The sequence below is a fragment of the Geothrix edaphica genome (assembly GCF_030268045.1).
Taxonomy (GTDB): Bacteria; Acidobacteriota; Holophagae; order Holophagales; family Holophagaceae; genus Geothrix; species Geothrix edaphica.
In genome coordinates, this window is record NZ_BSDC01000001.1 from 1 (window position 1) to 224,796 (window position 224,796).

General features: G+C 66.7%; 200 protein-coding genes, 8 tRNA genes, 3 pseudogenes and 2 riboswitches (1 of these 213 only partly in view). Of the genes and pseudogenes, 106 read left to right on the forward strand and 105 right to left on the reverse strand.

From position 1 onward, the window contains the following. A pseudogene (locus tag QSJ30_RS00005) lies at positions 1–450 on the forward strand (IS3 family transposase); the annotation flags it as partial. 1,582 nt (positions 451–2,032) lie between these two features. Here the strand turns inward: QSJ30_RS00005 and folE are convergent. Then, complete coding sequence (gene folE / locus QSJ30_RS00010) at positions 2,033–2,596, reverse strand: GTP cyclohydrolase I (RefSeq protein ID WP_285605724.1); 564 nt, start codon at positions 2,594–2,596, stop codon at positions 2,033–2,035. Positions 2,597–2,688: 92 nt separating this feature from the next. Between folE and purM the strand changes: the two genes are divergently transcribed. The 5 genes from purM (at position 2,689) to QSJ30_RS00035 (ending at position 8,334) form a co-directional block, all read left to right on the forward strand. Continuing rightward, a complete protein-coding gene (gene purM / locus QSJ30_RS00015; RefSeq protein WP_285605726.1) occupies positions 2,689–3,723 on the forward strand; it encodes a phosphoribosylformylglycinamidine cyclo-ligase in 1,035 nt (344 codons plus the stop codon). Positions 3,724–3,742: 19 nt separating this feature from the next. Continuing rightward, positions 3,743–4,429 (forward strand): two-component system response regulator CreB, encoded by a 687-nt coding sequence (gene creB, locus QSJ30_RS00020; protein WP_285605727.1) that lies wholly within the window; start codon positions 3,743–3,745, stop codon positions 4,427–4,429. Beyond that, positions 4,420–5,841, forward strand: coding sequence for a two-component system sensor histidine kinase CreC (gene creC / locus QSJ30_RS00025; RefSeq protein WP_285605728.1), 1,422 nt, complete (start codon positions 4,420–4,422; stop codon positions 5,839–5,841). Before creB ends, creC begins: the two co-directional genes overlap by 10 nt. Positions 5,842–5,923: 82 nt before the next feature. Beyond that, on the forward strand, positions 5,924–7,261 hold the full coding sequence (gene creD / locus QSJ30_RS00030; RefSeq protein WP_285605729.1) for a cell envelope integrity protein CreD: 1,338 nt from the start codon (positions 5,924–5,926) through the stop codon (positions 7,259–7,261). Positions 7,262–7,281: 20 nt separating this feature from the next. After that, positions 7,282–8,334, forward strand: a complete 1,053-nt coding sequence (locus QSJ30_RS00035; protein ID WP_285605731.1) for an acyltransferase family protein — start codon at positions 7,282–7,284, stop codon at positions 8,332–8,334. A 6-nt stretch (positions 8,335–8,340) separates the two neighbouring features. Here QSJ30_RS00035 and QSJ30_RS00040 read toward each other — a convergent pair whose 3' ends face one another. Together QSJ30_RS00040 and QSJ30_RS00045 are read right to left on the reverse strand one after the other, a co-directional pair. Then, positions 8,341–9,537 carry an ATP-binding protein gene (locus QSJ30_RS00040; protein WP_285605732.1) on the reverse strand — a complete coding sequence of 399 codons (1,197 nt, stop codon included), beginning with the start codon at positions 9,535–9,537 and terminating at the stop codon, positions 8,341–8,343. Positions 9,538–9,617: 80 nt separating this feature from the next. Next, positions 9,618–11,063: a helix-turn-helix domain-containing protein gene (locus QSJ30_RS00045; protein ID WP_285605734.1), complete on the reverse strand. Its 1,446-nt coding sequence runs from the start codon at positions 11,061–11,063 to the stop codon at positions 9,618–9,620. Positions 11,064–11,217: 154 nt separating this feature from the next. Here QSJ30_RS00045 and aceA point away from each other — a divergent pair, with 154 nt between their 5' ends. Continuing rightward, positions 11,218–12,492, forward strand: coding sequence for an isocitrate lyase (gene aceA / locus QSJ30_RS00050; protein ID WP_285605736.1), 1,275 nt, complete (start codon positions 11,218–11,220; stop codon positions 12,490–12,492). A 16-nt stretch (positions 12,493–12,508) separates the two neighbouring features. Here the strand turns inward: aceA and QSJ30_RS00055 are convergent, their stop codons facing one another. Both QSJ30_RS00055 and QSJ30_RS00060 read right to left on the reverse strand, forming a co-directional pair. Then, a complete protein-coding gene (locus QSJ30_RS00055) occupies positions 12,509–12,919 on the reverse strand; it encodes a hypothetical protein (protein ID WP_285605737.1) in 411 nt (136 codons plus the stop codon). A gap of 23 nt (positions 12,920–12,942) precedes the next feature. Continuing rightward, positions 12,943–13,833 carry an alpha/beta hydrolase gene (locus tag QSJ30_RS00060; protein WP_285605738.1) on the reverse strand — a complete coding sequence of 297 codons (891 nt, stop codon included), beginning with the start codon at positions 13,831–13,833 and terminating at the stop codon, positions 12,943–12,945. 88 nt (positions 13,834–13,921) lie between these two features. Between QSJ30_RS00060 and frr the strand changes: the two genes are divergently transcribed. From frr to QSJ30_RS00205, 30 genes and pseudogenes are all read left to right on the forward strand, one after another. After that, positions 13,922–14,497, forward strand: a complete 576-nt coding sequence (gene frr, locus QSJ30_RS00065) for a ribosome recycling factor (protein WP_285605739.1) — start codon at positions 13,922–13,924, stop codon at positions 14,495–14,497. Position 14,498: 1 nt separating this feature from the next. Further along, complete coding sequence (locus QSJ30_RS00070) at positions 14,499–15,275, forward strand: TSUP family transporter (protein WP_285605741.1); 777 nt, start codon at positions 14,499–14,501, stop codon at positions 15,273–15,275. 9 nt (positions 15,276–15,284) lie between these two features. After that, the gene (locus QSJ30_RS00075) at positions 15,285–15,572 is read left to right on the forward strand and encodes a hypothetical protein (protein ID WP_243303365.1); all 288 of its coding nucleotides are present in this window, start codon (positions 15,285–15,287) and stop codon (positions 15,570–15,572) included. 111 nt (positions 15,573–15,683) lie between these two features. Beyond that, entirely contained in the window at positions 15,684–17,054 is a 1,371-nt protein-coding gene (locus QSJ30_RS00080) for an OmpP1/FadL family transporter (protein WP_285605743.1), read from the forward strand. 2 nt (positions 17,055–17,056) lie between these two features. Beyond that, entirely contained in the window at positions 17,057–17,782 is a 726-nt protein-coding gene (rlmB, locus tag QSJ30_RS00085) for a 23S rRNA (guanosine(2251)-2'-O)-methyltransferase RlmB (RefSeq protein ID WP_285605744.1), read from the forward strand. A 180-nt stretch (positions 17,783–17,962) separates the two neighbouring features. Further along, positions 17,963–18,049: transfer RNA gene (locus tag QSJ30_RS00090), tRNA-Tyr, on the forward strand. Between the two features lie 64 nt (positions 18,050–18,113). Then, positions 18,114–18,189 (forward strand) — tRNA-Gly (locus QSJ30_RS00095). 74 nt (positions 18,190–18,263) lie between these two features. Beyond that, positions 18,264–18,338 (forward strand) — tRNA-Thr (locus tag QSJ30_RS00100). Positions 18,339–18,390: 52 nt separating this feature from the next. Then, positions 18,391–19,584 carry an elongation factor Tu gene (gene tuf, locus QSJ30_RS00105; protein WP_243303368.1) on the forward strand — a complete coding sequence of 398 codons (1,194 nt, stop codon included), beginning with the start codon at positions 18,391–18,393 and terminating at the stop codon, positions 19,582–19,584. A gap of 30 nt (positions 19,585–19,614) precedes the next feature. Next, positions 19,615–19,764, forward strand: coding sequence for a 50S ribosomal protein L33 (gene rpmG / locus QSJ30_RS00110; protein ID WP_285605745.1), 150 nt, complete (start codon positions 19,615–19,617; stop codon positions 19,762–19,764). A 52-nt stretch (positions 19,765–19,816) separates the two neighbouring features. Further along, a tRNA-Trp gene (locus tag QSJ30_RS00115) sits at positions 19,817–19,892 on the forward strand. A gap of 69 nt (positions 19,893–19,961) precedes the next feature. Then, positions 19,962–20,156, forward strand: coding sequence for a preprotein translocase subunit SecE (secE, locus tag QSJ30_RS00120; RefSeq protein ID WP_285605746.1), 195 nt, complete (start codon positions 19,962–19,964; stop codon positions 20,154–20,156). A 13-nt stretch (positions 20,157–20,169) separates the two neighbouring features. Further along, positions 20,170–20,808 carry a transcription termination/antitermination protein NusG gene (gene nusG / locus QSJ30_RS00125; protein WP_285605747.1) on the forward strand — a complete coding sequence of 213 codons (639 nt, stop codon included), beginning with the start codon at positions 20,170–20,172 and terminating at the stop codon, positions 20,806–20,808. 303 nt (positions 20,809–21,111) lie between these two features. Then, the gene (rplK, locus tag QSJ30_RS00130) at positions 21,112–21,543 is read left to right on the forward strand and encodes a 50S ribosomal protein L11 (RefSeq protein WP_285605748.1); all 432 of its coding nucleotides are present in this window, start codon (positions 21,112–21,114) and stop codon (positions 21,541–21,543) included. Between the two features lie 130 nt (positions 21,544–21,673). Further along, complete coding sequence (rplA, locus tag QSJ30_RS00135; protein ID WP_285605749.1) at positions 21,674–22,363, forward strand: 50S ribosomal protein L1; 690 nt, start codon at positions 21,674–21,676, stop codon at positions 22,361–22,363. 10 nt (positions 22,364–22,373) lie between these two features. Then, positions 22,374–22,862, forward strand: a complete 489-nt coding sequence (gene rplJ / locus QSJ30_RS00140) for a 50S ribosomal protein L10 (protein WP_285605750.1) — start codon at positions 22,374–22,376, stop codon at positions 22,860–22,862. A 55-nt stretch (positions 22,863–22,917) separates the two neighbouring features. Then, complete coding sequence (gene rplL / locus QSJ30_RS00145; protein WP_285605751.1) at positions 22,918–23,295, forward strand: 50S ribosomal protein L7/L12; 378 nt, start codon at positions 22,918–22,920, stop codon at positions 23,293–23,295. A 369-nt stretch (positions 23,296–23,664) separates the two neighbouring features. Beyond that, positions 23,665–28,059: a DNA-directed RNA polymerase subunit beta gene (rpoB, locus tag QSJ30_RS00150; protein WP_285605752.1), complete on the forward strand. Its 4,395-nt coding sequence runs from the start codon at positions 23,665–23,667 to the stop codon at positions 28,057–28,059. A 42-nt stretch (positions 28,060–28,101) separates the two neighbouring features. Further along, a complete protein-coding gene (rpoC, locus tag QSJ30_RS00155) occupies positions 28,102–32,325 on the forward strand; it encodes a DNA-directed RNA polymerase subunit beta' (RefSeq protein WP_285605753.1) in 4,224 nt (1,407 codons plus the stop codon). Between the two features lie 112 nt (positions 32,326–32,437). Further along, a complete protein-coding gene (locus QSJ30_RS00160; RefSeq protein ID WP_285605754.1) occupies positions 32,438–33,415 on the forward strand; it encodes a GumC domain-containing protein in 978 nt (325 codons plus the stop codon). Further along, the gene (locus QSJ30_RS00165; protein WP_285605755.1) at positions 33,412–34,461 is read left to right on the forward strand and encodes a Gfo/Idh/MocA family protein; all 1,050 of its coding nucleotides are present in this window, start codon (positions 33,412–33,414) and stop codon (positions 34,459–34,461) included. The genes QSJ30_RS00160 and QSJ30_RS00165 overlap by 4 nt, the downstream gene beginning before the upstream one ends. Before the next feature lie 3 nt (positions 34,462–34,464). Next, positions 34,465–35,802 (forward strand): nucleotide sugar dehydrogenase, encoded by a 1,338-nt coding sequence (locus QSJ30_RS00170; RefSeq protein WP_420798745.1) that lies wholly within the window; start codon positions 34,465–34,467, stop codon positions 35,800–35,802. A gap of 11 nt (positions 35,803–35,813) precedes the next feature. Beyond that, positions 35,814–36,398 (forward strand): acyltransferase, encoded by a 585-nt coding sequence (locus tag QSJ30_RS00175; protein WP_285605757.1) that lies wholly within the window; start codon positions 35,814–35,816, stop codon positions 36,396–36,398. Beyond that, positions 36,398–37,510: a DegT/DnrJ/EryC1/StrS family aminotransferase gene (locus QSJ30_RS00180; RefSeq protein WP_285605758.1), complete on the forward strand. Its 1,113-nt coding sequence runs from the start codon at positions 36,398–36,400 to the stop codon at positions 37,508–37,510. The genes QSJ30_RS00175 and QSJ30_RS00180 overlap by 1 nt, the downstream gene beginning before the upstream one ends. Positions 37,511–37,598: 88 nt before the next feature. Next, the gene (locus QSJ30_RS00185; RefSeq protein WP_285605759.1) at positions 37,599–38,846 is read left to right on the forward strand and encodes a lipopolysaccharide biosynthesis protein; all 1,248 of its coding nucleotides are present in this window, start codon (positions 37,599–37,601) and stop codon (positions 38,844–38,846) included. Between the two features lie 337 nt (positions 38,847–39,183). After that, a pseudogene (locus tag QSJ30_RS14530) lies at positions 39,184–39,369 on the forward strand (LbetaH domain-containing protein); the annotation flags it as partial. After that, positions 39,367–39,567 (forward strand): annotated as a pseudogene (locus QSJ30_RS14535) (CatB-related O-acetyltransferase); the annotation flags it as partial. The pseudogenes QSJ30_RS14530 and QSJ30_RS14535, both read left to right, overlap by 3 nt. Further along, positions 39,564–40,709, forward strand: a complete 1,146-nt coding sequence (locus QSJ30_RS00195) for a glycosyltransferase family 4 protein (RefSeq protein ID WP_285605761.1) — start codon at positions 39,564–39,566, stop codon at positions 40,707–40,709. The pseudogene QSJ30_RS14535 and the gene QSJ30_RS00195, both read left to right, overlap by 4 nt. A gap of 87 nt (positions 40,710–40,796) precedes the next feature. Next, positions 40,797–41,432, forward strand: a complete 636-nt coding sequence (locus tag QSJ30_RS00200; RefSeq protein ID WP_285605762.1) for a PIG-L deacetylase family protein — start codon at positions 40,797–40,799, stop codon at positions 41,430–41,432. A gap of 20 nt (positions 41,433–41,452) precedes the next feature. Further along, the gene (locus QSJ30_RS00205; RefSeq protein ID WP_285605763.1) at positions 41,453–42,340 is read left to right on the forward strand and encodes a UDP-3-O-(3-hydroxymyristoyl)glucosamine N-acyltransferase; all 888 of its coding nucleotides are present in this window, start codon (positions 41,453–41,455) and stop codon (positions 42,338–42,340) included. A gap of 78 nt (positions 42,341–42,418) precedes the next feature. On the opposite strand, the gene QSJ30_RS00210 is transcribed toward QSJ30_RS00205, so the two are convergent. The 3 genes from QSJ30_RS00210 to QSJ30_RS00220 form a co-directional block, all read right to left on the reverse strand. Continuing rightward, positions 42,419–43,618 carry an O-antigen ligase family protein gene (locus QSJ30_RS00210; RefSeq protein ID WP_285605764.1) on the reverse strand — a complete coding sequence of 400 codons (1,200 nt, stop codon included), beginning with the start codon at positions 43,616–43,618 and terminating at the stop codon, positions 42,419–42,421. Positions 43,619–43,780: 162 nt separating this feature from the next. Beyond that, a complete protein-coding gene (locus QSJ30_RS00215) occupies positions 43,781–45,157 on the reverse strand; it encodes an oligosaccharide flippase family protein (protein WP_285605765.1) in 1,377 nt (458 codons plus the stop codon). After that, positions 45,154–46,242 (reverse strand): capsular polysaccharide export protein, LipB/KpsS family, encoded by a 1,089-nt coding sequence (locus tag QSJ30_RS00220; RefSeq protein ID WP_285605766.1) that lies wholly within the window; start codon positions 46,240–46,242, stop codon positions 45,154–45,156. Before QSJ30_RS00220 ends, QSJ30_RS00215 begins: the two co-directional genes overlap by 4 nt. A 412-nt stretch (positions 46,243–46,654) precedes the next feature. Between QSJ30_RS00220 and QSJ30_RS00225 the strand changes: the two genes are divergently transcribed. Continuing rightward, positions 46,655–47,602, forward strand: a complete 948-nt coding sequence (locus QSJ30_RS00225; RefSeq protein WP_285605767.1) for a class I SAM-dependent methyltransferase — start codon at positions 46,655–46,657, stop codon at positions 47,600–47,602. A 19-nt stretch (positions 47,603–47,621) separates the two neighbouring features. Here QSJ30_RS00225 and QSJ30_RS00230 read toward each other — a convergent pair whose 3' ends face one another. From QSJ30_RS00230 to pnp, 8 genes are read right to left on the reverse strand one after another with little or no spacing between them, the layout of a single operon-like run. After that, complete coding sequence (locus QSJ30_RS00230; protein ID WP_285605768.1) at positions 47,622–48,854, reverse strand: glycosyltransferase family 4 protein; 1,233 nt, start codon at positions 48,852–48,854, stop codon at positions 47,622–47,624. A gap of 10 nt (positions 48,855–48,864) precedes the next feature. Next, entirely contained in the window at positions 48,865–49,998 is a 1,134-nt protein-coding gene (locus QSJ30_RS00235) for a UDP-N-acetyl glucosamine 2-epimerase (protein ID WP_285605769.1), read from the reverse strand. Beyond that, on the reverse strand, positions 49,995–51,107 hold the full coding sequence (gene wbjC, locus QSJ30_RS00240) for a UDP-2-acetamido-2,6-beta-L-arabino-hexul-4-ose reductase (RefSeq protein WP_285605770.1): 1,113 nt from the start codon (positions 51,105–51,107) through the stop codon (positions 49,995–49,997). Before wbjC ends, QSJ30_RS00235 begins: the two co-directional genes overlap by 4 nt. A 6-nt stretch (positions 51,108–51,113) precedes the next feature. Then, on the reverse strand, positions 51,114–52,148 hold the full coding sequence (locus tag QSJ30_RS00245) for a polysaccharide biosynthesis protein (protein ID WP_285605771.1): 1,035 nt from the start codon (positions 52,146–52,148) through the stop codon (positions 51,114–51,116). Between the two features lie 54 nt (positions 52,149–52,202). After that, positions 52,203–52,982 carry an AglZ/HisF2 family acetamidino modification protein gene (locus tag QSJ30_RS00250; RefSeq protein WP_285605772.1) on the reverse strand — a complete coding sequence of 260 codons (780 nt, stop codon included), beginning with the start codon at positions 52,980–52,982 and terminating at the stop codon, positions 52,203–52,205. A 2-nt stretch (positions 52,983–52,984) separates the two neighbouring features. After that, positions 52,985–53,599 (reverse strand): imidazole glycerol phosphate synthase subunit HisH, encoded by a 615-nt coding sequence (hisH, locus tag QSJ30_RS00255; RefSeq protein ID WP_285605773.1) that lies wholly within the window; start codon positions 53,597–53,599, stop codon positions 52,985–52,987. Then, complete coding sequence (locus QSJ30_RS00260; RefSeq protein ID WP_285605774.1) at positions 53,596–54,750, reverse strand: N-acetyl sugar amidotransferase; 1,155 nt, start codon at positions 54,748–54,750, stop codon at positions 53,596–53,598. The genes hisH and QSJ30_RS00260 overlap by 4 nt, the downstream gene beginning before the upstream one ends. 52 nt (positions 54,751–54,802) lie before the next feature. Continuing rightward, entirely contained in the window at positions 54,803–56,980 is a 2,178-nt protein-coding gene (pnp, locus tag QSJ30_RS00265; RefSeq protein WP_285605775.1) for a polyribonucleotide nucleotidyltransferase, read from the reverse strand. A 515-nt stretch (positions 56,981–57,495) separates the two neighbouring features. Between pnp and QSJ30_RS00270 the strand changes: the two genes are divergently transcribed. From QSJ30_RS00270 to queD, 3 genes are all read left to right on the forward strand, one after another. Next, positions 57,496–58,536: a glycosyltransferase family 4 protein gene (locus tag QSJ30_RS00270; protein WP_285605776.1), complete on the forward strand. Its 1,041-nt coding sequence runs from the start codon at positions 57,496–57,498 to the stop codon at positions 58,534–58,536. Positions 58,537–58,656: 120 nt separating this feature from the next. Next, positions 58,657–61,434: an SLBB domain-containing protein gene (locus tag QSJ30_RS00275; protein ID WP_285605777.1), complete on the forward strand. Its 2,778-nt coding sequence runs from the start codon at positions 58,657–58,659 to the stop codon at positions 61,432–61,434. A gap of 60 nt (positions 61,435–61,494) precedes the next feature. Continuing rightward, positions 61,495–61,842 carry a 6-carboxytetrahydropterin synthase QueD gene (gene queD / locus QSJ30_RS00280; protein WP_285605778.1) on the forward strand — a complete coding sequence of 116 codons (348 nt, stop codon included), beginning with the start codon at positions 61,495–61,497 and terminating at the stop codon, positions 61,840–61,842. Between the two features lie 223 nt (positions 61,843–62,065). Here the strand turns inward: queD and QSJ30_RS00285 are convergent, their stop codons facing one another. Further along, on the reverse strand, positions 62,066–62,437 hold the full coding sequence (locus QSJ30_RS00285) for a GxxExxY protein (RefSeq protein WP_285605779.1): 372 nt from the start codon (positions 62,435–62,437) through the stop codon (positions 62,066–62,068). 207 nt (positions 62,438–62,644) lie between these two features. Between QSJ30_RS00285 and QSJ30_RS00290 the strand changes: the two genes are divergently transcribed. Both QSJ30_RS00290 and QSJ30_RS00295 read left to right on the forward strand, forming a co-directional pair. After that, complete coding sequence (locus QSJ30_RS00290; protein ID WP_285605780.1) at positions 62,645–63,205, forward strand: LEA/WHy family protein; 561 nt, start codon at positions 62,645–62,647, stop codon at positions 63,203–63,205. 13 nt (positions 63,206–63,218) lie between these two features. After that, a complete protein-coding gene (locus tag QSJ30_RS00295; protein ID WP_285605781.1) occupies positions 63,219–63,899 on the forward strand; it encodes an HAD family hydrolase in 681 nt (226 codons plus the stop codon). A 3-nt stretch (positions 63,900–63,902) separates the two neighbouring features. Here the strand turns inward: QSJ30_RS00295 and QSJ30_RS00300 are convergent, their stop codons facing one another. The 24 genes from QSJ30_RS00300 to QSJ30_RS00415 all read right to left on the reverse strand — a co-directional run bounded on the left by QSJ30_RS00300 (position 63,903) and on the right by QSJ30_RS00415 (position 90,000). Then, positions 63,903–65,429 (reverse strand): Rne/Rng family ribonuclease, encoded by a 1,527-nt coding sequence (locus tag QSJ30_RS00300; protein ID WP_285605782.1) that lies wholly within the window; start codon positions 65,427–65,429, stop codon positions 63,903–63,905. A gap of 161 nt (positions 65,430–65,590) precedes the next feature. Continuing rightward, positions 65,591–65,989, reverse strand: coding sequence for an aspartate 1-decarboxylase (panD, locus tag QSJ30_RS00305; RefSeq protein ID WP_285605783.1), 399 nt, complete (start codon positions 65,987–65,989; stop codon positions 65,591–65,593). Between the two features lie 103 nt (positions 65,990–66,092). After that, positions 66,093–66,617, reverse strand: a complete 525-nt coding sequence (locus tag QSJ30_RS00310; RefSeq protein ID WP_285605784.1) for a hypothetical protein — start codon at positions 66,615–66,617, stop codon at positions 66,093–66,095. 13 nt (positions 66,618–66,630) lie between these two features. After that, the gene (locus QSJ30_RS00315) at positions 66,631–67,011 is read right to left on the reverse strand and encodes a hypothetical protein (RefSeq protein WP_285605785.1); all 381 of its coding nucleotides are present in this window, start codon (positions 67,009–67,011) and stop codon (positions 66,631–66,633) included. 154 nt (positions 67,012–67,165) lie between these two features. Beyond that, on the reverse strand, positions 67,166–68,035 hold the full coding sequence (gene panC / locus QSJ30_RS00320) for a pantoate--beta-alanine ligase (RefSeq protein ID WP_285605786.1): 870 nt from the start codon (positions 68,033–68,035) through the stop codon (positions 67,166–67,168). 52 nt (positions 68,036–68,087) lie between these two features. Further along, complete coding sequence (panB, locus tag QSJ30_RS00325; RefSeq protein ID WP_285605787.1) at positions 68,088–68,951, reverse strand: 3-methyl-2-oxobutanoate hydroxymethyltransferase; 864 nt, start codon at positions 68,949–68,951, stop codon at positions 68,088–68,090. A gap of 220 nt (positions 68,952–69,171) precedes the next feature. Continuing rightward, complete coding sequence (locus QSJ30_RS00330; protein WP_285605788.1) at positions 69,172–72,600, reverse strand: ATP-binding protein; 3,429 nt, start codon at positions 72,598–72,600, stop codon at positions 69,172–69,174. Positions 72,601–72,662: 62 nt separating this feature from the next. Further along, the gene (locus QSJ30_RS00335) at positions 72,663–73,550 is read right to left on the reverse strand and encodes a protoheme IX farnesyltransferase (protein WP_285605789.1); all 888 of its coding nucleotides are present in this window, start codon (positions 73,548–73,550) and stop codon (positions 72,663–72,665) included. 16 nt (positions 73,551–73,566) lie between these two features. Further along, positions 73,567–74,523 (reverse strand): cytochrome c oxidase subunit II, encoded by a 957-nt coding sequence (gene coxB, locus QSJ30_RS00340; protein ID WP_285605790.1) that lies wholly within the window; start codon positions 74,521–74,523, stop codon positions 73,567–73,569. 7 nt (positions 74,524–74,530) lie between these two features. Continuing rightward, positions 74,531–74,854, reverse strand: a complete 324-nt coding sequence (locus QSJ30_RS00345; protein ID WP_285605791.1) for a cytochrome C oxidase subunit IV family protein — start codon at positions 74,852–74,854, stop codon at positions 74,531–74,533. Between the two features lie 10 nt (positions 74,855–74,864). Then, positions 74,865–75,467, reverse strand: a complete 603-nt coding sequence (locus QSJ30_RS00350; RefSeq protein WP_285605792.1) for a cytochrome c oxidase subunit 3 family protein — start codon at positions 75,465–75,467, stop codon at positions 74,865–74,867. Next, the gene (locus QSJ30_RS00355) at positions 75,464–77,083 is read right to left on the reverse strand and encodes a cytochrome c oxidase subunit I (protein ID WP_285605793.1); all 1,620 of its coding nucleotides are present in this window, start codon (positions 77,081–77,083) and stop codon (positions 75,464–75,466) included. Before QSJ30_RS00355 ends, QSJ30_RS00350 begins: the two co-directional genes overlap by 4 nt. Beyond that, positions 77,080–77,946, reverse strand: a complete 867-nt coding sequence (locus QSJ30_RS00360) for an SCO family protein (protein ID WP_285605794.1) — start codon at positions 77,944–77,946, stop codon at positions 77,080–77,082. Before QSJ30_RS00360 ends, QSJ30_RS00355 begins: the two co-directional genes overlap by 4 nt. Beyond that, positions 77,943–78,659 carry a c-type cytochrome gene (locus QSJ30_RS00365; protein ID WP_285605795.1) on the reverse strand — a complete coding sequence of 239 codons (717 nt, stop codon included), beginning with the start codon at positions 78,657–78,659 and terminating at the stop codon, positions 77,943–77,945. The genes QSJ30_RS00360 and QSJ30_RS00365 overlap by 4 nt, the downstream gene beginning before the upstream one ends. Beyond that, positions 78,656–79,804: a hypothetical protein gene (locus QSJ30_RS00370; RefSeq protein ID WP_285605796.1), complete on the reverse strand. Its 1,149-nt coding sequence runs from the start codon at positions 79,802–79,804 to the stop codon at positions 78,656–78,658. The genes QSJ30_RS00365 and QSJ30_RS00370 overlap by 4 nt, the downstream gene beginning before the upstream one ends. After that, on the reverse strand, positions 79,801–80,943 hold the full coding sequence (locus QSJ30_RS00375) for a quinol:electron acceptor oxidoreductase subunit ActD (RefSeq protein ID WP_285605797.1): 1,143 nt from the start codon (positions 80,941–80,943) through the stop codon (positions 79,801–79,803). Before QSJ30_RS00375 ends, QSJ30_RS00370 begins: the two co-directional genes overlap by 4 nt. Further along, positions 80,936–82,342, reverse strand: coding sequence for an NrfD/PsrC family molybdoenzyme membrane anchor subunit (nrfD, locus tag QSJ30_RS00380; protein WP_285605798.1), 1,407 nt, complete (start codon positions 82,340–82,342; stop codon positions 80,936–80,938). The genes QSJ30_RS00375 and nrfD overlap by 8 nt, the downstream gene beginning before the upstream one ends. Then, the gene (locus tag QSJ30_RS00385) at positions 82,332–85,325 is read right to left on the reverse strand and encodes a TAT-variant-translocated molybdopterin oxidoreductase (RefSeq protein WP_285605799.1); all 2,994 of its coding nucleotides are present in this window, start codon (positions 85,323–85,325) and stop codon (positions 82,332–82,334) included. Before QSJ30_RS00385 ends, nrfD begins: the two co-directional genes overlap by 11 nt. Positions 85,326–85,329: 4 nt before the next feature. Next, positions 85,330–85,524 (reverse strand): hypothetical protein, encoded by a 195-nt coding sequence (locus QSJ30_RS00390; RefSeq protein ID WP_285605800.1) that lies wholly within the window; start codon positions 85,522–85,524, stop codon positions 85,330–85,332. Between the two features lie 17 nt (positions 85,525–85,541). Continuing rightward, on the reverse strand, positions 85,542–86,105 hold the full coding sequence (locus QSJ30_RS00395; protein WP_285605801.1) for a cytochrome c3 family protein: 564 nt from the start codon (positions 86,103–86,105) through the stop codon (positions 85,542–85,544). 505 nt (positions 86,106–86,610) lie between these two features. Continuing rightward, positions 86,611–87,234 (reverse strand): Maf family protein, encoded by a 624-nt coding sequence (locus tag QSJ30_RS00400; RefSeq protein ID WP_285605802.1) that lies wholly within the window; start codon positions 87,232–87,234, stop codon positions 86,611–86,613. Continuing rightward, a complete protein-coding gene (locus QSJ30_RS00405) occupies positions 87,231–87,731 on the reverse strand; it encodes a GNAT family N-acetyltransferase (protein WP_285605803.1) in 501 nt (166 codons plus the stop codon). Before QSJ30_RS00405 ends, QSJ30_RS00400 begins: the two co-directional genes overlap by 4 nt. Further along, on the reverse strand, positions 87,731–89,233 hold the full coding sequence (gene lnt, locus QSJ30_RS00410) for an apolipoprotein N-acyltransferase (RefSeq protein WP_285605804.1): 1,503 nt from the start codon (positions 89,231–89,233) through the stop codon (positions 87,731–87,733). The genes QSJ30_RS00405 and lnt overlap by 1 nt, the downstream gene beginning before the upstream one ends. Positions 89,234–89,235: 2 nt before the next feature. Next, the gene (locus QSJ30_RS00415) at positions 89,236–90,000 is read right to left on the reverse strand and encodes a TrmH family RNA methyltransferase (RefSeq protein ID WP_285605805.1); all 765 of its coding nucleotides are present in this window, start codon (positions 89,998–90,000) and stop codon (positions 89,236–89,238) included. An 83-nt stretch (positions 90,001–90,083) separates the two neighbouring features. On the opposite strand from QSJ30_RS00415, the gene QSJ30_RS00420 reads away from it, so the two are divergent. The 9 genes from QSJ30_RS00420 (at position 90,084) to QSJ30_RS00460 (ending at position 101,245) form a co-directional block, all read left to right on the forward strand. Continuing rightward, positions 90,084–92,198: an OPT family oligopeptide transporter gene (locus tag QSJ30_RS00420; protein ID WP_285605806.1), complete on the forward strand. Its 2,115-nt coding sequence runs from the start codon at positions 90,084–90,086 to the stop codon at positions 92,196–92,198. Between the two features lie 105 nt (positions 92,199–92,303). Then, the gene (locus tag QSJ30_RS00425) at positions 92,304–92,636 is read left to right on the forward strand and encodes a PqqD family protein (protein ID WP_285605807.1); all 333 of its coding nucleotides are present in this window, start codon (positions 92,304–92,306) and stop codon (positions 92,634–92,636) included. Between the two features lie 22 nt (positions 92,637–92,658). Further along, the gene (locus QSJ30_RS00430; RefSeq protein ID WP_285605808.1) at positions 92,659–92,976 is read left to right on the forward strand and encodes an ATP-dependent Clp protease adaptor ClpS; all 318 of its coding nucleotides are present in this window, start codon (positions 92,659–92,661) and stop codon (positions 92,974–92,976) included. Then, positions 92,969–95,221: an ATP-dependent Clp protease ATP-binding subunit ClpA gene (gene clpA / locus QSJ30_RS00435; RefSeq protein ID WP_285605809.1), complete on the forward strand. Its 2,253-nt coding sequence runs from the start codon at positions 92,969–92,971 to the stop codon at positions 95,219–95,221. The genes QSJ30_RS00430 and clpA overlap by 8 nt, the downstream gene beginning before the upstream one ends. 437 nt (positions 95,222–95,658) lie before the next feature. Beyond that, positions 95,659–96,894, forward strand: coding sequence for a dsDNA nuclease domain-containing protein (locus QSJ30_RS00440; protein ID WP_285608037.1), 1,236 nt, complete (start codon positions 95,659–95,661; stop codon positions 96,892–96,894). Continuing rightward, entirely contained in the window at positions 96,891–97,439 is a 549-nt protein-coding gene (locus QSJ30_RS00445; RefSeq protein ID WP_285605810.1) for a hypothetical protein, read from the forward strand. Before QSJ30_RS00440 ends, QSJ30_RS00445 begins: the two co-directional genes overlap by 4 nt. Continuing rightward, the gene (locus tag QSJ30_RS00450; RefSeq protein WP_285605811.1) at positions 97,436–99,373 is read left to right on the forward strand and encodes a hypothetical protein; all 1,938 of its coding nucleotides are present in this window, start codon (positions 97,436–97,438) and stop codon (positions 99,371–99,373) included. The genes QSJ30_RS00445 and QSJ30_RS00450 overlap by 4 nt, the downstream gene beginning before the upstream one ends. A gap of 145 nt (positions 99,374–99,518) precedes the next feature. Then, positions 99,519–100,775, forward strand: coding sequence for a hypothetical protein (locus QSJ30_RS00455; RefSeq protein WP_285605812.1), 1,257 nt, complete (start codon positions 99,519–99,521; stop codon positions 100,773–100,775). Positions 100,776–101,113: 338 nt separating this feature from the next. Then, positions 101,114–101,245, forward strand: coding sequence for a hypothetical protein (locus QSJ30_RS00460; protein ID WP_285605813.1), 132 nt, complete (start codon positions 101,114–101,116; stop codon positions 101,243–101,245). 120 nt (positions 101,246–101,365) lie between these two features. Here QSJ30_RS00460 and QSJ30_RS00465 read toward each other — a convergent pair whose 3' ends face one another. The 3 genes from QSJ30_RS00465 to QSJ30_RS00475 all read right to left on the reverse strand — a co-directional run bounded on the left by QSJ30_RS00465 (position 101,366) and on the right by QSJ30_RS00475 (position 103,277). Continuing rightward, entirely contained in the window at positions 101,366–101,806 is a 441-nt protein-coding gene (locus QSJ30_RS00465) for a hypothetical protein (RefSeq protein WP_285605814.1), read from the reverse strand. Positions 101,807–101,892: 86 nt separating this feature from the next. Then, complete coding sequence (locus QSJ30_RS00470) at positions 101,893–102,804, reverse strand: arginase family protein (RefSeq protein ID WP_285605815.1); 912 nt, start codon at positions 102,802–102,804, stop codon at positions 101,893–101,895. Between the two features lie 17 nt (positions 102,805–102,821). Continuing rightward, positions 102,822–103,277, reverse strand: a complete 456-nt coding sequence (locus QSJ30_RS00475; protein ID WP_285605816.1) for a DUF6896 domain-containing protein — start codon at positions 103,275–103,277, stop codon at positions 102,822–102,824. Between the two features lie 174 nt (positions 103,278–103,451). Between QSJ30_RS00475 and QSJ30_RS00480 the strand changes: the two genes are divergently transcribed. From QSJ30_RS00480 to QSJ30_RS00500, 6 genes are all read left to right on the forward strand, one after another. Beyond that, entirely contained in the window at positions 103,452–104,045 is a 594-nt protein-coding gene (locus QSJ30_RS00480; RefSeq protein ID WP_285605817.1) for a hypothetical protein, read from the forward strand. 1,566 nt (positions 104,046–105,611) lie between these two features. Further along, entirely contained in the window at positions 105,612–106,799 is a 1,188-nt protein-coding gene (locus QSJ30_RS00485) for an AlbA family DNA-binding domain-containing protein (protein ID WP_285605818.1), read from the forward strand. A 631-nt stretch (positions 106,800–107,430) separates the two neighbouring features. Further along, a complete protein-coding gene (locus QSJ30_RS00490) occupies positions 107,431–108,561 on the forward strand; it encodes a hypothetical protein (protein WP_285605819.1) in 1,131 nt (376 codons plus the stop codon). A gap of 86 nt (positions 108,562–108,647) precedes the next feature. Then, positions 108,648–108,983 (forward strand): ArsR/SmtB family transcription factor, encoded by a 336-nt coding sequence (locus tag QSJ30_RS14460; protein WP_420798746.1) that lies wholly within the window; start codon positions 108,648–108,650, stop codon positions 108,981–108,983. A gap of 182 nt (positions 108,984–109,165) precedes the next feature. Further along, a complete protein-coding gene (locus QSJ30_RS00495; RefSeq protein ID WP_285605820.1) occupies positions 109,166–109,546 on the forward strand; it encodes a hypothetical protein in 381 nt (126 codons plus the stop codon). Positions 109,547–109,671: 125 nt separating this feature from the next. Beyond that, positions 109,672–110,718 carry a tyrosine-type recombinase/integrase gene (locus tag QSJ30_RS00500; RefSeq protein ID WP_285605821.1) on the forward strand — a complete coding sequence of 349 codons (1,047 nt, stop codon included), beginning with the start codon at positions 109,672–109,674 and terminating at the stop codon, positions 110,716–110,718. Here QSJ30_RS00500 and QSJ30_RS14465 read toward each other — a convergent pair. After that, a complete protein-coding gene (locus QSJ30_RS14465; RefSeq protein WP_420798747.1) occupies positions 110,713–111,348 on the reverse strand; it encodes a transposase in 636 nt (211 codons plus the stop codon). The genes QSJ30_RS00500 and QSJ30_RS14465 overlap by 6 nt on opposite strands. Before the next feature lie 186 nt (positions 111,349–111,534). Between QSJ30_RS14465 and QSJ30_RS00505 the strand changes: the two genes are divergently transcribed. From QSJ30_RS00505 to QSJ30_RS00530, 6 genes are all read left to right on the forward strand, one after another. Beyond that, positions 111,535–112,752 carry a hypothetical protein gene (locus QSJ30_RS00505; protein WP_285605822.1) on the forward strand — a complete coding sequence of 406 codons (1,218 nt, stop codon included), beginning with the start codon at positions 111,535–111,537 and terminating at the stop codon, positions 112,750–112,752. Positions 112,753–112,914: 162 nt separating this feature from the next. Then, positions 112,915–113,091: a hypothetical protein gene (locus tag QSJ30_RS00510; RefSeq protein ID WP_285605823.1), complete on the forward strand. Its 177-nt coding sequence runs from the start codon at positions 112,915–112,917 to the stop codon at positions 113,089–113,091. 154 nt (positions 113,092–113,245) lie between these two features. Beyond that, positions 113,246–114,322, forward strand: a complete 1,077-nt coding sequence (locus QSJ30_RS00515) for a tyrosine-type recombinase/integrase (RefSeq protein WP_285605824.1) — start codon at positions 113,246–113,248, stop codon at positions 114,320–114,322. 217 nt (positions 114,323–114,539) lie between these two features. After that, positions 114,540–115,217 (forward strand): AAA family ATPase, encoded by a 678-nt coding sequence (locus QSJ30_RS00520; RefSeq protein ID WP_285605825.1) that lies wholly within the window; start codon positions 114,540–114,542, stop codon positions 115,215–115,217. Further along, positions 115,199–115,879 carry a leucyl/phenylalanyl-tRNA--protein transferase gene (aat, locus tag QSJ30_RS00525; RefSeq protein WP_285605826.1) on the forward strand — a complete coding sequence of 227 codons (681 nt, stop codon included), beginning with the start codon at positions 115,199–115,201 and terminating at the stop codon, positions 115,877–115,879. Before QSJ30_RS00520 ends, aat begins: the two co-directional genes overlap by 19 nt. Positions 115,880–115,967: 88 nt before the next feature. Then, the gene (locus QSJ30_RS00530) at positions 115,968–117,119 is read left to right on the forward strand and encodes an acyl-CoA desaturase (RefSeq protein WP_285605827.1); all 1,152 of its coding nucleotides are present in this window, start codon (positions 115,968–115,970) and stop codon (positions 117,117–117,119) included. A gap of 78 nt (positions 117,120–117,197) precedes the next feature. Here QSJ30_RS00530 and QSJ30_RS00535 read toward each other — a convergent pair whose 3' ends face one another. From QSJ30_RS00535 to QSJ30_RS00555, 5 genes are all read right to left on the reverse strand, one after another. Then, entirely contained in the window at positions 117,198–117,716 is a 519-nt protein-coding gene (locus QSJ30_RS00535) for a hypothetical protein (protein ID WP_285605828.1), read from the reverse strand. Further along, the gene (locus tag QSJ30_RS00540) at positions 117,716–117,925 is read right to left on the reverse strand and encodes a hypothetical protein (protein WP_285605829.1); all 210 of its coding nucleotides are present in this window, start codon (positions 117,923–117,925) and stop codon (positions 117,716–117,718) included. Before QSJ30_RS00540 ends, QSJ30_RS00535 begins: the two co-directional genes overlap by 1 nt. A gap of 64 nt (positions 117,926–117,989) precedes the next feature. After that, positions 117,990–119,264: a cell division protein FtsZ gene (ftsZ, locus tag QSJ30_RS00545; protein ID WP_285605830.1), complete on the reverse strand. Its 1,275-nt coding sequence runs from the start codon at positions 119,262–119,264 to the stop codon at positions 117,990–117,992. A gap of 35 nt (positions 119,265–119,299) precedes the next feature. Beyond that, complete coding sequence (gene ftsA / locus QSJ30_RS00550; protein ID WP_285605831.1) at positions 119,300–120,514, reverse strand: cell division protein FtsA; 1,215 nt, start codon at positions 120,512–120,514, stop codon at positions 119,300–119,302. A gap of 93 nt (positions 120,515–120,607) precedes the next feature. Then, entirely contained in the window at positions 120,608–121,396 is a 789-nt protein-coding gene (locus QSJ30_RS00555) for a cell division protein FtsQ/DivIB (RefSeq protein ID WP_285605832.1), read from the reverse strand. A gap of 82 nt (positions 121,397–121,478) precedes the next feature. Between QSJ30_RS00555 and QSJ30_RS00560 the strand changes: the two genes are divergently transcribed. Both QSJ30_RS00560 and QSJ30_RS00565 read left to right on the forward strand, forming a co-directional pair. Next, positions 121,479–122,723 carry an RNA polymerase sigma factor gene (locus tag QSJ30_RS00560; protein WP_285605833.1) on the forward strand — a complete coding sequence of 415 codons (1,245 nt, stop codon included), beginning with the start codon at positions 121,479–121,481 and terminating at the stop codon, positions 122,721–122,723. A gap of 81 nt (positions 122,724–122,804) precedes the next feature. After that, the gene (locus tag QSJ30_RS00565) at positions 122,805–123,197 is read left to right on the forward strand and encodes a YciI family protein (RefSeq protein ID WP_285605834.1); all 393 of its coding nucleotides are present in this window, start codon (positions 122,805–122,807) and stop codon (positions 123,195–123,197) included. Between the two features lie 30 nt (positions 123,198–123,227). On the opposite strand, the gene murB is transcribed toward QSJ30_RS00565, so the two are convergent. Continuing rightward, the gene (gene murB / locus QSJ30_RS00570; protein ID WP_285605835.1) at positions 123,228–124,115 is read right to left on the reverse strand and encodes a UDP-N-acetylmuramate dehydrogenase; all 888 of its coding nucleotides are present in this window, start codon (positions 124,113–124,115) and stop codon (positions 123,228–123,230) included. A gap of 24 nt (positions 124,116–124,139) precedes the next feature. Further along, positions 124,140–124,721 (reverse strand): TetR/AcrR family transcriptional regulator, encoded by a 582-nt coding sequence (locus tag QSJ30_RS00575; RefSeq protein ID WP_285605836.1) that lies wholly within the window; start codon positions 124,719–124,721, stop codon positions 124,140–124,142. A gap of 89 nt (positions 124,722–124,810) precedes the next feature. On the opposite strand from QSJ30_RS00575, the gene QSJ30_RS00580 reads away from it, so the two are divergent. From QSJ30_RS00580 to QSJ30_RS00590, 3 genes are all read left to right on the forward strand, one after another. Further along, complete coding sequence (locus QSJ30_RS00580; RefSeq protein ID WP_285605837.1) at positions 124,811–125,728, forward strand: oxidoreductase; 918 nt, start codon at positions 124,811–124,813, stop codon at positions 125,726–125,728. Positions 125,729–125,825: 97 nt separating this feature from the next. Continuing rightward, complete coding sequence (locus tag QSJ30_RS00585; RefSeq protein WP_285605838.1) at positions 125,826–126,875, forward strand: MBL fold metallo-hydrolase; 1,050 nt, start codon at positions 125,826–125,828, stop codon at positions 126,873–126,875. After that, positions 126,872–127,561, forward strand: a complete 690-nt coding sequence (locus QSJ30_RS00590) for an NAD(P)H-binding protein (protein WP_285605839.1) — start codon at positions 126,872–126,874, stop codon at positions 127,559–127,561. Before QSJ30_RS00585 ends, QSJ30_RS00590 begins: the two co-directional genes overlap by 4 nt. On the opposite strand, the gene QSJ30_RS00595 is transcribed toward QSJ30_RS00590, so the two are convergent. Next, positions 127,518–127,997 (reverse strand): methylated-DNA--[protein]-cysteine S-methyltransferase, encoded by a 480-nt coding sequence (locus tag QSJ30_RS00595; protein ID WP_285605840.1) that lies wholly within the window; start codon positions 127,995–127,997, stop codon positions 127,518–127,520. The two genes, QSJ30_RS00590 and QSJ30_RS00595, sit on opposite strands and share 44 nt — an antisense overlap. Before the next feature lie 17 nt (positions 127,998–128,014). Between QSJ30_RS00595 and ruvX the strand changes: the two genes are divergently transcribed. Next, entirely contained in the window at positions 128,015–128,452 is a 438-nt protein-coding gene (gene ruvX, locus QSJ30_RS00600; protein WP_285605841.1) for a Holliday junction resolvase RuvX, read from the forward strand. Between the two features lie 20 nt (positions 128,453–128,472). After that, a complete protein-coding gene (locus tag QSJ30_RS00605) occupies positions 128,473–129,348 on the forward strand; it encodes an NAD(P)-dependent oxidoreductase (RefSeq protein WP_285605842.1) in 876 nt (291 codons plus the stop codon). A 4-nt stretch (positions 129,349–129,352) separates the two neighbouring features. Here the strand turns inward: QSJ30_RS00605 and QSJ30_RS00610 are convergent, their stop codons facing one another. Both QSJ30_RS00610 and QSJ30_RS00615 read right to left on the reverse strand, forming a co-directional pair. Next, positions 129,353–130,003 carry an ABC transporter ATP-binding protein gene (locus QSJ30_RS00610; protein WP_285605843.1) on the reverse strand — a complete coding sequence of 217 codons (651 nt, stop codon included), beginning with the start codon at positions 130,001–130,003 and terminating at the stop codon, positions 129,353–129,355. Continuing rightward, the gene (locus QSJ30_RS00615) at positions 130,000–131,226 is read right to left on the reverse strand and encodes an ABC transporter permease (protein WP_285605844.1); all 1,227 of its coding nucleotides are present in this window, start codon (positions 131,224–131,226) and stop codon (positions 130,000–130,002) included. Before QSJ30_RS00615 ends, QSJ30_RS00610 begins: the two co-directional genes overlap by 4 nt. Before the next feature lie 57 nt (positions 131,227–131,283). Between QSJ30_RS00615 and hflX the strand changes: the two genes are divergently transcribed. Then, positions 131,284–132,471 carry a GTPase HflX gene (hflX, locus tag QSJ30_RS00620; protein ID WP_285605845.1) on the forward strand — a complete coding sequence of 396 codons (1,188 nt, stop codon included), beginning with the start codon at positions 131,284–131,286 and terminating at the stop codon, positions 132,469–132,471. Here hflX and QSJ30_RS00625 read toward each other — a convergent pair. Beyond that, entirely contained in the window at positions 132,462–132,974 is a 513-nt protein-coding gene (locus QSJ30_RS00625; RefSeq protein ID WP_285605846.1) for a DUF4149 domain-containing protein, read from the reverse strand. The genes hflX and QSJ30_RS00625 overlap by 10 nt on opposite strands. A gap of 37 nt (positions 132,975–133,011) precedes the next feature. After that, a complete protein-coding gene (locus QSJ30_RS00630; protein WP_285605847.1) occupies positions 133,012–133,416 on the reverse strand; it encodes a type II secretion system protein in 405 nt (134 codons plus the stop codon). An 83-nt stretch (positions 133,417–133,499) separates the two neighbouring features. Here QSJ30_RS00630 and QSJ30_RS00635 point away from each other — a divergent pair, with 83 nt between their 5' ends. Continuing rightward, the gene (locus QSJ30_RS00635) at positions 133,500–133,976 is read left to right on the forward strand and encodes a DinB family protein (RefSeq protein ID WP_285605848.1); all 477 of its coding nucleotides are present in this window, start codon (positions 133,500–133,502) and stop codon (positions 133,974–133,976) included. Positions 133,977–134,092: 116 nt separating this feature from the next. Here QSJ30_RS00635 and hppD read toward each other — a convergent pair whose 3' ends face one another. From hppD to QSJ30_RS00655, 4 genes are all read right to left on the reverse strand, one after another. Beyond that, entirely contained in the window at positions 134,093–135,202 is a 1,110-nt protein-coding gene (hppD, locus tag QSJ30_RS00640; protein ID WP_285605849.1) for a 4-hydroxyphenylpyruvate dioxygenase, read from the reverse strand. Between the two features lie 180 nt (positions 135,203–135,382). Next, positions 135,383–138,457, reverse strand: coding sequence for a translation initiation factor IF-2 (gene infB / locus QSJ30_RS00645; RefSeq protein WP_285605850.1), 3,075 nt, complete (start codon positions 138,455–138,457; stop codon positions 135,383–135,385). A gap of 58 nt (positions 138,458–138,515) precedes the next feature. Next, positions 138,516–139,844 carry a transcription termination factor NusA gene (nusA, locus tag QSJ30_RS00650; RefSeq protein ID WP_285605851.1) on the reverse strand — a complete coding sequence of 443 codons (1,329 nt, stop codon included), beginning with the start codon at positions 139,842–139,844 and terminating at the stop codon, positions 138,516–138,518. Position 139,845: 1 nt separating this feature from the next. Then, on the reverse strand, positions 139,846–140,415 hold the full coding sequence (locus tag QSJ30_RS00655; protein ID WP_285605852.1) for a ribosome maturation factor RimP: 570 nt from the start codon (positions 140,413–140,415) through the stop codon (positions 139,846–139,848). A 183-nt stretch (positions 140,416–140,598) separates the two neighbouring features. Here QSJ30_RS00655 and folD point away from each other — a divergent pair, with 183 nt between their 5' ends. Continuing rightward, positions 140,599–141,513 carry a bifunctional methylenetetrahydrofolate dehydrogenase/methenyltetrahydrofolate cyclohydrolase FolD gene (gene folD, locus QSJ30_RS00660; RefSeq protein WP_285605853.1) on the forward strand — a complete coding sequence of 305 codons (915 nt, stop codon included), beginning with the start codon at positions 140,599–140,601 and terminating at the stop codon, positions 141,511–141,513. 127 nt (positions 141,514–141,640) lie between these two features. Here the strand turns inward: folD and QSJ30_RS00665 are convergent, their stop codons facing one another. Next, positions 141,641–142,399 (reverse strand): 3-oxoacyl-ACP reductase family protein, encoded by a 759-nt coding sequence (locus QSJ30_RS00665; RefSeq protein ID WP_285605854.1) that lies wholly within the window; start codon positions 142,397–142,399, stop codon positions 141,641–141,643. Between the two features lie 46 nt (positions 142,400–142,445). Between QSJ30_RS00665 and QSJ30_RS00670 the strand changes: the two genes are divergently transcribed. Then, positions 142,446–142,754, forward strand: coding sequence for a 4a-hydroxytetrahydrobiopterin dehydratase (locus QSJ30_RS00670; RefSeq protein ID WP_285605855.1), 309 nt, complete (start codon positions 142,446–142,448; stop codon positions 142,752–142,754). A gap of 74 nt (positions 142,755–142,828) precedes the next feature. Here the strand turns inward: QSJ30_RS00670 and QSJ30_RS00675 are convergent, their stop codons facing one another. The 9 genes from QSJ30_RS00675 to QSJ30_RS00715 form a co-directional block, all read right to left on the reverse strand. Beyond that, complete coding sequence (locus QSJ30_RS00675) at positions 142,829–143,275, reverse strand: hypothetical protein (RefSeq protein ID WP_285605856.1); 447 nt, start codon at positions 143,273–143,275, stop codon at positions 142,829–142,831. A gap of 34 nt (positions 143,276–143,309) precedes the next feature. Further along, positions 143,310–145,043, reverse strand: coding sequence for an RluA family pseudouridine synthase (locus QSJ30_RS00680; RefSeq protein WP_285605857.1), 1,734 nt, complete (start codon positions 145,041–145,043; stop codon positions 143,310–143,312). 133 nt (positions 145,044–145,176) lie between these two features. Next, complete coding sequence (locus tag QSJ30_RS00685) at positions 145,177–147,990, reverse strand: M16 family metallopeptidase (protein WP_285605858.1); 2,814 nt, start codon at positions 147,988–147,990, stop codon at positions 145,177–145,179. A 69-nt stretch (positions 147,991–148,059) separates the two neighbouring features. After that, positions 148,060–148,662, reverse strand: coding sequence for a uracil-DNA glycosylase family protein (locus QSJ30_RS00690; protein WP_285605859.1), 603 nt, complete (start codon positions 148,660–148,662; stop codon positions 148,060–148,062). 2 nt (positions 148,663–148,664) lie between these two features. Next, entirely contained in the window at positions 148,665–149,255 is a 591-nt protein-coding gene (locus tag QSJ30_RS00695) for an isochorismatase family protein (RefSeq protein ID WP_285605860.1), read from the reverse strand. Between the two features lie 17 nt (positions 149,256–149,272). After that, positions 149,273–151,345 carry a M13 family metallopeptidase gene (locus QSJ30_RS00700; RefSeq protein ID WP_285605861.1) on the reverse strand — a complete coding sequence of 691 codons (2,073 nt, stop codon included), beginning with the start codon at positions 151,343–151,345 and terminating at the stop codon, positions 149,273–149,275. A 143-nt stretch (positions 151,346–151,488) separates the two neighbouring features. Beyond that, positions 151,489–151,884, reverse strand: coding sequence for a LysM peptidoglycan-binding domain-containing protein (locus QSJ30_RS00705; RefSeq protein ID WP_285605862.1), 396 nt, complete (start codon positions 151,882–151,884; stop codon positions 151,489–151,491). Positions 151,885–151,994: 110 nt separating this feature from the next. Then, positions 151,995–152,939, reverse strand: coding sequence for a DUF4126 domain-containing protein (locus QSJ30_RS00710; protein ID WP_285605863.1), 945 nt, complete (start codon positions 152,937–152,939; stop codon positions 151,995–151,997). Further along, the gene (locus tag QSJ30_RS00715; protein WP_285605864.1) at positions 152,939–153,193 is read right to left on the reverse strand and encodes a GlsB/YeaQ/YmgE family stress response membrane protein; all 255 of its coding nucleotides are present in this window, start codon (positions 153,191–153,193) and stop codon (positions 152,939–152,941) included. The genes QSJ30_RS00710 and QSJ30_RS00715 overlap by 1 nt, the downstream gene beginning before the upstream one ends. Before the next feature lie 95 nt (positions 153,194–153,288). Between QSJ30_RS00715 and QSJ30_RS00720 the strand changes: the two genes are divergently transcribed. Further along, positions 153,289–153,744: a YidB family protein gene (locus QSJ30_RS00720; RefSeq protein ID WP_420798748.1), complete on the forward strand. Its 456-nt coding sequence runs from the start codon at positions 153,289–153,291 to the stop codon at positions 153,742–153,744. A 3-nt stretch (positions 153,745–153,747) separates the two neighbouring features. Here QSJ30_RS00720 and QSJ30_RS00725 read toward each other — a convergent pair whose 3' ends face one another. After that, positions 153,748–154,305 (reverse strand): hypothetical protein, encoded by a 558-nt coding sequence (locus tag QSJ30_RS00725; protein WP_285605866.1) that lies wholly within the window; start codon positions 154,303–154,305, stop codon positions 153,748–153,750. A 286-nt stretch (positions 154,306–154,591) separates the two neighbouring features. On the opposite strand from QSJ30_RS00725, the gene QSJ30_RS00730 reads away from it, so the two are divergent. After that, positions 154,592–154,822, forward strand: a complete 231-nt coding sequence (locus tag QSJ30_RS00730) for a hypothetical protein (RefSeq protein ID WP_285605867.1) — start codon at positions 154,592–154,594, stop codon at positions 154,820–154,822. A gap of 7 nt (positions 154,823–154,829) precedes the next feature. On the opposite strand, the gene QSJ30_RS00735 is transcribed toward QSJ30_RS00730, so the two are convergent. From QSJ30_RS00735 to QSJ30_RS00745, 3 genes are read right to left on the reverse strand one after another with little or no spacing between them, the layout of a single operon-like run. Further along, positions 154,830–156,194 (reverse strand): aspartate kinase, encoded by a 1,365-nt coding sequence (locus QSJ30_RS00735; RefSeq protein ID WP_285605868.1) that lies wholly within the window; start codon positions 156,192–156,194, stop codon positions 154,830–154,832. Continuing rightward, positions 156,191–157,126, reverse strand: coding sequence for a homoserine O-acetyltransferase MetA (gene metA / locus QSJ30_RS00740; protein ID WP_285605869.1), 936 nt, complete (start codon positions 157,124–157,126; stop codon positions 156,191–156,193). The genes QSJ30_RS00735 and metA overlap by 4 nt, the downstream gene beginning before the upstream one ends. Positions 157,127–157,135: 9 nt before the next feature. Then, positions 157,136–158,437 (reverse strand): O-acetylhomoserine aminocarboxypropyltransferase/cysteine synthase family protein, encoded by a 1,302-nt coding sequence (locus tag QSJ30_RS00745; protein WP_285605870.1) that lies wholly within the window; start codon positions 158,435–158,437, stop codon positions 157,136–157,138. Positions 158,438–158,556: 119 nt separating this feature from the next. After that, a riboswitch (SAM riboswitch) is annotated at positions 158,557–158,665 on the reverse strand. Between the two features lie 332 nt (positions 158,666–158,997). On the opposite strand from QSJ30_RS00745, the gene QSJ30_RS00750 reads away from it, so the two are divergent. Next, complete coding sequence (locus tag QSJ30_RS00750; RefSeq protein ID WP_285605871.1) at positions 158,998–160,707, forward strand: carbamoyltransferase C-terminal domain-containing protein; 1,710 nt, start codon at positions 158,998–159,000, stop codon at positions 160,705–160,707. A 42-nt stretch (positions 160,708–160,749) separates the two neighbouring features. Here QSJ30_RS00750 and QSJ30_RS00755 read toward each other — a convergent pair whose 3' ends face one another. The 11 genes from QSJ30_RS00755 to QSJ30_RS00805 form a co-directional block, all read right to left on the reverse strand. Beyond that, positions 160,750–161,910, reverse strand: a complete 1,161-nt coding sequence (locus QSJ30_RS00755; RefSeq protein ID WP_285605872.1) for a hypothetical protein — start codon at positions 161,908–161,910, stop codon at positions 160,750–160,752. 58 nt (positions 161,911–161,968) lie between these two features. After that, on the reverse strand, positions 161,969–165,391 hold the full coding sequence (gene metH, locus QSJ30_RS00760) for a methionine synthase (RefSeq protein WP_285605873.1): 3,423 nt from the start codon (positions 165,389–165,391) through the stop codon (positions 161,969–161,971). 1 nt (position 165,392) lies between these two features. Next, positions 165,393–165,680 (reverse strand): 2Fe-2S iron-sulfur cluster-binding protein, encoded by a 288-nt coding sequence (locus tag QSJ30_RS00765; protein ID WP_285605874.1) that lies wholly within the window; start codon positions 165,678–165,680, stop codon positions 165,393–165,395. Further along, positions 165,677–167,542 carry a bifunctional homocysteine S-methyltransferase/methylenetetrahydrofolate reductase gene (locus QSJ30_RS00770; protein ID WP_285605875.1) on the reverse strand — a complete coding sequence of 622 codons (1,866 nt, stop codon included), beginning with the start codon at positions 167,540–167,542 and terminating at the stop codon, positions 165,677–165,679. Before QSJ30_RS00770 ends, QSJ30_RS00765 begins: the two co-directional genes overlap by 4 nt. Before the next feature lie 64 nt (positions 167,543–167,606). Then, positions 167,607–167,710: riboswitch (SAM riboswitch) on the reverse strand. Between the two features lie 323 nt (positions 167,711–168,033). Beyond that, positions 168,034–169,467, reverse strand: coding sequence for a glycosyltransferase family 2 protein (locus tag QSJ30_RS00775; RefSeq protein ID WP_285605876.1), 1,434 nt, complete (start codon positions 169,465–169,467; stop codon positions 168,034–168,036). After that, a complete protein-coding gene (locus QSJ30_RS00780) occupies positions 169,464–170,537 on the reverse strand; it encodes a HEAT repeat domain-containing protein (RefSeq protein ID WP_285605877.1) in 1,074 nt (357 codons plus the stop codon). The genes QSJ30_RS00775 and QSJ30_RS00780 overlap by 4 nt, the downstream gene beginning before the upstream one ends. A gap of 90 nt (positions 170,538–170,627) precedes the next feature. After that, positions 170,628–170,996 carry a response regulator transcription factor gene (locus tag QSJ30_RS00785; RefSeq protein WP_285605878.1) on the reverse strand — a complete coding sequence of 123 codons (369 nt, stop codon included), beginning with the start codon at positions 170,994–170,996 and terminating at the stop codon, positions 170,628–170,630. A 57-nt stretch (positions 170,997–171,053) separates the two neighbouring features. Then, positions 171,054–172,751: a tetratricopeptide repeat protein gene (locus tag QSJ30_RS00790; RefSeq protein ID WP_285605879.1), complete on the reverse strand. Its 1,698-nt coding sequence runs from the start codon at positions 172,749–172,751 to the stop codon at positions 171,054–171,056. Then, entirely contained in the window at positions 172,748–174,970 is a 2,223-nt protein-coding gene (locus QSJ30_RS00795; protein ID WP_285605880.1) for a hypothetical protein, read from the reverse strand. The genes QSJ30_RS00790 and QSJ30_RS00795 overlap by 4 nt, the downstream gene beginning before the upstream one ends. Before the next feature lie 159 nt (positions 174,971–175,129). Further along, complete coding sequence (locus QSJ30_RS00800) at positions 175,130–176,092, reverse strand: alpha-ketoacid dehydrogenase subunit beta (RefSeq protein ID WP_285605881.1); 963 nt, start codon at positions 176,090–176,092, stop codon at positions 175,130–175,132. Next, positions 176,089–177,087 carry a PLP-dependent cysteine synthase family protein gene (locus QSJ30_RS00805; protein WP_285605882.1) on the reverse strand — a complete coding sequence of 333 codons (999 nt, stop codon included), beginning with the start codon at positions 177,085–177,087 and terminating at the stop codon, positions 176,089–176,091. Before QSJ30_RS00805 ends, QSJ30_RS00800 begins: the two co-directional genes overlap by 4 nt. A gap of 675 nt (positions 177,088–177,762) precedes the next feature. Between QSJ30_RS00805 and QSJ30_RS00810 the strand changes: the two genes are divergently transcribed. The 4 genes from QSJ30_RS00810 (at position 177,763) to QSJ30_RS00825 (ending at position 182,737) form a co-directional block, all read left to right on the forward strand. Then, positions 177,763–179,157: a DUF3943 domain-containing protein gene (locus tag QSJ30_RS00810; protein WP_285605883.1), complete on the forward strand. Its 1,395-nt coding sequence runs from the start codon at positions 177,763–177,765 to the stop codon at positions 179,155–179,157. A 59-nt stretch (positions 179,158–179,216) separates the two neighbouring features. Next, positions 179,217–180,068: a DUF6675 family protein gene (locus QSJ30_RS00815; protein ID WP_285605884.1), complete on the forward strand. Its 852-nt coding sequence runs from the start codon at positions 179,217–179,219 to the stop codon at positions 180,066–180,068. 21 nt (positions 180,069–180,089) lie between these two features. Then, the gene (locus QSJ30_RS00820; protein WP_285605885.1) at positions 180,090–180,950 is read left to right on the forward strand and encodes a phosphatase PAP2 family protein; all 861 of its coding nucleotides are present in this window, start codon (positions 180,090–180,092) and stop codon (positions 180,948–180,950) included. A 104-nt stretch (positions 180,951–181,054) separates the two neighbouring features. Continuing rightward, positions 181,055–182,737: a DNA repair protein RecN gene (locus QSJ30_RS00825; protein ID WP_285605886.1), complete on the forward strand. Its 1,683-nt coding sequence runs from the start codon at positions 181,055–181,057 to the stop codon at positions 182,735–182,737. 45 nt (positions 182,738–182,782) lie between these two features. Here QSJ30_RS00825 and QSJ30_RS00830 read toward each other — a convergent pair whose 3' ends face one another. The 3 genes from QSJ30_RS00830 to der form a co-directional block, all read right to left on the reverse strand. Then, positions 182,783–185,212 (reverse strand): M4 family metallopeptidase, encoded by a 2,430-nt coding sequence (locus QSJ30_RS00830; protein ID WP_285605887.1) that lies wholly within the window; start codon positions 185,210–185,212, stop codon positions 182,783–182,785. A gap of 235 nt (positions 185,213–185,447) precedes the next feature. Next, positions 185,448–186,704 (reverse strand): metal-dependent hydrolase family protein, encoded by a 1,257-nt coding sequence (locus tag QSJ30_RS00835; RefSeq protein ID WP_285605888.1) that lies wholly within the window; start codon positions 186,702–186,704, stop codon positions 185,448–185,450. A 67-nt stretch (positions 186,705–186,771) separates the two neighbouring features. Further along, positions 186,772–188,352, reverse strand: coding sequence for a ribosome biogenesis GTPase Der (gene der / locus QSJ30_RS00840; protein WP_285605889.1), 1,581 nt, complete (start codon positions 188,350–188,352; stop codon positions 186,772–186,774). A gap of 115 nt (positions 188,353–188,467) precedes the next feature. Between der and QSJ30_RS00845 the strand changes: the two genes are divergently transcribed. Continuing rightward, positions 188,468–188,812 carry a hypothetical protein gene (locus QSJ30_RS00845; RefSeq protein WP_285605890.1) on the forward strand — a complete coding sequence of 115 codons (345 nt, stop codon included), beginning with the start codon at positions 188,468–188,470 and terminating at the stop codon, positions 188,810–188,812. Positions 188,813–189,080: 268 nt separating this feature from the next. Here QSJ30_RS00845 and QSJ30_RS00850 read toward each other — a convergent pair. Both QSJ30_RS00850 and QSJ30_RS00855 read right to left on the reverse strand, forming a co-directional pair. Further along, positions 189,081–189,157: transfer RNA gene (locus QSJ30_RS00850), tRNA-Asp, on the reverse strand. A 30-nt stretch (positions 189,158–189,187) separates the two neighbouring features. After that, positions 189,188–189,263, reverse strand: a tRNA-Val gene (locus tag QSJ30_RS00855). 195 nt (positions 189,264–189,458) lie between these two features. On the opposite strand from QSJ30_RS00855, the gene QSJ30_RS00860 reads away from it, so the two are divergent. From QSJ30_RS00860 to QSJ30_RS00895, 8 genes are all read left to right on the forward strand, one after another. Further along, complete coding sequence (locus QSJ30_RS00860) at positions 189,459–189,971, forward strand: ATP synthase F0 subunit B (RefSeq protein ID WP_285605891.1); 513 nt, start codon at positions 189,459–189,461, stop codon at positions 189,969–189,971. Between the two features lie 2 nt (positions 189,972–189,973). After that, positions 189,974–190,714, forward strand: coding sequence for an ATP synthase F0 subunit B (locus QSJ30_RS00865; protein WP_285605892.1), 741 nt, complete (start codon positions 189,974–189,976; stop codon positions 190,712–190,714). Further along, positions 190,711–191,253: an ATP synthase F1 subunit delta gene (gene atpH / locus QSJ30_RS00870; protein WP_285605893.1), complete on the forward strand. Its 543-nt coding sequence runs from the start codon at positions 190,711–190,713 to the stop codon at positions 191,251–191,253. Before QSJ30_RS00865 ends, atpH begins: the two co-directional genes overlap by 4 nt. Positions 191,254–191,289: 36 nt before the next feature. Next, complete coding sequence (gene atpA, locus QSJ30_RS00875; RefSeq protein WP_285605894.1) at positions 191,290–192,858, forward strand: F0F1 ATP synthase subunit alpha; 1,569 nt, start codon at positions 191,290–191,292, stop codon at positions 192,856–192,858. A gap of 4 nt (positions 192,859–192,862) precedes the next feature. After that, a complete protein-coding gene (gene atpG, locus QSJ30_RS00880; protein ID WP_285605895.1) occupies positions 192,863–193,744 on the forward strand; it encodes an ATP synthase F1 subunit gamma in 882 nt (293 codons plus the stop codon). Between the two features lie 32 nt (positions 193,745–193,776). Continuing rightward, positions 193,777–195,198 carry a F0F1 ATP synthase subunit beta gene (gene atpD / locus QSJ30_RS00885; protein ID WP_285605896.1) on the forward strand — a complete coding sequence of 474 codons (1,422 nt, stop codon included), beginning with the start codon at positions 193,777–193,779 and terminating at the stop codon, positions 195,196–195,198. A gap of 62 nt (positions 195,199–195,260) precedes the next feature. Beyond that, on the forward strand, positions 195,261–195,683 hold the full coding sequence (gene atpC / locus QSJ30_RS00890; protein WP_285605897.1) for an ATP synthase F1 subunit epsilon: 423 nt from the start codon (positions 195,261–195,263) through the stop codon (positions 195,681–195,683). 99 nt (positions 195,684–195,782) lie between these two features. Continuing rightward, positions 195,783–196,145, forward strand: coding sequence for an Hpt domain-containing protein (locus QSJ30_RS00895; protein ID WP_285605898.1), 363 nt, complete (start codon positions 195,783–195,785; stop codon positions 196,143–196,145). Between the two features lie 4 nt (positions 196,146–196,149). On the opposite strand, the gene QSJ30_RS00900 is transcribed toward QSJ30_RS00895, so the two are convergent. The 3 genes from QSJ30_RS00900 to QSJ30_RS00910 form a co-directional block, all read right to left on the reverse strand. Further along, a complete protein-coding gene (locus QSJ30_RS00900; protein WP_285605899.1) occupies positions 196,150–196,911 on the reverse strand; it encodes an MBL fold metallo-hydrolase in 762 nt (253 codons plus the stop codon). A gap of 77 nt (positions 196,912–196,988) precedes the next feature. Next, positions 196,989–197,528 carry a hypothetical protein gene (locus QSJ30_RS00905; RefSeq protein WP_285605900.1) on the reverse strand — a complete coding sequence of 180 codons (540 nt, stop codon included), beginning with the start codon at positions 197,526–197,528 and terminating at the stop codon, positions 196,989–196,991. 136 nt (positions 197,529–197,664) lie between these two features. Then, entirely contained in the window at positions 197,665–198,261 is a 597-nt protein-coding gene (locus QSJ30_RS00910; RefSeq protein ID WP_285605901.1) for a hypothetical protein, read from the reverse strand. 92 nt (positions 198,262–198,353) lie between these two features. Here QSJ30_RS00910 and QSJ30_RS00915 point away from each other — a divergent pair, with 92 nt between their 5' ends. After that, the gene (locus tag QSJ30_RS00915) at positions 198,354–199,397 is read left to right on the forward strand and encodes a tetratricopeptide repeat protein (protein ID WP_285605902.1); all 1,044 of its coding nucleotides are present in this window, start codon (positions 198,354–198,356) and stop codon (positions 199,395–199,397) included. A 68-nt stretch (positions 199,398–199,465) separates the two neighbouring features. Continuing rightward, positions 199,466–200,344, forward strand: a complete 879-nt coding sequence (locus QSJ30_RS00920; RefSeq protein ID WP_285605903.1) for a phosphoribosylaminoimidazolesuccinocarboxamide synthase — start codon at positions 199,466–199,468, stop codon at positions 200,342–200,344. Here QSJ30_RS00920 and QSJ30_RS00925 read toward each other — a convergent pair whose 3' ends face one another. Genes QSJ30_RS00925 through QSJ30_RS00935 form a run of 3 tightly spaced genes read right to left on the reverse strand, consistent with a single transcriptional unit; the run spans position 200,345 to position 204,158 of the window. Further along, on the reverse strand, positions 200,345–201,565 hold the full coding sequence (locus tag QSJ30_RS00925; protein ID WP_285605904.1) for a M16 family metallopeptidase: 1,221 nt from the start codon (positions 201,563–201,565) through the stop codon (positions 200,345–200,347). Beyond that, positions 201,562–203,232 carry a M16 family metallopeptidase gene (locus tag QSJ30_RS00930; RefSeq protein ID WP_285605905.1) on the reverse strand — a complete coding sequence of 557 codons (1,671 nt, stop codon included), beginning with the start codon at positions 203,230–203,232 and terminating at the stop codon, positions 201,562–201,564. Before QSJ30_RS00930 ends, QSJ30_RS00925 begins: the two co-directional genes overlap by 4 nt. 26 nt (positions 203,233–203,258) lie before the next feature. Beyond that, positions 203,259–204,158: a DUF4097 family beta strand repeat-containing protein gene (locus QSJ30_RS00935; RefSeq protein ID WP_285605906.1), complete on the reverse strand. Its 900-nt coding sequence runs from the start codon at positions 204,156–204,158 to the stop codon at positions 203,259–203,261. A 234-nt stretch (positions 204,159–204,392) separates the two neighbouring features. Between QSJ30_RS00935 and QSJ30_RS00940 the strand changes: the two genes are divergently transcribed. The 3 genes from QSJ30_RS00940 (at position 204,393) to yihA (ending at position 206,973) form a co-directional block, all read left to right on the forward strand. Beyond that, a complete protein-coding gene (locus QSJ30_RS00940) occupies positions 204,393–205,565 on the forward strand; it encodes an acetyl-CoA C-acetyltransferase (RefSeq protein WP_285605907.1) in 1,173 nt (390 codons plus the stop codon). 98 nt (positions 205,566–205,663) lie between these two features. Continuing rightward, positions 205,664–206,350 (forward strand): cell division ATP-binding protein FtsE, encoded by a 687-nt coding sequence (ftsE, locus tag QSJ30_RS00945; RefSeq protein WP_285605908.1) that lies wholly within the window; start codon positions 205,664–205,666, stop codon positions 206,348–206,350. Positions 206,351–206,385: 35 nt separating this feature from the next. Next, the gene (gene yihA, locus QSJ30_RS00950) at positions 206,386–206,973 is read left to right on the forward strand and encodes a ribosome biogenesis GTP-binding protein YihA/YsxC (RefSeq protein WP_285605909.1); all 588 of its coding nucleotides are present in this window, start codon (positions 206,386–206,388) and stop codon (positions 206,971–206,973) included. Here the strand turns inward: yihA and QSJ30_RS00955 are convergent. Then, positions 206,970–208,040 (reverse strand): VanZ family protein, encoded by a 1,071-nt coding sequence (locus tag QSJ30_RS00955; protein ID WP_285605910.1) that lies wholly within the window; start codon positions 208,038–208,040, stop codon positions 206,970–206,972. The genes yihA and QSJ30_RS00955 overlap by 4 nt on opposite strands. Before the next feature lie 72 nt (positions 208,041–208,112). Further along, positions 208,113–211,025, reverse strand: coding sequence for a DNA methyltransferase family protein (locus tag QSJ30_RS00960; RefSeq protein WP_285605911.1), 2,913 nt, complete (start codon positions 211,023–211,025; stop codon positions 208,113–208,115). A 109-nt stretch (positions 211,026–211,134) separates the two neighbouring features. On the opposite strand from QSJ30_RS00960, the gene QSJ30_RS00965 reads away from it, so the two are divergent. Beyond that, complete coding sequence (locus QSJ30_RS00965) at positions 211,135–211,692, forward strand: helix-turn-helix domain-containing protein (protein ID WP_285605912.1); 558 nt, start codon at positions 211,135–211,137, stop codon at positions 211,690–211,692. A gap of 133 nt (positions 211,693–211,825) precedes the next feature. Continuing rightward, complete coding sequence (locus QSJ30_RS00970) at positions 211,826–212,575, forward strand: cytidylate kinase-like family protein (RefSeq protein ID WP_285605913.1); 750 nt, start codon at positions 211,826–211,828, stop codon at positions 212,573–212,575. A 231-nt stretch (positions 212,576–212,806) separates the two neighbouring features. Here the strand turns inward: QSJ30_RS00970 and QSJ30_RS00975 are convergent. After that, positions 212,807–212,881: transfer RNA gene (locus tag QSJ30_RS00975), tRNA-Glu, on the reverse strand. 17 nt (positions 212,882–212,898) lie between these two features. Continuing rightward, positions 212,899–212,973, reverse strand: a tRNA-Gln gene (locus QSJ30_RS00980). A 104-nt stretch (positions 212,974–213,077) separates the two neighbouring features. Here QSJ30_RS00980 and QSJ30_RS00985 point away from each other — a divergent pair. Next, positions 213,078–214,007, forward strand: coding sequence for a GGDEF domain-containing protein (locus tag QSJ30_RS00985; protein ID WP_285605914.1), 930 nt, complete (start codon positions 213,078–213,080; stop codon positions 214,005–214,007). 85 nt (positions 214,008–214,092) lie between these two features. Beyond that, on the forward strand, positions 214,093–214,569 hold the full coding sequence (locus QSJ30_RS00990; protein WP_285605915.1) for a DMT family transporter: 477 nt from the start codon (positions 214,093–214,095) through the stop codon (positions 214,567–214,569). A 19-nt stretch (positions 214,570–214,588) separates the two neighbouring features. Here the strand turns inward: QSJ30_RS00990 and QSJ30_RS00995 are convergent, their stop codons facing one another. Then, positions 214,589–214,849 carry a hypothetical protein gene (locus tag QSJ30_RS00995; RefSeq protein ID WP_285605916.1) on the reverse strand — a complete coding sequence of 87 codons (261 nt, stop codon included), beginning with the start codon at positions 214,847–214,849 and terminating at the stop codon, positions 214,589–214,591. Positions 214,850–214,959: 110 nt separating this feature from the next. Between QSJ30_RS00995 and QSJ30_RS01000 the strand changes: the two genes are divergently transcribed. From QSJ30_RS01000 to QSJ30_RS01015, 4 genes are all read left to right on the forward strand, one after another. After that, entirely contained in the window at positions 214,960–215,772 is an 813-nt protein-coding gene (locus QSJ30_RS01000) for a DUF4097 family beta strand repeat-containing protein (RefSeq protein ID WP_285605917.1), read from the forward strand. Positions 215,773–215,934: 162 nt separating this feature from the next. Continuing rightward, positions 215,935–216,432 carry a cytochrome c nitrite reductase small subunit gene (gene nrfH, locus QSJ30_RS01005; RefSeq protein WP_285605918.1) on the forward strand — a complete coding sequence of 166 codons (498 nt, stop codon included), beginning with the start codon at positions 215,935–215,937 and terminating at the stop codon, positions 216,430–216,432. Positions 216,433–216,504: 72 nt separating this feature from the next. Next, positions 216,505–217,995, forward strand: coding sequence for an ammonia-forming cytochrome c nitrite reductase subunit c552 (locus QSJ30_RS01010; RefSeq protein ID WP_285605919.1), 1,491 nt, complete (start codon positions 216,505–216,507; stop codon positions 217,993–217,995). A gap of 124 nt (positions 217,996–218,119) precedes the next feature. Further along, positions 218,120–218,710 carry a hypothetical protein gene (locus QSJ30_RS01015; protein ID WP_285605920.1) on the forward strand — a complete coding sequence of 197 codons (591 nt, stop codon included), beginning with the start codon at positions 218,120–218,122 and terminating at the stop codon, positions 218,708–218,710. Positions 218,711–218,713: 3 nt separating this feature from the next. Here the strand turns inward: QSJ30_RS01015 and QSJ30_RS01020 are convergent, their stop codons facing one another. After that, positions 218,714–219,772 carry a helix-turn-helix transcriptional regulator gene (locus QSJ30_RS01020; protein WP_285605921.1) on the reverse strand — a complete coding sequence of 353 codons (1,059 nt, stop codon included), beginning with the start codon at positions 219,770–219,772 and terminating at the stop codon, positions 218,714–218,716. A gap of 86 nt (positions 219,773–219,858) precedes the next feature. Between QSJ30_RS01020 and pssA the strand changes: the two genes are divergently transcribed. Then, the gene (gene pssA, locus QSJ30_RS01025; protein WP_285605922.1) at positions 219,859–221,259 is read left to right on the forward strand and encodes a CDP-diacylglycerol--serine O-phosphatidyltransferase; all 1,401 of its coding nucleotides are present in this window, start codon (positions 219,859–219,861) and stop codon (positions 221,257–221,259) included. A gap of 7 nt (positions 221,260–221,266) precedes the next feature. On the opposite strand, the gene QSJ30_RS01030 is transcribed toward pssA, so the two are convergent. Further along, positions 221,267–221,896: a class I adenylate-forming enzyme family protein gene (locus QSJ30_RS01030; protein WP_285605923.1), complete on the reverse strand. Its 630-nt coding sequence runs from the start codon at positions 221,894–221,896 to the stop codon at positions 221,267–221,269. Between the two features lie 119 nt (positions 221,897–222,015). Between QSJ30_RS01030 and QSJ30_RS01035 the strand changes: the two genes are divergently transcribed. Beyond that, positions 222,016–223,677, forward strand: coding sequence for a DUF4382 domain-containing protein (locus QSJ30_RS01035; RefSeq protein ID WP_285605924.1), 1,662 nt, complete (start codon positions 222,016–222,018; stop codon positions 223,675–223,677). Between the two features lie 58 nt (positions 223,678–223,735). Here QSJ30_RS01035 and QSJ30_RS01040 read toward each other — a convergent pair whose 3' ends face one another. Next, on the reverse strand, positions 223,736–224,796 hold the 3' portion of the coding sequence (locus QSJ30_RS01040; protein ID WP_285605925.1) for a class I SAM-dependent methyltransferase. The gene runs 103 nt beyond the window's last position; the window shows 1,061 of its 1,164 coding nt (coding positions 104–1,164); its start codon lies beyond the right edge, outside the window; the stop codon is at positions 223,736–223,738.

Here is a 224,796-nt window from a genome sequence, read left to right on the forward strand (position 1 = left end):
GCCATGGACTTCACCTCGGACGCCTTAGCCGATGGCCGGGCGCTGCGGACGCTGAACGTGGTCGACACCTTCACCCGCGAGTGCCTGGCCATCGAGGTGGACACGAGCCTGCCGGGTCTTCGGGTGGGGCGGGTGCTGGACAGGGTCATCCACGATCGGGGCAGGCCAGAGGTCATCGTCACGGACAACGGCCCGGAGTTCACCAGTCGGGTGTTCGACCAGTGGTGCTACCAGCGAAGAATCCGGCACCACTTCATCCAACCTGGGAAGCCCATGCAGAACGGCACCTGCGAGAGCTTCAACGGGCGCTTCCGGGATGAGTGCCTCAACGAACACTGGTTCCGGAGCATCCAGGAAGCCAGAAGGGTCGCCGAAGCCTGGCGGCATGATTACAATCACCGCAGACCCCACAGCGCCCTTGGCGATCAAACCCCCGCCGAAACTGCGCGCCGTTGGGATTCGCTCCGGTCGGCTACGCCTCCCTCCGCGAATCCCAACGAAACAACCCTTAACCCAGGACTCTCACCATCCTTGGTATAGAAGTGGGGAGGACGTCACTCTCTGCGGATGTGTGTGACACCTAACGAATGGAGCTAACCGGCCACGCCCGCACCGAGGAGATGAACGAAGCCGTGAAAGCGGGAAGCTGAGAGAGAGCGAAAGACAATGCAGGCGGGGTCCGAGTTGAGCTGAAGGTTAGGCGGACGTTGCATGATTAGTTGTGAATAACTGCGGAGCCCTTCGAACCGAATTCCTTCCAACCTTCAGTGGTTATCCCGACCGAAGGAGGAGGCGGTGGTGGTGCTGTTGGGGTCACAGTCCAAACTGCGCTAAGGCTGTTCGATGAATTTCCAGCGAGATCCGTTATGTGGAACCGCCAGTTGTAAGACCCTGCGGTAGTGGTTGGGTAAGTTCCGTAACCGCCTGCAAGACCAGCTGCGACCCCTGAAGCGCCGGTTAACGGCGTTGTCAGTGTCTTGATGACATTGCCGGATGCATCAAGCCCTTCCCAAACCATATTGTTAACGTCTTTGCCAGAATCAATGAAATCAAAGGTCCAGGTAACCGTGACCGCTCCGCCACCGTCGCCAACTTTGGCGGAAGACGCAGAAGTGTATGTGAAATTCGAAATTCCGGGCACATGAGGCGGAGGCGGAGGCGGTGCTGAGCTACCACCACCTCCGCCACAGCCAACGGCAATAAAGAGTAAAGGGATGAACCAGAATGGACGCAATGGAAGCCTCCTTGGTGATGATGGGCCTTGTTGATGCTGGTGACGCCTAACGAATGGAGCTAACCGGCCACGCCTGCACCGAGGCGCTGAGCGGAGCCGAGGTAGCGAAATGTTGAGAGAGAGCGGAAGGCAATGCAGGCGGGGTCCGAGTTGAGCTGAAGGTTAGGCCGAGACGCCAGTTCTGACGGGACATGAACCGAGGCGCTGGGAAAACCGAGCGGAGATTGGAAAGAGCAGCGAGAGGCTTGCCACTATGAACGCATGCCCGCTACGAGAACCCAAGCAGAACGGCCGAACAGGCGAATTGTCGACCCGAACGGATTGCAGGCGACCCCGTATTTCGAGGCCTAACGCCCCGAGCTAACCCGGCGCGGGCTACCGCGTCCGGCGAGTGAAACGAGCGAAGGTTGAGCGAGATGGTTGGGCGCGATCTTAAAGGAGGAACGATTGAAAGAGCTAACCAAAAAGCGCTGCTGGTTGCTGGTGCAGGTCCCCATCCTTGTGCCTGTGACGATTGTAGTGGCTGCCATCCATGGAGCATGGACCGCCATGCGAGACGATCTAGACCAAGTTTGCACCAACGCCAGAAACATTTGGGCTGGCAGGTAGCGCCCAACTTTGAATTAGACGAACTTTTTGGTGGACAAATAGGTGATCCGGTCTGAACCGGAGCCCTTGTCATCTACGCAAGTCGATTTGGCCGGTTCGCGGCCTAGGCATTCTTTGGCTTTGAAAACGCGAGCCCAGCATACCTGCGTCCCGGGTCATCTACGCCCGGAAATCCCTGAACGGTGAGATTCAGCCCCTGAACGGTGCGGGGGGATCGGTCCGCCAAATGCCGCCCATCAGCGTGGTCCGCACGGGGACGCCGGGGGTCTTCACGCCGCGGTGGGCCATGCAGGTGTGGACGGCCACCAGGTCGACGCCCCAGGCGGCGGGGCGGAGGTGGGTCTGGAGGGCGTCGGCGATCTGCTGGGCCATGCGCTCCTGCACCTGCAGGCGCCAGGCGTAGGCCTGCACCACGCGCACGAGCTTGCTGAGGCCCACGGTGCCGCCTTCCCCGGGCAGGTAGCCGATGGTGGCGTGGCCTTCGAAGGGGGCCAGGTGGTGCTCGCAGGTGCTCACGAAGGGGATGCGCTCCAGGATGACCGGCACGGGCGAGAGGTCGCCGGGCAGGGGCTTCAGCTCGGCGCCCAGGTCCACCCCATAGCCCGCCAGCCGCTCGGCCCAGAACTCCGCCACCCGCGAGGGTGTGTCCTCCAGCTCCGGCGCATCCGGATCCTGCCCCAGGCCCCGCAGCAGGGCGCGGACGGCGGCCTCGGAGGCGGCGCGGTCGAAGGACGGGACGGGGGAATCGGCCATGGTCCGGTCAGTCTACGCCCGGGCGGCCCGGGAAGGTTTGGCATCGGCCTGAAATGCGGCCTGTGGGATCATGGGGGATTCGGGAGTTGGCGATGAGCGAGAAGGTCAGTTACGCGTCCAGCGGCGTGGACATCAACCGCCAGGACGAGGCCCTGAAGCGCATCAAGCCCCTGGTGAAGGCCACCAAGACCCCCGGCGTCCGCAGCGACATCGGCCTGTTCGGCGGCCTGTACGACGCCCGGTTCCCCGAGGCCAAGCCCATCCTCGTCAGCAGCATGGACGGCGTGGGCACCAAGATGAAGGTGGCCCGGCGGGCCGGCATCTGGGACACGGTGGGCCAGGACCTGGTGAACCACTGCATCAACGACATCCTGGTGCAGGGCGCGCGGCCCCTCTTCTTCCTGGACTACATCGCCGCCCAGCAGCTGGAGCCCGAAGTCATCGAGCAGATCGTGAAGGGCATGGCCACGGCCTGCCAGGCGGCGGCCGCGGCCCTCATCGGCGGCGAGCTGGCGGAGATGCCCGGCGTCTACGCCGAGGGCGAAGTCGACGTGGCCGGCACCATCGTGGGCGTGGTCGATGAAGCCGACCTGCTGCCGCGCCTGGACGCCATGGCCGAGGGCGACGTGCTCATCGGCCTGCCCAGCTCGGGCCTGCACACCAACGGCTACTCCCTGGCCCGCAAGGTCTGCTTCGAGCTGGAGAAGCTCGATGTGAAGGACACCCTGCCCGGTACGGACCGGACGGTGGCCGACGCCCTGCTGGCCATCCACCGCAGCTACCTGGCGCCCGTCATGCCCCTGGTGAAGGCGCACAAGCTGGTGGCCATGGCCCACATCACCGGCGGCGGCCTGACCGACAACATTCCCCGCGTGCTGCCCAAGACGCTGGATGCCGAGATCGACACCGCCAGCTGGCAGATCCCGGCCCTCTTCCAATTCCTCATGGCCAAGGGCGGCCTGGGGATCGACGACGCCCGCCAGGCCCTGAACCTGGGCGTGGGCATGGTGCTGGTGGTGAAGCCCGAGTTGGCCGAAGCCGTGCTCACGCAGCTCCACGAAGCCGAAGAGCCCGCCTGGGTGCTGGGGCGGCTGGTGAAGGGCGCGGGAGCCGTTCGCTACCGCTGATCTGCTATCGTCCCCGGATATGAACGGGGACATCCTCATCGTGGAAGACGAGGCGGCCATCGCCGATGTCATCGCCTATGCCCTGAGGACCGAAGGCTTCACCCCGCACCTCTGCCCCCTGGGGGAGGAGGCCCTGGCCCGCCTCCGCACCGGGGTCTTCAGCCTGGTGATCCTGGATGTGGGGCTCCAGGATCTGTCGGGCTTTGAGGTCTGCCGCCAGCTGCGGACCTTCTCGGACGTGCCCGTGATTTTCCTCACGGCCCGCAGCGACGAGGTGGACCGGGTCCTGGGCCTGGAGATCGGCGGGGACGACTACGTGGCGAAGCCCTTCAGCCCGAGGGAGCTGGTGGCCCGGGTGCGGGTCATCCTGCGGAGGCTGTCGCCCCGCCCGGCCGAGACGCCCGCCGCCGCCTTCGAGCAGGACGCGGGGGCGCGCCGGATCCGCTACCGGGGGCAGGCACTGGACCTCACGCGGTACGAATACCTGCTGCTGGGCACCCTGCTGTCCCAGCCCGAGCGCATCTTCACCCGCTCCCAGCTCATGGAGGAGGTCTGGAGCGGCGCCGAGGAAAGCGCGGACCGCACCGTGGACACCCACGTGAAGACCCTCCGGGCCAAGCTCCGGGCCATCGATCCCGAGGCCGACCCCATCCAGACCCACCGGGGCGTGGGCTACAGCCTGTCCGTGCGGACCCTATGCGTCTAGGCGTCCGGGTCCTCCTGGCCTTCTTCCTCATCGTGGCGCTGGCGGCCTACCTGCTGCTGAGCACCTTCCTCCAGGAGGTGAAGCCCGGGGTGAAGCAGGGCATGGAGGTGGCGCTCGTGGACACGGCCAACCTCCTGGCGGAGCTGGCGGCCCCCGAGCTGCGCGCGGGCACGCTGGCGGAGGGCCGCTTCGCCGAGGCGGTGGGGGCCTACCGGGAACGGAATCCCCAGGCGCGGATCTTCGGCGTGGCCAAGCGCCGCTCCGAGTTCCGGGTCTACGTGACGGACGAGCGGGGGCGGGTGGTCTTCGATTCCGACGGCACCCCGCCGGGCACGGACTACTCGCGCTGGAACGACGTGCAGCGCACCCTGCAGGGCGCCTACGGGGCCCGCACCACCCGGACGGATCCCGCGGACGAGACCACCTCGACCATGCACGTGGCGGCGCCGGTCCTGTGGGAGGGCCGGCTCATCGGTACGCTCACGGTGGCCGCGCCCAGCGCCAGCGTGATCCCCTACGCCCAGGCCAGCCGCCGGAAGGTCATGCGGGCGGGGCTCATCCTCCTGGGCGCCTGCCTCCTGGTGGGGGCGGGCATCTCCTGGAGCCTCACCCGCGCCATCGGGCGCCTGCGGGTCTATGCGCGGGAGGTGGCCGAAGGTCGGCGGGCCACCATGCCCCCGGTGGGCGGCGGCGAGCTGGCGGACCTGGGCGCGGCCCTGGAGACCATGCGCTCGAAGCTGGAGGACCGGGCCTACGTGGAGCGCTACCTCGCCACGCTGACCCACGAGATGAAGAGCCCGCTGGCGGCCATCCGGGGCGCCGCCGAGCTGCTGGACGAGGACATGCCGGAAGCGGACCGCCGTCGCTTCGCGGCCCACATCCGGGAACAGGAGGCGCGGCTGCGGCAGCTGCTGGACCGCATGCTGGACCAGGCCGCCATCGAGCAGCGTCAGACCCTGCAGGACCCGCAGCTCCTGGACCTGGGGAGCCTGGCGCGGCGGGTGGCCGAATCGAAGGCGGTGGGCCTGGCGCGGCGGGGCCTCGAGCTGCGCATCGACCTGCCGGAGGTTCGCCTGCGCGGCGAGGCCTTCCTCCTGGAGCAGGCGGTCTCGAACCTCCTGGACAACGCCATGGCCTTCTCCCCGGAGGGAGGCACCATCCGCTTGGAGGGCCGCATGGAAGATGGTCGCTGCCGCCTGTCGGTGCGGGACGAGGGCCCCGGTGTGCCGGCCTTCGCCCTGCCGCGGGTCTTCGAGCCCTTCTACTCCGTGGCGGCGCCCTCGGGCCGGAAGGGCACGGGCCTGGGCCTCAGCTTCGTGAAGGAGGTGGCCACCCTGCATGGCGGCGCGGCGGGCCTGGAAAACCATCCCGGCGGCGGCGCCGAGGCCTGGCTGTCGCTGCCGCTGGCCTGAGCCGCTTCACACAGGCTTCACCGGAGCCCATCTTCTGCTCACGGAAGGGCCGGATGCTCCTGGGACACCTCAGGAGTGACCCATGCGGAATCCGCTGTTGATGAAGAGCCTCACCGTGGCGGGGCTGGCCCTGCTGCTGCTCATCCCCCTGGCCCTGGTGCAGGGGCTGGTGGAGGGCCGGAACGCGCGCCAGATCCAGGCGGCGAACGACATCGCGCGGCTCAACGCCGGGCGCCAGCAGCTCACGGGGCCCCTGCTCGTGGCCCGGTACGAGGAGCAGGTCGTCACCGAAGCGAAGAACAAGACCACGGGCGAAACCGTGTCCCGGGTCTCCTGGGTCGGCAAGTACCAGGTGATCGTGCCCAAGAGCCTGGAAGTGACGGCCCAGGCCCGGGTGGACACCCGGAACCGCGGCCTGTTCAAGGCCCACGCCTACGATCTGGACACCCAGGCCAAGGGGCGCTTCTCCATCCCCCGGGGCCTGGGCCTGGGTCCCTCCCGCACCATCCGCCCTGGGCGGGCCACCCTCCTGCTGGGCCTGACGGACCTGCGCGGCCTCCGGGAACGCCCTGTCCTCCACTGGGCCGGCAGGGCGATGGATTGGCAGCCCGGGGGCCAGGAGGGCATCCTGGACGCCGCCGTGCATGTGGATCTGGGTGCCCTCTCCGACCTGGAAGGGAGGGACTGGGACTTCGAGATGCCCCTGGCCCTCCGGGGCTCCCAGGCCTTCTCGGTGGCCCCCGTGGCCGAGTTCACGCGGGTGACGCTGACTTCCCCCTGGCCGTCGCCCAGCTTCCAGGGCCGCTTCTCGGCGCGGCACAACCTGTCGCCCCAGGGGTTCACGGCCACCTGGGAGGTGTTCCACCTCGCCCGCAGCCTGGGCAAGATCCTCGAAGGCAAGGGGGACTCCGAGGAGTGCTTCGGCGTGGCCTTCCTGGAGCCCGTGAACGTCTACCTCCAGACCGAACGGGCCACGAAGTACGGATTCCTGTTCGTGGGCCTGGTGTTCGCGGCCTTCTTCTTCGTGGAGGTGCTTCGCCGGCTGCCCATCCACCCCCTGCAGTACCTGCTGGTGGGCCTGTCCCTGGCGATCTTCTTCCTCCTGCTCCTGAGCCTGTCCGAGCACATCCCCTTCGGCTGGGCCTACCTGGCCTCCTGCCTCGCCAGCCTGGGCCTGCTGGGGATCTACCTGGTGCATGTGCTGCGCAGCGCGCGGCAGGGCCTGGGCTTCACCGGGGGCCTGGCCCTCATCTTCGCCCTCCTCTACGGCCTGCTGCTGTATGAGGACAGCGCCCTCCTGATGGGTTCCGCCGTGCTGTTCCTGGGGCTGGCGGCGGTCATGATCGGCACCCGCAAAGTGGACTGGTATGCGCTGAGCCAATCTGGCGGTCCCGCCGCGATACCCGGGGATGGGAAGTAGAGAGGGGGTTATCCTCCTCCATGGATCGCCCTGCTTCCACGCGTTTTGGTGGCCTGGATCCCCTCCGCGGGATCCTGGCCCTGTGCGTGGCGGTGTACCACCTGGGCGTGTGGTTCAACCTCTCGGAGTCGGGTGGCGGCGCGAACATCGCCATGGCGCGCCTGGGCAACTACAGCGTGTCGGCCTTCTTCGTTCTGAGCGGCTTCGTGCTGTTCCGCACCACGCCCTGGAGCCGCGTTCGGAAAGAGGGGCCGGGCCACTTCTGGCTCCGCCGCTTCCTGCGGCTGGCGCCGGTGTTCTACCTCGTCTGCGCCCTGAACCTGGTCTTCCGCCTGGGCATGGGGCCGGGGCCCTCGCTCCGCTACATCCTGGAGAACCTGACCCTCACCTTCGGCGCCATCCACCCCAACCACGCCCTGGTGACCGGGGGCTGGTACGTGGGGCTGGTGGCCCTGCTCTACTTCGCCTACCCGCTGCTGGCCTGGCTGCGGGAGCAGGCCGGTCCCCGCGGCGGGCTGGTCTTCCTGGCCGCGCTCGCCGTGGGCCTGTGGGCCTGGAGCCTGCCCTCCACCCTGCACGGCGTGATGGAACAGCCCCTGTGGAACCGCTTCCACACCTACGTGCTGGCGCCCAACCAGGTGTTCCTCCTGGCCTGGGGTGCCCTGCTGGCGGGCCTTCACGGGGCCACGGAGCGGCGGCTGGAGCCCAAGCTGGCCCTGCTGCTGGCGCTGCCGCTGGTCTGGTTCCTGATCAAGCCCACGCCCCAGTTCTTCGACCACCTGGCGGCCCTCACGGGCTGGCACCGCTACGGCTACCTGCTGGCGGTGACGGGCCTGGTGGCCCTGGCGGCCTTCATGCGGGACGCGGAGCCCGGCTGGATCGGCCGGCGGCTCGCGCGCCTGGGCGCCTGGAGCTACGGCATCTACCTGCTGCACCCCTTCACCATGAAGCTGGTGGCGCCGCAGGCCTCGGGCTTCCTGGGCTTCAGCCTGGCCCTGGGCCTGGCCATCCTCGCCGCCTGGGCCGTGCATCGCTGGATCGAGGAGCCCATGGGGAAGCTGGGGCGGGGCTGAGAGCCTTCATTCCGCCCACAGCGCCTGCAGGGGCAGGGCCCACAGACCCGGGCCGAAGGGGAGGATCTCGCGGCCGGTGTACAGCACCACGCCGCAGGTGAAGCGCTCGCCGGTGAGCTCCTGGAACAGGCGGAGCCCCTTGAAATCCGAAGCTCCCACGGTGGCCGAGGCCTTCACCTCAATGCCCACTAGCCGGCGCCGCCGATCCTCGAGGACCACGTCGACCTCCTGTCCCGCGCTGGTGCGGACATGGAAGAGGGCGGGCCGGGTCTCGGACCAGGGGGCGCTCTTGACGAGTTCCATGACGGCGAAGGTCTCGACCATGGCCCCGAGGGTCGGGGCATCCTGCAGAGCCTCGAGGTCCACGCCCAGAAGGTGCCCCAGGAGGCCCGCGTCGTTGAGATACATCTTGGGGGTCTTGGCCAGCCGCTTGCCGAGGTTCTCGAACCAGGGGGGCAACTCCACGAGCAGGAAGAGGGTCTGGAACAGGGTGAGGTAGCGCCGGAGGGTGACTTGGCCGAGGCCCAAGGTGCGTCCGAGGTCCGCGACATTGAGTGGACTGCCGCTCCGGGCGGCCACGGTCTGGAGGAGGCGGGGCAGCTGAGCCAGGCCTTCGATGGCGGCGAGGTCCCGGACATCGCGCTGGATCAGGGTGTCCAGGTAGGCGTCGAACCAGCGGGCGCGGTCGCGGGAGGCCTTCCGGGCCACCGCCTCGGGGTAGCCCCCGGTCGCGATCCGACGGAACAACTCCCCCCGGGTGATCCCGGAAATCTGGAGCCGTTCCGGATGGCCGCTGAAGCACGCATCCACGAAGCCCGGAGGGTGGGCGTCCAGCTCTGCCTGGGCCAGGGGCCAGAGGGTGAGGACTTCCATGCGGCCCGCCAGGCTGTCCGCCACCTTCGGGAGGGCCAGGACATTGGCGGAGCCCGTGAGGATGAACCGCCCGGGGCGGCGGTCCCGGTCCACCGAGGCCTTGATGGGCAGGAGCAGGTCCGGCGCCCGTTGCACTTCGTCGAGGATGGTGCGGTCTCCCAGGGTGCCGATGAAGCCCTCTGGGTCTGCCTGGGCGGCGGCCAGGACCCCGAGGTCGTCGAGCGTCCGGTAACCCGACTCAGGGCCGAGGCACCGCACCAGGGTGCTTTTCCCGGTCTGACGGGCGCCCGCCAGGAAGACCACCGGGGTGTCCCCCAGGGCCCGATCCATCGCCGGGGCAAGGTTTCGCGGATACATAGTGAAAATCTAACATTTATTATTGGATTTTCAACCATCTATGCGTAAATTTTCTACGCACCGGTCCCGATCCGGGCGTAGAAGCTGGTGCGGCGGAGGTTCTCCTCGACCTTGAAGGCCTGCTGCATGGGCGGGAAGGCGCGCTGCTCGCAGTCCGTGCGCTCGCAGAGGCGGCAGGTGACGCCCACGGGGACCGGCGGCTGGTCCAGGCGCAGGCTGTCGGCGTAGATCAGCTCCTTGGCGTGGCCCATCTCGCAGCCCAGGCCCAGGGCCTGAATGGCATGCTGGCCCCGGTAGCCGCCGGTGTCCTTCTGGATGGTGCGGGCGATGCAGAAGTACTTGCGGCCGTCGGGCATCTCGCTGAGCTGGGTGCGGATGAGGCCCGGCGTGAGGAAGGCCGCGTGGGCGTTCCAGCGCGGGCAGGCGCCGGAGAAGCGGGCGAAGCGGATGCCCGAGGCGGAGAAGCTCTTGGAGATGTTCCCGGCGATGTCGATGCGCAGGAAGTGGAAGGGCACGCCTTCGGCGCCCGGCCGGCGCAGGGTGGTGAGCCGGTGGCAGACCTGCTCGAAGCTGGTCTGGAAGCGGCGGGCCAGGATCTCGATGTCGTAGCGCTCGGCCCGGGCCGCCCGCAGGAACCGCTCGTAGGGCATCAGCACGGCGCCGGCGAAGTAGTTGGCCAGGGCCACCCGGGCCAGGGCGCGGGAGGCGGGCGTACGCAGGAGAGGGTGGGAGGCCAGGTGGTCCAGGAGGTCGCCGTGATCCAGCAGGGCCAGCTGATGGGCCAGCTGGAAGGTGCGGCTGCGCTGGGGCAGCAGCTCGGAGAGGCTGAGGGTGCGGCGGTCGGGGTCGTAGCGGCGCAGCAGGCCGGGGCCCTCGGACACGCGATGGACGCGGATCTGCACACCCCGGGCGTCGAAAGCCGCGGCCAGGGCCGGGTAGGGCTGGTCCGCGTCCAGGCCGGCGCTGGTCCAGAGCTCCTCGGCCGCGGCCTCCAGCTCCGGGAAGTGGTTCATGGCCTGCTGGATGAAGTCGCCGACCTCCTCCGAGGGCAGGCGCGTGGCCTCGGGATCGAAGCCCTGCCCGTCGCTGAGCTTGCCGGCCAGGGTGTCCAGGCTGTCCTGGCTGTGCTGGTAGGCCCGGTACAACTCGAACACGCCCCGGGCCAGCTGGGGGTTGTTCTGCACCAGCTCCCGCACATCCTGGGCCTGGAGTCCCAGGGCCTCGAACAGGGGATCGCCGAAGGCCTCCATGAGGTCGTCGGACAGGCGCTGATCCTCCTCCGGGGCCAGGGCCTTGAGGTCGAGCTTGAACTGCTGGGCCAGCCGGATGAGCAGGGGCGCCGTGAGGGGCCGCTTGTTCCCCTCGATGAGGTTCAGGTAGCTGGGGCTGATACCCAGGGACTCGGCCAGCTGGACCTGGCTCAGCCCCTCCTGGCGGCGGAGGAGGCGGATCTTGGCCCCGAGGCGGGCGGCGGGCTTGCTGGGGGCGGCGGAGGGCATGGGGACCTCGTTTACATCAATTTACAAAATCAATGAAGAGAATTGACGAAAGTTTTCAGTTCAACCCCTATCAAATCAGCGGTTCATTGACTCACGAAAGAATAGGTCAATCTTTGACACAGCGCCACCCCCCAACCCATTTCCGAGGTGCCCCATGACCCCCCGCTTCCCCATCCCCTTCATCGAGGACGACTTCTCCGCCCTGCGCTGGGAGGGCATCAACCGGCCCTACGGCTCCGAGACCGTGAAGAAGCTCCGCGGCAGTGTCCGCATCGAGTACACCCTGGCCCAGCTGGGGGCCCGCAAGCTCTGGAAGCTGCTCCAGAACGACGAGCCCACCCGGGCCCTGGGCGCCCTCAGTGGCGGACAGGCGGTCCAGATGGCCAAGGCCGGCCTCAAGGCCATCTACTGCTCGGGCTGGCAGGTGGCGGCGGACGCCAACCTGTCGGGCCAGACCTACCCCGACCAGAGCCTCTACCCCGCCAACTCGGTGCCCGCCCTGGTGAAGCGCCTCAACGGGGCCCTCCAGCGGGCGGACCAGGTGGAGCACGGCGAGGGCGGCGTGAGCCGGGACTGGTTCCTGCCCATCGTGGCGGATGCCGAGGCGGGCTTCGGCGGCCCCCTCAACGCCTACGAGCTCATGAAGGGCATGATCGAGGCCGGCGCCTCCGGCGTCCACTTCGAGGACCAGCTCTCCAGCGAGAAGAAGTGCGGCCACCTGGGCGGCAAGGTCCTCATTCCCACGGGCCACTTCATCCGCACCCTGGTGGCGGCCCGCCTGGCGGCGGACGTCATGGACACGCCCACCCTCATCATCGCCCGCACGGACGCCGACTCGGCGCGCCTCATCACCTCCGACATCGACGAGCGCGACCGGCCCTTCCTCACGGGGGAGCGCACGCCCGAGGGCTTCCACCGCATCACCGGTGGCGTCCAGATGGCCATCGCCCGCGCCAAGGCCTACGCCCCCTACGCGGACCTCATCTGGTGCGAGACCTCCACGCCGGACCTGAAGGAGGCCCGCGAGTTCGCCGAGGGCGTCCACGCCCAGTTCCCCGGCAAGCTGCTGGCCTACAACTGCTCGCCCTCCTTCAACTGGAAGAAGAAGCTCTCGGATGACGAGATCGCCGCCTTCCAGAAGGAACTGAACGCCCTGGGCTACAAGTTCCAGTTCATCACCCTGGCGGGCTTCCACAGCCTGAACCACGGCATGTTCGAGCTGGCCAGCGCCTACCGCACGGAGCACATGACCGCCTACGCCCGGCTGCAGGAGGCCGAGTTCGCCGCCGAGGAGCGCGGCTACACGGCCACCAGGCACCAGCGCGAAGTGGGCACGGGCTACTTCGACGAGGTGGCCCAGGCCATCAGCGGCGGCCTGGCCTCCACCCTGGCCCTGGCGGGTTCCACCGAGGCCCAGCAGTTCCATTGACGGCGGGGCCGGGCGGTCAGGACTTGCCGGACAGGACCCGGAACACGTCCAGTACCAGGCTCTGGCCCGGCACGGTGTTGGGGTAGCGCACAGCCAGGGAGAGGCGCAGGCCCGACTCTCCCACCAGGTCGAAGCGGAAGGGCCGGTCCTGTTGGGCCCAGCGATCGGGGGCGACCGTCCAGCGGAGGGTCGCCCTCGGTTCGGCCGGGAGGATCTCCAGGTCCTGCCCCTCCGCGGTCTCCACGCGCCAGCGGCCCACGGGCAGGAGCAGCTCGACCCGCCAGCGGCCCTCCTGTTTCCGGGCCAGGGCGGTGAGGTGCCCCACGGGCCGGCCGGCCAGGGTGGTCTCCAGCCGCCTGGGGCCGCCGCAAGCCGTCAGGCCCGCCAGCAGGAGCAGGGCGGGGACCCGAGGCCAGTGGGTGTGCATGACGTCCCGATCGGGAGGATGAGCTATTTGGTGGCCGGAGCGGCGGGCTTCTTGTCGGCCGGCGCCGGGCCGCCGGTCATGCCTTCCGGCGTGGCAGGGGCGGGGGCGGAAGCCTTGGGATGGCCCTCCGCGTACCGCTTCCCCGTGTGGTGGTAGGTGAGGTACTCCCCGAAGTAGACGGCCATGAGGTCGGAGCAGTCCTTGAAGTAGGCGAACCCGTGGTCCTTGCCGTCCTTCAGGTCCACGGCCACGCCGGGCAGGTCCTTCAGGGCCTGGGCGTTCTCGGCGGCGTCCTTGTCATCCGCGGAGGCCAGCACCAGCACGGAGGGGCGGCTGCGGAGCACGGCCCCCTTCAGCCGGTCCCGGGCGCTGTCGCCGAAGGCGGCGGTGCCGGCCGGGCTCAGGCTGAGGATGGCCACGGGCTTCACTTCCGGCGCGGCCAGGAGCACCGAGAAGGCGCCCACGCTGGAGCCCGCCAGGCCGAGGCGGCGGCCGTCCACGCCGGGCTGCTTGCGGAGCCAGACGGCGGCCTGGGCCAGATCCGCGGGGATGTGGTCGAAGCCAACCGCCTTGGCCGAGGTCATGAAGTCGGCGCTGACCCGGGTCTCGGTCCCGCCCTTCATGGCGCTCTCGCCGTGGCCGCGGAGGTCCAGGGCCAGCACGCCGATGCCCCGGGCCAGCAGCTTCTCGGTCAGGGGCGCCCAGCCGCTGCGGTCCGAGCCGAACTGGTGGGCCAGGATCACCACTGGGGCCTTGCCCTTCGTGCCGGGCAGGGTCAGCGTGCCCTTGAGGGCGAAGCCGTCGGCGCTGGTGAGGGCCATGTCGGTGGTGGCTGGCGCGGCGGCCAGCGCGGGGGCCAGGGGAGCGGCCGCGATCAGGGCCGCAAGAGGAGCCAGCAGACGGAGTGCGCGCATGGTGACCTCGCAGAAGTGCCCTACTGTAGCACCCGAGTTCCCAGGTCTCTGGGGTATAAAAGAAGGCTTCCGCTCTTTCGAGGTGCCCATGTCCGCCCAGACCCCCGACGCCATCCTGCAGGAAACCAAGCGCCGCATGCATGCCTCCGTGGAGGCGCTGAAGAAGGAGATGGCCACCATCCGCACGGGCCGGGCCAACGCCAGCCTGCTGGACAACGTGCACGTGGACTACTACGGTTCCGTGGTGCCGGTGAACCAGATGGCCACCGTCTCGGTGCCCGAGGCCGGCATGCTCGTGATCCAGCCCTTCGACAAGAGCGCCATCAAGGCCATCGAGACCGCCATCCTCAAGTCGGAGCTGGGCATCAACCCCGGCAACGACGGCAACGTGATCCGCCTGCCCATCCCCATGCTCACCGAGGAGCGCCGCCGGGAGCTGGTGAAGGTGCTGCACCGCCTGGGCGAGGAGATCAAGACCGGCGTGCGCAACATCCGCCGGGACGCCAACGAGGACGTGAAGAAGCTCGAGAAGCTCAAGGAGGGCCACATCTCCGAGGACGCCGCCAAGAAGGCCCTGGACGACATCCAGAAGCTCACTGACGCGCACACCAAGGAGATCGACGAGGCCCTGAAGCACAAGGAAGCGGAGATTTTGAAAGTCTGAGGTGGCGATCAGCCTCCCCACCCTCGCCCTCCTCATGCTCGCCGCCCTGCTGGCGGGGTTCATCGATGCGGTGGTGGGCGGGGGGGGCCTCATCACGGTGCCCGCGCTGATGCTCGGTCTGCCGGCGGGCACGCCGCTGCCCACGCTGCTGGGCACCAACAAGGTGGTGGCGGTCACGGGCACGACCATGGCGGCGGGGAAGTTCCTGCGGTCCGGGGCCCTGGCCTGGCGCGAGATGGTGGTGCCGGTGCTGGCCTCGGCTCTGGGGGCCTCGGGCGGCGTCTGGCTCACCTACCGGGTGCACGCCGACTTCCTGAAGCCGGTCATGCTCGGCCTGCTGGTGGCCATGCTGGCCTTCACCCTGCTGAAGCCGGACCTGGGCAGCCTGCACGCGCCCCGGTACGGCCTCCGCCACCAGCGGGGCCTGGCGGCGCTCATCGCCCTGGCCCTGGGGTTCTATGACGGGTTCTTCGGCCCCGGCACCGGCTCAGTGCTGATCTTCCTGTTCGTGGCGGTGCTGGGCTTCGACTTCCTGCGGTCCTCGGCCCTGGCCAAGAGCGTGAACTGGGCCTCGAACATCACCTCCATGGGGCTCTTCGTCTGGCAGGGCAGCTGGCTGCCCTCGGTGGCCCTCGGCATGGCCGCCGCGAACGGCGTGGGGGGCTACCTGGGCGCCCACGTGGCCCTCAACAAGGGCAGCGGCTGGGTGCGGGGCGTCTTCATCGCCGTGGTGGGGGCCCTGATTCTGCGCTTGGGCTGGCAGGTCCTCCGCGGCTAGGCTTTTCGGATGCCCTCCCGCCCCCGTCCCTTCGCCTGGGACGTCCTCATCCGGACCCTGCGCTTCTTCTACCTGCTCTGGGGCGGGATGCTGCTCTCCACGCTGGCTTTCTACGGCCGGCTGAAGCTCCCCCCGGCCTTCTGGCACTGGCCGGACCTCTGCCGGGCCCTCATGGGGCCCTGGGGGCGCGCCCTGGCCCTGGGGTTCGGGCTGGTGATGTGCCTGGCGGCCCTCCTGGAGGTATGGGAGCTGGTGGACCGGCTGCTGGTGCGCTTCATGGGCGAGTCGGAACACTGAGCCGGAAACGCCTCTTGGTGAATCCGGCCCTTTTGGCGATCCTGGAGTCTTGGGCTTGAACCCTTTCCGGGTTCGGGCCATTCAAGAAGCGTGTCTCGGAGGCGGGTCGATATGGCGCAGGTCGTTCGTGGAGTGATCGGGGCGGGACTGGTGCTGGGCGCGGCGGCCCTGCCGTTGGCGGCCCAGAGCATGGCCCTCCCGGCCGTCGATCCCGTGGGCATCGCCCGCAGCGGGGCCCAGGTGGCCTACGGCTACAGCCTGGAGGCGGCCACGGCCAATCCGGCGCTGCTGGCCTCGCTGAAGGAGAAGAGCGGCTTCTACCTGACTGCCGGGATGGAGCTGTCCTCCAGCCAGCAGAGCCTTGAGTCGAACCAGCGGACCTCGTTCAGCTTCGACCGCAACCGCTTCATCGGCGGGTTCGGCCTGGCCAGGCGCCTGTCGCCCACGCTCACCCTCGGGCTGAAGCTGGATGAGCCGTACCTGCGCCATGGGAGGCTCCTGGATGACGCCCCCAGCCGCTACTTCGGCGACGGCCTCGACCTGTCCGCCCGCCGCCTGGAAGGGCAGGCGGCCTGGGCCCTCAATCCGAACATGTCCATCGGCCTGGGCCTCGGCCTGGCCCGGCTCGGCTTCGAATCCAGCAGCGTCATGCGCTTCGGCGTGCCCCTCGATCCCACCCAGCCCGCCTCGGGGACCAACCCCGTGCAGGGTCTGGTGGAGCAGCGGGTTGCCCAGAGCGGGAACAAGCTCGTCCCGAGCTACTCGCTGGGCTTCCGCTGGGCCCTCAGCCCGCGGTGGACCCTGGGCGCCACGCACCAGTCCGGCCTGAAGGGCGACCTCGACCTGCACGCGGGGTTCCGCGATGCCAGCCTGGGTGTCTACAACAACGACGGGCTGAGCCAGCCGCTGGCCGGGACGGCGCCCCGCGCCGCGGCGCTGCTGGGCGCTTCGGTACCCGTGACAGGCGGGGCGGGAACGCTGGAGCTGCCCTCGCAGACGACGGTGGGCATCCGTCACCGAGCCCATCCCATGGTGACCTGGGAGGCCGACCTGCGCTGGACCTCCGCGGGCCTGCGAGTCCCGGCCCTCGCCCAGGTGGTGACGCCGTCGGGCACGGTGACGGCCCCGGCGGAGCTGCCCCGCGGCAAGAGCCACCTCGGCGTCAGCGCCTCGGTGGAGGTGGAGCTGGGCAAGTTCTGGACCCTGCGGAGCGGCCTTGCCCTCGACCAGCGCTCGGTGGAGGATCCCATGACCGAACCCCTGCTGGGCGGTTCGCGGACCGCGGCCTTCTCCATCGGCGCCGGGTACCGCACCTGGGGCGGCGAGCTGAACTTCGGCTACCAGTTCCGCCAGAGCGAGGACCAGGATACCCGCCGTCTCGACGGGGTCTGGAGTTCCTCCGGCTTCCGCGCCACGGGCACTCGCACGAGGGTGGAGGGGATGGGACATCTCCTGGCCCTCGGGTACAAGCTGACGTTCTAGCCATGCGCTACTTGGGGCCCCACGCCTGCGAAGAGGCCCTGGCCAGGGGCGAGCTGCACACGGTCTGGATCGCACCCGCGGCCTTCGGGCGGCTGGCGAAGTTTGTGGGTGAAGCCCGGGGCGCGGGCGTGGTCATCCACCGCGAGCCCATGGACGGCCTGGATCGCCGGGCCCAAGGGCAGCGCCACCAGGGCGTGCTGGGCGAGGGCGGGCCCTTCGCCTATGTGGAGTTCGAGGAAGTCCTCGCCCGCCTCAAGGCCAAGGGCGACACGGCGCTGGTCCTGGCCCTGGATGGCGTGACCGATCCCCACAACCTGGGCGCCATCCTGCGTTCCGCGGCGGCGGCCGCGGTGGACGGCGTGATCCTGCCCGAGCGGCGCTCCGCGGCCGTGAACGAGACGGTGGTGCGGGCCAGCGCGGGCACGGCGGGCCGCGTGCCCGTGTGCCGCGTGGTGAACCTGGGCCGCGCCCTGGACGACCTCAAGGAGGCCGGGGGCTGGATCTATGGCCTGGCGGCCGGCGAGGGCAGCCGCGACTATCTGGAGGAACCCTTCGACCGCGCCACGGTGCTGGTCATGGGGGCCGAGGGCGAGGGCCTGCACCTCAAGATCCGCGAGCGCTGCGATGGCCTGCTGCACATCCCCATGCCCGGCGGCATCGAGAGCCTGAACGTCTCCGCCGCCGCCGCGGTGACGCTCTTCCGGGTCCTGGCCCGGCGGCAACCGTGAGCGCCCAGGGAAGTTTCCCCTTGAGGCACCCGGGGACGCGTGATATCTTTCGAGTTCCCTGTCAGGAAAGCCCTGCCTCGCAGCGACCCTGACACGGAGCCCCGACAGGGGTTCCGAGGGGAGCTTTCCGGGTCTCCCGGGAAGCATTGACAAGCCCCGGGAGGGGCGACGGACAAGCATGCCGAGATGGCCGAGTGGTTAATGGCAGCAGACTGTAAATCTGCCACGCATCGCGTTACGGAGGTTCGAATCCTTCTCTCGGCACCAGTCCTCCAGGCTTCCCGCCCTTGCGGGATCCGGGAGCGCTGGATCCCGTACTCGGGTTTCCACCGCGGGAATAGCTCAGTTGGTAGAGCGTCAGCCTTCCAAGCTGAATGTCGCGGGTTCGAACCCCGTTTCCCGCTCCACCCTCCCCGTCCGCCTCACTTGGGCAGACGGCAAGGCACCCCCGCCGCGTTCCACCACGGCGGGAAGGTTCAAGGCCCACATAGCTCAGTGGTAGAGCACTTCCTTGGTAAGGAAGAGGTCACCGGTTCAAGCCCGGTTGTGGGCTCCACCCTTCGCACTGTTCAACCTTCATTCTCTCTTCCACCTTCCAGGAGGCACCCGTGGCCAAAGAGAAATTCGACCGTTCCAAGCCCCACGTCAACATCGGCACCATCGGCCACGTGGACCACGGCAAAACCACACTGACCGCAGCCATCACCTTCATCCTCGCGAAGAAGTTCGGCGGCGAGACGAAGTCGTACGACCAGATCGACTCCGCGCCTGAAGAGAAGGCCCGCGGGATCACGATCAACACCGCCCACGTCGAGTACCAGACCGAGAAGCGCCACTACGCGCACGTCGACTGCCCCGGCCACGCCGACTACGTGAAGAACATGATCACCGGCGCGGCCCAGATGGACGGCGCCATCCTCGTGGTCGCCGCCACCGACGGCCCCATGCCCCAGACCCGTGAGCACATCCTGCTCGCCCGTCAGGTCGGCGTGCCCTACATCGTGGTCTTCATGAACAAGATCGACATCGCCGATCCCGAGCTCGCCGAGCTGGTCGAGATGGAGATCCGCGACCTCCTGTCCTCCTACCAGTACCCCGGCGACGAGATCCCCATCATCAAGGGTTCCGCCCGCCTGGCCCTGGATCACGCCGACACCCCCGACCACGCGGACTGCAAGTGCATCCTCGAGCTCATGGATGCCGTCGACGCCTACATCCCCGATCCCGTCCGCGCCATCGACAAGCCCTTCATCATGCCCGTCGAGGACGTGTTCACGATCACCGGCCGCGGCACCGTGGTGACCGGCCGCATCGAGCAGGGCATCGTCAAGGTCGGCGAGGAGATCGAGATCATCGGCCTCAAGGACACCGTCAAGAAGGTCGTGACCGGCGTCGAGATGTTCCGCAAGTCCCTGGACCAGGGCCAGGCTGGCGACAACGCCGGCATCCTGCTCCGCGGCGTGGAGCGCAAGGATGTGGAGCGCGGCCAGGTGCTCGCCAAGCCCGGCAGCATCACCCCCCACACCAAGTTCAACGCCCAGGTGTACGTGCTGACCAAGGAAGAGGGCGGCCGCCACACCCCCTTCTTCAACAAGTACCGTCCCCAGTTCTACTTCCGCACCACTGACGTGACCGGCTCCATCGAGCTCGAGGCTGGCCGCGAGATGGTGATGCCCGGCGACAATGTCACCCTGACGGTCGAGCTGATCCAGCCCATCGCCATGGACAAGGGCCTGAAGTTCGCCATCCGCGAGGGTGGACGTACCGTGGGCGCCGGCAACGTGGGCGAGATCCTGGCCTAAAGCCAGACCCGCCCGATTTAGGAGGTTCCCATGCGCGACATCGTCCACTTGCAGTGCACGGAATGCAAGCGTAAGAACTACAGCACCACCAAGAACAAGAAGACCACCACAGGCAAGCTTGAATTCAACAAGTTCTGCCGCTTCTGTGGCGGATACAAGATTCACCGCGAGGCCAAGTAGCCCCGGTCGAAGGGTTCCCGCCCGGCTCCCACCAGAAGCCGGGCGGTCCCACAGGGGAGTAGCTCAGCTGGTAGAGCAGCGGACTCCAAATCCGCAGGTCGCGGGTTCGAACCCTGTCTCCCCTGCCACCTTCCCGGCCCCGGCGAACCCGCTCGGGGCCAGGTTTTTCTCACCGAATCCTTTCCACGGGGTCCATCGTGATCGGCGCCATCAAGCAGCAGGCCAGGGATCTGTTCGCAGAACTCGACCGGGTGGACTGGCCCAGCAAGGAGAAAGTGCTGACCTCGACCTGGACGGTGGTGATCGTCTCGGTGTTCGTCGGCGTCTACCTGTGGTCCGTGGACTGGGTCCTCTCCAAGGCCTTTGCGGCCTTGTGGCTGAAGACGCGTTGAGCCGGAGGCAGCCATGACTGATCTCGTGAGCACTCCCTTGGATACGGCAGTCCCGGCGCAGCCGCAGGGCCGCGAACTCAAGTGGTTCATCATCCACACCTACTCGGGCTACGAAGCCAAGGTGATGGAGCACCTCCGCCAGCGCATCAAGATGGAAGAGCGCGACGAGAACTTCGGGGACATCCAGATCCCCGAGGAGACCTACGAGGAGATGAAGGTCGACGCCAAGTCCGGCAAGAAGGAGCGCGTCGTCAAGAAGCGCAAGTCGTTCCCCGGCTACCTCCTCGTGCAGATCCAGGTGGAGCGCAAGCCTGGCGGCTCCGTCGAGATGGCCGACGCCGACTGGCACCTGGTGCGCAACACGCCCAAGGTGACCAGCTTCGTGGGGGCCAACAAGAAGCGGCCCACGCCCCTGACGGACGAGGAAGTCCGCCAGATCATGCACCACACCGAAGAGACGCAGGAGAAGCCCAAGCCCAAGTATCACTTCGAGAAGGGCGAGAAGGTCCGCATCATCGACGGCCCCTTCGCCAACTTCGAGGGCGATGTGGAGGAGATCCACGAGGAGCGCTCCACCATCAAGGTCATGGTCACGGTGTTCGGCCGTTCCACCCCCGTGGAACTGGACTTCATCCAGGTCGAGAAGAGGTGAATGCTGTCCGGGGGACCGCGCTGCGCGCTCTCCATCTGACGCACAGCGCCCCGCGCTGTGCTCCCGCAGACCGGCCGCGGAGATGGAGCCTCCCCCCGGAGCCCCCGCGCCGTTGCCCGGCGCAGCCGGGCAACGGCTTCTTCCATATTTCCTGAGGACTTTCCCCGGTCTTTCAGGTAGACTTTCACGTCCCGGTCCGTCTGGATCGGGACGTTTTCAACCCGGCTGGGCGATCCCCCGGATCCCCACCCTACAAGGCGGACGTCGCCGGCATGCGCCGGAATCCTCCGCGGGAGCATCCACATGGCAAAGAAGGTCACCGGCTACATCAAGCTGCAGCTGCCCGCGGGCGAGGCCACCCCGGCTCCTCCCGTCGGCCCCGCGCTGGGCCAGCACGGCGTCAACATCATGGAGTTCGTGAAGCAGTTCAACGCGAAGTCCGTGAGCGCGGTCGAGAAGGGCACCACCCTGCCCGTCGTCATCACCGTCTACGCCGACCGCAGCTTCAGCTTCATCCTCAAGACCCCGCCCGCCGCCGTGCTGATCAAGAAGAAGCTCGGCCTGGACAAGGGCAGCCCCACGCCCAACAAGCAGAAGGTCGGCAAGATCACCAAGGCCCAGCTCGCCGAGATCGCCAAGGTGAAGATGCCCGACCTCACCGCCGGCAGCCTCGAGGCCGCCGTCCGTTCCATCGCCGGCTCCGCGCGCTCCATGGGTGTCGAAGTCGTCGACTGATGTTTTTCGCACGGGTCCCAAGCCCGTGCGAGCCTCGTTTCAGCGTTTCGTTTTTGTTGGAGAGCCGCGCCGTGCGGCGATCCCGGCCACCGCGACCGTCATCGCGGGAGATTGTTCGAATGGAGCCAATATGGCAAAACCTGGAAAGAAGTACCGGGCTGCCGCGGCCAAGATCGAAGATCGCCCCTATGAGCTGAAAGATGCGCTCACTGTCGTGAAGGACGCGGCCTACGCCAAGTTCGACGAGACGGTCGAAGTGCACATGCGGCTCGGTGTGGATCCCCGCCACGCGGACCAGATGGTCCGTGGCACCATCGTCCTGCCGCACGGAACGGGCAAGACCATGCGTGTGGCGGTGATCGCGGGTGGCGAGAAGATCAAGGAAGCGGAAGCGGCGGGCGCCGAGATCGTGGGCGGGGACGAGCTGGTGGAGAAGATCGCCGGCGGATTCCTCGACTTCGATGCCCTGGTCGCGACCCCCGACATGATGAAGGGCGTCGGTCGGCTGGGTAAGGTGCTGGGCCCCCGTGGCCTCATGCCCAACCCCAAGACCGGCACCGTGACCTTCGATGTGGTCAAGGCCATCAAGGAGATCAAGGCCGGCAAGGTGGAGTACCGCGTCGACAAGACCGGCATCATCCACGCGCCCGTGGGCAAGCTCTCCTTCGGCGTCGAGAAGCTGGAAGAGAACGCCAAGGCGCTCATCGATGCCGTCCAGAAGGCCAAGCCCGCCACGGCGAAGGGCAAGTACGTGAAGACGATGTTCATCGCCTCCACGATGGGCCCCTCGGTCACCCTCAACACCAGTGTTGAGAAGTAGGAGGCCGACCATGGAAAAGAACCAGAAGATCGCCGAAGTCGCCGTGCTCAAGGAGACCTTCGCGTCCGCCACCTCGGCGGTCGTGATCGAATTCAAGGGTCTCGTGGTCGGGAAGGACACCGCCTTCCGCAAGAGCATCCGCGAGAGCAAGGCCCAGTACCGTGTCAGCAAGAACACCCTGCTCCGCCTGGCCGTGAAGGACACCACCTTCGCCGCCCTGGGTGATCACTTCAAGGGCGCCAGCGCCGTGGCCACCACCAAGGACGACGTCATCGCCCTGGCCAAGGCCGTCAACGGCTTCCTGAAGGACAACCCGGCCGCCACCTTCAAGGCCGGCATCATGGATGGCAAGCAGATCGACGCCAAGCAGCTCCAGGTCCTGGCCGAGCTGCCGAGCCGCGACGTGCTGATCGCCAAGCTGCTCTACCTCATGACCTATCCCATCTCCGGTCTGGCGGTCGCCCTCGAGGGCATCCGCAAGCAGAAGGCCGGCGAGTAAGACGCACCCTCAACCCCGAATCCAAAACCATTCATTTGCATGTAGGAGACCCATCATGGCTCTCACCGCTGATCAGCTCATCGCTGAAATCGAAACCATGACCGTGCTCGACCTGGCCAACCTGGTCAAGGCCCTCGAGGACCGCTTCGGCGTGTCCGCCGCCGCCATGGCCGCTCCCGCCGCCGGCGGCGCCGCCCCGGCTGCCGCTGCCGAAGAGCAGACCGAGTTCAATGTCATCCTGGCTGACGCCGGCGCCAACAAGCTGAACGTCATCAAGGCCGTCCGCGAGATCGTCGCCGGCCTGGGCCTCAAGGAAGCCAAGGACCTCGTTGACGGCGCCCCCAAGCCCGTCAAGGAAGGCGTGGCCAAGGACGAAGCCGCCAAGATCAAGGAAAAGCTCGAAGCCGCTGGCGCCAAGGTCGAGATCAAGTAGTCGCCTTTCCAGCACTAACGCAAAGCGTAGGGTGCCCTGTGCACCTTGCGCTTTGCGGTTTTGTCTGGACATGGTACGATTATTCCTTCCGCCCGGTCCCTCGGGCGGTCCCGCCACCTATAAAGGCCCCTGGTTGCGAAACGCCTTCCGCCGCAGCGCCAATCACCTTGCTGGGCCGCTCCCTCCACCGATGGGTGGCGGGGTGGCCTTCGGTGCATGTGGCTGCGTGATCCGCGTCACCAACCTCTGATCCCTTCCCCGGGGCCGCGGCTCCGGGGCATCGCCGTCTTTGCTCAAGGCCCGCAGCATCGCCCCATCGCGCCGCGTGCCGTTCATCGAAGGTTCCGCCAACTTCATCTGGAGCGAACCATGAGTGTTCAGCAGAACATCTACCGCCAGCGCCACAACTTCTCGAAGATCCGGTCCCTGGTCCCCATTCCGAACCTGATCGACATCCAGAAGCGGAGCTACGACGAGTTCCTCCAGATGAACCTGCTCCACAGCGAGCGGGAGACGCGCGGCCTCAAGGCCGTGTTCGAGTCGATGTTCCCCGTGCACAACGGCAAGAACCCCGACGGCACCGACGCCACGCTGGAAGTCGAGTTCCTCGACTACACCGTGGGCCACTGGGCCTGCAAGTGCGAAAAGTACCTGGGCCTGGAGCACCTCCGCACCTCGTGCAAGCAGTGCGGCCACAGCATCGTGTCGGACCACCCGAAGGATCCCACGGTGGACTGCCCCAAGTGCGGCACGCGCAACAAGAACGCGGCGACCATCTGCGACGTGTGCCAGGAGCCCGTCTCGATGAAGCAGAAGATGGGCATGGACGAGTGCGTCGAGCGCGGCGCCACCATGGCCGCCCCGCTGAAGATCCGCGTGCGTCTCAACCAGTTCGACAAGGATGACAAGGGCAACCGCCGGTTCAAGCAGAGCCAGGATTCGGAGGTCTACTTCGGCGACCTGCCGATCATGACCGACCGCGGCACCTTCATCATCAACGGCACCGAGCGCGTGATCGTGAGCCAGCTGCACCGCAGCCCCGGCGTCTTCTTCAGCATCGCGTCCGACAAGAGCCTCTACAGCTCGCAGATCATCCCGTACCGCGGCTCCTGGATCGAGTTCGAGCTCGACTCCAAGGGCCTGCTCTACGCCCGCATCGACCGCAAGCGCAAGTTCCTCGGCGCCACCTTCATGCGCGCCCTGGGCCTCTTCAACGAGGACCTCGGCTCCAACGAGGCCATGCTCCGCCACTTCTACGCGCCGGCCACCTTCTTCCTCAAGAAGGGCAAGCTGAGCGTGGCCGTGAGCGACCTCCTGGTGGGACGCAAGCTCGGCGAGGCCGTGAAGCACCCCAAGACCAAGGAAGAGATCCTCGCCAAGGACAAGAAGATCACCCGCCGCGTCCTCGAGCAGATGGAGAAGGCCGGCATCAAGGACGTGCCCGTGGAGCGCGAGGTGCTCGACGGCGCCGTGCTGCTGCAGGACATCGTGAACATGGGCACCGGCGAAGTGCTCATGGAAGCCAACGAGCCCTTCCTCCAGACGCACCTCGAGATGTTCCTGGCCAACGACATCCAGTCCTTCGATGTCTGCTTCCCCGAGGCCGACCTCACCGGCAAGGTCTTCTCCGAGACCCTGGCCAAGGATCACACCGAGGATAGCGAAGAGGCCGCCAAGGAGCTCTTCAAAAAGATCCGTCCCGGCGAGCCCGCCACGCTGGAATCCAGCAAGAAGCTGCTCTTCGGCATGTTCTTCGATCCCCAGAAGTACGACCTCAGCAAGGTGGGCCGCCACAAGATCAACGCCAAGCTGGGCCTCACCACCGACCTGGACTTCCGCACGCTGGGCACGGACGACTTCGTGAAGACCGTCCACTACCTGCTGCGCCTGAAGAAGTACGACACCACCCGCCAGGACATCGGCGAGATCGCCCCCGTCCGCGCGGATGACATCGACCACCTGGGCAACCGCCGCGTGCGGTCCGTGGGTGAGCTCCTGGAGAACGGCTTCCGTGTGGGCCTGGTGCGCGTGCAGCGGGCCATCAAGGAGAAGTTCAGCATCGCGCAGGATCCCAACAGCCCCCTGCAGGCCCACGACCTCATCAACAGCAAGCCGGTCATCGCGGCCATGAAGGAGTTCTTCGGCAGCAGCCAGCTCTCCCAGTTCATGGACCAGACCAACCCGCTGTCCGAGATCACCCACAAGCGCCGCCTGTCGGCCCTCGGACCGGGCGGCCTCAGCCGCGACCGCGCGGGCTTCGAGGTGCGCGACGTGCACACCTCGCACTACGGCCGCATCTGCCCCATCGAGACGCCTGAAGGTCCGAACATCGGCCTCATCAGCTCGCTCTCCTGCTACGCCCGCATCAACGAATTCGGCTTCATCGAGAGCCCCTACCTCAAGGTGGAGAACGGTCGCATCGTCCACTTCGCCAAGGTCACCAGCGTGGGCGACTCCAAGTTCGGCTACATGGACGTGGTCCGCCTGGAGGACCTGGAAGCCGAGAACAAGAAGCTGACCAAGGCCGGCAAGCGCGCCGCCAAGTTCGAGATGCACGCCTTCTACCTCTCCGCGTGGGAGGAGGACGAGCATGTCATCGCCCAGGCCAACGTGCCCGTGGACGCCGACGGCGCCATCCTCGACGAGGACGTCACCGTCCGCGTCGCCGGTGAGACCAAGATCCTCACCCGCGACAAGGTCACGCTCATGGACGTGAGCCCCAAGCAGGTGGTCTCCGTGGCCGCCTCGCTCATCCCCTTCCTCGAGAACGACGACGCCAACCGCGCCCTCATGGGCGCCAACATGCAGCGCCAGGCCGTGCCCCTCATCCGCACCGAGGCCCCCATCGTGGGCACCGGCATGGAGTACGTGGCCGCCAAGGATTCCGGCGCCTGCGTGGTCTGCCGCCGCTCGGGCATCGTGGAGACCGTGGACGCCAACCGCATCGTGGTGCGCGTCGAGGATGATCCCGAGACCGAGGGCGTCGAGTCCGGCGTGGACATCTACACCCTGGTGAAGTTCGCCCGTTCCAACCAGAACACCTGCCTCAACCAGACCCCGCTCGTGAAGAAGGGCGAGTACGTCACCGAGGGCCAGATCCTCGCCGACGGCCCCTGCACCGATCACGGCGAGCTGGCCCTGGGCCGCAACCTCGTCGTGGCCTACATGCCCTGGCGCGGCTACAACTTCGAGGACGCGATCCTGATCTCCGAGCGCGTGGTGAAGGAAGACCTCTACACCACCATCCACATCGAAGAGTTCGAGGTCCACGCCCGCGACACCAAGCTGGGCCCCGAAGAGATCACCCGCGACATCCCCCAGGTCCGCGAAGAGGCCCTCAAGAACCTCGACGACAGCGGCATCATCCGCACCGGCGCCACAGTTCGCCACGGCGACATCCTGGTGGGCAAGGTCACGCCCAAGGGCGAGACCATCCTCAGCCCCGAGGAGAAGCTGCTCCGCGCCATCTTCGGCGAGAAGGCCAGCGACGTGAAGGATGCCAGCCTGACCGTGCCCCCGGGCATCGAGGGCACCGTGGTGGACATCAAGGTGTTCACCCGCAAGGGCCAGGAGAAGGACCTCCGCACCCAGCAGATCGAGCGCGACCAGATCGCCAAGTGGGAGAAGGATCTCTCCGACGAGGAGCGCATCATCCGCGCCGAGGCCAAGAAGAAGATCGTGGCCCTGCTGAAGGGCAAGGAGCTCTCCGAGACCCTCACGGATGACAAGGGCCAGAAGGAGCTGCTGCCCAAGGGCAAGAAGCTCACCCAGAACATGCTCGAAGCCGTGCCCTACCACCGCTTCCGGCAGATCTCTGTGGCCGCGGGCAAGAACCGCATCGAGACCGAGGTCCTGGACATCCTCGACAAGACCGAGAGCCAGCTCAAGGTCCTGCGCAACATCCTCGACGAGCGCATGGAGCGCCTGCTCAAGGGCGACGAGCTCATGCCCGGCGTCCTCAAGACCGTGAAGTGCTACGTGGCCGTGAAGCGCAAGCTGCAGGTCGGCGACAAGATGGCCGGCCGCCACGGCAACAAGGGCGTGGTCAGCCGCATCCTCCCCGTGGAGGACATGCCCTACCTGCCCGATGGCCGCCCCGTGGACATCGTGCTGAACCCCCTCGGCGTGCCTTCCCGTATGAACATCGGCCAGGTGCTCGAGTGCCACCTCGGCTGGGCCGGCAAGACCCTCGGCGTCCACTTCTCCACGCCTGTCTTCGACGGCGCCCGGGAAGCCGACATCAAGGGCTTCCTCACCCAGGCCTGGGAGAAGAACCACAAGCTGGGTCCCGATGTCACCGGCAAGACCATGCTCTTCGACGGCATGACCGGCGAGGCCTTCGAGCAGCCCGTGAACGTGGGCTGCGTCTACATGCTCAAGCTGCACCACCTGGTGGACAACAAAATCCACGCCCGGAGCATCGGGCCCTACAGCCTCATCACCCAGCAGCCCCTCGGCGGCAAGGCCCAGTTCGGTGGCCAGCGCTTCGGCGAGATGGAAGTCTGGGCGCTGGAAGCCTACGGCGCGGCGCACGTGCTGCAGGAACTCCTCACCTACAAGTCCGACGACATGCACGGCCGCACCCAGATCTACCAGGCCATCATCAAGGGCGAGACCATCAAGGATCCCGGCCTCCCCGAGAGCTTCAACGTCGTGAAGAAGGAACTCAACGCGCTGTGCATCGATGTCGAGATGCTCACCCGTGAAGAGCTGGATCCAGGCCTCGTGGAAGAAGAACCCGCCGCCTTCTCCATCGAAGGCTGATCTCCTTCCGCTTCCGTTCCCGACGAACCCTGAGAGGTCCCCATGTATCCTGAGCAGCAGAACATCAACGCCTATGAGTGCATCCGGGTGTCCCTGGCCAGCCCGGACAAGATGCGTTCCTGGTCCAAGGGCGAAGTCACCAAGCCCGAGACCATCAACTACCGCAGCCTGAAGCCCGAGCGCGACGGCCTCTTCTGCGCCCGCATCTTCGGCCCCGTGAACGATTGGGAATGCCTCTGCGGCAAGTACAAGCGGCAGAAGTTCAAAGGCGTCACCTGCGACAAGTGCGGCGTCGAAGTCACCAAGAAGTCCGTGCGCCGCGAGCGCATGGGCCACATCGCGCTGGCCAGCCCGGTCAGCCACGTGTGGTTCTTCAAGGGCGTCCCCAGCCGCATCGGCTACCTCCTGGACATCCCCCTGAAGGACCTGGAGCGCGTGCTCTACTTCGAGGCCTATGCCGTCACCGAGTCCGGCGGCACGACCCTGAAGGAAGGCGAGATCCTCAACGAGGACAAGTTCCGCGAGGCCCGCAGCCTCCACGGCGAGGGCTTCAAGGCCCAGATGGGCGCCGAGGCCATCAAGGAGCTGCTCAAGCAGGTGGATATCGAGGCGCTCACCATCGAGCTCCGCGACCTGATGAAGAAGGAGACCTCCAGCCAGAAGCGCAGCAAGATCGCCAAGCGCCTCAAGGTGGCGGAATCCTTCCACCGCTCCGGCAACAAGCCCGAGTGGATGATCCTCGATGTGGTGCCCGTGCTGCCCCCCGAGCTGCGCCCCCTGGTGCCCCTCGACGGCGGCCGCTTCGCCACCTCCGACCTGAACGACCTCTACCGCCGCGTCATCAACCGCAACAACCGCCTCAAGAAGCTCCTGGAGCTCAAGGCCCCCGACGTCATCGTGCGCAACGAGAAGCGCATGCTGCAGGAGGCCGTGGACGCGCTGTTCGAGAACGGCAAGCGCGGTCGCCTCCTGCGCGGTGTCAGCAACCGCCCCCTGAAGTCCCTCAGCGACGCCCTCAAGGGCAAGCAGGGCCGGTTCCGCCAGAACCTGCTCGGCAAGCGCGTGGACTACTCGGGCCGCTCCGTCATCGTGGTGGGTCCCGACCTCAAGCTGCACCAGTGCGGCCTGCCCAAGAAGATGGCGCTGGAGCTCTTCAAGCCCTTCATCTTCAACCGGCTCGAGCACAAGGGCTTCGCCGCCACCATCCGCCAGGCCAAGGAGATGGTCGAAGAGGGCCGTCCCGAGGTCTGGGACGTCCTGGAAGAGGTCATCAAGGACCACCCGGTCCTGCTGAACCGCGCCCCGACCCTGCACCGCCTCGGCATCCAGGCCTTCCAGCCTGTGCTGGTCGAAGGCAAGGCCATCCGCCTGCATCCCCTGGTCTGCACCGCCTTCAACGCCGACTTCGACGGCGACCAGATGGCCGTGCACGTGCCCCTCAGCCCCATGGCCCAGATCGAGGCCAAGGTGCTGATGATGTCCACCCAGAACATCCTCAACCCCGCCAACGGCCGCCCGAACGTGGTGCCCAGCCAGGACATCGTGCTCGGCGGCTACTACCTCACCAAGAAGCGCATCGGCCGCAAGGGCGAGGGCATGGTCTTCGGCAGCGTCAACGACGTGGTCGCGGCCCACTATGCAGGCGTGGTGGATACCCACGCCATCATCCAGCTGCGCTACACCGGCGAGTGGGTGGACACCGAGGCCTGGCACGCGAAGGACCCCAAGAAGAACTCCGAGCAGGAGGTCTTCGAGGCGCCCGCCGAGACCGTGAAGAACCAGATCAAGACCACCACCGTGGGCCGCGTGCTCTTCAACCGCGCCCTGCCCGCAGAGCTGCCCTTCATCAACGGCCTGCTCAAGAAGGAGGGCCTGCTCTCCCTCGTGAACCGCGCCTACAAGCTGAACGGCCCCGAAGTGACCATCCGCATGCTGGATGCCATGAAGGACACCGGCTTCATGTGGGCCATGAAGGCCGGCGTGTCCGTGGGCATCGACGACCTGGTGGTGCCTGACACCAAGGGCAAGCTGCTCAAGAAGGCCACCGAGGATGTCCGCGCCATCGAGAAGGAGGCCTATGAGGGCCGCCTCGACTCGTCCACGCGCTACAACCGCATCCTGGAAGTCTGGGGCAAGACCAGCGACCAGGTGGCCAGCGACATGATGAAGGAGCTGGAGAAGCGGAACGAGAACGACACGTTCCTCAACTCCATCTACATCCTGGCCGACTCCGGCGCCCGCGGTTCCAAGACGCAGATCCGCCAGGTCGCCGGCATGCGCGGCCTCATGGCCAAGCCCAGCGGCGACATCATCGAGACGCCCATCACCGCGAACTTCAAGGAAGGCCTCTCCGTTCTGCAGTACTTCATCTCGACCCATGGTGCCCGTAAGGGATTGGCGGACACCGCATTGAAGACGGCCGACTCCGGCTACCTCACCCGCAAGCTGGTGGACGTGGCCCAGGACGTCATCGTCAACGAGGACGACTGCGAGACCATGGGCGGCATCGAGGTGGAGGCCATCGTCAACAGCGACGGCACCATCCGCTCCCGCCTGCGCGACCGCATCATGGGCCGCGTCTGCCTCGAGGACATCGTGGATCCCTACGATCCCACGATCGTCCGGGCCCCCGCGGGCACCCTGATCTCCGAAGAGCTGGCGTTCAAGATCGAGACCAGCGGCATCGCCAAGGTCAAGATCCGCTCCGCCCTCACCTGCGAAGCCCGTCGCGGCATCTGCGCCAAGTGCTACGGGCTGAACCTCAGCACCGGCCGCCTGGTCGACCTGGGCGAGGCCGTGGGCGTCATCGCCGCCCAGTCCATCGGCGAGCCCGGCACCCAGCTCACCATGCGTACCTTCCACGTGGGCGGCGCCGCGAGCCGCACCTCCGAGAAGAGCACCCACGAGGCCCAGATCGCCGGCATCGTCCGGTATGAAGGCCTCGAGGGCCGCACCGTCGTCAACCGCAAGGACGAGACCGTGGCCCTCACCCGCAACGGCTACCTCCTGGTGACCGACACGGACGGCAACGAGCGCGAGCGCTACAAGATCACCTCCGGCGCCATCCTGAGGGTCAAGGACAAGGAGGCGGTCGAGCCCCGCACCGTGCTCGCCGAGTGGGATCCTTACAACGACGTGCTGCTCACGGAAGTGGGCGGTGTGGCGGACTTCAAGGAATTCGAAGTCAACGTCTCGTACCAGGAAGAGAAGGATCCGATCTCCGGCAACTTCCGCAAGAAGGTCATCGATCCCACCGACGACAAGATCCACCCCCACATCAACGTCAAGGGGGACAACCACAAGGTGCTCAAGCGCTACAACATCCCCACCGGCGCCTACATCGAAGTGGAAGAGGGCCAGGAGCTGCTGCCCGGCGACGTCATCGCCAAGACCAGCCGCCAGCAGGCCAAGACCAGCGACATCACGGGCGGCCTGCCGCGCGTCACCGAGCTGTTCGAAGGCCGCAAGCCCAAGGAACCCGCCATCATCAGCGAAGTCACCGGCATCGCGAAGTACGGCAACCGCGTCCGCGGCAACCAGAAGGTCGTGGTCGAAGCGGAAACCGGGGAGAAGGGCGAATACCTCATCCCCCGCGGCAAGCACATCCAGGTGCAGGACGGCGATGAGATCCGCGCCGGCGAGAAGCTCACCGAGGGCGCCGTCAGCCCCCACGATCTCCTCAAGGTCCAGGGCGATCGCGCCCTCCAGGCCTTCCTCGTCAACGAGGTGCAGGAGGTCTATCGGGCCCAGGGCGTGGTGATCAATGACAAGCACATCGAGGTGATCATCCGCCAGATGATGCGCTGGGTCCTCATCACCGACGTGGGCGACACCCCGCTCATCGTCGAGGAGAAGGTGGACAAGCACCGCTTCAAGGAGATCAACGAGCAGGCCCTCAAGGATGGCGGCACCCCCGCCACCTGCGAGCCCCTGCTGCTCGGCATCACCAAGGCCGCGCTCACCTCCGAGAGCTTCATCTCCGCCGCCAGCTTCCAGGAGACCACCCGCGTCCTCACCGAGGCCGCGCTGGAAGGCCGCGTGGACTACCTCCGCGGCCTCAAGGAGAACGTCATCCTCGGCCGGCTCATCCCCGCCGGCACGGGCATGGTCCACTACCGCAACCTGGAGATCGAGGAGGGCGAGTACCCCGAGCCCACCCCGAACGAGTTCCAGGGCGGCGAGGACTTCGACGATGAATACGCCCGCATGGCGCAGCACGTCGAAGAGCTCCAGGGCATGACCGAGATCGACGGCGAAGACCTGTAGCCGCAATCTTCACAGCACCAGAAAGGGCGGGAGCGATCCCGCCCTTTTTTGTGACTGCCAGCATCGTGGCAGCGGGGCAGTCTCTGCCCGGACTCTGATAATCTGGGACCTTATGCCCACCCCGATTGAAGCTCCGGTCCTGGATCTCAAAGCCAGCCTGAAGAAACCCCTCCAGTGGGCGGTCGCGGCGGGTCTCCTCACGGCCGTCGTCACGCTCTTCATGCCGAACTACTACCGCTCCGAGGCCCGGCTCCTGCCGGTGGAATCCAAGGGGCTGGGGGGCGGCCTCGGCGGCCTCGCCACCGCCGCCGCCGCCTTCGGCGTCAGCGTGCCGGGTGGCGAGGGCAACGATGCCAACTTCGTCGACGTCCTGAACAGCCGCTGGCTGCGCGAGCAGCTCCTCAACACCGAATTCCAGTACCACGCCCGCTCTTGGCGTTTCGGCGCCGAGCACCTCGTGAAAGGCACCCTCTCGGACTACCTTGAAGCCAAGAATCTGGATCGGGCGGTTCAGGAACTCAGCAGCGTCCTTTCTGTTTCCCGGGACCTCAAGTCGAAGGTCATCTTCATCGGGGCCGAAACCAGATCGCCGGATCTCTCCCAACTGGTCGTGCGACGCGCCGGTAAACTCCTTGAGGTCTTCCTCCAGGAGAAGGGCCACACCCGCGGAGGCGCCAAGGTCGTCTTCGCCGAGGCCCGTCTGGCGGAGGCACGCCGGGAGATGGATGAAGCCGAGGAGGCTCTCCGCCGATTTCTTGAAGGCAACCGGAACTACCTGAACAGTGCTGACCCGGCCGTCCGGCTGAAGGGAACTCGCCTCGAGGGTGAGCTTCGTCTTCGCCAACAGCTCGTCACCACCCTGGCCCTCAACCGTGAGCAGGCTCTCCTCGAAGAGAAGAACGACATTCCCATTCTCAACGTATTGGATCAAGGGAATCTGCCCATCGAGAAGAATCGCCCGGCGCGAAGCCAATTGGTGGTGGCTCTGGCGTTTCTGGTTGGCCTCGGGAGCTGGGGATTCGAAAACCGTAGGTGGATCAAGGAACGCCTGTCCGAACGATCGGTCGGCAGTCAGGGAGAACGAGCGTGAGAACCATTGCCCTAGTTGGCTGCGGACGGATTTCGAGACGCCATGTGCAGGTGTTGACCCAGATACCCGAATTGCGGCTCGTCGCGGTGTGTGACCTGGTGGAGGCCCGAGCCCGCGAGACGGCGGAACCCCTGGGGATCCCCCACTACACGGACGCCCTGGAAATGGTGAAACGGGAAAAGCCGGATGTCGTCAGCATCCTGACCGATTCCGGTTCTCACCCTGATGTGGGCCGCCTGCTGGCCCCCCATGTGCCAGTGGTCGTGGTGGAGAAACCCATGGCGCTCACCTTGGAGGACGCCGACCGGCTGATCGAAACCTGTGAAACGCATGGAACCCGTCTGTTCGTGGTGAAGCAGAACCGGTTCAATCCGGCCATTCAGCAGCTGCGCAGGGCCGTCGACCAGGGGCGGTTCGGCAAGATGGTCCTCGGCACTGTTCGCATTCGTTGGTCGAGGGGGCAGGACTACTACGATCAGGCCGCTTGGCGCGGGACCTGGAAGCTGGATGGCGGCGTCTTCACCAACCAGGCGAGTCACCACATTGATCTGCTCCAGTGGCTCCTGGGGCCCGTAGAGTCGGTAAAATCCTACATCTCCACCCGCCTGGTGGACATCGAGGCGGAAGACACCGGCGTGGCCGTCCTCAAGTTCACGAGCGGGGCCCTGGGTGTGGTGGAAGCCACGACCGCCACGCGCCCCAAGGATCTGGAAGGCAGCATTTCCGTCCTGGGGGAAAAGGGTTCCGTAGTGGTGGGCGGGTTCAGCGTCAATCGGATGGTGACCTGGAATTTTACAGAACCCTCCCCCGAGGATGACGAGGCCCAGAAGTCCATCACGGATCCTCCGAATGTTTATGGCTTTGGCCACAAGCCCTTCTACGAGGACATGCTGACCTGCCTCGAATCCGGGCGGCGATCCATGTTGGACGGGCTGGAAGGTCGCAAGTCACTGGAAATCATCAATGCGCTGTACGAATCGGCTTTCACGGGCAAGGAGGTCCACCTCCACTACGTGCCCCAGAGTGTGCCGCTCGGACGTGGGTGAACCATGGAGAACACCGTCATGCCAACCCGGGAACTCGTCCAGGGCATCCTGGGGAAGATTGAATCGGTCACGGCCAAGGTGGGGGTGATCGGGCTGGGCTATGTGGGGCTGCCCTTCGCGGTGGAGAAGGGCAAAGTCGGGTTCCGGGTGCTGGGGTTTGATCGCAGCGCCCATCGTGTGGACCTGGTGAACCAGGGGAAGAACTTCATCGGGGATGTGGACGACGAGGAATTGCGTAGCCTGGTGGCAGACGGCTTCATCACGGCTACCACCGACATGGACCGTCTCGGCGACATGGACGTGCTGATCATTGCCGTGCCGACGCCTCTCACCAAGAACCTGAATCCAGATCTGCAGTACATCGAGGCGGTCACGCGGGACATCGCGAAGCGCCTTCGGCCGGGCCAGCTCATCAGCCTGGAGAGCACAACCTATCCGGGGACCACCGACGAGGTGATGAAGCCGATCCTGGAACAGTCGGGGCTCAAGGCTGGTGTGGACTTCTTCCTGGCCCACAGCCCCGAGCGGGTGGATCCGGGAAACCGGCGCTACACCACCAAGAACACCAACAAGGTGGTGGGGGCTTCGGACCCCGCGAGCCGGGAGGTGGCGGTGGCCCTGTACCGGAAGACCATCCTGAACGTCGTGCCGGTGAGCAGCGCCGCGGCGGCGGAAATGACCAAGGTGTTTGAAAACACCTTCCGCGCGGTGAACATCGCGCTGGTCAACGAGCTGACCCTGCTCTGCGACCGCATGGGGCTGAACGTCTGGGAGGTGTTGGACGCGGCTTTCACCAAGCCCTTCGGCATCATGCCCTTCTATCCAGGACCCGGTGTGGGAGGACATTGCATTCCCCTGGATCCCCACTACCTGGAATGGAAGGCCCGGGAATTCAACTTCAACACCCGGTTCATCGCCCTGGCCGGAGAGATCAACCGACGGATGCCCGAGTTCGTCGCTGACAAGACCATGCGGCTGCTCAGCGACCAGGGCAAGGGGCTCCGCGGTTCCAAGGTATTCGTCCTGGGCGTGGCCTACAAGAAGGACATCGACGACCCCCGGGAGAGCCCCAGCACCGAGGTGCTGCATCTGCTGGCCCAGCGGGGGGCCGTGATCACCTACCACGACCCCCACATCCCGCACTTCACGGAGCACGGTCACGATCTTCGGAGCGTGCCCCTCACGGCGGAGGCCCTGAATCGAGCCGATCTGGTGCTGATCCTCACCGATCACACGGCGGTGGACTACGCTCTGGTCGCGAAGGAATCCGTCCAGATCCTGGATACGCGGAACGCCCTGAAGCGGGTGGACGGCCCCAAACCAAACGTCGTGCTGCTCTAGAGGATTCACCCATGGAGAAACCCGCCTACACACACCCCACCGCCGTGGTGGACGAGGGCGCCCAGCTGGGCGAGGGCACCAAGGTCTGGCACTTCTGCCACATCTACCCCAAGGCCGTCATCGGTAGGCACTCGATCCTGGGGCAGAACGTCATGGTGGCCAACGGCGTCACCATCGGCGACTACTGCAAGATCCAGAATAATGTGAGCCTCTACGAGGGTGTCATCCTCGAGGACTACGTGTTCTGCGGGCCCAGCATGGTGTTCACCAACGTGACCACGCCCCGCTGCCTCTTCCCCAGAAACACCAGCGAGGACTATAAGGAGACCCGCGTCAAGCGCGGCGCCTCCATCGGTGCCAACGCCACCATCGTGTGCGGGGTGACCCTGCACGAGTGCGCCTTCGTGGCCGCGGGGGCCGTGGTGACGAAGGATGTGCCACCCTACGCCATGGTGGCGGGGGTCCCCGCCCGGATCATCGGGCACATGTGCGAGCGGGGGGAGCGCCTGGCTTTCGACCGCCACGGTGAGGCGACGACCAGTTACGGCCAGAAGTACCGCAAAGACCCCCGGGGTCTCGTGAGCAAGGTGGATTGATGAGCACCCAGACCCAGATACCCATCCTCGACCTGAAGCCCCAGATCGAGGCCCTCTGGCCGGACCTTCAGGCCGCCTTCGAACGCGTGATGAAGTCCGGTCATTTCATCGTGGGGCCGGAGGTGAGGGCTTTCGAGGAAGAGGCAGCCACCTACCTGGGTGTGAAGCATGCCATCGGCCTGAATTCCGGCACGGACGCCCTGTACATCGCCCTTCGGGCCCTGGGCATCGGCCCCGGGGACGAGGTCATCACCACGCCTTTCACCTTCTTCGCCACAGCCGAAGCCATCAGCCACGTCGGCGCCACGCCCGTCTTTGTGGACATCGAAGAGGCCTCCTTCAACATCAACGCCGATCTCATCGAGCCGGCCATCACGCCCCGCACCAAGGCCATCATCCCCGTGCACCTCTTCGGGCGTCCCTGCAATATGGACCGCATCCAGGCCATTGCGGCCAAGCACGGAGTGAAGGTGGTGGAAGATTGCGCCCAGAGTTTCGGCGCGACCTGGAAAGGGCGGCAGACGGGCTCCATGGGCGTCTTCGGCTGCTATAGCTTCTTTCCCACCAAGAACCTGAGTGCCTTCGGAGACGGCGGCATGCTTGCCACCAACGACGATGACCTGGCGGCCACCGCCCGGATGCTCAGGGTCCACGGGAGCCGAAAGAAGTACTTCAACGAAACGGTCGGGTACAACTCCCGCCTCGACGAGCTGCACGCGGCCATGCTTCGGGTGAAGCTTCCTCGCATCGACGCATGGAATGAGGGGCGGATCCGCGTGGCCGGTCACTACCGGACGCTGCTGGGCGGAATCAAGGGCCTGGTCACGCCGGAGGTGGTTCCGGGGCATGTGTTCCACCAGTACACGATCCGGGTCCAAGGGCAGGATCGAGATGCACTCCAGGCCCGGCTTGCGGAACAGGGCATCGGGACGATGGTCTACTACCCGATCCCCTGCCATCGGCTGAAGCTCTACCAGGAAAGTCACGCCACCGCCTCGTGCCCGGTGGCGGAGACTGCCTCGCAGCAAGTCCTCAGCCTTCCCGTCTGGCCCGAGTTGGATCCAGGCATCCAGGGAGCAGTGGCAGCTGCAATTGGACAATCATTCGTTTGAGCACGGACGGGCGTCAACTTTGAATCCAACCAACCCAATAACCCGCCTGAAGGCATGGCGGGACCAGAATCCCTTTGTGAAGGGGGTTGTGGAGATCGCCGGTGGGACCTGGATGGGGCACGCCGTCACCCTGCTGGGGGCGCCGATCCTGAGCCGGATCTACGGTCCTGAATCCTTTGGGCGTTTCCAGATCTATTTATCGTTCCTGATGGTGTTGAGCGTCATCCTGGCGTTGAGATACGAGATGGCGATCCTGCTGCCCGAGGATGATGAGGGTGGGTTCAGGCTCGTGGTGCTCGGATTGATGGTGTCGACGATTGCGGGGATCGGGTGTCTGGCCCTGATGACCTCCCTTTTCGCGCTGAAGGGATGGCCATCCATCCTCCAGCCTCTGGGATGGGGCGCGTTCCTGATCCCGGTCGGGGCTATGCTGGCGAGCATCTACCAGGTGTTGACCTTCTGGGCCATCCGGAAATCCTCGTTTCGCTCTGTGAGCCTCTCCAAGTTGTGCCAGGCATCAAGCCAAGTCGGTGGACAGGTCGCAGGCGGGTTCACCTCCATTCCTGGCCATGCAGGGCTGATGCTGGGGGACTGCATTGGACGGATCGGCGCTCTTGTCCCCCTGTTGAGGGAATTCAATCGGGACCTCGATCGGTTTGCAGGGCGCTGGAGCCTCGCATCGGTGCTTCAGGCGGCGCGTCGATATCGGCGTTTTCCTCTGATCTCCGCCTGGGGGGCACTGATCAATTCCCTCGGTCTGACCGTCCCCTCGATCATGTTGCTGCACCAACTTGGCGCTGACGTGCTTGGGTGGTATGCCCTGGCAGACCGGGTGGTGGGGCTCCCTTCCGTTCTTCTCGGCCAGTCGGTGTCGCAAGTATTCATGGGTGAGGCCGGACGCCTGAGCACCGGGGACCCACGCCGGATGCTGGCGCTTTACCGGGGGCTGCTGAAAAAGCTGATGCTCATCGGGCTCGTCCCTGCGGCGGTCCTGCTGATCGGGGGGCCATGGCTGTTCCGGTTCGTCTTCGGCCCACACTGGGAGCCGGCGGGCCAGATGGCGCGGATCCTCGCGCTCAACCACTACCTGGCTTTCATCGCCTGGCCCCTGATTCCGACCCTCACCGTGTTGGAGAGGCAGGACCTTCAGACGGCCTGGGATGTGGGGCGGTTGGCGTTCATCGTGGCAGCCCTGGCGGCCTCGCAAGCGATGGGCCTGGGAATGCCGGGGACAATCGGGATGCTCAGCACCGCAGGAGCCCTCTCCTACCTCGCCCATGTGCTCATCACCCACCAGCTGCTGACCCTCCGGGCGGCCAACCATGAGAAAGTCTAGATCTTTTCTGAGAGGCTGAAATGATCCTCTGGCCGTGGTCGACCACGTTCACCCCAGCCAGGGTTGATGTCCTCCTCTGCCTTCTGGATCCCGGGGCCCATCCATGTTGAACGCGATCGAGTACCTGTTTGCCAAGGCCATCAAAAAGCTCCACCTCCGGGCCATCAAGGGTTCGCAGATCCATCCTTCCTCGAAGGTCTGTGCAGGCACTCAGATGGTCGATTCCCGGATGGGAAAGCACTCCGACATCGGTTACGACTGCCTGATCGTCAAGACCAACATCGGAAGCTTCGTTTCCATGGGCTCGAACTGCAGGATCGGAGGTGCGAGCCATACGATGGACTGGGTATCCACCTCGCCGGTCTTCTGCGGGAACAAGGATCACCTCCCCCAGAAATTTTCAGAACACCCGTTCGATGCCTTCGTGCAGACGAACATCGGAAATGATGTATGGATCGCCGATGGCGTGCTGGTGCGGGCTGGAGTGACCGTCGGCGACGGGGCCGTCCTGGGTCTGGGGAGTGTCGTCACCAAGGATGTGCCGCCCTACGAGATATGGGGAGGGAATCCCGCCCGCTTCATCCGCAAGCGCTTCGACGACGAGGTGATCGCCGCCCTGCTGAGAATCAGGTGGTGGGATTTCGACGACGAAACCCTCCGGGGAAAGGCGAATCTGTTCAACGACGTGAAGGCCTTCATCGCCATGGAGGAGGGCCGGTGAAGATCCTCCATTTGATGCTCTCCTGCTTTTACATCGATGGATATAACTATCAGGAAAATGTCCTTCCCCGGATGAACAAGGAAGATGGACACTCCGTTCGGATCATCGCCTCCACGGAAACCTACATCGACAACCAGAATCTCGGCTACGTCGCGCCCCGGACCTACCAGAACGAGGACGGGATCGAAGTGACGCGGTTGCCCTACCGGGGCGGGCTGCCGCATGCGGTGATGAGGAAACTCCGGGCCTATCCCGGCGTCTATCCCCATATCGAGGCATTCGCTCCGGATGTGATCCTCTTTCATGGCGTGCCGGCCTACGAGTTGCTGACTGTCGCCAGGTACAAAAAAAATCATCCATCTGTTAAATTATATGTAGATAGTCATGAAGACCATCATAATAGCGGAACCAACGCTCTCTCCAAGTGGGTCCTTCATCGCGGATTCTATAGGTCCGTCATCACAAAAGTACTTCCATCCATCGATAAAATTCTCTACATTTCCGAGGAAACCAAGGATTTTTTGATCGAAAATTACGACATTCCGTCAGGAATGATGGAATTCTATCCTTTGGGCGGCGTGATTGCGGATGAGTCCGAGGTGGAGCGGCGCCGCCAGGCCCGGCGCGGCGAGCTGGGGCTGGACGGCGAGGACATCCTCTTTCTGCATTCGGGGAAGCTGGATCCCATCAAACGCACGGAGGCTCTCCTCGAAGCCTTTACGGCCGTGGATGATGCGCGGTTCCGACTGGTCCTGATCGGCACCATCGGGGACGAGATCCGGGACAAGCTGGATCCCATGATCCAGAGGGATCCGAGGATCACCTTCCTGGGCTGGAAGACCTCCAGCGAACTCCAGGAGTACCTGTGTGCCTGCGACCTGTATGTGCAGCCCGGGGGGCAGTCGGCCACCATGCAGAACGCCATGTGCGCTTCGGCCCCGGTGATGATCTTTCCCCACAAGAGCCACAAGCCCTACCTGGATGGGAATGGGTTCTTCGTAGAGGGGGTCGAGGACATGAGGCGCTCCTTCCAGGAGATCTCCCGCGAGCCGGGTCTGCTGGCTCCGATGCGGAGGCGCTCACGGGAGCTGGCCCAGGATCTGCTGGACTACCGGAAGCTGGCCGCGCGGCTCTACCGCTGAGCGCGGAACCAGCGCGCAAGCGATCTCAAGCAAAGCATTTGGTGTCATCGTAAAGCATCGAACCGACCCGCATCCCGAGGCCAGATCATGTGGAATCCCCAAAGCGTCCTGGTGCTCGCCCCGCACACCGATGACTACGAAATCGGCGCGGGCGGGTACATCCACCGGCTCATTTCGGGTGGGGCCACCCTTCACGCCATGGCCTTTTCCACGGCCGCGGAATCTCTGCCAGCGGGCTTGGCCCCCGACACGCTGGCCCACGAGTGCCGGGAGGCCGCCCGGCGCCTGGGGATCCCCGCCGGGAACCTCGACATCCATGACTTCCCGGTGCGGCGGTTTCCCGAGCACCGCCAACCCATCCTGGAACTCCTGGTGGCGGCCCGGAGGAGGATCGCCCCGGATCTCGTCCTGGTCCATGCCACCACGGATGTCCACCAGGATCATCAGGTCATCACTCAGGAGGCCATCCGGGCCTTCAAGGGGACGACCATCCTGGGCTACGAATTGCCCTGGAATGACCTTCAATTTTCGGCCCAGTGCATGGTCCAGCTGAGTGAGGAGAATCTGCAGGCCAAGCTGCATGCCCTGGAGGCCTACGGCTCGCAGATGCACCGTGCCTACGCCAAGCCCGATGTGCCGACCGGATTGGCGCGGGTGCGGGGGGTCTCGGTGGGATTCGATTACGCCGAGGCCTTCGAGGTGATCCGCTGGATTCAGCCTTGATCGTTTGAGAGGGGACGCGCATGACCATCCTGGCTTCCACCATCGCCCGATTCCTTGATCGGGAAATGTCTGGCCCCGACCTAGAGTTGACTCACCCAGTTCCGGCACATTCCCCAGCCTCCGGGGCCCTGGTGTTCGTGAAGGCCTTCAGCGAAGCCTGGGTGGATTCCCTTGGGCCGCGTCAGGACATCTGCGTGTTGGGTCCACCCGAGTTTGCATCCCGGCTACAGGGGGCCCTCATCATCTCCGACTCCCCCCGACTGGATTTTGCCAGGGCTGTGGAGAAGTTCTTCGTGCCTGCCGAGCCGCGGGTCATCTCAGACACGGCCCGCATACATCCGAGCGCCCACATCGGCCAGAATGTCGGGATCGGGCACTACTCGGTGATCGGGGAGGGGGCTGTCATCGGTGACGGCACCGTCATTCGAAGCCATGTCATCATTCATCGCAATTGTCGAATTGGTAGAAACTGTCTCATCAAGTCATCGACGGTGATCGGTGAAGAAGGGTTCGGGTTCGAGTTCGATGCCGAGGGGGTTCCCATGCGCATTCCTCACCTCGGGGCCGTTGTGCTGGGTGATGAGGTCGAGATCGGTGCCATGAACGTGATCGCCCGCGGTACATTGGGCGATACGGTCCTTTCGGACCATGTGAAAACCGATGACCATGTGTTCATCGCGCACAACGTTTCAGTCGGTGAGAACACCGTCATCATTGCGTGTGCCGAAGTCAGCGGGAGCGTGAAGCTCGGGCGAGATGTCTGGATTGCTCCTTCGGCCTGCATCATCAATCAAGCCACCGTTGGAGATCGCGGCATGGTCGGCCTGGGTGCTGTGGTGACGAAATCCGTGGAAGCTGGAATGATCGTGGCCGGAAATCCAGCCAAGGTGATACGTCCGCGGGCTTAGCCTGAGCTTCCTTCGGCGGCTGGATGACCCCTTGTCTACGGGTATCGCCTCGGAACTTGAAACAGGATGATATCCAGGCTAAGGAGCATTCGTATCTGAGTTCTGATGGAGGGCGAAGGGGCTGATTTTCTGATGCAGGCGAACAAACAGCCCCACCGTGGCCGGAACAGAAATATCGACAAAGGGTTTCGAGAAAATCAGAAAGAACAGGCAGATGCCCAGGAAACCAAGGGCCATTCCGTAGTCGGCGGTCAGGTTACGCCCCTGTTCCTTGACCTTGGGTGCCAGCGTCACCGCACTGTGCACCAATGCGCCGACAACAGTCACCAGAAGCAGCAGGCCTGGAAGACCGAGGTCGACCCAGGCGGACAAGGCGTTGTGGGCGTAGTGCCCGGATCCTCCAAGCCTCATGTAGCTTCCATAGGCGCCGGTGAATGGTGCGGATTGGATCTGATCCAGGGCGAACTTGATCTGAGCGGTGCGCACCTGCACTGAGGTGTCGGCCTTGAATTCCAGCAGGCCGAGGATGCGGTTGTCTGGCATTTCCCTCATTAGCCAGGGGATGAGGATCAGAATCAGACCGACCGCCCCGGCGTAGATGAGGAACTGCCGCGTCCAGTTCTTCGAGTTGACCCATTCGAATATGAGAATGAACAGGAACAGGGCCAGCATGTCGGATCTGGACCCCAGGAAGAACAGGACGACCAGGGCATTGACATACAACAGGAGACGGACGGGCAAGGTCTTCGAGAAGGGCGTGGCCGCGCACACGGATAGAAAAAAGGCCCGGGCCAGGCCCTGGTAGGTCGCAGCCTTGGCGTCGTCCGCATTGACCAGGAATGCCGCCAACACATCGTCTGAAACCGCGGAATAGACAAACGCGGACATGGCCAGGCACAACCAGAAGATGACGCGGTAATTGAACTTCAATTCAAGCGCCGTCACCCGGTACACGGCGAAAATGGCGATCGATTGGAGGATGGAGGCCGTATGGGATTTGTTGACATCCGGCGCGTCTCCCCGGAAGGCGTGATAGACCACCGAGGCGATGAAATACAACAAAAAGGCCCAATATAGGATTTCCAGGTGATGGATTCGGCTCGGGCGGATGGATTTGACGCTCACATCGAACAGGGCGACCGCAGCGATCCATAAAATGACGACAGCCGAGGACTCGTTGACGTAGCCGCCCAGGAGCTGTGGGATTGAATTCAGACCCACCAGCCAATGGTAGAAGAAGTACCCCGGGATCAGGATGAGGAACGGCAACAGGACCATGAGCCGGGGCTCAGGGGAGCGGGTTCCCGGAGGGCTGTGGGGGGATGTGGTGCTGGGCGTGGGACTCGGCATGATTCATTCCGTTCGATGCCTGGGTTGAGGTGCGGAACGCTTCGCTGGATGGAGCACCGAGGGGTCGAGGGGTGACCTTCAGGCCGGAATTCAGGAGAAGACGCGCATCAGGGAAAGGCCCCTCTCCTTGATCCGCCTGCGGGTGGCAAATCCGACGGCGACGGCGGGGACAAGAACGCCGGGGCCGAGGCGCCAGATCAGGCAGGCGGCGGCCCCGCTCAGGGCCCAGGCTAACCCAGGCCGACTCCAGCGGGTGCCCAATCGGTTGGCGGCGAACCACTCGTGCAGCCAAGCGGCGGGCCATGCGACCACGGTCGCGGCGGCGCAGCCTTCCGCCCCTCCCAGCCCGCCCATCACGATGAGGGCTCCGGCCAGGGCGAAGCAGCCGACGATCGCGGCCGCGATGGATTCCAGGAAGAAGCCGCGGATGTGCAGGGCGCTGAGGGAGGCGGCGTGGGCCGACAGGAGCAGGGAACTGGCGGCCACCCACGGGAAGAGGGTCGTCGCGGGCTGCCAGGCGGGCCCGAGCAGCAGGCGGACGGCCGTCGGAAAGAAGAAGACAGCGAGGATGGTGACGGGGATGTTGAGGAAGAGCTCCGTCTCCACCGCCGCTGTCACCCCCCGCCGGAGGGCGGAAGGGAGGTGGGCAATGGGCGCCAGGGCCGGCAGGGTCACCCTGGATGCGGCGGCCCTGAACGGTTCGATCAGGCCCACGGCCCGCAGAGTCAGGCCCATGTACCCCACGGCTACAGGTCCAGCCACGCGCCCCATGATGGAGAGCAGGATCAGGCTGCGGCTCTGGGTCAGGCTCGTCGTGATGACGAATCCGAACCCGTACTTGATCATCCGCCAGGCACGTGCGGCCTCCCATCGGACCTTCGGAACCAGGCCGACCACCATCCATGGGGCCACGCTTTGGAGGAGGGCCCGGAGGGCCGCTCCTGTAATGGGCCCCCAGACCCCCCACCCCGCAAACGCGAGGCAGATGCCCGTGACCTGTCCCAGAATCTGAACGGCCAATTCGATCAGGAGGACCGGCTTGAAGTTCAGCTGCCGCTCCAGCTTCACGGTGGCCGGAAGGGAGAGGATGTGCAACGGCAGCAGGGTCGCCATGGCGATCCCGGGCCAGAAGAGGTTGGGAACATGGCTGAAATGGCCGATCGCCTTCAGGCTCAGGGCCGTGAGGCCGGCGACCAGGGCGGAGAGCCCCAGCATGGTGCCGAGGGCGACGGCATAGTCGGCCTCCTCGGGCTCCTCTTTCTGGGCGAGGAGGTAGGTGCTCAGGCCCAGCCGGCTGACGATCCGCTGGATCACGCTGAGCGAGGTGCACATGGCGTAGATCGCGAACTCGTTGGGCCCCAGGGCCCTGGACAGAAGCAGGGCCGACGCGACCGTGACGACCGCCCCGATGACATGGTTCAGGGCCACCAGCCCGCCGCCCAGAATGGCTCGTCTCTCTCGGTTCATTCAGCCTTCCGCTCTGGGGACCGAAGGACCGCCGGCGGCCTCCCCGCCTCCACAGGGTGGCCCTGTACCGCCACTCGAATGTGCTCCGCCAATGTTCTACCGAAGGGGGATTCGATGACTGGAGAAGGGGCCATCAGGCGCTGGATCAACCAGTTCGCAAATTTAGCGACTTGAAGCGGGTCGGGTCGATGGGCTTCAGGGTGATCCAGCATGTCCGCCAATTGCTCTGGCCTCGAGGGATCAACGGCCTGTGCTAAACCCTCGCGCACGTAGAAGGCCGGGCCGAGTGCCAGCACGGTCTTGCCATGAGAGAGAGCTTCCATTCCAACGGCGGAATTGATCGTGACCAGGGTGCGGCATCGCTCGACCAACCGAGAAAGACTGGGTCCCCGGCCTGCTCTGGAAACCTTCACACCTCTTGCACGAAGCGAGGACTCCAGGTGAACGAATTCATCACTTGGTGTCTCAATGGGGTGGGGGCGGAGGATGATCGGGGCGCTTTTCGGGGACAGAGCCGTGGTGAGTCGGATGAGGTCGCTGCAACTTGTGGCATGAGCTTCCAGGGTCGGTTGATTCAGGACCATCAGAATGGAGCCGTCAGGGACATCGCTTTCGGATTCGATGGTTTGGAGGTGGGGAAACCAGGGGGCCGGTGCAAGCTTGGCTTTGGTCGAGGCGGCGAGGCTTGAGAGGGTTTCAAAGGTAGGCCTGCCGGTCAGGATTCGGGCCAGGCATTCGGCCCCCCTCAGTAGTTGGGGAAAATGAAGACTTGGCCGTGGGGCTGGTACGGATCTGAAGCCCCGCGGAATAAAAAGATCCTTGGGCTCGACGCCGGGAAGGGAGTCCTCCTCGAGGATCTGGGCCTGCTGGATGGCCTCCTGCCACCTGGGGCCCCAGGGGTGCACGATGAAATGGTCAGAGAGAAAGGAGGGTTGGAGCCCCAGCTTAGGAATTCCTGCTTCATTTGCCGCAGTATCCAGCAGATAGTTGATCGCGTGATCTGAAGGGCCATAAATCACGATATCTGGCGAAAAATCATCAATTTCTTCTTTGACGAATGCTTTTAGATGGATCAACGCATCCATCACCGTGTTTCTGTTCGCACCTGGCCGTCCACCACGTCCTATTAATTCAGAAATAATAGGATTTCCGATTGAATTGGAAGAATGGGTACGAACCCATGGGGAGTGGCGGAAGTCGCGCCCGGCCCGGCGGAGCTCCAAGCCTGTACACCAAGAGAATCCAATAAATCGATAGGTGGCATTCGGCATTAACCGAACAAGGGCCTCGAATTGATGTCCATAATATTCCCCTTCTGAAATGCCTATGAGTATCCTCGGGCTTTTCTGGCGAAAATCTCTCATCAGGGGGCATTCCTAAGTTCAGCGTACGAAGAATGGTAGCATCTGAAGTCCGGCGATCCTTATGCCGTTTTGACTGGCGGATGTAGGACGCGATGGATGGATGTCAGATGTTCAGGTGAAGGAAGGTTTGCACATGAAGCTGTGGACCCACATCAGGCGATTGAGGATGGCACGTCGATATCGGTGGGTGGCCGTCCCTTGTCCTGGATGTGGTTCAGACGATCGGAATCCATTGGTGAGTCGGGATCGATTCGGCCTTAAATCGCTGATCTCACAATGCAACTCGTGTGGTCTTGTCTATACGGCTCGAAATATTGATTCACAACAACTTGATGATTTTTATAAAAACCATTATCGCTTCTTTTACGAGTCTGTAATTAGGGTAGATGATTCCTATGTTTACCGTTCAGCCGATGCCCTAAAAGCGGCCTATAGGATGGCCAGAGTGCAGGAAACCCTCGGTGACTTCAGTCGCGTTCTGGAACTTGGATGCGGGCTGGGGTTCTTTCTCCGGGAGGCCAAGGCGAGGGGCTGCAGGGAAGTTCTTGGGCTGGAACCCGGTGAGGCTTTCCACGCCTACTGTGTCCAGCAGAATGGATTGAATGGGCAGGTTGAGGCCTGTAGCTATGAAACCCTGCAAGCATTGCCCTTCCGGCCCGACCTGGTGGTGCTGTTCCATGTTCTGGAGCACATGCCGAATCCGGGTGGGTGCCTGGACTGGATCCGGGCGCATATGGACCCGGAAGGCAGTTTGGTCCTAGAGGTGCCAGATCTGATGGGCGACTGGTCAGATGTCGGTCTAGGCAATTTCCATTTCGGCCATCGGACCTATTTTAGTTCTCACAGCCTCTCGCATCTGCTCAAGAAACATGGATTCCATGTTTTCGCGAAGCAGACGGATCATGTCGGCATCTATCCGGGCAACCTGCGGATATTCGCGCGTTTGAGGGAATCCGAGGGTGTCGAGGTGCCGGAGGAGGCGGGTCTCACTCCCGCCCAATGGGTCATGGAGTGTCTCGAAACCTGGGCCAGCAGCCGATGGGATCGGAGAATCATCAAGACGATCGCTTGCCGGACATGAAGAGACGGAAGGCACGGCCTCATGGGCTGGTGGTTCGAACTTCCTCCACCCAGGCTTCCAGCGAAGAGATCAAGGTCGCCCGATGGAAGTGGCTGGCGCAGGCATCCCGGCCCCTCTGGCCCATGGCCAAGCGCTCCTGGCTTGGGAGGTCCGCGAGTTCCCGCACGCGCTGGGCCAGGGCCGTCCCGTCGCCGGCCGGGCAGGTGAGACCGGCACCCGCCTCGGCGATGATGCGGGCCCCCTCTCCGTCCAGCATGCCCAGGACGGGAACTCCGGAGGCCATGTAGGCCTGCACCTTGCCCGGGATGGTCAGGCTGAAGGCTGGGTCCCTCCTGAGGCTGACGAGGAGGGCCTGGGCGCCCCGCATGAAGGCCGGCATGCGCTCCAGGGGATGGCGGCCGAGGAGGTGGACCCGGTCTCCGAGCCCCCGCGCTTGAATTCCCGCCCGAAGGGCCGCAGCAGCGCGGCCGTCGCCTACGATGAGCCAGCGGATGTCGGCGCGGGCCTTCAGGGCCTCCGCCGCATCCAGGATTGCCGGAAAATCCTGGGCCTCCCCGATGTTGCCCGCGAACATCACGTTGAAGGTGTCCTGGAACGGGGCCAGTTCCGGAGCGGGTGGCACCTCCTCCAGGGGCCCATGGAAGACGGGTTCGGCCCAGCCGGGGAAGTAGCGGACCTTGGTGGTGTCGCGCGCGTACCTGGCGATGTTCGGAAGGAAGGCCTTCGACTGGACGAGGATGCGGTCGCAGCGACGGTAGATGAAGGACACCAGCCGACCCACCAGGCCCAGCAGACGCGGAGCCTGCACGGCGCCCACCGCGGCGAGCGACTCGGGCCACAGGTCGAGCACCCACATGAGGAGGGGGGCTTTCTTCAGGCGGCGGAACCAGATGGCGGGCAGGGCGGCCGTGATGGGAGAGGTCTGGAACACGAAGATCGCATCGAAGGCCTGGCCCCGCAGGCGCCAGGTTCCGAACCCTAGGCCGGACAGGACGAAGCTGAGGTAGTTGAGTGCCAGGCGGAGGCTGCCCTTTCCCCGCGAGAGGAGGGGGACGCGCAGGACCCTGGCCCCGGCGTATTCGCCGAAGTCGCCCGGTGATGACTTGAACGCGGGGTAGACCTGGCCTTCGGGGTAGTTCGGGTGGCCGGTGAGCACCGTCACCTCGTGCCCCCGGACAACCAGGTCTTCGACGAGGTCATTGATCCTGAACGGCTCGGGCCAGAAGTACTGGGTCACCACGAGGAGTCGCAAGCGTGCTCCCCTAGTCGTATTTGCGCCACACGACCCGGTTCACATAGTCCGTGTAGCTGTGGATGATCCGCACGACCTTGTCCGAGACATCCGGCATGCCGTAGTCCGCCACGAGGCGTGGCCGGGGCGAATGCCCTTCCGCCCTCGAACGGAGGAGGGCCAGACCCTGGCGGACCCGGTCCACTTCCAGGCCGACCATCATGACGGCGGCTTCCTCCATGCCCTCGGGCCGCTCGTGGGCTTCCCGGAGGTTGAGCGCGGGGAAGCCGAGAATGGACGATTCCTCGGTGACGGTTCCGCTGTCGGACAGCACCGCCCGGGCCGAGAGCTGGAGCTTGATGTAGTCGTTGAATCCCAGCGGTTTCAGCAGGGAGACGCAGGGCGGGAAGGTGATGCCTTCGGCCTCGATCCGCTTTCGGGTGCGGGGGTGCGTCGAGACGATGACCGGAAGCCCGTGGTCGGCGGCGAGGGTGTTCAGCACGGCCACGAGCTTGGCGAAGGTGCGGGGCGACTCGATATTCTCTTCCCGGTGGGCGCTCACGACGAAGTAGCGATCCGCCTCCAGTCCCAGCCTCTGGAGTGCGTCGGAGGCGTCGATGCGCGGGCGGTAGTGGCTGAGGACTTCATACATGGGGCTGCCGGTCTTGATCACGAGATCGGGCGGGAGCCCTTCCCGCAGCAGGTAGTCCCGGGCGATGGAGCTGTAGGTGAGGTTCACGTCGGCCGTGTGATCCACGATCCGGCGATTGGTCTCCTCGGGGACGCGCTGGTCGAAGCAGCGGTTTCCGGCTTCCATGTGGAAGATGGGGATCTGCCGCCGCTTGGCCGGAATGGCCGCCAGACAGCTGTTGGTGTCCCCCAGGACGAGGAGCGCCTCGGGCCGCACCTCGGCGAGCACCTTGTCGACGGAGGCGATGATGTTCCCGATGGTTTCGGCCACGCCACCGGTGGCGCTGTCCAGGAAGTGATCGGGGCGCCGGATGCCCAGGTCGTCGAAGAAGACCTGGTTGAGCTCGTAGTTGTAATTCTGCCCGGTGTGGACGAGGACGTGGTCGCAGTGCTCGTCGAGGCGGGCGAGCACTCGGGACAGGCGGATGATTTCCGGGCGGGTGCCGACGACGGTAGCGACCTTCAGCTTCTTCACGGGATCACCTTCATGGGGATCGTGTCCGGCCGAGTCCGGTCGAACACCTCGTTGGCCCAGAGCATCACGATGAGTTCATCCTGACCGATGTTGGTGATGTTGTGGGTCCATCCAGGCACGGTTTCGACGATCCGGCCCTCCCCGCCCTGGACGCTCAAGGTGTGGATCTGACCCGTATCCATCTGGCGGAATTCAAAACGGGCCGTTCCTCGGATGACCAGGAACTTCTCGGTCTTGCTGTGGTGGTAATGGTCTCCGCGGGTGACGCCGGGGTGTGCTGTGAAGTAGGAGAACTGGCCGCAATCGTGCGTCTTCAGCATTTCCGCGAATTCGCCGCGAGCATCTACGTATCGCGGCACCTGATAGTCGAAGGCCTGGGGGTCCAGGTGGCTGAGATAGGTGGCATAGAGGGCCCGGACGAGTCCTGACCCGGCCCGGGGTGCCGCCAGGGAGACTCGGCTTTCGGCGAAGGAACGGAGGATCTCGGCCACTTCTCCCACGGTGGTCTCGAAGACGGGGTCGACCTGGACGAAGCCGGAGATCGTGCTGGGCGTCTCCAGCAGGCGCAGGAATGCGTCGAGGACATCGTCGATGTAGACGAGCCGGAGGGGGGCCGCAGGATCGTGGATCGTGATCGGCAATCCACGCGAGATGTTGTAGCAGAAGGTCGCCACAGCGGAGTTGTAGTTCGGTCGGCTCCACTTCCCGAACACGTTGGCCAGGCGGAAGATGTGGACCGGGGCGCCGGTGCGCTCCCCATAGGCCAGGAGCGACGCTTCCGCCTGCCGCTTGCTCAATCCGTAGGGGTTGTCCAGGGTGGCCTGGATGGAGGAGGAGAAGACCACGGGGACGGTCCGCCCGGTGTCGGCCAGGGCTTCACCGAGAAGGCGGGTGAAGTCGGCGTTGCCCGTGGTGAACTCGGCGGGATCCGTCGGGCGGTTCACGCCCGCGAGATGGAACACCACCTCCGCCTGGCGGGCCGCCTCAAGAAGCATGCCGTGCGGCGTGTCCGCCTCGACCTCCAGGATGTCCCGGTGGCCGATCTCCTGCAGACGGAGCAGGAGATTCCGGCCGATGAATCCCCTGGATCCGGTGACGAGGATGCGCATGGGGCCTCAGGCCTCGGCCACGGCCTGCTCGCCGTTGGCGATGCGCCGCATGAAATCGAGCTTCAGGAGGAGTTCCTCCATGCCCGTCTGATCCAGACGGTGCGTGTTGTGGGAGTTGTAATCCTCGCCGAGCGTGATGGACGTCTCCCCCTGTTCGACGAACTTGGCATAGTTGAGGTCGCGGCCATCGGGTGGGATCCGGTAGTAGCCCCCGAGATCCTCGGCGGCGGCTAGCTCTTCGCGGGTGAGCAGGGACTCGTACAGCTTCTCGCCGTGGCGGGTGCCGATCTCCCTGATTTCGTGATCCGGCCGCTTCATCAGGGCGAGGACCGCCTGGGCGAGGACCTTGATCGTCGCGGCCGGAGCCTTCTGGACGAAGATGTCGCCGTTCCGCCCATGGGCGAACGCGTACAGCACCAGCTCGACGGCATCCTCGAGCGTCATCATGAAGCGGGTCATGGCGGGGTCAGTGATGGTGATGGGCTGTCCCGCGAGGACCTGATCCACGAACAGGGGGATCACCGATCCGCGCGAGGCCATGACGTTTCCGTACCGCGTCCCGCAGATCACCGTGTCGGTCGCGTCCAGGTTGCGGGAGGTCGCCACCATGACCTTCTCCAGCATGGCCTTGGAGATGCCCATGGCATTGATCGGATAGACCGCCTTGTCGGTGCTCAGGCAGACCACCCGTTTGACCCCGGCGTCGATGGCGGCATCCAGGACGTTTTCAGTGCCGATGATGTTGGTCCGCACGGCCTCCATCGGGTGGAATTCGCAAGAGGGGACCTGCTTCAGGGCCGCGGCATGGAAGCAGAAATCGACTCCGCGCATGGCCGCTTTGACGCTCTTGGGGTTTCTGACGTCCCCGATGTAGAACTTCAGCTTCGGATCCTTGTAGCGCTTCCGCATGTCGTCCTGCTTCTTCTCGTCGCGGCTGAAGATCCGGATTTCGCGAAGATCGGAATGGATGAACCTGCGGAGCACCGCGTTGCCGAAGGAACCAGTTCCGCCGGTGATCAGGAGGGTGCGATCGTTGAACATGGGTGGGCCTTGTGGTTGTTCCGGATCGGGCGACATGTCGGGGTGAAGGGGGATCTAGGGCTTATTGAGTGTTCGAGCGATGAGGTCGTCCTTCGACGAGGGGGTGGGGTAGTTGATCAGCACCGCCCGGTAGGGTCCCTTGAAAACGAAGAGGCTACCAGCAGCCGCCCCCACCACGCCGCATGTCTCGAAGAGGCGGCCGAGGTCCTGCAAGGATCCGGCGCCCCCCAGGAAGGTCATGGGAATCTGGACGGCCTTTCGGATGGCCAGGGCCAGGTCGAGATCGTAGCCCTTGCCGACGCCGTCCCGGTCGACGGAGTTGATGACGATCTCGCCGGCGCCGAGGGACTCGACTTCCTGGGCCACCTCCACGGGGGACCGCCCCGTCCTGCGCTGGCCGTTGTGGGTCCATACCTCGTGCCCGCGGGCGCCAAGGGTCCGCGTATCCAGTACCACCACCACGCTCTGGGCGCCCACTTCCCCCGCGGCCTCCGAGATTAGGGCGGGGCGTTCCAGGGCCGCGGAGCTCATGGCGACCTTCTCGACGCCGAGTCCGATGATCCGGCGGGCCTGGTCGGCGGTCTTCACCCCCCCGCCGTAGCAGAGCGGCATCCGGCATTCGGCGGCCAGGTTCGCGATCAGCCTGAAGTCGGGTTCCGCCTGGTTTACGGTGGCATCAATGTCCAGCACCGTGAGTTCGTCAGTCTCCTTCTCGTTGAAGATCTTGACTGCGTTGATGGGGTCACCGACGTACTTCGGGTCCTTGAACTGAACTGTCTTGACAAGGCCCCCCCGGTGGACGAGCAGGCACGGGATGATCCGAGGGCGGAGCATCTTCAGAGTTCTCCGAAGTTCTTGAGAAGCTGCTGTCCGAAGTGGTGGCTCTTCTCGGGGTGGAACTGGACGCCGTAGATGTTGTCGTGATTGACGGCACAGTGGAAATCGAACCCGTAGGAGGCCTTGGCGGCCACATCGGTGGGCGCAGCGCACTCCATGTAGAAGGTGTGGAGGAAATAGAACCGGGCCTGATCCTCGAGCCCCCGGAAGAGGGGGTTCTCCTGTACGGCCACCACGTCGTTCCAGCCCATGTGGGGCAAGGGCAGGCCCGCCGACCGGGGATCAGAACGGAAGCTCCGGACCTGTCCTTCGATCCAGGAGAGGCCGGGACGGGATCCCTCCTCGCTGGATTTCGTTAGGATCTGCATGCCGACACAGACGCCGAGCACGGGGATGCGCTCCTTCAGGACCAGGTGGTCGAGGGTTTCGCGCATCCCGGACCGCTCCAGGCGCTCCATGGCATGGTCGAAGGCTCCGACCCCTGGCAGGATGATTCGCTCGGCTCCGCCCAGGTCGGCGGCCTCCCGCGCGAAGCGCACCTCCATGTTCAGCCGCTTGTAGACGTTAGCGAACGCGGAGATGTTGCCGAGCCCGTAATCGACGATCGTGATCATCGGATGATGGCCCGCTGGATGCCTAGGGCCCGCAGGACCTGCGTGCCGAAATCGATCAGGGCCATGCTGTTCTTGTAGTCCCGGTAGGTCTTGTTGGGACCGTCCATGATCTGCTGGAGCTCCGCGACGGTGAGGTCGAGCTTCGTGGCGATGTATTCGAAGTCCTGGGCGATGGTCTCTTCGCTGTAGGCCGGTTCGGAGATCTTCCGCAGCGCCTCTTCGCGGCTCAGCTGTCCGGTGAGGATCAGGCTCGAGAAGTGGGCCCGGCGCTTGTCGTAGCCGAATTTGCGGGGAAGCCAGAATCCTTCATAGAACCGCGTGAACCTGGACTCGTAGTGCTTGTGGGCGTATTTCTGCCACCCGAACCGGTCCACCAGCTCCTGCATAGCCTCCTCCTTGTGGAAGGGGACGCAGTTCAGGGGCTTGACCACCCTGACGCCCTTGATGAATCGGTAGTACAGCTTGTATTTGAAGATATCAGCCGTGGGGAACGTGGTCAGGGCCCGAGTTCCGTGGATCCGGTGGATGTCGAGCATCTGCTTGAGGTCAGAGGCGTGGTAGTGCCACTCCAGGGGTTCCCGGACGCATTCGGTGGAATAGTTCGCGCCCGTGAGGATGTATTTGAACCCGTGCTTGGCTGCGAAATTGTAGAGTCCCGCAAAGAAAGCGTGGTCCTGGGGCGTGTCGAGGTGGGGAACCTGCGCCTTGAAGAAGGCCAGCTGCAGGTCCTTCATCTCAAGCCAGTCGATGACCTCGGTGTGGAGATCCACCCCGAGTCCATCGACCAGCTTTTCGATGTTGTTGACGGCCTGCTGGGAGTTCCATCCGGCGTCCACGTGGAAGAGAAGGGGCCTGAGCCCCATCTTCTCCTTGGCCAGGTAGGTGACGTAGGAACTGTCCACACCGCCGCTGATTCCGATGAGGCAGTCATGGTCCTTGCCGCGGCCGTCCTTGCGGATCTGGTTGGCGATGGCGGCGAGTTCCTGCGCCCCCCGTTCGTCGGTGTGCCAGTGGGGCACGATGTTCCGGTGGTAGTTGTTGCAGTAGTCGCACCACCCGCGATCGTCGAACTGGATGTGGGCATCACTGGTATCCATGATGCAGTTCGAGCAGATCTGGTAAGTTCTGGAATTGTGACGGTTACTGTTCAACTGACACTCCGGAATATCGGTTCCAAACCCAGGGTGAGGACGATCGGGCGGGCTAGTTCCGCCGGGGCCGGGGCCGCCGCTCGCGGCGGGGCTCTTCGCCGCCTTCGCTGGCGGGCTCTTCTTCCATGCCTTCGGGCTTGGGGATGAGGGCCTTGCGGCTGAGCTTGATCTTGCCGCTCTTCTCGTCGATGCCGATGCACTTGACCATGACTTCCTGGCCTTCGGTCAGCTCATCGGCGGGCTCCTTCACGCGGTGGTGGGCGATCTCGCTGACGTGCAGCAGGCCGTCCAGGCCGGGGAGGATGGTGACGAAGGCGCCGAACTCGACCACTTTGGCCACCTTGCCCAGGTAGGTCTTGCCAACCTCGGCGGTCTGGATGAGGTCGCCGATCATCTTGAGGGCGATCTGTAGCTTCTCCTGGGTGGGGCCGGCGACCTGGCAGAGGCCGTCGTCGTCGATGTTCACCTCGCAGCCGCTCACCTCGATGATGTTGCGGATGGTGGCGCCGCCCTTGCCGATGACGTCGCGGATCTTCTCCTTGGGGAGCTGGATGCTGTGCATCTGCGGGGCGTTGCTGGCGAACTCGGCGCGGGGGGCGGCGAGCACCTTGCTCATCAGATCCAGCAGGTGCAGACGGCCGGCCTTGGCCTGATCCAGCGCCTTGGTGAGGATCTCGGTGGTGATGCCGCCGATCTTGATGTCCATCTGCAGGGCCGTGATCCCCTTCTCGGTGCCGGCGACCTTGAAGTCCATGTCACCGTAGTGGTCTTCCTGGCCGGCGATGTCGGACAGCACCACGAACTTGTCGCCATCGCTGACGAGGCCCATGGCCACGCCCGCCACCGGGGACTTGAGCTTGATGCCGGCGTCCATCAGGGCAAGGGTGCCGCCGCAGATGGTGGCCATGGAGGACGAGCCGTTGCTCTCGGTGATGTCAGACACCACGCGCACGGTGTAGGGGTTCTCCTCGGGAGTGGGGAACACGGCGAAGAGGCTGCGCTCGGCCAGCATGCCGTGGCCGATCTCGCGGCGGCCGGGCCCGCGGTTGGGCTTGCACTCGCCCACGCTGTAGCCGGGGAAGTTGTAGTGGAGGTAGAACTTCTTCTTGTACTCCTCCTCCAGCCCGTCGATGATCTGGGTGTTGTTGATGGTGCCCAGGGTGGTGGTGACCAGGGCCTGGGTCTCGCCGCGGGTGAAGAGGCAGCTGCCGTGGGCCGCGGGCAGGACGCCGATCTCGATGTTCAGGGGGCGGATCTGGTCGAACTTGCGGCCGTCCAGGCGCACGCCCTGCTTGAGGATGGCGTTGCGGAAGAGTGTCTCCTTCAGCTCGTCGAAGCAGGCGACCAGATCCTTCTTCAGCTCGGGCTTCTCGGTGCAGAACTGGGCGACGGCTTCCTTCTTGAGGAGGTCGATGGCCTTGTAGCTCTCGATCTTCACCTTCATGGTCAGCGCCGCGAAGAGCTTCTCGGCGAAGGCGGCGGCCACTTCCTTGTAGAGGGCCTCGTTGCGCTCGGCCTTGACGGCGGCGACCTTGGGCTTGCCCACCTTGGCCTGCAGATCCTTCTGCAGCTTCACGAGGGTCTTGATCTGCTCATGGCCGAAGGCGAGAGCCTTCACCATGTCGGCTTCCAGCACTTCCTTGGCGCCGCACTCCACCATCACCAGGGCGTCGGCGGTGCCGGCCACCAGCAGGTCGATGTCGCTGTCGGCGCGCTGCTCGACGGTGGGGTTCACCACCAGCTGGCCGTTGACGCGGCCCACGCGGACGCCGCCCACGGGGTTCACGAAGGGGATCTCGCTGATGATGAGGGCCGCGGAGGCGCCCACCATGGCGAGGGTCTCGGGGGCGTGCTGGCCGTCGTAGCTGAGCACCTGGGCGGTGATCATGGTGTCGCCGTTGTAGCCCTCTTCGAACAGGGGCCGCAGGGGGCGGTCGATGAGGCGGCTGGTGAGGGTTTCCTTGGTGGTGGGGCGGCCCTCGCGCTTGAACCAGCCGCCGGGGATCTTGCCGGCCGCCAGCACGGGCTCGCGGTAGTCCACGGTCAGGGGGAAGAAGTCGATGCCTTCCCGGGGGGTGCCGTAGCACACGGCCACGAGCACCATGGTGTCGCCCTGGCGGACGACGACGGCGCCGTGGGCCTGCTTGGCGATCCGGCCGGTCTCGATGCTGATGGGCGTGTCGCCCAGGTCCACCGAGACGGTCGTGGGGTTGAATTTCAATGCGTTCATGCAAGCTCCTGGGCCCTCGGGCCCACTGGGCTCCCCTGAGACCGGCTCTCGCGTCCGGATCTCCCGCGATCGCTCCATGAAACCCGTCCGCCGAATCCTGAGCCAGGAGGGGGAGGTGGGCTTCCTGCAGAGGTCGCCGCCGAAGGGAAGCAGGTGAAAATCGGCCTAGTCAGCATAGCACGGGGCTGCTGCTGCGCCGTCCCGGGCCTTCCGGCCATGAAGCCGACCCTGCTTTCGTGACGGGGCGCCGCGATCACGGGGCCGTCCGCCAGCGAGGCGCACCCACGGAAACCGGCTGGATTCGGGCGGGAACCCCTTGACCGGGCCCTGGTGGGGGCGAGTTTGTAGAGACCTGTCACAGGCAATTCACTTCCTCCGGGGACGCTACCATGCAAAAATTGCTTTCGAAATTGCCCTCAACCCGGACCTGCCCTGACACGTCCTAGGTTATATGCCGGCAACCTGCAGAGGATGATGTGATACCCACCTGGAGCGAAGCGATCCTCGGGGGCGCGATGGGACTCGCGCTCTCTGCGGCTTTGATCCGCTGGGTGGGGCCCCTGGGGTGGATGGACCGCCCCGACGCCTTGCGGAAGAAGCATGCGCGGCCCACGCCCCGGACCGCAGGCATGGTGCTCTGGCTGTTGCTCATCGCCGCCCAGGCCACCGGCCGGATGCCCATCCGCCTGGACGCCGTCGACTGGGCTGGCGTCCATATCATGGCCTTGGTCGGCATGCTGGATGACCGGTTCGACCTGAGGGCCCGGTACAAGGCCCTGGGTGGCTTGGCCGTGGCGGTCATGCTGGCGTTCCATGTGGCCTACTCCATGGGTCGCGCCGTGGATCAGGTGTCCTTCCTCGGGGTGAGCCTGCCCAGCCACCCCGTGGTCCTCGTTCCGGTGCTCCTGCTGTGGTTCTGGTCCCTGCCCCAGGCTTACAACCTCATTGACGGCATCAATGGCCTGTCCATGGGCTTTGCCGCCCTTCTGCTGGGTGTGCTGGGCTGGAATCTCAAAGCGCAGCCGACCCTCCTCTGGGGCGGGCTGGCCGCGGTGCTGGCGCTGAACTTCCCCAAGGCCCGCCACTTCATGGGGGACTGCGGGGCCCTCCTGATGGGCACCTTCTTCGCCATCCTGGGGGTGGAGGCCTTCGCCCTGAAGGATCCCAACCTCCTCCTGTGGGTGTTCGCCTATCCCACCGTGGATGTCCTGATGGTGGTGAGCATCCGCCAGTGGAAGGGGTTGCCCCTCGGAGAGGCGGACCGCAACCACCTCCACCACTGGATGATGGACCGCCTGAAGGGGCGCTCCTGGTTCGCCACCCCCGTCCTGCTGACGGTCGCCGGGCTGCCCATGCTGCACGCCACGGACCTCCCCGGGCAGGAGGTGATCTCGTTCCTGGGCCTCGGCCTTCTGGTGGCGCTGGCCATGAGGGCGTTCAAGGACCGCGTGACCACCAGGGCCGCGGAGGTCGCGACGACCCAGGTCCGGCGAGAGATCCCCTTCGTGGTGTCCGGAAGCATCCGCGAGGTCTCCGGCTCCCACCCCAAGCTCTGAGCGGCCGGTTGCATCGCCCCGGGCATGCGGGCCTCGGGCATACTCGATCATCATGCCTTCTGCCGCTTCGGAGGGGAGTGGTCCCCCTCCCAGGAGCTCCCAACCGATAGGACTGTCCAGATGCGCGTACCGCCCCTCCGCCACCTCCTGCCCCTGGTTGCCACGACAGCCCTCTTCGCCCAGCTCCCCCAGGGACTGGACCTGCAGGCCCTGAAGCAGGCGGCCTCGGCCCAGGGAGTCACCGGGGCGGCGGACACCGTGCCGACGCGAACCTCGGCCCTTCCCGCCACGACGGTCACTCCGGAGGAGAGCGCCCGCCAGCGCAGCGAGGACGAGAAGCTGGACGACGAGATCCGGGCCCTGAAGCGTCGGGAGAAGGGCGCCCTCCGGTTCGGGGCCGACCTGTTCCAGGTGCGCCAGCGCGGCTCTGCGGCCACGGAAGGGGGCATCGCCGAGGACTACGTGCTGGGCACCGGCGATCGGCTGAACCTCAACGTCTTCGGCAGCGCGACCTTCGATCTCCCGGTGCAGGTGGATGGCCGCGGCGAGATCGTGATCCCCAAAGTGGGCACCGCCAAGGTGGGCGGCCTGACGCTCGGCAAGGCCAAGGCGGCCGTGCAGGGCCTGGTGAGCCGGAACTTCTCGCGCTCCTCCGTGGATCTCCAGGTGATCAAGCTCCGCGAGGTGCGGGTCTTCGTCCTGGGCGAGGTCTACAAGCCCGGCAGCTACCTGGTGTCGAGCCTCAGCTCCCTGGTGAACGTCCTCGGCCTGGCCGGCGGCCCCACGGCCGTGGGCAGCTACCGGGACATCCGCGTGATGCGGGGCGGCCGACAGGTGGCGGGCCTGGATCTGTATCCCCTGCGGGCCGAAGGCCTGGGCAACCCCAACGTGGCCCTCCAGAACGGCGACACGCTCTTCGTGCCCCTGGCGCAGAACCAGGTATGGCTGGAGGGGGCCTTCCAGCGGGTGGTGTCGGCCCTGGCGGAACCGCCGAAGAAGGGCGACCTGCCCTCGGCGGAGGAGCTGGCTCTGGATCCACTGAAGGATCAGCGGGACCGGATCCAGCGGGAGATCAAGGCCATCGAGGCCCAGCTGGGGCCCCACGCGGAGCCGGTCCTGGCCCAGGAAGATACCGGGCGGGAGGGCCGCGAGGCTTCGGCCCTCCATGCCACCCAGGCTCCCGCGGTCCTCAGCCTGACCGAACGGGCCAACCTGGAGGACCGTCTCTATGTCCTGAAGCGGCAGCTGGTCGCTCTCAAGGAGGCGCCGGCGGGGGACCACCGGGTCCGCCTCAACCCCGAGACGAACCAGCCGATCCTGCTGGCGGATGCCGATGGGACGAAGCCCGAGTGGCTGCGTCGCTGGGAGCAGACCGGGGCAGCCCCGCGCATGCAGTTCGAGCTTCGTGCCGATGAGACCGCGGCGGACGCCCTCCGCTTCGCGGGCGGCTTCGCCCCCGAGGCGGGTCCCGGCACCCTGACCCTGCGGCGCCTGGACGCCTCCGGCGTCCTCAGTGGCCAGGACGTGCCCCTGGAGGCGGCGGCGCGGCTGCCCCTGCAGCGCGGGGATGTGCTGTCGGCCCTGCCGCGCCGGGAGCGCACCGGCCCCGTGGTCCAGATCTCCGGCTGGGCGCGGGTGCCCGGCACCTTCGCCCGCACCGAGGGGCTGAAGGTGGGCGATCTGCTGCGCCGGGATTCGCAGGTGCTGCCGGATACCTACCGGGCCCGGGGCGAGGTGGTGCGGACGTCCATGGACGGCACCACGCGGTTCCTGGCCTTCGACGTGGACCGGGCCCTGGCGGGCGAGCCCACCCACAACGTGCTCCTGGAGGACCGGGACCGCGTCGAGCTGTTCCGCCTGGATGAGCTGCGCCTGCCCCGGCTGGTCACCGTGCTGGGGCCGGTGGCCCGGCCCGGGACCTACCGCTTCCATGAAGGCATGCGGGCCTCGGACCTGATCTTCCGGGCCGGGGTGCCGGAGAAATCCGCCGACCGCCTGGTGGCGGAGCTGGCCCGCAGCAAGGACGGCAAGCCCAGCGAGGTGATCCGCCTGGACCTGGCGAAGCTGCTCTCCACGGAGGCCGCCAGCCCCATCGCCCTGCTGGATGACACCGTGAACCCCCGCATCCAGGTGGACGACCAGCTGAGCCTCTTCGAGAAACCCGACTACAAGGTGCATCGCGCCGTGCGGATCACGGGCCAGGTGGTCCGGCCCGGGACCTACACCCTGGATTCGGACCACTCGCGGCTGTCCGAGGTGATCCGGAGGGCCGGTGGGCTCACGCCGGAGGCCATGCCCCAGGCGGGCATCTTCCTGCGGCGCATGAGCACCCAGGACGCCTCCCTCCAGCGGGCCGCCGAGGAATCCGGCCTGGTGGGGAAGGACCCCACGGCCAAGGGCATCAACGAGATCCTCGAGCGCCTGAATGAGACCAAGCGCCAGCCTCTCACCGGTCAGCTGCTGAAGAACCCCCTGCTGCACGGCCTGCTGTCGGGCAGCTTGAACCGCATGGTGGTGGACTTCGGGGGCGCCCTGAAGGGGGACAACCTGGCGGATGTGGACCTGCAGGATGGGGACGAGATCATCATCCCCCGGGCTTCGGAGGCCGCGTACGTGGTGGGCGAGACCGCCAGCCCCTTCGCCACCTACAAGGTGCGGAAGGGCATGAAGGTGGCCGACCTGCTCAAGCTGGCGGGGGGCACCACGCGCAACGCCGACACCTCGAACATCCGCCTGCTCAAGGCCGACGGCCGCATCCTTGATTCCTGGATCGACGGCAAGGCCGTGGAGCCCGGCGACACGGTGCTGGTGCCCCAGCGCTTCCGCCGTGACAGCAGCTGGCAGGAGAACCTCCAGGCCCTGACGCCGCTGGCCCTGATCCTGAACGCGGTGAAGTAGGCTGGCCGCTGATAGAATGAAAGGCCCCGCCAGCGCGGGGCCTTTTTCATCGTGAGTGCCATGATCCTGCGCAAAGAATACTGGTTCGAAGCCGCCCATTTCATCTACAACCACCCGGGCAAGTGCCGCAACCTGCACGGCCACAGCTACAAGCTGTTCGTGCTGCTGGAGGGCACGGTGAACCCGGAGACGGGCATGATCATCGACTTCGACGACCTCTCGAAGGTGGTGGTGGAGCAGGTGATCTCGAAGCTCGACCACCGCTTCCTCAACGACCTGATCCCCCTGTCCACGGCCGAGAACATCTCCGTGTGGATCTGGGAGCAGCTCAAGCCCGCACTGCCCCAGCTCTGCCAGATCGAAGTGTACGAGACCAGCGACAATTGCGTGATCTACCGCGGAGCGTGAGGTCAGGCAGTACTCACGCTGACAAAAAGAAGATTTAGCCGGGGATTCACGGGGATTGAGATCAGGGTGAAGTGCCCCATCGTTTCATCCCCGCCCATCCCCGTGCATCCCCGGCCAAACCAGTCTTTGCTTTATTGATGACATGGCCACGACCATTGCTTTTTGAGCGGAGATCCGTACGCGTCCACTCGTTCATCGTTCGATTGCCCCGGCAAATGATGTCTCAGCTTCGATCCCGGCCCAGCCGCCTCACTTCGACCTTGGGTGACCCGAAGTTCAAGAGCAGGCAGGTCTGCAGCCCAGTCGCCGCGAGATAGTTCAACGCCTGGGCTACGTGGGCATCGCTCAAAGTCCGGCAGGCTTTCAACTCCACGAGGATTCGGTCTTCCACAAGAAGATCGGCGATGAAATCCCCTACCAGGATCCCGTCGTACCAGACTTCAACGCTTTTTTGGGCCTGCACCTTCAGGCCAGATTTCCGAAGTTCGTGGAGCAGAGCATTTTCATAGACCTTCTCCAGAAACCCCGGTCTGAGCGTATGTGCCACCTTGAAGGCGCAACCGATGATTTGTTCAGAGATGGGGTCATCCAGCATGGTGGGCTCCAGAATCCTGTCATCGGGTGAATGAAAGATTCATTTTGCCGGGGATGGGCGGGAATTGGCGGGGATGGAAGGGATGCGGCTGTGACAATTGGGGGGGAGCTGCACCTTTACCATGGCTGTTCCCGCACCTCACCCAGTGCTTCAAGGCCATCGAGGTGAGATAAATTCAATTCGTGATGCGGTGGTACCGGAGGGATGATGCGATTCAAGCAATGGATCTCAAGGGTTTTGAGTGGTGCGCAGGATGCCTCCAGGCTCCTTCGCATTTCTGGTGCCTCTGCGGCGATTCTGCTCCTGGCCGGCTGCGATGCCATCAATCCCGCCCTGCAGTACCAGGAGGCGGCCCGCCAGCTGCGCTTCTCGCTGGACCGTGTGGAACCCCAGCTGGAGTTGGCCTTCCCGCTGGAACAGTCGCGCCTGCGCCTGCGCCTGGATGTGGGCGTGGACAATCCCACGGACCAGCGCCTGCGCACCCGCCGCGTGCGCGGGGACCTGCGCCTGGCCGCGCAGGGCGGGGACCACCCCCTCGGAGCCATCGGCTTCCCGGAGGGCATGGATCTGGCGCCGAGGGGCCGCAGCACCCTGCACACCGAAGTGGTGCTGAGCTACGCCGACCTGAAGAGCGCCTGGGGACCCCTCACCGCCGCCGCCTCCCGCCGCGAACCCGCCACCTGGAGTCTCAACGGCGAGGCCCGCTTCGAGGTCATGGGCATCGAGTTCGGCGTGCCCTTCCGCACCTCGAAGGCCTCCGGGCGATGACCTTCGGGGCCGCATGATCCGAGCAGTCGTCTTCGACCTCTGGAACACGCTGGTCTTCAGCCCGGCGGGCAGCCCGTTCCAGCGCCTGAAGGGCCTGCTGAAGCCGGAGCAGGAGCATCTGCACCCGGCCCTCATGCGGGATGGCATGATCCGCCCCTACGCGTCGGTGGAGGCCTTCCTGGAAGCCTGGCGGGAGCCTGCGGGACTCGATCCGGAGCAGCTGGAGGCCATGGCCCTGGCCTTCCGGGAGGCGGGCGAGCAGGCGGAGTGCTTTCCCGGCGCGCCGGAGACCGTGGCCGCCGTGCGCGACCTGGCGCGGGTGGCGCTGCTGTCCAACACCCAGAGCTTCGGCCTGGAGCTGCTGGACCGCCTGGGCATCTCCGAGCGCATCCGCCTGCAGCACCGCAGCGCCGATCTGGGCGCCCTCAAGCCCGAAGCCGCGGCCTACGAGGCCGTGCAGCGCCGGCTGGGCCTCTTCCCCGGCAACCTGGCCATGGTGGGCGACAGCTGGACCGACGATGTGCTGGGCGCGCTCGCCGTGGGCTGGACCGCCATCTGGGTGAACCGCGATGCCAAGCCGAGACCCGACCACGACCCGGACGCCCCCCTCTACGAGGTGCGAAGCCTGGACCGTGTCCCCGAGCTCATCGAGAACCTCCAGCTGGGGATGCGCTGTCCCACCTGCCTGGGGTGAAGCTCAGGCGGTGGCGCTGTTCTGGCCGGAGAGCTGCACATCCATCACCACGGCATGCCGCGGGGCATCCTGGCGCTCGATCCACTGGACGCGGGCGCCGAGGAGGCGGGCCAGCTGCATGAGGCCTTCCCGGGCTTCCTGGTGCAGGGCGCCGGACAGGTCGGGATGCAGGGTCAGGCGCACGTCGGCGCCGCTCAGCCGCTCGCCCTGGCGCACCAGCTCGCGGTAGGCCTTCAGCAGCGACGTCTCCGGGCTCGGGTGGCGGCCCGTGCCGTTGCAGGCGGGGCAGGGCTGGGTGAGCTGGCGTTCCAGCGAGGGGCCCGTGCGCTTGCGGGTGAGCTCCACCAGGCCGAACTCGGAGATGCCGCCGGCCCGGGCGTGGTTGCGGTCCCGCTTCAGCTCCTCCTGGAGCCGCGCCAGCACTTCGTCCCGGTGGGCCGAATCCACCATGTCGATGAAGTCGATGACCACGATGCCGCCCAGGTTGCGCAGGCGCAGCTGCCGCACGATCTCGGGGATGGCCTCCAGGTTGGTGAGGTAGACCGTCTCCTCCAGATCCTTCTTCCCCACGAACTTGCCGGTGTTCACGTCCACGCTGACCAGGGCTTCGGTCTGGTTCAGCACGATGGAGCCGCCGTGCTTGAGGAAGACCTTGGGCTGGCGCGCCGCCTCGATCTCCACCTCGATGCCGAAGGCCTCGAAGATGGGCAGGTCCGAGGTGAAGTGCTTCACCCGGTTGGCCCACTCGGGATGCAGCTTCTCCACGAAGGCCAGCACCTCCCGGTAGGCGTCGGGATCGTCCACCCAGAAGCTGGAGACCTCCTCGCGGAAGATGTCGCGCAGCACCTTCTGGAGCAGGCGCAGGTCGTGCCAGACCAGGCCCGGCGCGGGCACGGTCTCGGCCTTGGCCTGGATCTCCTGCCAGGCCTGGCGGAGGAAGGCCACGTCGCCCACCAGGTCCTCGTCCTTCTCGCCGATGGCGGCGGTGCGGACGATGAAGCCCTCGCCCGGCTGGGCATGGCTGCGGATGAGCTCGCGCAGGCGCTCGCGCTCCTCGGGATCGGTGATCTTGCGGGAGATGCCGATGTGGTCGATGCCCGGCATGAAGACCAGGAAACGGCCGGGGAAGCTCAGGTGGCGCGAGAGCCGCGGCCCCTTGGAGCCGATGGGGTCCTTCACCACCTGCACCAGGGTCTCCTCACCCTCCTTGAGGGGGGGCAGGGGCGGCGGTGGGGGCGGCAGGTCCTCGGCGGCCTCCTCGCCCTCCTCTTCGGCGGACAGGTCGGTCCCCAGGCGCTGGGCCACGGGATCGTCCAGGTAGAGGAAGCCGTCCTTGGCGCCTCCGATGCCCACGAAGGCGCTCTGCATGCCGGGAAGCAGCTTGGCCACCCGGCCCTTGTACACATCCCCCACCTGGCTCTTGTTCATCGTCCGCTCGAGGAACAGCTCGCAGAGCTGGCCGTTCTCAAGCAGGGCGATGCGCGTCTCCAGGGGGGTCGAATTGACCACCAGGGACTTGCGGACTTCCATGGAACCAACCTTTCAGAACTGTGCAGGGGAGCGCCGTGCCCCGACTGCGGGCCCCAGGGCCGTCCCAGGCCGAAGGGTAGGTCATTTCTACCATGACCCTAGGATGCCGCGCCAACGGTCGAAGGTTCCGCCATCGGCGAAATCGGTGGCGAAAAAGCGCTTCAGTCCGTGAACGCCGCCACGCAGAGGGGGGTCCGCTCCTGGCGCCGGCGCTCGGTGATGCGGTTGCGCTCGTCCACGAAGACCACCTTGGGGGCCACGGTCTCGGCCTCCTCGGCGGTCATCCAGCCGTAGGCGGCGATGATCACCAGGTCGCCCTTCTGGACCAGGTGGGCGGCGGCCCCATTGATGCCCACCTCGCCCGAGCCCGGAATCCCCGGGATCACATAGGTGGACAGGCGCGACCCGTTGGTCACGTCGTAGATGTCGATCTTCTCGTTCTCCATGAAGCCGGCGGCCTCGATGAGCAACGGATCGAGCGTGATCGACCCCACGTAGTCCAGATCGGCCCTCGTCACGGTGGCGCGATGGATCTTACCGAGCAGGAAGTGGCGCAGCATGCATCCTCCGGTCCAGGCTCCGTCGGGAGTCCCGGCCAACGCATAAGAATGGACCCAGGTGTACCCCGGGTCCATCCTCGATTTTCACCTAGTCAAATCACGGTCAGTTGAAGAGCACCACGTGGAGGTCCACGCCCAGCCGGGGCGGGGCCACCGGTGGCGGGGCCACGGGCAGCCGGAAGGCGCCCTCCAGGTCCAGGCGGGCCCGGGGGTCGCGGATCTGGCGCAGCACCCAGCGGCCATCGAGGAAGACATAGCAGCGGGAGGGATCGCCGGGCACCAGGGCCACGTAGCGGCGGGTGTCGCCCGGGCGCCAGTAGCCGTCCATCCAGGCCGGGGCCCGGTAGCGGCGGTGCCCGCGGTCGCCCTGGTCGTCATCATCGCGCTCGTAGCGGTGGCGCTCGTACTTGCGCGCCTCCTTGTCCCTCTCCTTCCAGTACTTGCGTTCGGCCTTGTCGCGTTCCTTCCAGTACTTCCGGTCATCCTTGCGGTCCTCGCGCCGGTCATCCCGGCGCTCCTCCCGCTCCCCGCCGCGACCGCGGCGTTCGTCGTCGGGGCGGGCGGTGGCGGGCAGGGCTGACAGGGCGAAGGCGGCCACGAGGCCGGCACTCAGCAAACGGCGGAACATGGAGCCTCCTTGTTCAGTTGAAGAGCACCACATGGAGGTCCACGCCGATCCGGGGCAGGGGCACCGGTGGCGGCACGGGGGCCAACCGCAGGGTGTCGCGGACCTCGGCCTGGAGGCCCACGTTGAACCCCTGGCGGAGCTCCCAGCGGCCGTCGATCAGGAAGTAGGCGCGGTCCGTGTGGCGGGGATCCACGGCGATGTAGGGATGCTCGGGGATCCGGGGGCCGAACTTCTTGGCCAGGCCCGGGGGCATGCCGCCCTTCTTGGCCAGGCCGGGGGGCACCCCATCACCGCCACGGGCCTGCCCCGGCGGGCCCCCTTTGCCGTGCTTGTCATGGCCGCGGCCCTGGGGCATGGCGATCATGGCGGCGGAGAGCAGGATCGGGACGAGCATGAAACCTCCCGGAATGGGCCCGCCGGGCCTTGCCTGGCGGGACCCGGCCATTCTAACCCCCGGCCCGGGCGGACGCCCCCAACCATCGGAGGAGGTACGGGTAGTCCAGAAGGTGGTGTTCCTTCTGGGGAGGCTGTTGCCGCTGTGAAACCTGCTAGGCGCTCTGGCCCGCCAGGCCGGGCGAGGGGGACAGCAGCACGTTGTCGATGAGGCGGGTGCTGCCCACGTAGGCGGCCACGCACAGGACCGCCGAGCGGTCCACCGGGCCCTGGAGGGGCTCCAGGGTCTGGGCGTCCACCAGCTCCAGGTACTGGATGGAGTCCGCCCCCGTCATGAGCGTCCGCGCCAGCGCGACCAGCTTCACCGGCTCCAGTTCCCCCTCGTCGAAGGCCGCCTTCGCGGCCAGCAGGCCCTGGCTGAGGGTCAGGGCCCGCTGCCGGGCCTCCTCGTCCAGGTAGGTGTTGCGGCTGCTCAGGGCCAGGCCGTCCGCCTCCCGCACCGTGGGCACCACCACCACGTCCACGGGCAGGTTCAGGTCCCGGGCCATGCGGCGGATCACCGCAGTCTGCTGGAAGTCCTTCTGGCCGAAGAAGGCCAGGTCCGGCTGCACGATGTTGAAGAGCTTCGCCACCACCGTGGCCACCCCCCGGAAGTGGCCGGGCCGGTAGCGCCCGCAGAGCGTGTCGGCCAGGTGGCCGGGCTCCACGTGGGTCTGGAAGCCCGTGGGGTAGATCTCGGCGACCTCCGGAAGGAACAGCACCGTGGCGCCGGTCTCCAGGCAGAGGTTCTGGTCCCGCTCCAAGTCCCGGGGGTAGCTGGCCAGGTCCTCGCCGGGGCCGAACTGGTTCGGATTCACGAAGATGGATACCACCGTGGCGTCGCAGCGGGCGGCGCTCTGGCGGATGAGGGCCCCGTGGCCCTCGTGGAGGAACCCCATGGTGGGGACGAAGCCGATGCGCTTGCCCTCGTCCCGCAAGGGCCTCAGGAGAGAACGGAGATCAGCGATGGTGCGGACGACACGCATGGACAAAAACGGAATCCTTCAGAAAGCGCCTGTCAGTTTACCAAGGGCGCAATCAGGGGTGCCACTGGGTCAGAACCGGACGAACAGCTTCTGGAAGGGTATAGGATTCCCGGCCGTCGGGGAACCCTCCGGAGCGCACATCCTCGGCCCAGAGGGCCAAGGCGTCTCGCAGGTCTTGGAATCCTTCGGCATAACGCCGCACGAATTTCGGGGAAGAACCGGGCAGCAGGCCCAGCACGTCGTGGATGACCAGCACCTGGCCCGAGCACTGGGGGCCGGCCCCGATGCCGATGGTGGGGATCTCGACGGTTTCCGTCACCTTGGCCGCCAGGTCGGCGGGGATGCCCTCCAGCACCATGCTGAAGCAGCCCGCCTCCTGCAGCTTCTGGGCGTCCTCCAGCAGGCGCAGGGCGTCGCCCTTGTGCTTGCCCTGCACCTTGAAGCCGCCCATGGGGTTCACGCTCTGGGGGGTGAGGCCCAGGTGGCCCATGACGGGGATCTCGGCGTCGATGAGGGCATGGATCATGGGCAGGCGCTTGGCCCCGCCCTCGAGCTTCACAGCCTGGGCCCCGCGCTGGAGGAAGCCCCCGGCGTTCCGCAGGGTGTCCTCCACGCTCAGGTGGAAGCTCAGGTAGGGCATGTCCGCCACCAGCATGGCCGTGGGCTGGGTGCGGGCCACGGCCTCCAGGTGGTGGTTCATCATGGCCATGCTGACGGGCAGGGTGTTCTCGAAGCCCAGGCACACGTTCCCCACGCTGTCGCCCACGAGGATGATGTCCACCCCGGCGGCGTCCGCGATGCGGGCCGTCACGGCGTCGTAGGCCGTGGTCATCACGAGCTTCCGTCCTGCGTGGTGCCAGGTGTGCAGCTGGGGAAGGGTGACGCGGGGGCGCGCGTCCGCAGGCAGGTGGCTCATGGGGTCTCCGCTGGAAGGTCGAAGCCGTGGGCCTCTATGAAACCACCAAATGGCGGAAGGAGGATGGACAGGATTAAAAACCTGATTAACAGGATTTAGACATAGATGGTTATATTCCAGAGAACATCTGCAGCCCTGATTCTGACTCTGAAAAAAACCCTGATCCGGTGGCACTGAAATCAGGCGTTTTTGGAACTTTGTTGACCCTATTCCGGTTTTTTCACTCGCCTTCGGGCACGGCGGGCAGGTTCATCTGGGTGGGGGTCCAGTCCTGGAGGGGGTCGGCGCGGTCGGGGAGGACCCAGCGGAGGCCGGCGGCTTCGACGGTCTGGCGGAAGCGGTGCAGGTCCTCGCGGCCCAGGAAGGCCGTGCCCTGGGACTCGGGCAGGCGGGACCAGAGTTCCTGGAAGCTGGGGAAGGCGTCCTGCAGGCGGGCCTTGGCGCCCAGCTTCTCGCCGCGCTGGAGCAGGAGCTGCGCCCCCTCGGTGCTGGCCTCCACCACCTGGGCCGGGAACTGCAGGTCCCGGCCGGCGGCCAGGACCTCGCTCCAGGCGTGCAGTGCCTCCTCCGCCACGGCCTCGGTGGACGGCACCGTGGACAGCAGCAGGGCGTGGGCCCGGTGCCACTCCAGGTCCAGCCAGCGGGAGCCGGCGCCCTCCACCGGACCCTTCAGGTTCTCGAGGATGGCCCAGCCCTGCTCCGGCGCCTCCTGCCGGGCGCGCTGGGACTCCCGCGCCAGGGCCTGGGCCAGGCGGAGCTGGGCCAGGCGATGCCGCCAGAGCATGCCCGAGGCCTCGAACTGGTCCGCGGCGGCCTTGAGGAGCCGGGCCGCGTCCCGCCAGGCCCCGCGGAACCGGGCCACCTCGCCCTGCAGCATGGTGTGGTCGCCCTGCTCCTCCGGCGCCAGGAGCGTCCGGCTGGCGCCCACGGCCTGGAACTGCGCGTGGTCCGCCGCCACCGGATCGCCCATGGCCGCGAAGGTGCGGGCCCGCCAGATCTGGATCATGGCCACCTGGGCGGCGTCCCCCAGGCGCTGGGCCTGGCCCAGGGCGCGGTCGAGGTGGGTGCTGGCGGGGGCCAGGAACTGCTGGAGGCTGCGCACGGTGCCGAGGGCCAGGTGGCACTGGCACTGGAGGCCCAGGTCGCCCTGCATGCGGGCGGTCTGGAGGGCCTCCTGCAGCAGGGCGATGCAGGGCTCGGCCTGGCCCTGGCCGAGGCGCACCTGGGCCAGGGCGATCTGGGCGGGCACCAGGCCGCGGAAATCCTGACCGTGCTCGAGCAGGCGCCGGGCCGATTCGAGGAGATCCGCCGCGCGCTGGAACTGCCCCTGGGCGCCCAGGGCTCGGCCCAGGGCCGTGAGCAGGGCGGCCTGGTCCTGGGGCTGGGGTCGGCCGCCGCCACTCTGGCCTTGGGGATGCAGGCCCTCCTCCAGGGCGCGGATCCCCTTGGTCAGGTGGCCCTGGAGCAGGTGGAGCTGGCCCAGGGCCAGCCGCAGCCGGGGCTGCTCGGGGTGCAGGGGGTGGTCCTTCAGGCGCTCGGCGGCGGCCATGACGGGCTCCTGGGCCTCGGCGGGCCGGCGGAGCTGGAGCAGGAGCATGGCCCGCTTCCGCAGCACCCGGGCCTCGGCCAGGCGGACGCCCTCGTGGAAGGCGGCCCGGCCCAGGGCCTCGAGCGCGTGCTCGAGGGCCACCAGGGCGCGCTCCGCGACGGAGGGCGCGGAGCCTTGCCCTTCGGCGGGGGGCGCCTGGGAGCCCGCGGCCCAGGCATCCGCCAGATGCTCGTGCAGGCGGGCCTCGTCCCAGGGGCGGGGCTGGAGCTGGAGGGCCTGCTCCACCATGCGCTGGGCCTCCTGGGGCGGCGCGGGCGGGTGGTGGTCGAGGGCCTCCAGCACGGTGGCCAGGGCGGTGGCCTCGTCCGAGGCCAGGGCCTGGAGCGTGACGGAGTGGGCCACGGGGCCGCCCTGCTCCTGGATCACGGCCAGGAGGGCGCGGGCCAGCCGCTTGAGCTCGGCCTGGGGCGTGTGGGCCAGCACCAGCTCCCGCCAGCGGGGATCCGGCAGCAGGGCCTGGCCGCCCTGCAGCTGCACCAGCCGCGAGCCCAGGGCGCCCTGCTGGGCGTCCTCCAGCGCATCGCCCGCGAGCCCCAGGAGGCGGCCGAGAGAGCTGGAGGGCATGGGCCGCTCGGCCAGGGCCAGCAGGCGCACCAGGGTGGCCGCCGCGGGCGTCAGGCGCTGAAGGCGGCCCAGGAAGACCTGCTGCACCAGGTCGGCTTCGGCCTTCAGGGTGGTGGGCCGGCCGGGGGCGAGGGTCCAGTGGTCCTGCTCCCAGCCCAGGGCGCCCTCCTGCTGGGCCAGCTCGAGGAAGTTCCGCAGCAGGCCGGGGTTGCCGAGGCTCTGGGTGAGCAGGTCCGCCACGTAGGCGTCCGGCAGGGCGTGGCGGCCCAGCAGGTCATCCAGGATGTGGCGCAGGTCCTCGTCCTCCAGGCGGTTGACGCCCACCAGGGCGGCGGCGGCCTCCTGGCGCAGGTCGGCAATGAGGGGCTTCAGCCCGGCGCCCTGGGCCCCGGTGGTGAGGGAGAGCAGCCAGGGCAGCTCCGAGCGGTGGACCAGCTCCCGCACCAGGGCCAGCACCTCGGGGGTGGCGCGCTCCAGATCCGAGAGGTGGATGAGGCGGGGATGCAGGAGGCGGGCGAAGTCCAGGGCCTCGAGGGCGGCCTTCACCTCCTCGGGCTCGGGGCCGGCCTCCTGGCGGTTCAGGTGGCGGCCGCCGGTGAGGAAGGCGAAGGCCTGCATCCGCAGGGACAGGGCCCGGGCGGCCTCGGGGCGCTGGGCGTAGAGGTCCGCCTCGCTGCCCGCCAGCAGGGCCTCCAGCAGCCGGCCCAGGAACCGCCCGGCGGGTTCCTCCGTGGAGGCCTCCAAGTGGTGCACCCAGATGCCTTCGCCCTCGGCCACGGCGCAGGCCCAGGCGGCCAGGTGGGCCTTGCCGACGCCCTCCTCGCCCTGGAGGAGGACGATGCGCTCCATGGGGATGGGGGCGTTGAGGCCGAGCATGAGGGACTTGAGGTAGGGCAGCTCCTGGACCCGTCCGCGGAGCGGCCGGGCGATGAGCTCGGACAGGTCCCGGGCGTGGGTCCAGGGCAGGTCCTCGGCCAGGGCGGGCGTGGGCACCGTGGCGGGCAGGAGGGCCGTGAGCCCGGGCAGGCCCCAGGGGGCATCGCCCAGGGTCCGGGGGATCTGGGTGAGGCCGGGCCGGAAGGTGAGGGCCTCGGGATGGAGGAAGCGGGGGTGGAGGTCGCGCTCCAGCTGCCGCGCCAGGTGGGCGACCAGGGCCTGGCGCTGGGCGGGGCCCCAGCCGGGCCAGAGGCGGGCGAGGGGCGTGCCCTGGAGGGCCTGGAGGTGCCAGGCCTGCTCGCCGTCGAAGCCGAAGTGGCCGATGACCGGATCGAGGGGATCGGCGTCGAGGAAGCGGGCGAGGAAGGTGTCGCGCAGCTGGTCGAGCTCGCGGTCCGGGGGCAGGGGCGACCAGAGCTGGGCGAGGAAGCGGGCGCCGTCGAGCTCCCGCCGCAGCAGCTGGAAGGTGCAGCCCGGCCCCTGGCCCAGGTCCATGAGCCAGGTGTACCGGTGCGTCCCGAGAAAGCGCGTCACATCCACGGATGCGGCTTTCGCGCGGGTTCAGCGGGACGGAGGGGCATGGCCGAGAGTGTACCCGGCACCTAGCGGCTGAAGAAGGGATCCAGGATGACGGCCGCGGTGAGGACGAGGGCGAAGAGGTTGATGTTCATGAAGACGCGGCGGTAGAGGGGGGCGTCCTGGCCCTCCTTCAGCAGCGGCAGGGAGCCGGCGATGAGCCAGGCGGCGCCGAGGCCCAGCATGATCTCCGCCGGCCAGGACACCAGCACCCGGAAGATGGGGAGCAGGCCGCAGGCGGCGGCGGTGCCGCAGGTCCAGGTGAAGGTCAGCCGCGACAGGCGCGCCCGGCCGAAGACCGAGACCAGCGTGGGGAAGCCCGCCTTCTCATAGCCCTCGGCATGGAGGCCCACCAGCAGCCAGAAGTGCGGCACCTGCCAGATGAAGAAGACGAAGGCCAGGGCCAGGACCGAGGGATGCGCCACGCTGCCGCCCGCGGCGGTCCAGCCGATGGCCGGGGGCAGGGCCCCGATGAGCGAGCCCGGCACCACGGCGAAGGCACTGAGGCGCTTCAGGGGCGTGTAGAAGCCGTTGTACCAGCCCAGGGCCAGGGCCCCCAGCAGGGCCGAGGTGAGGTTGTGGGCCGTCAGCAGGACCAGGAAACCGGATACGGCCAGGATCACCGCCACGAGGGCGGCCCGGCCTGCGGAGATGTCGCCGTGGGGGATGGGCCGGCCCGCCGTGCGGGGCATCATGGCGTCGTAGCGCCGCTCCTGCACCTCATTGAGGGCGCTGGAGCCCATGGCCAGGAGCAGGATGCCGATGAGGGTCGTGATCAGCCCGGCGTCCGCCCCACGAAGGAAGGCCACATAGCCCGCCGCCGCCGTGAAGGTGGAGGCCCCGGAGATGCGCAGCTTGGTCAGCTCGAGGAAAGTCGAGACTGGGCTGGGCTTGGACAGGGGGAGGGCGGCCACGCTCAAGAGGATGCTCCTAGTTCAAGGTCTTGATGTAGCGCACGACCTCGTTGAGTTCCTGTTCCGTCATCGGCGTCCGGGGCATGGCGGGCGGATAGCCGCGCACCACCTGGTCCATGGGGTTGGTGATGGCCCGGCGCAGGTAGGGTTCGTCCACGGTGACGGCGCGCGCGGTGCCGGCCACGAGGACCTCCTGCTGCCGGCCGAAGAGGGCCTTGAGCGTGGGGCCCACCTTGGGCTTGCCGTCCACGGAGTGGCAGGCGAGGCAGCCCTTGGCAGTCAGCACGGCGAGGCCGGGCGGCAGGTCCTTGAGGTCCGGGTGGGCCTCGGCGGTGCGGATGGCCTTGCCGGGTTCGGGAGCATCCTCGCCGCCGAAGTACCAGGCCTTGAACTCGTCCTCGGGCACCACGATGACCTTGCTCAGCATCAGGCTGTGGTCCACGCCGCAGATGACCGTGCACTCGATGTCGTACGAGCCCAGCTTGGTGGCCTGGAACCAGGTGGTGTTGGTGCGGGCGGGCACGGCATCGATCTTCAGGCGGAACGAGGGGATGAAGAACCCGTGCACCACGTCGGCGCTGTGGACGTCCATCTTCATGGGCTTGTTGATGGGGGCGAAGAGGACCTTGCTCTTCTTGCCGTTGGGGTATTCGAAGGACCAGCTCCACTGGCGGGCGGTGACGTTCACGACCATGGCGTCCCGGGGGGCCTGGCGCATGTACTCGTAGTTGGTCCAGCCGTAGTAGAAGATCGACAGGAACAGCACGAGGGGGATGCTGGTCCACAGGATCTCGAGGCCCAGGTGGCCCTCGATCTGCTCGGCGACCGGGTGGCGCTTCTTGCTGTAGCGCACCACGAAATAGATCATCAGCGCCGTGATGAAGATGAGGAACGCGACGGAGAGGCCGAACACGTAGAAGAAGACCGCATCGGACTTCTGGGCCGAAAGGGCGGCTTGATTCATCCAGTCCATGGGTGCCTCAGTGGAAAGCGACGTCGGAGAAGAGCAGGGCGAAGAAGATCAGCAGCGTGCCCAGGGTGACCAGGACCACGATCTTGAGCAGCGGTCCCTCGTATTTCAGGTGCATGAAGAAGTAGAAGACCAGGCCGGCCTTGAGGGGGGTCAGCGTGAGCAGGCCCCAGACGGCGTAGGTCTGGCTGACGTGGCTCATGCCCACCAGACAGGCGGTGAGGACCAGGAGGGCCACCCAGACCTTGATGAAGGTGCCGTAGCCCGGGTGTTCGTCCGGGTGCTCGGGCTGCGGTACGGTGTTGAGGTCGGCGGAGTGCGCGTGTTCGCTCATGGTCATGCCCTTACGCGGCCAGGTAGAACAGCGGGAGGAGGAAGATCCAGATCACGTCCACCAGGTGCCAGTAGAGGCCGCCGTTCTCCAGGTGTACGTAGCGGTCCTGGCGGATGCGGTCCGTGGCCACCCACCAGAGCATGACGCCCAGGACCGAGAGCCCGGCGATGACGTGGAGGCCGTGCAGCCCGGTCATCGTGAAGTAGAGGCCGAAGAAGACCTGCTCCCCCGGGGGCAGCGTGGCCAGGTGGGCGGAGTTGGGATAGAGGCCGTGGTGGAACTTGGCGGCCCACTCGAAGGACTTGATCACCAGGAAGGTGAGCCCGAGGACCAGGGTGGTGCCGAGGAAGGCCATGGCCCGCTTCTTCTCGGCCCGCTGGACGGCCACGATGGCGAGCACCACCGTGAGGCTGCTGGTGAGCAGCACCAGGGTGTTGATGACGCCCAGGGTGGCGTTCAGCTCGGCGCCGCCGTGGTGGAACTCCATGGGGTACTTGTACCGCATGTACGAATAGCCGATGAAGAGGCCGCCGAAGAGGACGATCTCCGTCACCAGGAACAGCCACATGCCGAGCCGGGCGCCGAAGTCGTCGCGGTGGACGTGCTCGCTCATTTGGACTCCTGCTCGAACTCGTAGGGGCCGTGGGTGATGGTGGGGATGGTCTCGAAGTTCTCCTGGATGGGCGGGCTGGCGATGGTCCACTCCAGCGTCACGCCGCCCCAGGGGTTGTCCTCGGCCTTCTCACCCTTGAACAGCGCGTAGAGCAGCGTCCCGAAGTAGATCAGGAGGCCCAGCACCAGCAGCCAGCTGCCCACGGTGGCCACGACGTGCATGGTGTGGAACTGGGGCAGGTGGACATAGTAGCGGCGGGGCATGCCCATCATGCCGAGGATCAGCATGCCGAAGTAGAGCAGGTTGAAGCCGATGAACATGGGGAACCAGGAAACGTAGATGGCCTTCTTGGAATACATCCGCCCGAACATCTTGGGGAACCAGTAGAGCAGGGCCGCGAAGAACCCCATGCCGGTGCCGCCGAACATCACGTAGTGGAAGTGGCCCACGATGAAGTAGGTGTCGTGGATGTGGACGTTGATGGCCAGCGCGCCCTGCATGACGCCCGTGAGGCCGCCGATGGCGAAGAGGAAGATGAAGGTCAGCGCGAAGAGCAGGGGCGGCTGGAAGTCGATGCTGCCCTTGTAGAGGGTGCCCACCCAGTTGAAGACCTTGATGGCGCTGGGCACCGCCACGATCATCGTCAGCAGCGAGAACAGCATGGTGGCCAGGTTGCTCATGCCGGACGTGAACATGTGGTGCGCCCACACCAGGCTGCCCACGCCGGCGATGGCCATGCTGGAGAACGCGATGGCCTTGTAGCCGAAGATCGTGCGCTTGGAGAAGGTGGGGATGATCTCGGTGATGGCGCCCATGGCCGGCAGGATCATGATGTAGACGGCCGGGTGCGAGTAGATCCAGAACAGGTGCTGGTAGAGCAGGGGATCCCCGCCCTTGGCGGGATCGAAGATGCCGATGCCGAAGAAGCGCTCGAGGATCACCAGCACCAGCGTGATGGCCACGATGGGGGTGGCCAGCAGCTGGATCCAGGACGTGGAGTACAGCGCCCAGCACATGAGGGGCATGCGGAACCACTTCATGCCCGGGGCCCGCAGGCGGTGGATGGTGGTGATGAAGTTGATGCCCGTCAGCATGGACGAGAAGCCCAGGATGAATGCGGCGAACACCGCCAGGCTCACGTTGGTGCCGGTCTTCAGGCTGAAGGGGGCGTAGAAGGACCAGCCGGTATCCGGGGCGCCGCCGCCGGTGAAGAGCGACAGGACGGCGAGGATGGCTCCGGCCATGAAGAAGTACCAGGACGCCAGGTTCAGGCGGGGGAACGCCACATCCTTGGCGCCGATGAGGATCGGCAGGAAGAAGTTTCCGAAGACGGCGGGCAGGCCCGGGATGACGAACAGGAAGATCATGATCACGCCGTGCAGCGTGAACAGGGCATTGTAGGTCTGGGCGGTGATGAGCTTCTGGAAGGTGGTCAGCTGCACCAGGCGCATGACGAAGCCGACGCCCATGGCGATGAGGAAGAAGCTGATCATCGAGTAGAGGTAGAGCACCCCGATGCGCTTGTGGTCGGTGGTGGTCAGCCAGGCCAGGAGGCCCTTGCGCTTGCCGGTGTCCACCAGATAGCTGGGCTGTGCGGTGGCAGCGTGGGTGGTCATTCGGCCTCCTCGGACTTGGACTTGCGCCCCCGGCGGACGAGGGTCACCACGAAGGCCAGGGCCGCCAGGATGATCACGGTGGCGCCGACGCTCGTGGTGTTCAGGACGTACTTGCGTCCCGCGGGGTCATAGCTGAAGCAGAACTTCAGGAACTTGTTGATGGTGGGCTGGGCCTCGCCGCGGGCGGCCTCCTGGGCGGCCAGCTGGAGGTCGGCGGGCAGGTAGGTCACCCCGTACATGTACCGCGTCACCTTGCCCTGGGGGCTGATGAAGATGATGGCGGCGGCGTGGACGAAGTCCTCGCCCACCTTCTTGTATTTGAACCCGACGGCATCCGCCAGGGCCCGGGTGGTGGCGCCGGGGCCGGTGAGGAAGCGCCAGGCGGCCGGGGGGAAGGGCCGGGTGAGCTCACCCAGGTAGTTGGTGCGCTTCTGGGTGGCGATCTCGGGTTCATCCCGCTCGTCGAAGCTGACCGTGATGACCTGGAAGTCCTTCCCGGGCTCGGCCTGGGTGCGGTTCAGCACCTCGACCACGCCGTTGAGCTGGGGTGTGCAGATGCCCGCGCAGCGGAAGTAGTTGAGGGTCAGGATGGTGGGCTTGTCGATGAGCTGGCGCAGGGTGACGGGCGTGCCGTCCTCGGCCTTCAGGACCAGGTCCAGGGGCAGGGTGGCGCCGAGCTTCTCGTCGATGCCCACTTCCTGCGGGGTGAAGGAGGGCGTGGCCGGGCCTTGGACGGGCGCGGGGGCGGGGACCGGAGGCGGCTTGGGGGCCTGGGCCTGGGCGGGTGTGCCGAGGAGGGCGGCGGCCAGGGCCAGGGTCAGGGCCAGGGGCGAGAGGGTGGCGCGGATCGGGCGGAGGTTCATGGCCGGGCCTCCGTCCGGGGCTGGGGCTGAGGATGGGGATGGCTCTCGGCGTACTCGCGGCAGAGGAGGTCGACGGCGCGGGCGACGGGGATGCGGTTGGGGATCACCTCGCCGGCGCTGGCGAAGAGCTGCTCCATGGCCGCGAGGGCCTTGGGGTCGCTGGTGCCGTGATCGAAGGCGCCCAGGGACTGCACCACATGGACCAGGGCCATGCGGTCCTTCTTGGAGAGATCGTTGTAGGACACCATGGAGCTGCCCTTGATCCCCTCATTGAGGGTCTTGTAGATGTCCTCGACGCGGGTGCCGTTCTTCCAGCCCGCGTTCAGGGCGAAGTTCCGGGGCTTGGGGGTGAGGCCGGTGCCCCCGGGGCCGTCGCCCTTGCCGTCCGGGCCGTGGCAGGTGGCGCAGGTCTGGGCGTAGATCGCCTTGCCCCGGGCCATGAGGGCGGGATTGGGCGTCATCACCGTCTTGGGATCGATGGGCGGGATGGTCTGGCTGGCCTGGGCGGGGTAGTCCGTGGGATCCAGCCAGCCGGTCTCGCCCTGCACGGCCTTCACGGGAGTCCCGGTGGTGGCCGTGTGGGCCTGGTAGCGCAGGCCGGGCAGCACGGTGAAGCCGAAGAACGCGGCGATGAAGATGAAGCAGATCACCACCAGCAGGGCGGAGAGCAGGCGCTTCAGCTCCTCGGGGGAGAGGTAGTCTTGGATCTTCATAGGCGGAACTCCAGGCCCTCGCGGAGGAAGGGATCGCCGACCGGCATGTCCTCGCCCTTCTGCATGGCGCCGCGGATCCACAGGAGGATCCCGCCCAGGAAGAAGAGGGCGAAGCTGAGCTCGGGCCAGGAGAAGTGGGGACCGGCGCCGAGGACAGGGAAGATGAGCCAGTAGATATCGAGCACGTGGGCCCCGAGCATCAGGTAGGCCACGCGCCGGAGGCGCTTCGGGTCCTTCTTCGAGTCCCGGGTCACCAGGGCGAAGAAGGGCAGGACGAAGTGCAGGCCGGCCAGGAGGATGGTGATGAGGCGCCAGGAACCGGCCAGGCGGACCTTGTACCAGATGACCTCGTCCGGCAGGTTCGCGTACCACATGAGCATGTACTGGGCGAAGCCGATGTAGGACCAGAACACCGTGAACGCGAAGAGGAAGCCGCCCAGGTTGTAGAGGTGGTCGCCCTTCACGCCCTCCAGCCGCCCTTCGTCCTGGAGGTGCAGGACGCAGAGGGCCGTGGCCGCCAGGCCGCTGAGGAAGGCGCCGGCGAAGACGTAGACGCCGAAGATGTCGCTGTACCACTCGGGCGTGAGGCCGGAGAGCCAGTCGAAGGCGATGAGGGTGATCACCAGGGCGAAGATGGCCATGAAGGCCGGCGCGAACTTGCGGGCCCGGAAGTTGAAGGCGGGATCCTTGGTGGTGTCCTGCTTCAGCGAGCCGCCCACCAGCACCCAGAGGCCCAGGAGGCAGAGGGCGAGGCTGATGACCGTGCGCACGGAGAAGAAGGGCAGGCTCAGCCAGAAGGCCTTGCCGGCCAGGAGCGGATGGTGGGCCGCCTCGGGCCGGGCGCCGGGGTAGAGCACCGGCACCGCCGCCAGGGCGATGAGGCCGATGGGGACCGCGGGGATCAGCAGGGTGGCCAGGCGCTCGGGGATGCGCCGCACGGGCACGCTCCACTTGGCGCTGACCAGGTGCTCCAGGGCCACGATGAACAGCGAGCCCAGGCCCAGGGTGAAGAGGAGCACGAACCAGAGGATCCAGTTGGCCCAGAAGCGCTCGGGGCCGGCGGCGGCGTAGGTGCCGAGGACGCCCAGGGCGCCCAGGGCCACGGCGCCCCAGAGCAGGTTGGAGGTGTTCTTGGTCTGGCTCATCGGGTGGCCACCTTCAGGTCCTCGTCCTTGGCGTTCTGGGCACGCTGGAGGGCGCGCACGTAGTGCACCACGGCCCAGCGCTCCGGCTCAGAAAGGTAGGGGGCGTGGGAGGGCATGGAATTCTTCCCGTTCACGATGGCCCAGTAGATCTTGCCGTCCGGGTAGTCCCGGAACTGCTGGGCCTGCAGGTTGGCGGGCTTGGCGCCGTAGGCGGCGGTCAGGCTGCCCACGCCGTTGCCGACGGCGCCGTGGCAGACCTCGCAGCGGTTGGTGTAGACCTTGCGCCCGGTGGCGAAGACCTCCCGGGTGCGGGGCAGGGGGTTCACCAGGCTCGCGGCCTCCTCCTGCGTGCCGGTGGCCGTGGGCAGGTGCCCCCGGGCCACGGTGCCCGCCACGGGCTGCTGCATGCCGTGGCCGTCCTTGAAGAAGGTCGAGGCCTTCTGGGCGTTGAGGCGCGGCTGGTCCTGCATGTACTTCATGGGGGCCAGCAGGGGGAACCACTTGGTGGCGAAGTACATCGCCAGTCCGGCGACCACGCAGGCGGCGAAGATGCCGCCGAGGGCGCGGAGGATGTTGTCGCTGGTGAGGAAGGGGCTGCGGTCCGGCGCGGGCAGGGCCTCGACCTCGATGGCGCCGGCGGCCTGGAGGGCCCTGGCCGCGGCGGCGCTGTCGAAGGCCTCGCTCTCGGCTTCGAGGGCCAGGACGTAGCGGTCCCGCGTGATGCCCTTGATGGACTTGGACGAGAGCACCGGATGGCCGAAGAAGGGCAGCTTGTTCAGGAGGAACAGCATCCCCAGGCCCGCCGTGAAGGTGGCGAAGAGCACCGTCACTTCGAACATGATGGGGATGAAGGCTTCCCAGGAGCCGGCCCCCTTGCCGCCGGTGATGATCGGGTAGTCGATGGCGCTGATCCAGTACTGGAAGCCCAGGGCCGTGATGGCCCCCAGGACGCCCATGACCAGCACCATGCCGCCCAGGGGCGACTTGCGGAGGCCCAGGGCCTCCTCGATGCCGTGGATGGCGTAGGGGGTATAGGCCTCCACGGTGCCCAGCTTGCTGGCGCGCACCTTGGGGATGGCCTTCATCAGGGCATCAGGCGTCTCGAAGACGCCAAGGACGGCGTAGGACGTCTCAGGCATGGTGATCGTCTCCATGGTGAGAGGGCTGCGCGTCCGGCAGGATCGCCTTCACTTCCGTGGTGGCGATGACCGGCAGCACGCGGGCGAAGAGCAGGACCAGGGTGAAGAAGATCCCGAAGGTGCCCAGGAGCACGCCGAAGTCCACCATGGTGGGCTTGTAGATGCGCCAGGCGGAGGGCAGGAAGTCCTGGTGCAGCGAGATCACGATGATCACGAAGCGTTCGAACCACATGCCGATGGTCACGCCGACGGCCACCAGGATCATCCAGAAGTAGCTGGTGCGGGCCTTCCTGAACCAGAGGATCTGGGGGATGAGGATGTTGCAGCTGATGGTGACCCAGCCGGCCCAGCCGTAGGTGCCGGTGATGATGTTCATGAAGCCGTGGTGGAGGAACTCGTTCATGGAGTACCAGGCCGTGAAGCCTTCCATCATGTAGCTGTAGCCCATGATGCAGCTCATGGCGAGAATCACCTTGTTCATCACGTCCAGGTGGCGCATGGTGATGAGGTTCTTGAGCTGCATGGTCTCGCGCACGACCACCAGCACCATCACCACCATGGCGAAGCCGGCGAAGATGGCACCCGCCACGAAGTAGGGCGGGAAGATGGTCATGTGCCAGCCGGGCACCACCGAGGTGGCGAAGTCGAAGCTCACCACCGAGTGCACGGAGAGCACCAGGCCCGTGGCGAGGCCCGCCAGCAGCAGGTAGGCCTTCTCGTAGTGCTGCCAGTGGGTGGCGGCGCCGCGCCAGCCCATGGCCAGCACGGTGTAGATGAGCTTCCGCAGCTTGCTGGTGGTGCGGTCACGCATGGAGGCGATGTCGGGGATGAGACCCAGGTACCAGAACATCAGGGACACGGAGAAGTAGGTGTTCACCGCGAAGACGTCCCAGAGCAGGGGCGACCGGAAGTTGGTCCAGAGCGCACGCTGGTTCGGGTAGGGGAAGAGCCAGTAGGCCAGCCAGGGGCGGCCCACGTGGATGAGGGGGAAGATCACGGCGCAGATGACGGCGAAGATCGTCATGGCCTCGGCGAAGCGCGCGATGGCGTTGCGCCAGCGCTTCCGGAAGAGGAAGAGGATGGCCGAGATCAGCGTGCCGGCGTGGCCGATGCCCACCCAGAACACGAAGTTGATGATGTCGAAGGCCCAAAAGACGGGGCTGGTGTTGCCCCAGGCACCGATGCCGATGTAGAAGGTGTAGCCGATGGAGACGACGCCGACGAGGGCCGCCGTCAGGGTGATGGCCAAGGCGATGTACCACTGCCTGGGAGGCCTGGTCTCGGGGAAGGCCAGCACCTGGTCGTCGAGGCTGCCGGGTGTGACCTTGCCCACGTAGAGCGAGGGTTCAACCAGGCCTTCCGGGATGTCGCCGGCGGACGTGGCGGCATCAAGCTTCATGGTGACCTCCCTCGATGGCGGGATTCTTCAGATCGGCCAGGTAGGTGATGGCGGGCTTGACGCCCAGCTCCTCCAGGACGCGGTAGGCGCGGGTGGCGGCCACCAGCTGGGAAACCTTGCTCTTGGGATCCTTCAGGTCGCCGAACACGATGGCGTCCGAGGGGCAGCCGGCCATGCAGGCCGTGGTGATCTCGCCGTCCAGGATGGCGCGGCCATCGCCCTTGGCGCGGATCTTCACGTCATTGATGCGCTGCACGCAGAAGGAACACTTCTCCATGACGCCGCGGGGACGGACCGTGACCTCGGGGTTGTAGGCCAAGGTCTCCGGCTCGGTCTTGTAGGCGGTGTATTCCAGGAAGTTGAAGCGGCGCACCTTGTAGGGGCAGTTGTTGGCGCAGTAGCGGGTGCCCACGCAGCGGTTGTAGGCCATCTGGTTCAGGCCGTCCGGGCTGTGGTTGGTGGCGTTCACCGGGCAGACGTTCTCGCAGGGCGCGTTGTCGCAGTGCTGGCACAGCATGGGCTGGTGCACGACCTTCGGATTCTCCAGCTCGCCCTCGTAGTAGCGGTCGATGCGGATCCAGTGCATCTCCCGGCCGCGGGCCACCTGCTCGGGACCCACCACCGGCACGTTGTTCTCGGACTGGCAGGCCACCACGCAGGCGGAGCAGCCCGTGCAGGCCGCCAGGTCGATGACCATGCCCCACTTGTGGTCGGGGAACTTCTGGTCCTCGTAGAGGCTCACCAGCTCGGGGATGTGGTGGTGGCCCTGGGGGTTGTGGGCGAACTCGTCCATGGTGAGGGAGCGGACGAGGTCGCGGCCCTCCATGCGGTGGTGGCTCTGGGTGCGGGAGAGCTCCTTCTTTCCGCCGGCCTTGGCCAGGCGGGCGCCCTTGCGCACGTGCGCGGAAGCCGGTTCCAGGCCCAGGAAGGGGAAGGCGTCGACGCCCACGCCCTTGGCCACACCGCCGGTCGTGCGGCCATAGCCGAGGGCCAGGGCCAGCACGCCCTTGGCCTGGCCGGGCTGAATGACCGCGGGCAGCTTGAGGGTGGTGCCGTCCAGGGAGAGGGTCACGAGGTCGCCCTCGTCGATGCCCAGGGCCTTGGCATCCTGCACGGACACGGCCACCGGGTTGTCCCAGGTCATCTTGGTGATGGGATCCGGGGTCTCCTGGAGCCAGCTGTTGTTGGCGTGGCGGCCGTCGTGGGTGGCGAAGCCGGGGAAGAGCACCAGCTCCAGGCCCTCGGCCCTGCTTGCGGCGGCCCGCTTCGCGGCGGCGGCCACGGAGGCGCCCTTGAAGGTGGGCGAAGCAGCCTTGGCCTCGACCTTCACCAGGCCATCGTGGAGAGCCTGCTCGAAGGACGTGCCGAGCGGCAGCTCCTTCTTCCAGCGGGCCTGCAGGTAGGCGTGGTAGCCCTCGGGGGCATTGGCGCCCAGCGACCTGAGGGCACCCAGGAGGATGTCCTCGCCCTGGCGCGTGTCGTAGAGGGTGCCGATGGCGGGCTGCTGGAGCACGGCGGCAGCGGGCGTGCTGAAGTCGCCCCAGCTCTCCAGCCAGTGGTTCTCGGGCAGCAGCAGCTGGCACTGGGCGGCGGTCTCGTCCTCCACCTGGCCGATCCAGGCGCGGAGGGGCACCTTGGCCACGGCGGCCTTCCAGGTGGCGGCCCTGGGGAAGGTGTAGGCGGGGTTCACGTCCCAGAAGATCGCTGCGGCATAGGCGCCAGAGGCCATCTTCTGGGCGGCGGTTTCGAGGTCCTTCACCGTGGCCAGGGGCTCGGCCGGAACGGCGGCGACAGCCTCGGAACCCAGCATGGCGTTCAGCAGGTGGGCGGCCTGGTGGGCCTCGGCGGGCATCTGGGCCCCGCAGAGCACCACGGCGTTGCGGCCCGCGTGCTGCAGATCCTTCACGAGGTTCGACCAGACCTTGGCGGGAATGTCACTCTGCGCCGAAATGGCGGAGAGGTCCGTGCCGGCGGGCAGGGAGACGCCCTTGGCCGCCAGGTCCTTCGCCAGGGCGAAGGCCACGGCGCCGAGGCGCGAGGGCGCCACAGGCACGCGCTGGTCGGCGTTGGTGCCGGTGAGCGTCAGGGGGCCTTCCAGCACCCACAGGCGGTTGATGGGATCGTGGGCGCTCTTCAGGCGGCGCTGGGCGCCCCAGGCGGCCTGGGCCTCTGGCTCCTCGCCGTTGAGGAAGTCCGCGCCCAGGGACAGGATGACCTTGGCCCTGGCCAGCCGGGGCTGGAGGTCCACCGGCTGCCCGAAGCTGGCCTGGGCGGCCTCCTCGGCGGCGTCGCCGGCGGCGGGCTCGTAGGCCAGGTGCTCCAGGGTGGGCAGGGCGGCCTTGAGGTCCGCCAGCAGGGCCTTGCGGCTGGGCGAGACCACGGCTCCGGAGATCAGCAGCACGGGCTTGCCGGCGGCCTTGGCGGCCTTGAGTGAACCGTGAAGCTGGTTTTCGACCTCGGACCATCCGACGATCCGACCCCCCGACTTCGGGCTGCGCAGGCGGTCCGGATCGTAGAGGCGCAGCACGTCGGCCATGGTGCGGGGGCTGGTCTTGCCCTTCACGCCGGGGTGCTCGTCGTTGCCCGTCAGGTGGATGGGACGGCCCTCGCGGGTCTTCACCAGCACGGGGTAGACGCGGCGGCCCTCGTGGGTGGCGCTGGCGTAGTAGTTGGCCACGCCGGGCACCACTTCCACGGGGCGCTTGGTATAGGGCACCACGGTGCCCTGGCCCTTGCGGTCGCAGGCCACGGTGGCCGCCAGCGCCGCGGCGGCGCTCACCAGGCCCAGGAAGTCGCGGCGGGAGACGCCACTCTGGGGCGGCAGGCCGTGGACGTCGTCGTAGTCCGGGCCCGAAGGAACGGCGCCGGGTAGGAACTCATCGTGGGCAGCCTGCTGGGCTGCGGGCGTTTCGAGGCATTCGTCGAGGGTCCGCCAGAAGCGCGGGGTCTCGAGGGGGCCATGTTCGGGAAGTCGTGTCTTCATCGGGTCATCCGCGGCGCTTGATGGCGTGTTCAGGGGGCGTGACGGTGAGGCGGAGCGGCGTGAGCTCCGGAGGAGTCTCCGGCGGCGCCTCCTGGTCCGGCCGGAAGGCGAGGCTCACGGCCTCGCGCCCCAGCAGCAGGGGGCCCGCCACCAGGGCGGCCAGGCGGTCAAGAATCGGCTTGCGGGTCTCGTCGGCCATCGTCCAGCTCTCCCGGTCTAGCGGTGGCAGGCGGCGCAGTTCTCGGCGCCCCGGGTGATCTTGGAGCCGGCGGGCAGCGCGGCGTGGGGATCCCGGTGGCAGGCCAGGCAGTTGCCCATGCGCATGCCCATCTCGCGGGTGACCACCTTCATGGTCTGCACCTCGCCGTGGCAGCTCTGGCAGGTGATGCCCGCGTTCACGTGGGGCCGGTGGTCGAAGAAGACATGGTCGGGCAGGGTGTGGACCCGCTGCCACAGCATGGGCTGGCCGGAGTTGGCGACCTGGGTCAGCTTCTGGATGGCGGGGGTGTCGGTCTTGGTGACCTTGTGGCAGCCCATGCAGAGATCCACGCTCGGAATGCCCGCCACCCGGGACTTGTCCACGCCGGAGTGGCAGTACTGGCACTGCATGCGGAGCGTGCCGGCGTGCAGCTCGTGGGAGAAGGGGATGGGCTGCTCGGGGGCGTAGCCCTTGGCGAAGCGGTCGGGCTGCGTGAACCAGCCCACGGAGAGAACCGTGAGCAGAACCGCCACGGCTCCGGCCGGCAGGACGAAGCGGAACGCCTGGTCGAATCGGTGCATGCACAACCCCATGGAAAGCGCGGTCTCACGAAGGAGCGGGAAGGCCATCGGGAAACGGTGGTACGGGTGACGCGGGTCGGGTCTGGAGGGTGCGGATCGCCGGAGATTCTGGCACGCGCCGAGATCCGGGGAAGGGTTTTCCCCGAAATCCGGCGCCTCCGCCCGGGAGTGTCGGTGAGATGTTGTCCAAATCAATAAGTGGGCAGCATCTGGAACCAGGGGCTGGGCCCGCTGGGGCGACATTCTGATGAGTTGTGTCGCAGGTCACGATCATAGATCAATGGACCTGTATTGTTTACCTATTTTTTCTGAGGAAGTTGCAGACATTAAGAGGATTTTAGGGTGTTCTATCTTGACCAGCCTGGAGGGGGCGATTTCCTCCAGGGCCGGTGCTGACGGCTCCTGCCCGCGGCCCCCGATGGCGGCGGGGCAGGCGGGGGGCCGAGATTCCTCCCCAGAACCTCGTCTTTGCCAGTGATTTCGGGGATCTCCGACGGATCCCGGCCTATCTGGGCAGGCCCATCCAGGGCCAGAGGAGGCCGAGCTGGAGGAACAGGTCGCCCATCCGCTCCACCGGCAGGCCCATGACGGTGGAGAAGCTGCCCTCCACCCCCTCGATGAAGAGGGCCCCGATGCCCTGGATGGCGTACGAGCCCGCCTTGTCCATGGGCTCGCGGGTGGCGATGTACCAGCGGATCTGGGCCTCCGTCAGGGGCCGGAAGACCACCTGGGCCGTGTCCACGAAGCTGTGGGTGTCGTCGTTCCGCTGGAGGCAGAAGCCGGTGTGCACCTGGTGGGCCCGGTCCTGGATCAGGGTCAGCATCCTGACGGCATCCTCCACATCCACGGGCTTGTTCAGGGTGTGGTGGTCCACGGCCACGGTGGTGTCGGCGGCCATGACCCAGCGGTCGGGGTTGCGGCGGGCCACCACCTCGGCCTTCAGCTCCGCCAGGCGCAACACCAGGTCGCCGGGTTCCTCGTCCAGCAGGGGCGTTTCATCGACTTCGGGAACCTGGATCTCGAAGGGGATGCGCATGGCCTCCAGCCAATGGCGGCGGCGGGGGCTGCTGCTGGCCAGGATCAGAGGTTGCTGGGGCATGGCCGGTAGGCCGGGTTGGGTCTCGGTCATCGCAGGCCCCGCTGCTCGAGCTCGGCGAGGCCCACGCGCATGTGGAAGCTGTCGACCTCCGCCCCCAGGCGGAAGCCGAAGCGCGGATAGAAGTCCGCCGCGTCCCGGGTCTCGAGGACGTAGCGCTGGACCTCGCCGGCCCAGGGGTGCCGCAGGGCCCACTTCACCAGCTCCGTGGCAATGCCCTGGCCCATCAGGTCCCGGGCGGTCACCACGTCGTAGAGCTTGGCTTCGTAGGCGTGATCGGACCAGAGCCGGGTGGCGCCCACCAGGCGGCCGCCCCGGTGCCCCTCGGGCACGAGCCGGGCCGTGAGGAGGCGGGAGCAGGCCAGCAGCCGCCGCCACTGGCCGATGGTGCGGTCCGCGGTCCAGTAGACCTCCTCCGCCTGGAAGAAGATCTGGAGCTCGCGGGGGTCCACGCTCCAGGTTTCGTCGAAGAAGGCCACGGTGCCGTGGGGGGTCGACAGAGGCTCAGGTACGAGGAGATCGCGGTCCATCAGGCCTTCCGGGGCAGAGCCTTCCAGCCTAGCAGCACCGTCACGAGCGCCAGCCCCGCCAGGAGTCCCGGCAGCAGCCACGCGGAGCGGGCCGGGGTGCGAATGGGCCGCCAGCGCAGGGGCACGGCGTAGGCGCCCTCGCTGAGGGGCTCGCCCCAGAGTTCGAAGCGGCCATCCTCGTGGAACACGCCGGACTTGCCCGTGAGCGTGGCCCGCAGCAGAGGCACGCCCAGCTCCGGCGCCCGCAGGCGGATCTGCGCGGCATGCAGGTCCGTGGCGATGCTGCGGTCGAACCAGCCGTCATTGGTGTGGTTGCTCAGCAGGTCTGCATGGCCCAGCTCGAAGCCCCGGCGCGCCCGCCCGGGCATGAGGGCCTCGCTGCAGATGAGGGGGTGGACGCGCAGGTCGCCGGCGGGGGTCGGCACGGCGAAGGCGCAGCCCTCCTGGAGTTCCCCGGGCTCCTGGGACACGAAGCCCATCTTCTGGTCCATCCACCCGCGGAAGGCCCCAGGGCCCGGTGTGCGCTCGCCGAAGGCCATGGGCTCCGTCTTGGCGAAGACGAAGGGGGATCGTCCGGCCGTTTCGCCGCACACCAGGTTGTACGGGCCGCCCTCAGTGCCGAAGAGCCAGGCCACGCCCCGGGAGGCCGCCTCGGCGGCCAGCCGCGGCTCCGGGCGCCGGTCATCCCGGCCCAGGATGGAACTCTCGGGCCAGAGCAGCAGGGTGGGGCGCCCGGTGCGGGGCCAGCCCTGGGCGTGCAGCAGCGCATCGCTGCGCCGCCACATCTCGGCTTCCATGCCCGGCCAGCGCACACCCGCGGCGAAGTTGGGCTGGATCATGGCCACGTCCAGGGTCCGCTCCGGTCCCCGCGGCAGCAGGAACCAGGCCCCGCCCAGGAGGACCATCAGCCCCACGGCGAAGCCCGGGCCCGCCAGCGTCCGCCGCAGGGAGGCGCCCGCCGCCAGCCCGGCCGCCGTCCAGGCCCCCGCGCCCCAGGCCAGGGCCGACAGGCCCGAGGCGCCGAGGAAGGCCGCGGAGCGTGCCGGCCAGGGCAGGGAACCGAAGGCCGCGCCCCAGGTCCAGGGATAGACGTGGAAGCCCCAGGCTTCCCAGCCCAGCAGGAGGAAGGCTGCCACGCAGGCCGCGCCCGGGGCCCCGAGGCGTCGGAAGGCCCACCGGGAACCCAGAGCCACCAGCCAGAGGCCCGTGGCCTCCCAGAGGCTCAGCAGGACCATCCCCAGCAGGGCCAGGCCGAAGGGCAGCCCGCCCTTGGAGGCCAGGGTCTGGGGCACCCAGATGTATAGAAGGAGCAGGCCCGCCAGGATGGCCGCCCAGGTCCAGGCCGCGTGCCGCCCCTTGAACAGGCCCTCCAGCAGCAGCAGGGGGAAGAGCAGCGCCATGGCCGGCTCCAGCCAGCCCCCCAGCGCCCCGGGAAAGCGGAAGGCCAGCACGAAGATCCCCGCCAGCACGGCGGTTTCCAGGGGGCGGAGGAGGGAGGGCATCTTCAAGGTCTGGACCTTCTCGCCACTTCATAGCACGCGATGCCCGTGGCCACGGCGGCGTTGAGGCTCTCCACCCCTTCGATGGGGATGGCGAGGCGCTGCACGCCTTCGGGCAGGGTCACGCCCTGCCAGCCGTGACCCTCGTTGCCCACCCAGAGGCGCAGAGGCTCGGAGAGATCCGCTTCCGCCAGGGGCACGGCGCCCGGGCCGCCGTCCAGGGCGTACCAATGGCCGCCATCCGGCTCCAGGCGCGCCACCCGGCGCAGGGGCAGGAGGAAGGCCGCGCCCATGCTGCCGCGCAGGGCCTTCGGATGGAAGGGATCGGCGCAACCGGGGCCCAGCAGGACCTCCTGGAAGCCGAAGGCCGCGGCGCTGCGGAGCACGGCCCCCAGGTTGCCGGGATCCTGGATGCCCCAGGCGCCGAGGACGCGGCCGGGCAGGGCCCCCGCGGGTTCCGGGCCCAGGTCCGCGAGCAGGGCATGATCGGGCGGACTGCCGGCATCCGCCAGCTCCCGCATGAGGGCCTCGCCCAGGACCAGGGTCTCCGTGCCCAGGACCTCCTCCAGGGAGTGGGGAGCGGTCTGTTCGAGCCTCAGCCAGAGGGCCGGGCGCAGGCGTTTCCCGGCGGTGGTCTGTCGGGCCTCGGCCCAGGCCTCGATGAGCTTCCCGCCCAGCAGCAGCGTGGCCTCACGCCGGGCGCCACCCGGCCGGAGGCGGGCCAGGAGGTCTCTGAAGCGCGGATTGGCCTTGCTGGTGAGGGTGGGCATGGGATGGATCAAACGGTGATGTATTAGACTATCCGCTCCATCCTGCCTTCTCGTTTTCCTCTCGTGCCTTTTCAGGAGCACCGATGCAACCCTTTGTCCCCTCCGACCAGAACCTGCGGGAGTTCTCCCTGCGGGCGGTGCTCATCGGCCTCGTCATGGCCGTGGTGCTGGGTTCCGCCAACGCCTACCTCGGCCTCAAGGCCGGCATGACCATCGCCGCCACCTATCCGGCGGCGGTCATCGGCATGGCCCTCATCAAGCTGATGAAGGGCACGATCCTGGAAGAGAACATGGCCCGAACGGTCGGCAGCATCGGCGAGTCCGTGGCCGCCGGCGCCATCTTCACCATCCCGGCCTTCGCCATCAGCGGCATCTGGCCCAAGTTCTTCACGGCCGGCAACTACGTCACCAGCGCGCTGATCATGTTCGCGGGCGGCGTGCTCGGCATCATGTTCGTGGCCCTGCTCCGCCGTGTGATGGTCGAAGACGCCGAGCTGCCCTACCCCGAGAGCGTGGCCGCCGCCGAGATCCACAAGGCCGGCGCCCGCGGGGGCAGCGGCACGAAGTTCCTGTTCGGCGCCATGGGCATCGGCGCCGGCATCCAGGCCCTGGTCCAGATCTCGGTCTTCGCCAGCACCTGGGAGAAGTTCGTGGCCTTCAAGACCACCACCATCAACCTCGTCGGAACCTGGAAGGCCAAGGTGGCGGGCGGCATGCTGCTCAGCTCCCCCGGCATCAGCCCCGCCTACATGGGCGTGGGCTACATCATCGGCCCCAAGCTCGGCGCCCTGAACTTCTCCGGCGGCATCATCGCCTGGGGTCTGCTGGTGCCCATCATCACCTACTTCCTGGCGCCCGGCGTCCTGCCTGAGGGCGCCTCCCAGGGGGACTGGATCGCCCTGTCCTACTCGGTGTGGAAGTTCATCGTCCGCCCCATCGCCATCGGCGGCATGCTCGTGGGCGCCGGCTTCACCCTCTTCAAGATGCGCAAGAGCCTGGCCACGGGCCTCACCCGTTCCGTCTCCGACATGAAGAAGGCCGCCTCCGGCGAGCACGTGGTGGACCGCGTCAACAAGGACCTGCCCTTCACCAACGTCCTGTTCGGCCTCGGCTTCGCGGCCCTGGTGACGTTCTTCATCACTTGGCGCATCTTCCAGGTGAGCCCGCTGGTCTCCTTCGTGGCGGCCCTGGTGGTGGTGATCCTGGGCTTCTTCTTCGCGGCCATCAGCGGCTACCTGGTCGGCATCATGGGTTCGAGCAACAACCCCATCTCCGGCCTGACCCTGACGGCCCTGGTGATCACCGCCCTCGTGATGGTGCTCCTCGGCGTGAAGGGCAAGGAGGGCGTCGCCGCAGTGTTGGGCGTGGCCGCCGTGGTTTGCGTGAGCGCGGCCGTGGCCGGCGAGATGCTGCAAGACCTCAAGGCCGGGCACATCCTCGGCGGGACCCCGTGGCGCATGGAGATGGGCGACCTCATCGGTGTGGCCCTGGCCTCCGTGGTGCTGTTCATCCCCCTCATGGTGCTGCACGAGGGCGACATCTCCGCCCAGGGCACCAAGCGCATCGCCGAGCTGACCGCCCAGCAGGTTCAGGTCGTCACGGCGCCTGACGGCCAGACCTACACCCTGGACCAGGTGAAGCAGCTGCCCGCGGACCAGAAGAAGGCCGTCCTCTCCCTGGATGCCGGCTTCGGCTCCAAGCAGCTGGCGGCGCCCCAGGCCGGTCTCATGGCCCTGCTCAGCAAGGGCATCGTGGAAGGCAAGATGGCCTGGCCGCTCATCATCGTCGGCATGATGATGGGCCTCGCCTTCATCCTCATGCAGGTGAAGAGCCCCATGCTGGTGTCGGTGGGCATGTATCTGCCCCTGGAGACCACCTTCGCCATCTTCCTGGGCGGCCTCATCAAGGGCGCCGTGGAGATGTTCGGCGCCAAGCGGGGCCTCAACGAGGCCCAGAAGGTGCGCGTGGAGAACAACGGCGTGCTCCTGGCCGCGGGCCTCATCGCCGGCGAGGCCCTGGTGGGCCTGCTCTTCGCGTCCTTCGCCTTCTTCGAGGTGAAGTACAAGATCTTCGCCGACCCGGGCATGTTCTGGATCAGCCTGCTGATCCTCGCCGGCATCGCCGTCTACCTGGTGAAGGTGCCCCTGGCCAACGCCGGCGAAGCCGACGAGCCCGCGCCGCCGAGTGCGAATTTCTGATGCTGTCCGGGGGTGTGCGCGACAGCGCACACCCCCGGATCCCCACGAGAAGGCCCGGCCAAGCCGGGCCTTCTCTATCCTCACCCTTGAGATGTCTGGATCCCTATGACCTCCTTCCCCGATGAACCCTTCCTCGCCCTCGTGCCGGTCCAGGCCCTGGCTTCAGAGCCCGGTGAGGGCGGGACGGTGGTGCTGATCCGGCCGAAGATCCTGTCGCCGCGCTGGGCCTGGCTGGTGCGGCTGATGAAGCGGCCCAACTTCCGGGTGAAGCTGGATGCCCGCGGCACGGCCGTGTGGCAGGCCTGCGACGGGACCCGCACCGTCGCCCAGGTGATGGAGGCCATGGCTCAGGCCCACCCCGGCGAGCCCGATGCCGGCTTCCGGGCCGCCCTGTTCCTCCGGGAACTGGCCCGGGGCGGGTTCGTGCGTTTCGCCTAGACTGGACGCGGAGGCATCCCTCATGGCCAGGCAGGTGAAGGAGGCGGGCCAGGTCCTCACCCGCCAGCGGGCGAAGGTGAAAGAGCCTGGCCTGTGGAAGGTCCTCCTCCACAACGACGACTACACCACCCAGGAGTTTGTGGTGTGGCTGCTGAAGACGATCTTCCGCAAGAGCGAGTCCGAAGCCACGGCCATCATGCTGGCGGTCCACAAGGCGGGCGTGGGCGTGGCGGGCGTCTACACCAAGGACGTGGCCGAGACCCGCGCCGAGCGCGGCCGCCAGCTGGCTGAGCGCGAGGGCTTCCCCCTGCTGCTCACGGTGGAGGCGGAAGATGCCTGAATCCCCGAACATCAGTGCGGACCTGAACCAGGGGTTCCAGCGGGCCTTCGAGCTGGCCAAGGCGCGGCGCCACGAGGACGTGGCCCTGGAGCACCTGCTGCTGGCCCTGCTGGACGATCCCCATGCCGCCAAGGCGCTGAAGGGCTGCGGCGTGAAGCTCGACGCCCTGCGCCGCGACCTGGAGGCCGCCCTGGAGCGCCTGTTCGAGCCCGTCCCCGAGGGCGAGGAGGTCCAGCCCCACAGCACCCTGGGCTTCGTGCGGGTGGTGGAGCGGGCCTTGGTCCACGCCTTCAGCGCCGGGCAGAAGGAGGTCGGCGGCGGCGAGCTGTTGCCGGCCTTCCTGGAGGAGGAGGCCAGCCACGCCCGGCACCTCCTGGAGAAGCACGGCGTGAAGCGGCTGGCGCTGCTCAAGGTGCTGAGCCACGGGCCCGCGGCGGCGAAGGCGAAGGCCTCCGCCAAGAAGCAGGTCGAGCAGGAGCCTGAAGAAGAAGGCACCGTGGCCGAGCACCCCCTGGAGGCCTATGCCACGGACCTGGTGGCCCGGGCCGCGGCGGGGCGGCTGGATCCCCTGGTGGGCCGCGAGGCGGAGATCACGCGCATGGCCCAGGTGCTGTGCCGCCGCCGGAAGAACAACCCGCTGCTGGTGGGCGAGCCCGGCGTCGGCAAGACCGCCATCGTCGAGGGTCTGGCCCGCCGCATCCACGAGGGGAAAGTGCCCGAACCCCTGAAACATGCGCGGATCTTCGCCCTGGACCTGGGGGCGCTGCTGGCGGGCAGCCGCTACCGGGGCGACTTCGAGGAGCGCCTCAAGGCCGTGCTGAAGGCCCTGGGCGATGAGCCCGGCGCCATCCTCTTCGTGGATGAGCTGCACACCCTGGTGGGCGCCGGCGCCACCAGCGGCGGCGCCATGGACGCCGCCAACCTGCTGAAGCCGGCCCTCGCTTCGGGCGACCTGCGCTGCATCGGCGCCACCACCTTCCAGGACCTGAAGGGCTCCCTGGACCGCGACCGCGCCCTGTCCCGGCGCTTCCAGGTGGTGGAGGTGAGCGAGCCGACCACGGCCGATGCGTTGGACATCCTGCAGGGCCTGAAAAGCTCGTACGAGTCCCACCATGGGGTGAAGTACTCGGACGAGGCCCTGGAGGCCGCCGTGCGCCTGGCGTCCAAACACCTGACGGACCGCAAGCTGCCGGACAGCGCCCTCGATGTGGTGGACGAGGCCGGAGCCGCCCAGAAGCTGCTGCCGAGGAAGGAACGGGCCAAGAAGATCGGCGCGCTGGAGATCGAGGCCGTGGTGGCCCGCATGGCACGGGTACCCGTCGCCTCGGTGAGTGCGGACGACCGCGAGGCCCTGGCAAACCTGGAAGGGGCCCTCAAGGGCCAGATCTACGGCCAGGACGCCGCCTGCGAGGCCGTGGCCGGAGCCATCAAGCTGGCCCGGTCCGGCCTGCGGGATCCGCTGAAGCCCATGGGCTGCTTCCTCTTCGCCGGGCCCACGGGCGTGGGCAAGACGGAGCTGGCCAAGCAGCTGGCCAGGGCCCTGGGCATCGCCTTCCTGCGCTTCGACATGAGCGAGTACCAGGAGAAGCACACGGTGGCCCGGCTCATCGGCGCGCCGCCGGGCTATGTGGGCTACGAGGAGGGCGGCCTGCTGACGGACGCCGTGCGGAAATCCCCCCACGCCGTGCTGCTGCTGGACGAGCTGGAGAAGGCCCACCCGGATCTCTTCGGCATCCTGCTCCAGGTGATGGACCACGCCACGCTCACGGACAGCCACGGCCGCAGCGCGGACTTCCGCCACACCGTGCTGGTGATGACCACCAACGTGGGCGCCCGGGAGCTGTCGGCCCGGCAGGTGGGCTTCGCGGAGGCCGGGGCCCGGAGGACGGCCACCGGCGCCCTGGAGAAGGCCTTCAGCCCCGAGTTCCGCAACCGGCTCGACGCCATCCTTCAGTTCGCGCCCCTGGGCCGCGAGTCGATGGTCCGCGTGGCGGACAAGCACCTGCGGGAACTGGAGGATCAGCTCCAGGAGAAGGGCGTCAGCCTCGTCTGCACCTCCGCGGCCCGGGCCTGGCTGGCGGAGAAGGGCCACGACCCGGCCTTCGGCGCCCGCCCCATGGCGCGGCTCATCGAGCGCGAGCTGCGCCGCCCCCTGGCCGAGGCACTTCTCTTCGGGCCCCTGGCCAAGGGTGGCCGGGCCACCGTGGACCTCCAGGACGGCCGGCTGTGCCTGTCTTTCGGCTGACCAGGGCCCTGGTCTTTCCGGACCCGGAGCTGGCGGAGGCTCTTCGTTGAGAAGGGCCAGAGGTTTGCCCGGCTCTAGACGTTTGGTCCAAATCTGGTACCAGGTAAGGGCTTCAAGCCACGTCCTGACTCGCTTGGCGAAGTCTGGTTAGATGCAGATTTGCCCAGAGGGTACCGGACCGGGAAGGTTACATCCAAGCACTTGCTTGAACTGCAAGGAGAATGGTGAAACCCTAGGCGGAAATCTTGTCAATTCGTCCCGGGGTGCTCATTATCGACGAGCAGTTCGTTTGATTCGGGGTAATAAGTAGAAATTAAGGTCGTGGGAAGATCCAAATCAACTTGGCTTGGTAAGGAACTAGTGGGAGATGAGACTTATGGCCAGATTGTCTTCACGTGTTGGTACTATTCGAAAAATTAAGATCCATGCCTAATGGCATGACTCCGTCCCCTGACACTGTCCCAGCAGTTGGGGATCCGGGGGATGATACTGCTCGACGATATCGATACCAGTGGACATATGCTGCAATTTGTTGCTGCATGTTGCTGGATGAGACGGAGGATGTTGAAGAAGTATTTTGTGAACATCATGAAGATATAGTGTTGAGACACACTGGTGGGATGTTTTCAGGATTACAGATAAAAACTCGTGAATCAAATCAAGATGTATGGAAAGCCAATGAAGCCACTGTAATTAATTCATGTGCCCGTTTTGCAAAACTGGAAAACCAATTCCCTGGCCAATTCCGTGTATTCCGTTTTCTTACAAATCACCCATTATTTGCAGCAGAGAACGGAAAAAATCTTCGATATGTCCTTAATAAAATAAAGACGACTCACTCAATACAGGATCTTCCTGGGCCCGTTGCAAGATTTCTGCGTCGTGTTGCCCAGGAAGCCGATCTATCGCAAGAAATTGTATTTACAGCACTTTCCAAAACTGAGGCTAGTGATGATCTGCCTAAACTCGCCGACATTGATGTCAGGCTAGTCGCCACCCTCACGGAAGTTTGGACTAGGGCTGCCGATTGCGCCCATTCCTTAATCGTGAAAGTTGGGAGCAATTTGACATGGGAATGTGGGAAAGCTTCTTCCCTCGCGCATCAAGATGTATTGCCCGCCTATATTTCAGCAACTATCGACCCAGAGGGGAGAGAATTACTTATTCGCATTGAATCTAAATGTATCAACCGTTCGCATTTTATTGATTTGCTTGAGGCCGGCTTAAATTTGAACGCCACACTTGAAGGAGCCCCTGAGGCATGGTCGGAACCTGGTGTCGGCAATAGGGACCTTCTTCTAAAAAAACTTGATGCAGGTGGTTTTTCGGCAATATCTCGCAATTCTGCCTTAGATCTTCGAGATAAAGCCGATTATTTAGGAATCGTTTGGACCAGGAAGCATGGCCGTGAATCGGGCCTTCAGCGATACGGGCATGTTCGATCGCTCGTTCTCAGCGACGCGGCGCGCGTATTCGAGATAGCAAAATCAGAAGAGCATTTGTTTGGGTTGGAGATGCTCTCAGAACTACGCTCTCGTTTTCTTCAGCGCCGGATGGATGGTAGTCAATTATACGAATGTAGTAACGAGCATCTAGAGGGTGTTGCTTATTCGTTGACGTCAGAGTGTCTAGTTCAATGGAGCCTCGACCGGCCATGGGAGGTCCAGGGATGAATTATGTTGAGATGATCGCAAATCTCGATCAATCTCCCGAGTTGCATGCTGCTAGGGTTCTTCTTCTCTTGGATGCATTTGCAGAGGAGGGGCAAGCTGGAGTAATTGAAGGGATGACAAAGCTCGCAAAGCTCGATTTTCTGCTGCGCTACCCGTTAATGCTCGAAAGAGCGCTAGAAGCAAAGGGTCGCTCTCCTCATGCGGTTCAACTGGAAGACCATGAGCGTCATAGTGTCGAGTCCAAAATGGTTCGATACCGATTTGGCCCGTGGGACCATCGATACCGTGAGTATTTGAACATATTGGTAGCCAAAAATCTTGCTACTGTCAGAATCGACGGTCGAAAGGTGATTATTTCTGCTACCGATATGGGTGGTGATGTTGCACGACAACTTAGTGATTTAGGTATTTTTAAACAATATTCGATACGAGCCAAATTACTTAAAACACATTTTAATTTGACAGCAACCCACCTAATGAAATTTATTTACGAAACATTTCCAGAGGTCATTTCTTTGAAATCAAATTCTCCGATATCAATATGAAAATTCATCTCAAGAAACTTCTGGTTCGTACTCGAAGAACGGTTGAGCAAATCGACTTTTCGGATTCTGTGACATTCTTGCATGGTCCGGTTAGTACGGGAAAGTCAACCATAGCCCGTCTAATTGACTATTGCTTCGGCGGAGAGTTAGAGCGTACTCCTGCGATTCAGCTGGAATTTGTAGCGGTAGAACTTTCTCTTAAACTTGGTGGCTACGATTGCACAATCGAGCGAGCAGCAAATGATAACCAACGTGTAAGAGTTACTTGGAATGGTATAGATAATAACATCGGATCCGTTAATGCTCCACTCGTGGCCCAGTCCGAATCGTTGCTAGATGCAGAAGTGTATTCATTAAGTGATTTAATATTTTATCTATGTGGTATTACTCCGATTAAGGTGCGTCAACGGAGTCGTGACCCGGAATCACCATTAATTCGCCTAAGCTTCCGTGATATATGGTGGTACTGCTATCTCGATCAAGCTCATTTGGACTCCTCATTTTTCAGGCTTGAAGATCCCTTTCGTGGTCGTAAAAGCCAAGATGCCATGAAATTTTTTACAGGTTTGCATTCCGAACGATTGAGTCAACTGGAAACTGAATTAATGCAAATTATTGATGAGCAGCGGACAAAAAGAGAAGCTGTGTTGCAAATTCGTTCATTTATAAGCCGGTTTGAACTTGGATCAGAACTCGATATGGCTGGCCAGCTTCAAGAAACAGAGCTAGCATTAAATATGGCCAAAACCGAGCGTGCTAGACTTGAAATCACGAGGTATTCCGAAACTCATCCGACTGATGAACTCAGGAGTACTTTGCGACGATTGAGTTCAGATATCGAAAGTATCAGTTTGGCAATTGCGGAATCAACTGAATCTATTGAAGAACAAAGGGCACTTCGCGCCGAATTTATTACTACCAAGACGAAAGCGGAGCGAGTCACTCAGGCCTGGGAAATTCTGGAGGGTGTTCACTGTCAACGCTGTCCGGATTGTGGGGCCGATGTCTTGGGTAGGCCTCAAATGGAAGATCAATGCAGGCTGTGTGGTAGCCCGAAGGTTGATAACAGAATCACCAGTTCTTTGGATCAAGAAGTGGCGCGCCGCGATCTTAATGAGCGTATCGATCAAATTGCTGATTCTATTGCCCGAAGAGAACGCGAATTGAACCGTATGAAAAAACAGCTAGTTAAAGCGAAAACATTAAAAGAATCCCTAGATGCGCAACTTCAAGAAGAATTGGCAAGATATGATTCTGCATTTGTAGAAAATATTCGCGCGATTGAGGGGGAAATTGCCACTCTCAGCGAACGAATTCGATCTCTACAGCGCCTTCAACAGATGCCTCATGCCATTAACGCCCTAGAAGAGGAAGCTGGTGCTTTGCAAGGACGAATAGATAGATCTAGGAGGAATCTTGCTGAAGAGCGTGATCGCCTACATAATGCTGACGAAAATATTATTGCTATAGCTAGAGAATTCAAACGAATAATGCTTGCAATTTCTTTCCCTGGTGTGTCTGAGCAGGATCATGTTTTGATTGATCCGCGCAACTGGAAACCCGCAGTTGTACATGGTGATCAAGATTGGACTTTTTGGGATACTGGTAGCGGCGGGAAGAAAACTCTTTTCAATGTGTGCTATGCCTTGGCTATTCACCTGGTTGCACGGGGCCGTGGATTGCCAGTCCCTACACTTTTAATAATGGATAGCCCAACCAAAAATATCAGTGAAGATGAAAACCCAGAGCTAATTCAATCTCTTTATAGGGAGATTTATCAAATCTCCAGAGATCAGGATGAACCCAAGTTGCAGTTCCTTCTTATAGACTCCGATCTGGTTCATCCTGACCCGCCAATACAGGACTTCTCCGAGAGGAGAATGGCAGGTGAACCTGACGCGCCGAGTTTAATCCCTTACTATACTGGCCCTTGAGGAAATATATTTTGGGAAACTCCTAGTCTTTTACTTTCTTTCAATCTGATTTATCGATTAAAGCTGTCTTTACCTTCAGGATGTGCGGGTTGAATTATTATGCCTTTTTTTAAAAACACTATTATATTGTAAATCTGGAGTTTTGATGAATGCGATTCTAAGAATCTTATTGGCGGATTCTATTTCGACAACCTTCAGGACATTCGGCCAACTCTCGGATGAGCTGGCTCACGGCGTTCTAGAAGGCTCCGGGGTCGATCGTCACCTGATCAACCTCTTGGAGGATCCTCCTAAACCAAGCTCACGAACACGCCCGGAAAACAGCATCGTGCTCAAGCCTCTATCAAGGCTCATCTCTGAGGTGTCAGGTGATGCTCCCGGGACCCGTGTATTTGCCCTGTCTCATTGCAAGAAAGCACCTAAGAGGAAGGAGAAGGAAGGCGGGGAAAGTGCCCTTCGCTCAAGGTGGGATGGATCTATGGAAGACCTTGAAACCCATCTCGATCAAGTTCATTCATTCAACCTCGCCCATTTGATGCTGGAGGAGGAAGGGAGGAGAGATGAGGGGGCTGAACCCTCCCTTCGGTATTTCGACCAGAAGGAAGCGCGAAAGGTAATGAGTCTCGTCGGAGAGCATCAGCACTCTGCTTGGCAATCGGGACAGGAACGGCCCGACAAGGACCACTTGGAATTGATCATCCGTGAGAGCACAGGGAAGAAGCGAATTCCATGGGAGTGCACGCAGGTCCACCTTGTCATCACGGATTGGAAACCGGCGCTACCCCTTACGCGGAAGAAGAAGGTCCCCGAGGCAAATCCTGTCCTAGCTGAGGCCAAGTCGGCAGAGAAGGGCGTCTCTGATTCTAGAAAATGGGCTTCAGGTCAGGCACCCCTTCTCCTTGTAAACAAGGACAAGGATGGGAGGGCTCTCGCATCAAAGAAGCGCTTCTTCCAATTCGAGGGCAACACCAACCCGAAAGCCCAGCTGTCACAGCGGGCTCTCCGTCTTGCGATGACAGTCTTAGATCAGCCGAATGCCGAATGGTTCTTGGCTCAGTCGGAGATCTCCAAAATTCCTCGGGCATTCATTGAGTCAGCAAAGCCATGGGCCCTGGTCGCAGTCATCAAAGAGGCTCAGAGGTTAAGCTCGGAAGACCCAGAGTTCTCTTCCAAGCCGAGGAGGAAGAGCACCGATCAGCGAGAAGTTGAGGAGCTTGCCCAGATCCTGATCAACCTGGAACCTGGTAAATCACCGAGAGAGTTGGCCGAGCGGCTTCAACACCTCATGCGGAACTTGGAGAAGGCCATTCAGCAGGCCGAGGCCTGGGAGAGGGTGAATGAGCGCGATGAATCGGGGAAGATCCGCCAGCGGTGGCCGAAAAACAAACCGCGTTCAAATTGAAAGTCCGGCCTGTCCGTAGTCTACGGAGACTACGGACAGCATTGATTTCATTGTGGTTGGAGAGGTCGAATCCAATCCGGTTTGGACGCGCGGTCGTAAGACATATAGATACTGGCCCAATTGCCGATATATGCGAGTAGATTCCTTCTGGGGTTCGGCGGGGACAACCCGTCGGCCCTGAACCACCCGGTCCTAGCGATCAGGTTTCATGGGGGGCCTGCTTGGGGGAGGGTTCGTTCAGCGCCTCGGTGCAGGCGTGGCCGGTTAGCTGCATTCGTTAGGCGCTCACCATCCAAGTCAAGTAAATTCTTAATCGGCAGAGCCAAAAGGAGAAAATCATGGGAATCAAGCCGGGTCCAAAAAGAATCGCCAAATCAACAGGTAAGCCAGATAAGCGTCAACGTGACAACAAAGAAACTCCAAAGAATACGCCATCGCTCAAGCCTCACAAGCACAAGAAGGGCGATTAGATTTGGTGCAACCGCACCTAACAATTCATTCAAGCCGACCCCGCTTCGCGGGCCGGTTTAACTTCATTTCGTTAGGCGTCTCATGCACCTTCTCAACTTGTTGAAGAAAGCGCTGATCCCCTATTTTGCCGGGGCTCGTTCCTGAGGGTACATATTCAGAGCCTGCGCTGCGGCTCGATAGCGAGCAGCCCGCTCATGGTTTTCTCGATAGATCGCCTGATAGAGCTTCAGCATGTCAAAATCATCATCCCTTTGTTTAATGCCTGCCGTTTTGAGCCCGTCAAGGCGGCGTTGTTCCCTCTGGATTTGCTCGGCATAATAAGTAACGGCCCTATCAGCGCGATCCAGTTCAGCCAAACAGGACGCCTGGATTTTTAGCATGGTCTCCGCGTTTGTCGGCTCGACTTTCTTTGGAATCATCCACCAGATACCCGCGCCAAGAGCGCCAAGTAGGCAGGTGAGAAGAAGAACGGCCTTGGTGACCTCTCGAATTGGGTGTTGTGCCCGGTTCCCATCGCCATCGCAGTAGCCGAAGAACTCTCCAAGGCGCTGGAATTTCATTGGCGCTGCGCTGGGTTGGAGTCGTACGGGTGTCATTGGAATATCTCCTGAGACTTCTACGTCGCTGATGGTTAAGTTTCATAAACTCATTGCAACCAATTGATCCTGGTAGAGCCGTAGAGCGTCAAAGCCCCATGTGCGAACCGAGCTGTGATCATGTGAAGCCCTACCAGGGTTTCGACCGACGCGTATCCACCCGCATGAACGTAAGCCACAGGCACCTTCTGGTTCGATAGAACCTCGAACACGAAGGCCTCGCGCTTCTCTATGTCTGGGATCTTCAGCCGCAACGGAGGATTGGGAGTTCCGGAGAAAACATCCATTCCCGCGACGTAGAGACACGCTTGAGGCTGGAATTCATCAATCACCGTCGGCAATTCCTTGCGGAGCGCCTGCAGGTAGAGCCTTGCGTCAGGCTCAACTCTGAAGTTCTTGAAGAGATGCGGCGTATCTGGGTGCCCGAAGTCCGAAGCGTGCCCGTGAAAATCGAAGAGGAACAGATCGGGATCATCGGGAAATGAGGCTACCGTGCCATTGCCAAAGTGAGCGTCGAGATCTAGGACGAGCACCCGGCGGAGTCCCTTAGACCGAAGGTAGTGGACCCCAATCGCGATGTCGTTCACTGGAGACAACGCTCCTCCGTGGTCCGGGTAGGCGTGATGGCCACCACCTCCGAGCATTCCGGAGACTCCATGCACCAAGGCCGAATCGATAGCGTCCAGGAATGCCCCGAGGACTGAAAGCGATACATCGATCCAACTCGGGAACCACACTCCCCCCGAGGAAGCCAATTCAGGGGGTTCACCGCTCCGCAGAGCTCCGATGTATTTGGGGGTGTGGACGAGGAGAAGATCCTCGATCCTGGCCGATCGTGAAGGCGTGAGTGTCGCGATCCCCTCCGCCTTGGCACGTTCTCCAGTGACGATGTGTCGGCGGTAAACATCCTTTTCGGCAAGAGGGCCGAAGTCGGGAAGGAACAGATGAAGCGTTTTTATCAAACGATTCTCCACCTAGGCTAAGCGCCGTTGCTGGGCTCAGGGTAATAGAGGACGTAGCCCGAAAACCGAAGCGAACCGCTGTCCACGGCTTGCTTGAATATGCTTTCGAAATCAGCTACTGAGGAGAACCCATACGAGTGAAGCCTATCGCCAGCAAATCGCAAAAGCCGTCCAGAATCGAAGCCGTTAGTTTGTCCTTCAAATCCGAAATCAAAATCCACAGGGCTTCCTGGCAGTTCCACAAAGCAACCAAACCCGTGTTTGAAGTAAGGAACGCCACCGGGAAGGACTCCCTTCTGGGGAATCTCATACCTGGACCACTCTATGTTGCTTGATGGTTTCGGTAATCCTCCCTTCTGCATCAAGGCGACGGCTGAATTGACCGCGCGGGCATAGTCCTGAATGAGGAGGTTTAGATGAGTGTCCATGGGGTTCCCGTTCAGAGTGTAGGCTTCGCCTCTCTCAACAGCCATCCCAATAAAGCCCTGCTATAGTCGCCCGCAGCCTATGAGGTGCCCTGATGGTCGCGGAAATCCGCAGGTTGGGGCGTGCCAGGAGTGCAAGGCGTCGTGAATATCCAGGTAGGGGAGAGCAGAGCTTCCCCATCTCCTTGGGCAGATCGCCCAAGCAGCCTGGAGGATCGAATCATGGCCATCACCCAGCCCATCACCCCCAAGAAGGACCTGGCACCCAAGGCTCCCAACGCAGCCCCCGACAAGCGGACGCCCCTGCTGCTTGTGACCAAGCCTGGGAAGAAGGTCGAGATCTCCTACTACCTCTTCGAGGGAAGCGAGGATACCAAGGACAACCGGCTCGCCCGAATCGTGGCCACGAAGGCGGCCAATCGGGTGCTGAAGTACCCCAACGCGGAAGACATCCTGAAGGACGAACTCCAGCCGGGCTTCGTAAAGCTGGCCTGGGAGAACGGGTGGACCCTGGTGGAGGTCATCAAGAAGACCGCCGAGGAGAGCGCAGCGCTGAAGCTGATCCCGAGGTGGAAGAAGGCCAAGGCCGCTCGGACGGGTCTCCATGATCGTGCGAAGGCCCGCGTGGTGAGCCTCTTCAACCCCAAGGCCCCTGCCGGGGAGATGGTGGACCTTCTCATCACTCAGCTCACCGAGCAGCGGGATTCCCTGACCCGCACCCTCACCAAGTACGAGCAGGAGCTTGGGCGGCGGGATGATGGCACTCTTCGGTTCCGACTGGAGGAGAAGGTCAAACCCGAAAAGGTGAAGTTGTAGCTCAGAAGGGGCGCCACCTTGGTCCCCAAAAACCCCCTTCGATGCTCCCAGCCCAACCCAACCCCCTCAGGGGCGCCAAAAGCGCCCCTGAGCCCGTTTTGGAGGGCAGCAATCCACCACCTAAGGGCCGATTCACCGGCATGAACGAGGACCGACTGTACCGTTCACTCCTTCGGGCGGGCCTGGCTCCCTTTGAAGCGCTGGTGGCCATCCTCCAGGAGGAATCTCATGTCGCCTACAGGGTGGCTCTTCTCGCCCATCTAATGCCCCGAACCCTATCCCAGGAGGCCCTCCAGGAACTCCTGGCGAGATTTGGCATCCATCCTCTTTCTTTGGCCCTGCAATTCCAGGATCGACGACGGGCCCTGAGGTTCCTCCGAAGGTTTGAGCAGCGGGATCAATTCATCCAGTGGATTGGCCCGGGAGGAAAGTTGCTCATTCAAGGTGACGCCGAGGTTCGCATCCTTCCTCCGGGCCTCGTCCTACGCGGAGATTCGTGGATCACGGACTGCCCCAACCTGGCTGACCTCGGAACCGGGCTCACATCCCTGTTCAGTCGCATCCACGTTGAGCGATGCGAATCCCTACAACGGCTCCCAGACGGACTGGAGACCCATTACCTCGGGGATGTCCAGGTCATCGACTGTTCGAGGTTTGTCGGTCTTGGCGTGGGCTCACAAATCCGTGGGCGTTTGATGGTCCGTGGATGCCCGTTATTCCAGGTTGCTACTACACAAGGAGCCCTCGATGTGGACTCGACTTTGTAGAAGGCCTCACTCAGATGAGCCCCTCCGCCCCTGGGAAGAACGGGCTTTGGAGCAGGCCAAGCTTGGGGTCTTCACTCCGTATGTGGAATTGAACTTCTCCTACCTTGTGTTGGATAGCCCACGAAGCGATCTCCTCCTTCGAGCGTTCAAGGTGCTCATGCGGGACAAGGAGGTATCGCTGAACTTCCAAGCCTATTGCCGACACCATCAGCTGGGCGGGTTGACCAGGCATGACCGGATGAAAGCCAAAGGCGAAGCGGAAGATTGAGCTAAGGTCGATGGCCGCTCGATCACCGCTACAACTTCAGTGCTTTCCAGAGCTGAATGGATTGGAAGTGCTCGTCACGCTCTAGGGGTACTCGGGTCAACACGCCATCGATCTTGATGGCCCTCCTGACACCTAGTAAACGCATGTACGGTATGACACCCCATCGCCCTCCAGGATCAGAGGAATGGTCCCTGGAGAATCCGACAAAATTACCAGACTGATAGTCCGCAGCCGCTGCCCAAAAGGAGTAGCTTCCAGCGAAGAGGTGGAGATGCACCACCTGATCTTCGATGACTCTTGAGGCCTTTGGCAGGTTCGTCCAATCCGGTAGACGGAGTAGGTCCGGTTCCGAGAGTAGGGTTTGGGAGGAATTCAATCGGACCTGGGTGAGCCATAGGCCGGGATGCTGGGGCATGCGGTCTCCCTGAGGACCAATATCCCCAGATCCCGGTCCGGATTCACCGAGGCCCCTGATCGGAAGATAATTACCGAGGCATTCAACCCATCAAGGCTCGCCTACATGGAGATTCCATGAGCACTCCCCTAGACCAGAAAAGCCTGGAGGAACTGGACGCGACGGATCTTCGCCTACTCATCGAGGACCAGGTCTCCGAGTGCAAAACCATCGACTACAAGCGCACCCTCCCTGGCAGGACAGATGCGGATCGCAGGGAGTTCCTGCACGATGTCAGTTCGTTTGCGAATGCATCCGGTGGACACCTTCTCTTCGGGATGAAGGAGGAGCGAGGGATCGCAATGGAGATTCTTGGCCTCCGTGACATCAACCCGGATCAGGAGATCACTCGACTGGAGGAGATGCTTCGGAGCGGCCTTCGCCCGCGAATCTACGGACTTCAAATGAAGGCGGTCCTCATCGAAGAAGGTTCATGGGTGCTCGTCCTGCGTATCCCCAGGAGCTGGAACCCACCACACCAAGTCACCTTCCAATCGGACATGCGGTTCTCTGCAAGAGGCCTGACAGGGAAATACTTGATGGACGTGGATGAGCTTCGATCAACCCTGGAGGTCTCGGATGTCTTGGGAGAGAGGGCTCGAAACTTCCGCCTGGAGAGGATTGCCAAGGTGAAGGCAGGAGAGACACCCTCTGAGGAAATAGATGGTGCTCATATCGTGCTGCACCTTCTCCCACTGTCGGCCTTCACGGGGAAGAGAAGGCTGGACTTCGCTCGGGGAGCTGGTCACTGGCCCTTCGATCCGCCTCCGTTCATGGGTTCGGGCTTCTCATCTCGATACTGCTTCGAAGGCTACGCTTTCACCTCCGGCTATCCCAAGGTAGACACCTATCGCCTTTACTTTCGCTCGGGTGCGATGGAGTACGTCGATTTCCGCCCCTCCCACATTGGCCAGAATGATCGCTTCGACCGGATGCTTCCATCGACCGTGATAGAGAAGATCACACGGCAGAACCTGGAGCATGCCCTGATAACTGCGAAGACTTTGGAACTCGAACCGCCTGCCTTCCTCTCACTCAGCATGGCGGGTGCGAAAGGTTGGATATGGGCGGCTGGAGATCGTTTCCTCCAGCGGGAAGTACCCTTCGACCGTGATCCCCTGCTTTTCTCGGAACAGTTCGTGGAGAGCTTCGATGGCGACATTGAAGGACTCCTCAAGGCTCTCGTCGACCCCGTTTGGCATGCAGCAGGTTGGGAGCAGTCCCCGAATTTCATCGAAGGGAAGTGGGCACCGGACCACCGATGATCCTTCAGTCCCTTCATCCACGCATTCTGGTCTCAATACTCATCCGGGAGCATCAAGGTCCCAACGCCCCCTGATCTGGTCACGGGGAACCCGCTGGTCCAAACAACCCAGGATTCCCCTTTGTCTGCGCATAACCCCCTCAAGACAGCACGGAAGGGGCTCGGCCGGGGGGATGGAGGGGGAAGGCATCCGATGGGCTTCGACGAGCAGTCCCAGTCAAGACGAGTACAAATGAAGGTTGGGTCGATTAACACAAAGGTTGTTATTGATAAGGAATTATTGAACTGAGAACATTATGCATCTATCTGCTGTTCATAATCCTTCGGTGGAATTATTGAAACGAAGCATTGAGGCCATAGGTCGACCTGAAGTTGATGAGCAGAGAGCTTTATTTGGGATAATAGTCTTTTGGGATAATAGTCTTTATTGGGATAATAGTATTTGCCCCCTACAACGAGATCATAGTTCTCCATATTGTTCCACTATGTCGCCGTAGTGAGTGGCAAAGACTATTATCCCATTTCAAGATGAACTGGAGACTGGAAACTGGAATCAAACCTACGGGGTAAGTTTCAATGATTTAATAATATGAAATGAAAATTCTCATATCCCACTTACGGAGATATGAGCAATGAATGCAGCCACAGAACATGCCCTTACAGTAGACGGATCGCCTGTCTTATACACGATACCTGAAGAGATCAAGGGTAGATATCGCAGTTTTTATAACGATACGTTTATAAAACAACTAACCAAGAATACAGTTAAAAAATATCGTCCTCGATTCAACTTCTGGAGTTCTCGAGACCCAATCGTCATCGCGGATTTCGATGCCAAACACCTCCCCGCATCTTTTCAATCTTGGGAGAAATTCCGGGAGCACCTTCGGGATCGATTCAAAGGTGTTGGCTTCGTTGTTCCGTCACCTAGTGGTTACGCCAAGGTCTTCTTCAAGGTGAGAATGCCTGTCGGCTTGCAGATGAACGTCAAGATCGCTCACGCCACACTCCGTACCCTCCTAGAGGGGACAGGATGGGAGTTCGATACTGAGTCGTCTGCTTGCCAGTACTGCTTCATGGACGAGCCCATGTATTCCCTCTTCGCCAGGGGGCGGGTTTTCGATGGCCTGGAGCTGGTCTCTCCCTCTCAACCGGAAGTGACGGCCAATGAGGCGAAGAAGGCGTGGACGGTGTACGAACTCCCCAAACCAGCCATTGAGGCCATCCAAGAGGCTTTCTTGCTCTCGACAATCCGCAGTCCTGCCATCAAGGAGGTCATGTGGTTCCTGGTCCGCTGGGTTTGTAGCAGCCCCAAGCGGGCCATGGAAAGCATCGGGATCGCTCAAATGGCCGTGATCGCGAGCGCGGAGGCGAGCCTGGGAGCCAAGTTTCCACAAAAGAACGTGAGCCTGGCCCTATCCGCTTTGAAGAACATTGGCCTTCTTGAGGTGGTCGATGAGACCTACATCATCGGCCAGAGGAGCAAGCTCTACCGGGTCAAGGGTGACCTCGAACTGATATGTGCAGGCCTTTTCGCCACTTTCGGGAATAAGGACATCAAATTGCCAGACTCTGTAGAGGATGGCACTTGGCATCACACCCTGCTGGAGGTGATCCCCCAGTTCTATCGCAGGGGCAAGGATTACCAAGGGTTAAAGGATTGGTTTATGGCGTTACCGGGGAGTGATCTGGGAGATAGGTGTGGGCAAATGAAGTCAATATGGGAATGGTTTGAACGCAAGTGGGGGCAAGAAGATTCATAATAATAGATTTTTAAAAATGCAAAACTAATATATAAAATTGCATATTATAATAAATTATTACTCATAAATATGGCGGTATCAATACGATGAAATATCCGAACCACCCAACCCAGGACCGAATTGCCCTAAGCACACTCCTCGCAGCCCTCGGCGATCCCACCCGACTAGCGATCGTGAAACAGTTAGATCATCTGGGAGAGCAAAGTTGCGGTTCCTTCGGGCTCCCAATCTCCAATAGCACCCTTACTCACCATCTCAAGGCGCTTCGAGAGGCCGGCGCGATAATGACCCGGATACAGGGGACCAAACGGTTCGTCTCACTTCGCCGAGATGACTTGGAAATGCGTTTCCCCGGCCTCCTCCTGGCCATCCTGAATGCACCACGAAAAGTACGAGTCCCGCAAACGGCTAACAACCTATGACCGCGAATGCTCTTGCCCATATCGTCGATGATTGGACCGCACGTTCCGTAGTGGCCTCTCGGTTCCTCATCCGCCTCTACCGAACACTAGGAGATGAAAAGCAACTCAACCATGCGGTTCAGGCGGGTGCCCCATCGGAGGAGCGAGCCCAGCGCCTTGGGCTTTCTGACCGCCTCAAGGCCATGCGGGACATCTTCGGGGATCAGGACGAGGAGAAACTGCTCGGAGAAGCTAGAGCCTGGCAGATCCTCGTGGAAGCTCAGGCTGGCGTCTGTGCGTTCCATGCGATGACGGGAGATGACCCAGGGAAGGCTAGGGGATTGCGTGGCGCCAGGACCGCTTCGACGAAAGCCCTGGACCGCGCAGTTCACGGATATCGGGTTGCATTTCCTGATGTGATGGCCGAAGCAGGCATCAGGTCGGCACTCGAAGGCGCAGCCAGCACCTGCGTCCGAGGATTCATGGAGGACCTTGAAGGAGATGGCCCAGCTGAGGACCGCGAGGTGCTTCAGGAAAGCATCTATCGAGACATCCTGGGCGCTCTCACCAAAGCCACCGAGTAGGCACGATCAACCTGGGTTCATTCCCTGATTTTTGGACTCCGCAGGGTGCGAATACACGGTGCCAGCCTCAGGCTCCTGATGGGAAAAGGGGTCGGGGCAGGGCCCCCGAAGCCTGGGGTGCTGGGATGGCACGAGAGACATCATCAAACACCACTTCGCTGGTGGACGGGTTGCGCTTTGATCGGGATGGAATCTATCGGTATCGATTTATGCACGAGGGGATGATCCACCAAGGCAGTACTGGATTTAGTGATTTCATGGGTGCAACGCAGCGCCTTGGTGAAATTCGCCAAAGGTTGAGATCGGAACGACGGGATCAAGAATCTCAAGCCAAACCCGCGCCGACATTTGGGGACGCCTACTACTTCTGGCTAAAGGTCATGGGACCTCGTGTGTCCTGGAAGTCCGTCCAGATGATGGAAAGCCACTGGAGACAAACCTGGCATCAGTGGCGCGATCTGGATCTAGAAGGTCTTCAACCGGTCCTTGATGCCCACTACAACAAATGCCGAACCAAGTACGCGCAGTCCACGATGGCCGCCCACTTCAACCGGATCAGCGCCATCCTGAAATTCTCGGGTGAGCGGGGGCTCCACCGGATCGAATTCGATCTCCCCAAGATCAAGGTCCCCCACACACCGAAGTTGGTGCTCACAGAGGATCAGGTGAAAGTGTTTTTCGCTCACCTGGACCAATTCGCCAACCTTCACCAGAGCGTGATGGTGAGAACGATGTATTACCTAGGCCTTCGGGAACAGGAATCCTATCGGCTTCGGTGGTCCTGCTATGACGATAAGCACCAGACCTACACCATCGATCAACAGAAAAGCGGAGAGGTCTCAGTGCTCCCGGTAGTGGAGGAGATGGCGGATTGGTTTGCTCGACTCCCGCGTTTGGGTACCTACATGTGCCCCCGGGACAAACGGGACGAGCCACATGGTTCGAAGTACACCACCCGCCCCTTCAAGCGAGCTGTCGCAGAAATGGGACTCCCCAGCACCTTTTGCCATCATCGCCTCCGAGCAACACTGGCCACAGTTCTGGTTAAGAAAGGGGTGCCGCTGGAAATGATCCGGAAGCTTCTTCGACATGCGAGCGTTGAAACCTGCGTGGCCTGGTACATCGAGACAGATATTCAGGACATGCGTAGTGCGCTGGCGAAGCTCTCATGAACTGCTTGGCTCTCCCTCGCGATGGATGACTACCTCGCCTCGGAAGAATCTCCGAAGGTCTGTCTCTTTGATTGGCTTGAGCCGAAGGGCAGACCTAAGAAGAAGTTCGAAGACTTCCTTGCTGCCGGTCGAATAGGTCGGAACACCTGGGATGGCTTCTCGGTGGGCATCGCGGAACCTCTGCTCGATGCCACCTGGGGCTCCGGTCCTCCCGCAGAGTCCGAACTCGCTAAGGTTCATGCCAAGGTCTTCGAGCATCGCAAGGCGCCAGCGTAAACGAAGAGATTGAGCGACCCGGTAGTGAGGAAGGCCAAGACGCCGCTGTAATTCGATAGTCGTTAGTCGGCTGCCAACCGTGAGCCACCAGGCCGATAGGAATACCACCTTCAAGGGAGTGTGGAGGCCGTCGAGAAGGGTTCCCGAGGTGGGCGAGAACTGGGCACGGCACTTCCGGCAAATCAGTCGCCGACCCCGGGATGGACGCCATGGAGGCTCCGTTGGGTAGCAGTGTGACCCCGGGCAACCAACTCCTTGGGGCCAGCGCAGCTCCTCCAGGTAGGCCTGACAGGCCTCATCGTTGGGAAATCGGCGCTCGAACTGCTTGAGGCTGAAGAGCATGGCATTAACCATTCCTACCTGTGGTGGATACAGGGGGCGGGAGAAGAGTCGCCTTCATTGGTGGCACCAACAGCCTATTATGAAACGGCATAAATATAAATAAATAGATGTTTTAGACAGATAAACATTCTGATTTCAGGTGCTCAAAGCTTATCAGGCCCAGCGCGGGATCACCCCGCCCGCTGAAAGGGCTTGGACATGGGCTATACCTGGATCCCCTCTGGGGCGACACCGGCGTTCCTGCAATGGCACTTGTGGGTTCGCGAAGGGAAGGGCCGAAGGATTGAATACCGGCTGGACGCAGGATCGGTGATCCACGATCCGCGCACTCAGGCTGCCCGCCTGGGAGAGGGATTCACCCTTAGGCGCATCGGACCTTATTTCCACCGCGACACCATCCTCAGGAACCATAGCGAGTGGTGGATGGCCAGTGCGCACCACCTGAAACCCGGAGAGGGCAGATTCGCCGCCGATGCTGGGGTGAAGATGCTTTGCGACTCTGGCGGGTGGCAGATCAAGTCGGGTGCTTCCGATTACGTGGACCCCCACAAGGTCATCGAGGTCTACAACGCCTGTGCTGACGCTGGGATGGCCCTTGATTACCCCCCTCGTAGGGATGTGGACACCACCTCAGAGGTCTTTCGCATCCTGGCGAAGATTCAGAAAGGGCACAACGGCATCTTTCTGGCCAAGAGGCGAGAGGGCTTGGAGCTGATCAATGTAGCCCACGGTGTCACGGGCGATCAGTGGCGTGCTTGGATCGAGTCCGTCAATGCTCCAGCTGGGTTTCAAGGCTGGGCGATCTCCGAGGACTCGAATGCCGACCCCCACTGCATGTTGAGAGGGGCCGCCGTCCTCTACCGTGACTTTGGCGTACGCGAGCAGCGGGTGCATCTCTTCGGGATCAGCGGTCCACTTCAAATTCCAGTGGCAGCTTGGCTTGGGCGCTACTTCCCGAACCTGACTTCGGATTCCAGCAGCTGGCAGGGAGGGCGGTTCGCCTCGTACTTGTACAACAGCCAAGGTGCCTTGCGGACCTTGAAGATTGGCCGCAAAGACCCAGAGGTCGCAGATGGCGATGCGCTGAATGACTATTGCCAATGCGAGTTCTGTTCCGTCCTGGGGACCTTCGGCGCGTACCGAGCCCCCGGAGCCTACTCGGCGCTCAGTGCTCACTCTGTGATCGCCATCCAGTCTTCAGTCGCCTTGTGGAATGACCTCGCGACCAAGGTCGGAAGGGCAGAGTACGAGCGTGAAATCCGAGATCGCTTCAGCTATCCCGGCCGTAAGCGAAAGATGGATCGGCCAGCCAAGATCATCCGGCAGCTGGACTATCTCGAAGAGGCGATGGCCAAGGGGCCGGAAGCGGCTGATCGGTTGATGGCAAGGTCGCGCGGCCTCAAAGGCGCGGCCTAGATCTATGGCTTCGATCTTCGACGGGTCAGGACACCCGTCCTCCTGGAGGGCTGCGTTTGTAAGCGCACGCGGTCCACCTGGACTCAGACAGAACTGCAATTCCACTCAGACCCGCTTAGTAACCCAACAGGATCCGGGCTGTCCGGACCAAGGAGGAAAGACATGAAATACCACAAGAAACTCAACCCCATCACTGCACTCCGATCCCTCGAGAGTGAAATCCGGGATTACCGTTGGATGGCCAAGCAGCTCGAAGCCGAACGGGACTTCATCGCGAACTTTCTCGGTGTTCAGCCTCGTGACGATCGCGGCCGGTTTCTCTCTCTCCGTCGGAAATGATGTTCATGGCTGTTGAAGGGTAGTGAAAGCCGTGTGGATCTGCCCACGCGCAAGCCGCTCGACTGCTCGCTACTGGTGCCGGGGCCGCCCCCCTGTGGGAAAAGGGGGGTGGCCTCGACCTGCCTTGTGCAGCCCCATGGCCCTGGGGTGACTGATGCCCATCCAGGCGAAGAAGGATTCCGGTCTCAAGGATGGACTTCGGCTGCGCCGAGGCATCTACCACTTCCGGTTCATGTATCACGGGAAGTTAAAGACTGGTTCGACAGGCTGCCGGGACCTCAGGTCTGCCAAGGCCTACCTGCTGAAGCTGCGTTCAGCACTGGCCTTGGAGTCCATCGATGTCCGGACGATCTCAAAGGCCACCTTCCAGGAGGCCTTCGACCTGTACCTGAAGGTTCAAGCTCCGCGACTAGCAGCCAGGACGGTTCGCCTCTTCCGCAGCAATCACCAGCACCACTGGTCGCACTTTCAAGATGCACCACTCAAGGATATGCAGATGCACCTGGACGAACTCTTCCCAAGGCTTGCAGCGAAGATGAAGCCTGGGAGCCAGAGGCTCGTCTTCGCAAGGCTGAGAAGTGTCCTTGAACTCGCCCGGAAGCGTGGGCTTCACAACACACCACTGGAGTATCCCACTATCGATGTGCCCAGAGACCCCAAGCAAGTGCTTAGCGAAGAGCAGGTAGAAGTCTTCTTCATTCATGTGGATCGGATCGGAAGCCTTCACGCCCGGATCATGATTCGCAGCCTCTTCTACCTTGGCCTTCGAGTGTCCGAGGCCCAGCGCCTTCACTGGGACGACTACGACGAAGATGAGATGACCTATCGCATCGACGAACGCCAGAAGAACGGGAAGATCCTCTACCTGCCGGTCCTTCCCGAGATGGCCGAATGGTTCGCAAAGCAGCCCCGAAAGAAAGGGGAGCTGATGTGCCCGGGACGATGGGGGTGCCACAACACCAGGTACACCGATCTCGTGGTCAAAGCCGCTTCGAAGTCCATGGGGCTAGAGGTACCAATGACTCACCATCGCCTGCGGGCTAGTCTCTCGACTTCGCTGCTTCGAAGAGGGGTTCCCCTTGCTGTGGTTCAGCGTATCCTTCGCCATGCTGATCCTGCCACGACCACCAAGTACTACTGGGAAGAGGGCCTACAAGACATGCGGGAAGGATTGATGGTGCTTTCCAAGGTTAACGGCTCACCACTGGATGAGGATCGCCATGTTAGCTAAGGCGGCCAAAGGCATGGGGCCCCGCCCTCTGGACCCAGGCCCTCGCCATTGGACCCCCCGGCGTCTATCCCTGATGCCAGGGCCTCCCGTCAGGCGCCGGGCGGGATGTCGCCTCATCGAACGACGAGGGGGAAAATTCACGGACTTCTTCCTCAACACCTGGCTCGGGACCCCACAAACCCACGGAGATAACTCGAAGAGGCGCCAAAACCCTGGGTTGGCGGATTCCCAGGAGAAGCACACGGTGGCGCGGCTCATCGGCGCGCCGCCCGGGTACGTGGGCTACGAGGAGGGCGGCCTGCTCACCGACGCCATCCGCAAGCAGCCCCATGCCGTGCTGCTGCTGGACGAGCTGGAGAAGGCCCACCCGGACCTCTTCGGGATCCTGCTCCAGGTCATGGATCACGCCGCCCTCACGGACAGCCACGGCCGCAGCGCCGACTTCCGCCACACGGTGCTGGTGATGACCACCAACGTGGGCGCGCGCGAGCTCTCGGCCCGGCAGGTGGGCTTCGCCGAGGTGGGGGCGCGGCGTTCGGCCAAGGGAACCATCGAAAAAGCCTTCAGCCCCGAGTTCCGTAACCGTCTGGATGCCATCCTCCAGTTCGCGCCCCTGGGCCGGCCCGAGATGGAGCGCGTGGCGGACAAGCACCTGCGGGAGCTGGAAGCGCAACTGGCCGAGAAGTCCGTCACGTTGACCTGCACGCCCAAGGCCCGGGCCTGGCTGGCGGAGAAGGGCTATGACCCCGCCTTTGGCGCCCGGCCCATGGCGCGGCTCATCGAGCGGGAACTGCGGCGGCCGTTGGCGGAGGCCATCCTCTTCGGGCCCCTGGCCAAGGGCGGCGAGGCCACCGTGGATCTCAAGGACGGCCGGCCGTGCCTGTCTTTCGGCTGACGGAGCGGCTGGTCTTCCCCGATCCGGAGCTGGCGGAGAACGGCCTGCTGGCCATCGGCGGCGACCTCAGTGTGGAGCGCCTCTTGCTGGCCTACCGGAGCGGCATCTTCCCCTGGTACGGCGAGGGCGACCCGCTGCTCTGGTGGTCGCCAGCCGAGCGGGCCCTGCTGCGCCCCGGCCACCTGCACCTGTCGGCCCGCACCCTTCGGAGCCTGCGTCACCAGCCTTTCGAGATCCGCTTCGACATGGCCTTCGCGCAGGTCATTGAACGCTGCTCCGCCGTGCCGCGTCCGGGCCAGGACGGCACCTGGATCACGCCGGAGATGCGGGAGGCCTACCTCGCGCTCCACCACGCCGGTCACGCCCACAGCGTGGAGGCCTGGCGGGACGGCGAGCTGAAGGGCGGCCTCTACGGCGTGTCGCTCGGCGGTACGTTCTTCGGCGAGAGCATGTTCAGCCTGGAGCCCGAGGCCAGCCGCGCCGCCCTCCAGGCGCTGGACATGCGGCTCGCGGCGTGGGGCTTCACGATGCTCGACGGCCAGCTGCCTCATGAGGGGCTGGTGGGATACGGGTTCCAGTGCATCCCGCGGGCCCTGTTCCTGGCGGAGCTGACGGAGGCTCTCCGCAGGGAAGGGCGGACGGGGTCCTGGAAACACATGTAACGACGCGGATTCGCATCAAGATTTCAGGGCGGGTGCCAGACCGGGGCCTATGGTGGGGAGGGGAGCATGTCGGCTCCCAGGATGCTCTGTGAACAAGCGAACCCCCCGTTCCTGGCTCAACACCCTCTTCCTCTTGGGGACGCTGGCCTTGGCCCTGATCTGCGTGCCCTGGAAGCTGGCGACGCAGGGGCTGCGCTGGAGCGAGGTGGTGGTGCTCCTCACCATGTACACCGCCACGGGGCTCGCCATCACCGTGGGCTACCACCGCCTCTTCAGCCACCGGGCCTTCCAGGCGGCCTGGCCCGTGCGGCTGGCCGTGCTGCTCCTGGGGGCCGCGGCCTTCCAGAACTCCGCCCTCGCCTGGTGCAGCGACCACCGCCACCACCACCGCTTCGTGGATGATCCCGGGCGGGACCCCTATCCGGTCAAGCGGGGCTTCTGGTACGCCCATTGGCTCTGGGTGATGGAGGGCGGGGACCGTCCCTTCGATGGTGTCGCCGATCTGCTGCGGGATCCCCTGCTGCGGTGGCAGCGCCGCTACCACTTCTGGATCGGCGGTGTGGTTGCGGCCCTGCCGGTGCTGGTGGTGGGCTGGGCGACCGGGAACCTCGTCGGCCAGCTCGTCATGGGCCTCCTGCTGCGCATCGTCCTGACGCACCACAGCACCTTCCTCATCAACTCCGCCGCCCACTGGTTCGGCAGCCAGCCCTACACGGACGCCAACAGTGCCCGCGACAACGCCCTGCTGGCGCCCTTCACCTTCGGCGAGGGGTACCACAACTTCCACCATATGTGGCAGTGGGACTACCGCAACGGCCCCCACTGGTACCAATGGGACCCGGCCAAGTGGCTCATCGCCGCCGGCGCCTGGGTGGGGCTCACCCGGGGCCTGCGCCGCGTTCCGGCCACGGAGATGCAGCGCGCCCGCGTGGCCATGGAGGCGAAGCGCCTGGCCGCGCGCTTGGCCCGGGCCCTCCCCGCGGATGCCCTCCAGGCCAGGACCGCCCTGGAGGCGGCCCATGCGCGGCTGGATGCGGCTCTGACCGCCTTCCAGGGCTGCCTTGATGCCTGGCGCGTGAAGAAGGCCGGGTGGCACCAGAAGGGCCAGGCCAAGGCCGAGGCCTGGCGGGGGGCCCGGGCGGAATGGAAGGCCCAGCGCGCCCGCTACCGACAGGATCTCCGCGAAGCCTGGATCGCCTGGAGGCGGGCGCGGCTGGTGGCGCGGCAGGCCGCGGCCTGAGGCTGGCAGGATCGAACGTGCAGGGCGGAGGAGCCAGTTCCTGGCGGAATTGGCTGGGGCGCTTCGAGCAAGGCATGCTCAGAGGGATGAGATCTTTTCCCAGAAGGCCTGCGCTTCTGGTGTGAGCTTCGGAACGATGGAAGCCGCCTCTTCTTTCATGGATGGGCGACCCAGAGTCTCCGCATTGCTGAGCAGAGCCAGGATATCGGCGGCGTCCTGGGGACTGGCAGCTTCGAGCTTGAGGAGGATGAGGCCCAGGGGAGAAGCCACGGGACAAGGGAAGGCTTCGCGCCGCTCACGGGTTTCCAGGGCGATCAGGGCGGCCGCGCCACGCCCCAGGATGAGGTCCTGGTGGGGTGGGCCAGGGAAACGCACCACCCCCCCGAGCGGATCCTCGGCATCGCCCTTCGTGATGTGGGGAGGCGCTCCCTTCCAATCCGACCAGAAGCCGGAATCGAGGATTCGCGGGTCCATGGCGAGCAGATCCGCGTCTGCGGTATAGCGCGCCACGCCCCAGGCTGCGAGGGCCAGCCCGCCAATGAGGCAGAAGGGAATGTGCCGCTGTTCCATGTAGGCGATGAGGCGGGCATCGAGCATCAGTCCTCCGCCTCGTCCTGTTCGGCCATGCACCTGCTTGGGCGGCGCTGGGCGCGTTTCAGGCGGTTCCGCAGTCTCAGCGCGTCGATGTCCGTGGCCCCTGCTGGGAGGAGGTGACGCATGAGCCGGAGCCCCTCGCCTTCCCGGTACAACCGCTCGCAGAGGGCCAGGGCCTCCGCGGGCGTGGGGATGGGATCGAGGCGTCGCATGGCATCAGGGTAGGCGCAGCCAGGGCTATAGACCAGATTTCCTACTCGATGGGCAGCCGCGCCGCTACTCGATGGGCAGCCGCCCCTGGCCCAGCCGGATGATGGCGGGGACGTGGAGGTCGTCGTTGCCGCCGGGCAGTTCGCCGCTGGGGGTGGGGGCCTGGGGCAGGAGGCGGGTGGGCGTGGGACCCTGCTGCTCGCCGGCGGGCACTTCACCGTAGACTCGGCCGCTGACGCCGTTCACGGGCAGGACGGCCTGGCCGTCGACGGGCTGGACCACCAGGGTGGGGGCATGCAGGGGCGCGGAGTTGGACTCCACGGCGCCGCCCAGGTGCAGGCTCTGGCGGCGATCCTCCAGGAGCTTCTCCTCCTGGTCGAAGCCGCTGGCCAGGACGGTGACGAGCACGCGATCCTCCATGCCCTCGCCCTCCACGGTGCAGGCCTTGATGTCGGGCCGGCCGCTGTAGTGGTCCTGCAGGTAGTTCATGGCGGTCTCGATGGCCGAAGCCTCCATGACCTCCCAGTCGGCGGTGATGGACACCATGACGTTGGCCGCCGCGCCGGTCTGGGCGCGCTCGAGCAGGGGACAGGCCAGGGCCTTCTTGAGGGCGTCCATGACGGCCTCCTCCCCGCGGCCCGCGCCGGTGCCGATGAGAGCCTCGCCGCCGTTGCGGAGCACGGCCTCGACGTCCGCGAAGTCGCCGTTGATGATGCCGGGCTTGAGGATGAGGTCCGCGATGCCCCGCACGCCCTGGATGAGCACGCCGTCCGCCACGCGGAAGGCCTCCTTCATGGTCACGCGGGCGTCGCAGACGGCCTTCAGGCGCTCATTGCTCACCACGATGACGGTGTCGGCGGTGTCCCGCAGGTTGGCCAGGCCGGCGAGGGCGAGGTCGCCCTTCTTGCGGCCCTCCCAGGCGAAGGGCGTGAGCACCACGGCCACGGTGAGGGCCCCCAACTCCCGGGCGAAGCTGGCCAGCACCGGCGCGGCGCCCGTGCCCGTGCCGCCGCCCATGCCGCCGGTGATGAAGATCATGTCGGCGCCCTGGAGGGCCGCCAGCACTTCCTCGCGGCTCTCCTCGGCGGCCACAGCCCCGCGTTCGGCGCTGCCGCCCGCGCCCAGGCCCCGGCTGCTCTGGGGTCCCAGGGGCAGCTTCACGTGGGCCTTGCTCTGGGAGAGGCTCTGCTGATCCGTGTTCATGGCGATGAACTGCACGCCGGTGACACCGCTCTCGATCATGCGGTTGATGGCGTTGCAGCCCGCGCCGCCCACGCCGAGCACCTTGATGTTCGCGCCGGGCAGGCTGTGGGGGCAGGGGAGGAAGGGGGTCTCGGACATCGGAACTCCCGAAGAGGGCAGTGCTGAAGGCATGGCTAGAACATCTTCTTGATGCGGCCGAGGAAACCATCGCCCCGGTCCTGCTTGCCGCGGGTCTCGGTCATGTCCCGGGCGAGGGACTTCACCGCGCCGAGGGCATTCACGAAGTAGGGGTTGCCGGTGGCCTGGGGCAGGCCGGAGACGCCCAGGATGCGGCCCAGCACCACGCGGGGGCGGCCCAGGATGGTCTGCGCCAGAATGGCGAGGTGCGTGAGGAGCGCGCCGCCGCCCACCAGGTGCACGCCGCCGTGGATCTCGTGCATGAGGCCCGTGCGGCCCATCTCCGCCAGCACCAGGTTCAGCAGCTCCGCGGCCCGGGCCTGGAGCACCTCGGCGATCTCGCGGCGGGAGACCAGGCGGCCCTCCTCCTCGAGTTCGACGGATTCCTCGGCGGGCACGTGGGCATGCAGCACCGTGCCGAACCGGATCTTGATGCGCTCGGAGGCGGCGATGCCGCCCAGGTGCTTGGTGATCTCCAGGTCGCGGGTGAAATGCATGCCGCCGATGGGGATCACCGCGGAGTGGAACAGGGTGCCGTGCAGGAAGATGCCCAGGTGGGTGAGGTGCTCGCCGATATCCACCACCACCGCGCCGTTCTCGCGGTCCTCGCGGCTCAGCACGGCCTCGGCGCTGGCCAGGGGCGAGTACATCAGCTCGGCGCCGTGGAGCCCGGCGTTCTTGAGGGCCAGGTTGATGTTCATGATGACGGGGCTGGGCGCGACGATGATGCGGACCTCCGCCTCCAGCGACTCGCCGAACATGCCCACGGGGTTGCGGATGTCCCGCTGGCCCTTGATGTGGAACATCTGGGGGATGCGGTGGAGGACCAGCTCCTCCTTGGCCAGCTTGCAGCCGTTGGTGGCCTGCTCCAGCACCCGGTCGCGGTCCGAGGCGGTGATGATCTTGTCGCCACTGCTGATGGTGATGGAGTCGCGGAGGTTCTCGCCCTTGAACTGGATGCCGTCCACGGCCACGCGGATGCCATCCACCTTGGTCTGGCCCGCGGTGTTCATGGCCTCCTCCACGGCCCGCACGATGGCGCGGGTGCAGAGGTCCATGTCGGTGATCTGGCCCTGGGTGAACCCGCCCTGAGGCGAGGCCTGGCCCGTGCCCGTCACGTTCAGCGTCCCGTCTTCCTCCTGGACGGCCACCACCGCCACCACTTTGCTTGCACCAAGGTCGAGCCCTAGGAGAACGGCGCGCTGAGGCATGAAGATCCTTTTCCTTGCTCTAGGTTTACACCAGTTCCGTGCCAGGTTCGAGCCTTTGCGCACGGAAAAAACGCCGCTTTCTTCCCGCGGAGGTCAGCGTGGGGTCTTGGTGGAGGCCGGGGCCTCCTCAGGCTCCCCCACGGCCACCTCCTCGTCCCAGCGGAGGTCGACGTAGCGGAGCCGGGCCAGATCCGGCCGCTGGGAGAGGCGATCCACGAACAGGCCCTGGAAATTGGGCACGTTTTTCGTCACATCCTGGCGGGACAAGTAGATCGGGGCCGGGAGCCCTTCGATGTAGGCCACAGGCCCCTTCGAGCTCCATCGGAACTCGGTCACCCGATCGTAAAAGCCGGCCTGTTTTTCCCGCAAAGTCCGTGCAGCGCTCACCAGACGGGCCAGCCCCTGGTCCGTCTGGCTGGCCGGGTCCACCACCACCGGAATGGGGCTTAGGTTCGCCTGGTTGACCCGATCCAGCAGGATGCCGTCGTCGGACACAAGGAACACACCGTTGCTGCGCACCAGCCAGAGGACGGGGCGCCGCTCCTCCACCACCAGGCTGAGGCGGTCGGGCGGATCCTTCCGGATCTGGAGGTTGCGCACCCAGCGCTTGGCCTCGATCCGGCTCCGCAGCTCCTCCGCATCGACCCAGAAGAGGGGCTTGCCCAGCACCAGCTTCTCGGCGAGGGCCTGGATCTCCGCCTGGCGCTCGCCTCGGCAGCCGCTCACGTTGACCTGCTCGATGGTGAGCTTCTGCAGCCCGAAGTACCGCGTGCCCAGCTCCATCAGGCCCCAGGCGCCCCCACCCAGCACCGCCACCGTGAGTCCGGCCCGCACCCAGGGGAACCAGGGGCGCTTCGGGCGGGTGCGGGGGAGCATGGACATGGGGGTCAGTCTACCGCCTGGAGGCGACAGTCCGGGTGGCCTGGAAGCCTCCTTTATCCTCTACAGAGCAAGAGGGAGCCCCATGGCCTCGATCGTCCCCGAAGGCATTCCGGATCTCCTCGATTCCCTCTTCCGTGCGGAGTCGCGGCGCATCCTGGCCTCCCTGATCCGGCTGCTCGGGGACTTCGACCTGGCCGAAGACGGCATGCACGATGCCTTCGCGGCCGCGCTGGAGGCCTGGCCCAGGGACGGGGTGCCGGAGCATCCCCGTGCCTGGTTGGTGTCGACAGGCCGCTTCAAGGCGATCGACCGCCTGCGGCGGTCCGCACGCTTCAACACCTCGCTTGAGACCTTGGCCGAGCTGCCCGACGAGGGCCCGCCCGGCCCCGTGGAGGAGGACGTCGACGATGACCGCCTGCGGCTCATCTTCACCTGCTGCCATCCGGCCCTGTCCCCGGAAGCCTGCACCGCGCTGACGCTCCGGGAAGTGTGCGGCCTGACGACGGAGGCCATCGCGCGGGCCTTCCTCACCGCCCCTTCCACGCTGGCCCAGCGGATCGTCCGGGCCAAGGCGAAGATCCGCGACGCGGGCATTCCCTATGAGATCCCCAGCCGGGCCGAGCTGCCGGACCGTCTGGACGCGGTGCTGAAGGTCATCTACCTGGTGTTCAACGAAGGCTACTCTGCGTCCTCGGGGGAGGCGCTGACGCGGCCGGACCTTTCGGCTGAGGCGATCCGCCTGGGACGGCTGCTCCTTGAGCTGCTTCCGGATCCGGAGGTGACGGGACTCCTCGCCCTCATGCTGCTGCAGGAGTCCAGAAGGGCCGCGCGGGCCTCGTCGGGGGGCGACCTGGTGCTGCTGGAGGACCAGGACCGGTCCCGGTGGGATCGCGCCCTGATGGCCGAAGGGAGGGCGCTGGTGGAACAGGCGCTGGCGTCCCGCCGGGTGGGCGCCTACACGCTCCAGGCCGCCATTGCCGCCGTCCACGCCGAGGCCGCCGAAGCCTCGGCCACAGACTGGGACCGGATCGTCGGGCTGTACACCCTCCTGGCCCGGGTGGCGCCTTCCCCCGTGGTGGACCTCAACCGGGCGGTGGCGGTGGCCATGCGGGACGGCCCGCAGGACGGACTGGAGCTCACCGACGCCCTCCTCGTGCGCCGCGACATGGCGGAGTACCACCTGGCGCACGCGGTTCGCGCGGACCTCTGCCGCCGCCTGGGGAGGACGGAAGAGGCGCTCACCTCCTACCGCCGGGCCCTCGGGCTGGTCCAGCAGGGGCCCGAGCGCCGGTTTCTTGAGCGGCGGGTGGCCGAGCTTCAAAAATAATTCGCAGGCCCCTGTCGAAATGGGGCCTGCCCGAACGACCAGGGGTGAAGGCGGTCAGAACGACCCCCATAGGAGCCACCCATGAAATACATCTGCTTCGGGTACCTCGACGTCCAGCAATGGTCGACCCTTTCCCCAAGCGAACAGAACGCCAGGTTCGACGCGTGCTTCGCCTACGATGAGGGCCTCAAGAAGGACGGCCACTGGGTCGGAGGGGAGGGGCTGCAGGGCCCGGATACCGCTGTCATGGTGCGCTATCAGAATGGCAAGGTGTCCGTGACGGACGGCCCCTATGCCGAGACCAAGGAGCTGCTGGGCGGCCTCCTGATCCTGGAGGCCAGGGACCTCAACCACGCCATCCACCTGATCTCGAACCATCCGGGCCTGAAGATGGGGCCCTGGGAGATCCGGCCCGCGGCGGACCTGGACCAGATGATCCGCGAAAGCGAGCAGCGGCGCGCCGCGTCCAGGTAGGCGGGCCGGGCGAGGGCTGATCCTCCAGAGTCAGCCCCGCCAGATCTCCACTTCGGGTTCCAGGGCCACACCTGAGCGTTCCCGCACCACGGCTTGCACCCGATCCATCAGCTCCGCGAACTCGGCGGCGGTGGCGTGGCCGTGGTTCACCAGGAAGTTGGCGTGCTCGGGGCTCACCTCGGCGTCGCCCACGCGCAGGCCCTTGAGGCCCGCCTGGTCGATGAGGCGGCCGGCGCTCTGGCCCGGCGGGTTCTTGAAGATGCAGCCGGCGTTGCGCTTTGACAGCGGCTGGCTGGTGCCGCGCTTGGCCCGGTAGTCGGCCACCTGGGCACGGATGGTGGTGGGGTCGCCCGCTGCCAGCTGGGCCGTGGCCGACAGCACCACATGGCCTCCCGTGAGGAAGCTCCAGCGGTACTTGAACTCGCCGGGCTCCGGCGCCTTCTCCACCAGGTCGCCCTCGGGGGTGAGGAAGCGGTAGCGCGTGAGCACGTCCACCCACTCGCGTCCGTAGGCGCCGGCATTCATGCGGATGGCGCCGCCCAGCGAGCCTGGAATCCCGCTGGCGAACTCCAGGCCCGACAGCCCCGCGGCGGCGGCGGCTTCGGCCAGGGCGATGTGGCCGTGGCTGGCGGGGGCCGTGAGCTGATGACCCTCTCGGGAAACCGTCTTCGGCAGGGCCAGGCGCAGCACCGGCGTATCGATGTCGCCCAGCACCACCAGGTTCGAGCCGCCCCCCAGCACCCGCCAGGGCAGGCCCTCCCGGACGCAGGCCCGCACGAAGGTCTGGGCTTCGGTCTCGGTGGTGGGCTCGAAGAGCCAGCGGCAGAGCCCGCCCACGCCCAGGGTGGTGAGGCGCGCGAAGGACACGTCCCGGCGATGCGGGACTTTGAGCAGATCATCGGGGAGGCGGCGCGTCATCGGGTTCAGTATGGACGAACCGGCTCAGGCGCCCGCTTCCGGCGTGGGCCGGAGGGAGGCCAGCACCATCTCCAGCAGCCCGTCGATCATGGCGCGGAGCTCCTCGGCGTCCTTGGCGGATTCCTTGAAGCCGTGGACGGCGCGGGTGAGGACGCGGGCGATCTGCCCGGGCGGGAGCGCCTTTGCGGGGGCCGTGGCGCTCAGGGGCGCGAGGATGCCCACCAGCTCGGCCTCGAAGGTGGCGATGGCCTGGTCGATGGCCTCCTTGGCGAAGGCGAGGCCGCCGTGGAGAGGTTCCCGCAGCTCCGGCGAGGCCTCGAAGAACCCGAAGGGACGCACGGCCCAGAGGTCGAAGGCGAAGCGGAGCTTTTCCAGGGGGGTGGGCCGGGCGTCCAGGCCCTGCCGGATCTCCTGCAGCGTGCGGGCCGTGAAGGCGCGGAGGACGGCCTCGAAGACCTCCTCCTTGTTGCAGAACACCAGGTAGAGGGCCGGCCGGGACATGCCCGCGGCGGCGGCGAGGTCGCCCATGGTGGTCCGCCGGTAGCCGAAGCGGAGGAACACGGATTCGGCGGCCTCCAGGACCCGGGCCTTCTTCTCGTTTCCCATGAAAAGAGTGTTGACAAAATTTGTCTGATTGTCAATATTGGCCTTCTGACATTATTAGTCATTGTGTCAAATCGATCATGGAGAACGACATGGCTCAAGAAGGTTGGACCTGGGCCCAGGTCCCCGATCAGACCGGCCGGGTGGCAGTGGTCACCGGGGCCTCCTCCGGCACCGGTTTCGAGGCGGCCCGCATCCTGGCGGCCTGCCGGGCCACGGTGGTCCTGGCCTGCCGGAGCCTGCCCAAGGCCGAGGAGTCGGCGCGGCACATTCGGGCGCTGCATCCCGGAGCCCGGGTGGAGGTCCAGGCCCTCGATCTGGCCTCTCTGGCCTCCGTGCGGAGGGCGTCCGCGGACCTGCTGGCCCGCTTCGACCGCCTGGACCTGCTCCTCAACAACGCCGGGGTGATGGTCCCGCCCCATGGGAAGACCGAGGACGGGTTCGAGCTGCAGCTCGGCACCAACCACTTCGGCCCCTTCGCACTCACGGGTCTCCTGCTGGAGCGCCTGCTGGCCACGCCGGGCTCCCGGGTGGTCACCATGAGCAGCGGGGCCCACCGCAGCGGCCGCATCTATGCCGACGACATGGACTTTGACGGCGGCTATCGGGCCTGGGCCGCCTACGGTCAGTCCAAACTGGCCAACCTCCTCTTCGCCTATGAGCTCCAGCGCCGCCTGGAGGCGGCCGGTTCGACGACGCGTTCCGTGGCCGCCCACCCCGGCTGGGCGAGAACGGAGCTCCAGCGCCATGCGGGCTGGATCCGCTGGCTACGGGCCCTGGGCCTGGAGGCCCTGCTGAGCCAGGAGGCCTTCGGCGGCGCCCAGCCCCTGCTGCGGGCCGCCACGGATCCCGCCGTGACCGGGGGCGAGTATTTCGGTCCCTCAGGCTTCCAGGAGCTGAAGGGGGCGCCCGTGCGGGTGCGGTCCACGGCCCGGTCCCGGGACGAGGGCCTCCAGCGCTGGATGTGGCGGCGCTCCGAGCAGCGCACGGGGGTGGTGTATCCGATCTGACCGTCTCCGCAAGACCGTGGCCCTGCTCTTTGCCGCCGCCGTGGCCGGGGGCTTCTGGGCCGCCGGCTCCTCCCCCGACTTTCTCAGGAGTTCCCGCATGGAACGATCTCCGCAGTGGCGCGATGGGCGCTTCCGCAACCCCCAGACCCTCTGGAACGACCCCTGGGGCGCCGTCGGCAGCCTCTTCCGGCGGGACCGGAACTCGACGCCCCGGGAGCCCCTGCCCGTGGCGCACCCGACCCGCGCCGACCTGGAAGCGGCCGCTCCTTCGGGCCTGCGGGCCACCTGGCTGGGCCATTCCACGGTGTACCTGGACGTGGATGGCACGCGCATCCTCACGGATCCCGTGTGGGGTCGCCGGGCCTCCCCCGTCGGCTGGGCCGGGCCGCGCCGCTTCTACGCGCCCCTCATCCCCCTGGAGGAGGTGCCCGTGCCCCAGGTGGTGGCCATCTCCCACGACCACTACGACCACCTGGACGAGGGCACCCTCCGCCGCATGAAGGACTGGGACACGCGCTTCGTGGTGCCCCTGGGCGTGGGCGCGCGGCTCGTGCGCTGGGGCGTGCCCGGGGCCCGCATCACGGAGCTGGACTGGTGGGAATCGATCCGGGTGGGCGACCTGGAGGTGGTGCTCACGCCGGCCCGCCATGCCTCGGGCCGGGGCCTGCGGGACAAGGACCGAACGCTCTGGGGCGGCTTCGCCTTCCTCGGCCCCCGACACCGGGTCTACTTCTCCGGCGACACGGGGATGTTCCAGGGCCTGGTGGACATCGGCGCTCGCCTGGGACCCTTCGACCTCACGATGATCGAGGCCGGCGCCTACAACCCCGCCTGGCCCGACTGGCACCTGGGCCCCGAGCAGGCCGTGGCGGCCCACCGGATGGTGCGGGGCCGCGTGCTCCTGCCCATCCACTGGGGCCTCTTCGACCTGGCCGCCCACGGCTGGACCGAACCCGTAGAGCGGGTGCTGGCCGCCGCGGGGCCCGCGGGCGCCACCGTGGCGCTGCCGAGGCCCGGGGAGGGCTTCGAGCCTGAGGCGTCGCCCCACCAGCGCTGGTGGCCCACGCTGCCCTGGAAGACTGGGGCCGAGGTCCCCATCCGTGCCACGCTGGATGGGCGACCCGCTGTGCAAGGAGGTCTGCCATGAAGGTCCTGCTCTTCGGCGCCACGGGCATGATCGGCCAGGGCGTGCTGCGCGAGTGCCTGCGGGATCCCGGCGTCAGCCAAGTGGTGGCCCTCGTGCGGAAGCCCTCGGGCCAGACGCACGCGAAGCTGAAGGAGATCGTCCACGGCGACTTCTTCGACTACCGGGCGGTGGAGCCGGACCTCGCCGGGCTGGACGCCTGCTTCTTCTGCCTGGGGGTCTCGGCGGCGGGCCTGCCGGAGGCCGAGTACCAACGCCTGACCTACGACCTCACCCTGGCGGCGGCGGTGACCCTGGCGCGCCTCAATCCGTCCATGGCCTTCGTCTACGTGTCCGGCGCCGGGACGGACAGTACGGAACAGGGCCGCACCATGTGGGCGCGGGTGAAGGGGCGGACCGAGAACGCCCTGCGCCGCCTGCCCTTCCGAGCCGTCTACCTCTTCCGCCCCGGCCTCATCCAGCCCCTCCACGGCATCCGGTCGCGGACGGGCTGGTACCAGGCCATCTACACCGTGCTGGGGCCCTGCTTCCCGCTGCTGCGGCGGCTGTTCCCGAAGGCCATCCTCACCACGGAGGAGCTGGGCCGGGCCATGCTCCGCGTGGCGCGGGACGGGGCACCGGCGGCGGTCCTCGAGGCCGCCGACCTCATCGCCCTGGGGGCGCCTCCAGCGCCAGCAGCCGCGCCTTGACCTCGGGCGACCCGAAGGCACTCCAGCCGCCGGGTCCGTCCGCCGCCGTCACCCGGTGGCAGGGCACGAGGATCAGCACGGGGTTCGCCTTCACGGCCTGGCCCACGGCCCGAGCCGCGCCGGGCCGGCCCGCCAGCAGGGCCACCTCGCCGTAGCTGATCGTCTGACCCGGGGCCGTGGCCCGCAGCGCCTCGGCCACGCGGCGCTGGAATGGTGTGAGGCCGGACAGGTCCACGGGAATGCGGGTCAGGTTCTGTGGGCTTCCCGCCAGGTGGGCCATGAGGCGGCGCACGGCCTCCAGAACCCAGGCCGGTGCCTGCGCGGCCTCCTCGCGGTCGAGGGCGTCTGTGAAGCGCAGGAGGCAGATCCCCTCCGCCGTCCAGCCCAGGCGGAGCCGGCCGAGAGCGGTGGCGAAGGTGAGGGAACGGCCGGCCATGCCGCTAGGATGGCAGGATGCGCTGGCTCGCCATTGACCACGGCACGAAGAAGATCGGCCTCGCCTTCTCGGACGAGCTGGAGATCCTGGCCTCGCCCTTCGAGGTGTGGCCCCAGGAGGAGGCGCGCACGCTGGACCGCCTGGTCCGGCTCTGCAAGGACGAAGGCGTGCAGGCCCTCTGCGTGGGCCTGCCCCGCCACAAGGACGGCGCCGAGAGCGCCACGGCGCCCGCGGCCCGGGCCTTCGGCGAGGCCCTGGCGGCCCGCACCGGCCTGCCCCTCCGTTTGGTGAACGAGCACCTCAGCAGCGCCGAGGCCGAGCGCCTGCTGCGGGAGCGCGGCGTGAAGCCCGAGAAGCGCAAGCTTCTGCTCGATGCCGCCGCGGCGGCCGTCATCCTGGGCGAGCTGCTGGAGGACCGGCGGGCCAGGGGGATTCCGGCTACCCTGCTGGACTGAGACCTTCACCCGGAGGGACCATGCGCATCGCATTCCTGGGCCTGGGGCGGATGGGCGACCCCATGGCACGCCGCCTGGCCGGCGCCTTCGAGCTGGCCGTCTACAACCGGGATGTGGTCAAGGCACAGCCCTTCGGACTGCTCGGGGCCAAGGTGGCGGGTTCCGTGCGGGAGGCCCTGGAGGGGGCGGAGCTGGCGGTGACCATGCTCGCGGACGACGCGGCGGAGGAGGCCATCACCTTCGGGTCCGGGGGCCTGCTGGAAGTCATGGCCCCGGAGGCCGTCCACGTCTCCATGAGCACCATCGGCATCGCCACTTCCGCCCGCCTGGCCGAGGCCCATGCCGCGGCGGGGCAGGGCTTCGTGGCCGCGCCGGTCTTCGGCCGTCCGCCGGCGGCGGCCTCGGGCCAGCTCTGGATCCTGGCCGCAGGACCCGAGGCCCAGGTGGCCCGCTGCCAGGCCCTGTTCGAGGCCCTGAGCCAGGGTGTCTTCCCCCTGGGGGAGCGGGCCGCCACGGCCCACGCCATGAAGCTGGCGGGGAACAGCCTCCTGGTCACGGTGGTGGAGGCCCTGAGCGAGGCCTTCGCCTATGGGGAGAAGGCCGGGGTGGCGCCGGAGACCACCCTGAAGATCCTCAACACGGCCCTGCTGAAGTCCCCCCTGGCCGAGGCCTACGGGGGGGCCGTGGTCCGCGGCGACTTCGAGCCCGCGGGCTTCGCCCTGCGCCTGGGCCTGAAGGACGTGAGCCTGGCCCTCCGGGCCGCCGAGGCCCTCCAGGCGCCCATGCCCGTGGCCAGCGTCCTCCACGACCGTCTGCTGGCGGCCGTGGCCAAGGGCTACGGCGACCAGGATCTGGCGGCCCTCTCCCGCATCAGCCGGGAGGATGCGGGGCTCTAAGTTCTCATCCCAGCCGCACGGTCCGCATGCAGCGCCCGGCCAGGCCGGGATTGTGGGTGACGAGGAGGGTGGTGGGGCGCAGCTCGGCGTGGAGGCTCAGCAGGAAGCCGAACACTTCTTCCGCCGTGGCAGGGTCGAGGTTGCCCGTGGGCTCGTCCAGCAGCCAGAGGGCGGGCCTGCGCACCAGGGCGCGGGCCAGGCCCGCGCGGGCGGCCTGGCCACCGGAGAGCTGGCCGGGCAGCCGCTCGCCGAGATCGCCCAGGCCCACGGTGGCCAGCAGCCGACCGATCCAGGTTTCCGCTTCGGCGGAGCCATCGCCGTCGATGAGGAGCGGCATGCGGAGGTTCTCCCGCACGGTGAACTCCGGCAGCAGGTGGGGCTGCTGGAAGGCCAGGCCCACGCGGCGGCGGCGGTAGAGGGCCCGGGCTTCGGCGCCTTCGGGCACGGGGCCGCCCCCCACGGTGATGGTCCCGCCCTCCCAGTGGTCGAGCCCCGCCACGCAGTTCAGCAGGGTGGTCTTGCCCACGCCGGAGACGCCCACGATGGCGCAGAGGCTGCCGGCCTCGACATCGAGCGAGAAGCCGTCGAAGACCGGGTGGGCGTTCCCGGGGTAGGTCTTGTGCAGGCCCTGGATGGAAAGCGGCTGTCCGATCATTCGGCCCTCAGCGCATCGACGGGATCCAGGGCGGCGGCCTTCTTGGCGGGGTAGCGCGCGGCCAGCCAGGAGACCAGCAGGGGGAAGACCGCCACCAGGACGATGTCCAGCAGCTTGAGCCGGAAGGGCATGTAGGTGATGAAGTCGTAGACGGCGGCGGGCAGCTTCAGGAGCTTCCAGTGGTCCAGGACCAGGCAGAGCGGCACGCTCACGCCCAGACCCCACGCCGTGCCCACGACGCCGATGCGCAGGCCCTGCAGCTCGAAGAGCCGCTGGATCTGCTTCGGCGTGGCGCCCAGGGCCAGCAGCACGCCCAGGTCGCGCCGCTTCTCCGTCACCAGCAGCACCAGGGATGCCACGATGTTGAAGGCCGCCACCAGCACGATGAGGCTGAGGATGGCGGTGAAGGCCCACTTCTCCACGGTCAGGGCGGCGAAGAGGGCCCGGTTGGATTCCCGCAGGTCCGTGGCCTGGAAGGCGGGGCCGAGGGCCTCCAGCACCCGGGGCTTCACCTTGGCGATGGCCTCGATGCTGCTGGCGCGGACCTCGATCATCTCGGCGCGGCCTTCGGTGTGGGCGATGCGCATGGCGTCCGCCAGGTGGATGAAGGACCAGGCCTTGTCGTACTCGGAGCTGTGGCTATGGAAGGTGCCCGCCACGCGGAAGGCGGCCACCTTGGGCTGCTGGCCCCCCAGGCCCAGTTCCATGCGGAACAGGTTGAGCGCCACCGTGTCGCCCACCCGCAAGCCCAGGCGCGTGGCCAGTTCCTTGCCCAGGACGATTTCGCCCTCCTTGAGCTGTTCGATGGGGGTGGGCTGCATGGAATCGAAGATGCTGGAGGTGCCGTGGGCCGTGGCGGGGTCCACGGCCTTCACCACCACGGCTTCCGGCGGCATCTCACTACCGGGGCGGAGCAGCAGGCCCTTCTCCAGCCGGATGGGAGAGGTGGCCTGGACGCCGGGGACGGCCCGGATGGTCTTCAGGGCGCCTTCCGTGTCCGGGATGTCCCCCGCCAGGTTGAACACCGTGAAGTGGGCCGTGGCGCTGAACAGGGTGGCCTGGATCTCTTCGTGGAAGCCGTTCATCACGGCCAGGGTCACCACCATGGCGAAGACCCCCAGGGCCGTGCCGCCCCGGGCGAAGCGCACCATGATCCGGACGAAGGCTCCCTTGCGGTGGGTCTTCAGATAGCGGTCGGCGATGGTGCGTTCAAACAAGGGCATGGCTCCAGGGTAGCCGGGGGGCTTGATTATTGCCCTCGGACACGGCAGCTTTGCCTCATGGCCGAAACCCCTCCCCGCTGTCTGCTCATCGCCCGCCAGGGCCCCGAGGACCGGGAGGACCGCATCCAGGATCACCTCCTGGAGCTGGCTGAACTCGCCCGGAGCTGCGGGTTCGAGGTCCAGACCCGGCGGATCCTGAAGCGGGCCCAGATCGCCACCCGGACCTTCTACGGCTCCGGCCAGCTGCAGGCCCTGGCTGACGAGGCGGCCCGGCAGGGGGTCCGCCACCTCATCTGCGACGACGAGCTGAGCGGCAGCCAGGTGAACGCCATCGTGAAGCTCACGAACCTCATCTGCCTGGATCGCACGGGCCTCATCCTCAGCATCTTCGAGCAGCGGGCCCAGAGCCGGGAGGCCAAGGCCCAGGTGGAGCTGGCCCGGCTCGAATACGAATTGCCCCGCCTGAAGGGCGCCTGGACCCACCTGGAGCGCCAGGGCGGCGGCGTGGGCCTGCGCGGCGGCCCTGGCGAGACCCAGATCGAGGTGGACCGCCGCATGATCCGCACCCGCATCAGCCAGCTCAAGCGGGAGCTCACCCACCTGGAGCAGGTGCGGGAGACCCAGCGCCAGGGCCGGCCCCAGGGCCTGCCCCGGGTGGCCCTGGTGGGCTACACCAATGCCGGCAAGACCACGCTCCTGAAGGCCCTCACGGGTGAAGGCGAGCCTCGCGATCTGCTCTTCGCCACGCTCGACACCACCACCCGCAAGGCCTGGCTGGGCCAGGACTTCGACCCCGAGACCGGCGCGGGCGACCCCGAGCCCAAGCATTGCCTGGTGGCGGATACGGTGGGCTTCATCCGGAAGCTGCCCCACCAGCTGGTGGCGGCCTTCCGCAGCACCCTGGGCGAGGTCCGCACCGCCGATGCCCTCCTGGTGGTGGCCGACGCCGCCCATCCGGACCTGGAGGAGCATCTGCGCGTGGTGGGGGCGACCCTCCGCGAGATCGGCTGCGCCCCCGAGGATGGGAACGCCCAGCCGCGCCTGCTGGTGCTGAACCAGGTGGACCGCCTGCACCGCCCCCAGAAGCTGGACCTGAAGAAGCGTCATCCCGGGGCCGTCCAGGCCTGCGCCCTCCAGGGCGCCGGGATCGCCGAGATCCGCAGCTGGCTGCGGGAGCTGATCCCCGGGCCGCCCCAGCCCCGGGAGCTGGAGGCCTGGGAACTGCCGGATCCGGCCTACTCCTGATCGCCCCGGGGCAGCATCCCCACGGTGGCCGCCAGGCCCAGGGCCAGCAGGAGGCGCAGGAAGAAGAGGTTGCGGCTGGTGCCATGGGCCTTGTTGTAGGCCACGCGGTCCGCATGGTCCGGCGCCAGGGTCTCGATGGGGGCGCCGATGCGGGTCCGGATGGCCCGCACCTTGGGGGTCACCACGAAGGTGCTGGCCAGGCACATGAGCATGGCCACCAGCCAGGCGGCGCTCCAGAGGCGCATGGGGCCGATGATCTCCTCCTTCACCTCGGCCATCCAGCGGGCGCCCCAGCTGAGGCCGGCCAGCCCGAAGGCCGTCCAGGCCGCCCAGTCCAGGCGCCCGAGGATCAGTCCGGCGATGTGCCCCGCCACGTCGCGGCTGGGCAGCTCCCGGAAGAAGACCGGCGCGGAGAAGATCCCGAAGCCCAGTGCGGCGCCGGCCCAGAGCAGCAGGAGGGCCGCCGAGAGGCGATCGAGGAGGTGGAGGCTTTTCGGACTCATGGATCCCCGGACTGAAACCTGAAAACTGAAGATCGCCCTACCACTCGTTGTAGGGGATCTGGTTGATGGGGCTCTTGTCGGCCGAGCCGCTCCGCACGCGGAAGACACCCAACTCGGCATCGGGGTTGTCGGGATCCGGGGGCTCCAGCTCCAGCTGCCAGGTGTCCCGGGACTGGGTGATGGGGTCCCAGGGGATGTCCCGCAGGTAGCCCAGCTCCCGCAGGGGACCCAGGCTGGAGGGGTACTTGCCGCGGTCCGCCCGGTACTGCTCCAGGGCGTGGTTGATCTGGAAGAGGTTCTCCTTCAGCACGGCCTCGCGGGCGACGGTCGTCTTGTACCGGTATCCCACCAGGCCCACGGTGGTGAGCAGGGCCAGGATGGTCATGACGACCAGCAGCTCCATCAAGGTGAACCCGCGCTGGCGGGAAGGGAAAAAGCGCATGGGATTACCTTACCTCAATGGGCTGCGGGCCGCCGCGCCCCGGTTCCGGAAGCTGGCATTCTGGGGCCTTTCCAGGAGATTCCATGGCTCCCGAGCTGGATCTGGCCCTCACCCTCCTCGACCAGGCCTATGACTGCAAGTCCTGGCATGGCGCCAATCTGAAGGGGGCCCTGCGGGGCCTGACCGCCGCGGATGCGGCCCGTCGGCCCGGCCCCGGGCGCCCCTCGATCCACGAGCTGGTGGTCCATCTGGCCTACTGGAAATACGCTGTGCTGCGCCAGCTGGTGGACCTGCCCCGGGGCGCCTTTCCTCTGAAGGGCTCGAACTGGTTCCCCCGTGCTGAAGCCGAGGCCGCTCAGTGGAAGGGCGATCTGGCCCTGCTGGACCGCATGCACCGTGAGCTGCGGGCGGCGGTGGCGGCCCTGAAGCCGGCCGACCTGGATCGTCCCTCCGCCAAGGCCAAGTACCGCCTCCGGGACCTGATCCTCGGCGTCGCCGCCCACGACCTGCACCACGGCGGGCAGATCCAGCTCATCAAGCGGCTGGGAACGGGGCGTTAGAGCACGCCCCTCTTCTTCTGATCCAGCTCAATGGTCGCGACCGCCGGGTGGCGAAGCAGGCTCCGGGGGAGCCTGCGAAGCCGGGACACGGCGAGGAGCGAATCACGAAGGGAGGATCACAAGACGCCCCTCTTCTTCTGATCCAGCTCAATGGAGTCGTACAAGGCCTGGAAGTTGCCCTCCCCGAAACCCATGTTCCCCCGCCGCTGGATGATCTCGAAGAAGAGCGGCCCGATCTGGTCCTCGGTGAAGATCTGCAGCAGATAGCCGGTCTGGTCGCCGTCGATCTGGATGCCCAGCTCCTTGGCCTCTTCGAGGCTCTCCCGCACGGTGTAGCCGCTCTTCGCGATGCGGCCGGGCAGCAGCTCGTAGTAGGTGTCGGGCACGCGGAGGAACTTGAAGCCCTGGGCCTGCAGGACGCGCAGGGTGTGGAAGATGTCGTTGGTGGAGAGGGCGATGTGCTGGACGCCCTGGCCGCGATGGCGGGTGACGTACTCCTGCACTTGGCTCTTCTCGTCCGTGGGCTGGTTGATGGGGATGATCACGCGGTTGTTGGCGCTCTGCACCACCTTGGAATCCAGGCCCGTGCCGAGGGCGCCGCGGATGTGGAACTCGCGGGTGACGACGAAGCCGTAGACGCGCTCGTAGAAGTCCACCAGGGCGTCCATCTCGGCGGGGCCCACATTGTTGGTGAGGTGGTCCACCCGCACCAGGCCGGGCTCGCAGAGGGCCGAGGCTTCGTCCGGCGCCAGCCCGGGCCAGAAGGTGGCCGGCTCGCCCTTGCGCTCGACCAGGAAGTTCCAGACGTCGCCCACGCCCTGGATGGCGGCGAAGCGGACCGAGCCGGCGCCGAGGGCATGGGTCTCGGGCTCCAGCATCACGCGGGCGCCCTGGGCCCGGGCCTGGGCAAGGGCGGCCTCCAGGTCCTCCACCTCGAAGTTGAGGGCGCAGACCCCTTCGCCGTGGGCCTCGAAGTAGCGGCCGGCCGGGTGGCTCCCGTCCGCCTCGAAGATCAGGATGTCCATGCGCTGCTGGCGCAGGTGCACGAAGCTTCCCCAGGCGTGCTGCCCGCTGGCCAGGCGGGCGAAGCCCAGGCGCCGGTAGAGGGGCTCCAGGCGCGCGATGGAACCGGTCAGCTGGAAGTGGTCGATGCCCACCAGGCCCAGGGGGTTGCTGGCGGGCTGCCGGTTCGAGGGGGCGGTGAGGGCGAAGCTGGGAGCGGACATGGGTACCTCGAGGGGAGCAACCGCCCATTCTGGGACCGGGGAGGCGTGACGCGGATCACATGAATAAAGTTTACTCCAACATATTCAACATTTAAACACCATTGAGTCAATTATGGATCTCAATGAAAAACGGGCCCGCAGAGCGGGCCCGTTGTGGATCTGCGCCTGGCGCAGATCGCCTCAGCTGAGGCTAGTGGCGATCACCTTCTCCTTGCTGAAGAACTCGAGGATGTCCCCTTCCTTCAGCTCGTCGTACCCATCAAGGGAGATGCCGCAGTCGAGGCCGTTCTTCACCTCGGTGACATCCTCCTTGAAGCGCTTGAGGTTCTTGAGGCCGCCCTCGAAGAGGACTTCCTCGCCCCGCTTCACGCGGACCTTGTTCGACTTCTGGACCTTGCCTTCGGTGACGAAGGAGCCGGCGATGACGGTCTTGCCGATCTTGAAGAGCTGGCGCACCTCGGCCTGGCCGTGGACGGTCTCCTTCTCGGTGGCGTCCAGCATGCCGACCATGGCCTGCTCGATCTCCTCCGTGACCTTGTAGATGATGTCATGGAAGCGCAGGTCCACGCCCTCTTCACGGGCGAGCTCCTCGGTCTTCTTCTCGGCCCGGGTCTGGAAGCCGATGATGGTGGCCTTGGAGGCCTCGGCCAGGAGCACGTCGTTCTCGGTGACGGTGCCGGCGGCGCTGTGGATGATGCGCACCCGCACCTTGTCGGTGCTGAGGCGCTCCAGCTGGCCCACCAGCGACTCCACGGAGCCCTGGGTATCCGCCTTGATGATGAGGGGCAGCTCCTTGACCTGGCCGTCCTTGAGGGTGCTGAACAAGGTCTCGAGCGTGGCGCGCTGCTTCTGCTGCGCGGCCTGCTTGGCCTTCTCCTGGCGGAAGGAGACGATGGTGCGGGCCTTGCCCTCGTCCTCCACCACCTGGAAGTTGTCGCCGGCGCTGGGCACTTCCTCGAAGCCGAGGATCTGCACGGCGGTGGAGGGACCCGCCTCGGTGACGCGCTGGCCGATGTAGTCGAACATGGCGCGGACGCGGCCCATGGTGGCGCCGGCCACGAAGATGTCGCCGGCCTTCAGCGTGCCGCGCTGCACGAGCACCGTGGCGACGGGACCGCGGCCCCGGTCCAGGCGGCCTTCGATGATGGACCCGGCGGCGGGGCAGTCGTAGACGGCCTTCAGCTCCTTGAGGTCCGCCACGAGGAGCAGGGTCTCGAGCAGTTCGTCGAGGCCCTGCTGGGTCTTGGCGCTGACGAGGACGGCGGGCACATCGCCACCGTAGGCCTCGGTCTGGACGCTGTACTGGAGCAGGCCCTGCTGGACCTTGTCCGGGTTGGCGCCGGGCTTGTCGATCTTGTTGATGGCGACGACCAGGGGCACGTCCGCGGCCTTGGCGTGGTTGATGGATTCCACGGTCTGCGGCATGACGCCATCGTCGGCGGCTACCACCAGGACGGCGATGTCCGTGACCTTGGCACCCCGGGCGCGCATCTTGGTGAAGGCTTCGTGGCCCGGCGTATCGAGGAAGACCACCTTGCGCAGCTCGCCGGTGTTCGGATCCTTCACGTTCACATGGTAGGCGCCCACGTTCTGCGTGATGCCGCCGGCCTCGCCCGCGGCCACCTTCGTCTTGCGGATGGCGTCCAGCAGCGAGGTCTTGCCGTGGTCCACGTGGCCCATGATGGTGACGACCGGGGGCCGGGGCAGCTTCTCGCCCACCACTTCCCCGGATTCGTCGGAGGCGATCTGGACATCCTCCTCGAAGGAGACGATGTCGGCCAGGTAGCCGAACTCGCGGGCGATGTCCTTGGCCATCTCGGTGTCGAGGGGCTGGTTGATGGTGGCGAAGATGCCGCGGTGGAGCAGCTTGGCGACCACATCCTTGGCGGGCCGGTTGCACTTCTCGGCGAGTTCCTTGACCGTCACGCCCTCGGAGAGCATGACGATGCCGATCTCCTCTTCGATGTACTCGCTGGCCACCTGCTGGGCGCGGGAGCGGGGCTGGCGGAGCTTGAGGTCGAGTTCCTCTTCCTTGCTCCGGACGTAGCCGCCCTTCTTCTTCTTGCCGCCCACGTGGGCGCCGCGACCGGGTCCCTTCTGGCTGTTGGGATCGATGGGGCCCGAGGCCGGGATGGAGGGACCGCGGCCGGGACCGCCGGGACGGCCGCCAGGGCCGCCGGGACGCGAACCCATGCCGGGACGGCCGGGGCCGCCGGGACGGGAGCCCATGCCGGGGCCGCCGGGGCGTCCACCGGGGCCACCCGGGCGGGCGCCGGGGCCGCTGGGGCGGCTGCCGGGTGCAGGACGGGCCTGGGGCAGCTGGATGTAGCGGGCGGGCTCCGTGGATCGGGGCGCGGGGGCCGGAGTATCCGAGGTCTTGATGCGGCTGAAGCCCTGGTCGGGCCTCATCTCTGTGATGGCAGGCGGAATGTAGGGGCGCCGGCTGGGCGTGACCGGAGCGGGCGCATCATGGCGCACCTCGCCGCGGCCGGTGTTGGTGGCCATCTGGAGAACGGCCTTCTCCTTCTGGGGCATGCCCGAGCGCTGCACACTGCCGGGCGAGGGGGCCTGGCCGGGGCGCTGCACGATGGGGCGGGCGCCCGCTTCGGGGCGGGGGCCGGAACCAGCCGACTGACTCGGGGCCGGGGGCTGGCTCGGGCGCTGGGGGGCCTGGCCGCCGGTGGGGCGGGCCGGGGGCAGCTGGATGTAGCGGGCGGGCTTCTCCTCCCGGGGGGCGGGGGTGGTGCCCGCGGACACCTTCAGGCGGGAGAAGGTCTCCTGGGGGGCCTCGGCGGGCGCAGGCGCCCTGGTGGCGGCGGCAGGGGCCGGGGCGCCGGGGGCAGGCTCGACTGCCGGGGCGGGCTCAGCGGCCTTCACCTGGTCCGCCGGCTGGGCGGGGGCCGGGGCTTCGGGTTCCGACTGGGGCTCGGGCCGGGGTTCGGCCTTCTTCACCAGCACGGCGGGGGCCGGCCGGGGCGCTTCGGGCTCGGGCCGGGGCTCGGCCTTGGCGGCGGCCGGCTGGTGGGGGGCCTTCACCACCTTCACGGCGGCGGAGGGCTTGTGCAGCGCGAGGGGCGGAGCATCGGTCTCCCCCTTGTGCTTGCCCTGGAAGCTCCGGCGCAGCTGATCCGCCTGGTCATCGGTGAGGTTGGAGCTGTGGCTCTTCCCTTGGAGGCCCAGACGCTTCTCGCAGGCCTCGATGACCTCCTGATTGGCGACTCCGAGCTCTTTGGCGAGTTGGTTGATGCGCAGCATGTAAGCGGATTACCTCGGCCTGGGGGGTGGGGAACGGGAAGGGCTGCAGGACTACAGCCTACTCCCCGAAATGAGCCTGCACGGCATCGATGAGACGGAAGGCCAGATCCTGATCCATGCCATCCACCTGCATGAGCTGCTCGGCAGTGACAGTGTAAAGGGATTTGGCAGTGGGATAGCCCGCGGCGGCCAGCTGATCCGCGAGGGCAGCGTCCAGACCCTCGGCCTGGATCTCGTCCAGCAGGGTGGAAGCGGGCGCAGCGGCCTCGGCGGCGGGAGCCGCCTCGGCATCGAGCTCCGGCAGGGCCAGGCCCATGGCGACCTCGGCCTCGCGGCGCTTGTCAGCCTCGCTGCGGACATCGATGTTCCAGCCCGTGAGCTTGGCGGCCAGGCGGACGTTCTGGCCCCGCTTGCCGATGGCCACGCTGAGCTGCTCGTCGTCCACTACCACCTCGACCCGGCGGCTCTCGGGGTCGCCGAGGTTCACGCGGAGGGCCTTGGCGGGATTGAGGGCGTTGGCGATGAACTGGGCGGGGTCGTCGGAGTAGCGGACGATGTCGATCTTCTCGTTCTTCAGCTCGCGGATGATGGCCTGCACGCGGCTGCCCTTGAGGCCCACGCAGGCGCCCACGGGATCCACATCGGGATCGAGGCTGTGGACGGCCACCTTGGCGCGGTCACCGGCCTCGCGGACGCAGTTGCGGATGACCACGGTGCCGTCATGGATCTCGGGCACTTCATTCTCGAAGAGCTTGATGAGCAGCCGCGGATCGGTGCGGCTGACCTGCACCTGGGGATCCTTGGCGCTGCGGTCGACGCTCACGATGACGACCTTGATACGCTGGCCCTTGTCGAAGCGGTCGCCGCGGAGCGCCTCGCTGCGGCGCAGCATGGCCTCCACGCGGTCGATCTCGAGGATGATGGCGCTCTTTTCGAAGCGCTTCACCTCGGCCACCACCACCTCGCCGATGCGGTCGGCGAACTCGGTGAAGATGCGCTCGCGCTCGGCCTCGCGGACCTTCTGTACCAGCACCTGCTTGGCGGCCTGGGCGGCGATGCGGCCCAGCTGGCTGGTGTCCTGGGGCAGCCAGAGGGTGTCGCCCTCGGCGGCGTCGGGGTTCAGGGTCTGGGCCTCGGCCAGGCTGATCTCGAGATCTTCTTCTTCAACCTCGGCCACGACCTGCTTCAGGGCGTAGACGTGGAACTCGCCGGTCTCCCGGTCCATCTGGGCCTGGAAGTTGCCGTAGAAGTCCTGGGCGTTGAAGTACTTGTCCGCGGCCTTGGCCAGGGCTTCCTCGACGGCCGCAAAGACATCCTCTTCGGGGATGCCCTTCTCGGCGGCGATCATCTTCACGCTATCGAAAAAGGTCGTTGCCACATTTGCCATCTCAGGCCTCCTCGTCCTCGGCGGCGCTTGTCTCTACGCCGTCGGCATCAGGTACTTCGGTGAATCGGGCGGTCAGGTGCTTGGGCCGCGGGGTTTTCTCTTCGTCGAAGGGCGCCAGGCGCGCCTTCTGGATGCCTTCGATGGGGATGGTCTTGAGGACGCCATCCTCTTCGAGGGTGATGCTGGCGCCGTCCACGGGGCCGATCCAGCCCTTGAACCGCTTCTGGCCGTTGATGGGGGCGGCGGTCTGCACGCGGCAGAGCCGGCCCGCAAAGCGCCGGAAGTGGTCGGCCTTCACCAGGGGGCGCTCCATGCCCGGGCTGCTGATCTCGACGCCGAGCTTCTCCCGCAGGTCGGGGAACTCCACGTCCATCCACAGGAGCAGGCCCTCGTGGGCGGCGGTGCAGTCGTCCAGGGTGATCTTGCGGCCGCTGGTCTCGGCGTCCAGGTGATCGATGTAGAGGCGCAGCATCTCGTCCCGGCCTTCGCGGACGAGCTCCAGGTGCACCAGCTCGTAGCCCAGCAGGGCCAGCTGGCGCTCGAGGGGGGGCTGCGCTTTCTTCAGATCCAAGGAAACTCCGGGCTAACAACAAAAAAGGTGGGCCGAACCCACCCAGTCTTGGCACCCGGGTCCGGGTGGCCATGGCCGAATTGAATTCCAAGTCTAGCGCTCCTCGCCTGGAATCTCAATGAAAGAGAATCTTGATGAGGGCCACAGCCGCCATGCGATTCAATGGAACCTAGGAGCTCTGATATGGCCACCATCCTGGACGGCAAGGCGCACGCGGATCGCATGCTCGAGGCGGTGCGCCAGGGGGTGGAGGCCCGGCTGGCCAGCGGACTGCGGGCCCCGGCCCTGGCCGTGGTGCTGGTGGGCGACGATCCCGCCAGCCACGTCTACGTCCGCAACAAGTCCGCCGCCTGCGCCAAGGTCGGCGTCACCTCCCTCGAGCACCGGCTGCCGGCGGACACGCCCCAGGCCGAGCTGGATGCCCTCATCGACCGCCTGAACACCGATCCGGCCGTGGACGGCATCCTGGTGCAGCTGCCCCTGCCCAAGGGCCTGGATTCCAAGGAGGCCCTGCACCGCATCAGCCCCGCCAAGGATGTGGACGGCTTCCACCCCATGAACCAGGGCCTGCTGCTGGAGGGCCTGCCCGGCCTGCGTCCCTGCACCCCCAGCGCCTGCATGTCCCTGCTGGCCCACCACGGTGTGGCGCTCAAGGGCCTCCGGGCCGTGGTGCTGGGCCGCAGCGAGATCGTGGGCAAGCCCATGGCCCTCATGCTGCTGGAGCAGCACGCCACCGTGACCATCGCCCACAGCCGGACGAAGGATCTGCCCGCCGTCTGCCGCGAGGCGGACCTGCTGGTGGCCGCCGTGGGCCGGCCCGGCCTGGTGGAGGGCTCCTGGATCAAGCCCGGCGCCGTGGTGGTGGACGTGGGCATCAACCGGGTCGAAGACCCGGACCTGGCGGCCCGGATCTTCGCCTGTGAGCCGAAAAAGCTGGAAACCTTCCAGGCCAAGGGCGCCGTCCTCTGCGGCGACGTGCGCTTCGGCGAGGCCATGCAGGTGGCCTCCGCCGTGACCCCCGTGCCGGGCGGCGTGGGGCCGCTCACCATTGCGGGGTTATTGACCAATACGTTGATGGCGGCAGATCAGTCCAAGTAGAAAAGCACTCGCGGAGAATGCTGAGGCTGCAGAGAAAAGAAGAGGAAAGCCTTGCAGATCAAGGCGCCTTCCTCCGCGACCCTCCGCCTTGCTCTGCGGCCTCTGCGTGAGTTTTCCGCTTTCGCCATCAGGGGCAGAGCCCGCCGTCCACATTGACGATCTGGCCGCTCATGTAGCTGGCCCAGTTGGAGCAGAGGAAGGCGACCACACTGGCCACCTCTTCCGGTTCGCCCTCCCGCTTGAGGATGGTGGGGGCGAGCAGGTCGCGCTTGGCCTCGGGGGAGACGTCGGCCGTCAGCTCCGTGTGGATGAATCCGGGATTGACGGCGTTCACCAACACGCCAAAGGGTGCCATTTCCCGGGCCAGGCTGCGGGTGAGGGCGATGACCGCGCCCTTGCTGGCACCGTAGTTGGTCTGGCCGGCCATGCCAATGATGCCGGTGGGGCTGACGATGTTCACGATGCGGCCCCACTTCCGGGCCATCATGCCGCGCACGAAGGCCTTGGTGGCGTACACCGTGCCCCGGAGGTTCACGTTCATGACCTCCTCCCACTTCTCGTCGCCCATGAGGATGAAGGGGCCGTCCTGCCGGGTGCCGGCGTTGTTCACGAGGATGTCCACCAGCCCCAGCTCCGCCTTCACGCGATCCGCGGCGGCTTCCAGCTCCGCCTTCACGCGCACGTCCGCCAGCACGGCCATGGCCCGGCGGCCCATGACGCGGATGTCTGCAGCCACGGCCTCGGCCAGATCCAGGTTCTTCTGGGCGTGGACCACCACATCCGCCCCCCAGTGGCCCAGTTCCAGGGCGATGGCCCGCCCGATGCCCCGGGAGGATCCGGTGACGAAGGCGATGCGGCCGAGCAGGGGGGGCTGGTTGAAGGGCATGGCGCGATTCCGGGACAACGGATTAGGATGCCGCATGGGGGAAAGCATGTCCAAGGATCTGGTGAGCCCTGACGCCATGGAGGCCTTCCTCACGGCGCATCCGGAGTGGGTCGCGCAGGGGGATGCCCATGGCCTCACCCTGCGCCGCCGCTATGTCTTCTCGGCCTACCCCCGCGGCCTCGGGTTCGTGATGGCCGCCGCCGAGCACGCCGAGAAGGTGAACCACCACCCCGACCTGACCCTCGGCTACCGCTGGGTCGTGGCCGTCCTCACCACCCATGTCAGCCTCGGCATCACCCAGCGGGATCTGGATCTGGCCGAGGCCCTGGACCGGATGTACCAAGAACATATCTGACCGGCCGCCGGGACCCGGCCAGGAGGTCATGTCACGAGACGGCCCGGGGCGGACTCGGACAGGCGGTGAAGCCTCTAATGCCCCGCCGCCGGCACCCGCGGGGCCGGATTGAAGCGATCCTGCATGGATTTCACCCTGGTGAGATCCAGCTTCTGGGGATTGGACGGGTCGGAGAAGACCATCTCGCCGAGTTCGATCGCGCCGTGGCTGGGTGGTGGCGCCGCAAAGGCCCGCGAGAGGCGGTCCCGCAGGACCTGGAGGTAGACGCCGAAGGCTTCGCGTCGCGGCGTGTCCCGGTAGGCCAGGTCCCACACCTCCACCGTGGCGCCCGCCTGATCCCGCTGGACGGTGCTCAAGGGCCGGGGGGCGGCCTGGAGGATCAGGCCATCCCAGCACCCGGGCCGGACCAGGTGGACCTGGGCGCTGGGATCGGTGCCCAGGTCGGTGCGCAGGTCCAGACTCCCTGCCTCCTGGGCGGCCAGGAAGGGCGTGAGGAGGAGGCTGGCGAGCAAGGTGCGCATGGAAGAAGGATGAGCCGGGCCGGGGCCCGGTTCCTCAGGGCTTCCGGGGCTTGGGCTTGCCGGTGCGCGGCGCGGGCTTGCGCGCGGGGCGCTCGCCCGGGCCCTCCCGGCGCGGGCCCGCGGGGCGTCCGGCGGCGCCGAAGGTGCGGCGGGGCCGGGCCTCCCCCTCTTCCCGCCGGGGGCGGGCGGGGCGCTCGGTGGTGCCGGAGGCGCGGCGGGGGCGCTCTTCGCCGTCCTCGCGCCGGGGGCGGGCCGGGCGGTCGCCGGGCGTGAAGGGACGCCGGGGACGCTCGTCGCCGTCCTCGCGCCGGGGCCGGGCGGACCGCTCGGTGGCACCGAAGGTGCGACGGGGACGTTCGTCACTGTCCGGGCGGGGCCGGGCGGGACGCTCGCCGGGCGTGAAGGGCTTGCGGGGACGGGCTTCGCCGTCTTCGCGCCGGGGGCGCGCCGGGCGCTCAGCGGAACCGAAGGCGCGGCGGGGGCGCTCCTCGCCTTCGTCACGGCGGGGCCGGGCCGGGCGGTCGCCGGGCGTGAAGGGTCGCCGGGGACGTTCGTCACCGTCCTCGCGCCGGGGCCGGGCGGGCCGCTCGGTGGCACCGAAGGTGCGGCGGGGGCGCTCGTCACTGTCCGGGCGGGGCCGGGTCGGACGGTCGCCGGGCGTGAAGGGCTTGCGGGGCCGCGGGGTGCGCGCCGGGGCCTCCTCGCGGGTGTCGAAGCGCTTGGCGCGGGCCACGCGCTTGAGCTTGTGATCGCGGGTCTCGGTGGGCTGGAAGATGCCCTCCTCGCCTTTCACGCCGGTGACGGCGCGGACAATGCGGGCCTGGTTGCGCAGGGCCTTCAGGGCCGCCTCCATGTCCGCGGGCATGGGCGCCGTGACCGTGACCTGCTCCTCGGTGACGGGGTGCTTGAAGCCGAGCAGTTCCGCATGCAGGGCCTGGCGGTCCAGCAGCGGGCTCTCCACGCCATAGACCTGATCGCCCAGCAGGGGGAAGCCGCGGTCGGCGAACTGCACACGGATCTGGTTGCGGCGGCCCGTCTCGAGGCGCACCTCCACGACTGTGTGGCCGGGCAGGCGCTCGATCACGCGGTAGTGGGTGACGGCCTCCTTGGCGCCGGCCGGCATGCGCTTGCCACCGCCGGGGCCCTTGCGGGGCGTGGCCACAGACATCTTCAGGGACTTGGCGTGCTCGATGAGGTGGCCCGCCAGGGTGCCGCTGTTCTCGGGCAGCTCGCCCACCAGCACGGCGTAGTAGATGCGCTGGAGACGGTGCAGCTCGAAGTGCTTCTTCAGGCCGTGGAGGGCCTCGGGGGTCTTCGCGAAGACGAGCACGCCGCTGGTGAAGCGGTCGAGGCGGTGGACGATGTAGAGGTTGAAGCGCTTGAAGCCGCGGCGGCGGTAGGACTCGGTGATGGCCTCGGCCAGGCTGGGCTCGCCGCCCTGTTCCGCCGGCACTGTCAGCAGGCCCGCGGGCTTGAAGACGAAGAGGAGGTGGTTGTCCTCCCAGAGGGTCTCGAAGGGGCCTGCCTGGAGCTTCCGGGCCGCGGGCAGCACGTCGTAGGTCAGTTCGGGGTCGAAGACCACCTTCACCACGTCTCCGGGGTTGAGCCGGTGGCCGTGCTTCTCGACGGTCTCGCCGTTGACCGTCACGCAGTGGCCATCAATGAAACCCTTGGCCTGACGGTGGCTGATCACCATCACCTTGTGCAGTTCCGAGGCCAGCGCCGAGCCTTCGTGTTCCGCTTTCCATTCCCGTTCGATGCGTGCCATGGCAACGCCCTCCGTCATCGCCCCGCGTCACTCTCAACGCCGAGCGGACATCCAGAGAACCATGAAAGGCTTTTCCCACCTAGCAAAATGGGGGAGCGGCGGACCACTCCCCCATTTTGCTGGTGATGAATGGCTACTTCTTCTCGACCTTGGCGAAGTCGCCGGCCTTGACGATCACGAGCTTCGCGGGATCCAGGTGCTTCCGCAGCGCGGCGTTCACGTCATCCAGCTTCAGGGCCCGGACCTTGGCCTCCAGCTCCGCCTCGAAGAGCACGGACCGGCCCAGGTAGAGGGAGCTGCCCAGCCAGCCGGCGATCTGGCGATCCTCCTGACGCTGGGCTTCCTCTCCCTGCAGCCAGGTCTTCCGGGCGAACTCGAGTTCCTCCTGGGTGAAGCCGTCCTTCAGCGCCTTCTGGAGCTCCTCCTGGAAGGCGGCCTCCAGCTTCGTGGCGTTCTGGGGCGCGTAGATGGCGTAGGCCTGCCAGGAGGCAACGGGATCCTGGCTGCTGCTGCTGAAGTTGGATCCAGCGCCGTAGCTGAATCCCTCCTTCTGGCGCAGGCGGTCCGCGATGCGGTTCTTCAGGGCCCCACCGCCGAGAATCTGGTTGGCCATGAGGAAGGCCGGATAGCCTGGATCCGTGTCCTTCATGGCCCAGCGCTCCATGGCGACGAAGATGGCCATCTGCTTGTCAGGCGTCTCGAGGACCTTGGACTGGCCAGGGGCCTCCTTCAGGCGCGCGGGGATGCGCTCATAGGCCGAGGCCGACTTCCAGGAGCCGAAGAGCTCGGTCACAAGCCCCTGGAGCTCCTTGGCGTCGAAGTCCCCGGAAGCCGCGAAGGTCGCATGGTCCGCCCCGTAGAAGGCGGTGTGGAAGGCCTTCAGGTCCTCGACCTTGGCGGTCTTCAGGTCCTGGATCCGGGTCTCCAGCGGCCGGTAGGCCGAGGGGTGGCCCGCCGGGTAGGCATCGAAGGTCTGGCCCAGGAACTCCATGGCCTTGGCCTGGGGTTCCTGGCGCTGGGACTCGATGCCGGTGGTCTGCTGCTTCACGAGGGTCTCGAGCTCGGAGGCCGGGAAGGCGGGTTCGCGCAGCACCTCCGCCACCAGCTTCAGGGTGGCGGCCAGGTTCTCCCGGGGGACGGTGAGCCGGGCCTGCGCGGAGGTGGCGCCGCCTGTGACCATCACTTCCGCCTTCAGCTTGTCGAAGGCATCGACGAGCTCCTGGCGGGAGTGCTTGAGGGTGCCGCGCATGAGCATGGCGCCGGTGAGCTCAGGCGCGGCCTGCTTGTCGCGCAGGGAGGCCTCCTGGCCGAAGCGCAGGTTGAGCTGGATCGAGGCCATGCTGCCCTTGGTCTTCCGGGAGAGCAGGGCCCCCTTCAGGCCGTTGGGCGCCGTGAACCGCACGGTGCGCTGGTCCACGTTGGCGGGGCTGGCGTCGAAGGCTTCGCCCTGGGCGATGACCTGCTTGCCCACGTAGGCCTTCACATCGGCGGCCACGTCCGGCACACCGGGCACCTCGGTCCGATCGGGCTTCTCGGTGGGGATGTACTGCGCGAGGGTGCGGTTGCTGGGCTTGAAGTAGGCCACGGCGGCCTGCTGCACCTGCTCGAGGCTGGCGGCCAGGGTGCGGTCACGATCCAGGAACCATTCCCGCCAGTCGCCGGCGGCCATGGCCTCGCTGAGGCTGATGGCCATGTTCTTGGTGTCGGACAGGGCCTGGTCGATGCCTTTCTGGGTCTGCGCCTTGGCGCGGTCCAGCTCCGCCTGGGTGAGGGGCTTGTCCTTCAGCGTTTCCACTTCGCGCAGGAGGACCTCCTTCGCCTTCTCCAGGTCGCCGTCCTTCGCCAGCACCACGCCGAACATCTGGAGGCCGGGCTCGTAGGTGGTGAAGGAGAGGGGGAAGACCTGGGCGGCGAGCTTGGTCTCCACCAGGGCCTTGTAGAGGCGCCCGCTGGGCGCGTCGGTCAGGATGGAGGCCGCCAGGTCCGTGGCGCTGCGATCCGCCTGCGCCGAGGGGGCGACGTGGTAGCCGGCGATCAGGAGGGGCGTGCCGCCCACGCGCCGGATGGTGACGAGCCGCTCGCCGTCCTGGGTGGGCTCCAGGGTGTAGGTGGGCTCCAGGGTGCGGGCCGGCTTCGGGAGGCGCCCGAAGGTGTCGTTGATGTAGGCCAGGGTCTTCGGCTCGTCGAACTTCCCGGCCACCATGAGCACCGCGTTGTCCGGCTGGTAGTAGGTCCGGTAGAAGGCCCGCAGGTGGTCGACGTTCACATGCTCGATGTCGCTGCGGGCGCCGATGACCGGCTTGCCGTAGTTGTGCCAGTCGAAGGCCGCCGACATCAGCCGGAAGATGGCGGTGCGGAAGGGGCTGTTCTCGCCGGACTCGAACTCGTTGCGGACGACGGTCATCTCGCCGCTCTTGCCGTCCTTGCCCCACAGCGTCTCGGCCGTGAAGGTGCAGTTCTGCATCCGGTCGGCTTCCAGGCCCAGGGCCTTCCGCAGGTTCTCCTCGGAAGCGGGGAAGGACACGTAGTAGTTCGTGCGGTCGAAGTTGGTGGTGCCGTTGGCATCGCCGCCCAGCTCGTTGAGGATCTTCCAGGTGTCCGGGCGGTCCTTCGTGCCCTTGAAGAGCATGTGCTCCAGCAGGTGGGCCATGCCGGTCTCGCCGTAGTGCTCGTGCCGGCTGCCCACCAGGTAGGTGATGTTGGTGGTGATGGTGGGCTTGCTCGCGTCGGGATAGAGCAGCACCCGCAGGCCGTTGGCCAGGCGGTATTCCGTGATGCCTTCCACTGCCGTCACCTTGATGGGGGCAGCCAGCGGAAGGGCCTTCGCCGCTTTGACCTTGGAGGTTGCCTTGGATGCCGGACCGGCCGGCTTCGGGGCGTCTCCCGCCACCAGCGCGAAGGCCAGGACCCCGCACAGGGGCAGGATGAATCGACGGGAGACGGGCATGAGACCTCCAGGTTGTGAAAGATTCCGCACGGAAGCCCTCAGCATACGCGGCACACCGGAAGAGGCTTGTTAAGAAATGTTAAGAAGGGTCTGGAGCCGCTGCTCCCACTCGGCGCGGAGGTCCTCCAGCCGCAGGCCCTTCCCCTTGCCCGGCGCGGCCTGGAGCAGGCCCTGGGCGCTGGGATGGGGCAGGGCGTGCAGCTCGAAGGGGGGCGCGCCCGGCAACCGCCCCAGCACCCACTCGGCCCGCTTGCCGAAGGCGATGACGCGCAGGGAGGAGCCGCCCTCCGCAGCCCGGTCCAGCTCGGAGGCCAGTCGGGCCAGGTTGGCCGGGGCCAGCAGCTCTTTGTTGGAGGGCGCGTGGAAGTGCTCTCCGTCTTTCGTGGGGCAGGCGGGGCAGGCGTTGCTGAGGGCGGTGCCGATCAGGCGTGGCGCCAGGCCCAGGGCCTTGAAGCGGGCGCCGTTCCAGTCTGCCCAGGCGGCCTCGGGCACTACGGCGCGGCCCGTGGCGCTGAGGGCCCGGTACACCGTGATGCCGGCCCCGTCACCCCAGAAGGGGATGCCCGACTGGTCCGCACCCCGAGGCCCCGGGGCCTCGCCGAAGAGCATCACGGACACGGGGCCGGCCTCGGGGAAGAGGGCGGGGACGGGATGACCTTGGATGCGGGCCATGGTCAGCCGGGCTGCCCTTCCTTCATGAGCGCGGACAGGGCCTTGAACTGGGGATGGTTCTTGTCCCGGGCCCACTCGAAGGCCACGGACTCGTGGTTGGTGAGCGTCGCGCCGGCGGCGGCCATGCGGTCCAGCGCGTGCTGCCGGTACTCCTCGCCCCGGCCGCTGACGGCGTCCCAGCAGAGATGCACCTCGTGGCCCGAGCCCAGCAGCTCGAGCACGGTCTGCATGACGCAGACGTGGGCCTCGATGCCCGCCACCACGATCTGGCGCTTCGCGGGCGCCAGGCCGGGCCGGGCCTGCTGGAGCAGGGCCTCGAAGCCCGAGTCGCCGCAGCAGCCGAAGGCCGTCTTCTCGAGGAAGAACTTCGACGTGGCCAGGCCGTCATAGGTCGCGCGGATGCTCTCCTCCGTGGGGCCGATGCCCTTGGGGTACTGCTCGGTGAGCACCACGGGCACGGCGAAGAGATCCGCCAGCCTCATGAGGCGGCGCGTGGCCTCCAGCACCAGGGCCGGCCGGTGGACCATGCCCACGAGCTTGCCCTGGAGGTCGATGACCACGAGGATGCTGCGGCTGGAATCGAGAAGGGCCATGGGAGCCTCCTTGCCTGCTACCAGATCTTCACGCGGTCCGCGGGCGCCAGGTAGAGCTTCTGGCCCGCCTTCACCTGGAAGGCCGGGTACCAGGCGTCCAGGTTCCGCACGGTGGAGGGCCGGAACGAGGCGGGGGCATGACCGTCCGTGAGGATCTGCTGGCGGAGCAGGGGCTCGCGGGTCTTCTCGCGCCAGCTCTGGGCGTAGCTGAGGAAGAACTGCTGGTCGCCCGTGAGGCCCTGCACCACGGGGGCCTCCTGACCGCCCTGGGACAGGCGGTAGGCGTCGTAGGCCGCGGCGAGGCCGGCCACGTCCGCGATGTTCTCGCCCAGGGTCTGCCTGCCGTTGATGTGGAGGCCCGGGAAGGGCTCGTAGGCGTCGAACTGTTTCACCAGCTGGTCGGCGGAGGCCTGGAAGTGCTTCAGGTCCTCGGGCGTCCACCAGTTCTCCAGCTTCCCGGTGGCGTCGAAGAGCGAGCCCGAGTCATCGAAGCTGTGGCTGATCTCATGGCCGATGACCGCCCCGATGGCACCGTAGTCCATGGCCAGGGGCCGCCTGGGATCGAAGTACGGGGGCTGGAGGATGGCCGCCGGGAAGTTGAGGGCGTTCATCACGGGCAGGTTCACGGCGTTGACGGTCTGGGGCGTCATCACCCACTCGGTGCGGTCGATGGGCTGGCCGAGCTTCTTCAGGTTCCGCTCGTACTCGAAGCGCTCGGCCCGCTCGGCGTTGCCGAAGGCATCTCCGGCCACGATCTTCAGGGCGCGGTAGTCGCGCCAGCGGTCCGGGTAGCCCACGCCCACCTTGAGCGCGTCCAGCTTGGCGATGGCCTTGGCCTTGGTGGCGGGGGACATCCAGTCGAGGCGCTCGATGCGGGTGCGGAAGGCGTCCTTGATCCTGCCCACCATCTGCTGGGCGCGGGCCTTCTCCGAGGGCGGGAAGTACTTCGCCACGTAGGCCTTCCCCACGGCCTCGCCCAGGGCCTGATTGGTGGCCTCCACGCCGTAGGTCCAGCGCTCGCGCGGCTTGGCGGCGCCGCTCAGCACCTTGCCGTGGAAGGCGAAGGACTGGTCCGCCACGGCCTTGGGCAAGACCCGTGCCCAGTGGTCGAGGGCGTGGAAGGTGAGGTAGTCCTTCCAGACGTCGAGGGACACATGGGCGGCGAGGGTCGAAAGGCCCGTGACGGCGCCCGGCTGCCAGACCACGAAGGTCTCCGCCCGCGCCAGGCCCGCGGCACCAAAGAAGGCCTCCCAGTCCAGGCCCGGGGCCTTCCGGGTGAAGTCTGCGCGGCTCCAGTGGTTGTTGCCCTTCCGCACGTCGCCGGACGCCTCGCGGCCCGCGTGGGCCTGGGCCATGCGCGTTTCCAGGTCCACCACCGCCGCGGCGCGCTCGAGGACGTTCGACAGGCCCGCCAGCTTCAGCATGGCCGCCACATGGGTGATGTACTGCGTGCGGACGGCCGCCATGCCTTCGGAGGAATCCAGATAGTAGCTGCGCTCGGGCAGGCCCAGGCCGCCCTGGAGGAGGAAGGGCGCGTAGCGGTCGGGCTGGTCCAGGTCCTGGGCCACCCAGAGGCCGAGGACGTTGGCCGTGTGGTAGTTGGTGGCGTTCAGCACGTCCACGTCGGCGCGCAGGGTGGTACCCAGGTAGCGGGCCAGATCCTTGCGGTCGTGGATGGCGCCGATGGCCTGGAAGGTCGGCTTGAGGGGGGTGAGCCCTTTCGCCTCGATGGCCTTCTCGTTCATGAAGCTGGTGTAGCAGTCGCCGATCTTGCGCAGGTCGGAGCCCAAGGGCGCCTTGGCGGCCGCGGCGGCCTTGATGAGGGCGGCGGTACGGCGGTCCGTGAGGTCGGCCACCTCGTGCCCGACGCCGAAGGACCCGCGATCCGCGGGGATCTCCGTCCGCTTCACCCAGGCGCCGTTCGCATAGGCGAAGAAGTCATCACCGGGGGCCACGGCGCGGTCCATGCCCGCCAGGTCGAGGCCATGAGACGCGGCCTTGGGGGGCGTCGCCACCAGGGCCTTCGGGGGCGCCGCCACCAGGGCGTGGACCGCGAGACACAGGGAAAGGAGGGGCAAAGATCCGTGCATGGAGAACCTCAGGACCTTCCAGGGTGGCCTGAAAGGCCCGCTACGGGAAGATCCCGGGTCGGCAGGGGCGGATCCACCCCTGCCGACCCGGGAGTCGGGCATCCTCCGGGGCCCGGAGGCGATCAGCCGGGGCCCATGGGATCTCAGTCGAGCGGAACGCGGAGCGTCTGGCCCACCTGGATCTGGTTGGGGTCGCTGAGCTGGTCCTGGTTCGCCTCGAAGATGCGCATGTAGGCGCCGGCATCGCCGTAGAAGCGCTTGGCGATCTTGGAGAGCGAATCCCCGGGGTGGACTTCGTACGCGGCTTCCTTGGGCGCCAGGGCCGCGTTCACGTCGATGTCGCAGGTCACGTCATCCACGTTGGGGTTCACGGTTTTCAGGGCGTCCCAGACCGCGTTCTTCAGCTGCTCGGTGCCTGCGCTCGCCTTCAGGAACAGCTTGTCATCCTGCAGGTGGAGGTTGTGGACCTGGAACCCGGGGCCGTTCACGATGCTCAGGGCCGGCGAATAGGCGGACTTCAGAAGTTCGAAGCGATCCATGGTGGGGCTCCTTGGGAAGGGGTTGGGGTGGGACGCCAAGTGTAGTCCCGCAAGATCGCCACGCGTCGACCCGACTTGTGAAGATCGGGACCATTTGCGGGGCGGGAGGCTCAGGGGGTGGCCGGGACGGGGGGAAGCGCGTGGCGCCAGTCCCGTCCCGTCAGCAGGATCTGGGGCTTGCCGTCCCGGAGGAACACGGCGGTGTCCCACAGGAGGCCCGGGAAGGTGCGGACGGGGCCCGGCGCCGCGTCGAAACTGAGGCTGCGGGTGCGGAACCAGCGCCGGTAGACCAGGTGCCAGCTCCCGCCCGCCTGGACGAGGAAGGCCCCGTGGAACCGCGGCAGGCCCTTCACGCGGCGGGCGAAGCAGGGCAGAACCTCCGCGGGGCGCGTGGGCGCCAGCTCCAGGGCCTTCAGTTCCGCCCAGAGGGGGACCTCGTCGCGGGTGCCGCGTCCCACCAGGGAGCGCAGGGCGCCGCGGAAGCCCGTGAGCACGAAGGCCAGGGCCCGCAGCAGCAGGGGCAGCAGGAGGGCCGTGGCCACCAGCACCATGCCGATCACGGGCAGGGCGATGGCGGGATGGCTGTAGGCCAGGGCCAGCAGGGCCGCCACGCCCAGGTCCTCGGCCACGCTGAGGACGCTGTGGCTGGCAGGTTCGGGGGCCGTATGGGCCAGGAGCCGCACGCCCATCTTGCTGCCGTGCGTGCCCAGGGCGATGGTGCCGCCCGCCAGCAGGGCCAGCACCTTGGCCACGGGGTGCAGCTCGCCCGCGGCGCCCAGGGCCAGCAGGGCGCCGCCGATGGGCCGGATGAAGGTGTGGAGCCCGTCCCAGATGGGGGTGATGAAGGGCACCTTGTCCGCCAGGAACTCCAGCAGGAACAGCAGGGCCGCGACCCCCAGCACCACGGGGTGGCTCAGGATGGCGAGATCCGACGGCAGGCCGTGGATCCAGCCATAGCGCTGCCCCGCACCCACTAGGAGCACCGTGAGGTAGAGGTTGATGCCGGAGACGGTGGACAGGCCGAGGATGGCCGCCAGGGTCTGCGCTGGGCCCATCAGGCCGAGAACCGCTTGTAGAGGTGGTAGATGCCCAGCAGGATCACCGCGCCCACCACGGACATGAGGAAGCCGGCCCCCTGGCCTTCCTGATAGTGGCCCACGGCCCGCCCGATCCAGGTGCCGAGGAACGAGCCCGCGATGCCGAGGACCATGGTGATGATCCACCCGCCCGGGTCCTTGCCGGGCATGAGGAGCTTGGCCACGGCACCGGCGATGAGGCCGATGATGCAGGTCCAGATGAGGTGGAGCATGGGAACCCCCTGATGGATGGAGAGATGGTGGTCCACCCTACGCCCGGTCCGGAACCAGGGTCAATGGATTCCGGGCAGTTCCGAAATTATTTGCAATGGTCCTTGCCTCGACGGCCGTCCGGGTTGACCCTGGGGCTCCACTTCCTGAGGAGGATGTCATGGGTCTGCTGGACATGGTAGGCGGTCTGCTCGGACAGGGCGGCCAGGCACAGGGCGGCAACCCGCTCATGGGCGCGGTCATGGGCCTCATTCAGAATCACCCCGGGGGCCTTCAGGGCCTGCTGGGCCAGTTTCAGGAGAAGGGGCTGGGCGACCAGGTGGCCTCTTGGATCGGCACGGGCGCGAACCAGCCCATCAGCCCCGAGCACGTGCAGGCGGCTCTGGGCTCGGACCAGCTGCAGCAGCTGGCCGGCCAGCTGGGCGTCTCCCACGACCAGGCCGCCTCGGGGCTGGCGGATCTCCTGCCCCAGGTGGTGGACAAGCTGAGCCCCCAGGGCAGCCTGCCGGAAGGCGGCATGGGCATGGACCTGCTGAAGAAGTTCCTAAGCTGAGATCTACAACCTGAGCGCGGTCTCCGCCGCCACGACGTCCCGTTCCTTCAGGTGGTCGAAGAGGATCAGATACCATCCGAAGGCCGCCAGGATGGCGTGGCGGAAGCGCGCCGAGTGCGCCGAGTTCAGTTCCACATCGCCATGCTCGATGCCCGGAGGGGAGGTGAGATCCCTGCCGATGCGGGCATGGAGGCGGACCAGGGGGGTGCCTTCCTGATCGGCGAAGGTGCCGCCGGGCCCCGGCCCGGGGTGCCAGGTCCAGTCGAAGACCGCACCGTCCTGGAATTCCAGCTTCCCGTGCCGGAAGGTGTGGGGATGGAAGGTGGCCAGGTTCGCCTTCCCACCCTCCTCGCGCAGGGTCACCACCGGGTTCATGACGCCCAGGTGCTTGAGGGTCCAGGTCCCCTCGGCGGTCTCCGCGCGGGCCAGGATGTTCTCGTCATCCAGGAAGACGAGGGTGGCGAAGACACCTTCGTCGGTCCGCAGGTCGAAGCCCAGGGGGCGGGTGGCTCCCCTCCGCCACTCCAGGGTGCTGCTCGGGCATTCCGTGAGGGATTTCATGGCGTTCCGCCTGTTCTCGCGGGGGATGCATCCGCGTACCGGAAAGGTACGTCCATCCGGAGGGCGGGGTCAGGGGCCAGTCCCTGAAAAATCCAGGTCGATCTCAGGAGTGGCGGTGTTTGAGACCCTGTCCGATCTTCGCCTGCAGGAGGGACCCGCCGGGCCTTCCATCCCCCCCGGGCACCCGAGGTCCGGGTGCAGGAAGTCACGAAACCTGCACCCTGGGGCCGGGCCGGTGGCGCAGGGGGTCGGCAGGCCTATCTTTTAGATTTCACAGGGGAAAGAGATGGTCTTCGAGACACAGGGCGACCGGCGTCAGGCGTCGCAGTTGCGGGAGGGCGAGGGCCGTGGGGCCCTCTGGTCCCTGCCCGATGGCCACCGCCTGCCCAACCTGGTGGACGCGGCCCCCCTGCTGCTGGGGGATCCCGCCCATCCGGCCCGCCTGCGTCCCACGGACCTGGACCACCCCGAGGATTTCCACCACCGCCTCACCGCCTGGCTGTTGCGCCAGGGCTGAGTCCAGATCAGCCGGCCTTCTGGCGCCCCGCAGACCGGGAAGGCCGGGGCCCGTCCACGCACCGCTCGTGCAGGCGCGGGATGAGGTCGCCCAGCCGGGACTCGGGCACGAGGAAGGCGATGGAGACCGTGCTGCTGCCGGTGAGGAGGCCGCCCACGGGTTCCTGCCCCAGGGCGGCCAGGTGGCGCAGGGCCGCCAGAGGATCGGCCCGCAGGCCCTCGCCCACCAGGGCCACCACGGCCCAGCCGGTCTCCAGCTCCGGTCCTGAAGCGGCCAGGGTCTCCATGACTTTGGCGGCGGCCGGTGTGTCCGGTCGCACCGCCAGCAGCGTGCCGGCGGGGCTGGAGACCAGGCCGAAGCGCAGGGCCCCGGCCTCCTCCAGGCGCCGGGCGGCTTCCAGGGGTGGCTCCAGGCCCTCCGAGGCCGGGAAGCGCAGGAGGCTGAGGCCCTCCTTGTAGGCCACGGAGGTGACGGCCCCCGGCTCGCGGCGCGGGGGCACCGGCAGGATCTCCGTGCGGGAGGCGCTCGGCCGCAAGGTGTTGGCCACCACGAGCCGGAAGCCCGCCCGGCCCCCGGGGGCGAGAGAGTCCGCGTGGAGCACCTTGGCGCCGAAGGCGCTGAGCGCCTCCGCCTCGCCCAGGCTCATCTGGGGGATGGGCCGGGCCTCGGGCACCAGGCTGGGATCCGCCGTCAGCACGCCGTCCACGTCGGTCCAGATCTGCACCTCGTCCGCCGCGAGGGCCTCGCCCAGCAGCGTGGCGCTGGTGTCGGAACCGCCCCGGCCCAGGGTGGTGGTGAGGCCCTCGGCCGTGGCGCCCAGGAAGCCCTGGGTGATCCACAGGGCGCCGGCCGCCAGCGCCTCGCGCCAGGGGGCGGCGGCCGCGCGCAGATCCGCGAGCTGGGGCCGGGCCTTGCCGAAGCGGGCATCGGTCCGCATCACCTCGCGGACCTCCCGGAAGGTCCCGCCGAAGCAGGCCGCCGCCAGGTGCGCCGACAGCGTCTCGCCCACGGCCAGGGCGGAGTCCCGACCCCGGGAGGTGGCCTCGCCCAGCATGGCCATCCCCGTGAGCAGCTGGTCCAGCCGGTCGAACAGGGGCTCCCACTCGGCCGCGACGGTGTCCAGCAGCCCCAGGCCGGCGGCCGTCCCCCGATGCCGGTCGCGGAGCGCGGCCAGGTGGGCCTGGGCTTCGGAGACGCGGCCTGCGCCGGCGGCGGCGCAGGCGTCGAGGATACGATCCGTGGTGCCGCGCAGGGCCGATACCACCACGAGGCCGCCCGAGGGAAGCTCGTCCTTCACGATGGCCGCCGCGCGGCGGAGGGCCTCGGCGCTGCCCACGGAGCTGCCGCCGAACTTGAGGACCTTCAGGCTCATGCCTGCCTCCCTTCCACGGGGAGGAGGCCCAGGTCGAAGGGGGCCTCCTGGTAGACGAAGTAGTTCAGCCAGTTGGCGAAGAGCAGGTTGGCGTGGCCCCGCCAGCGGACCAGGGGCTCGCGGGTGGGGTCGTCGCCGGGGAAGTAGTTCTTCGGGATGCCGATGGGCAGGCCCTTGCCGAGGTCCCGCGCGTACTCGCCCTGGAGGGTGCCCGGATCGTACTCCGAGTGCCCCGTCACGAAGACCTGACGGCGGTCCGCGGACTGGATCAGGTAGACCCCCGCTTCGTCGGATTCGGCGAGCAGCTCCAGCCGCGGCTCCGCCAGGATGTCCTCCCGGCGGGTCTCCGTGTGGCGGGAGTGGGGCGCGAAGAACACATCATCGAAGCCCTGCACGATGCGCTCGTGGCGCGCCAGCGTCCGGTGGGGGAAGACGCCGAACAGCTTCTCCGCCAGGGGATGCTTGGGGACCCCGTAGTAGCGGTGGAGGGCCGCCTGGGCGCCCCAGCAGATGAAGAGGCTGGAGAAGACGTTCGTCCGCGCCCAGTCCAGCAGCTCCGCCAGCTCCGGCCAGTAGTCCACGGCCTCGAAGGGCAACGTCTCCACGGGGGCGCCGGTGACGATGAGCCCGTCGAAGGTCTGATCGCGCACCTCCGCGAAGGACACATAGTGCTCCAGCAGATGCTCCGCCGGTGTGTTCTTCGCTTCGTGGGAGGCTGTGTGGAGCAGCGTGACCTCCACCTGCAGGGGGGTGTTCCCCAGCAGGCGCAGGAGCTGCGTCTCCGTGGCGATCTTGGTGGGCATCAGGTTCAGGATCGCGATGCGGAGGGGGCGGATGTCCTGCTGGAGGGCGCGGGGCTCCTCCATCAGGAACACGTTTTCCGCTTCGAGGGTGCCGCGGGCCGGGAGGGATGCGGGGACCTTGACGGGCATGGCCGGGGCCTACGCTTTCGCCAGCGCCTGGTCCAGGTCCCCGATGAGGTCGTCGATGTGCTCGAGGCCCACGGAGAGGCGGATCAGGTCGTCGGTGACGCCGGTGGCCACGCGCTCCTCCGCGGACAGCTGCGCGTGCGTGGTGCTGGCGGGATGGATGATGAGGCTCTTGGCGTCGCCCAGGTTGGCCAGGCGCGAGAAGAGCTGCACGGCGTCGATGACGGCCCCGCCGGCCTTCAGCCCACCCCCCGATGCTGTGGACTTGAGGCCAAAGGTGAGGATGCCGCCGAAGCCCGCGCCCTTGCGGAAGTACCGGGCGGCGGCGGCATGGTTCGGGCTGGTGGGCAGGCCGGGGTAGTTCACCCAGGCCACCTTGGGATGCGTCGAAAGCCACTGGGCCAGGGCCAGGGCGTTGGCGCCGTGGCGCTCCAGGCGCAGGTGCAGGGTCTCGATGCCCTGGAGGATGAGGAAGGCGTTGAAGGGGCTCAGGGCCGCGCCGGTGTCGCGCAGACCCTCGATGCGGGCCTTGGTGATGAAGGCCGCGGGGCCGGCGAGGTCTGCCAGGATGGCGCCGTGATAGGCGGCGAAGGGCTCGGTGAACTCGGGGAACTTGCCGCTCTTCCAGTCGAAGGTGCCGCCGTCCACGATGAGGCCCGCCACGGAGGTGCCGTGGCCCCCGAGATACTTGGTGGCGCTGTGCACCACGATGTCCGCCCCGACCTTGAAGGGATTCAGCAGGTAGGGGCTGGGCAGGGTGTTGTCCACGATGAGCGGAATCCCCGCGGCGTGGGCGATGGCGGCGATGGCCTCGAAGTCGGGCACGTCCAGCTTGGGATTCCCCACGGCTTCGATGTAGATGGCGCGGGTCTCGGGCCGGAGGGCGGCGCGGAAGGCCTCGGGCTTGGTGGAATCCACGAAGGTGGTGGTGATGCCCGCCCGCGGCAGGGTGTGGCTCAGCAGGTTGTAAGTGCCCCCGTAGAGGTTGTTGCCAGCCACCACGTGGTCGCCGCCCCGCAGCAGGGTGGTGAGCGCGAGGGTGATGGCCGCCTGGCCCGAGGCCGTGGCCAGGGCCCCGATGCCGCCCTCCAGCTGGGCCACGCGCTGCTCCAGCACGGCCGTGGTGGGGTTCATGATCCGGGTGTAGATGTTCCCCGGCACCTCCAGGTTGAAGAGGGCCGCGCCGTGCTCCGTGCTGTCGAACACGTAGCTGGTGGTCTGGTAGATGGGCACGGCCCGGCTCTTCGTGTCCGAGTCCGGGCTGTGGCCCCCGTGGAGGGCGATGGTTTCGAAGCGGGGGGTGGTGGTGCTCATGGTGGCTCCTGGAAATGGGATGGGAAGGCCGAGGCCTCGTCTGTCCAAGCAAGTCCAGGAAAAGCAAAAGGGGCCCGATTGCTCGGGCCCCTTCGATGATTGCGTCAGCTCGACACAGCTCGACATCTCTCCGCGCTTGATTGCTCAATCGCGGCAGGAATTGGCACCTTGCTTTCGCAGGTTGCCAAGGTTTCACAGGGCCCGTCCCTCCACCTTTCTGGATAACTCGCTATGGAACTGGCAAGGATCTCGTAAGAGAACGGCCCCGAAGGGCCGGTGAAGAAAGGTATCGCCACGGGTCGGGAGATGCAACCCCTGTTGTCACGGGAATCGTGCGGCGGCTCCGGCCGGGAGCTACCGCAGTGGGATACCGGGTCTGCCGTGATCTGGCCTTTTATAAAACGCATTCATCACAAGGATGTGATTAGAAAAAATATGAATATGCATAAATAAAAACGAATAAAATCTGATAGTCGAACCGCCACTTAGACCTTTCGACGGGTCATCCCACGCGCACACTGCACCCTTCCCGCAGAACCTCTGCCCACCAGGGATCCAGCATGCTGATCTGCGGAATCAACGCGAGCCACACCGCCTCTGCCGCGCTCCTCCAGGATGGACGGCTGATCGGGGCCCTGCAGGAAGAGCGCCCCACGCGGGTGAAGAACCGGCGCGGGTTTCCGGAGCAGGCGATCGGGCGGCTCCTCGAAAGCCAGGGGCTGCGATGGCAGGATGTCGATGCCTATGTCTTCGGCGGCTACGGCTCCTACGCCGACACCGCCCCCGGGGTCAACGAGGCCGCGAGCCGGATCCGCAGCTACAAGGCTGCCTCGCGGCTGGACGGACGGATGAAGGAACTGCTGGAGAAGACGCCGGTCCGCCGCTTGGTCCACCGCTGGCGCCGCGAACGGCAGATCGAGCGGTTGATGTCCCATGGCGTCGAGCGGCGGAAGGTCTCCACCATCGAGCACCACCGCTGCCACGCCGCCACGGCCCACCTGGGCTGCGGGATCGACGAGCAGGCCCTCGTGATCACCCTCGATGGGGCCGGGGACTCCCTCTGCGCCACCGTGTCCCTGCCCAGGCCCGGAGGGAAGCTGGAGCGCATCGCGACCGTCCGCGAAGAGCACTCCATCGGCAACCTGTGGGAGGTCATCACCGCCCTCATGGGGATGGTGCCCATGGAGCACGAGTACAAGCTCATGGGCATGGCGCCCTACGCCAGCGGCGACCGGGTCGACCAGGCCAAGCGCCTGTTCCGCAGCTCCTTCGAGCATGCCGACGGCACCTGGCGCCGGGCCGCCGGCACCCCCAATCCCAGCTTCGCCTATGAGTTCTGGCGCAGGCGGCTGGAGTTCACCCGGTTCGACCATATCTGCGCGGGCCTCCAGGCGTTCACGGAAGAGTTCATCACCGAGTGGGTCCGGGACTGGCTGAGGCGGACCGGCCAGCGGAAGCTCCGGCTCTCCGGCGGCGTCTTCATGAACGTCAAGCTCAACAAGGCCATTGGTGAGCTGCCCGAGGTGGACGACCTCCGGGTGTTCCCCTCCTGCGGGGACGAGACCAACGCCCTGGGCGCCGCCTGGGCCTTCCTGGCGGACCAGGGGAAGGCGGACCTGATCGAGCCCCTGGAGTCCCTCTACCTCGGCCCGGAACCCGCGCCAGGCGACTACGACCGGGCCGCCCGGGAGGCCCGGGAGGCGGGATGGGAGGTCTCCACGCCGCCGGACCTCGAAGCCGAGATCGCCGATCTCCTCAGCCGGGGGGAGATCGTGGCCCGCGTCCATGGCCGGGAGGAGTTCGGCGCCCGGGCCCTGGGCAACCGATCCATCCTGGCGGATCCCACCCGGCCCGATGTGGTCCGGACCGTGAACAACGCCATCAAGTGCCGGGACTTCTGGATGCCCTTCGCGCCCTCCGTGCTGGCCGAGTGCGCCGACCGGTACATCCACAACCCCAAGGGTTTCGCGGCGCCCTACATGATCCTCGCCTTCGATTCCCGGAACACGGCCGAGGTCAAGGCGGCCTGCCATCCGGAGGACGGGACCATCCGGCCCCAGGTGGTGACCCGGGAGCAGAATCCCGGCTACCACCGCATCCTCGAGCGATTCCGGGAACGCACCGGCCGGGGGGCGCTCCTCAACACCTCATTCAACATCCACGGCGAGCCCATCGTTTCGTCGCCAGCCGACGCCATGGACGTCATGCGCCGGTCCGGGCTGCGCCACCTGGCCCTGGGGCCCTACCTCGTCACCAAGCCGCAGGCCTGATGTCGGCAGGCACTGCACTCAGGGCAGCTGGATCGTGCCGCTTCACCGGAATGCCCCGGGCCTGGGCGCGGGATCGGTTGTCGTGGCGCGCTTGGCCTTGGGTACCGGCCCGGATTCCGCCGCTCTCAAGGCCTGCTCCAGCGGCTGGATCCTGCCTCCTTCGGAGGTGAGGGCCTGGGTGGGTTCGAGCCCCTGGAACCGGCGGATCGTGAAAGGCTTCTCCTCTTCCACCACCAGATGCTCGAACCGGGAACGGTCCACCTGGGTGAATCGGGCGGTTGCGGGATCGAACCTCAGGAAGCGCACATCGTCCTTCCAGCCGACCTCCTTGTCGGCCGGCACCGGCCAGAAGCCGGACTGGATGAGCTCCGCCTTCCGGAGCTGGGGGAGCTGGGACCAGGCCAAGTCGATGTCCGCGCGGTCCAGGGGCAGAAACACCTGGGCCGGGACCAGGATGGATCCGTCCCCATCGAGAAAGGCCTGGCCGAACAGGGAAGGATTCTGGAACTCCCCCGTGTCCTTGCACAGGGTGACGCCGGCCTCGCCCCAAATATTGGCGTGGAGCAGGTCCACGGACCAGGGTTCCGTGCCCACCTGCACCCGGATGGTCTTTCCCGTGGCGGTGAACAGGTAGAAGGCATCGCGGGAAAACGCGGCGGTCATGCGCGCATCGCTGCCGACCTGCACCTCCAGGAGCCGTGTGGTTTCCCCAGTCAGCAGGTCCACCCGGACCAGGCACTGGGAGACGGCCCCGCCCTTGGGGGACGAGGCTGACCGGGGCTTGGCCTTGGCGTCCCGGCTCACCTGGAGGAACAGGAGACTGTCTTCCCAGGCCCCCAGGAGCTTCCAGCTTTCCCCTTCTTTGACGGGCAGGGGCTTCGGCTCCGTCCAGGACCACTGGCGCTCCCCGGCATCGGTGAAGAAGGCCTTTCCCGAGCAGGCCACCGGATGGCGGTCTTCCGTGAATCCGACCTGATACACCTTGGACCCGTCCCAGGCCACCTCCATGCGCGCCAGGGACCTCAGGCCGGGCCGGAAGTCCGGCAGGTCGGGGACCGGCGTGAACCTGGGCTCCGCAGCGGTCCGCCGCAGCACCTGGCCCTCCAGGATGACCTCCTGCCGATCCGCCAGCGCCACGACGGATTGCCCTGAGAGCAGCCGAGCCACCAGCAGCAGCCATCCACCCATCAGGGCCAGCCTCATGGTCCCCTCCCATGCCCGGTTACTCGACCATTGGAGCATGGCCGGATGGGCCGGGCCATCACACCGAGAAGTACCGCGCCTGGGGATGCCAGGCCACGAGGGCGCTGGTGCTGTATTCGGGGTCCATCTGGTGGCTGTCGCTGAGGTGGACGCCGATCTCGGCGCCATGGAGCAGGTCGAGGATGGGGCCGTTGCCTTCCAGGTCGGGGCAGGCCGGGTAGCCGTAGGAGTAGCGCGATCCCTGGTAGCCCTGGGCGAAGAGGGCGCGGCCCGGCAGGTCCTTGGCGTGGATGCCCAGCTCCCGGCGGATGCGGGCGTGGAGCCGCTCGGCGTAGGCCTCCGTCAGCTCCGTGGCGAGGCCGTGGAAGGCGAAGTAGTCCGCGTAGCCATCCTCCCGGTAGAGCTTGGCCGCATGGTCCGCGGCGGCCTGGCCCAGCGTGACGAGCTGGAGGGCCAGCACGTCGGTGGCCTCGGCCCGGAAGAAGTCGGCGATGCAGAGACGGCGACCAGCAGCCTGGCGCGGGAAGCCGAGCACGGCGAGGGTGCGGGACCGGTCCGCCGGATCGAGCACCCGCAGCGCGTCGCCCTCGGCCCGCACGGGGAAGTAGCCGTACCGGGCCTTCGGCTGGAAGACCGGAGCGGCCGCGAGGCGCGCCTTCCAGCGCGCCAGCTGGGGCTCCGCCTTGTCCCGCAGCACGGCGGCGAAGGCCTCGTCGCTCTGGCTGCCCTGGCTGAAGCCCCAGCGGTTGCGCACCAGGGCGAACTCGTCCAGGTGCGCGAAGAGGTCCACGGGCGCGTCCGTCAGCTCCCGCACGCCCCAGAAGGGCGGCTCCGGCGAGGGCGCGTCATGGCGCACCCAGCTGCTCTGGCCCGCTTCTGTGAGCGGCACCGCGGCGCCCCCTCGCTTCAGGATTTTGATATCGCCAGCCGCGGAGGCGGCGGTTGCAGGAGCCGGGACGCCGGTCTCCCCTGCCACCAATGCCTGCATGTGGCGCAGGCCCTCGAAGGCGTCCTCCGCGTAGAGCACCGCGCCCGAATAGGACCGCCGGCAGTCGCCCTCCACGTAGTCGCGGGTGAGGGCGGCGCCCCCGAGGATGACGGGCACGCGCTGGGCCTGCTCCTCCAGAAAGTGCAGGTTCTCCTTCATGATCACGGTGGACTTCACCAGCAGGCCCGAGAGGCCGATGGCGTCCGCGGGCCAGGCCGCCAGCTCCTTGAGGATGGCTTCGATGGGCTGCTTGATGCCCAGGTTCTTCACCTCGAAGCCGTTGTTGCTGAGGATGATGTCCACCAGGTTCTTGCCGATGTCGTGGACATCCCCCTTCACCGTGGCCAGGAGGATGCGGCCCTTCTGGTAGTTGGACTCCCGGGGCAGGTGGGGCTCGATGCGTTTGATGGCCGCCTTCATGGCCTCGGCGCTCTCCAGCACGAAGGGCAGCTGCATCTCGCCGGAGCCGAAGCGCTCGCCCACCACCTTCATGGCCCCCAGCAGCACCTCGTTGATGAGCTTCAGCGGGTCGTGGTCCTTCAGGGCCTCGTCCACGTCCGCGAGGATGGCCTGCTTCTCGCCATCGAGGATGCCGCGGTGCAGGCGCTCCAGCACGGGCAGGTCGGCGCGGTGGTCGTCGGCCACGGAGGCCTTGCGATCGCTGAAGCGCGCCAGGACGGCCTTGAGGGGATCGTAGCCCTCCGAGCGCCGGTCGAAGATGAGATCCTCGACCATGCGCCGGTCCTCGGGATCGATCTTGGCCACGGGGATGACCTTCGACGCATTGAAGATGGCCATGTCGAGGCCGTGCCTCACGCCGTGGTAGAGCATGAGGGCGTTGACCACGTGGCGGGAGGAGGGGTTCAGGCCGAAGCTCACGTTGCTCACGCCGAGGATGGTCATGACCCCCGGCAGCTCGGCCTTGATGAGCTTCAGGGCCTCGAGCGTCTCCACGGCGGAACCCCGGAATTCCTCGTCGCCGCTGCCCAGGGTGAAGGTCAGCGGATCGAGGATGAGGTCGCCGGGATCCAGCCCGTACTCGCCCACCACCAGGGCGTGCAGGCGCTTCGCCACGGCCAGCTTCTCCGCGCGGGTCTTGGCCATGCCCCGCTCGTCGATGGTGAGGGCCACCACCGCCGCGCCGTAGGTCTTGCACAGGTCCAGGATCTTCCGGGCCTTGCCCTCGCCGTCCTCGAAGTTGATGGAGTTCACCACGCACTTGCCGGGGCTGCGCTGGAGGGCTCGCTCGATGACGGGCACCTCCGTGCTGTCGATCATGAGGGGGAGCGTGATCTGGGAGACCAGCCGGCCCAGCAGCTCGTCCGCGTCGCGCACCTCGTCCCGGCCCACGTAGGCCACGCAGAGGTCCAGCAGGTGGGCGCCCTCCTTCTGCTGCTCCTTGGCCAGGGTGATCATGCCGTTCCAGTCCTCGGCGGCCAGCAGGTCGCGGAACTTCTTCGACCCGTTCGCGTTGGTCCGCTCGCCCACGATGAGGGGCGCGGGCTCCTGCCGGAGCGCGACACTCTGGTAGAGGCTGGCGGCGCTGCGCTCGAGCTTCGGCGCGCGCTTCGGCACGTTCAGCTGCTCCACGCCGGCGGCCAGGGCCCGGATGTGGTCCGGCGTGGTGCCACAGCAGCCGCCCACGATGGCGAGGCCGAACTCCGAGGCCGCATGCAGCACCTTGGGGGCGAAGGCGGCGGGATCCAGTGGGTAGACCACCTGGCCGCCCACGTTTTCCGGCAGGCCCGCATTGGGGAGGCAGCTGATGCGGAAGGGGCTGGCCTCGCAGAGGGTCTGGAGGTGGGCGTGCATCTCATCCGGCCCCGTGGCGCAGTTGAGACCCAGCACGTCGATGCCCAGGGGCTCCACGCTGGTGAGCACGGCGGAGATATCGGATCCCACCAGCAGCGTGCCCGTGGTCTCCACCGTGGCCTGCACCCAGAGCGGGACCTTGCGCTGCTTCGCGGCCATGGCCTCCCGGGCGGCCCGCACGGCCACCTTGATCTGGCCCAGGTCCTGGCAGGTCTCGATGAGGATGGCGTCGGCGCCGCCATCCAGCAGCCCGTCCATCTGCACGCGGTACGAGGCCAGCAGCTCGGCATAGCCCACGTGACCCAGCGTGATGAGCTTGGTGCCGGGGCCCACGGAGCCGATGACGAAGCGCGGGCGGTCAAAGCTGCGAGCCACTTCCTTCGCGAGGGAGGCGGCCTGCACATTCAGGTCGTAGGCCTTGTGGGACAACCCGAAATCGCCGAGCACCAGGGGGTTCGCGCCGAAGGTGTTGGTCTCCACCGCGTCGGCACCGGCCTTGAAATAGCTCTCGTGAATCTCGCGGATCCACTGGGGCCGCCGCTCCGTGAGCAGGTCCACGCAGCCCTCCAGCGCCGCGCCGCCGTAGTCCTCCACGGTGGGCGTGCGGGCGAAGATCTGCGTCCCCATGCCCCCATCCAGCAGCAGCACCTTGTCGTGGAGGAGCGTGTCGAGGGTCGTCATGTCAGAGCCCGAGGTAGTCGATGGCGACATCGCCGTGGACGACCACCTGGCAGGCGAGGCGCTGGTCGGAAGGGGCGTCCAGGCCCTGCAGGAAGTCGCGCTCCTCCGGGTTCGGATCGCTACAGTGGTGCAGCCCCTCCGCGACGCGCACGCGGCAAGTGCCGCAGGAGCCCGTGCGGCAGCCGAAGGTGATGTCGGCGCCCGCGGCGTCCGCGATGCGCTGCAATGAGGTCCCCGCGGGGGCTTCCACCAGCAGGTCTTCGAGGAGGAAGTGGACCTTCACGCTCATGTGTCCTCCCGCTTGGGCAGCAGCGGCGCGACAAGCTCCACCTGGCCGAAGGGGGCCGACAGCTGGAGGCCGCGGATGCGGGGGCGGATGGTCTCGATGATCTCCTGGGCGATGGCGAGGCCCTCCTTGATCTGGTCCTCGGCGCTTGACCACTTCGCCATGCGGGCCAGAAGGGCTGGCGGCATGAAGACACCGGGCACCTCGTTGGCCATGAACTCCGCGTTGCGCAGGCTCTTGAGGGGCCAGATGCCGGCGATGATGGGCAGGCCGCCCCTGCCGTCCAGGGACTCGGTGAAGTCGAGGAAGCGGAAGAGGCTTTCGGCGTCGAAGACGGGCTGGGTGATGGCCCACTGGGCGCCGGCCTCCACCTTGTAGCGGAAGCGAGCCTTCTCCCGCTCCAGGTCCGGTGCCACGGGGTTGGCGCCCACGCCCACGCTGAAGGAGGTGGGCTTGCCGATGCCGGCACCGCCCAGGTCGAGGCCGGTGTTCAGGCGCTTGAGCATGTTCACGAGGCCGATGGCGTCCACATCGAAGACGGCTGTGGCCTGGGGGTAGGGCCCCAGCTTCGGCGGGTCGCCGGTGACGGCGAGGATGTTGCGCAGGCCCAGGCCCGCGGCGCCCAGCAGATCGCTCTGCATGCCCAGCAGGTTCCGGTCCCGGCAGGCGTAGTGGAGGATGGTCTCCAGCCCCACCTGCTGCTCGATGATGAGAGCCGTGGCCAGGGCGGACATGCGGGCCATGGCGCGGGGGCCGTCGGGCACATTGATGGCGTCCACGCCCAGGGCGCGGCACTGGCGGGTCTTGGCCACGAGCTTGTCGTACTCCATGCCCTTGGGCGGCACCAGCTCCACGGTGTGGACGAACTCGCCCTGGGCCAGCTTGAGGCTGAAGCGACTGCGGTAGGCGAAGGGCACCTCGGGCTGGGGCTGCTCGTGGGGCTTCAGCTCGAAGCCGCCACCCCCCTGCACGAAGGCCCGCTCCTGGCGGAAGGCCCCGCGCATGGCGCGGATGTGGGCGGGCGTCGTGCCGCTGCAGCCGCCCACAGCGCGGGCGCCCGCGGCGAGAGCGCGGGCCGCGAAGCCGCCCAGGTACTCGGGGCTGGCCCCATAGATGAGGCGACCGTCCACCTGATGGGGCAGGCCGGGGTTGGGCTGGAGGACGATGGGCCTGGCGGTGACGGCCTTCAGACGCTCCAGCAGGCGCAGCTGGGGCGCGGGGCCGTTGCCACCGATGAGGCCCACCAGATCGGCGCCCCAGGTATCGAGCTGTTTGATGAACCACTCGGGCTCCGCCCCGAACAGGGCCTGGCCATCATCGTTGGTGGTCATGAGGGCCGCGACGGGCAGGCTTCCGACCTCCCTCGCGGCGAGGATGGCCTGGTGGATCTCGTTCAGATCCTCGAAGGCCTCCAGCACGATCAGGTCCGCGCCGGCGCCGGCCAGCGCTTCGGCCTGCTCGCGGAAGAGGGCGCGGGCCTCCTCGAAGGAGGTGGGTCCCCAGGGTTCGATGCGGACGCCCAGGGGCCCGATGCAGCCCGCCACCCAGGCGCGGCTGCCCTGCTGGGCGATGGCCTGCTTCGCGAGGGCCACGCCCTCCCGGTTGATGGCGTCGAGCTGACCCTCCAGTCCCCGGGCCGCCAGCTTCAGGCGGTTGGCGCCCCAGGTGTTGGTGGTGAGCACCTGGGCGCCGGCGGCCAGGAACTCGCCGTGGATGGCCAGCAGCAGGTCCGGCGCCTTGAGGTTGCACTCCTCGAAGCTGCGCTGGAGGGTGATCCCGCGGTCATGCAGGGCCGTGGCCGTGCTTCCGTCGAAGAGGAAGCACTCGCCCTCGTCGAGGGCCCGCTGGAAGGTGGAAGGGGTCATGGATGCGCCTGGGGGCGACAGTCCGATAACGGTATCCAGGGGGTCTCGGGTCAGTCTGAGTCGTTCGGTATCTTCCCCCCGGACACGCCGGGGGCAGGAGTTGGCACCTTGCTGTCGCAGGTTGCCAAGGTTTCACAGGGCCTTTCCCTCCACCTTTCTGGATAGCGCTATTGAGTGTCTGATGACGACCGGCTGCCTCGCGCGAGGCGTGCCGGGCGAGCGAGGCGAGGAAGGCGAGTCGAAGCGTAGCGGGTACTACGCGCGACGAGCGTGACGCGGCATCGCGACGCCCGCCACCCCTCGCCCGGAGGGATGAAGCCAGCCGGGCGCCCCGCCGTGTCAGGTCCCTTGAACAACGAACCACGTTGCCCTGCGGGCCCTTCCTTGCGGTGCATCCCGGCTGGCTTCATCGCGAGGCGGCCGGACGTCATCAGACACTCATGGGACTGCCAAAGATCGAGGAACCAGGATGGTCTGACCACGGTCATCCGTCAAGCCTGGGGCGGTTCCTCCGGAGCCGGGTGCGTGGTGAGGCCCTGGCGCTTCATATGGCCCCAGGTGTTCTTGCCGCGGATCCAGTCGTAGGTGCCCTTCAGGCGCCACCAGACCGTGAGCTGCCGGTAGCCGAAGTTCTCCGCCACGGCCCCCACGAGCAGCAGGACCAGGGCCTTGAGGCCCTGGTAGCGGTGGCCGCTGATCTCCTGCAGCACCACGGCCACCACGGAGTTCAGCACGCCGAGCAGCAGGGCGACGTAGAAGAACAGGAGGGCGAAGGTGCCGCCGACGGAGCCGGTCAGGATGGCTACCGCGAACAGCAGGTACCCGCTGACCTCGATGATGGGCGCCAGGGCCTCGAAGAAGATGAAGTAGGGCATGGAGAAGAGCCCGATGCGGCCGTACTTGGGGTTGAAGCACATGTGGCGGTGCCGCCAGAGGGTCTCCAGGAGGCCCCGCTGCCAGCGGTTCCTCTGGCGGCCGAGGCCGCGGAAATCCTCGGGCACCTCGGTCCAGCACACGGGGTCGGGCACCAGGGTGATGTGATGGGGGCGCTTCTCCTCGCGCAGGCAGCGGTGCAGGCGCACGACGAGCTCGAAGTCCTCGCCGATGGTGGAGGTCTCGAAGCCTCCCGCCGTCACGACCAGGTCCTTGCGGAAGACGCCGAAGGCGCCGCTGACGATGAACATGCTGTCCAGGGAGGCGAGGCCCACGCGGGTGAAGAGGAAGGCCCGCAGGTATTCCACGATCTGGAAGCGGGCCAGCCAGGAGTCGGGCAGGAAGATGCCACGGATGCCCATGGGCGTGACCTTGCAGCCGTTCAGGGGGCGGACCACGCCACCGGAGGCCACCATGTCCGGCCGGTCCATGAAGGGCCGGGCGATGCGCAGGAGCGCGTCGTTCTCCAGGAGGCTGTCCCCGTCCATGCAGCAGACCAGCGGGTAGCGGGCGAGGTTGATGCCGCAGTTCAGGGCGTCGGCCTTCCCACCGTTGGCCTTGTCCACCACCACCAGGTTGGGCACGTAGGCGCTTTCGTAGATGCCGCGGACCTCCCTGGTGGGCAGGAGCTGGCGCAGGACCCGCTGGCTGGGCTGGAGCTTGAAGGCCTTGACCAGGCGCTCCAGGGTGGCGTCCGTGCTGCCGTCGCTCACCACCACGACCTGGAACTCGGGATAGCGGAGGCTGATGAGGCTGTTGATGCTCGCCACGACCCCGGCCTCTTCGTTGTAGACGGGGCAGATCAGGGTGATGGGCTTGTAGTGGCTGGTCTCGAAGGCCGTGTCCAGGCGGTCAATCCCGACGGCATCCAGGTAGTTCCGGATGGAGAAGAAGGCGCGGAGGATCAGGGCCAGGTGCGTCAGGTTGGTGGCCAGGAAGTAGCTGAGGATGCTCCACTCGACGGTGGCGGTGAGGAAGGCCCGCAAGGTCACATGTGCCCCCGTTCATCCGCCCACTCGAGCCGCTCCCGGGCGATGTCGCGGGCGAAGCGGTCGGCGGCGGGATCGTTCGCCAGCCAGGTCAGGGCCGAGACGCCAGAGTGGCCGAGGTCCACGAGGCTCTGGGCGGCGTTCCGGCGCACTTCGTACACGGGATCGGCCATCAGGGGCAGCAGGTCGGGAACGGCGGAGGGGCCCCCCAGCACGCCCAGGGCCCGGGCGACCTGGGTCCGGATCTCCCAGGCGGGGCTAGAGGCGAAGCTGCGCACCTTCGGGTACACCGCCGGATCCGCGAGGATGATGAGGGCCTTGAGCACCGAGGCGCGCAGGTCCACGTTCGGAACCTCCAGCAGCCACAGCAGGCGCGGCAGGGATTCCCGGTGCCGGTGGGAGCCCGCCAGGAGGGCGTAGAGGATCCAGGGCTCGGGGTTCTGGTTCGGGGACTCCAGGTTCTCCTTCATCCAGGGCAGCAGGGTGGGGCCGAAGCCTTCGAGCACCCGGAGCAGCCGCTCCCGCTGGTAGAGCTCCTCGCGCATGACCCAGGCCAGCACGGGCTCGGCGTACTTCAGGCTCCGGCTGCGGGTCAGGGTCAGAGCCGCCGTGTGGGCGACGAAGGGGACGGGATCATCGAGGAGGGGCAGCACCTGATCGAGGTAGCCCTCCATGCGGACGCCGGGCTTCCAGCGCCAGGGCCGCTCCGTCACGGGTGGCGGCGCGTGCTCCGCCGGCTCGTCCAGGCGGAAGACGGCGATCTCCTTCGCCGCCTGGGCCCGGATCTTGGGGTCGCGGTCCTGCAGGCGCCCGGGCAGGGAGGTGTGGATGCCCATGCTCAGGTAGAGCTCCCGCAGCAGCTCGGATTCCTGTCCCGCGATCGTGGACTGGTAGCGCGCAAGGAAATCCCGGAACAGCCACCGGTCGGACCAGGCGACCTGCCCGAAGCCGTCGCGCTCATAGCCCCTCTTGAAGAGGTAGTCCGTGAGCTGGCCCTCCCAGGCCTGGTAACGGGCGATGCGATACCGGTTCCGCCGGTCCTTGAGGTACTGCATGATGACGCCCACGACCACCAGGGCTGCGACCAGACTGACCAGACCGAGGGTCGCCCAGTGGAGGATCGGCAGCAGCGTGCTGTGGGGCAGGTGGATGGGGAAGATAGATCACCCCGCGCGGTGGGATCGTTCGAAGAGCCGCCACAGCCGCTCCACCATCACCTGGACGGAGATCGGCTTGGCCATGTAGTCGTCCGCGCCGGCGGCGAGGCATCGCACCATGTCCTGCTCGCTGTGGTTGCTGGAGAGGAGCAGGATGGGGATGCGGCCCTTCGGGGGTGGGAGGTCCCGGACTTCCTGGACCAGACGGAAGCCGTTCATGGCCGGCATCATCAGGTCGGTGGAGATCAGATCGACCTTCTCCCGCTGGAGAACATCGAGGGCCTCCATGCCATTTCCGGCTACGAGGACCTTCAGCCCCTCCATCTCCAGGCGGACCTGGATGATCTTGGCAGTCGCAGGGTCGTCTTCGACCACCAGGACTGTCGTCTGTTCCGGCCAATGTCGGGTCATCGGAAAAAGTCTATCGCATTTCTACCAAATCCAGCGATTTCCACGGATCCGGATCCCGAAGCGGAGGGTGTGATCCCGATAGCTGCTGGGATCGAGGGGATCCGAGATGGGAAGTCCCGCCACGCTCTGGTCCCAGGAGGCGAAGAGGGAGGCGGCCGAGCCTCCGGGCGTCCAGGTCGCGGCCACGGTGTACCCCCAGGTGAACTGGCTGGAGGCCTGGTTCACCGTCTGCCTCCCGCCCCAGGCGTCGAGGGCGAGTTCCCAGCGCTCCTCCCGCCTCGCCGAGGCGCCGGCGGTGGCGCCGTAGTACCGGTACCGCTCGGGATTGAAGAACCCGAGCCGGAGGCTCCGGTCCTGGTCGATGAGGCGGCTCGACAGCCCCGCGCGCCACTCCCCCCCCTCGACGGGGAACCGTTGTCCAGCCTCGAGGCGGAGGCCCGTCCGCGCGGCGCCGGCGGAGAGGAAGGCGCGGTCCAGGGACAGGCCCACGTGGTCGAGGGTCTGGTTGAAGACCCAGTTCCCCCCCAGGGTCCAGGTCCGGGTGTAGGTGCGGAGGTCCACGGCCAGGGGCGTGGCCAGGTTCGGCGCGGCGCTGTGCGACAGGACCAGGGTCAGGCCCGGGGCGGCGCGCAGTCCCAGGGAGAGGTTGTGGAAGCTGGCCGGCTCGCCGCCCACGTCATCCACCCGGCCCACCTGGGCCGAGGCCCGGAGGCGGGAGCCCAGGGGATGGCTGATCCCCAGTGACCATTCCCGGGGTTTCCGCTCGGTCCCTCCACTCTGGCTGAGCAGATCGAAGGCGCCGCCCAGCCGCAGGCTCCCGTCGAAGAACGGGACTGCCGCATCCACCCGCTGGGCCTGGGCGCGCAGGCCCTCGTTGGAGTCCGTGCGGATCTGGGAGAGCTCGATCCAGGGCCCCTGGGCATCCACGAGGCCGCGCAGCCGGGACTGGGCGTCCTCGCGGATGTCCGGGTTGCCCAGCTGCGCTTCGGTCCGGGTCCGGGCCTGGCGAAGGCGGCCCATGCGCTGGTCGATCTGGGCGCGCAGGAGCTCGGCCTCGGGGGTCCTGGCGTCTTCGGGGCCGAGGCCGGCCAGGCGCTGGTCCGCCGCCTCGGGATCGCCCGCCCAGAGATCGAGCTGGGCGAGGCCCAGCCTCGCCTCCCGGTCCCCCGGACTCTGGAGGAGGACCTCCTGGTAGGTGCGCCGGGCCTGGTCGTGCCGTCCGCGCCAGCCCAGCACCCGCCCGCGGTTGATGAGGAAGTCCCGGTCCGCGGGGTGCGCCTTCAGCCAGGCGCCGGTCAGGGCTAGGCTCCGGTTCAGCTGACCGTCCCAGCTCAGGTAGGTGGCGGTATCCAGGGTGGCCTGGCGGTCCCCCCGGGCCACGTAGGGCTGGAGGATCCGGATGGCTTCCTTGAACTGCCGGGACCAGGCGGTCACCCGCGCCAGGACGGGCTCGGATTCCGCCGCGAGCTCCGGATGGACCTCCCGGTGCCGCTTGAGGTCGCGGATGGCCTCGTCGAACCGCTTCATCCAGCTCAGCGTCCGGGCCCGCTCCAGGAGCGCGTCCGGGTGGTCCTTCCACAGCTCCAGCATGCGCGTGTAGACCGCCACGGCCTCGGGCAGCCGCTTCTGCGAGCGCAGGTCCCGGGCCTGCCTTAGGAGGGTGGCGGCATCCGGCGTCGGCGCGGGTTCCTGCAGGGCGGGCGGTGCGGGGTGGATCATCGGGGCATCCTCGGTTCGTCGGGGGTGTCGGCCAGGGCCTTCTGGTAGATCGTGTAGGACTGCTTGCGGAAGCGGTGGAAGGTCGGCTGGGCCCAGGTGGCCCAGCTGAAGAGCGGCGGCAGGGGAATGCGCCCCCGGCTGGTGGCGGGCAGGGTCAGGCGGACGGTGCTCTTTCCCTCCCCCAGCGGTTTGTCGGCATCCAGGACCGCCAGCACGAATCTGAACCCCGGAGTGATGGTCGTCGCCAGGGGGCTGGGGGGCTTCGCCTCCGGATCGTCGAGGACTGAGCGGCTGCTGGGGTCCGTGACATGCAGCAGCGCCCAGGGGATCCGGGCCTCGAGGAAGCCCCGGCCATCCGGGCTCCGGCCCACCTGCCACTCGGCCCGGGAATCGAAGGCCGGGTCCGCGCGGTCCTGGGTGCCCTGGCGGAGCCAGCCGATCTCGGTGCTGTGGCCCGGGAACCGCGCGCCATCGCGGCCCATCCGCGGATGGTTGCTCTTCGCGGTGGCCAGGACGAAGCGGCCCTCGTCGTTGGCGAGGCTCCGGTAGCGCTGCTGGGGCATGGGCCGGTACTCGGGAACGGCGTAGGGTGCGTCGACGAACACGCCGGTGCGGCCCGGGCCCTGGAACAGGACCGCGAACTCCAGTCCCGCCTCGCTGCGGAGGTCCGGGGTCCAGGGCAGCCGGTGGTCGCCCCGGTCGGGGTCCAGGGTGTCGATGCCCACCAGGAAGGCCTGCTTCGAGAAGTCCACGGGGGCCGGAAGGAACAGGGCCAGGTGGAGCCAGCCCTCGTCCGCCACCACCTTCAAAGTGAGGCCGTCGCCTTCCAGGTAGACGGGAACCCGGGCCCAGTCCTCGGCCTTGCCGTCGATGAGGACGGTGGGCCCTTTCGTGCCTGGACGGTAGGCGATGAGCCCGTAGTTCTCCTCCGCATCCAGGACGTTGTACCAGAGGGGCTTCCGATCGGAAGGAAGTTCAAAGGGCAGGGTCAGCCAGTTCTTCTTGAACCATTCGTCGATCCAGGCGAACAGCACGCCCCCTGCGCAGCCCGCCTCGTAGATGTTGCGCTGGAGCCGGGCATCCTGCTCGCCCTGCTCCCGTTCGCTCTGGCCGCCGTGGGTCAGGCCCTGGGCCTGCCAGTGGGCGACCACACGGGAAGAAGGAACCCCGAACTCCGCGATGAGCACGGGGTGGCGGGCATGGTGCTTCACCAGGTCGGCGAGGTACCCGGCATAGTGGCTGGGCCCCAGGTGGTCCCTGGCCTGGGCGTAGCCGGGATCCAGGTTCATGAAGTCTGGATAGTACGGATAGGCGTGGTAGCTGGCGAACAGGCCCGCCAGGAGCTCGGGCGTCCCGGCGAACTTCTCCATATCCAGGCCGACCGCATCCTCATCCTCGGGTTCGGCGTTGATCTTCTCGACCGGCAGGCCCAGCTTCTGGCGGAGGGCCCGCTCCTCCTGCTCCGTGGGCTCCGTGATGTGGAAGAGGGGGTCCAGGGTGGGCCAGTTGGTGAAGGCGATGGGCCGCTGGGCGTGGAACCGGTCCCACTCGAGGGCCAGGAAGCGGTCCATGCTCCGGGCCAGGAACTGTTCCATGGCATGGCCGCCCCGCAGGGTGACGAAGCGGCCGGACCAGTCCGAATCTCCCGGATGCCGGCGGTTGAAGGCCACCACGCTGGAGGATTCCCACTCGCGGCCCAGGATGACGGCCAGGGTCCAGGGGCTGACATCCGCTCCGTAGACGCCATCGGCATGTCCCGGGCGCACGGGGATGCGGGCCCGGCCGTGGAGCACCTCGGCCACCTCCTGCATCTCCCGGTGCCACGCGGCGAGCCAGCCCGGGTCCAGGAAATCGTGGCGGGGGGGCAGCTCGGTCCAGACGCCGTGGATGAGCCATAGAGGTTTCCGGGCGGCGAGGTTGTAGGCGTGCAGGGCCTCGTAGAACGCGGGCGGGTGGATGGTGTAGACGCGGACGGTGTTGATGCCCGCTTCGGCCATCTCCCGCAGCCAGCCGTCGTAGGTGGCCCGGTCGGGGAACTCGCTGGGATACTTGCCGGGCAGGGCCGCGCCGAGGTTCATGCCCTTGACGTAGAAGGGCCGCCAGCCACCATGGCCATCGGCCACTTCCAGCCGCCGCTCATGGGCCCGGGCCGGGATCTGCGGCTGGGAGGGCCGGGGGGCGGGGGCTGTCTTCCGTGGCGGCAGGGCCCGCCTGGCCATGGCAGCGGTCCCCGGCCCTGGTTGACCAAGGGAAAAAACGAGACTCGCGCACAGCAGAACCGGTAATGGCAGGATCATTTGCCTTCATTAGACCGGATTTTTCTGAAGCCCGAGCATGAAATTGGTGATGAATGGGTTGAATCGGCTCCAGCGGCGCCGTCACCAGGCCAGGAGCCGCTCCAGGGTGGACCGCACCGTCTTCGGCCCTGGCAGGAAGGCCGCTTCCAGGGGCGGGCTGGCGGGCGTGGGCGTATCGGCGGCGCCCAGGCGCATGACGGGGGCATCCAGCCAGCCGAAGCAGGCCTCGCCGATGCGGGCCGCCAGCTCGGCGCCCGGGCCGTAGGTGAGGCTGGCCTCCGTGAGCACCAGGACGCGATGGGTGCGCTGCACCAGCTCGGCGATGGCCTGGTCGTCCAGGGGCCAGAGGGTGCGGAGATCCAGCACCGCCACGTCCAGATCGGCCACGGCCTCGAGGGCCACGTGCTGCGCGGCGCCATAGGTGACGATGCAGGCCTTGGAACCGTTCTTCCGCAGGGCGGCCTCGCCGAGCCGGGCCGTGGGAGCCTCGTCCCAGTGGTCCTTGAGGCGGCGGTAGAGGCGCTTGTGCTCGAAGAACAGCACCGGATCCGGATCATCTATGGCCGCGCGGAACAGGGCGTAGGCATCCCGCACGGTGCCCGGCGCCACCACCTTGAGGCCGGGGCTGCCCAGGAAGTGGCCCTCGGGGTTCTGGCTGTGGAAGGGGCCGCCGCCGTTGCCGCCGCCCGAAGGACCGCGGAACACGGCGGGCACGGTGGCCCCCCAGCGCCAGTGGGCCTTGGCCGCGAAGTTCACCATGAGATCCGAGGCCAGCAGGGCGAAGTCCATGAACTGGAATTCCGCCACAGGGCGCTGTCCCATCAGGGCCGCGCCGATGGCCGCGCCTACGATGGCCTGCTCGGAGATGGGCGTGTCGATCACGCGATCCGGGCCGAAGCGCTCCAGCAGGCCCTCCGTGGCCCGGAAGGCGCCGCCGTAGGCGCCGATATCCTCGCCCAGGCAGCAGACGCGCGGATCGGCCTCCATGGCGTCGAAGAGCGCCCGGCGGATGGCCTCGACGTAGGTGCCGGAGAAAGCGGTCATGCCTCTTCCAGCAGGCCCCGCTCCGCGAGCCAGGCATCGTTGAAGATGCTGCTGAGGTAGCGGCCGGCGCCGTCGGGGAACACGGTGACGATGCGCGCAGGGCGGTCCATGGGCGGCAGCTTGGCCGCCACCTGCCGCACCGCCCACAGCGCGGCGCCGCTGGAGCCGCCGCCCAGGACGCCCTCCTCCTTCACCAGCCGCCGCGCCTGGTGGAAGGCATCGCGGTCCGTCACCTGGACCATCTCGTCGATGAGCTCGAACTCCATGGTGGGGATGAGGAACTCGTCGCCCAGGCCCTCGATCTTGTAGGGTCCCGCCTTCGGATTCGCTTCGCCATGGAAGTGGGGGGTGAACACGGAGCCCACCGGATCCACGGCCACGATCTTGATGCGCGGGTCCTGCTCCTTGAGGTAGCGCCCCACGCCGCCAATGGTGCCGCCGGTGCCCGCGCCGGCCACCAGATAGTCGATGCGGCCCTCCATCTGCTCCCAGATCTCGGGGCCCGTGCCGGCGTAGTGGGCGGCGTTGTTCTCCCGGTTGCCGTGCTGGTCGGGGAAGAAGCAGTTGGGCGTCTCCCGGGCCAGGCGGGGGGTGATGTTGTTGTAGCTGTCCGGGTGTTCCGGCGGCAGGCTCGTGTCCACCTTGTGCACCTGGGCGCCGAGCGCCAGCAGTTGGTTCAGCTTCTCCTGGGAGATGGTGTCGCGCACCACCACCTTGAGCTTGTAGCCCTTCTGGATGGCCATGAGCGCCAAGCCCATGGCCGTGTTGCCGGAAGAGTTCTCGATGATGGTGTCGCCGGGCTTCAGTCGGCCGTCGCGCTCGGCGGCCTGGATCATGTGCTTCGCGATGCGGTCCTTGCTGCTGCCCATGGGGTTCAGGAACTCGAGCTTGGCGAAGACTTCCACCGGCAGGTCCGACACGACGCGGCGAAGCCGGACCAGCGGCGTGTTGCCGATGGCCTCCAGGACGCTGCCGCAGGGCTTCCGGTAGAGCATGAGATTCCTCCGGATGCCAGTATGACCGGGGAGTCGGCTGGAGGCTGGAGACCGGAGGCACCGCTTTTTGAGGTGGTGCCCCGCGCCGCGACTCCCTTTATGCGACAGGCGCATGCAGCGCATCGCCCTGATCCAGCAGCTGAATGTCATCGCCGCCGCCCCTGTTCCCCACGGCCTGGGCCAGGAGAGGAAATCCATTTGAAGGAGGCGCTCCTTCATTCTGATCTGGTGCCCTGCTTCAGACATCGGGTCGACATCGTTTAAACCAATTAAACTAATAATTTTAATACTTAGGCACAACCCTTGCACAGTCCCCCACGTGATCAGGGAGGCTCCATGGGCAAGAATCGTCCGACATTCGCTCATGCCCTCGGAGCCCTTGAAATTCAGGTTCGCGTCAGCCCCAGTGCGAGTCCGATTCGGGGTGGGACTTGGGATGCGGGGAACAACCTGAATGGGATCGGGCCAGCCGAAGGGTGATGTATGAGGCGCGGGCAGCCCACATGGAGAGCCTTGCCTGCCGTCTTGTGGCTGGGTTGGTGGCTTCTTGTAAAGAGCTCGGTTCTTGCCCAGGGAGATGATGTCCCCAGCCCCCCTCCTGAAAAACCGCCCAGCGCAGAGGGGCAAGCGATCCCACAAAAAGCGGGGGCCGCCCCCGTCGCCTCTGGGTCAACAGTGGATCTTCCCGCCGCCGACGCAGCATGGATGAAGGAACCGCCTGCAGGCAAACTCCAGACCCGCTCCTGGGGAACCGGTTCGAGCAAGAGTTACCTCATCCCGGCCCTCGAGATTCCGGCCTTCCTCGTGCTTCTCAACGGGTACGACCGGAAGGCCTACCCCAACCAAATGGAGGACGGAAAGAAGGTCTACAGCGTGAACCTCTCGACTTTCTGGAACCATGTCACGCACGGGCCGTGGGTGGTCGACAAAGACGCCTTCGCCATGAACCAGTTCAACCATCCCTATGGTGGAACGATGTACCACGGCTTCGCGCGATCCGCGGGCCTCAGCTACTGGGAGTCGCTGGCCTACGACCACATGGGCAGCCTGCTCTGGGAAATGGGTGGGGAGACCACGAAGCCTTCCTATAACGATCAGATCAGCACGGGCTTCGGCGGGAGCTTCCTGGGCGAGGTGCTCTTCCGTTTGTCCAACCTGGTGCTCGAAAGCGATGACAGCGGCAGCCTGGGATTCTGGCGCCACCTGGGGGCGACGATGCTATCGCCGGCCACGGGAATCAACCGGATGGCCTTTGGGGACCGATTCAAGCCCGTGTTCCCCAGCAACAACCCCAGCCTCCGCTGGCGCCTGCAACTGGGTGAGAATCTGCATTCGGACCTGAACACCCGGGGCGTCACCACCACCTCATTCAAGAAGGAAGCGGCGCTGGATTTCGATATGGCCTACGGGCTTCCCGGCAAGTCTGGCTACAGCTACGACCGCCCTTTCGACTACTTTGATTTTGAATTCCGCAGTCTGGGAAACCTCGACAACCCCGTCGACAACATCATGATCCGCGGTCTCCTCTATGGGACGGATTACGGACTTGGCGATTCCTATCAAGGGATCTGGGGACTCTACGGCGGCTACGACTACATCTCGCCCTACATTTTCCGCATCTCAAGCACCTCTGTGTCGCTGGGGACCACCTTTCAATGGCAGATCTCGCAGGCAGCGGCCCTCCAGGGTTCGCTGCTTGGGGGCGTGGGGTACGCGGCGGCCGGCAACGTCACGCAAGTGGGAGACCGCGACTACCACCTCGGTGTGGCTCCCCAAGGGCTCCTCGCGCTGCGCTTCATCCTTGGCGAAAGGGTCATGCTCGATGTCACGGGGCGCCGGTACTACATCACGGGCATGGGGGGCGATGATCCGGGAGGCCGGGAGGCCATTGTCCGCCTGAACATGGGCTTCACGATCCGCATCTACGACCGGCATGCCCTGGGCATCCAGTACATCGCCTCCAAACGAAATGCCCACTATCCCGACCGGCCCGACAGCCGGCAGTCGGTGGGAACCGTGGCCATCGTCTACAACCTTCTTGGCCACGCCGGATTCGGTGCAACCAAGTGAGATGCCGTGAATAGGGAGTCTTCCTCAACCGATAGAAACCACACTGGGACATTTTCCACATGATTCTGCTCCGCCCCTCATGGGCCCTCCCCCTCGCGCTCGCGTTCCTGCCCTTGGTTTCAACCAGCCCCCTGTTTGCCAACGAGACACCAGGCTTTGCCGCGCGCCCACTGCCTGCCGCCGTGGTCGATGCCATTCCAGTGCTGCTCGACACCGCGGCGAAGCAGAAGCTCATGGCCTCCGGCAGCTACAGCTCCTTCTCGGAGGGCCAACCCAAGGTTGACCTGTGCCCCGACAAAGCCGCGGGTGCCGACATCATCCGCACCCTCAATGCCACCCACCCCAACATCGGCATCCAAACCCTCGTGGTAGCGGCCATGCCCGCGGGCCTCATCGCCCGGACGGACCGGCCCCTCGCGCTCTACAACCTCATTCATCAGTTCCGCACGATGGAAGGCCTCCAGTATTTCTCATCCACACACAACAAGGTCCGGACTCTGTTCACCACCTCTCATCTGGTCAAGGCCCGGAAGGACCGCAACAGCCTGGGTGACCCACACTACTCAGCCATCGAACCCACCCACGATCTCTACCTCGAACAGGACGACACGACCTTCGGCAAGAACCTCTATGTGGTGACCGTGAAGGGGCACGAAGGTGGAAGCGTTGAACTCAGCATGAGCAACGCAGATCGCGTCTGGTGGGGCCTCGTGCCGGTGCTTGGTCCAGGCGCCCTCCATCTCACCCTGGTCATCCAGGCTTCGGCCGACGGGGGATTCCTCTATTTCTACGGCAATGTCGGCATTACGACCACCAAGGTCTTCGGCATGGAAGAGCAGGTCCGCACCAGCTTCTACAACCGTGTCATCGCCCTGTACAACTGGTTCTCCAAACAAGCTGCCGGTTCGTGATGGGCCATCCCCGGTGTCCCAATGATCTGTAACTTCCCCTTGGGTCTGGCGCTCCTCGCCTTGGTGTTCCTGCCCTTGCGGGGGCAGGAGGGAGTCCCTCCAGAGCCCAGGGCGGAGGAGAAGGACAAACCCTCCGAAGTCGCGACCACGGGAATCTCCGCCGTTCCGAAGATCCTGTGGGACGACACCTTCTTCATCCTGAAGTCGCCTTCGCGATGGGATAGGCAGGATTGGCTGCATGCGGGTGAAGGCTTCGCCGTCGTGCTGGGTACAGCTTTGTTGCTGGATACCCGCGCGCGCGACGAATCCCAACGACATCGCGGCACTGAAACGGACAGGGTGGCCAAGCAGATTCAACATTTCGGCACCAGCTACGCATTCCTGGCCGTGGGTGGTTTCTGGGTCTACGGCAAGCTCGCCGGGGCTTCGAACGCCGTGGACACGGCCCTCGACGCGGCGGAAGCCAGCTTCATCTCGGGTGCCGTCCTCAGCCCGCTCTTGAAAACGGCGGTGGGACGCAGCCGCCCCTCCGATGGACAAGGTGCCTTCCACTTCAAACCCTTCGGAGGAGGCGTGTCCTCCCCCTCGGGGCACACCACCGAGGCCTTCACCTTGGCCAGGGTCATCACCGAACACTATCCCCAGGCCTGGGTGCAAGGCCTTACCTATGGGATCGCGGCCCTCGTGGGGGCTTCCCGGATCCAGCAGAACGCTCATTTCGCATCGGATGTGGTGAGCGGGGCCCTGCTTGGAACGCTCGTGGGCCGCACCGTGGTGCGCCGCAACCAGAAGCGGCGTGAGGGGCCAAGTAAGGTCGCGGTGTCCATCAACGCCAGCTTCGGAACCGGATACCAGGGAGCGACCCTGTCCGTGCGTTTCTGAGGCATCATGCTTCCCCCCGTCAACGCCGCCGGAGCACCTCGGGCCAGAGCTGCCCATGCCTCCGAACTCCAGACTCGATCCCTGCCCTCCGCTAGACTGGTCCCATGCTTTCATCCCTGCGAATCCAGAATCTGGCCCTGGTGGAGGACCTGTCCCTGGAGTGGGGGCCGGGCTTCACGGTGCTCACGGGCGAGACCGGCGCGGGCAAGTCCCTGCTGGTGGACGCGTTGTCCCTGCTGGTGGGGGCCCGGGGCGACGGGGAGCTGGTGCGCCACGGGGCGGAGCGGGCCACGGTGGAGGCCGTGGTGGAGGGTCGCTTCGAGGCCTGGCGGGGCTTCCTGGCCGACCGGGGCCTGCCTGAGGACCAGCCGGTGGTGCTGCGCCGGGAAGTGGGGCCGGGCCGCAGCCGGGCCTGGATCAATGGCGCCAGCTGCGCCCTGGCGGATCTGCGGGAGGCCGGCCGCCTCTGGATGCGCCTCACGAGCCAGCACGACCACCAGTCGCTGCTGGGCGAGGACCGGCACCTGACGCTCATCGATGAGGTGCTGGGCCTCGACCCCGACCTGGAATCGCAGGCCGCCGCCGTGCGCGAGGCCGAGGCGGCGCTGAAGGCCCGGCGTCGCAGTGAGGCCGAGCGGGAGCAGCGCCTGGAGCAGTTGGCCGAGGCCCTGGCGGACCTGGAGAAGCTGGCGCCGAAGCCCGGCGAGTGGGCCCAGCTCAAGGCCGATCGCGAGCCCCTGCGCCATGCGGTCCACCTTGAGCAGGCCTTCCGGGAGGCGGCGGAGGCCCTGGATGGCGGCATTCCCAAAGTGGAGCTGGCCCACAAGGCCCTGATGCGCGCCGTGGCTCACTGGCCGGACGCGGTCGCCGAGCAGGATCGCCTCCGCTCCGCCGTTCTGGAGCTGGAGGACCTCCTGGCCCTGTCCCAGGACCAGGCCCTCCGCTGGGCCCAGGCCGGCGCCGACCGCATCGAGGCCATGGAGGCCCGCCTGGCCCTCTACGAGCGCCTGGCCCGCCGCCACCGCTGCGAACCCGAGGAGCTGGCCGCACGCCAGCAGATCCTCAGGGACGAGCAGCGGGCCCTGCTGGCCGGCGACGTCTCCGTGAAGGAGCTGGAGAAGGCCCTGGCGAAAGCCGCGGAGGCCTACCGGCAGGTGGCCGAGGCCCTGCATGGCCGCCGGTCCGAGGCCATCCCGAAGCTCGAAGCCGAGGTCCAGAAGCGGCTGGGCCGCCTGGGCATGAAGGGGGCGCGGCTCCAGCTGCGGCTGTCCCTGGCGGAGGAATCCGGCAGCCCCGTCCAGCAGAGCGGGCGGCCCGTCCGCGTGTCGGCCCAGGGCTTCTCGGCCCTGGCCATCTGGATCGAACCGAACCCCGGTGAAGGCTTCCGCCCTTTGGCCAAGATCGCCTCCGGCGGCGAGCTGAGCCGCCTCATGCTGGCCCTGGTGGGCGCGGGCCTGGCCCTGGGCGCAGGTGTGAAGGACGGGCTGACGCTGGTCCTCGATGAAGTGGACGCGGGCCTGGGCGGCGAGACGGCCCTGGCGGTGGGCAAGGCCGTGGCGGAACTCGGCCGGGCCCATCAGGTGCTGGCGGTGACCCATCTGGCCCAGGTGGCCGCGCGGGCGGATCGGCACGGCCGCCTGCACAAGGAGACCGAGGGTGGCCGCACCCGCAGCGCCCTGGGCTGGGTGGCCGGCGAGGCCCGCAACCGCGAGCTGGCGAGGCTCCTGTCGGGCCACCCTGACCGCCCCGAGGCCCTGGAGCACGCGAAGGTTCTGCTCGAAGGATAAAAAAGGGCCGCCCGGAGGCGGCCCTTTTCGTGGTGCAGATCGAGACTACTTGACGCTCACATCGTCGATGACGAAGGAGGTCTGGAGGCTGCTGTCCTCCACCGAGTAGAAGCGCAGGCGGATGGTCTGGCCCTTGTAGGCGCTGAGGCTCAGCGACTGCTGGGTGTAGCCCGTGTTCTTGTTCAGGTTGGAGTAGGTGGCCAGGGTGGCCAGCACGGTGCCGGAGGTGTTGAGCACCTGCACCTTCATGGTGTCGTAGGCGGTGGTGGTGGTGGTCTCCGCCGTGTCGACGTGGAGCCAGAAGGTCAGGGTCCCGGTGGCGGTGCTGGGGATCGCGATCTGCTGGTAGACGTAGTCGGTGTGGGCGGAGCCGTAGCCGCACATCCAGGCGTCGTAGGATCCGCCGTGGGCGGGTTCGCCGGTGAAGGTGCCGATGACGCCGGAGGTCTGCGTCCAGCTGGTGGCACCGCTCTCGAAGCCGCCGTTCAGGACCAGCTCGGCGCCGGAGGTGGCGTTGGACACCGTGAAGCTGACACCGGTGCTGGTGCCGACGTTGCCGGCCGCGTCATAGGCCTTGGCCGTCAGGGTGTGGGAGGCATTGGTCAGCGTGGTGCTGTCCAGGGTCATGCTGTAGGGGCTGGTGGTGTCGCTGCCCTTCAGCGCGCCGTCCACGTAGAACTCCACCTTGGTGACGCCGACGTTGTCGGAGGCGGTGGCGGAGAAGGTGATGGTGCCGCTGGTGCCGGACTCGGTGGCCGAGACGGTGGGAGCGGTGGTGTCCGAGGAGCCGCTGGTCCAGGCGGCGCCCACGTTGATGCCGTGGAAGGCGTTCCAGACGGCCTGTTCCTGGGCGCTGCCGGCCCCGTAGAGGTCCTTGGCGGCGTTGATGGCGGCGGTGCGGGCCCCGGCGTAGTTGGTGCTGGAGGTCATGTAGACCGAGAGGGCGCGGAACCAGATGCGGGCCGCGGCGTCATTGCCGATGCCGGTCATGCCACTGGGCAGGTAGGTGGTGCTGGTGTTGCCGCTGGTGGTGGCGCCCTGGCTCAGGAAGTAGAAGCAGCGGTTCATGGGGCCGCTGGAGTAGTGCACGTCCAGGTTGCCGACGGTGGAGGACCAGGCATCGGGGCTGGAACCGTCCAGGCTGGGCTTGTACATCCAGCGCAGGGGATTGGTGGCCAGCTGCTCGCCGATGGTCCAGTTGCCGCCGGTGTTGCCGATGGTCGAACCCGACCCGCCACGGGCGTAGAACTCGATCATGGTGCCGAAGATGTCCGAGTTGGACTCGTTCAGGCCGCCCGACTCGCCCGAGTAGGTCAGGTTCGCGGTGCGGGCGCAGACGCCGTGGCTCATCTCGTGGCCCGCCACGTCGAGGGCGGTGAGCGTGGTGAAGGAGGAACCATCTCCGTAGGTCATGCAGAAGCAGCTGTCCGACCAGAAGGCGTTGTCGTAGCTGTTGCTGATGTGGACGCGGCTGTAGGTGGCGGTGCCGGCACCGTCGATGCCATTGCGGGTATGGACGTTCTTGTAGTAGTCCCAGGACTTGATCATGCCGAACATGGCGTCCACGGCCGCGGTCTCGCCGTTGGCGGCGGTGGTGGAGCTGCCTTCGACGTAGTTGGCGCCATCGCCCCAGGTGTTGTCGGCATCGGTGTAGAGGGTGCCGGTGGCGGTGCTGGTGGTGGCGGCGTGGGCCATGTTGGTGACCACGTTGTTGCCGAAGGAGCCGCCGGTGCCGCGGGTCGTGTCGCGCAGCTCGTAGGTGGTGCCGGTGTAGTTGGTGGGCAGGGAGACCGTGCCGTTGTACTGGCTGTTGCCGGTGCCCGTGGCCGCGGTGGTGTGGAGGGTGTTCCAGGTCTTCAGGATGGCGCCGGTGTGGGCGTCCACCAGGTAGTCGGTGTGCTTGATGCCGTCCTGGTCATTCTCGAGCTCGGTGTGGACGTGATAGGCCAGGGTGTAGCGGAGCACCTGGCGGGACACATCCTCGGCGTTCAGGTCCGCGGTGGCCTTGCCCGCGCGGCGGACGACCTCGGCCATTTCGGGGTAGACCACCAGCTCCGTGGTCGGAGCGTAGGCGTAGGCGCCCTTGGGCGCCAGGTCCCCCTGGACCACGGCGAGCGCCTCGGCACTGCCGAGGGCCGGGGTCACATTGAGCTGGATGCCCTTGAGCAGGGCGTTGGTGAGCGGGAGCTCGGCGCCGTCCTTGCCGGTGTGGGTGATGACATCGCCGCCCCAGACCTTCACGCCCTTGTAGGTCTGCTGGAAGTGGGCGTGGGCCTGGCCGAGCTGGTCGGTGTGCGCGCCACGGAGCAGGAAGGCGTGATCGCCGTCCAGGCCCAGCTGTGCGCGGCTGGCCAGCAGCCGCTGGGCGGCCGCTTCACCGCGCAGCGAATCCTGGGGCAGGCGGGCGTTGAGGGTACCGGCGGCGAGGGCCGCGGCGAGGAAGGACAGGGCCATGCGGCCCGTGGCGATCGCCATGGAAGCTCCTTAGCTTGGGGGGGGGGAGGGCCTTCCCGCTTCGCAGTCGCGAGGGCGGAGGCTCGGTTGGGGGAAAGATCGGAAAGGCGGAACCAGAGTCCCCGCGGCCCGTCAACCCCTCAAGTTAAGGCTTGTTAATTTTCTTGAGAATCATTTCTATTAAATTTTGTAATGATCAAATCATTTTATTTGAATGATTAATAAACAATCGAGAGGTCCTGTTTGAGTGTTTTGGTCAAGGGACCCGACGGACGACCTTGCCACCCTGGAGCACGAAGGGGACGCGCTCCAGGGTGGTGATGTCCTTCAGTGGATCGCCATCCACGGCGATGATGTCCGCCGCCCGGCCGGCCTCCAGGGTGCCGACCTCCGAATCGAGCCGGAGCAGCCGGGCCGCGACCACGGTGGCGCTCTGGATGGCCTGCAGGGGGGTCATGCCGTAGTCCACGAGATAGCGGAAATCCATGGCCACCAGGCGGTGTTCGAAGACGCCGATATCGGTGCCGTAGGCGATGGGAAGCCCCGCATCCAGCGCGGCTTTGAAGCCCGCCCGGCGCAGGGGCAGGATCGTGCGGGCCTTGGCGATGGAACCTTCGGGGAAGTGGTAGGGGTTGCCGGGCAGCAGGATGGATTCGAGGGCGTACAGGGTGGGCACCAGGAAGGTGCCGCGCACCTTCATCTCCCGGGCCGTGGCGGGGCTCAGCAGGCTGCCGTGCTCGATGGAGCGCACGCCCGCCAGGGTGGCTTCGAGGATGCCCGCATCCCCGTGGGCGTGGGCGCAGACGTCCATGCCGCGGCGGTTCGCCTCCTCCACGATGGCCTTGAACTCGACCGGGCTGAAGCTGGGGGCGCCGGGATCGTCGTGGTTGGAGAGCACGCCGCCCGTCGCATGGATCTTGATGAGGTCCACGCCGCGCTTGCGCCATTCGCGCACGACGTGCCGGCCCTGGTCCGGAGAATCGACGATGTGCTCATCGCCGGTGTGGAGGTGGGGCGGGAAGCCGTTGAGGTCGCCGTGGCCGCCGGTGATGGACAGGGAGGGCCCCGCCACCAGCATCCGCGGTCCGGGGATGTCGCCCCGGGCGATGGCATCACGCAGGGCCACGTCGCCGAAGCCCGCGGAGGCGCCCACGTCCCGCACGGTGGTGAACCCGGCTTCGAGCACCTTCCGGGCGTTCACCACGCCATCGAGGAGCAGGGCTCCCTGGCTGCGCTTGAGGTAGCCCAGCTCTCCGAGGCCCGCCGGAAAGAGCAGGTGGGTGTGGCAGTCGATGAGGCCCGGTAGCAGGGTGCGGTCGCCCAGATCGAGGGTCTCGGCATTGGCGGGCGGCGGGCCGGGCTGGATCCGGCCATCCTTCACCCACAGCCGCCCAGGGGTCTCCACCTTCCCGGTGCGGACGTCGAGAAGCCTGGCCGCCTTGAGGAGGAGCGGCCGCTCCTGGCCGCAGAGGGCGAGGCAGAGAAGGCTGGCGAAAAGGCCGCGCAGGATCATGGGGACTCCGGAGTGTGGCCTACGATAGCCCACCCGCTCGCGGAATTCCTGCAACTTTGGAGTGGGACTACGGCCGCTTGGTGGACTTCTGCCGGACCCGCTTAGGCGGTGCGCTCTTGCCCTTCTTCGGGGCCTGCTTGGCGGCGGGCTTGGGGCCTTCCTTCTTCTTGGGGCGGGGCTTGGCCTTGACCTTGTCCACCCGCTGGGCCTGGAGCGATTCGTTGCTGCGGGAGGGCTTGAGGCCTTCGCCAGGATCCAGGATGCGGCGCACGGCGGCGACCTCCGCCTCCTCGCCTTCGCCCTTCTTCTTTTTCTGGACGCTGAGGCGCAGGGGTACGCCTGCCAGGCCGAACTGCTCGCGCAGGCGGTTCTCCAGGTAGCGGACGTAGCTGAAGTGCAGCCCGCGGTCGGTGTTGGCCTTCACCACGAAGCTGGGGGGCCGCACGCCCACCTGGGTCATGAAGTAGAGCTTGGGCAGCTTGCCGTCGATGGCGTGGGGGCTCATGGCGGCGACAGATTCCCGCAGGAAGCGGTTCAACTCGCCCGTGGAGATGCGGCGGCCGTGGGCCTCCGCCAGCTCGTCGATCATGCCGAACAGTTTGGACACCCGCTGTCCGGTGAGCGCCGAGAGGAAGATCATGGGGGCGTGGTGCAGGAAGCCCAGGCTCCGGCGCAGGTCTTCCTCGGCGCCGTAGATGGTGTGGGTGTCCTTCTCGACGAGGTCCCACTTGTTCACGACGAGGATGACGGCGGCGCCGGCCTCCTGGGCGTAGCCGGCGATGACGGCGTCCTGGTGGGTGGCGCCCTCCACGGCATCCAGCAGCAGCAGGCTGACATCGGCCCGGGCCATGGCCTGCTTGGCCTTGAGGATGCTGAGCTTCTCGGCGCCCTCGTGGGTCTTCCCCTTCTTGCGGATGCCGGCCGTATCGATCATCCGGTAGACCTTGTCCTTCACGTGGAAGACCGTGTCCACCGTGTCCCGCGTGGTGCCGGCGACCTCGCTGACGAGGCTGCGCTCATAGCCCAGCATGCGGTTGGTGAGGGAGGACTTGCCCACGTTCGGCCGGCCGATGAGGGCGAAGCGGAGCTCGTCCGAGAGCGAGTGGATTTGGGCTTCTTCCGGTGTCCGGTGGAAGGGCAGGTGGGCGCGGAGGGCCTGGATCAGCTCGGGCACGCCCGCCCCGTGGGCGGCGGAGATGGCAAGCACTTCATCGAAGCCCAGGCCGTAGAAGCCGGCGTCGGGGGCGCCGCCCTTCATGCCGTCCAGCTTGTTGATGACGAGGAGGATGGGCTTGCCCTGGCGGCGCAGGCGCGCGGCGATCTCCTCGTCCCCGGTGGTGAGGCCGTCGTGGCCGTCCACCAGCAGGATGGCGACGTGGGCTTCGCCCAGGGCGGCCTCGGCCATGCGGGTGATGCCCTGGGTGATGACGTCATCGCCCTCGAAGTCGAGGCCGCCGGTGTCCACCAGCTCGAAGATCTCTTCGGCCTCCCCTTCCTCGCTGAGGCAGGTGACGCGGCCGTAGCTGCGGTCGCGGGTCATGCCCGGCAGGTCGTGGACCAGGGCCGCCCGGCTGCGCGTTAGCCGGTTGAAGAGGGTGGACTTGCCCACATTGGGGCGTCCGCAGAGGGCGACGAGCGGCAGTTTCATATCTGTTCCAAGCCTTCCAGTCTATCGGTTCGGGCGGGAAAAGACAGGGAAGGAATAGAGCCGTTCCACCCAATCCGCTCTAAGCTGGGGTGGAGAAATCCGACGAGGTGCATCCATGAAGAGGATTCTGGCTGTCTTTCTGGTCGTGGCCGCCTTGTTTACCGCGGGCTACTACCTCTCGACGGGCCGCCTGCCCTGGGTGGCTCTCTCGACGGAAGAGCAGCAGGTGATCGATCTGGGCGAGGAGTTCGCGCGGGTCCGCGAGCAGTGGCAGGCGGCCGGACGGACCCAGGCGCTGGGCGTGGACGCATCCAGCCAGATCGAGGCGCCGCTGGCCACCCTGGACCGCATCGACAAGGAGCTGGCGGGTCTGACACCCCAGCTGAAGTCGACCGAAGCCAAGAACCGGGCCACGATCCTGCGGAGGGACATCGCGGCGTTCAAGAGCGAGATGCGGTAGGAGGGACTTTGACTGGGTCGTTCTCCGCCTTGTGCGCCGACCCATGCTATCGGGGGCTCGAACGCGCCCCCGTCGCCCTTCGGGCTAGGGCCCGCCGCGTAGCCGGCAGCTACCCCGGCCCTCCACTGGAGGGCCTTCGCTGACGCTGCCGTCTCCGCACTCGACGCTGGATCCCGGTCGCGCATGCGCGGCCGGGGCGGGTTCGAGCCCCATCGGCCCCGCGCTTCAGAACGAAAAAAGGGTCCCGCGTGGGACCCTTTTTTCGTTCTGGCGGGGCTGACGGGGCTCGAACCCGCGACCTCCGGCGTGACAGGCCGGCACTCTAACCGACTGAGCTACAACCCCTTGCTGTTCCTACTTTTTCACCAGGCTGGCTGGTGGGCGATGACGGGCTCGAACCGCCGACATGCTGCGTGTAAGGCAGCTGCTCTACCGACTGAGCTAATCGCCCGAATCGCCGAACCACGATCCTCACATGGGACGCCGGAAGGGTCAAGGCCAAAGGTCTGCATTGAGGGTTTCCGGCTGATCTGGTAAGGTTTTCAGACTTCCGTGCCAGGGGTTCCCGCGGACCTTTCGCTGGTGTCGGTGTGACCCTGGCCGATCCATCCGGCCGTGGCCTTGGGACGTTTCTGGAGGGTGGCCTGTGGCGCTGCTGGAACTGGCGAATCTGACGCTCCGATCACCGGAAGGGGACGGCCCCGTCGCGCGCATCCTGGCCCAGATGCCGGATCCCATGCGCCCGGACCTGCCGGCCATCCTGTTCGTGATCGTGCTCCTCGTGGTGCTCTACATCTACCTCAAGCTGGTGTTCTTCAAGCCCATCACCCAGGTCATGGACGACCGGGAGCGGGACCTGAGCGCCGGCGGGGACGCCAAGGCCCAGGCCGCGGCCCAGCTGGAGGCCCGCCAGAAGGACTACCAGGGGCGGCTGAAGGACCTCCGCGCCCAGGCCTTCGCCCGCCGCAAGGCCCTGGCGGATGCCGCGGGCAAGGACAAGCAGCGGATGCTGGACGAGGCCCGCGCCAAGGCCCAGGCCGAGCGCCAGGCCGCGGTGGAATCGCTGAAGGCCCAGCAGGCGGAGGCCAGGCAGAGTCTCCTGGCCCAGGTGGACGCCCTCTCCGAGTCCATGGCCCAGACCCTTCTGAAGCAGGCCTGAGCATGAAGACGCTGACCCGACTCTCCCTCGCCGCCGCCCTGGCCCTCGGCCCCCTCGGGCTCGCGGCCCAGACGCATGAGACCCACCCGGCTCCCGCAGCCGAGAGGCACGAGGCCCCTGCCGCCGGGCACGCAGCCCCGCCGGCCGAAGGCCATGCACCTGAAGCGCACGGGACGGAAGCCGCCGGCCACGAAGGGGCCGGTCACGAGGCCAAGGGCGGCGCCCATCACGGCCCGGCCATGAAGCTCTTCGGCAAGGAGTACGGCAATGGGGGGGCCTTCCTCGTCCAGCTGCTGAACTTCGCCATCTACGGCGCGGCGCTGTTCTTCCTGCTGAAGGGCGCGCTGTCCGCCATGTTCAAGTCCCGCAAGGAGGAGCTGGAGACCCTGCTCGCCCAGGCGGAGAAGGACAAGGCCGAGGGCCAGGCCCAGATGAGGGAGATGGAAGCCAAGATGGCCGGGCTCGAGGGCGAGCTGGCGGGTATCCTCGCCAAGGCCGAGACCGACGCCGAGGCCGAGAAGCAGCGGGTACTGGAGGCCGCGAAGGCCGAGGCCACCCAGATCCTCGCCCAGGCCCAGGCCGAGATCGGCTTCCAGAAGCGCCAGGCCGAGCAGGAGCTGCGGGCCCTCGTGGCCGAGCTGGCCGTGGAAGGTGCCGCCAAGCGCCTGGAAACCAAGCTCCAGGGCCCCGACGCCGCCCAGGCCATCGACCGTGCCATTCAGCAGATTGGAGGCGTGCAGTGAGCAACCGCCTGACCGCCCGGCGCTACGCCAAGGCCCTCCTCCAGATCGGCGACCAGCAGGGCAACGTGCCCCAGCTGCAGGAGGAACTCGACACCGTGGCCGCCGCCGTGGCCGCCAACGGCGACCTCGCCCGCCTCGTGGCCTCCCCCCTGGTGCTGCCCACCAAGAAGGCCGAAGTCTTCGAGGCCATCCTCGCCAGCGCCAAGGTCAGCCCGACGCTGCGCCACTTCTTCCGCGTGGTGGCCGAGGCCGGTCGCCTCAACCTGCTGGCGGACATCCACCGCACCTTCGCGGATCAGGTGGACGAGCGCGCGGGCATCGTCGAGGCCAAGGTGGCCAGCGCCCAGCCGCTGAGCGAGGCCCAGACCCGGGCCCTCGTGGCTTCGCTCACCGCCCGCACGGGCAAGACCATCCGCCTCACCTGGCACCAGGATCCCGCCCTCCTCGGCGGCGTGAAGGTCCAGGTGGGCTCCACGGTCCTGGACGCCTCGCTCCAGGGCCAGCTCCGCCAGCTCAAGGCCCAGCTTCTCTCGGCTTAATTCCTTTCGCATTCACCCGCAGGTTTGGAGGACTTCATGGACATCCGCGCGGAAGAGATTTCCCGCATCATCCGCAGCCAGATCGAGGGCTTCGACGCCCAGGTGGACGTGGCCGAGGTCGGCACCGTCATCAGCGTCGGTGACGGCATCGCCCGCGCCTACGGCCTCGAGAAGGCCATGGCCGGCGAGCTGCTGGAACTGCCCCACGGCGTGATGGGTCTGGCCTTCAACCTGGAGGAGGACAACGTCGGCATCATCCTGCTGGGCGATGCCGCCGCCATCAAGGAAGGCGACACCGTCAAGCGCACGGGCAAGATCATGTCCGTGCCCGTGGGCCCCGCCTTCGTGGGCCGCGTGGTGGATGCGCTGGGCAACCCCATCGACGGGAAGGGCCCCATCCAGGCCGTCCAGACCAACCCCATCGAGCAGATCGCCCCGGGCATCGTGGACCGCAAGAGCGTGCACGAGCCCATGCAGACGGGCCTCAAGGCCATCGACAGCCTGATCCCCATCGGCCGCGGCCAGCGCGAGCTGATCATCGGCGACCGCCAGACCGGCAAGACCGCCGTCGCCGTGGACACGATCATCAACCAGAAGGACACCGGCGTCATCTGCATCTACGTCGCCATCGGCCAGAAGCGCTCCACCATCGCCCAGGTGGTGAAGACCCTGGAAGAGTACGACGCCATGAAGCACACCATCGTGGTGGCCGCTTCCGCCTCCGAAGCCGCTCCGCTGCTCTTCCTGGCCCCCATGACCGGCGCCGCCCTCGGCGAGTACTTCATGTGGCACGGCCAGGACGGCAAGCCTGCGGGCAAGGACAACCCCGGTGGCCACGTCCTCTGCATCTACGACGATCTGTCCAAGCAGGCCGCGGCCTACCGCGAAATCTCTCTGCTGGTGCGCCGTCCTCCCGGACGCGAGGCCTACCCCGGCGACGTGTTCTACCTCCACTCCCGCCTGCTGGAACGCGCCTGCAAGTTGAGCGACGAGCGCGGCGCGGGCTCGCTGACCGCCCTGCCGGTCATCGAGACCCAGGCCGGTGACGTGTCCGCCTACATCCCCACCAACGTCATCTCCATCACCGATGGCCAGATCTTCCTCGAGAGCGACCTCTTCAACGCCGGCGTCCGTCCCGCTGTGAACGTGGGCATCTCCGTGAGCCGCGTGGGTGGTTCCGCCCAGGTGAAGGCCATGAAGTCCGTGGCCGGCACCATCAAGCTGGACCTCGCCCAGTACCGTGAGCTGGCGGCCTTCGCCCAGTTCGGTTCCGACCTGGACAAGGCCACCCTGGCCCAGCTGAACCGCGGCCAGCGCCTGGTGGAGATCCTGAAGCAGGGCCAGTACCAGCCCATGCCCGTGGAGAAGCAGGTGGTCATCATCTGGGCCGCCACCAACGGCTATGTGGATGACCTCCCAGTGCCCCAGGTGCGGCGCTTCGAAGCCGAGTTCATGGCCTACCTCGACGTGAACGCCCCCGAAGTGCTCCGCGGCATCCGCGACACCAAGGTGCTCAGCGACGATGCCAAGGCCCAGCTCAAGACCCAGGTGGCGGCCTTCAAGGAGACCTTCGCGGCCTCCCTGAACCAGACCGCGGGAGCCTAGTCCGATGGCCGGTCTCCAGGACATTCGCCGCCGCATCCGGTCGGTGAAGAACACCCAACAGGTCACCAAGGCCATGAAGATGATCTCCGCGGTGAAGCTGCGGAAATCTCAGGAACGCCTGGTGGCTCTGCGTCCCTACGCCAGCAAGATGATGGAAGTCGTCCGCCGGGTCGTGAGCCGCATCAAGGGTGATTCCGAGATCCAGCCGGGCCCCGCCGCCCAGGCCTTTCTGTCCCCCCGCGAGGAGAAGCGCATCCGCGTGGTCCTCGTGGCCTCCGACAAGGGCCTCTGCGGCGGCTTCAATGCCAACGTGCTCAAGGCCGCCAACACCTTCCTGGCGGAGACCACCGCCGAGATCGTCCACCTCGACGTGGTGGGCAAGCGGGCGGCCGAATGGGCGCGCAAGCGGGGGCTGACCGCCGCGGGCGAGTACCTGGGGATTCCCCTCAAGGGCCTGCAGCGCGTGGTGACCGAGATCTCCGAGGGCGCCGCCGCCCAGTACCACGCGGGCGAGATCGACGCGCTCTACGTGATCTACAACTACTTCAACAGTCCCATGTCCCAGACGCCCACGGTGTTCCGGGTCTTCCCCATGGAACTGGACCGGCGAGCCGAAGGCCGGGAGGCCGTCGAGGTGTCCCACCTGCTCGAGCCCGATCCCAACGCGGTGCTGGAGACCCTGCTGCCCCGCTTCGTGGAGACGGAGTTGCTCCGCAACCTCCTGGAGAGCAGCGCCTCCGAGCACGGCGCCCGCATGGCGGCCATGGACAAGGCCAGCAACAATGCCGGCGAGATGATCGCCAAGCTGACCCTGACCATGAACAAGATCCGCCAGGCCGGCATCACTAACCAGATCATCGAGATCGTGTCCGGCGCCAACGCCTAGTCCATCTGCCCATTCCTTCGTCGAGGTTCCCCATGTCCAACAACCTTCAAGGCCGCGTGATCGCGATCGTCGGTCCCGCCGTGGACGTCGAGTTCGGCAGCCACCTGCCCGAAATCATGAACGCGCTGCTCACCGAGATCAGCGGCGTCACGGTGACGCTGGAGGTGCAGCAGCACCTCGGCGAGAACCGCGTGCGCTGCGTCTCCATGCAGCCCACCGAGGGCATGGTCCGCGGCCAGATCGTGACCGACACGGGCAAGCCCATCAACGTGCCCGTGGGCCCCGAGACGCTGGGCCGCATCATCAACGTCGTGGGCGACCCCGTGGACGAGCGCGGTCCCATCGGCCACAAGATGACCCTCCCCATCCACCGCGAGGCCCCCAAGTACGAGGACCTGAACACCACCTCCGAGATGTTCGAGACGGGCATCAAGGTCATCGACCTGCTGGAACCCTACGCGAAGGGCGGCAAGACGGGCCTCTTCGGCGGCGCCGGCGTGGGCAAGACGGTGCTCATCATGGAGCTCATCAACAACATCGCCAAGGGCCACGGCGGCTACTCCGTGTTCGCGGGCGTGGGCGAGCGCACCCGCGAGGGCAACGACCTCTGGCACGAGATGATGGACAGCGGCGTCATCGACAAGAACGACCTGTCGAAGAGCAAGGTGGCCCTCATTTACGGCCAGATGACCGAACCGCCCGGAGCCCGTGCCCGCGTGGCGCTCACTGGCCTCACCGTCGCCGAGTACTTCCGCGACGTGGAAGGCAAGGACGTGTTGCTCTTCGTGGACAACATCTTCCGCTTCACCCAGGCCGGTGCCGAAGTGTCCGCGCTGCTGGGCCGCATGCCCTCCGCCGTGGGCTACCAGCCGACGCTGGCCACGGAGATGGGCGAGCTGCAGGAGCGCATCACCTCCACCAAGAAGGGCTCCATCACCTCCGTGCAGGCGGTGTACGTGCCCGCGGACGACTACACGGATCCCGCGCCCGCCACCACCTTCGCCCACCTGGACGCCACCACGAACCTCTCCCGTGAGATCGCGGCCCTGGGCATCTACCCCGCCGTGGATCCCCTGGCGTCCACCAGCCGCCTGCTGGACCCCCGCATCCTGGGCGAGCACCACTACAACACCGCCATGCGCGTGAAGCAGATCCTGCAGAAGTACAAGGAGCTGCAGGACATCATCGCCATCCTCGGCATGGACGAGCTGAGCGATGACGACAAGCTCATCGTGGCCCGCGCCCGCAAGATCCAGCGCTTCCTCAGCCAGCCCTTCTTCGTGGCCGAGCAGTTCACGGGCATGGCGGGCAAGTACGTCAAGCTCGAGGACAGCATCAAGGGCTTCAGCGAGATCTGCGATGGCAAGTGGGACCACCTGCCCGAGCAGGCCTTCTACCTCGTCGGCACCATCGAAGAGGCCGTCGAGAAGGCTGAAAAGCTCGCCGCCGTCTAGTTCTGTCTTTCTCCAACTCGGAATCCGCGCGAGCGGATTCCGAGCCTTGAAAAGAGCCTGCCATGTCTCAATCCATCAAGCTGGAAGTGGTGACGCCGGAGCGGCCGGTCTTCTCGGCCGAAGTATCCGAGGTGCAGTTCCCCACGGCCACCCGCGGCTACTACGGCATCCTGCCGGGCCACACGCCCCTGATGACTGCCGTGGGCGACGGCCTCCTGTACTACGTCCAGGATGGCCAGAAGCACTGGATCACGGTCTTCGGCGGCTTCGCGGAAGTGGGCCCCGACCGGGTGACCATCCTTGCCCGGGAGAGCGAGACGGTGGACATGATTGACCTGGAGCAGGTCGAGGCCCAGCGCCAGCGGGCCCTCAAGCTCCTGAAGGAGGCCGTCACGGAGCACGACCTGGCCGCCGCCCAGGCCGCCCTCGATGCCAGCCTCATCCGCCTCCAGGCGGCCGGGCATCCCGCGGGCCACGGATTCTGACCTCACGGCCATCGCCTCGCCCCGCCTTTCCCACCCGACCTCATGGACCCGCCCCGGCTGGCCGATGAGGTCGGGTGAAGACTGTCTGATGGAGGAACCTTGTCAGGCGCTCCACTTCCCGTGATCGATCCCCGGCCCCTCCAGGACCTCCTGGAGATGGGGGCGGAGCCGGGCCTGGTGGGGGAGCTGATCGGGTTGCTCGAGGGGGACTTCCCCACCCGGCTGGCCTCCCTGCGGAAGGCCCTCGAGGCCTCAGACAAGGAGGCGGCCCTGCCGGAGGCCCACCAGCTGAAGGGGGCCCTGGGCACCTTGGGGCTCCCGCGGTTCGCCGACCTGGTCCGCCAACTGGAGGGGCACCTCCGGGAAGGGCGCTGGGAAGAGGCCCGTCGGCTGCTCGGGACCTTCCCGGCCGCCTACCAGGAGGCCGTGACGGCGCTCCGGGCGGCCTTTCCGGAAACGTGAGGGGTCACCAGGACAGCCGCTCGTCCTGGGCCAGCAGGCTGATTCGGGGATCGCCGAGGGCCTGCAGCTGGGGCAGCATGGTGTCCTTGTCGCCCGGAGTGAGGTGGTAGACCCGCACCGGCACATCCCGGTTGAGCTTCCGCAGCTCCGCGCCGAGCTTGGCGGGGGTGAGGTGCTTGGAGGCTTCGGCCAGCCAGGCCTGCTCGTTGGGGAAGCTGGCCTCGGTGATGACGAGCCGCAGGTTGGGCGTGGCGTTGGCCACCTCCCAGATCTGGTCGGTCTCGGCGGTGTCGCTGGTGAAGATGAAGGCGTCCGTCCCGTCGTCCACCTTGTAGCCCACGCAGGGCACCAGGTGGTTCACGCGGATGGGGGTGATATGCAGGCCGCACACGTGGTAGGTGTGTCCGGGCTCGATCTCGGTGTAGCGGATGGTGGGATCGTTGGGGCTGGGGATCACGCTGAAGTCGGGCCAGAGCTCGTCATTGAAGAGGTGGCGGCGCAGGGCGTCCAGGGTCTCGGGCAGGGCGTGGATCTCCACGGCCTCGTGGGTGTGCCCGAAGATGTTCTTGGTGAAGAAGGGCAGCGTGCAGATGTGGTCCAGGTGCGAGTGGCTGAGGAACACGTGCTGGATCCTCACCTGCTCCTCCACCGCCAGGGCCGCCGTGATGGAGCCGGCGTCGATGGCCACGCAGCCGTTCACGAGCAGCCCCGTCAGGCGCTCGCCATCGGCCTCCCCGCCGCTGCAGCCCAGGATCCGGAGTTCCATCGCCCCTCGGTGTAAGTGGACTCATCATACGAAAAAGAGGCGCCGGAGGCGCCCCTTTTTCGCGGAGGGGACAAACCCTAGAAGCGGATGCCGCCGTAGATGCCCACCTGCAACTTGGGTCCGAGGTCTTCATCGGTGAGGGGAACCGCCACCTCGAGGCCGATGAACGGCTTCACGATGGGCGTGGGGAAGGCATAGCCTGCGTTCACGCGCGCCCAGGGACGGCTGTAGGTCTCAGAGGAGGAATAGACGTTGGTGATCGTGCGTTTCTCGAAACGGTAATCCACGCCGGCGCCGACGGCGATCAGGGCCTTGAAGTTGAACATGGCCCCGACGGCCCAGTATTCGTTCCCCAGCTTGGTGGGGACCAGGAAGCCATTGGGCTTGAGGTCTGTTTCAACCTTGGGCTGGTAGGCGGCCGTGACCTGGAACAGGGCCGGGCCGAAATCCACCAGGGCGTAGCCCAGCCGCGCGGCGACGACCGTCTTGTCCTCGGCCTCGACCTTGGAGAGGGTGTCCCGGGAGGTGTAGCTCTGCCGGGAGACATTGAGGCCCAGCTCGAAGCTCTGGGCCGCGAGGGGCGCTGCGAGGAGCAGGGGCAGGACAAGCTTCTTCATGAGCGGGCTCCAGAGGGGTGAATGGGTAAACTTTACCCCATATGGCGCGAATGGAGGCGCCGAAATCCAGCTTCGCACCGGCAAAAGGAAGGGGTCCCATCCGGGACCCCTGTGAAGCAGAGACCCCGGCGGGGCCTCAGAAGCGGATGCCGCCGTAGATCCCGATCTGCACCTGGGGGGCCAGGGCCTCGCTCAGATCCTTGTAGGTGGCGGTGGTGTCCTTCTTGGTGAGGGGTGCGGCCACTTCCAGGGCGAAGAAGGGGCTCACGATGGGCGTGGGGATGCTGAAGCCCACATTGATCCGGGCCCAGGGCCGGCCCAGGGTGCTGTCGGTGCTGGGGCCGCTGGTGGGGCGCCAGGTGAGGTTCTCAGAGCGGTACTCCACCCCGGCACCCACATTCACGAGCAGCTTCCAGTTCACCATGGCGCCCACGGCCCAGTACTGGTTCTCCAGCTCGCCGTACTTGGTGCCGCCATAGGTGAGGTCGCCGGTGGTCTTGTTGTGCCAGGTGGCGTTCAGCTGGAGGGCGGCCACCTTCAGGTCCACCACATCGAAGCCGCCCCGGATGGCGAAGCCCGTGGGGCTCACAGCGTCGTACTTCTGGCCGGTGCCGAAGGAGGCGGCCTGGGCTTTGCCGACCTGCTTGTCCACAAGCACACCAAGCTCGCCGGCGGCAGCCGGCAAGGCGGTCAGCGCGGCGAGCGCCGAGAGAAAGAGCAGTTTCCTGCGCATGTGGTCCCCCAATTCGGCAGATAGGGCATCATCGTGCCTGGATTGGGTGCGGTCAACCTCCAATGGTGCAGTGGTTTTGCTAACCTCAGGTCATGCGGGCCCACCTTCGCTTCCTGATCCTGGACGGCTTCGACCCCGACACGGGCGAGCTGGCCCTGCGGGTGGCCTTCCAGTCCGGCCCGGAACCGGGCCTGGACCTGATCCGGCTGCGCCTCCACCTGGGCCGGGCCGGCAACGCCCTGGAACCCCTCAGCCGCCAGCTGCGCACGCACGTGCAGATGCCTGTGCCGCCCCTGTGGGAGCACGGCCTCCGGACCGTCATCCACGCCATCGAGGAGGAGCTGGCCGGACCGGAGGGGCGCAATCCCCTCCGCTACCTGTGGGTGAAGACCCAGCTGCTCCACCCCGCCGAAGCGGCGCGCTCCACGCCGAACCACCCCGTGGCGCGGCAGGTGGAGATCCTGCGGGACTGGGCGAACCGGCTGGACCAGGAGGGCCAGGCCCTCCGTGCCGCCGAGGTGCTGGATCGCCTGCTGCTCCTCGCGCCCAGGGACGTGGCCAGCCTCGCCTACCTGGCCGGCTTCTTCCGCGCCCAGGGCATGGCCGAGGAGATGGCGGCGGTGGCCGAGCGCTGGACCCGGGCCGAGCCAGGCCGGATGGAGGCACACCTGCGCCAGGGGGAGGCCCTCCTGCGCCTGGGCCGCGCTCCGGAGGCCCGGGCCGCCTTCGAGGCCGTCCTCAAGGCCCAGCCGGTGCACCTGCTGGCCCACCTCGGCATGGCCCAGGCCCTGGGGCTGCTGGGAGGGAACCCCTTCCCCCACCTGGATGCGGCCCAGGAGCTGGATCCCGCGGCCACGGCCTCGGTCCTGCGCGAGACCTTCGACTACCGGCTGCTGACCCCCCCCGCCGGGGACCGGGTCCACACCCTGGAGGCGCTGCCGCCGCTGCTGGGGGTCTCCGGCGCCGAGGTCCAGGACTACCTCCAGTTCCTGGGCCTGCCCCTCACGGGGCCCGACGGCACCGTGCGCGAGGCCGAACTGGCCCGCTGGACGGGGGTGATGAACCGCTACGCCCTGCTGCCGGGGGGGCTGAACTGGTCCGCCCCCACGCCCAGGCGCCTGCCGGATCTGGTCTAGGAGCTGTCAGCTGTCAGTGACTGACCGGTGACGGGCGACAGCTAAGATGGATCGATTCCGGAGGCCCCATGTCTGTCCTGCTCAGCACCGACCTGCCGTTTCCCATCTTCCGCCGGGGCAAGGTGCGCGATGTGTACGACCTGGGCAAGCAGCTGCTCATCGTGGCGACGGACCGCATCAGTGCCTTCGACTGCGTGATGCCCGAGGGCATCCCGGACAAGGGCCGCATCCTCACCGCCGTGGCCGCCTACTGGTTCGCGGCCACCGAGGACCTGGTGCCCAACCATTTCCGCGGCAACCTCGGCTGGCCCGCCGCCGTGGAACCCTACCGCGAGGCCCTGGCCGGCCGCGCCGTGGTCGTGGAGAAGACCCGTCCCCTGCCGGTGGAGTGCGTGGTGCGCGGCTACCTGGCGGGCAGCGGCTGGAAGGAATACCAGACCCACGGATCGGTGTGCGGCGTGCCGTTGCCCGCGGGGCTGCGCCTCGCGGACCGGCTGCCCGAGCCCATCTTCACGCCCTCCACCAAGGCCGAGGAGGGGCATGACGAGAACATCAGCTTCGAGCACATGGCCGGGCTCGTGGGCGCCGACCTGGCGGCCCGGCTGCGGGACCTGAGCCTGGCCCTCTACCGCCGCGGCGCGGAGCTGGCCGCCCAGCGGGGGATCCTGCTGGCGGACACCAAGTTCGAGTTCGGCCTAAGCGATGCCGGAGAGCTGATCCTTATCGACGAAGCCCTCACGCCCGACAGCAGCCGCTACTGGCTGGCGGACAGCTGGGCGCCGGGGAAGAACCCGCCGAGCCTGGACAAGCAGTTTCTGCGGGATTACCTCGAGACGCTGGCGGACTGGGACAAGCAGCCCCCCGCACCGCACCTGCCGGAGGCCGTCATCCAGGGCATCCGGGCGCGGTACCTGGACCTGGCGGCCCGGTTCGACATCCAGATCTGATCAGGGTTTCGCGGAACCGCCCAGCACACCGGTCCGCAGGCGGGCCGGATCGAGCCAGCGCCGGAGTCCCGCGTTCAGGGTCTCCACCGTGAGGGCCGCCATGCGGGCCGGGACGACCGCCCGCCCCCGGGTTTCCGCCAGGGCCTCGTCCACCAGGGCCCCCGGATGGAGGCCCGAGAGGGTCCGGCCGGCGGACCAGGCGGTCCGGGCGCGGCGCAGGTCCGCCTCCGTGAAGCCGCGCTGCCGCAGCGCCTGGAGGCGCTCCAGCAGGGACGCCTCGATGGCTGGAGCGGAGCCCTGGGCTTCCGCCTCCAGCGTCGCCACCAGGTCCAGCCCCTCCAGCCGGAGCTGGGCGGGGAACAGGACCGGGTCCCCAGGCAGGAGCAGGGCCAGCAGGGCTTCGACTTCCGGCTCCAGATCCTCCGGCTCCACGGCCACCGCCATGGCCCGCGGAGGGAGCCCGGGGGCTGGCAGCTCGACCCGCCGGACCGGCGGGGCTGCGGGCGAGGCGGGAGGGGACGGCGGTGTTGGAACGGTCGGGTGCGGCCGGACGGTCCAGGTCCCGAAACTCAGCAGCACGAGCCGCTTGGCCTGCTCCTGGCCCAGGTCGCCCTGGAGGACCAGCACGGCGCGGTCGGGCCGCATCATGCGGGCGAAGAAGGTGAGGAGATCCTCGTAGGTGACGGCCGTCAGGCTGTCGAGGGTGGGGGCCTGGAGGGTCCAATCCGGTTCCAGGAGCAGACGCAGCTTGGCTCCGGGCGTGGCCTCCAGCCGCTCCGTCTCCCGCCAGCAGGCGAGGCGCTCGGCCTCCAGGGTGGTGGGATCGAGGATCGAGCGGAAGGCCCGGTCGGCGAGCAGGCCCAGGGCCAGGTCCTGGTCGCGGCTGCGGGCCAGCAGGCTCCAGGAGAGGCCGTCGGACCGGAGGGCCGGGGTCAGCTCGATGCCCGCCCCCGCCAGGAGCTGTTCGAAGTCCCCGATCCGGAAGGCCCCCGCGTCCGAGTGCCCGAGCACGCGCAGGGCCAGGGGCGCCAGTCCGGGATGGGCGGCCGTCTCACGCTCCAGTGGCACGTGCAGGCGGGCCCGCACCAGGGGGCGCTCGTGGTCCTCCAGCAGGATCACCCGCAGGCCGTTGGGCAGGCTGAAGGTCTGAGTCCGGACCGGGGCCTGGGCCAGGCCCTGGACGGCCAGGAGGAACGCGACGAGGGCGGCCCGGGGCTTCATCGCTTCCCCGGGGCCAGCTGGGCCTCCAGCAGCTTGAGGGTGCGGCGGCGCTCCTCGATGCTGAGCATGCGGAGCTGGCGGAGCCCTTCCGAGACCATGTGCTCCCGCTGGGCCAGGTCCTCGATGCGGGTGGCGGCAAGGGCCTTCAGCACCCGGGCGGTCTCGGCCTCCAGGGGATCCTGGCCTTCGCCCGAATCGCCCTGCAGCCAGAGGGTGGTCCGGTGGCTGGGGTTCAGCCAGGTCCGGGCCGCGGCCTGCACGGCTTCGGGTCCGAGATTCCTCAGGCGCTGGAGTTCCTGCTCCGCCTGCCGCCAGTCCCCGGCCTCGGCCCAGGCCAGGCCCAGGGCCCGGGCGAGCGCGGCGGGTTCGTCCTGGACCCGGAGCTGCTCCACATCGATCTGGGTGAGGGCCCGCTGCCAGTCCTCCGCGGCGATGGGTTCCTGCTGGAGCCGCAGGATCTCCGTGTGGACCGCGCCCTCGACTTCCGCAAGGCTGTGGCCCTCGGCGGGGACCGCGCTGATCACCAGCAGACCCGGCAGCCGTCCGCCGGGAAGGTCCATCCGGACCTCCACGGACTGGGCGAGGACCTTCTGCCGCACCAGCCGCTGGGCCAGCCGGCCGGAGGGGCCACCCCCCAGCAGGCGGGCCGCGAGCCGCAGGGCCAGGTGATCGCGATGGGGGCGCGGGGGGATGCGCCAGCCCACCAGCAGCCCGGATCCTCCGCCCAGGGTCGCCTGGATGCGCCGGTCGCCCAGGTCCGCGGGAATCTCGGGGAGGAGGGGATCTTCAGAGCCGCCGCTGGCGGGCCCCGCGGGCAGGGCGCCGAAGTACCGCTCGAGCGGGGGCAGGGCCGTCTCCAGGCTGAAGCCGCCCACCAGCACCAGGGTGAGGCGGTCCGGGCGGCAGGCCTGGCGGGCCCAGGCCTGGAGGTCGGAGCGGCGCATGGCCTCCAGGGCGGGGAGGTGGTCCGCCAAGTCCCGGCCGTAGGGATGGCCGGGCAGGGCCGCGCCCTGGAGCAGCCCCAGGCTCTGGGCCCCCCGGGTCCGCAGCTCCGCCACCAGGGCGGCCCGGGCCTCGGAGAAGCGGCTGAGCTGGAGGACGGTCAGGCGCTGGGCCTCTGTGCGGCACCAGAACTCGAAGTCGGCCGTGGGGAGCTCGGTCTCCACCAGCAGGGCGTCCGCGCCGGCGGAGGCCGCCCAGCGCCCGCCCCGGGCGGCGTAGACATCCGTCAGGGGCGCGTGGGAGAACCGGGCCCGCACGGCCTCGTGCAGGGTCCACAGGTTGGCTCCCAGGGCCGGAAGCTGGCTGCCGCCCGCCGGGTCCTTCCGCTGGCGGAGCTGCTCCAGCCGCAGGGACTCGAGCAGGCCCTCCTCCTCCCTGAGCAGGGCATCGAGGGAGCCGGCCCCCTTGGCGGCGTCCAGGTCCTCGGGCCAGGTGGCTCCGTAGAGGGCCCGGGCCAGCAGGTCCGTGGCCCCGGCCAGGGCCGGGGCCTCCTCCGCCCGCCCGCCGCGGAACACCAGGGCCGCGTGGAAGGCGCCCAGGCCGCGCCGCTCCACCACCAGCACCCGGAGGCCGTTGGCGAGCCGGCGCTCCTGCACCTCGGCCAGGTGGGGCGCCTGGGCCTGCAGGCTCAGGGCGGCGAGGAGGAGCAGGGCCAGGCGTCGCATGGCCCGTAGAGTACTACTTCGGAGTGCTACTTCACCCGGATGCTGCCGTTGGTGGTTTCGAAGCGGATCGACTGGGTGCGCCCGGGCACCTTCACGTGGGCGCTGTGCTTGGTGATCTCGATGACCTGGGCGCCGGGCACCTTGATCTCCATGGACCCGTTGCTGTTCTCGGCCATGAGCTCGCCGGTGGCCTTCCCCAGCTCCGCCTCGATGCTGCCATTGGTGGATTCCAGGTGGATGCCTTCGCCCCAGCCGTCCAGGTTGCGGGCGCGGATGCTGCCGTTGGTGGTCTCCAGGCGGATGCCGCCTGCCACGTCCTCGAGGACGATGCGGCCGTTGGTGGTGCCGCCCTTGATCCGGGCCATCAGGTTCCGGGCCTCGATGGGGCCGTTGGTGGTGTCCACCAGGACTTCCCCGCGCACATCGGACACCAGGATGGCGCCGTTGGTGGCTTCGCACCGGGCGTAGCCCTCGAGGTGGTCCACGGCCACGGTGCCGTTGGTGGTGCGGAAGTGGCCCAGCAGCTTGCGGGGCACCTGGAGCGTCATCTCGCAGCGGGGGCTGATGTAGAGCCCGAAGCTCCAGGAGGGCTGCTGGAACATCGCCTCGATGTCCAGATCCTGCCCCTTGCGCTGGAGCACCAGCTCCACCCGGCGCTTGTCGCTGTCGCGGATCTGAGCGGTGAGGAAGACCTCCTCCTTGTCCCAGCCCGTCACCCGGATGCCGCCGTTGCGATTCTTCACCCAGAGCTTGGAGCCGTAGGCCAGCTTCTCCGTCCGCTGCTCGGTCCGGGAGCTGGAGGGGAGGTCCACCCCGACCATGGGCGCCGGCGGGGCCGGAGGGGCGGGCGGGGGCGGCGGTGGAACCTGGGCCAGCAGGGCGCTCCCGGCCAGGAACAGGGGAAGGCATCGGCTGGAGACGGTCATAACAGCTCCCGTGGGAGAAAGAACCAGGGCGGGCCTGGGTGTAGAGGTCACGATCCGGGGGCGGAAGCGTTTAGTCACATTACCCTGGATGCGGCCCGGGAATGCCATATCCCTCAAGGCCTTCCCCCCGATCCCACGGGGCCGGCGGGGGGCCGGGAGAGGGGTGGCGGGCGCCGCCGGCTCCTGGTGGCCGCGCCTTCGCGATACCCTGGGAGGATCCCTCCGGAGCCCGCCATGTCCGCCTTTATCCTCTCCGCCACCCGCACCGCCGTCGGCTCCTTCGGAGGTGCGCTCAAGCCTCTGAACGCCGTGCAGATGGGCGCCCTGGCCATCACCGAGGCCCTGAAGCGGGCCGGCGTGGCGCCCGAGGCCGTGGGCGACGTGGTCATGGGCAACGTGCTCCAGGCCGGCAGCGGCCAGAATGTCGCCCGGCTGGCGGCCCTCAAGGCGGGCTTGCCCTTCTCGACGCCCGCCCACACGCCGAACCAGGTGTGCGGCTCGGGCCTCAAGGCCATCGCCCTGGGCGCCCAGTCCATCCTGATGGGCGATGCCGATCTCGTGGTGGCCGGCGGCACCGAGAGCATGTCCAATGCGCCCTACCTGCTGCCCGCCGCCCGCTGGGGCGCCCGCATGGGCAACGCCCAGCTCATCGACAGCATGATCCAGGACGGCCTCTGGTGCGGCCACGGCGACACCCACATGGGCATCACCGCCGAGAACGTGGCCGCCAAGCACGGCCTCACCCGCGAAGCCCAGGACGCGTTCTCCCTCCAGAGCCAGCAGAAGGCCGCCGCGGCCCAGGCCGCAGGCGCCTTCGACCGCGAGGTGTTCACCGTGACCCTGGCCGGCAAGAAGGGCGACGTGCTCTTCAACCGCGACGAGTACATCAAGACCGACGCCTCCGCCGAGGGGCTCGCGAAGCTCAAGCCCGCCTTCAAGAAGGACGGCACCGTGACCGCCGGCAACGCCAGCGGCATCAACGACGGCGCTGGCGCCCTGGTGCTGGCCTCCGAGGCCGCGGCCAAGGCCCACAAGCCCATCGCCCGCATCCTCGGCTTCGCCCAGGCCGGTGTGGATCCCGCCACCATGGGCCTGGGCCCCGTGCCCGCCATCCAGAAGCTGCTGGCCAAGACCGGCGTGAAGCTGGCGGACATCGACCTCTTCGAGCTGAACGAGGCCTTCGCCGCCCAGAGCCTGGGCGTGCTGGCGGAGCTGCCGGAGCTCGACCCCGCCAGGGTGAACCTGCGGGGCGGCGCCATCGCCATCGGCCACCCCATCGGCGCCAGCGGCACCCGCATCCTCGTCACCCTCCTGCACCTGCTCCAGGACCAGGACAAGAAGCTCGGCCTCGCCGCCCTCTGCGTCGGCGGCGGCCAGGGCGTGGCCATGCTGGTGGAGCGGCTCTGAAAAGGGCTATCAGCTGTCAGCTTTCAGCTGTCAGCCTGAATATGCCTCGTCCCATCCCTACTGATAGCCGATAGCTGACAGCTGATAGCGTCCAAACCATGATCACCCTCACCCACGTCGGCAAGCAGTACGACCGCATCCACACGGCCCTGTCGGACGTGAGCTTCGCCATCGATTCGGGGGAGTTCGTGTTCCTCACGGGCCCCAGCGGCGCGGGGAAGTCCACGCTGCTGAAGCTGCTGTTCCGGGAGCAGATCCCCAGCAGCGGCGAGATCCAGGTGGCGGGCCATCGCCTCGCCGCCATGCCCGAGAAGGAGATCCCCCTGCTGCGCCGCAAGCTGGGCGTGGTGTTCCAGGACTTCAAGCTCATCCGCAGCCGCACCATCTTCGAGAACGTGGCCTTCGTGCTGCGGGTGCTGGGCGTGAGCGCCGCCGAGCAGAAGCAGCGCACCTTCCGGGCCCTCAAGATGGTGGGCCTCCAGCACAAGCTCAGCAGCTACCCGCTGCAGCTGTCGGGTGGCGAGCAGCAGCGCGTGGCCATCGCCCGGGCCCTGGTGAACGACCCCCTGGTGCTGCTGGCGGACGAGCCCACGGGGAACCTGGACCCGGACCTGGCCCAGGAGATCATGGCCCTCTTCGAGCGCATCAACGGCCAGGGCACCACCGTGATCGTGGCCACCCACGACCGCAGCCTCATCCAGCGCATGAAGAAGCGCGTCATCGGCCTCGACCACGGCCGCATCGCCTTCGATCAGCCGGCGCCCACAAGCCTGGTGACGGTGTAATTGGCGGTAGGCTGGAGTCTGTTGATCGGATTCCCATGGCCCAGCCCCTCACCGATGCCCGTTTCGTCACCTCCGCGGCCGACGCGAAGAAGCTCGGCGTCTGCCATGCGGAGGTGGCTTTCGTGGGGCGGAGCAACGTGGGCAAGTCCTCGCTGCTGAACGCCCTGGCCAACCAGAAGCAGCTGGCGCGGGTGTCCAAGACGCCGGGCCGGACGCGGCTCATCAACGTGTTCCTCACCGGCCCCGACCGCTGGATCGTGGACCTTCCCGGCTACGGCTTCGCCACGGGCCCCGCCGCCGAGCGGGCCACCTGGCAGAAGATGGTCGAGGGCTACCTCACGGGCCGCGCCACGCTGCGCATGGTCTTCGTGCTGGTGGACGCCGAGGTGGGCCCCACGAAGCTGGATCACCAGATGATCGACTGGCTCCGCTCCGAAAGCCTGCCCCACCGCATCGTGGCCACCAAGGCCGACCAGGTGAAACCCAGCAAGGCCCTCAAGCAGCGCAAGGACGTGGCGGCGGACCTGGGCCTCCAGGCCAATGACATCGCCTGGGTGAGTGCCGCGAAAGGCTCGGGCATTCCCGAGTTGCGGCGTGAAGTGGCGGATCTGCTGGACCTTTAAAGTTCCTCCACCTCGCCCATCCGCCACACCATGAACCGCCCCTCGTGGGCCCAGGGCAGGGCGATGCCGTTGGCTTCCACCTCGTGGGTGTGGAAGTGGCCGGTGAGGAAGGTGGTGCCTGCCTGGGCCTCGGCGGCGGCGCGGAAGGCCTTGCGGGGGAAGGTCAGCTTGTAGGCGGCATTGGTGGTCCGGAGCTTCCGTTCCATCCAGGCGGACACGCGGCGCGCCATGCCGCCGGGCATGAGCCGGAAGAGCAGCCACACCGCGCCCGAGCGCGAGACCAGGTTCCACAGGCGGTACTGGCGGTCGGCGGTGTTGATGAGGTCGCCGTGCTCCCAGGTCAGCGCCTCGCCTTCGAGCGACCCGCCGATGCCTTCGCCCATCAGGTCGAAGCGCCCGGCATGGCGATCCAGGAAATATTCCCGATTGCCCAGCCACAGGCCCACCCAGCGGCCCGCGGCGCGGCGCCCATCCACCCAGGCGAGGAAGGCGCGCTGCGGGTCCGTCTCCATCCCGGGGAACCCCACCCAGACATCGAACACATCGCCGAGGAAGAGCCAGTCGGCATCCGGATGGGCGGTGGTGGCGGCCTCCAGCCCCGTGAGCGTGGCACCCCAGTGGGGATCCGCCACAAGGATGAGCTCCCGGGAAAGGTCCGGCCGGCGCATCCGGCCGCGCCACCAGGAGAGGGCAGCCAGGCGCCGCGTCACGAGCAGGTGGAGGGAGCTGGCCGTGAGGGCCAGGGCGCCGCCCAGGGTGTCGGCCACCCAGTCGCCGAACGCGCAGTCCCGCCCCGGGACGAACCGCTGATGCAGCTCATCGGACACGCCGTAGAGCGCCACCGCGGCCAGGATAAGAAGATGGCGGCGGTAGAGGGGCAGGCCCGGCTGCGTATGGCGCAGGGCTAGGTCCATGGCCAGGGCCAGCACGGCATACACCGCCGCATGGGCGAACTTGTCCAGGGGCGGCGGGAGCTCGATCCCGCCCGGATAGTGCGATTGCGCACTCAGCCAGAAGATCGTCCCGGCCACGGCCAGGGGAAGGAGCCAGAATCCACGAAAGCGCATGATCCATCGAACCACAGGCGGGGGAGAGATGCGAATGCTCGTGATGGCGAAGTGAGGACTCCCGATCCCGACCTAGAGTAGGGCGATAGGCTCCGGATTTTGAGGGTCGTCGTCTTCAGCGAACGGCTGGGCCTCTCCGACAGGAGATCCAATGCCATGGTCCGTGAGCCCCGGCTCTCGGGCCATCAACTTGCGCAGAGGGTTGAGATTTGGCATTCCCAGCGCCTTGGAAATGGCTTCGTCAATCTCAGCCCGGACCGGGTCCTCCTCCAGTTTGGATAGGGCCATCAGTTTCTGGGCGCCGAGTCGGTCGTACGCGCCTGCGAGCGCCATCGCTTGTGCGTCTGAAAGAACGCGAACGTCCAGAACTGGCATACCTTCCCAGGCGGGCTGTTTCATCTTCATCCAAGCACCCTGCGTGACTACCCTCCTGCCGTAGAAGAGCAGCAGGGCAAGCGAACCATTCAGCCATAACAACATCGCTTTTCTTCGATTGGGGTCAAAGTTCGACCGAAGGGGCCACCAAGTGTTTGCCAGAACCGATTCATCCAATCCAATAGCCAACACGCGCTGACTGTTGGTCCTAAGACGTTCTACGAGCAGGATGTCGCCAGATCGTTCCCAAAGATGGGCCCCGTAGTTTGGCCCTCGTGGGGAGTCCTGCTTCACCACGAGGAAAGTATTGGGTTCCTGACGAATGGTCGTAATGGCTTGGGAATCGTGATTCCAGACGCCGCGATAGGGAGAAAACTCCTCTGTCGAGGGGTAGAACCCATCGTGGATCCGGCGCTGATCCGGTCCGAGATCACCGAGGGCCGCGAGAGGGCACAGAGTGACCGAAATAGGGGTTGCCTGACCAGGCACCTGCACCAGCCCATTCCCCAGGTGCCAGAACGTCCTTGCAAGTTCGGTCTGGCTAAAGAGGCCTCCCGTCCAGTTTTCGCTGCCCCGCGGTGCGGGCATGGACATCAGTTCACCCAACTTACCCTGGGGAGTCCGGATGGCCTGAGTGCCGGTTCCCTCCACATTGGCAGGCGGTGTGGCAAGAACGTGGTGGGCGAGGTCCAGGGCTTCGTAGATGGAGGTGGGATTGCGCCAGAGGTTGAGGTACTGGGTCCGTCCGGGAGTCTCGTAGAGACCATCCTTCTTGCGGGTGATGAACATGACTTCGGAGAGGTCCGTGTTCTCCGAGAAATTCGGTCGGCCTGCATCATGGCTGGTGATGACCATCTCCAGGTGGTGGCAGGTGGCGAGAAGTTCTCGGGTCGCGGCCCAGGCCTCGCCCGAGATCAGGGCGGCAGGGAGCACGAAGGCCATCCGGCCTTTCGGCTTCAAGCGCTTTTCCGCCACGGCTACGAAGACGGATCCGAGGCCTGCGGTGATGTTTGCGCTGAGCCTTTTGGACCGCTTCTTCAGTTCCTTCTGGAGGACCTCACGTTCCGCCTGGGGAAGCGACCCGAACAGAAGGTTGCCCCCCACGCTGCGGACGAAAGGTGGATTCATCACGCACAGATCCAGGTCTGGAAGGGTGGCTGAGGACGTAGAGACATGAGCGGCGCTGACCTGCTTGGCATCCATCCGGGCCCCATCAAGGGTCACTTCAGTGGGGATGGTGTTCCGGCCGATGAAATCCAGGCTGCCCAGCCGAATGCCTGACTGGCCGTCACCTACCCCCATGGGCATGACAAAGAGGTTCATCCGTGTGAAGGCCACCTCGGGAGCGAGGAGGGCCAATGTGGATGCCGTCAGGTGGAGGGCGGAGGGCAGGACATCATACCCATGGAGGATCCGTTCCATCAGTGCACGATGGAATCCCTGGAGATCCGGTGGATGGATGGGGAGGCCCTGCTCCGCCCTGGCTCGGATGTGCTTATCAGCCAAGGCCTGGGCTGCGGCCATGAGGAGGGTGCCCGTTCCACAGGTCAAGTCGGCGATGCGCAGATCCTCCAGCACCCGGAGATCTGCGTAGTCCCGATCATCCCCTGGGATGTCGGTAGCGAGCTTGAGGAGGAGGGTGGCCGCGGACACAGAGGTGTAGTAGGTCCCCAGAAACTTGGCCTGGTGCAACAGCCAGTGGTAGATCCGGCCCATGAGGTCGTGCCTCAGGGCGGTCTGCTTTTCGCAGATGCTGGCAGCCTCTTTCAGCAGGGCCTTGAATGCGACCGACGCATTCCGGGAGTTGGGGACCTCGCGGAGGATTCGTTCGCCAAGCTGGAAAATGGGGACGTAGTTGATGTTTTCCCAGATCCATTGCCAATGGTCGGCCACATCCTGGATGGGTGTCTTGCTCCGCTGGACCTGCCCGAGCGTCTTGATGCCGGTTCTCGATCCCGCCAGCTGCTCCTCGAAGATCAGGGCATTGGAAAGAGCCAAAGCCGCCACCTTGGCGGCTGTCACTCGGCGCCGTTCCCTGTCCTCGGGTTTCTCGTCTTCAGGGGGATGGATGCCGAGGAGGTCGGAAAGCCGATCACAGACATCGGGTTGCCCGCTCCAGAGCGCAGCAACGCCATCCAGCCGCGCACCGAGAGAGGTGGCCGTCTGTTCCACCAAGTCGTCCTGGGACAAGGTCTCCTGGGCGCGCCGAAGCGCGGCCATCAACTCTTCCGGGCTCCCCTTGGCCCAGGTCGGCGAGGTGGTTTCCGTGACGATGCAGAATTCGAGGGAGGCGTCCTGGAGGCGTTTTGCCAGCTGCTGAGTCGGGGCCGTCCGGAGATCGGCCGGGTAGACCGCCGCAGCGGCGATGTGGGCGATGCCATGGCGCACACGCCCCTTGGCGTCCTGGAACACCAGATCCTTGGCGCCGGGGGTATCCGCGAACTTCCCCTCGATGGCGATGCGCAATCCCCGGAGCGTGAACAGGACGTCCGGACGATCTTTCCCCTTGGCCAGGATGACCTCGGCCTCGGCCTGTACGCCGAGTTGGGAGATGGCCTGAGCCAGATAGGTGTTCACCGTTTCTTCGCGGTGGCGCATGGGGGTGGTCATGCCCTGGCTCCGGTTGAATTAAAATACGAATAAATCGTATATTTGATTCACCCTACCACGCCCAATCCCAACGCTGGATGAGGAAGGGTTTTCACCCTAAAGTCGTGGCATGGCGCCCCGCCAGCCTTCTCGCCCTGGAACCAAGGGCAGCAAGGCCGGTCGTTCGAAATCAAGAATTAACCGTCAATTGGCCAAACGGGGGAAATATAAACCCCGATCAGGGCCTGCGGACCCCAAGACACCCGGAGAACGGATCCGGGCGGCACGCCGGGCCTTGGGGCTCACACAGCGGGAACTTGGCGAGAAGCTCCGGACGGATCAGACCACTGTCAGCGCCTGGGAGTTGAACAAGCCCGCCAAGCTGGCGGGCCCATCACTGGTGGCGCTGGCCAAACTCCTTCAGACAAGTCCGGAAGCGATCCTCACTGGGAAAGGGTGGGCGCTTCCCTCAGCAGAACCCGGCGGTGAAGGCAGCGACAGGGTGGCAGAGTCTTACGCCGATGATCTGGTCCACCTGCCGCCGTCTCGGGCGAGTGAGGGGCAGGCCATCTGGATTCCGCGCGAAGCGCCTGGTGATTTCGAGGAGATGAAGGCAACCCTCATCCTGGCGAAGCTCAAGAAAGCCCTTGCCGAAAAACGGCCAGTTTGGGTGATCGTCGGGCAGTAAGAGCACGATTGGAAATCGTGTAACCACTGGTCAGGGCTGCTTCTTCTGTCTAGTGACCCCTTGCCACGGACCTTGAAGACCCTATCTTCCGAGCGCAGGGCCCTGGCTTGGCCAAGCAGAAGCCGGAGGTGCCATGACCAAGACCTTCGAATCGCTGATCCCGAGCATCGAGGCGCGGGAATCGGGCTGGATGCGGATCCGGGAGCGCCTCGCGCACCCCCACCAGGTGCCGTCCCATCCCTCCGTCACCATCTCCAGGCAGTACGGGTGCGAGGGCTACTCCCTGGCCCAGCGCCTGAAGGTGCTCCTGGAAGAGGCCTCGGGCCAGTCCTGGAACCTGTTCGACAAGGCCCTTGTGGACAAGGTCGCGTCCGACGAGCGCCTCTCCCGCCAGCTCCTGGGGCACCTGGGGGACGAGAGCCACGCCCAGGATGTCCTCCGGGCCCACTTCGGCCACCTCACCCACGATGACGCCTACGCCAAGCTGGTGGAGCACCTCGTCCAGATCGCCACGGCCGGTTGCGCGATCATCGTCGGCCGCGGCGGCGCCGTCGTCTGCCAGGACCTGAAGAACTGCTTCCACTTCCGCCTGGAGGGCAGCTTCGACTTCCGGGTCGCGACCCTCGCCCGCCGCCTCGAGGTGTCTCCGGCCGAGGCGGAGAAGCTGGTGCGCACCCAGTCGAAGCTCCGGGAGAAGTTCATCGGCGAGTGCCTGCACGCCGACATCACCGCCCCCCACTGGTACGACGCCGTGTTCAACAACGAGCGCCAGAAAGTGGAGACCATCGCCCAAGCCTGCCTGCGCATCGTGATCTCCGGCTGGCCCGACCAGGACTGCTTCAAGCACGATCCCCTGCGGGCGGTCGTGGCGGCCCGCAGCTGATCCGGGCCAGGGTTTGGGCCATGGTCTGGGCCTGGCACGTCGGGCAGTGGCCCGCGCAGGTCCAGGAGCAGACCGGGCGCGTCGCCTTCGGCGCCGGGGGCGGGGCGGGAACGGTCGCGGCCATGGCCATACGATAGCGCCGCCTGCCCGGGCTTGGCCCTACCTGCACGCCAGCCGTGATTTCGATTCCCCTCGGGACATGAAAAAGGCCCGGCTTGCGCCGGGCCGTGTTGGTAGTCCCAAGGGGAATCGAACCCCTGTTCCCGCCGTGAGAGGGCGGTGTACTAACCGCTATACGATGGGACCATCAAACAAGTTGTGAGTGGTTGGGGAGGAAGGATTTGAACCCTCACCTGACGGTACCAGAAACCGTTGTCCTACCATTAGACCACTCCCCAACGAGTGGAAGATTCAATGTACCAGATGTTGGGCAAAAGACAAGAGGTGGTTCTGGCGGTGGGGATGTAGTCTTCCGGACAAATGAGGACCTCCTGGAGGATCCATGACGCGCAAACGTCCTGCCTCGCCTCCCCCCCCGCAGGCACCCGTGACCGCGGACATGCCCACGATCGCGGGGCTCCTGGCGGGGGACGAGGAGCCCACCGCCCCGTCGGAGTGGGCCCTGGTGGCCTACGCGGGGGCCGCCCTGGGGCGGATCTTCCCCCTGCGCTCCGGGGCCTCGCTCATCGGCCGGGCGCCGGATGTGCAGGTGGCCCTGCTGGATGGGGAGGTGAGCCGCCACCACGCCCGGATCGCCCTGACCGGCGGTCAGGTGTGGCTGGAGGATCTCGGGTCCACCAACGGGACCCTGGTGAACGGCGAGCGGGCTGATGGCGTGGTGATGCTCCGGGCCGGGGACCGCCTGACCTTCGGCGGCCACGTGCTCAAGGTGGTGGCCATGGACCCTCTCGAACGCGCCTTCCACGAGACCCTGCTCGACCTCAGCACCAAGGATCCGCTCACGGGCCTGGCCAACCGGACCCGCGCCCTGGGGGAGTTCCAGACCCGCTTCGGCCTCAGCGTGCGCTACCGCCGGCCCCTGTCGGTGCTGATGTGCGATCTGGACCACTTCAAGCAGATCAACGACGCGCACGGCCACGGCGCCGGGGATTTCGTGCTCCAGATTTTCGGCGAGCGCCTCCGGGCCACCCTGCGCGAGGCGGATGTGGCCGGCCGCATCGGCGGCGAGGAGTTCCTGGTGATCCTCCCGGAGACGGACCTGAATGGCGCCCAGCCCTTCGCCGAGCGGCTCCGGAAGGCCATCGCCGCCGCCCCCGTGCCCCTGCCCGGGTGCGATCTGGAGGTCACGTGCAGCCTCGGCATCGCCGAGCGTGTCCCCGGGGATCTGGATGCGGGCCACATGCTCGCCCGCGCCGATGCGGGCCTCTACCGGGCCAAGATGGAGGGGCGGAACCGCGTCTGCGTGGGCTGAGCGCGCCGGCCCGCCCCCCTTCCGGCGCCTGGTGTCGCCGCCGGCCCGCCCGGGCTACCATGGGCGCTTCCCGGTGGAGGCGCGGATGGTCCTGTTCTTCCTCATCATGGCCTTCGCCATCGGGCTGGCCGTCCCCCTCCAGTCGGCGGTCAACAACGCGCTGAGGGCCTCGCTCCACAGTGGCTCCGGGCTGGCGGCCCTGGTGTCCTTCGCCGTGGGCACCCTGGCGCTGCTGGGGGCTTCCGCCCTCGCGGGCCAGCCTTTCGCGTCCCTGGCCGGCCTGCCGCGGGTGCCCTGGTGGCAGTGGCTCGGCGGGTTCCTGGGGGCCTTCTTCGTGTTCGGGACGACCCTCCTGGCCCCCCGCATCGGCCTGGCCGCCATGGTGTCCCTCATCGTGGCGGGTCAGGTGTGCTCGTCCCTCGCCTTCGACCACTTCGGCTGGCTCGGCCTCCCGGTGCGCGGCCTGTCCTGGGTGCGCCTCGCCGGCACCGCGCTCATCCTGGCGGGCGCGGTCCTGGTGAACTTCGGCGACCGCTGGCTGGGGGCCTGGCAGAACCGTTGAAGCTTAGAGGTCAGACCTCTTAGTCCTTCCGCACGCGCTCGGCCACGCGGTCGAGCATGTCCCAAATCTGGTGGCAGTCCTCGCAGGAGGAGCGGGGATCGCCGCAGGGGAAGCCCTCGATGCCGATGCCCTGGCAGCGGGGGGTGCGGAAGAAGAACAGCAGCTCGCCCAGGGAGGTCTGCATGCGGTCGCGGAGGGCCGCGTCCGGAAGGGAGCGCAGATCCTGGATGAGCTTCCACTCGGCGGGGCTGAGCTCGGGGCGGTCGATGGTCTGGGACATGGGGGACTCCGCGCGCCCCCAAGTATACGGAGAACCCCAGAGGGTCCCTAAACTCCCTCCGAAGGCCTTCGTATCACTGGTCACGATCTCTGACATCGCAGGAGGCTTCCATGTCCCTCATCCGTCCCTTCGCCGCGGCTGTGGCCGCCGTCCTCCTCTGGGCCCCGCTCGCGGCGCAGACCCAGGTGGTCCAGCCCGCCAAGGCGGAAAAGACCACCGAGACCCGGACCGTGCCCCTGGCGGCCGGCTCGGCGCTCAAGGTGAAGAACATCAACGGCTTCATCCACGTGGAGGCCTGGGATCGGGAGGAGGTCCAGTTCACGGGCGAGTTCAAGCCCAGCAGCCAGGACGAGCAGGTGAAGGTGGTGATCGAATCCGGCAAGGGTAGTCTGGAAATCCGCGGCGAGTATCCCAAGCACACCGGGTGGGGCCCGTACCGGGGGCCCTCCTGCCAGATGACCCTCAAGGTGCCGCGTCGGGTGGCGCCCTCCCTGGAGAGCGTGAACGGCGAGGTGGCCCTCAGCGGTACCCAGGGCGCCGCCAGACTCACCACCGTCAACGGCGGCGTGCGCGCCACGGAGCTTGGGGAGGACTTGAAGGCCACTACGGTGAACGGCGCCATCACGCTGACGCAGGTGCGCGGGGAGCTGGTGCTTGAAACGGTGAACGGGGCCATCAAGGGCACGGGCCTGGACGGCCAGGGCAAGGGGCTCAAGGCTTCGACGGTCAACGGCTCCATCCACCTCCAGGCCACGGGCCTCAAGGGGCGCCTGCGGGCCAGCACCGTCCATGGCGGCATCACCTTCAAAGCCCAGGGCGCGGAGCAGGTGGAGGTGAAGAAGCACTCCGTCAGCGCGGTCTTCTCCGGCGGCGGCCAGGGCATCGAGCTGGAGACCGTCAACGGCGCGATCACACTGGACTGAGCCGTACCTGCATCTCGAAAAGGGCCGACGCCGCCGGCCCTTTCTGTTGGCAAAAATAAGAGGCGAAGCGCAGGTCATTTGATATCGGATTGACAGGTCTTAATTTTATCGCATCCTGTTCCGGTGGCGGGGACAGACCCCCGCGCATCGGATGGATACCCTGTGAGCGGAAAGCGTCGCCTGATCCTGTTGAGCGTCCTGGCCAGCGTCTTCGCGGGCGTGTTCCTGGGTTCCGGGGCCTACACCTTCGTGTCGGCGAACGGCACCTCGTACCTGTCGAACAACCCCGAAGTCTGCGTGAACTGCCACATCATGCGCACCGAGTACGACAGCTGGCGCCACGGCTCCCACCATGCGGTGGCCGTGTGCAACGACTGCCACCTGCCCCACAGCAATGTCGTGAGCAAGCTCTACGTGAAGGCCAGCAACGGGTACCACCACTCCAAGGCCTTCACGCTACTGAATTTCGCGGAGCCCATCCGCATCAAGCCCGGCAACGCCCAGGTCCTGGAGGACAACTGCCTCCGCTGCCACGGCGAGCTGACGAGCGAGATCACCGCCCACGGCACCCTGGGCGTGCCCACGGACCCGACGCGGAAGGCCGACCTCTACGGCTGCGTGCGCTGCCACCAGGAGGTGGGCCATGGGCCCATGGGCTGATTCCCCGACCATCCATCCAACCCCTGATCTCACCCCTAGGCGCGTGGCCCGCCACGCGGGAGGAACCCCCCGATGAACGACAACCCCACACCGCTGCTCTCCCGTCCGCTGGTCCGGATGGGCCTCATCGCCGCCGGCGCCGCCCTGGCGACGGTGCTCGTGATGGCCCTGTACGCCAGCATCTCCAGCCGCAAGGCCGAAGCGAAGCAGACCAGCTTCAAGCTGGTGGACCTCGACGAGAAGACCGTCGATCCCGCCCAGTGGGGGAAGAACTTCCCCCGCCAGTTCGACGCCTACCTGAAGACCTCGGAGAAGTACAGCACCAAGTACGGCGGCGCCGGCAGCGAGGGCCTGCCCAAGAGCCGCATCAAGGAGGATCCGCGCCTGGTGACGATCTTCGATGGCTACGCCTTCGCCATCGACTTCAACCAGCGCCAGGGCCACGCCTACATGCTGGACGACCAGCGCAACACCAAGCGCGTCACCGAGCGCAAGCAGCCGGGCTCCTGCCTCCACTGCCACGCCTCCAACACCGTGGCCTTCCGCGAGCTCGGCCTGAAGGGCGGAGCTCCGGGCACCCTCGACGAGGCCTTCAGCAGCCCCAATGCCCAGGCCCAGCTGATGGCGGGCTTCGAGGCCCTCTGCAAGATGCCCTACGCCGACGCCACCAAGCTCGTGAAGCATCCCGTCGCCTGCATCGACTGCCACGATCCCAAGAACATGGCCCTGCGTGTCACCAAGCCCGGCTTCATCCGCGGCATCGTGGCCCTGGCCAACAGCGCCGAGCCCGTGCCGCACCTGCCCTCCATCGAGAAGTGGCGCAAGGGCGACAAGTCCGTGGCCTATGATGCCAACCGCGACGCCTCCCGCCAGGAGCTGCGGTCCATGGTGTGCGGCCAGTGCCACGTGGAGTACTACTGCGGCCCCAAGGTCACGCTCTTCTTCCCCTGGAACAAGGGCCTGAAGGTCGAGCAGATCGAGGCCACCTACGACGAGTACAAGTTCCCCGACGGCCACCGCTTCTTCGACTGGCAGCACGCCAAGACCGGCGCCGAGGTCCTCAAGGCCCAGCACCCCGAGTTCGAGATGTGGAGCCAGGGCATCCACGCCCGCTCCGGCGTCTCCTGCGCCGACTGCCACATGCCCTATGTCCGCGAGGGCGCCCTCAAGATCAGCGACCACCAGGTGCGCAGCCCGCTGCTCAACATCTCGCGCTCCTGCCAGACCTGCCACCGCTTCCCCGAGGAGGAGCTGAAGGCCCGCGTCACCTCCATCCAGGACCGCACCAAGGCCCTCATGGACCGCGCCGAGGACGCCGTGGTGAACCTCATCGACGACATCGCCGCCGCCAAGAAGGCCGGCGTGGATGAAGGCAAGCTGAAGCCGATCTACGAGCTCCAGCGCAAGGCCCAGTGGCGCGTGGACTTCGTGAACGCCGAGAACTCCATGGGCTTCCACGCGCCCCAGGAGGTCGCCCGCATCCTCGGCGAGGCCATCGACTACGGCCGCCAGGGCCAGGTGGCCCTCCGCGACCTGGGCGTGCCGAAGGTGGCGAAGAAGTAGCTCCAGTCCGGAAGAGGGAAGCAGGGCCGGCAGCGCCGGCCCTGCTTGTCATCTGGAACCGCTTGACGGCAGGGGACGACCTCCCGAGGCTGGAGCCACCCATCCCAAGCCGTCCGGAGGTCCCATGCCGAAGTTCCTCGTCGTCCCGGCCCTGCTCCGCCTCATCTCCGAGGGCAGCTTCTTCAAGCAGGTCTTCGCCTGGCTGCTGAGGCTGTGGACCGCCGCCGCCGTCGTCGCGGGGATCTGGCTCTCCATCGAGCTGTGGCGGGGCGGGGGCACGAGCAGCCAGGCGGTCTTCGGGCAGCTGGTCTTCCAGGTCGCCCTGGTCGTGGCCACCTACCTCGTGGCCCACCTCAGCTGGGTGCGGGCCCAGGATGTGGCGGCCATGCCCCAGATCGCCGGCGAGGTGATCATCCCCCTCGCGCGCCTGTTGCTGCGGCTGGGTGGGGAGCTCTACGCCAGCCTGCTGGCGGTGATCAGCACGGGTGGGGCCCTCATGATCTGGATCAGCGCGGGCGAAGCCCGCCCGTACCTGGCGGAGCTACGCCTCCTGCTGCCCGGAACGGGGGGCGACCCCTTCCCGGCCGGCCTCGCCATGCTGCTCATCGGCCTCGCCTCCGCCGCCCTGGGCCTGCTGGGCGGCTACCTCGCCTCCGAGCTGCTGGGGCTGCTCTGCGCCATCGAAAGCAACACCCGGGGCGGGAAGCAGATCTGAGCTCTACCGGTAGCGCGCCGCCATGGCCTTCAACGTCGTCGCCAGGTGGGCCCGCAGGGCCTTCGGCACCAGCACCTCCGCCTCGGCGCCCAGCTGGAGGATGTAGCGGGTCGGGCCGTGGAGGTCCGTGGCCAGGAAGCTGAGCAGCACGGTGCCGCCCTTCTCCTTGCGGACTTCGACCCGGGGCAGGGCGGGGGGGGCGTCCAGCAGGGCCTGGGGCCAGTTGGAGCCGCCGACCCGCACCTGCACCTGGAAGGGCGCCGCGGGGCTGAACCAGCCGCCGATCTGCAGGTCCCGGGCCTGTTCCAGGGGGCGCTTGTCGGGGATGAGGCCCCGCTTGGGGAGCGCCTTCGCCTCGACGATGCGGGCCAGGCGGAAGTGCCGGGGCTCCTGCTTGGCGGGGTCCCAGGCCAGGAGGAACGCGCCACCGGAAAACACGTCGTGGGTGAGGGTGAAGGGCACCACCGTGCGGGTGCCGGTGCGGCCCGTGGAGGCGGCGGCGTAGGTCAGTTCCAGCTCGCGGGGGCCCTCAGGATGGCCCAGGGCCATGAGCACCTGGGAGAGCATCTTCGTGTCGAGGGCCTGCTGGTCGTCAGCGCCGCCCCGAACGCACACGTGGGCCTGGAGCGCGTCGAAGAGGTTCCGGTCGCGGCTGCTGAGGTGGCTGTCCGCCAGGGCGCGCAGGCCCTCCAGCTGGTCGTACCACATCTCCGTGGCCGTGCCCTCCAGGGCCATGAGCGCCACCTCCAGGGCCAGGCGGGCGTGGGGCGTGATCTTGCTGTCCCAATCCGGCGCCTTCTCCAGGGTGAAGTGGATGACGGCGGGCCGGCCCTCGCGTTCCTTGCCGAAGCGGGCGCCCTGCTCCTCCAGCAGCACGATGGCGCGGTCCACGGTGCGCATGGCCACCCCGCCCAGCTTCCGGGCCAGGCCGGCCTTGGTGATGCCCCGCTCGCCCGCGTCCCGGATGGCCTCCAGCACCGCCTGGAGCCGCTCGGGCTTGACCAGGCTGCCGCCGTCGGGGCGGGGTGATTCAGGAGTCTTCCGGAACGAGGAACGGGCCATGGCGACCTCCGGGTCCAGGATTGGCCAGAGACTGTCAAAGGGCAAGGGGAAGCCGGGCTTCGCCCGGACAGCCGCTATGATGGGGCATGGACACGTCGGCAACCCCTGACCCTGGATCTTGGGCGAACCTGTTCCGACGAGGCCGGCCCAGGCGGGTGGGCCACTTTCCCATCGATGCCTTTCCAGCGATTCCCGTGAGCGCGCAGGCCGTGCAGGTGCTCTCCGGGCCTCCGGCGTTCCGGTCGGTGCTGCTGGAGCGCATCGCGGGGGCCCGGCACCGCATCATCCTGGTGTGCCTGTATCTCCAGGACGATCCTTCCGGGCGCGAGATCATGGAAGCCCTGTATGCCGCCCACCGGACGAACCCGGGGCTGGACATCCAGGTTCTGGTCGACACGCACCGCGCCCAGCGGGGCCTCATCGGGAAGGCCAAGAGCCCGGGCAATGCCGCCATGTACCGGGATTTCGCCTCCCGGTACGGGCCGGGCGTCCGGATTCTCGGCGTGCCCGTCCAGAGCCGGGAGCTCTTCGGCGTGCTCCACCTGAAGGGGTTCATCTTCGATGACAGCGTGCTGTACAGCGGCGCGAGCCTCAACGATGTGTATCTCGGCCAGGGCGGGCGCTACCGGCTGGACCGGTACCACCTGTTCGAATCCAAGATCCTGGCGGATTGCCTGGCGGATTTCGTCCGCGCCACATTCCTGAACCAGGCCGCCGTGACCTCTCTGAATGATCCAGCCGACGCCGTCGAGGGGGGCTCATCGCACGACCTGAGAACCTTCCGCCGGGGGCTGCGGGCAGCCCAGTACACCTTTGAAGGCGGCCCGGTCCGCCCCGGCGAGGTGGCCGTCACACCCCTGGCCGGGCTGGGGGCGGGCAACCGGCTCAATGAAACCATCCTGGCCCTGCTGAAATCCACCCAGCGGAAGCTGGTCATCTACACGCCCTACTTCAATCTGCCGGGGGAAGTCCGCCGGGCCGTGTCCCGCCAGCTGGCCCAGGGCCGGGAAGTCACGATCGTGGTGGGCGACAAGGCGGCCAATGACTTCTTCATTCCGCCCAGCGAGCCTTTCAAGGTCATCGGCCTGCTGCCTTATCTCTACGAGGCCAACCTGCGACGCTTCACCAAGGCCCACCGGCAGGCCATGGCCGATGGCCGGTTGAAGGTCTACCTGTGGCACCACGCGGACAACACCTTCCACATGAAGGGCCTGTTCGTGGATGACAAGATCGCCGTGGTGACCGGGAACAACCTGAACCCCCGGGCCTGGAACCTCGATCTGGAAAACGGTCTGGTGATCCAGGATCCGCGTGGGCTGCTGCGCAGCCAGCATGCCCGGGAGCGGGCCTCCATCCTGAAGCACGCCACGCGTCTGGCCAGCTTCCAGGATCTGGAGACCCCCAGTGCCTACCCGCCCAAGGTGCAGCAGGCGCTGAGGCCCATGAACCGCACCCGCATCGACCGGCTGCTCAACCGGTTGCTTTGACGCACTCTCAGGCGGTCCAGAAACGGGAGAAGGGCTCGGGATCCCAACAGGCCTCCCGCCGTCGTCGAGCCAGGAACCCAGTGGCAGCAGGTGCCTCGCTGGCCAGCACCGCGTGGGCGCCGGCGTAGAGGGCGCTCCAGAGGGCGGCGCGCAGGGCGGGCTCGGCCAGGCGGGCCAGGGGAAGCTCCACCCGGGTGTCGTGGTCCCAGCCAAGGACGGTGTTCAGGCGCCGCAGGCGTGCCATGAGCTCCCCCTGGCTGAGGCCCGCGCCAAAGGGGGTGGCAGTACTGACGACCTGCTCGCGGGCGTGGTAGGCGCCGCGGCCCGCCTCGGCGTTGAAGCGGGGGCCGCCCAGGGCCTCGGGCGGCACCGGTTGCCCTGTGTCGTCCCAGGCCAGGCCCGAGGCGGCCACCGCCAGCTCGGCGGCCCAGTCCCAGGGCGTGCCCGTGGCGGAGTGCAGGGCGGGCGGCGTCGGGGCGGCCAGCAGGCCCAGGGCCACGCCCTCGGCGCGGTTGCGTAGCTGGGCATATGTGAGGGTCCCCCAGTCCGGGGCGGTCAGGGCCGGGCGGTCCTGGAGCCGCGCCGCACGCTGGATGAGGAGGTCCCGGAGGGTGGAGGCCATGGAGAAGTGTCGCAAGATGAGGGCGGCCTCCGCAAAATGAAACCCGCCATCAACCCTTTTCCGGAGGCCTGGGTCAGAGGGGTATCCGCTTTCCCATCCCGACCGGAGCCCGGCTCCGTCCCCTGGAGATTCCCATGCGCCCCGTCCTTCGCACCTTCTCCCTGCTGGCACTGCCTCTGGGCCTCAGCGCCCTGGCCCTCAGCATCGCCTGCAGCGGCAGCTCCTCCGCCGGCTCCAGTGCCTCCGCCACGCCCATGGGCACGGCTTCCATCATCCTCACCGACGCCCCCTCGGATCAGTGGTCGGCCGTCGAAGTGGTGGTGACGAAGGTGGCCTTCCTGAACAAGTCCGACCATACCAAGGAGGTCGTGGCCTTCCAGGGCGCCAGCGCCAAGATCAACCTGGTGGACCTGGACAGCGTGGGCGAGCTGCTGGCCTCGGCCCAGATCCCCGCGGGCACCTACGACGCCCTGCGCATCACCATCGATCCGGCCAGCGTCAACCTCGTGAAGGCCGACGGCACCACGGTGGCCGCCAACCAGATCCATGTGCTGGGGTCCAGCGTCCTGGTGGGGCTCAGCACCGACCTGGTGGTGACCGCCAACGGCAGCAACGCCGTGCAGCTCGACTTCGACCTGGCCCATCCCCTCTTCCTCGTGCAGCTGCCCGATGGCAGCTGGGCCATGAACCTGCAGGTGAGGCACCGGCCCAATGCGAACGGGATGATGGGCATGGCCCAGCTGATGTTCCGCCACCGCAAGGGCACCGTGGCGTCCGTGGGGGCCTCCAGCTTCGTCCTCCACACCGACAGCGGGAACGACCTCACGGTGAACGTGGATGCCGGCAGCTGGTTCTTCGATGCCGACGCGCGGGCCCAGGGCAGCTTCGCGGGGCTCGCGGCCGGCAAGCATGTGCTGATCTCCCTGCGCATGCAGCCCGACGGCAGTCTCTGGGCCGTGCGGGTGTGGTACAGCGTCAATGCCCTGCCGACCTGGACGCCGGAGGGCCACCTCTACGGCGTGGACCGGGTCAACAACCGGCTGCTGGTCAGCACGAGCACGGGCGCCCCCCGCGCCATCGCCATCGACTCCGATACCACCTTCACCTACCGCACCAGCCTGAGCCTCGGCACCGGGACGGCCACCCTGGCCAACCTGTGGTCCGGCTTCAAGGTGCAGGTCCAGGTGAAGGATCCCCTGGCCACGCCCATGCACGCCCAGTCCGTGAACATCCAGCGCGCGGTGGACGCCGGCCAGATCAGCGCGGCGGACGCCACCCAGCTCACCTATGCGCACCCCATCGCCGGCGATCGCACCTACGCCTACACCAGCCCCTTCTCGTGGTGGTACGTCGGGCTCCCCGGCCTGTCCTCCACCAGCACCAGCGCCTTCGCCAGCGCCGTCACGGGCGCGGGGGACGTGCGGGTGCAGGGCCTGAGCGACCTGGTGTGGAACGGCGGCACCGGCGCCTGGAACGCCGGCAACGCCATCTTCCTGCCCGTGGCCCTGCCCCAGGGGACCATCAGCGGCTCGTACAGCGGCGGCCAGCTGGGCTTCACCTTCACCAATTCCACGGGGGCCAGCCAGTCGATCTCCGTCAGCCTCAACCCCACGGTCGGCCTGCAGCCCGCGGTGCTGGAGGTGACCAACCAGTCCGGCGTGGTGACCGTGGCGCCCATCCCCGTGACCGACTGGGCCGCGAAGCTCGTTTCCCCCGCCAGGGCGCGCGTGGCCGTGGTGCCCAAGCCGGATGGCAGCTTCGCCGCCTATGCGGTGGTGGTGTTCAGCGGGTTCTGAGGCCATTCCCGGCTTCAACCAACGAAGCGGCGCCGTTGCGCCGCTTCGTTGGTTGAAGTCAGACAAAAGCTGACATGGCGCCCACGGTGAAGCCGGGATGGCGGTCCATGAGCGGGCGGGGCGGGGGGACGTGCTGGATCTTCGTGTACCCGGCATGGGCCAGGGCCTGGTCCCAGGCTTCGGGGGTGAGGAAGCCGTGGCGGGGCCGCCAGCGGGGGTCGAGCTTCACGCTGGTGAAGGCCTTGATGAAGTTGAAGAAGAACTCCAGGTAGAGCGGCGCGTCGAGGCTGGGCTTCAGGCATTCGCCGACGACGAGCCGCCCCCCGGGCTTCAGGTGGCCGCGGAGGTCGCGGAGCGTAGCCTCGAGATCCTGGGCCACATGCAGCACGTTGATGCCCACGATGGCGTCGAGGCTGGCGGGGGCGATGCCCTGGGCCTCGAGGGGCCGGTTCAGGTCCAGGGCCTGGAAGGCCAGGGGCAGGCCGGGCGCGGCCGCGGCCAGGTTCCGCTGGGCCCGGCGGAGGAAGGTGGGCGCCACGTCGGTGAACCGGTACTCGGCGATGCGGTCCAGCCATCCCTGCCCGGCGCCCTGCTCCGCCACCAGCTGGGCGAAGGAGCCGGCCCCGCCCCCCAGCTCCAGCACCCGGGCGCCGGCGGGCAGGCCCTCGCGGAGGGCCAACAGCGTCAACCAGTTGTTGGGGAAATAACCCAGGTTGCCGTTGCGGAAGTAGGCCAGCCACAGGGGGAACAGGGCCAGGTCGAAGAGCAGGGCATCGCCGTCCTTGCCTTCGGTGAAGAAGGGGCGGATGTGGGAGCGCACGCCGTCCAGGAGGTCGAAGTTGCTCGCATGGCCCGGCGCCTCGAGTTCCACGGCCTCGCGGATGCCCGCCAGGTCCAGGTCCGGCTGGCCCGTGAGGACGTACCTGTCCCCCTGCCGGGCGAGCATCCCCTCGACCGCGAGGAAAGGCAGCATCCAGGCCAGGGGCTTGCGGGCCTGGCCAGGCAGGTCTTCGCAGAGGCCGTCGAGGGTCACGCCGTCCCTCAGGCGGGCCTCCCAGCCCAGGTCGAAGAGCAGCAGGAGGCAGACGCGGGCGGTATATCGCTCCGCGGCCCGGTGCA

Excerpts from the sequence above, each read along its gene's own strand:
- folE (WP_285605724.1), bottom strand. The coding sequence starts at position 2,596 with ATGGCCGATTCCCCCGTCCCGTCCTTCGACCGCGCCGCCTCCGAGGCC.
- purM (WP_285605726.1), top strand. The coding sequence starts at position 2,689 with ATGAGCGAGAAGGTCAGTTACGCGTCCAGCGGCGTGGACATCAACCGC.
- creB (WP_285605727.1), top strand. The coding sequence starts at position 3,743 with ATGAACGGGGACATCCTCATCGTGGAAGACGAGGCGGCCATCGCCGAT.
- creC (WP_285605728.1), top strand. The coding sequence starts at position 4,420 with ATGCGTCTAGGCGTCCGGGTCCTCCTGGCCTTCTTCCTCATCGTGGCG.
- creD (WP_285605729.1), top strand. The coding sequence starts at position 5,924 with ATGCGGAATCCGCTGTTGATGAAGAGCCTCACCGTGGCGGGGCTGGCC.
- QSJ30_RS00035 (WP_285605731.1), top strand. The coding sequence starts at position 7,282 with ATGGATCGCCCTGCTTCCACGCGTTTTGGTGGCCTGGATCCCCTCCGC.
- QSJ30_RS00040 (WP_285605732.1), bottom strand. The coding sequence starts at position 9,537 with ATGGATCGGGCCCTGGGGGACACCCCGGTGGTCTTCCTGGCGGGCGCC.
- QSJ30_RS00045 (WP_285605734.1), bottom strand. The coding sequence starts at position 11,063 with ATGCCCTCCGCCGCCCCCAGCAAGCCCGCCGCCCGCCTCGGGGCCAAG.
- aceA (WP_285605736.1), top strand. The coding sequence starts at position 11,218 with ATGACCCCCCGCTTCCCCATCCCCTTCATCGAGGACGACTTCTCCGCC.
- QSJ30_RS00055 (WP_285605737.1), bottom strand. The coding sequence starts at position 12,919 with ATGCACACCCACTGGCCTCGGGTCCCCGCCCTGCTCCTGCTGGCGGGC.
- QSJ30_RS00060 (WP_285605738.1), bottom strand. The coding sequence starts at position 13,833 with ATGCGCGCACTCCGTCTGCTGGCTCCTCTTGCGGCCCTGATCGCGGCC.
- frr (WP_285605739.1), top strand. The coding sequence starts at position 13,922 with ATGTCCGCCCAGACCCCCGACGCCATCCTGCAGGAAACCAAGCGCCGC.
- QSJ30_RS00075 (WP_243303365.1), top strand. The coding sequence starts at position 15,285 with ATGCCCTCCCGCCCCCGTCCCTTCGCCTGGGACGTCCTCATCCGGACC.
- QSJ30_RS00080 (WP_285605743.1), top strand. The coding sequence starts at position 15,684 with ATGGCGCAGGTCGTTCGTGGAGTGATCGGGGCGGGACTGGTGCTGGGC.
- rlmB (WP_285605744.1), top strand. The coding sequence starts at position 17,057 with ATGCGCTACTTGGGGCCCCACGCCTGCGAAGAGGCCCTGGCCAGGGGC.
- rpmG (WP_285605745.1), top strand. The coding sequence starts at position 19,615 with ATGCGCGACATCGTCCACTTGCAGTGCACGGAATGCAAGCGTAAGAAC.
- nusG (WP_285605747.1), top strand. The coding sequence starts at position 20,170 with ATGACTGATCTCGTGAGCACTCCCTTGGATACGGCAGTCCCGGCGCAG.
- rplK (WP_285605748.1), top strand. The coding sequence starts at position 21,112 with ATGGCAAAGAAGGTCACCGGCTACATCAAGCTGCAGCTGCCCGCGGGC.
- rplA (WP_285605749.1), top strand. The coding sequence starts at position 21,674 with ATGGCAAAACCTGGAAAGAAGTACCGGGCTGCCGCGGCCAAGATCGAA.
- rplJ (WP_285605750.1), top strand. The coding sequence starts at position 22,374 with ATGGAAAAGAACCAGAAGATCGCCGAAGTCGCCGTGCTCAAGGAGACC.
- rplL (WP_285605751.1), top strand. The coding sequence starts at position 22,918 with ATGGCTCTCACCGCTGATCAGCTCATCGCTGAAATCGAAACCATGACC.
- rpoB (WP_285605752.1), top strand. The coding sequence starts at position 23,665 with ATGAGTGTTCAGCAGAACATCTACCGCCAGCGCCACAACTTCTCGAAG.
- rpoC (WP_285605753.1), top strand. The coding sequence starts at position 28,102 with ATGTATCCTGAGCAGCAGAACATCAACGCCTATGAGTGCATCCGGGTG.
- QSJ30_RS00160 (WP_285605754.1), top strand. The coding sequence starts at position 32,438 with ATGCCCACCCCGATTGAAGCTCCGGTCCTGGATCTCAAAGCCAGCCTG.
- QSJ30_RS00170 (WP_420798745.1), top strand. The coding sequence starts at position 34,465 with ATGGAGAACACCGTCATGCCAACCCGGGAACTCGTCCAGGGCATCCTG.
- QSJ30_RS00175 (WP_285605757.1), top strand. The coding sequence starts at position 35,814 with ATGGAGAAACCCGCCTACACACACCCCACCGCCGTGGTGGACGAGGGC.
- QSJ30_RS00180 (WP_285605758.1), top strand. The coding sequence starts at position 36,398 with ATGAGCACCCAGACCCAGATACCCATCCTCGACCTGAAGCCCCAGATC.
- QSJ30_RS00200 (WP_285605762.1), top strand. The coding sequence starts at position 40,797 with ATGTGGAATCCCCAAAGCGTCCTGGTGCTCGCCCCGCACACCGATGAC.
- QSJ30_RS00205 (WP_285605763.1), top strand. The coding sequence starts at position 41,453 with ATGACCATCCTGGCTTCCACCATCGCCCGATTCCTTGATCGGGAAATG.
- QSJ30_RS00210 (WP_285605764.1), bottom strand. The coding sequence starts at position 43,618 with ATGGTCCTGTTGCCGTTCCTCATCCTGATCCCGGGGTACTTCTTCTAC.
- QSJ30_RS00215 (WP_285605765.1), bottom strand. The coding sequence starts at position 45,157 with ATGAACCGAGAGAGACGAGCCATTCTGGGCGGCGGGCTGGTGGCCCTG.
- QSJ30_RS00220 (WP_285605766.1), bottom strand. The coding sequence starts at position 46,242 with ATGGATGCGTTGATCCATCTAAAAGCATTCGTCAAAGAAGAAATTGAT.
- QSJ30_RS00225 (WP_285605767.1), top strand. The coding sequence starts at position 46,655 with ATGAAGCTGTGGACCCACATCAGGCGATTGAGGATGGCACGTCGATAT.
- wbjC (WP_285605770.1), bottom strand. The coding sequence starts at position 51,107 with ATGCGCATCCTCGTCACCGGATCCAGGGGATTCATCGGCCGGAATCTC.
- QSJ30_RS00245 (WP_285605771.1), bottom strand. The coding sequence starts at position 52,148 with ATGTTCAACGATCGCACCCTCCTGATCACCGGCGGAACTGGTTCCTTC.
- QSJ30_RS00250 (WP_285605772.1), bottom strand. The coding sequence starts at position 52,982 with ATGCTCCGCCCTCGGATCATCCCGTGCCTGCTCGTCCACCGGGGGGGC.
- hisH (WP_285605773.1), bottom strand. The coding sequence starts at position 53,599 with ATGATCACGATCGTCGATTACGGGCTCGGCAACATCTCCGCGTTCGCT.
- pnp (WP_285605775.1), bottom strand. The coding sequence starts at position 56,980 with ATGAACGCATTGAAATTCAACCCCACGACCGTCTCGGTGGACCTGGGC.
- QSJ30_RS00270 (WP_285605776.1), top strand. The coding sequence starts at position 57,496 with ATGGGACTCGCGCTCTCTGCGGCTTTGATCCGCTGGGTGGGGCCCCTG.
- QSJ30_RS00275 (WP_285605777.1), top strand. The coding sequence starts at position 58,657 with ATGCGCGTACCGCCCCTCCGCCACCTCCTGCCCCTGGTTGCCACGACA.
- queD (WP_285605778.1), top strand. The coding sequence starts at position 61,495 with ATGATCCTGCGCAAAGAATACTGGTTCGAAGCCGCCCATTTCATCTAC.
- QSJ30_RS00285 (WP_285605779.1), bottom strand. The coding sequence starts at position 62,437 with ATGCTGGATGACCCCATCTCTGAACAAATCATCGGTTGCGCCTTCAAG.
- QSJ30_RS00290 (WP_285605780.1), top strand. The coding sequence starts at position 62,645 with ATGCGATTCAAGCAATGGATCTCAAGGGTTTTGAGTGGTGCGCAGGAT.
- QSJ30_RS00295 (WP_285605781.1), top strand. The coding sequence starts at position 63,219 with ATGATCCGAGCAGTCGTCTTCGACCTCTGGAACACGCTGGTCTTCAGC.
- QSJ30_RS00300 (WP_285605782.1), bottom strand. The coding sequence starts at position 65,429 with ATGGAAGTCCGCAAGTCCCTGGTGGTCAATTCGACCCCCCTGGAGACG.
- panD (WP_285605783.1), bottom strand. The coding sequence starts at position 65,989 with ATGCTGCGCCACTTCCTGCTCGGTAAGATCCATCGCGCCACCGTGACG.
- QSJ30_RS00310 (WP_285605784.1), bottom strand. The coding sequence starts at position 66,617 with ATGTTCCGCCGTTTGCTGAGTGCCGGCCTCGTGGCCGCCTTCGCCCTG.
- QSJ30_RS00315 (WP_285605785.1), bottom strand. The coding sequence starts at position 67,011 with ATGCTCGTCCCGATCCTGCTCTCCGCCGCCATGATCGCCATGCCCCAG.
- panC (WP_285605786.1), bottom strand. The coding sequence starts at position 68,035 with ATGCGTGTCGTCCGCACCATCGCTGATCTCCGTTCTCTCCTGAGGCCC.
- panB (WP_285605787.1), bottom strand. The coding sequence starts at position 68,951 with ATGAGCCACCTGCCTGCGGACGCGCGCCCCCGCGTCACCCTTCCCCAG.
- coxB (WP_285605790.1), bottom strand. The coding sequence starts at position 74,523 with ATGGACTGGATGAATCAAGCCGCCCTTTCGGCCCAGAAGTCCGATGCG.
- QSJ30_RS00345 (WP_285605791.1), bottom strand. The coding sequence starts at position 74,854 with ATGAGCGAACACGCGCACTCCGCCGACCTCAACACCGTACCGCAGCCC.
- QSJ30_RS00350 (WP_285605792.1), bottom strand. The coding sequence starts at position 75,467 with ATGAGCGAGCACGTCCACCGCGACGACTTCGGCGCCCGGCTCGGCATG.
- QSJ30_RS00355 (WP_285605793.1), bottom strand. The coding sequence starts at position 77,083 with ATGACCACCCACGCTGCCACCGCACAGCCCAGCTATCTGGTGGACACC.
- QSJ30_RS00360 (WP_285605794.1), bottom strand. The coding sequence starts at position 77,946 with ATGAACCTCCGCCCGATCCGCGCCACCCTCTCGCCCCTGGCCCTGACC.
- QSJ30_RS00365 (WP_285605795.1), bottom strand. The coding sequence starts at position 78,659 with ATGAAGATCCAAGACTACCTCTCCCCCGAGGAGCTGAAGCGCCTGCTC.
- QSJ30_RS00370 (WP_285605796.1), bottom strand. The coding sequence starts at position 79,804 with ATGAGCCAGACCAAGAACACCTCCAACCTGCTCTGGGGCGCCGTGGCC.
- QSJ30_RS00375 (WP_285605797.1), bottom strand. The coding sequence starts at position 80,943 with ATGCCTGAGACGTCCTACGCCGTCCTTGGCGTCTTCGAGACGCCTGAT.
- nrfD (WP_285605798.1), bottom strand. The coding sequence starts at position 82,342 with ATGAAGCTTGATGCCGCCACGTCCGCCGGCGACATCCCGGAAGGCCTG.
- QSJ30_RS00385 (WP_285605799.1), bottom strand. The coding sequence starts at position 85,325 with ATGAAGACACGACTTCCCGAACATGGCCCCCTCGAGACCCCGCGCTTC.
- QSJ30_RS00390 (WP_285605800.1), bottom strand. The coding sequence starts at position 85,524 with ATGGCCGACGAGACCCGCAAGCCGATTCTTGACCGCCTGGCCGCCCTG.
- QSJ30_RS00395 (WP_285605801.1), bottom strand. The coding sequence starts at position 86,105 with ATGCACCGATTCGACCAGGCGTTCCGCTTCGTCCTGCCGGCCGGAGCC.
- QSJ30_RS00400 (WP_285605802.1), bottom strand. The coding sequence starts at position 87,234 with ATGACCGAGACCCAACCCGGCCTACCGGCCATGCCCCAGCAACCTCTG.
- QSJ30_RS00405 (WP_285605803.1), bottom strand. The coding sequence starts at position 87,731 with ATGGACCGCGATCTCCTCGTACCTGAGCCTCTGTCGACCCCCCACGGC.
- lnt (WP_285605804.1), bottom strand. The coding sequence starts at position 89,233 with ATGCCCTCCCTCCTCCGCCCCCTGGAAACCGCCGTGCTGGCGGGGATC.
- QSJ30_RS00415 (WP_285605805.1), bottom strand. The coding sequence starts at position 90,000 with ATGCCCACCCTCACCAGCAAGGCCAATCCGCGCTTCAGAGACCTCCTG.
- QSJ30_RS00420 (WP_285605806.1), top strand. The coding sequence starts at position 90,084 with ATGCAACCCTTTGTCCCCTCCGACCAGAACCTGCGGGAGTTCTCCCTG.
- QSJ30_RS00425 (WP_285605807.1), top strand. The coding sequence starts at position 92,304 with ATGACCTCCTTCCCCGATGAACCCTTCCTCGCCCTCGTGCCGGTCCAG.
- QSJ30_RS00430 (WP_285605808.1), top strand. The coding sequence starts at position 92,659 with ATGGCCAGGCAGGTGAAGGAGGCGGGCCAGGTCCTCACCCGCCAGCGG.
- clpA (WP_285605809.1), top strand. The coding sequence starts at position 92,969 with ATGCCTGAATCCCCGAACATCAGTGCGGACCTGAACCAGGGGTTCCAG.
- QSJ30_RS00440 (WP_285608037.1), top strand. The coding sequence starts at position 95,659 with ATGACTCCGTCCCCTGACACTGTCCCAGCAGTTGGGGATCCGGGGGAT.
- QSJ30_RS00445 (WP_285605810.1), top strand. The coding sequence starts at position 96,891 with ATGAATTATGTTGAGATGATCGCAAATCTCGATCAATCTCCCGAGTTG.
- QSJ30_RS00450 (WP_285605811.1), top strand. The coding sequence starts at position 97,436 with ATGAAAATTCATCTCAAGAAACTTCTGGTTCGTACTCGAAGAACGGTT.
- QSJ30_RS00455 (WP_285605812.1), top strand. The coding sequence starts at position 99,519 with ATGAATGCGATTCTAAGAATCTTATTGGCGGATTCTATTTCGACAACC.
- QSJ30_RS00460 (WP_285605813.1), top strand. The coding sequence starts at position 101,114 with ATGGGAATCAAGCCGGGTCCAAAAAGAATCGCCAAATCAACAGGTAAG.
- QSJ30_RS00465 (WP_285605814.1), bottom strand. The coding sequence starts at position 101,806 with ATGAAATTCCAGCGCCTTGGAGAGTTCTTCGGCTACTGCGATGGCGAT.
- QSJ30_RS00475 (WP_285605816.1), bottom strand. The coding sequence starts at position 103,277 with ATGGCTGTTGAGAGAGGCGAAGCCTACACTCTGAACGGGAACCCCATG.
- QSJ30_RS00480 (WP_285605817.1), top strand. The coding sequence starts at position 103,452 with ATGGCCATCACCCAGCCCATCACCCCCAAGAAGGACCTGGCACCCAAG.
- QSJ30_RS00485 (WP_285605818.1), top strand. The coding sequence starts at position 105,612 with ATGAGCACTCCCCTAGACCAGAAAAGCCTGGAGGAACTGGACGCGACG.
- QSJ30_RS00490 (WP_285605819.1), top strand. The coding sequence starts at position 107,431 with ATGAATGCAGCCACAGAACATGCCCTTACAGTAGACGGATCGCCTGTC.
- QSJ30_RS14460 (WP_420798746.1), top strand. The coding sequence starts at position 108,648 with ATGAAATATCCGAACCACCCAACCCAGGACCGAATTGCCCTAAGCACA.
- QSJ30_RS00495 (WP_285605820.1), top strand. The coding sequence starts at position 109,166 with ATGCGGGACATCTTCGGGGATCAGGACGAGGAGAAACTGCTCGGAGAA.
- QSJ30_RS00500 (WP_285605821.1), top strand. The coding sequence starts at position 109,672 with ATGGCACGAGAGACATCATCAAACACCACTTCGCTGGTGGACGGGTTG.
- QSJ30_RS14465 (WP_420798747.1), bottom strand. The coding sequence starts at position 111,348 with ATGGTTAATGCCATGCTCTTCAGCCTCAAGCAGTTCGAGCGCCGATTT.
- QSJ30_RS00505 (WP_285605822.1), top strand. The coding sequence starts at position 111,535 with ATGGGCTATACCTGGATCCCCTCTGGGGCGACACCGGCGTTCCTGCAA.
- QSJ30_RS00510 (WP_285605823.1), top strand. The coding sequence starts at position 112,915 with ATGAAATACCACAAGAAACTCAACCCCATCACTGCACTCCGATCCCTC.
- QSJ30_RS00515 (WP_285605824.1), top strand. The coding sequence starts at position 113,246 with ATGCCCATCCAGGCGAAGAAGGATTCCGGTCTCAAGGATGGACTTCGG.
- QSJ30_RS00535 (WP_285605828.1), bottom strand. The coding sequence starts at position 117,716 with ATGCTCGATGCCCGCCTCATCGCCTACATGGAACAGCGGCACATTCCC.
- QSJ30_RS00540 (WP_285605829.1), bottom strand. The coding sequence starts at position 117,925 with ATGCGACGCCTCGATCCCATCCCCACGCCCGCGGAGGCCCTGGCCCTC.
- ftsZ (WP_285605830.1), bottom strand. The coding sequence starts at position 119,264 with ATGTCCGAGACCCCCTTCCTCCCCTGCCCCCACAGCCTGCCCGGCGCG.
- ftsA (WP_285605831.1), bottom strand. The coding sequence starts at position 120,514 with ATGCCTCAGCGCGCCGTTCTCCTAGGGCTCGACCTTGGTGCAAGCAAA.
- QSJ30_RS00555 (WP_285605832.1), bottom strand. The coding sequence starts at position 121,396 with ATGTCCATGCTCCCCCGCACCCGCCCGAAGCGCCCCTGGTTCCCCTGG.
- QSJ30_RS00560 (WP_285605833.1), top strand. The coding sequence starts at position 121,479 with ATGGCCTCGATCGTCCCCGAAGGCATTCCGGATCTCCTCGATTCCCTC.
- QSJ30_RS00565 (WP_285605834.1), top strand. The coding sequence starts at position 122,805 with ATGAAATACATCTGCTTCGGGTACCTCGACGTCCAGCAATGGTCGACC.
- murB (WP_285605835.1), bottom strand. The coding sequence starts at position 124,115 with ATGACGCGCCGCCTCCCCGATGATCTGCTCAAAGTCCCGCATCGCCGG.
- QSJ30_RS00575 (WP_285605836.1), bottom strand. The coding sequence starts at position 124,721 with ATGGGAAACGAGAAGAAGGCCCGGGTCCTGGAGGCCGCCGAATCCGTG.
- QSJ30_RS00580 (WP_285605837.1), top strand. The coding sequence starts at position 124,811 with ATGGCTCAAGAAGGTTGGACCTGGGCCCAGGTCCCCGATCAGACCGGC.
- QSJ30_RS00585 (WP_285605838.1), top strand. The coding sequence starts at position 125,826 with ATGGAACGATCTCCGCAGTGGCGCGATGGGCGCTTCCGCAACCCCCAG.
- QSJ30_RS00590 (WP_285605839.1), top strand. The coding sequence starts at position 126,872 with ATGAAGGTCCTGCTCTTCGGCGCCACGGGCATGATCGGCCAGGGCGTG.
- QSJ30_RS00595 (WP_285605840.1), bottom strand. The coding sequence starts at position 127,997 with ATGGCCGGCCGTTCCCTCACCTTCGCCACCGCTCTCGGCCGGCTCCGC.
- ruvX (WP_285605841.1), top strand. The coding sequence starts at position 128,015 with ATGCGCTGGCTCGCCATTGACCACGGCACGAAGAAGATCGGCCTCGCC.
- QSJ30_RS00605 (WP_285605842.1), top strand. The coding sequence starts at position 128,473 with ATGCGCATCGCATTCCTGGGCCTGGGGCGGATGGGCGACCCCATGGCA.
- QSJ30_RS00610 (WP_285605843.1), bottom strand. The coding sequence starts at position 130,003 with ATGATCGGACAGCCGCTTTCCATCCAGGGCCTGCACAAGACCTACCCC.
- QSJ30_RS00615 (WP_285605844.1), bottom strand. The coding sequence starts at position 131,226 with ATGCCCTTGTTTGAACGCACCATCGCCGACCGCTATCTGAAGACCCAC.
- hflX (WP_285605845.1), top strand. The coding sequence starts at position 131,284 with ATGGCCGAAACCCCTCCCCGCTGTCTGCTCATCGCCCGCCAGGGCCCC.
- QSJ30_RS00625 (WP_285605846.1), bottom strand. The coding sequence starts at position 132,974 with ATGAGTCCGAAAAGCCTCCACCTCCTCGATCGCCTCTCGGCGGCCCTC.
- QSJ30_RS00630 (WP_285605847.1), bottom strand. The coding sequence starts at position 133,416 with ATGCGCTTTTTCCCTTCCCGCCAGCGCGGGTTCACCTTGATGGAGCTG.
- QSJ30_RS00635 (WP_285605848.1), top strand. The coding sequence starts at position 133,500 with ATGGCTCCCGAGCTGGATCTGGCCCTCACCCTCCTCGACCAGGCCTAT.
- hppD (WP_285605849.1), bottom strand. The coding sequence starts at position 135,202 with ATGTCCGCTCCCAGCTTCGCCCTCACCGCCCCCTCGAACCGGCAGCCC.
- infB (WP_285605850.1), bottom strand. The coding sequence starts at position 138,457 with ATGCTGCGCATCAACCAACTCGCCAAAGAGCTCGGAGTCGCCAATCAG.
- nusA (WP_285605851.1), bottom strand. The coding sequence starts at position 139,844 with ATGGCAAATGTGGCAACGACCTTTTTCGATAGCGTGAAGATGATCGCC.
- folD (WP_285605853.1), top strand. The coding sequence starts at position 140,599 with ATGGCCACCATCCTGGACGGCAAGGCGCACGCGGATCGCATGCTCGAG.
- QSJ30_RS00665 (WP_285605854.1), bottom strand. The coding sequence starts at position 142,399 with ATGCCCTTCAACCAGCCCCCCCTGCTCGGCCGCATCGCCTTCGTCACC.
- QSJ30_RS00670 (WP_285605855.1), top strand. The coding sequence starts at position 142,446 with ATGTCCAAGGATCTGGTGAGCCCTGACGCCATGGAGGCCTTCCTCACG.
- QSJ30_RS00675 (WP_285605856.1), bottom strand. The coding sequence starts at position 143,275 with ATGCGCACCTTGCTCGCCAGCCTCCTCCTCACGCCCTTCCTGGCCGCC.
- QSJ30_RS00680 (WP_285605857.1), bottom strand. The coding sequence starts at position 145,043 with ATGGCACGCATCGAACGGGAATGGAAAGCGGAACACGAAGGCTCGGCG.
- QSJ30_RS00685 (WP_285605858.1), bottom strand. The coding sequence starts at position 147,990 with ATGCCCGTCTCCCGTCGATTCATCCTGCCCCTGTGCGGGGTCCTGGCC.
- QSJ30_RS00690 (WP_285605859.1), bottom strand. The coding sequence starts at position 148,662 with ATGGCCCGCATCCAAGGTCATCCCGTCCCCGCCCTCTTCCCCGAGGCC.
- QSJ30_RS00695 (WP_285605860.1), bottom strand. The coding sequence starts at position 149,255 with ATGGCCCTTCTCGATTCCAGCCGCAGCATCCTCGTGGTCATCGACCTC.
- QSJ30_RS00700 (WP_285605861.1), bottom strand. The coding sequence starts at position 151,345 with ATGCACGGATCTTTGCCCCTCCTTTCCCTGTGTCTCGCGGTCCACGCC.
- QSJ30_RS00705 (WP_285605862.1), bottom strand. The coding sequence starts at position 151,884 with ATGGATCGCTTCGAACTTCTGAAGTCCGCCTATTCGCCGGCCCTGAGC.
- QSJ30_RS00710 (WP_285605863.1), bottom strand. The coding sequence starts at position 152,939 with ATGGGCCCAGCGCAGACCCTGGCGGCCATCCTCGGCCTGTCCACCGTC.
- QSJ30_RS00715 (WP_285605864.1), bottom strand. The coding sequence starts at position 153,193 with ATGCTCCACCTCATCTGGACCTGCATCATCGGCCTCATCGCCGGTGCC.
- QSJ30_RS00720 (WP_420798748.1), top strand. The coding sequence starts at position 153,289 with ATGGTCCTTGCCTCGACGGCCGTCCGGGTTGACCCTGGGGCTCCACTT.
- QSJ30_RS00725 (WP_285605866.1), bottom strand. The coding sequence starts at position 154,305 with ATGAAATCCCTCACGGAATGCCCGAGCAGCACCCTGGAGTGGCGGAGG.
- QSJ30_RS00730 (WP_285605867.1), top strand. The coding sequence starts at position 154,592 with ATGGTCTTCGAGACACAGGGCGACCGGCGTCAGGCGTCGCAGTTGCGG.
- QSJ30_RS00735 (WP_285605868.1), bottom strand. The coding sequence starts at position 156,194 with ATGAGCCTGAAGGTCCTCAAGTTCGGCGGCAGCTCCGTGGGCAGCGCC.
- metA (WP_285605869.1), bottom strand. The coding sequence starts at position 157,126 with ATGCCCGTCAAGGTCCCCGCATCCCTCCCGGCCCGCGGCACCCTCGAA.
- QSJ30_RS00745 (WP_285605870.1), bottom strand. The coding sequence starts at position 158,437 with ATGAGCACCACCACCCCCCGCTTCGAAACCATCGCCCTCCACGGGGGC.
- QSJ30_RS00750 (WP_285605871.1), top strand. The coding sequence starts at position 158,998 with ATGCTGATCTGCGGAATCAACGCGAGCCACACCGCCTCTGCCGCGCTC.
- QSJ30_RS00755 (WP_285605872.1), bottom strand. The coding sequence starts at position 161,910 with ATGAGGCTGGCCCTGATGGGTGGATGGCTGCTGCTGGTGGCTCGGCTG.
- metH (WP_285605873.1), bottom strand. The coding sequence starts at position 165,391 with ATGACGACCCTCGACACGCTCCTCCACGACAAGGTGCTGCTGCTGGAT.
- QSJ30_RS00765 (WP_285605874.1), bottom strand. The coding sequence starts at position 165,680 with ATGAGCGTGAAGGTCCACTTCCTCCTCGAAGACCTGCTGGTGGAAGCC.
- QSJ30_RS00770 (WP_285605875.1), bottom strand. The coding sequence starts at position 167,542 with ATGACCCCTTCCACCTTCCAGCGGGCCCTCGACGAGGGCGAGTGCTTC.
- QSJ30_RS00790 (WP_285605879.1), bottom strand. The coding sequence starts at position 172,751 with ATGATCCACCCCGCACCGCCCGCCCTGCAGGAACCCGCGCCGACGCCG.
- QSJ30_RS00795 (WP_285605880.1), bottom strand. The coding sequence starts at position 174,970 with ATGGCCAGGCGGGCCCTGCCGCCACGGAAGACAGCCCCCGCCCCCCGG.
- QSJ30_RS00800 (WP_285605881.1), bottom strand. The coding sequence starts at position 176,092 with ATGACCGCTTTCTCCGGCACCTACGTCGAGGCCATCCGCCGGGCGCTC.
- QSJ30_RS00805 (WP_285605882.1), bottom strand. The coding sequence starts at position 177,087 with ATGCTCTACCGGAAGCCCTGCGGCAGCGTCCTGGAGGCCATCGGCAAC.
- QSJ30_RS00815 (WP_285605884.1), top strand. The coding sequence starts at position 179,217 with ATGATTCTGCTCCGCCCCTCATGGGCCCTCCCCCTCGCGCTCGCGTTC.
- QSJ30_RS00820 (WP_285605885.1), top strand. The coding sequence starts at position 180,090 with ATGATCTGTAACTTCCCCTTGGGTCTGGCGCTCCTCGCCTTGGTGTTC.
- QSJ30_RS00825 (WP_285605886.1), top strand. The coding sequence starts at position 181,055 with ATGCTTTCATCCCTGCGAATCCAGAATCTGGCCCTGGTGGAGGACCTG.
- QSJ30_RS00830 (WP_285605887.1), bottom strand. The coding sequence starts at position 185,212 with ATGGCGATCGCCACGGGCCGCATGGCCCTGTCCTTCCTCGCCGCGGCC.
- QSJ30_RS00835 (WP_285605888.1), bottom strand. The coding sequence starts at position 186,704 with ATGATCCTGCGCGGCCTTTTCGCCAGCCTTCTCTGCCTCGCCCTCTGC.
- der (WP_285605889.1), bottom strand. The coding sequence starts at position 188,352 with ATGAAACTGCCGCTCGTCGCCCTCTGCGGACGCCCCAATGTGGGCAAG.
- QSJ30_RS00845 (WP_285605890.1), top strand. The coding sequence starts at position 188,468 with ATGAAGAGGATTCTGGCTGTCTTTCTGGTCGTGGCCGCCTTGTTTACC.
- QSJ30_RS00865 (WP_285605892.1), top strand. The coding sequence starts at position 189,974 with ATGAAGACGCTGACCCGACTCTCCCTCGCCGCCGCCCTGGCCCTCGGC.
- atpA (WP_285605894.1), top strand. The coding sequence starts at position 191,290 with ATGGACATCCGCGCGGAAGAGATTTCCCGCATCATCCGCAGCCAGATC.
- atpG (WP_285605895.1), top strand. The coding sequence starts at position 192,863 with ATGGCCGGTCTCCAGGACATTCGCCGCCGCATCCGGTCGGTGAAGAAC.
- atpD (WP_285605896.1), top strand. The coding sequence starts at position 193,777 with ATGTCCAACAACCTTCAAGGCCGCGTGATCGCGATCGTCGGTCCCGCC.
- atpC (WP_285605897.1), top strand. The coding sequence starts at position 195,261 with ATGTCTCAATCCATCAAGCTGGAAGTGGTGACGCCGGAGCGGCCGGTC.
- QSJ30_RS00900 (WP_285605899.1), bottom strand. The coding sequence starts at position 196,911 with ATGGAACTCCGGATCCTGGGCTGCAGCGGCGGGGAGGCCGATGGCGAG.
- QSJ30_RS00905 (WP_285605900.1), bottom strand. The coding sequence starts at position 197,528 with ATGAAGAAGCTTGTCCTGCCCCTGCTCCTCGCAGCGCCCCTCGCGGCC.
- QSJ30_RS00910 (WP_285605901.1), bottom strand. The coding sequence starts at position 198,261 with ATGCGCAGGAAACTGCTCTTTCTCTCGGCGCTCGCCGCGCTGACCGCC.
- QSJ30_RS00915 (WP_285605902.1), top strand. The coding sequence starts at position 198,354 with ATGCGGGCCCACCTTCGCTTCCTGATCCTGGACGGCTTCGACCCCGAC.
- QSJ30_RS00920 (WP_285605903.1), top strand. The coding sequence starts at position 199,466 with ATGTCTGTCCTGCTCAGCACCGACCTGCCGTTTCCCATCTTCCGCCGG.
- QSJ30_RS00925 (WP_285605904.1), bottom strand. The coding sequence starts at position 201,565 with ATGAAGCCCCGGGCCGCCCTCGTCGCGTTCCTCCTGGCCGTCCAGGGC.
- QSJ30_RS00930 (WP_285605905.1), bottom strand. The coding sequence starts at position 203,232 with ATGCGACGCCTGGCCCTGCTCCTCCTCGCCGCCCTGAGCCTGCAGGCC.
- QSJ30_RS00935 (WP_285605906.1), bottom strand. The coding sequence starts at position 204,158 with ATGACCGTCTCCAGCCGATGCCTTCCCCTGTTCCTGGCCGGGAGCGCC.
- QSJ30_RS00940 (WP_285605907.1), top strand. The coding sequence starts at position 204,393 with ATGTCCGCCTTTATCCTCTCCGCCACCCGCACCGCCGTCGGCTCCTTC.
- ftsE (WP_285605908.1), top strand. The coding sequence starts at position 205,664 with ATGATCACCCTCACCCACGTCGGCAAGCAGTACGACCGCATCCACACG.
- yihA (WP_285605909.1), top strand. The coding sequence starts at position 206,386 with ATGGCCCAGCCCCTCACCGATGCCCGTTTCGTCACCTCCGCGGCCGAC.
- QSJ30_RS00955 (WP_285605910.1), bottom strand. The coding sequence starts at position 208,040 with ATGCGCTTTCGTGGATTCTGGCTCCTTCCCCTGGCCGTGGCCGGGACG.
- QSJ30_RS00960 (WP_285605911.1), bottom strand. The coding sequence starts at position 211,025 with ATGACCACCCCCATGCGCCACCGCGAAGAAACGGTGAACACCTATCTG.
- QSJ30_RS00965 (WP_285605912.1), top strand. The coding sequence starts at position 211,135 with ATGGCGCCCCGCCAGCCTTCTCGCCCTGGAACCAAGGGCAGCAAGGCC.
- QSJ30_RS00970 (WP_285605913.1), top strand. The coding sequence starts at position 211,826 with ATGACCAAGACCTTCGAATCGCTGATCCCGAGCATCGAGGCGCGGGAA.
- QSJ30_RS00985 (WP_285605914.1), top strand. The coding sequence starts at position 213,078 with ATGACGCGCAAACGTCCTGCCTCGCCTCCCCCCCCGCAGGCACCCGTG.
- QSJ30_RS00990 (WP_285605915.1), top strand. The coding sequence starts at position 214,093 with ATGGTCCTGTTCTTCCTCATCATGGCCTTCGCCATCGGGCTGGCCGTC.
- QSJ30_RS00995 (WP_285605916.1), bottom strand. The coding sequence starts at position 214,849 with ATGTCCCAGACCATCGACCGCCCCGAGCTCAGCCCCGCCGAGTGGAAG.
- QSJ30_RS01000 (WP_285605917.1), top strand. The coding sequence starts at position 214,960 with ATGTCCCTCATCCGTCCCTTCGCCGCGGCTGTGGCCGCCGTCCTCCTC.
- QSJ30_RS01010 (WP_285605919.1), top strand. The coding sequence starts at position 216,505 with ATGAACGACAACCCCACACCGCTGCTCTCCCGTCCGCTGGTCCGGATG.
- QSJ30_RS01015 (WP_285605920.1), top strand. The coding sequence starts at position 218,120 with ATGCCGAAGTTCCTCGTCGTCCCGGCCCTGCTCCGCCTCATCTCCGAG.
- QSJ30_RS01020 (WP_285605921.1), bottom strand. The coding sequence starts at position 219,772 with ATGGCCCGTTCCTCGTTCCGGAAGACTCCTGAATCACCCCGCCCCGAC.
- pssA (WP_285605922.1), top strand. The coding sequence starts at position 219,859 with ATGGACACGTCGGCAACCCCTGACCCTGGATCTTGGGCGAACCTGTTC.
- QSJ30_RS01035 (WP_285605924.1), top strand. The coding sequence starts at position 222,016 with ATGCGCCCCGTCCTTCGCACCTTCTCCCTGCTGGCACTGCCTCTGGGC.